Origin of the sequence: Streptomyces sp. NPDC051582, assembly GCF_040681715.1 — a bacterium.
Taxonomy (GTDB): Bacteria; Actinomycetota; Actinomycetes; order Streptomycetales; family Streptomycetaceae; genus Streptomyces.
The window spans coordinates 1-222582 of the sequence record NZ_JBFAZJ010000012.1 but is presented as its reverse complement, the minus strand read 5'-3'; the positions used below and the strand labels follow the sequence as shown (position 1 = coordinate 222582).

The following is a 222582-nucleotide window of genomic DNA, read 5'->3' as shown; positions in this document are numbered from 1 at the left end:
CTGCCCCGCTACCGCACCCGACCCGTGTCTTTGCGTGAGCATGTGCTGGCTGCCGGACGCCAGCAGGGACGGACCCTGACCTGGCGCAAGGGTTCGAAAGCCGCGATGAGCTCGTACTTCGTTCTCCTGCGCGTCCGTCTGGCAGGCCGGCGCCCCAAGCCTGCCGCCGACGGCACGATCCCGCTCGCCTGGCTGATCGCGCAGTGGCCCGAGGGCGAGGACGAACCGGTCAAGTACTGGATCTCGAACCTGCCCGCCGGCATCCCGGCGAAGGACCTGGTCCGGCTGGCGAAGTCACGGTGGCGGATCGAGCACGACTACCGCGAGCTGAAAACATGCCTGGGTCTGGACCACTTCGAGGGACGTTCGTTCACCGGCTGGCACCGCCACGTCACCCTCGTTACCGCCGCCCACCTGTTCCTGACCGAACTGCGGAGGACCCCAAAAGCCCCTGCCAGGGCCTGACCCTCTACCAGGCCCTGGACCTCCTCCAACACCTCATCGCCACCTGGACCGGGACCTGCCCCACCTGCCGACAACCGGCCCCATGGCAGACCTACGACACCACCTAACAAAGCACTACTAGGGGGTGTCCGCACGGTCCCGCCTGTCCCGCGGCGCCCGGCACGTGCTCTCGGCGCACCGGGCGAAATCCCGAGTACGTCCAGTACACGGCCGCCCGCCGTGAGGCGGACGGCCGACGGCCTTCGGCGAGGAGCGGTACGGGAATCGCGACACCGTCGAACGGGCCATCGGCGGACTCAAGAACTCCCGGGCCGTCGCCGCCCGTTGTGGCGAGCGTGGCCATGTCTTCCTGCGCGCCACGACCGCAGCGTCGCCGGTCGGCCGGTTGCGGTCATGACCGCTCGACGGCCCGGAACTACTGGCCGGCGCGGCGCTTGAGCCAGGACTTCTCCAGTTCCGACAGCGGTGGCGGTGGCACCGGGCCGGTGCCGTCGTAGAGGGCGATGGGGTCGTTCGGATCGGACCACGAGCCGACCGTCACCAGCCGGTACGCGAACTCGCCGCCGTCCGGAAGCGGAACCGTCATGGTCGCAGGCGCGGGCGGGCCGGGGATGCAGCGGCCGACGTCCTCGCCGTACGGTCCTCCGCCGAAGATGGCGTGCATCCAGCCACTCGGTGGCTGTCCGGTCAGATCGAATACGTCCTTCACGGCCTCCCCCTCAACCGCCGAGATCGTACGGCAGCAGAGACCGCGGGCGGTCCATCAAGATCGGCCGGAGAGCTCCTGGGGGGTGTCCAGGGGCGGCGTCGTGATGCGGCGCACGGCTTCGACCACCGCCGTGCGGTGCAGGGCCAGCCGCTCGGGCGTCCAGCCCGTACCCGTACCGCCCGCGGCCGGCCCGCCCACCGCGCCGAACCAGGCCTGGGACAGGCCCAGTACGAGCGTGAGCACATCGGCGGGGTCCAGTGCGGCGTCGACGCGCCCCGCCCGCTGGGCCTCCTCCACCACCGCGATCTTGCCGCGGTAGGACTCCGTCTCCGTCTCCGTGGCGCCGGGCCGCTCCAGCTGCTTCCACACCACGAGCCGCATCAGGGACGGCTGCTCGACGAGGTGGTCGAAGACGGCCCCCGCGTACCCCGGCAGGTCGTCGGCGCTGAACGGGACGGACTCCGAACCCGTCTCCAGTGCCCGCTGGAGAACGGCGTCGAAGAGCTGCTCCTTGTTGCCGTAGTAGACGTAGATGAGCCGCTTGTTCGCCTGCGCGGCCTCGGCGATGCGGTCGACCCGCGCGCCGGCGATGCCGTACGCGGCGAATTCGGAGAAGGCCGCGTCGAGCAGCCGTGCCTTGGTCGCGCTGGAATCCCGTGCCATGGGGCGAAGCCTAGCAAGTAACTATCTGGTTATTGACATGCGGCGCGAGCCCGGTGCATAGTCGAACTATCCAGTTAGTTACTTACGAAGGGGTGCAGCACCATGGAGATTCGCGCACTGGGCGGTCAGGGCCTTGAGGTCGGCGCCGAAGGGCTCGGCCTGATGGGCATGAGCGCCCACTACGGTGCCACCGACGAGACCGAGTCGCTGGCCACCATCGACCGCGCGCTGGAGCTCGGCGTCACGCTGCTCGACACCGCCGAGGGCTACGGCCCCTTCCTGAACGAACAGCTCCTCGGCAAGGCGCTGGCCGGCCGCCGCGACGCCGCCGTGATCGCCACGAAGACCGGGGTCGAGTTCACCGACGAGGGCGCGCTGCTCGGCCAGAACGGCACCCCCGAGTACATCCGCCGCTCGGCCGACCGCTCCCTGCGCCACCTCGGTACGGACCACATCGACCTCTACTACCTGCACCGGGTCGACCCGAACGTGCCGATCGAGGAGAGCGTCGGGGCCATGGCCGAGCTGGTCGCCGCCGGCAAGGTCCGCCACATCGGCCTGTGCGAGGCCGCGCCCGCCACCATCGCCCGCGCCCACGCCGTGCACCCGCTGGCCGCCGTGCAGACCGAGTACAGCCTCTTCGAGCGCGGCATCGAGTACGACGGCGTGCTCGACACCCTGCGCGATCTCGGCATCGGTCTCGTCGCGTACTCGCCGCTCGGCCGGGGCTTCCTGTCGGGCGCGATCACCACCCCGGACGATTTCGCGGACGACGACTTCCGCCGCACGGACCCCCGCTTCCTGGGCGAGAACTTCGACCGCAACCTCGCCGTGGTCGACCAGGTCCGCCGCCTCGCCGCGCAGAAGGGGGTGACCCCCTCGCAGCTGGCGCTGGCCTGGACCCTGCGCCAGGGCGCGGTGCCGATCCCGGGCACGAAGCGTCGCCGCTACCTGGAGGAGAACATCGCCGCCACCGCGGTGACGATCACGGACGCGGACCTGGCCGCCATCGAGGCGGTGGCCCCGCACGGGGTCGTCTCGGGCGACCGCTACGCCCCGGAGCTGATGAAGTCCCTGAACGGGTGACCGAGCGAGGCCGGGAACGGCGGGCGGGGGCGGAGGGGGAGGGGGCGCTGCCGCGATCCGAAGCCGCCGCCCGGCCTCACCCGCCCGGCCCGGACCCGTCCCGCCTCACCCGCGCGGGTCCACCGGGGTGAGGACGCCGAGCCGGTCCTCGATCGCCTGGGCGGCGTCCAGGCACAGGTCCTCCCGGAACGCCCGCCCGACGATCTGGACCCCGCACGGGAGCCCCTCGGCCAACCCCGTCGGCACGGCCACGGCCGGTACGCCCACGAAGCTGGTCACGGTGCACAGGCGCATGCCCGTGCCGACCCGGTCGCGGCCCGCAGCGTCACGCGATTCCAGCCCCGGTTCGACCGGCGGCTCCGTGAACACGGGCCCGAGCAGCAGGGGGTACTCGTCCAGGAATTCGGCCCACGAGCGGCGGATGCCCTGCCAACTCCCCATCAGTCCCACGAGCTCGGCCGCACTCGCGGGTGGCGTCCGCTCCATCGCCATCGCGATGTACCGGTCCCCGCCCGCACCGAGCAGCGTGCGTACCACCGGCCAACTCGGAGCGAACTCGGTCACGGTGATCCGGCCGTACGCTTCGAGGGCCTCGGCCATGCGCGGTACGTCCGCCACCTCGCGTACGTCGTACCCGGCGTCCCGCAGCGCGCCGGCCGCGGTCGCCACCGCCGCGCGCACCACGGGATCGACGCCCTGGCCGCCGGGGTCCGCGACCACGGCGACCTTCACGGCCGCCGGCGGCAGCGGCTCTCCGCGGAGCGGCACCGGTACGGCCCGCGGGTCGCGCGGATCGGTCCCGGCCAGTACCTCGTACGCCAGCCGCAGGTCGCCCACCGACCGCGCCAGCGCCCCGTCCGTGACGAGCATCTGGGACGCGGGGCCCGGGTCGTCCGGTCCGAGGACGCGCTGGTCCGCCGGGAACCGGCCCGTGGACGGCTTCAACCCCGCCACCCCGCAGAACTGGGCCGGGATGCGCACCGATCCGCCCGAGTCGTTGCCGAGGCCCAGCGCCGCCATGCCCGTGGCGACGGCCACCGCGTCGCCTCCGCTGCTGCCGCCCGGGGTCCGGCCGCGGTCCCACGGATTGACGGTGTCGCCGAACAGCTCGCTGCGGGTGTGCATCCCGGCCAGGATCAGGGTGGGCACGTTCGCGTGCCCGATCGGGATGGCTCCCGCCGCGCGCAGCCTGGCCACCGGGAGCGCGTCGGCCGCGGCCACCAGATCGCGGAAGCGCGGTGTGCCGAAGGTGGTCGGTACGCCTTCGACGGCGGTGGTCTCCTTCACCGTGAACGGCACACCCGCGAGCGGCCCCAGCCCGGCGCCCTCGGCCCGCAGCCGGTCGGTGTGCGCCGCGGCCGCGCGGGCGCGCTCCGCCATGAGCTGGGTGACCGCGTTCACCTGCGGATTGACCTCCGCGATGCGCTCCAGGTGGCTGTCGACGAGCTCCACCGCCGACACGTCCGCGCGGTGCACGGCCGCCGCCTGAGCGGCCGCCGACATCTTCCACAAGGGTTCCGGCATGGTGTGAACCCCTCCCTTCCACGTTCCGATGCACTTGCATCGGAATAGTAACCTGGGAACCGATGCGATCGCATCGAATAAGGACGGGAGGAGATCGGGCATGCCCAAGCAGGTGGATCACGAGGGCCGGCGCCGCGTCATCGCCGAGGCCGTATGCCGGCTCGCCGACGAGCGCGGACTCGAAGGCGTGACCCTGCGCGATGTCGCCGCCCGCGCCCAGGTCTCGATGGGCGCCGTCCAGCGCTGCTTCCGCACCAAGGAGGAGATGCTCGCCTTCGCCCTCGCGTACGTCGGCGAGCGCATCGGCGAGCGCGTACGGGCCCGGCTCGTCAGGAGTCCGGCCCAGTCGGCCGGCACCGCCCTCGGGTACGCGGCCACCGAGGTGGCACTGCTGCGGGAGGAGCACCGGGCCGAGGCCAGGGTCTGGCTGGCGTTCGTGGCGCAGGCTGCGGTCAGCGAGCCGCTCGCCGCGACGCTGAAGGTGAACTACGCCGGCTTGCAGGAGTCGTTCGCGCAGCTCATCGCCGAGGCGGCGGAGGGCGCCGGCCATACCGCGCCCCTCGACGCGCAGCGCGAGGCGCGCACCCTCCTCGCGCTCGCGGACGGGCTCACCGCGCACGTCCTCATCGGTCACCTCGCCCCGCAGGAGGCGCAGGAGGTCCTCCACGCGCACCTGGGCCGTCTCTGGACGCACTCCGGGTGACGGTCGCCCCGGATGCGCGAAACGATCCGGCGCGCCGTGACCGTCGTGCACCTTTCGCGCTCTAATGTCGCCGCATGGCTGACATGTTCGATCACAATCCGCAGGTGTGGACCGCTGGCCGGCTCCGCGAGGTGCTGGCAGCGCTGCCAGACGAGACCCCGATCCACATCGGCGTCGCGGACGGCCCCGGGGACTTCGAGGGCTACGGGGAGTACGTCCTCGTGGACGCCGAGCCCGTCGAGGTGGACGTCGACCGCGAGGGCGAGGGTGAGGGCGACCGCGACGGTGAGCCGGGCCACCGCGTCCAGTTCACGCTGTTCGCCGACGCCGCCGCCGGCGCCTATCACCTCGACCTGGACTGACCTCCGCGATCGCCCTGGTCGCCCTGGTCGCCCTGGTCGGTCTCGTCGCCCCGGTCGGTCTCGTCGGCCCGGTCGGGCCTGAGGAACGCGCAGACCAGGCGGTTCGTCTCCGCGGGCGCCGCCGTGGGCAGCGCGTAGTGGGTGAGCTGAGGGAGCGTCTCGATCCGGGCGTGCGGTACGGCCTCGCGGGCGCGGGCCGCCACCTTCTCCGGATCGTGGGCGCCGCTGCGGCCCGCGAGCAGGACCAGGAGCGGGGCCCGCAGGGCCCTCGCGTCCGGGCGGCGGCCGACGACCGGCTTGCGGTCCGCGCATTCCGAGGCCGCCAGTGCGAAGAGCCGCTTCCAGTCCGGGTCGGTGTCCGTGCCCGCCGTCTCGCGGTCGAGGTAGGCGAGCACCCGGGCCTTCCTCGGGCGGACCAGCACGGGCAGTGAGCGCAGCAGGAATCCGGGGCGGAAGCCCGCGAAGCACTGGGTCGGGTCGAGGAGCACCAGCCGGTCGACCCGCTCCGTCGCGTGCAGTGCGTACGTCAGGGCGATCCAGGCGCCGTACGAATGCCCCAGCAGCGCGGCGCGGCGGACGCCGAGCCCGTCGAGGAGCGCGTCCAGCCAGCCCATCAGGTCGGCGCTCGTGCGCAGCGGGCGGCCCGCGCGCACGCTGCGGCCGGCGTCGCCGAGGATGTCGACGGCGAGCACCCGGTGGTGCGTGCCGAGCGCCGCGGCGTTGGCGAACCAGACGGCGCCGGTGGAGCCGCCGCCGTGCAGGAGCAGTACCGCGGGAGCCCCGGCGGGCCCGTACGCGTGGACCCGGGTCGTTCCGTAGGGGGTCGGTACCTCGATCTCGGCAGTGCCGGCCGGCCAGCGCGCGAGCAGCGCGTCGTAGGCGGTGAAGAAGTCTTGCGACGCGGGTGCGGGTGTGGATGCGGGTGTGGATGCGGACTTGGTCACGGCAGGCCCCCGGATATCGTCTCGTTGACCGATTATCTCGTTTGGCGAGAGAATAGTCGAGTGAACGAAGACGACACCCCCGCCCTGCGGCTGGTCCACCTCCTGCGCGCGGTCTCCGTGGAACTCCACCTGCGCGGCGCCGAGTTCGCGGCGCACAACGGTCTGCACCCGACCGATCTGCGGGCCCTGATCCGGCTGCTGGACGCGCAGCGCGCGGGCGAGGCCGTCACCCCGGGGCGGCTCGGCGAGGCCCTGCGGATCAACTCGGCGGGCACCACGGCGCTCCTCGACCGGCTGGAGCTGCTGGGCCTGATCCGGCGCGGCCGCGACCCGCACGACCGGCGCCGCGTCCTGCTGGCGGTGGAGCCGAAGGCCGTCGAGCTCGGCCGGTCCTTCTTCGGCCCCCTGATCGGCGGGCTGGTCGACGCGGCGGGGGAGTTCAGCCCCACCGAACTGGACGTCGTACGGCGCTACTTGGGAGCGGCCCTGGACGTGGCCGGCCAGGGCGGGTAGGGCGGGACCCACGCCCGGACGAAGCCGCCTTCCGCGGGTCGGCAGCCGGCCGGGGTGCCACGCTCGCCTGGTCCGACCCGCGCCCACCGGGCTCCCCGCGGGCCGGCGCCGCGCCGGGAAACCCGGTTGCCCGGGGCCGGAGCCGGGGCCGGAGCCGTCGGCAGGGTCTGCCGCATGCCTGCCTTCGCCGCTCCCGACGGGACCCCGCCCGCCTCTCGCGTACTCGGCGGGGACGGACCGCCGCTCGTCTGCGTGCCTGCCCGGCGGGCCGATGCGGGAGTCCGCGCACTTCGGGCGAGCTGGGCTGCCTCTGCGCGCACCGCCAGCTCGGCACGCCCGATCTCCGCGGCACCGGCCGCTCGCAGGCGCCCGCCGACACCGGCTCCTACCGCTGCGACCGCCAGGTCGCCGGCGTCGAGGCCCTGCGCGCCCACCTCGGCCTCGACCGCATCGACGTGCTCGCGCACTCCTTCGGCGCGAACCCTGGTCCGCGGACGCGCACGCCGCCCTGTTGCCGCACGCCCGGCTCGTCGTCCAGCCCGGAGCCGGCCACGCCTCCTGGCTCGACGACCCGGAGCGGTCCATCGCGGCCACCACCCAATTCCCGGGCACCGCGCAGGTCCGCAACCCGGCGTAGCCTGGTCTGACCGTCGTATCCGCCTGTGACCAGGGAGGCGGCGTATGACCGACCCGTACGGGTTCCTCCGGACCCCCCGGAACCCCGTCCCGTCGCGCCCCGCGGACCAGCGGCTCGGCGACTGGCGCGAGGTGCACGCCGGGCAGACGCTGCTGCCCCTGGTGTCCGAGCAGGCGAACCGCTGCATGGACTGCGGCGTTCCGTTCTGCCACGGCGGCTGCCCGCTCGGCAACCTCATCCCCGAGTGGAACGCGTACGCCGCGCACGGCGACTGGCGCGCCGCGGCCGAGCGGCTGCACGCCACGAACAATTTCCCGGAGTTCACCGGCCGGCTCTGTCCGGCGCCCTGCGAGGACTCCTGCGTCCTCGCGATCAACGCCGATCCGGTGACCATCAAGAACGTCGAGCAGACCATCGCCGACCAGGCCTGGGAGCTCGGGTACGCCCCGCCGGCCCCGCCCGGCCGGCTCAGCGGGCAGAGCGTCGCCGTCATAGGCTCCGGCCCGGCCGGGCTCGCCACGGCCCAGCAGCTGACGCGCGCCGGGCACACCGTCGTCGTCTACGAGCGCTCGGACCGCATCGGCGGTCTACTGCGCTACGGCATTCCCGCCTTCAAGATGGAGAAGATCCACCTGGAGCGGCGGATCGCCCAGATGCGGGCCGAGGGCACGGTCTTCCGCACGGACGCCGACATCGGCGGCCGCGTGGACGCCGCCGAACTGCGCCGGCGCCACGACGCGGTGGTCGTCGCCGTGGGGGCCGAGGAACGCCGGGAACTGGCCGCGCCGGGCCGCGAGCTGCCCGGAATCCACCAGGCCATGGAGTACCTGACCTGTGCCAACCGGGTCGGCGAGGGCGATTGCGCCGCGCCCGCGCTCACGGCCGAAGGCCGGCACGTGGTGATCGTCGGAGGCGGGGACACCGGCTCCGACTGCCTGGGCACGGCCCTGCGGCAGGGAGCGCTGTCGGTGGTCCAGCTCGACATACGCCCGGAGCCGGGACCCGGGCGACCCGAGGAGGAGCCGTGGCCGCTGGTGCACCCGCAGGTGTACCGGATCTCCCACGCCCACGAGGAGGCCCGCGGACGCCACGGCAGCGATCCCCGCCTCTTCTCCAGCGCGACGATGCACTTCGAGGGTGGCGCCGACGGTCGCGTACGGGCCCTGCACCTGACCGAGGTCGAGGCCGTGGGACGCAGGCCCATGCCGGGCACCGAGCGCGTCATCGAGGCGGAGCTGGTCCTGCTGGCGCTCGGCTTCTCCGGCCCCGAGCGGGCTTCCCGGCTCGGCGAACAGCTCGGCCTCACCCGGGACGACCGGGGCAACTTCGCCCGCGACGGGCAGTACGCGGCCCTGGGCGCGCCCGGCGCGCCTGCCGGGCCCGGCGCGTCCGACGGGCCCGGCACCTCCGGGCCACCGAGAGGCCGTCCCGCCACGCCCGAGGCACCACCCTGGGCAGCGGCGCGGACGGCGGGCGTCCCGCCGTCCTGGGGCCCGCCGAGGGACCGGCCCTCCCGCCGCCGCCCCGACGGGGTCTTCGTGGCGGGCGACGCGGGCCGCGGCCAGTCCCTCGTGGTGTGGGCCATCGCGGAAGGCAGGGCGGCCGCCGCCGCCGTGGACCGCTACCTCACCGGCTCGACCGCCCTGCCCGCCCCCGTCGGCGCCCACGACCGGCCGCTCTCGACCTGACCCCACCCCCACCCCACCCCCACCCCACCCCCACGCCCACCCGCACCGGAGCACCGTTCCGCCCGGCACGGGGCCGGCAGCTCCCGCGGGGCTGCACAATCGTGGGGTGACTGCTGAAGATCGTTTCCTGTGGCTGGAAGACGTCGAGGGCGAGGCCGCGCTGGCCTGGGTGGGGGAGAGGAACGCGGAGACCGCCGCCGCGCTCGCCGCCGACCCGGGATTCGAGCCGCTGCGCGACGAACTGCGCGAGGTCCTCGACGACGCCGACCGGATCCCGTACACCACCCGCCGCGGGGTGCACCTCTACAACTTCTGGCGGGACGCGGACCGCCCGAAGGGCGTGTGGCGCCGTACCACCCTGGAGCAGTACCGCAAGGACGACCCGGCCTGGGAGGTGCTCCTCGACGTCGACGAGCTGGCGGCGCGCGAGGGCGAGGAGTGGGTGTGGGCGGGTGCGCGGGTGCGGTACCCGGACTACGGGCGCGCCCTGGTCCTGCTGTCCCGGGACGGCTCCGACGCCGTCGTGGTCCGCGAGTTCGACCTCGGCGCCCTGGCCTTCGTGCCCGGCGGCGACGCCGGTTTCCAGGTCGCGGAGGCGAAGACCCGCATCGGCTGGATCGACGAGGACACCGTCTTCCTCGGCACCGATTCCGGCCCGGACTCGCTGACCGACTCGGGCTATCCCCGTACGGTCCGGCGCTGGCGCCGGGGCACCCCCGTGACCGACGCCGAGGTCGTCTACGAGGCGGAGACCGGCGACGTGTCGGCCGCCGGCTGGCACGACCCGACCCCCGGGTACGAGCGCGATTTCGTCTCCCGCCACACCGACTTCTTCCACGACGAGCTCCACCTCCTCGCCGACGGCGACCGGCTCGTGAAGATCGAGGCCCCGGACGACGCCGGGAAGTACGCGTACCGGCAGTGGCTGATCGTCACCCCGAAGTCCCCGTGGCTCGGACATCCGGCGGGCTCGCTCCTCGCCTTCGACTTCGACGCCTTCCTCGCCGGGGACCGCACCGCGCACGTGCTGTTCGCGCCCGACGAGCGCACCGCGCTGGCCGGGCACAGCTGGACCCGCCACCACCTGATCCTGGAGACGCTGGCCGACGTCGCCACCCGGATCGAGGTCCTCACCCCGGGCCCGGACGGCTGGAGCCGCCGCCCGCTCGCGGACGTGCCGCCGCTCTCCTCGGTGACGGTCACCGACACCGACCCGGACATCAGCGACGAGTACTTCCTCAACGTCGACGGCTTCCTCCAGCCCTCCACGCTCGCGTACGGGCAGGTCGGCGCCGACTCCGAGCCGATCAAGCGGGCACCGGCCCGCTTCGACGCCCGCGGTCTGTCGGTCCGGCAGTTCTTCGCCACCTCCGCGGACGGCACGCGGGTCCCGTACTTCGTCGTCGGCCCCGCCGGCCAGGAGGGCCCCGGACCCGCGCTCCTCTACGGGTACGGGGGCTTCCGCGACCAGCAGACCCCCGGCTACAGCCCGCTCACCGGCCGCGCCTGGCTCGCCCGCGGCGGAACGTACGCCGTCGCCAACATCCGCGGCGGTTCCGAATACGGTCCGGCCTGGCACCAGGCGGCCCTCGGCGCGAACCGGGTACGGGCCTTCGAGGACTTCGCCGCGGTCGCCGCCGACCTCACCACCCGGGGCATCACCACCCCCGACCGCCTCGGCATCACCGGGGCCAGCAACGGAGGCCTGCTCATGGGCGCCATGCTGGTCCGCCACCCGGAGCTGTTCGGGGCGGTCGTGGCCAAGGTGCCGCTCCTGGACATGCTCCGCTACCACCGCCTGCTCGCCGGAGCCTCCTGGACCGCCGAGTACGGGGACCCCGACAGCGAGGCGGACCGGCCCCACCTCGAAGACCTCTCCCCGTACCACAACCTCCGCGCGGACCGGCCGTACCCGCCGCTGCTCCTGATGACCTCCACCCGCGACGACCGCGTCCACCCCGGCCACGCCCGCAAGACGGCCGCCCGGCTGCGCGAACTGGGACACCGGGTCCTCTTCCACGAGAACACCGGCGGCGGCCACGGCGGAGCCAGCGACAACGAACAGGCAGCCGTCAACCACGCCCTCGCGTACACCTTCCTGTGGCGCCACCTGGGCCGCGAAGCGGGCTGAACGGCTCCGGCCGCGCTCGTCCGGGCACCGAAAAATGCGTTGCCCGGGCGGGGGCGGCTCCCTCACGATGATCCGTTGTGAGTACCACCCGTTTGTCCAGTTTGCTTCCCGACCTCTCCCCGTGGCGGTCCAGCCGCGACTTCCGGCTGCTCTTCTTCCAGGGCGCCGTCACGTTCTTCACGTCCTTCATGGCGATGATCGCCCTCCCGCTCCAGATCAAGCACCTCACGGACTCCCCGCTCGCGGTCGGCGCGATGGGCGCGGTGGAACTCGTCCCGCTCGTCGTCTTCGGCCTCTACGGCGGCGCCCTCGCCGACGCGATCGACCGGCGGCGGATGATCCTGCTGAGCGAGGCCGGGCTCGGGGTACTGGCCCTGGTCCTGCTCGTGAACTCCCTGCTGCCGAACCCGCTGCTGTGGCCCCTGTACGTGGTCGCGGCCGGCGTCTCGGCGCTGGCCGGCCTGCAGCGTCCGGCCCTGGACTCGATGATGGCGCGGATCGTGCCGCACGAGCAGATGACCGCGGCCGCCGCGCTCAACGCGCTGCGCTACCAGATCGGCGCGATCGCCGGTCCGGCGGTCGCCGGCCTGGTCGTCGCCTACGCCGGCTATCCGGCCGCCTACGGCATCACCCTCGCCGGATTCCTGCTGTCCGTCCTCCTGTGCACGAGGCTGGCCCCGGCCCCGCCCTCGCCCGACGCGGAACGGCCCTCGCTGCGCGGGATAGCCGAGGGCGCGCGCTACGCGTGGAGCCGGCCGGTGCTGCTCGGTACGTACGCGGTGGACCTGGCGGCCATGTTCTTCGCGTTCCCGAACACGATCTTCCCCTTCCTCGCGGACGAGCTCGACGCCGTGTGGGCGCTGGGGCTGATGTATTCGGCGGGCGCGGTGGGCTCCCTGGTCCTCGGCATGACGAGCGGCTGGACCTCCCGGGTGCGGCGGCACGGCCTGTTCGTGGTGTTCGGGGCCGCGGTCTGGGGCATCGCGATCGCGGCGACCGGCTGGTTCACGAACATCTGGGTGGTGCTGGCGTGCCTGGCCGTGGCCGGCGCCGGCGACATGCTGAGCGGCCTGGGCCGGGCGACGATCTGGAACCAGACCATCCCCGAGGAGCTGCGCGGGCGGCTGGCGGGCATCGAGGTGCTCTCGTACAGCGTGGGTCCGCAGCTGGGCCAGGTCCGCGCGGGTACGGTCGCCGGCTGGACGGGCACGCGGTCGGCGTTCTGGAGCGGCGGCCTGATGTGCGTGGCGGCCGTGGCGGCCCTGTCCGTGACGCTGCCCAAGCTGCTGACGTACGACGCGGACACGGACGAGGACGCGCTGCGGCGCCGCGCCGCGAAGGAGAAGGCGGCCGAGCCGCTCCCCACGCCCGCCCCGTGACGAAACCCGCCCCGTGACGAAACGGTCGCATTCCCGTCATTTTCCGCGCACACCCCTGACGGAGGGTGAAGGGGATCGGATACGCACGTGGCAGGTGAGGAGAACGAGATGAAACGGGGTGTGCAGCGAGCAGCCGTCACCGCGGTCGTGGCCCTGGCCGCCGGAGCACTGTCCGCCTGGATCGCCATCGCGGGTGACGGCGACGGGAGGAACGTGACCGAGGCGAGCCGCTTCGCCTCCGGGTACGTGCCGTACGCGGCCGTCGTACTGCTGGTCTCGGCCACGGCGCCCACCGCGGTGCACGCCGTCCTGCGCGCCGTGCTCTCCCAGCTGCTCATGATCTGGGGCTACTACACCTGGGGCCCGATGATCACCTTCGAGCGGACGCCCACCCAGGCCGCGCACTACGCGCGGGAATGGGCCGCCGTGGCCGTCACGGCGGTCCCGCTCGCGGCGCTGGGAACGTACGGCCTGGTCCGCGGAGCCCGCAAGCTCGCCACCGCGGGTCCCGGGCAGGACACGGCCTAGTCCAGCGGCGGGGTTTCCCGCGGCGCGGGGCCGCTCGCCGGGTCCGCGGCCTTGCGGGGCGGCAGGCGGTCGCCGGCTCCGGGCCGGGGCCGCGGGGCCACGACGTACTCGTTCTCGACGAGGTGCTCGTACACCTCGAAGTCGACGGCCTGCCACCGGTCCATGTCGCCGTGGACGGCCCGGAACTGGGCCGGAGTCGGACTGGCCACCCTGCTCACCTCCACGTCCTCACCTCCATGCGGGCATCTCATACGACGCTAGAACACTTCCGGAACGCGTGCACTACGTGGTGACGGGCTCGCCCGCGAGGCCCGCCAGGTCCAGCGCGCGGCGCATGGCGGGCAGGTCGCGGTCCTCGTCCCCCTCCTCGCCACCGGTGCCCGCGACCAGAGCGTCGAGGGCCTCGGGCCGCAGCCGGTACGCCTCGGCGTCCGCCAAGAGCTCCGGTGCGGCCGCACCGTGGCCGGCCAGCAGGCCGAGGACCTCACGACGCTCCACGAAACGGCTCATCCCGCAGTCCAGACCGTCGTCCCCGAGGCTCTCCGGGTAGGGGGCACGCGCCCAGGCGCCGTTCTCGTACCAGTAGACGCAGCCCAGCTCCCAGCCTTCGAGCAGCTCGCGCAGCTTCTCGTGCGGGAGCCACTGCGGGGCCTGCGCCAGCATGTCGATCGCGGGTTTGTGCCACTTGACCTCGCTCGACTCGTCCTCGCCGTAGAGCACGAAACGGCCCCGGCCCATCCGGGCCAGGGTCCACCACGTACAGCCGCAGTCGTCGAGATGGAGCCCGCCGCCGTCGATCCAGTGGCCGGTGCGGTGGACTCCGCGGCTCTCCGCCGCGGTCGTCGCCTCCAGTACGGCGACGAACGCCCAGCGGGCCCAGAGCAGTTCCGCCGCGGGCAGGTCTGCGGTCCGGCCCGGCCGGTGAATGGTCATGCTGTCCCTGCTCCTCGTGCCGGTGGCGTACGCGTACCGGCACGAGGGTATCCGGCGGTGTCGGGCCGTCGTTGCCGCGGCCGCCGACGGACGGTCAGGGCCGCGTCGGCCGGGACCTGTCGGTGCACAGGGCCCAGATGACGAACACGCCGACGAGGATGGCGACGATCGACCAGAGCGGCTGGTACGGCAGCCACATAAAGTGCACGATCACGTAAAGGCAGGTCAGAGCGATACCGGCGATCCGGCCGGCCTCCAAACCCTTGAGGATCGCCGCGCCGGCGACCAGGACCAGGATGCCCACGATGAGATGGATCCAGCCCCAGGCCGTGAGGTCGAACTTGAAGGTGTAGTTGCCGAGGTGCGTGTACACCTCGTCGTTGGCGAGGGCCACGATGCCCTCGATGATGCCGAAGATGCCGCTGACGATCATCAAGACGCCCGCGAACACCGTGCCGCCCGCTGCCCAGGCGCTGCCGGTGCCGGTCGGCGTGCCGCTTCCGGTCGTTCCACTCGGCGTGCTGCTCATCGCGCCGCCTCTCTCTCGGGTGCGGGACCCGGGTCTTCGTGACACGTGGTCCCGCCCTCCATCGTGCGGACCGGTGGCGCGGGGCGCACGTCGGGGCGTGTTCGTGCTGGTCGCAGAGCGTGGGCGGATGCGTGGGCGGATGCATGGGCGGATGCATGGGCGGAGCCGTGGAACCCCGCGCCGGCGCGGGAGTTCCCCGGCCGCTCGGCTCGCTCGGCATCAGGGACCCGAGTGACGAACCAGGGTCCCTGTGGGCGGGGTTCAGGGGCGGGCGGCGGTGTGTTCCAGGACGGCGCGCACCTCGGCGGTGATCGCGGTCTCGTTGCGCTCGAACTCGGGGCCCGTCAGCAGGCCCGGGTCCGCCGGGAGGCCGGTGAGGACGGGGGTGTGCAGATGGCCGCCGGGCAGCCGCGGGGCGAGTTCGCCGCGCAGGCGGTTGGAGCGGTACGCCACCTCGTTGGACAGGTAGCCGCCCCCGCCGCCCTCCACCGCCCGCGAACCCGGCGTCGGCCCGTCCTCGCGGTCCACCGGCCCGGTGGCGCCCGCCGGGATCTCGGTGACGGCGGTGTTGAGCAGCACGGGGTACGGACTCTGCACGGAGCCGGTCGCCGCCTCGGTCGGGAGCGTGGTCCGGATGAACTCCGCGCCCGGGCCCAGGCCGGGGGCGGTCACCGGGTGTTCGCGGGTACCGCCGGAGAGGGAGCCGGTGTTGTCGGGGTAGGGATCCGCCGACCGGGCCCGGCCCGCCCAGGCCTCCAGGGTGAAGATGCCGGGGTAGCCCTGGCTGATGGTGGTGATGACGTCCGCGGCGCCGGGGCCGCCGGCCAGCCGCGGTGCGAAGGCCCGCTCCACGACGCCGGCGTCGAAGTCGGCGTAGCGCACGGGCAGGACGACGGCCCGGACCTCGGCGCGGCTGCCGTCGGCCAGGGTGATGCGGCGCCCGTTGAGCTGGAGGGCGGCGGAACCGGAGGGGTTGGCGCGGCGCGGCTCGGCGTCGAGCCCGAACGGGTCGAAGCCGCTGATGAAGACGCGCCGTACGCCCGCCGGCGTCTGGAAGGCGTTGTCGGCGAGGCCGCGGGAGGCGTCCTCGAAGCGGGTGCGCAGCGCGGGGCGGTCGACGGGGAATCCCGGCTCCCAGCGGGCCAGCGCCGTGGTCATGGCGAGCCGGGTCCAGTAGAGGGGGCGGTCGTCCCCCGCCGGGAGATCGCCGCCGGAGCGCTGCCCCTGGGCGCGGCGTACTGCGGCCTGCCAGAGCGCCTCGCCCCAGCCGTCGAGCAGCGGCCCGGCCTCGGCGGGGGTGCGGACCGAGCACAGCGCGGCGGGAAAGCGCCGTACGAAGTCGCCGAACCCGGCGCGTTCGACGAGCGCGGTGGTCCGGGCGTCGGAGAGGCGCGCCTGCTCGGCGTCGAGGGGTGCGGAGGGCGTCGTACGGCAGGAGGAGGTGTCGGCCGCGTGCGCGGGCGTGGTGACGGCCGGGGGGAGGACGGTGGCGAGAAGGACCGCGAGCGGGGCGGTGCGTCGTAAGATCATCATGCGATGTGACATTACACAGCCTGCGCAACGCCCCACCAGACGCCTCCGGCCGCCTCCGGCCGGGTCTGGCCGGTTCCCGTCAGGCCGCCTCGGGAGTGTCGCGCCGGCGCCGGGGCAAGGTCGCGTCCAGGGCGGCGGACAGCTCGGAGAGCGACGGCCTGTCCGCCGGACCGGGGCGCAGGCAGCCGTCGACGGCCGCGGCCAGGGCCGCGGGCAGGCGCCGGCGCGCGGAGACCGGCGCAGCGGGCTCTTCGAGCTGCGGATACCAGTACGGGGCCGCACTGTCCGTGGTCCCGTCCACGGTGTCGCCGAGGTCGAACGGGAGCTCACCGGTGGCGAGTTCGTACAAGGTGATGCCGATGCCCCAGACGTCGGCCGCGGCCGACAGGGCGCCGCCGCGGGCCTGTTCGGGGGCCATGTAGCCGAACGTGCCGGCGCCGGCCGGAGCGGTGCCCGGCGGTTGGGCGACGCTGAGGTCGAGCACCTTCGCGTGAGCGCACTCCACCACGACGTTGGCCGGCTTCAGGTCCAGGTGCAGCAGGCCCTGACCGTGCAGGTAGTGCAGCGCGGAGCACAACTGCACGCCCAGGACGGCCACGTCACCGGCGGACGCCCGCCGGGGAAGGCGGTCGATGAGGTGGGACAGCGTCTCGCCCGTCAGCGTTTCGAGCACGACGATCGGCTCGGGGGACTCGAAGGTCTCGTACGCGCGGACCAGGTGCGGATGCGTGAAGCGCTGGAGCCAGCGGCCCTCACGGACCAGCCGGCCGGCCAGCCGCGGCTCGTCGCGGCGGTCGGGGCGCAGCACCTTCACCACGCACCGGCACTCCCGCTCCTGGCTCCAGGCGTCGTACAGGTCGAGCCAGCCGGTGCGGTCCAGGTGGGCCAGGACCTCGTACCCGGGCGCGGGGACCGCACCGGGCACGAGGGGCGGGGCCACGGGGCGGGTGGTGGTCGCGAGGTTCATGACAGGACCTTCAGCGGGGAGGAGGGACCGGGCCCGGGCCCGGGCGCGCCGCCGTTCACCCGGTGGAGGCGGGCGTAGGCGCCGCCCCGCAAGAGCAGCTCCTCATGGGTACCGCACTCGGCGACCCGGCCCCGGTCCAGCACCACCGTGGACGTGGCGTCGCGGACGGTCAGCAGGTTGTGGGAGATCACGACGGTGGTCCGCCCGGCCATCAGCCTCCGCAGCGGTTCCATGATCCGGCGGGCCGACTCGGCGTCCAGGCCGGTGGTCGGTTCGTCCAGGAGCAGGACGGGCGCGTCCCGGACCATCGCGCGCGCGATCGCCAGGCGCTGGGCCTGCCCGCCGGAGAGTGTCCGGCCCCGCTGGCCCACGACGGTGTCGTAGCCCTCGGGGAGGAGCCGGATGAACCCGTCGGCGTCGGCCGCGCGCGCCGCCGCGACGATCTCCTCCTCGCTCGCACCGGGGCGCCCGTACGCGATGTTCTCCCGTACGGTGCCGTGGAAGACGAGCGTCTCCTGGAGCACCACCGCGACGTTCTCGCGCAGTTCGGACAGCCGCAGCTCCCGCAGATCGGTGCCGTCGAGGAGGACGGCCCCCTCGTCCGGGTCGTAGAAGCGCAGTTGGAGCTTGCCGATCGTGGACTTGCCTGCGCCGCTCGTCCCGACCAGCGCCAGCGTCGTACCGGGCCGTACGCGGAAGGACACCTCGCGCAGGGCCCATCGCGCCGTGCCCGGATAGCGGAACGAGACGCCTCGGAACTCGACATCGCCCCGGGCGCGCCCGATCCTCCGGGCACGGGCGGCTTCGACCTCGACGACCTGCGGGTGCTGGTCGAGCAGTTCGATGATGCGCTCGGCCGACGCGGACGCGGCGTAGAAGGTGTTCGTGAGCTGGGACAGGTCGCGGATGGGACTGTAGAGCCGGCCCAGCAGGGCGACGAAGACCAGCAGCCCGCCCAGCGTGAGCTGGCCCTGCGCCAGCTTCCAGGTGCCCAGGCCCATCACGGCCAGCGCGCCGGTCAGTTCGATGACCTCGACCAGCGGGCCGTACACGGAGCGGATGCGCGCCGAGACCATCGCCGCGCGGAAGCGGCCCACGCTCTCGCGGGTGAACCGGCTCTCCTCCGTGTCCTGCCGGTTGTACGCCTGCACCAGCGCGATGTTGCCGAGCGACTCCTCGGCTATCGCGCTGATCGAGCCGCTGCGCCGGCGCCGCTCGCGCGAGGCGGCCTTGATGAGCCGGGAGAAGCGGCGGGCCGCGCCCCAGAAGAGGGGCACGATGACCAGCGCGAGGAGGGTCAGGTCCCAGCTGAGGTAGAAGAGCAGGCCGAGGAAGACGCCCAACTGGATGACGTAGTAAAGGGCGTTGGCCACGCCGGAGAGGAGGAACGTCTCGATCGCGTCGACGTCGCCGGTGATGCGCGACAGTACGTCACCCAGCCGTCGGCGCTCGAAGAACCCGAGGGAGAGCCCCTGGACGTGCCGGTAGACGTCCGACCGCAGGGCCAGCAGGAAGCGCTCGCCGACCCACGTGGAGAGCACGTCGTCGGCGAACTCCAGGATGCCGGAAGCGAGGACGAGGCCCAGGTAGGCCAACGCGATCCACAGGAACGGACGCAGGTCGCGCGGCACGAGGACCTCGTCCACCACGACCTTGAAGAGCCAGATCTCCGCCGCGTCGAGCAACGGGCCGATCATGCTGAAGAGCAGGATCGGGACGAGCCAGCGCCGGCCGCCCCGGGTGTAGGGCCAGAACCGGCGGAACGCTTGGCGCGGAGTGACGGGCGGCGCGGCGGCGACGACCGCGTCGGGGTCTTCTGCCACCGACAGCAGCCGCCGCAGTGCATGCCGCGCGACCCGTCCCATCGTGCTTACCAGTTGTTGCCGTGGTTGCCGTGGTGGCCGTTGTCGTTGTTGCAGTGGCGGCGACGCTGACGGCGCTTGCCGGTGCTGTCGTTACGTCCCGAGGTCATGTCCCTCTTGCCACGACGGCGGTGCTTCGCGGGAATCAGGTGAGTGAAGATGGCCATGAGTTTTCCTCCATGAGCTGTCTCACTGGAGAGGCTTCCACAGGGGCATACGCGCCAGGGGGCTCGGGAGATTGCCCTTTCCGGAAAAATTCACTTTCAGGAATCTTCCGCACATCTGCGCAGACGTCTTCCGAACGGCCGCACCGCCCCGCGGACGGGGCCCACGACCGGGTGAATCGGCCCGGTTCGGACCCGGCTGGTATGGGATGGCCCACGCACATCACTCATTGCGATGGGAGACCCACATGAAGATCCGTACCCTGGTCGCCGGAGCCGCTCTGGTCGTCGGTGCGACGCTGGGCGGCATCGGCAGCGCCTCCGCCGACACCACGGCCGAGGGCTACGCCATCGGTTCCCCGGGCTTCCTCTCGGGCAACGTGGTCCAGATCCCGATCAACCTCCAGGTCAACGCCTGCGGCAACAGCATCAACCTCATCGGTCTGCTGAACCCGGCCGCCGGCAACCTCTGCATCAACTCCTGATCCGCCGCGCCCGCGGTGTCCACCGGCCCCGTCCGGTGGCACCGCGGGCGTGCCCGGTCCCACGGCCCGTCCCGCTGCCCCTCCAGGGCTCACGGGACCCCGCGGATGCGGCGGACCAGCACCGATCCCGCCAGCGCCAGGGCGCCGGCGAGCGCGTACAGCGCGGTGTACCCGCCGAAGTGCGTGACCACCGGCGCGGCGATCACCGGAGCCAGCACTTGGGGCAGCGCGTTGGCGATGTTGATGACGCCGAGGTCGCGGCCGCGGTCCTGCGCCGTCGGCAGCACGTCCGTCAGCAGGGCGAAGTCCACCGACGTGTAGACGCCGAAGCCGATCCCCAGGACGAGCGAGGCGACGACCGCCCCGGTCCAGGTCTGCCAGACGGCGAGCAGCAGGGTGGCCACCGTGATGACCAGTCCCGCCCCGATCACGTAGACCTTCCGGCGGCCGGTGCGGTCCGAACGGACCCCGCCGACCACCACCGTGGCGAGCAGGGTGAGCGCGTTGAGCGCCGTCAGGATCAGGACGCCGGTGTCCGCGTCACCCTCGTAGCGCACCGCGTCGGTCAGGTAGTACAGCAGGTACATCGTGCTGACCGAGTACGACAGGTTCATCAGGAAGCGCGTCAACCAGGCCCAGCCGAAGTCGGGGTGGCGGCGCGGGTCGATCCAGAAGCCGGTGAGGAAGGTCCGCCAGCGGAACGCGGGCCGGTCGGCGGGCCGCAGTCGCGCGTCGCGCCGCATCACCACGTACGGGACGGCAGCGAGCACCGAGAAGCCCGCGCACGCGAGGTACCCGGCCGTGATGCCGCCCGCGGCCGTGGCCAGCGCCGTGCCGACCAGGATCCCGCCGACCTGGGAGACCCCCAGCCAGCCGCCGACCAGCCCGCGCCGGCGCGGCGGGACCTGGTCGGGCACGGCGGCGGTGAGGGCGGCGAAGGCCGCGTTGAGGGCCAGTTGGACCAGGCACCAGCCCGCGATCACCACGGCCACGCTCGAAGCCCGGGCGAGGACGAGCAGCCCGGCCGCCCCGCCCAGGGTCCCCGCCACCACCCAGGGGATCCGCCGGCCGACCGCGGCCGTCGTACGGTCCGACAGGGCTCCGAAGACCGGGTTGGCGACCATCGAGACGGCCGCCCCCACACCCGTCACCAGCGCGAGCGTGGCCGCCTTGTGGTCCGGGGCGAGCTGCTCCGCCTGGCGGGCCAGGAGCAGTTGGAGCGGGCCGAACCAGCCGACCCAGACCCCCAGGTTGGCGAGGGACAGCGCGCTCACCCACCGGCCGCCGATCGGCCCCGCCGGATCGGCCGGACCGGCGGTCTTCGCGGCCGTCCCCCCGACGGTCATCTGCGGCCCTTGATCACGTCGCGGTACCAGGCGTAGGACTCCTTCGGGGTCCGTTCCAGGGTCTCGTAGTCGACGTGGACCAGGCCGAACCGCTGCCGGTACCCCTCCGCCCACTCGAAGTTGTCGAGGATCGACCAGATGAAGTAGCCGCGGACGTCGACCCCCTGCGCCATCGCCCGGTGCAGGGCGTCCAGATGGCCCGCGTGGTACGCGATCCGGCGCGCGTCGGCGATCCGTCCCGTCACGGGATCGGGCCCGTCCCCGTACGAGCAGCCGTTCTCGGTGATGTACAGCGGCGGCAGCCGGTCGCCGTGGCGCTCGCGCAGGGAGACGAGCAGTTCGCGCAGCCCGTCCGGGACCACCGGCCATCCGAAGTCGGTGTGTTCGCACCCCTCGATCGGCCGGAAGGAGAAGGGGAGGTCGGCCGGTATCTCGATGCCGCCGAACTCGCTGGCGGCGGAAGCCGGTTGCGGGGCGGCGACCAGCATCGGGTTGTAGTAGTTGATCCCGTACCAGTCCAGGGGCGCGGAGATCGCCTTCAGGTCCTCGGCCACCGGGCCGGGCAGCATCGAGGCGAGGCCCTCGTCCGGATAGGCGCCGGTCAGGATGGGATCGGCGAAGAGCCGGTTCGTGAGCAGGTCGTACAGCTCGGCCGCGCCGCGGTCCTGCGCGCTGTCGCTCGCCGCCCGGACCGGGCTGTGCGAGGCGGCGATGCCGATCTGCCGGGCGCCCGCGGCGCGCAGCGCCTGTACGCCCAGGCCGTGGGCCAGGAGCTGGTGGTGCGCGGCGGGCAGGGCGTCGAAGACGAGTCCCTTGCCGGGGGCGTGCTCGCCGATGCCGTACCCCAGGAGGGTGACCTCGGCCGGCTCGTTGATGGTGATCCACATCGGTACGCGGTCGGCGAGCCGCTCGGCGACCACCGAGGCGTACTCCGCGAACCGCTCGGCGGTGTCGCGGCTGAGCCAGCCGCCCTTCTCCTCCAGCGCGAGCGGGGTGTCCCAGTGGAACAGCGTCGGCACCGGGGCGATGCCGGCCGTGCACAGCGCGTCGACCAGCCGGTCGTAGAAGTCCAGCCCCGCACGGTTGACCCGGCCCTGGCCGTCCGGCAGGACCCGGGACCAGGACACCGAGAACCGGTAGGCGCCGACGCCGAGTCCGGCCATCAGGGCCACGTCCTCGCGGTAGCGGCGGTAGTGGTCGGTGGCCACGTCCGCGTGCGAGCCGTCCTTGATGCGACCGGGTTCCCTGGTGAACGCGTCCCAGGAGGAGGGACCCCGTCCGTCGGCGGCGGTCGACCCCTCGATCTGGAACGCCGAGGCGGAGACGCCCCAGAGGAAGTCGGCGGGGAACGCGGGTACGGACGCAGTCATACGGGCTCACTTCGGTCGAGGCGTGCGAGGGCGCTGACGGCACACTGTTGGCCCGCGGCGGGCGCCCTGTCAATGGAAAGTGAACAATCCTCATCTTCTCTTCGCGCGGGGCAGTGGCCGGGCAGGGCAGGGCCCGGGCACGCCGGTCCCGGGCACGCCGAGCCGGTCCCCGGTGCACGGGGCACCCTGGAGGCATGGCCAGGGCCAACGAAAAGGTCGAGGCGCTGCTCCAGGAGTACGCCGACCTCATCGCGATCAGCGGCGGCGACGCCTTCAAGGCGCGCGCGTACGAGAAGGCCGCCCGCGCCATCGGCGGCCACCCGGCCGATGTCGCCGGGCTCGACGTCAAGGGCCTGCGGGAGATCCCGAACGTGGGCAAGTCGATCGCCGAGAAGGTCGTCGAGTACCTGGGCACCGGCCGCGTCCCGGACATCGAGGCGCGCAGGGCCGCCGTCCCGGCCGGGGTACGGGCCCTGACCGCGATCCCCGGCCTCGGGCCGCGCAAGGCCTTCGTCCTGTACGAGGAGCTCGGCGTCTCCTCCGTCGAGCAGCTGGAGGAGGCCGTACGCGAGGAGCGGCTGCGCGACCTCAAGGGCTTCGGCGAGCAGAGCGAGCAGAACATCCTCCACGGCATCTCCGTACTGCGCAACGCCGACGGGCGGATCCTGCTCGGCGCCGCGATGGACGTCGCCGAGCAGATCGTCGCCGAGATGGAGCGGATCCCGGGGTGCGTACGGTGCACGTACGCGGGCTCGCTGCGCCGCATGCGCGAGACCATCGGCGATGTGGACATCCTGGTCGCGGCCGAGAAGTCCGCACCCTTCATGACGGCCCTCGCCGAGCTCCCCCTCGTGGCCGACGTCATCGCGCACGGGGCGAAGAAGACCTCGATCCGCACCGGCGCCGGCCTCCAGGTCGACCTGCGCGTCCTGCCGCCCGCCTCCTGGGGCGCCGGGCTCCAGTACTTCACCGGATCCAAGGCGCACAACATCCGCACCCGCGCCCTCGCGGTGCGCCAGGGGCTCAAGCTCTCCGAGTACGGCCTCTTCGACGCGGAGAGCGGCGAGAGCCTCGCCTCGGAGACGGAGGAGGCGGTCTACGGCCGGCTCGGCCTGCCCTGGATCCCGCCGGCCCTGCGCGAGGACCGCGGGGAGGTCGCGGCCGGGCTGAAGGGCGAACTCCCCGCGCTCGTGACGGAGGACGACATCCGGGGCGACCTGCACACCCACACCGACCTCACCGACGGGCTCGCCTCGTTGGAGGACATGGTGGCGGCGGCTGCCGCGCGCGGGTACGCGTACTACGCGGTCACCGACCACGCGCCGGACCTCGCCATGCAGCGCATGACCCGGGAGAAGATCCTGGCGCAGCGCGGGCAGCTGCGGGCACTGGACCGCACGGTGACCGGGATGCGGCTGCTGCACGGCACGGAACTCAACATCGGCCCGGACGGCGGCCTGGACTGGCCCGATGACTTCCTGGCCGGGTTCGACCTGTGCGTGGCCTCCGTGCACTCCCACTTCGGCCAGGGCCGGGCCGCCATGACCCGGCGCTTCATCCGGGCCTGCGAGAACCCGAACGTCGCCGTCATCGGCCACCCCACCACCCGGCGGATCGGCCGCCGCCCCGGCGTGGACGCCGACTTCGACGCCGTCTTCGAGGCCTGCGCGCGCACCGGTACCGCCCTGGAGGTCAACGCGCACCCGGAGCGGCTCGACCTCGGCGACGAGGACATCCTGCGGGCGAAACGGTACGGGGTGAAGTTCGCGGTGAACTCGGACGCGCACGCCACCACTCACCTGCCCTACCTGCGCTACGGGGTGGGTACGGCGCAGCGCGGCTGGCTCACGAAGGACGACGTCATCAACGCCTGGCCGTGGACCCGCCTGCACCGGTTCCTCCAGGCCAAGCGGGCCTGACCCTCCCGGCCGCCGTCAGGGCCTGCCGGCCCAGGTGGCGAGCGCCTCGTACCGCTCGGCGCGGCGGGCCGGGGCGTTCTCCGTACGGGTGGCCCAGGCGATGTGTCCGTCGGGGCGGACGAGGACCTCGGCCACCCCGTCGAGGCGGGCGTGGCCGGCGCCGGCCGAGGTGACCGCCGTGACCCGGCCGGCCCAGCCGCCCTCGGCGGCGAAGCCCTGCTCCCGCGCGAGGTCCAGCAGTACGAAGCGGCCCTCGTGGAGCAGCTCGTACACCCGGGAGGCGGCGCAACCGGCGCCGCCGAGCGGGATGTCCGGCATCCGTGCGCCCACCAGCGGGTCGGCGCCGGGGTTCGTGGCCGGGTAGCCGATGCCGAGTCCCGAAACCAGCCCGGCGAGACGCCGGTTGACCTCCTCGATGCCGAGCAGCTCGTCGAGGAGCTCGCGCAGGGCCGCGCCGGGCCGCCCGTACGAGGGCACCAGCGGCAGCTCCGCGAGCAGGGTCTGGACCTCGGTGTTCCCGGTGACCGCCAGCCCCACCGGACGCCGCTCCGCGTGGTAGGTGTCGAGCAGCCCCGCGGGCGCCCACCCGTTGACCTCGGCGGCCAGCTTCCAGCCCAGGTTCATCGCGTCCTGGAGCCCGGTGTTGAGCCCCTGGCCGGCCGCCGGGAAGTGGATGTGCGCGGCGTCGCCCGCCAGCAGCACGCGGCCGGACCGGTAGCGCTCGGCGAGCCGGGTGGCGTTTCCGAACCGGGAGAGCCACCGGGGCCGGTCGATCCCGCAGTCGCTTCCGCAGATCCGGATCAGGGACCGGCGGAACTCCTCCACGGTCACCGGCTCGGCGGTCGGCGTCCGCATCCGCTCCGGGTCGATGAGGACGAACCGGGTCAGGCCGCCCTCCAACGGGACGGCCAGCACGCCCTTGGCGCGAGCCCGCCCCAGGCTCTCCGGGTCGGCCGCCGCGAAGTCCCCGAGGACGCCGGTCAGCGTTTCGTCCGTGCCGGGGAAGCCGATGCCCGCCTCCCGGCGCACGATGCTGCGCCCGCCGTCGCAGCCGACCGCGTACGAGGCGCGTACGGTCTCGACCCCGCCCCCGGGGCCGCGCACGTCGACCTCCACGCCGTCCGCGTCCTGACGCACCCCGGTGCTCTCGCGGCCGCGGTGGATCTCCACGCCGAGCTCGCGCGCCCGCTCCTCCAGCAGTGCCTCCGTACGTGCCTGGGCGAGGAAGAGCGTGTATCCGTGGCGGCTGTCCAGGGCGCCGAACTCCAGGCGGGTGTCGAGGCCGGCGAAGTGCCAGCCGGGAACGGTCCGGCCGAGGGCGAGGAAGCGGTCGGCCAGGCCGCGCTGGTCCATCAGCTCGACGCTGCGCGGGTGCAGGGTCAGGGCCCGCGAATCGGACTGCGGAGCGTCCCGCCGCTCCACGATCCGGGTCCGAACGCCGGCCAGCGCGAGCTCGCAGGCGAGCATCAGGCCGGTCGGACCGGCGCCCACGACGATCACGTCGATCACATCGGTGTCCATCGGAAACCTCTTCCCGGGCTCAGCCCTATTTAGTGAACAGTGTTCACGTGAACGATGTTCACTATAGTGGGGTCCATGAGCGCACCGTCAACCCCGCCCTCCGCCGACGCCCCCCGCCCCCCGACCCGGGGCAGGCCCCCTCGGCTGGATCAGGCCCGTACCGTCGAGGCGGCCCTGGTGCTGCTCGACGAAGCCGGACTGGACGCGCTGACCATGCGGCGGCTGGCCGACGCCGTCGGCGTCCAGGCCGGGGCGCTCTACCGGCACTTCGCCACCAAGCAGGACCTGCTCACCGCGATGGCCGAACGGATGCTGGCGGGCTGCTCCACCCCGCCGCCGGACCCGGACTGGAGCGGACGCCTGACGACCCTGGCCCGGGCCGTGCGCACGGCGCTCCTCGCCCATCGCGACGGGGCGCGGGTCTACGCGGGAACCCACTCGACCGGCGCGAACACCCTCGGCTTCGCCGAGACCCTCGTCGGGGTCCTGCGCGAGGCCGGCTTCGGCCCGGCGGAGGCGGCGCGCACCGCGCTGACGGTGATCCACTACACCGTCGGCCACACCCTGGAGGAGCAGGCCGCCCGCCGGCCCGGCGACCAGGGGCCCGCCGACCCCGACCGGCTCCGGGAGGCGGTGGCGGAGGCCCGTTACCCGTACCTCACCGCGGCCCTTCCCGTGTTCACCAGCACCGATTTCACGGCTCAGTTCGAGTTCGGCCTCGGCCTGCTGATCCAGGGGCTGCGGCTCCTGGGCCGGCCGGGGCCGGAGCCGGCCGCCTGAGCGAACGGGTCAGGCCCGCCCCCGGGGTTCGGGGGCGGGCCTGGGCGTGTGCGGGGTGGGTCAGTTGTTCTGGGCGGCGTCGGAGTCCGCCTGGGCCGCCGCGCTCTCGGCGTCGTCCAGCTTCTGCTGCATGTCCTTGACCGTGGCGTCGTCGGCCGTGCTGCTCGGTTTGGCGGTCGCGCCCGGCGCGCAGCCGGTGATCAGGAGCGCCGTCACCGCGGCCAGGGTGGCGAGGGCCGCGGCGGCGCGGCGGGGCCCGGTCGCCCGGGGCGATCGGATCGTTCGGCTCACTCGGGTCACTTGGAATCCTGCGCGGAGCACCAGGTGCTGACGGCCTTCAGGTCTTCCTGCCGCTTCTGGAGGGTGGGCAGCAGGCTCTTGCGGAAGGTCAGGCGGTCGTTCAGGTAGTCGTGGACCTGGGTGTGGCCGGCGGTCTGGGCGTTGGCGACGCGCTGCTCCAGCCGCGCGACGGAGCCCAGCACGGTGGGATCGCCCTTGAGCCGGTCGAGGGCCGTGTTGACGCGGGTCTGCGTCTTGGGCAGACGCTTGCAGATCGCCTTGGCGCCGTCGCCCTTCGGAGCGGACTTGGCCGTCTTGGGCGCGGCCGGGGCGGGGCTCGCCGACTCGGCCTGCGCGGGGCCGGCGGAGATCAGGGCGCCGGCCAGCGCGAGGGCGCCGATCGCGGCGGCGGCGGTCCTACGGTTCGGGAGCATGGCTGTATCCCCTTCGGTGCGAACGGGTCGGCTCACAGGCGGCCGACCGGTCAGGACGGTAGGGGGTGTCTTTGTGGAAACTTTGTGAGTCCCGGGGAGCCCCGGGGAGCCCGGGGCGGGCGCCCTCACCCGCCCCGCCGGCGCCCTCACCCGCCCCGCGAGGAGATCCAGTCGCGCCGCTCCGGCAGCCTCAGGGTCGGGGCGTCCGCCGCCGACAGGGGCAGGCGCACCTCGAAGCGGGTGCCCGCGCCGCCGGGCGGCGTGCCGATCACGACGGAGCCCCGGTGCAGTGCCACCTGCTGGGCGACCAGCGTCAGGCCGAGCCCGGAGCCGGGGCTGCCGGGGCGGTGGTGGAACCGCCGGAACACGGCCTCCCGCTCGCCGGGTGCGATGCCGGGCCCCGCGTCGTCCACGGTGAGCACCGCGTACCCGCCCTCCGCGTGCACCCGTACCGCGATCCGGGCCGGCTCGCCCGGCAGGTGACCGTGCACCACCGCGTTGCCCAGCAGGTTGGCGAGCAGGATGCTCAGTCCGGTCTCCCACCCGAACACCCTGAGCTCCGCCGGGAGTTGCACGTCCAGCCGCGCCCCCGGGTGGCGGCGGGCGCTCTCCCCGGCCGCGGTGTCCACCAGCTCGGACAGGTCGAGTGAGGTGAAGGCGGACACCTCCACGAGATCGCCCCGCGCCAGCATCCTCAGGGCCGTGAGCAGGTCCAGCAGCCGGGCGTGGTCGCGCTGCAAGTCCCCTACGATCTCGGCCCGTTCGGCGGGGGAGAGGTCGGGGTGGGCGGCCAGGACGTCCAGGTCGGTCCGCATGCTCATCAGTGGGGTCCGCAGCTCGTGCGAGGCGGCGGAGGAGAACGAGCGGGCGGTGTCCAGCGCATGGGCCGTGCGGGCGGCCTGCTCCTCGTACCGGGCGAGCAACTGGCCGATGGCGGCCGACAGTTCGTCCACCTCGGCGATGTTCACCGGGGTGCTGGCGAAGGCCGCGGGGCCCGCGCCCGGGTCGAGTTCGGCGGCGCGGCGGCTCAGCCTTCGCACGGAGGCGGTGGCGCGGCCGGCCAGACCGTACGCGAGCAGCCCGGAGACCGGCGCCGCCAGCAGGGCCACCAGCAGCACCCGGCGGCGTACGGCCACGACCTGCGGGTCGGCGGCCGAGGCCGGGGTGAACAGCCAGAGCGTGCCCGGTGCGGGACCTGCCACCGGGACGGTCAGCACCCGCCAGGCGCGCCCCTTGGCCCGGACGGTGACCGGCCCGTCCGCGGTCTGCTCGGGCAGCCGCACCGGGTCGGCGGGCTGCGGTCCGCCTTCCAGGACGACGGCTCCGTCCGCCGTCCGGACGCGGATGCCGGCGTCGAGGACGTCGCCGAGCACCTTGCGGTGCTGGTTCTGCTCCACCTTCGGCTTCCCGTTGCGGTCGGCCGTGAGCAGCGTCTTGACGTCCGGGAGGACGGCGGAGGCCCGGTCCTGGAGCCGGGTGTCCTGCTGCTGGTGCAGATCGCGGCTGACGAGCCCGAGTACCAGCAGCCCCGCGGCGAGCACCAGCAGGGGCACCACGACCGTGACCGAGAGGGCGATGCGGGTGGCGAGCTTCACTGCCCGCCCTCCCCGGCCCCGGGGACGCGCAGGACGAAGCCGACGCCGCGCACGGTGTGGATCAGGCGCGGGCGCCCGCCCTCCTCCAGCTTGCGGCGCAGATAGCTGACGAAGGTGTCGACGGCGTCGCTGCGGACCTCGAAGTCGTAGCCCCAGACCCGGTCCAGGAGCTGGTCCCGGGTGAGGACGATGCCGGCGTTGCGCACCAGCTGGAGCAGGAGCTCGAACTCACGCCGGGTGAGGTGGAGTTCGTCCTCCCGGTGATGGACCTGGCGACGGGCCTCGTCGATCGCGAGCGGGCCGGCGCGCAGTACGTCGGGTGCGGGCTCGGGGGCCGGGCGGCGCCGCAGGAGGGCGTGCAGGCGCAGGACGAGCTCTTCGAGGGCGAACGGTTTGACCAGGTAGTCGTCGGCCCCGGCCTGGAGCCCCGCGATCCGGTCCGTCACCTCGTCGAGGGCCGACAGCATCAGGACGGGGGTCTCGTCGCCGCGGGCGCGCAGGCCGCGGCATACCTCGGTGCCGGTCAGGCCGGGCATCGAGACGTCCAGTACGAGGACGTCCGGGCTCTGGTCGGCGAGCACGGCGAGTGCGCCGGGCCCGTCCTCGGCGAGCAGTACCGTGAAGCCGCTCAGCCGCAGCCCGCGCTCCAGGGAGCGGCGGATGGCCGCGTCGTCGTCCGCCACCAGTACCCGCCCGGCGGACGTACTGCCGGATGTACGGCCGGTGCCGGTCACAGCGCCTCCTCCTCGCGTGCGGTTCCTCGCGCGGCTCCTCGCGTGCGGCTGCGCCGCGGTGGCCGGGCCGACCCTCTCACGGCCGTCGGATCCCCCGGAAGGCGGGGTGCGCGCGGCCGGTCTGCGCCCGGAGGGCCGCGGTGAGGTACCCGCCGGTGTCCCGCAGGGCCCGGGGGACGCGAGCGCCGTGCCCGATGGTGCGGGCCGTGCGCGCCAGGGCGCCCAGGGCGCGGGCGGAGCCGATGTCCGGGACGGATTCGACCAGGCCGGACAGCCGTGCGTCCGTCTCGCGCCAGGCTCCGGCCCGGGCGAGTACGCCGGCCAGCTCGGCGGAGAAGAGCGACCGGTAGGCGGGTGCGTCGCCCGCCGCCGCCGCACCGTGGAGCAGGGCCGCGGCTCCGTCCGGGTCGCCCAGGTCGGCGAGGGCGAGCCCGTGGTGGCCGTCGAGCTCCGACCGGTCGAACCACCAGGTCCAGGACGGATCGCGCCCGGACGGCCCGTCCGCCAGGAGTTCCCGGGCGGCGGCGAGGGAGCGCAGCGCCCGCCGGCCCTGCCCGAGCCGGGCCCGCGCGCGTGCCTCCCGCACGTGGAAGATGGCGGCCACCCGCCCCGGGAGGTCCCGGCGGGCCAGGACGGACGAGGAGATGCGCAGCGATGCGGCGGGGCGCCCCAGGTGCTCCTCCTGGAGGCACAGCACGGACAGGACGAGCGGCTCGACGGAGCGGTCCCCGTCGGGGAGGGTGCCGGCCAGGGCGAGGGCCCGGTGGCTCAGCCGCCGCGAGGTCCGGTGCCGCTCGGCGTCGAAGAGGATCCAGGCGGCGACCTGTAACAGCTCCATCCGCGCGGAGCGTTCGGCCGCCGAGGTGTGGCGCAGCGCCGGCCGGCCGAGCGACGCCACGGCGCGCAGTGCCGCCGGGGCGGCCCGGCGAGCCCCCGCCGTCCGGTCCGTTTCCAGGAGCTCCGCGGTAGTTGCGGCGATGTGTTCCATGGTCCAAGCCTGCGGCCTTCGGTACGCGACGAACGTCGGCACGCGCGCACCCGGCATGATGGGGCCCGAGAAGCCGCCGAGGCGGCACCGGCCCGACCCGAGGAGGAGCGGCATGTCCGCCCGGCCCACGCCGTATCCCGAACGCTCCGTGCAGGCCCCGGTCACCGGGGGCGCCCTCGCGGAGCTCCTGCGCAGGGTCCGCTACGAGGTCCTGCCGGCGAAGGCCACCGAGGACAAGGTCCTGGCGCACGTCCCGGCCGACGTGCCGGTCACCGTCACCGCCTCCCCGGCCAAGGGCATCGCTCCCACCCTGGACCTCGCCACCCGCCTGGCCGGGCACGGCTACCGCGTCGTCCCGCACCTCCCGGCCCGGCAGATCACCGACGCCGGCCACCTCACGGACATCGTGGACCGGCTCGTCGCCGCCGGCATCGAGGACGTCTTCGTACCGGCCGGCGACGCCGACCCGCCGGCGGGGGCTTACGACGCGGCCCTGCCGGTGCTGCGCCGCCTCGGCGAGCTGGGCAGCCCGTTCGCGCACGTGGGCATCACCGGCTACCCGGAGAGCCATCCCCTCATCGACGACGAGGTCACCGTACGGGCCATGTCGGACAAGCAGCCGCACGCGACGTACATCGTCAGCAACCTCTGCTTCGACCCGGCGACCCTGCGGCAGTGGCTCGGCCGGGTACGGCGCCGGCAGATCGTGCTGCCCGTGCACGTCGGTGTCGCCGGTCCCGTCGAACGCGCGAAGCTGCTGTCCATGGCCACGAAGATCGGCGTGGGGGAGTCGGCCAAGTTCCTGACCCGGCACCCCTCGTGGTTCCTGCGCTTCGCCGCCCCCGGCGGATACTCCCCGGAGCGGCTGCTGCGGCGCAGCGCCCCCGCGCTGGGGGCGCCCGAGTCCGCGGTGGCGGGCCTGCACCTGTTCACGTTCAACCAGATCGCCGAGACGGAGCGCTGGCGCCGCGCGATGCTGGACCGCCTCGGCGCCTGACGAGGGCGTGCGTACATCTGCAATTCGCCTGACTCGACCCGTACTTGAACGCTGCCCGGCTACCGTTCGCCCCGGTGCCCGGTTCTACATGTACAGGTCAGGAGATGATGTGCGCAGCCCGCTGTCACCGACGAGGAAGATGAACGAAGAAGCCGAGGCCGGAGACGGGGGCGCTCGCCCCGGGCGGCGGTGGGCCGGATTCCGCCGTACCGCGACCACCGCCGGGCTCGGAGCCGCGGCACTGGTCATGGCCCTGCCGGCCGTGGCCGTCGCCGACGTGATACCGGCCCTGCCGCAGAACGCGGACGGGCTCGAACAGACCTTCTCGCCCGCCTTCGACTACGACGGGGACGGCTGCTACGCCACGGCTGCGATCAGCAGCGGCGGGGTGCTCAACCCCGGGCTGAAGCCCGGCGGAGCGGTGAACGGGCACTGCCGGGACCTGGCGCAGCTGCAGAATTCCAACACCTACTCCCGCGCCAAGTGCAACAACGGCTGGTGCGCCGTCATGTACGCGGGCTACTTCGAGAAGGACCAGGCCACGCTCGGCCCCGCGGCCATCGGGCACCGGCACGACTTCGAGCACGTGGTGGTCTGGATCAAGGACGACGTGGTCCAGTACGTGTCGACTTCGCAGCACAGCGGCTGGAAGTGGTACCCGCGCTCGCAGGTCCGCTTCGACGGGACCCACGCCAAGGTCGTCTACCACAAGGACGGCGTCTCGACGCACTTCTACCGCCTCGCGAACGGCAACGACGAGCCCGCCGAGAACCACACCGGCAACTGGTTCTACCCGCGCCTCGTCGGCTGGAACGGTTACCCGGCGGGCCTGCGCGACAAGCTCGTGAACGCCGACTTCGGCTCGGCCACGATCAAGATCTCCGACGGCCGCTTCGGCGACGCCCTGAACGCGTCGAAGCCCCCGATCCCCTTCGACCCGTACGCCTGACCCCCTGGCAACGCGCGCGGCCCGCTCCGCCGCCGGGGTGGGCGGTGGAACGGGCCGGGCGCGGAACGAGGGTGCTACGGGATCAGACCGCCGGGGACGGGTACGTCGGGTACTCGACGCCGGAGACGTGCTGGACGACCCGGATGACCTGGCACGAGTAGCCGAACTCGTTGTCGTACCAGAGGTAGAGGATCGCGTTGTCGCCGTCGACCTTGGTGGCGCCGGCGTCGACGATCGACGAGTGGCGCGAGCCCACGAAGTCCATCGACACGGCGTCGGGCGCGGTGGTGAAGTCGATCTGGCGCTTGAGCGGGGAGTTCAGCGAGACGTCGCGGAGGTGGTCGAGGACCTCCTCGCGGGTGGTCTCGCGGCCCAGGCGCAGGCTCAGGATCGCGATCGAGACGTCCGGGACGGGGACGCGGATCGAACTGCCGGTGATCGGCGCCTTGAGGTCCGGCAGCGCCTTGGCCACGGCCGAGGCGGCACCGGTCTCGGTGATCACCATGTTCAGCGGCGCGGAGCGGCCGCGGCGGTCGGCCTTGTGGTAGTTGTCCAGGAGGTTCTGGTCGTTGGTGAACGAGTGGACGGTCTCCACGTGGCCGCGCAGCACGCCGTACTCGTCGTCCATGGCCTTGAGCGGCGGGACGATCGCGTTGGTGGTGCAGGAGGCGCAGGACAGGATCTGCTCGTCCGGCTTGATCGTGTCGTGGTTGACGCCGTGGACGATGTTCGGGACGTCGCCCTTGCCCGGAGCGGTCAGGACGACCTTGTCGATACCGGGGCGCAGGTGCTTGGAGAGGCCCTCGCGGTCGCGCCACTTGCCGGTGTTGTCGATGAGGATGGCGTCCTTGATGCCGTACGCCGTGTAGTCGACCTCGCTCGGGTCGTTGGCGTAGATCACCTTGATCGCGTTGCCGTTGGCGATGATGGTGCTGCTCGCCTCGTCGACCGTGATCGTGCCCTGGAACTGGCCGTGGATGGAATCCCGGCGCAGCAGCGAGGCGCGCTTGACGAGGTCGGCCTCGCCGCCCCCGCGGACGACGACGGCGCGCAGGCGCAGCCCGTTGCCGGAGCCGGCCTTCTCGATGAGGAGGCGGGCGACGAGGCGGCCGATGCGGCCGAAGCCGTACAGGACGACGTCGCGGCCCTCGCTGCGCTCGATCTTGTTGGCACCGGTGGCGCCGGCGACGGCCTCGGCGGTGAAGCGCTCCACGGACAGGCCGCGGTCGTCGGCCTTGTAGGTGGCGGCGAGCATGCCGATGTCGATCTGGGAGGGGCCCAGGTCCAGCGTGGTGAGCGCCTGCAGGAACGGCAGGGTCTCCGTGACGGAGAGCTCCTCGCCGGCTATCTGACGGGCGAATCGGTGGGTCTTCAGGATGCTGACCACCGACTTGTTCACCAAGGAGCGGCTGTGCAGCAGGATCGTCACGTCCTGCTCGCGGTGCAGCTTCCCGATGATCGGGATCATCGACTCCGCGATCTCCTCGCGGTTTTTCCAGTTGGTGAACGAGTCGTCATTGACAGTCACAGGTTTATCTTTCGAGCTAGGCGGCGCTCACATGCTAACCCGACGCCACTTTGATCACTCAAGGGGTACCGGCGGAGCGGGGTTTCGAGGCGATATGCCGGATCCATCCTTGGGTGATCCTCCGAGTGTCCGCGCTGTGGCACGTGGGCTCGCGCAAGAAGGCGCAGGAGGAGACGAGAGGAGGAGGCGGGGGAGGCGGGGGAGCGGCATCCCGTCGCGGAGGCCGGCGGGCCGTCCGGGGGGCGCAGGGGTGAAGACGTACCCATCATGACAGGTCAGAGGGGGTTTTCGTAGGACCAAGGGCACAGCCGATTGCCCTTGTTTGGGCCCCTGTGCGGCTTTGAGAATCACCGTCATGAATCACTCGGCGAACATCAATCACCACGCAGTCCTCCGAGCCCGGGTCGCCCTCCTCGGATCGGGGAAGCCGTCGGTCCGCGAGCGGGTCGCCGCCTACCGCGTCCTGGTTCGGGTGAGCCCCCTGGCCTATCTGCCCCTGCTGTCCGCCGCACTGTGGAAGTACAGCCGTTACGAGTTCGCACACCAGCCGGAGATCGCGCTGGCCCTGCGCGCCGAGTCCGTGGACGCGGCGCGGCGCATGTGCGCGCTGGAGCCCGGCCGGAGCGATCTCCTCGTCACCGCACTGACCCACTACCGGGAGCTGTTGATCGTCATGGACCGGCAGGAGGAGCTGCGCGCGGTGGAGGAAGAGATCACCCGCGCCGTCTCCGACGAGCGGTAGCCGGCGGCCGGGGTGCCCGGACCGGGCCTCGGGGCCGGTCCCGGCACCCGCGTGCGGGGCGGTCGTACCGGGCCGTCGTACGGGGCCGTCGTACGGGGCCGTCGTACCGGGCCGCCGTACCGGGCCGCCCTGCGGACGGCCCGGGCGGGTCAGCCCGCGATCGGGTACATGCTTCCCCGACGTCCCTCCGCCGAGGTCAGCCACTCCAGCTTCTCCGCCGTGTCGGTGGCCGGCAGCGGGGTGTGCAGCACGATCGACAGGTCGGGCCGGGCCGGTACGCGCAGCTGCGTCGACTCCACGTAGAGCGTGCCGACGACCGGGTGCTCGATCTCCTTGCGGATCTGGCCGCCGGGCCGGACGTCGCGCTGGTCCCACAGCGCGGCGAACTCGGGGCTGAGCTCGCGCGCCTCCTCGATGACGGCCTGGAAGCCCTCGTCCTCGGGCCACTCCGAGCTCGCCGCCCGGTACTGGGCGACCACGAGGCACGCGATCTCCTCCCAACGCGGCGAACGGGCCTTGTAGATGGGGTCGGTGAAGAACGCGATGAGGCAGTTCTGCACGATCTCCGGGCGCATGCCGAGCACGAGCGCGGCCGAGTCGTTGTAGAGGACCGTGTTCCAGTACGCGTCCATGATGTGCGCGGGGAACGGCATCCAGGCATCGATCAGCCGCTTCAGGCCGTCGCACATGTCCCGGTCGGCCGGGGCCACTTCGAGTGCGGGCGGGTTGAGTCCCGCCAGCACGTACAGGTGCCGGCGCTCGGCGCTGGACAGCTTGAGCACCCGGCCCACCGCGTCGAGCACTTGCGGGGAGACCGTGATGTCGCGGCCCTGTTCCAGCCACTGGTACCAGGACACCCCGACCCCCGCGAGCACGGCGACCTCCTCCCGGCGCAGGCCCGGGGTGCGGCGGCGGGCCCCGCCGTCCGGCAGTCCCGCCTCCGTGGGAGTGACGCGGGCCCGTCTGCTCATCAGGAACTCGCGCAGCTCGGAACGGCGGTGTTTGTCGATCGGTGTAGCCACTCACTCCCCCTGTCGGCTGCCTGGTGGTGCCACCAACAGGATAAGTTCCCACTCTCCACGGGCACTCCCGGGCCGCGATGGTGTGGCCATGGCGATCGATTCTCAGACAACGACGACAACGACGACAACGGCAACGGCGGCAACGGCAACGGCGGCGGCAGCCCCGGCGGGCGAGCGGCTCACCGGCCGCGCCAAGCTGGTCCTCTTCGTGCTGTGCGCCGCCCAGTTCATGGTGGCGCTCGACTTCTCCGTGCTGAACGTGGCCCTGCCGGTGCTCGGCAAGGACCTGGGCCTGAGCCGGTCGGCCCTCCAGTGGGCGGTCACCGCCTTCGCACTGCCCTCCGGCGGCTTCCTCCTCCTCTTCGGCCGGATCGCCGACCTGTACGGCAGGAAGAAGCTGTTCCTGGCCGGCCTCGCCCTCTTCGGCGCCGCCTCACTGCTGGCCACCCTTGCCTGGGACCCGGCGTCCTTCCTGGCCGGCCGCGCCCTCCAGGGCCTGGGCGCGGCGGTCATCGTGCCGACCGGCATGTCCCTGCTCACCACTACGTTCCCCGAGGGCCCGCTGCGCGACAAGGCCCTCGGCATCTCCGGCACCCTGCTCTCCCTCGGCTTCACCATCGGCATGGTCCTGGGCGGTGTCATGACCGACACCCTCGGCTGGCGCTCCACGATGGGGCTGCTCGCGGTCACCGCCGTGATCGTGCTGGCCCTCGCCCCCGGACTGCTGCCCGAGTCGCGCACCCCCGACCGGCCGCGCCTGGACGTACCCGGCGCCGTCACCGTCACCGGCGGCCTGCTCGCGGTGATCTACTCCCTGTCCTCGGCGGCCCAGCGCGGCTTCGGCGGCGCGGACGTATGGGGCACGCTGCTCGCCGGGCTGGCGCTGCTCGCCGCCTTCGCCGCCGTGGAGTCGAAGAGCCCGGCGCCGCTGGTCTCGCTGCCGATGCTGAAGCGGCGCACCGTCGCCTGGGGCAACATCGGCGGCCTGGTGACCTTCTCGATGATGTCCACGGTCATCTTCGTCCTGACCCTCTACCTCCAGGAGACGCTGGAGCTGTCCCCCTTCCGGACCGGTCTCGTCTTCGGCGTCCAGGGCGTCGCCTCCGCGTTCGCCGGCTCTTACGCGCCCAAGGTCATCGGCCGCTTCGGCGCCCGGCGCACGCTGACCGGTTCGCTGCTCGGCCAGGGCCTGTTCATCGCCGCCCTGCTCGCCGTGGGCGCCGAGTCGGGCGCGCTGCTGGCGACGGTCGCCGTCTCGGTGGCCAGCATGTTCCACCTCGGCGCGATCATCTCGTACGGGCTGACCGTGACCAGCGGCGTGCCGGACTCGGAGCAGGGGCTGGCGACCGGCCTGGTCACCACGACGCAGCAGGTCGGCCTGACGATCGGGATCCCGCTGCTCGGCGTCCTCGCCACCACGCAGGCCTCGCTCTTCGACGGGGTCCGCACGGTCCTGGCGATCGACGCGGCGATCGTGGTCGCGGCGGCGGTCCTGGTGGGAGTCGGCCTGGGCGGCGGCCGTACGCGCAAGGCCTGATCGGCACCGGCGTCGGCGACGGCATCGGCGTTCGGGACCGGGGACCGGGAGCGGAGGGCATCCTCCGCGGACCGGTCCCCGTCCGCGTTCGGGCGGCGCGGCCGACGACCGCCCGGCAGGCCGCCACGGCCTCAGGCCCGGGTCCACCGGGGCTGGTTCACCGGGGAGGCGGGCACTGGTACGGGCATGGGTACGGGCACCGGCGCCGGTTCCGGGCCCCGCAGGTGCAGGTCGCGGACCGTGGCCGCGGTCTCCCGTTCGAAGTGCTCCCAGGAGATCAGCTGCCGCCAGGTCGGATCCGGCCGCCCCGGCACCGTGGCCCCGCGAGCCGTCCACTCCCGGACGAGCTGCTCGAACAGCGGGGCGGCCACGGCCGCGTGGGCCGGCGGTCGGGGCGCCGGGACGTACGGGGGGCGACCGCCGTCGTCGGCGGCCGCCCGGTGCCGCGCCGTGGTGGTGAGCGTGGAGCGCGTCGTCGTCATGCCTGGGCAAACGATTCCCCCGGCGGCGGGGACACGCACGGCCGTGCGCCGGGGCCGGAGTGCCTGGTCGGACCGCTTTCCACTCTGCTCGCCGGCCGCCTGCTCCCGCCGGTCGGACCCGCTACTCCTCCTGGTAGGAGTGGCGCTGTTCCGTCCAGGGGTCGGCGATGTTGTGGTAGCCGCGCTCTTCCCAGAAGCCGCGCCGGTCGGCCGTCATGTACTCGATCGCGCGCAGCCACCTCGGCCCCTTGTACCCGTAGAGGTGCGGGACGACCAGGCGCAGCGGGAACCCGTGCTCGACGGTGAGGGGCTCGCCGCCGTGGTGGGTCGCCAGCAGGGTCCGCTCGGAGGTGAAGTCGCCCAGGCGCAGGTTGGCGCTGTACCCGTACTCGGCCCAGGCCATGACGTGCGTGGCCCGCGGGTCGGGGGGAGCGAGCTCCAGGACCGTCCGGGCGGCGACCCCGAAGAACTCGTGGCCCGTGGAGGTCGTGCCCGAGGCGCAGTGCAGGTCGGTCCCGATGGTGATGCCGGGCAGCGCCGAGAACTCGTCGAACGACCAGGCGTACTTGTCACCCGTGGCGGTGGCGCCGAAGACCTGGAGGGACCAGCGCTCGGGACGGAACTTCGGGACCGGACCGTAATGGGAGACGGGCCAGCCCTTGGCGATGCGCTGGCCCGGAGGCAGGGGTGGGGTTCCCACGAGGTCTTCGTCCTGTTCTCACCGAGGTGCTGCGGGTGGCCGTCAGGATACCGGCGACCGCCACCGCCTTCCGGCCGTCCGACGGCTCGGGCGGGGGACGGGTTCCGGCGCGGTGGACGGTCGTCGCCGGAGGAACGCGATCGGCCCTCACCCATTCTTTCATTCTTCGCGGTGACGCCGAATCCCGGTGAATGGAGACCCGGGGCGGCGGCTGTGCGGTTTCGGCCCCGGGGGCCGGAAGTCCGTGGTGCGGCCATCGATCGATTTGGCGGTGCGTTCCACTTGTCTCATGATGTGAACAGACATCAGGTTGAGCCCGCGCTCGCCAACTGTGCGCAACGTAGGCATTGTTGACTGATCAACGGATGAGAGTGGTGTGAGTTCCACCACTCCCCGACGCGCGCGGCGACTGCATCCCACCCATTTCAACTTTCATCTTTCATCTTTCGAGGTAAAGGCAGCATGCCCGTCCAGCAGTTTTCAGACCTCGTGCGTTTCGCCCGCGACCATTCCCCTTTCTATGCCGAGCTCTACGCGGACCTGCCACCGCACGTGAGCCGGATCACCGACGTGCCCGTCGTGGACCAGGACGCGTTCTGGGCCGCCAACACCCTGCACGACAACCGCGTCCTGACCGCCCCCCTCGGGGAAGCCGTCGCGTTCAAGACCGGCGGTACGACCGGGACCCCGCGCTTCTCCTGCTACACCCGTGAGGAATGGCGGGAGTTCGTCACCGCCTTCGGCTCGGGCATGGTCGACGCGGGCCTGCGGCCCGGGCACCGGGTCGCCGACCTCTTCTACGCCGGTGAGCTCTACGCCAGCTTCCTGTTCATCCTGGACTCGCTCGCACACGCACCCGTCGCCAACGTCCGCCTCCCCATAGGCGGCGGCGCACCGGTCGACTCGACGCTCACCACCATCGAGGACTTCGCCGCCGACGTGCTCGCCGGCACGCCGACCACGCTGTGCCGCCTCGCCGAGCACCTGACCTCCGCCGGCCGCCAACTGCCGGCGGTGGAGTTCCTGTTCTTCGGCGGCGAAGCCCTCTTCGAGGACCAGCGCCGTCTCCTCGCGGCCGCCTTCCCACAGGCCACACCCCGTTCGCTCGGATACGCCAGCGTCGACGGCGGCCTCCTGGGCCGCCCGGTGCCCGGCCCGGACGAAGACACGCGTACGCACCGCCCGTTCGACCCGCACACCCTCGTCGAGATCCTCGACGACACGACCGGAGAGCCGATCCGCGAAGCGGGCCGCCCGGGCCGGGTCGTCGTCACCCAGCTCTACCGCAGCCTCATGCCCGTCATCCGCTATCCCGCCGGCGACCGCGCGGAGTGGACCGGCACCGAGGGCGGGGCCTTCCGCATCCTCGGCCGCGCCGAGGAAGGCGTACGCGTCGGGCCCGTGTCGCTGTACGGGCAGGACGTCACGAACGCCGTGGCCGAGGCCGACACCCACGGCTCCGTCACCGGGACGCAGCTCGTCGTACGCCGCTGGGAGGGCCGCGACGGCCTCGTACTGCGGCTGGCGACCGCCCCCGGCCAGGGCCCGGCCGGCCTGGAGCTCCTCGCCGAGGCGGTCGTCACCGGGCTCAACACCGCCCGGCCGCTCTACCCCGACAGCGTCGGGGCCGGGTTCGTGCACCCGCTCCGCGTCGAATGGGTCCGCCACCGCGACCTGGTGGTCAACCCCCGCACGGGCAAGCTGGTCCGCGTCCTCGACGAAAGGCCGACCTCGTGACGACGACACCGACACCGACGCAGCCCCCGTCCCCGACCGCGGCCCCCGGCCGCCGGCTGCCCCTCGTCCTGCGCAACCGCGCCTTCGGCACCGTATGGCTCGGCCAAGTCCTCACCCAGGCCGGCGTGCGCATGTTCCAGGTGGGCATCTCCTGGTGGCTCATCAGCGAGGCCGCATCCGGCGACGGCGGCCTCGCGGCCGGGCTGTTCATGGCCGTCAGCACTCTGCCCGCCGTGGTCCTGGCCCCGCTCGTGGCCCGCGCCATCGCCCGCTTCGCCCACCGCTCGCTGCTGCGCACCGCCGCCGGCGGCGCGGGAGCCGCGTCCGCCGCGCTGGCCGTCTGGGCCGGCGCGAGCGAACTCCCGGTCGCCGCCGCCTACGGCGCCGCCCTCGCCCTGGCGACCTGCCAGGCCTTCTTCGACCCGTGCCTGACCACCTCCGTGCCCGAGCTCGTCGACGACGCGGACATCGAGGCCGCCACCGGCTTCGAGTTGTCCACCCAGTCGCTGGCGAGCCTCGGCGGCGCCCTGCTCGGCGCCCTGGTCGTGGACGCGGCCGGGGTCGCCGGCCTCGCCGTGGGATGCGCCGCCGCCTACGCCACGGCCGCCCTGCTCATCGCGACCGTACGGTTCCGCACCGCCGCTCACCCCGATGCCGATGCCGATGCCGATGCCGACTCCGCCGGTGGGCAGGACGCGCCGCGCCGGACACTGCGCCGCCTGCTCGGCTCCATGCCGTACGTCCGCGGCATCCTGCTCTGCTTCACCGCGGCCAACCTCTTCACCACGGCCGTCTTCGTCGTCATGCCGCTGTACACCGCCACCGTCCTGCACGGCGACGGCGCCACCGTGGCCCTTCTGGAGGCCTCGCTCGGCGTGGGCACGCTCGTCGGCTCCTTCACCGGGGCCCGGGTGCCCGGCCGGCCCGCCGTGGTCGGCACCGCCTGCCTGGGGGCGATGGCCGCGGCGCTCGCCGTCCCCGGCCTGATCGCCGCGCGGCCCGTCATCGCCGGGTCCCTGCTGCTGACCGGCTGGTGCGTCGGGGTGATCGGGGTCCGCTTCGTGGCCCTGTTCCAGCGGCTGGTCCCGGCCGCCGACAAGCCCGCGTTCTTCGCCGTCATGCAGGCCGTCCTCGGCGCGACCTTCCCGGTCGCCTCGCTGCTCTTCGGCTTCCTCGGCGACCACTTCAGCGCCCAGACGCTGTGCCTGATCCAGGCGGCCGGACTCGTGCCCGCCGCCCTCGCCCTGGCCCTGCTGCCCGGACACTCCCGCCCGGCGGGCGCCCCCGAACCGCTCGGCGCCCCCGACCCCGCCGCGGCCCCGGAACCCACTCCCGCAGGAGGCGTGCGATGACCGCCGCGATCGAGCAGGCCACCCCGGCCGACATCGCCGATCTCCGTCAGCTCTACTACGCCGTCTACGGACCGCACTACCCCACCGCCCTCGGCACCGACCCCGCCGAGATGTCCCGGCTGATCCAGGACCCGCACACCCTCTGGCTCGTCGCCCGCTGCCCCCGCACCGGCGCCCTCGCCGGATCGGCCGCGGTCCACAGCGAGCCCGGCAGCCGCGTCGGCCGCCTCGAAGGACTCGCCGTCCACCCCGACCAGCGCGGTTCCGGGCTCGCCGGGCAGCTGACCGAGGCCGTCTGCGCCGGGACGCTCGACGCCGGAGAGCTGGACTCGGTGTACGCCACCGTCCGCACCGTCAGCGCCGGACCCCAGCGCGTCGTGGCCCGCAACGGCTTCCGCCCGCTCGGCATCCTGCCCAACGCCGTGGATCTCAGCAGCCGCGAGAGCCTGGCGCTCTACGCGCGTCACTCGCCCGGTGTACTGGACCGCCGGGTCCCCGTCGCCGAGGTGCCCGCCTCCCTGCTGCCCCTGCTGCGCACCGCCGAAGCCGGCCTCGGCATCAGCTACGCGGACGTCCGGCCGACCCCGCCGCTGCCGGTGGCCCCCGGGCCCGCCCCGCGCCGGCTGGAGATGATCGAGGCGCCGGCCTTCGTCCGCCGCCGCTTCAAGGAGCACTTCCCCGACACCGGCCGCTGGTTCTACCCGCTGCACACCCCCAACATCCTGCTCACCCCCGACGACGGCGGATTCGAGGTGTACGCCTACCTCAACCGCACCGGCGGATACTGCGCCCTGGTCACCGCCCACCCGGACCCGGCGGCCGCCGCCGGCTGGCTGGAACCGGTCACCCGCACCCTGACCCGCGCCGGAGCGGGCTACGTCGAGGCGCTCGTACCGCTCGAACACCACGCCGCGCTCTCCGCCTTCGCCGCCCAGGGCTTCATCGCCGGCGCCCTGTATCCGGCCATGCGCCGGGACGGGGACGGCTTCCACGACTACGTGGTGATGTCCCGCACCGCCGAACACGTCGATTTCCGCGGGCTCGTCGTCGACCCGCCGCTCCGGCCCTTCCTCGATTCCTATGTGTCGGCCTGGGCGTCGACGCATCTGCCCGTACGTGAGGTTGCTTCATGACCCGCTTCGTGACCCCTTCCCCTTCCACGGCCGAGTCCACGGCCCCTTCCGCCGCACCGCCCACGCCCCCCTCGAAACCCCATCTCGACCCCGTCGACGTCCCCGACGCCACCGCCCTCGCCCGGGTGCAGCAGCTCTGCGACCTGACCGACCCCTACACCTGCGGCCCCGCCGAGGAGCAGCTGTTCGCCGCCGCCATGGCGGAGACCAACGCCTGGCACCGCGACCGCTCCCCGTTCTTCCGCAGCCTGTACGACGACGGCGCGCGGCCGGACACCCCGTACCGGGCGCCCCTGGTGCACGCGAACTTCTTCAAGCGCCACGAGGTGCTCTCCATACCCGAGGACCAGGTCCACCTCCACCTGACCTCCTCCGGCACCACCGGACAGAAGTCGCAGATGTTCTTCGACGAGTGGACCATCCGCTCCGCCCAGCGCATGGTCGCGCGCATCTTCGACCACAACGGCTGGATCACCCCCGAGCAGCCGGTCAACTACCTGCTCTACAGCTACGAGCCCGCCCGCGACCTCAACCTGGGCACCTCGTTCACCGACAACTACCTGTGCGACTTCGCCCCGGCCCGGCAGGTCGAGTACGCCCTGCGGAACACCGGCAACGGGCACGAGTTCGACCCCTTCGGCTGCGTCGCCGCGCTGCGCCGCTTCGCCGAGGAGGACGTACCCGTACGCATCCTCGGCTTCCCGGCCTTCCTCTGGTTCACGCTGGAGCGGATGCGGGCCATGGGGCTCCCGCCGCTGGAGCTGCCGGAAGGCTCCCTGATCATCCTCGGCGGCGGCTGGAAGGGCCACACCGACCGGCAGATCGGCAAGCACGAGCTGTACGCCCGGGTGACCGAGCAGCTGGGCGTCCCCTCCGAGCGGATCCGGGACACCTTCGGCTCGGTCGAGCACTGCATCCCGTACATCGAGTGCTCCCACCACAACCTCCACGCACCCGTCTGGTCCCGCGTCTTCATCCGTTCGACCCGCACCCTCGAACCCCTCCCGTACGGCGAGCGCGGATACCTGCACCTGGTGTCCCCGTACATCACCTCCGTACCGGCGCAGAGCGTGGTCATGGGCGACCTCGCCTCGCTCCACCCGGGCGAGGAGTGCGGGTGCGAGCTGACCACCCCGTGGTTCACGATCCACGGCCGCGCCGGCGTCAGCCGCAACCGCAGCTGTGCCGTGGCCGCCGCCGAACTGATGAAGGGAATGTCATGACCGACACCATCAACCTCAACCACCACTACTGGCAGGGCACCTTCATCGGGGACGAGGAGGCCGCCCGCCGGCTGGCCACCCTGCCCGCGGCCGTCGAGGCCGCGCTCGCCGCGCCCCTGGACACCGAGACCGTCCTGGCCGCCTGCGACGCGCTCTCCCGCGCCCTGCGCAACCCCGGCCACCGGATACAGGAGCGGCTCGGCCCGCACCTGCCCGAGGGCACGGACGCGGACCGGGAGGAACTCCTGGCCGAACTGGCCGAGTTCCTCGGCCGTCCCTCCCTCACCCGCAAACTCCGCCGCGAGCTGGGCGGAACCGCCCCGCAGCGGCTGACCCGCCCCGACGCCAAGGAGACGGTCTACGAAGCCTGGGCGCCCGTCGGCCTGGTGGCCCACATAGCCCCCGGCAACGCCGCCACCGTCGCCCCGCTCAGCCTGATCGAGGGACTCCTCGCAGGGAACGTCAACGTCCTCAAGACCAGCAGCTCCGACACCTTCCTCGCCCAGCACCTCCTCGCCGAACTCGCCGCGCAGGACCCGACCGGCGCCCTCGCCGAGCGCATCATCGTGCTCCGCTTCCCCTCCTCCCGGCAGGAATGGCTGCGCCTGATGTGCGCGCCCGCCGACGCCGTCGCGGTCTGGGGCGGCGAGAGCGCCGTCGAGGGCGTCGCCGCCCATGTCCCGGCCGGCTGCCGCCTGGTGGAGTGGGGGCACAAGATCTCCTTCGCGTACCTCACCGAGGACGCCTGGGCCGACGAGGCGACGCTGAGCGCGCTGGCCGGTGACGTCTGCCTCTTCGAGCAGCAGGCCTGCTCCAGCCCGCAGGTCGTCTACCTCGACACCGACCCCGGGAACACCGAGGTCCTCCACGCCTTCGCCGGGCGTCTCGCCACCGCGCTGGCCGAGCAGCCCGCGCCCGCCGCGCCGGACCGCGACCTCGACCCGGCCGAGTACGCCGAACTGACCACCACCGAGCACCTCGCCCGCCTGGAGGAGCACCTCGGCCTGACCCGCGTCCTGGCCGCCCCCGACGGCACCTGGCGGGTCATGGCCGACAGCCGCCCGGCGCTCACCGCCTCGCCGCTGCACCGCAGCGTCTGGGTCAAGCCGCTGCCGCGCAAGGACCTCATCGCGACGCTGCGCCCGATGCGCCGCTACCTCCAGACGGCGGGCATCGCGGGCAGCCGTACCGACGTCGCGGAGCTCTCCGGCCTGGCGCTGGCCGCTGGCGCCACCCGCGTCACCCCCGTCGGGGCCATGACCGCGGGCTACTCCGGTGAACCGCACGACGGCGTCTACGCCCTCCAGCGCTACAGCCGCCGGGTGGCCGTCCAGGCCGACGCGCGCTTCACCACCACCGCCTGCCTCGACGACCTCGCCCGCCCGGCGCTCTTCCCGCCGCCCACCGGGCCGCTGCTGGACAAGGCCGCCGTCCAGGACCTCAACCGCGGGGTCGACCGGAGCGACGCAGAGCTGTACTTCCGCAGCGGGGGCAGCACCGGTACGCCCGCGCTGTCGCTGTTCACGTACGAGGACTACGACACGCAGATGCACGCCGCCGCCCGCGGCCTGCTCGCCGCCGGCTACGACCCGGCCCGCGACCGTACGGCCAACCTCTTCTACTGCGGCGGCATGTACGGCGGGTTCATCAGCTTCTTCTCCATCCTGGAGCGGCTCGGCGGTGTCCAGATGCCGATGGCCGCCGGCGCCGACCACCGGGCCACGGCGCAGATGATCGCCGCGTACGAGGTGGACACGCTGTTCGGCATGCCCTCGTACCTCTGGCAGCTCCTGCACGAGGAGGCGGACCTGCTGCGTTCGTACGGGGGCCTGCGCAAGATCTACTACGGCGGCGAGCACTTCACCGAGGAACAGCGCAGGACGCTGACCGAGACGTTCGGCATCGAGGTCATCCACTCGATCACCTACGGCAGCACGGACCTCGGCCCGCTCGGCTACCAGTGCGCGGAGAGCGGCGGCAGCGTCCACCACCTCCACGCCGACCTGCACACGCTGGAGATCGTCGACGTCGACGAGGACCGGCCCGTGGCTCCGGGGGAGACCGGCCGGCTCGTCTTCACCACCCGGGCCCGGCGCGGCCAGCACCTCGACCGGTACGTGATCGGCGACCTCGGGCGCGCGCTGCCCGGGCGCTGTCCCTGCGCGAGCCACGCCCCGCGCTTCGAACTGCTGGGCCGGCTGGGCGAGGTGATGCGGGTGGCGACGTACTTCCTCAACTACCGCCGCTTCGTGGCCATCGCGGGGGAGCGGCTCGGCTACGGCGGCGAGCTCCAGGCCGTCCTGACGGCCGGGTCGGCCCGCGAGGGCCTCACGGTACGGCTGGAGAGCGCGCACGCCCCGGATCCGGAGCGGGCGCGGGAGGCCTTCCTGGCCGCGTACCCGGAGGTGCGGTCGGCGGTGGCGGAGAAGCTGCTCGACTTCACGGTCGAGGTGGTGGACGGTGCCGACCTGGACCGTACGGCGACCAGCGGCAAGCTGCTGGCGGTGGTGGACGGCAGGCGGTAGCCCCGGCGGTTCCGCGCCGCCGCGGCGGGGGCGGGGGCGGCGTGATCACTCGTGCGCCGGGCGAATCTTAGACGGAGGATGGGAGGTTTTCCGTCAAATCTCCCGTTCTCCTCATCTTTCCACGCACGCTCAGTAGCGTCGGCCTCACAAGTGGTCCGGTGTGCCGCGCCGGCGGACTCCGGCCGTGAACGCGTAGATGAGGGAGCGGGCGACGATGGCGAATGTGGAAGTCTCGTTGAAGGAGACGATGACCTCGATCGAGGGGGCCCTGGGGGTCGCCCTCGTCGACTACGGCAGCGGAATGGCGCTGGGAACGCTCGGCGGCGGGAAGGACCTCGACCTCGCGGTCGCCGCGGCGGGAAACACGGACGTGATCCGGGCCAAGGTCCGCACCATGGAAATGCTGGGTCTGAACGACGAGATCGAGGATCTGCTGATCACCCTCGGGAATCAGTACCACCTGATTCGGCTGCTGCGGGGTCGGGGAACCGACGGGCTGTTCCTGTACGTGGTCCTGAACAAGGCGAACTCCAATCTGGCCATGGCCCGGCATCAGCTCAAGCGCATCGAATCCGCGCTGGAGCTCTAGGGAGCGTCCGCCGTCCCGGGTCCACGCACGCCCATGAATTGAAGAACTCTTCAATCCGGCACATCCGAATTTGGTCAAGCAGGGGCGTGCGTGGGCCCATCGGGCGGAATGATGGAGCCGGAAGCACGGGTCCGAGTGACGGCGGGAGCGTTCGTGGGCATGCAGGTACCCCTGTACCAGGCGAAAGCCGAGTTCTTCCGCATGCTGGGACACCCCGTCCGGATCCGCGTCCTGGAGCTCCTCCAGGACGGTCCGATGCCGGTGCGCGATCTGCTCGCCGAGATCGACATCGAGCCCTCGAACCTGTCCCAGCAACTGGCGGTCCTGCGCCGCTCCGGCATCGTCGTCTCCACGCGGGACGGCGCGACCGTCACCTACGCCCTCGCGGGAGGCGACGTGGCCGAGCTCCTGCGCGCGGCCCGCCGCATCCTGACCGAACTCCTGGCGGGTCAGAGCGAACTCCTGGCCGAACTCCGCCAAGTGGACCCGCGCCGTTAGTCGCGGGGCGGGGCGGGGTCGGTCCGGGGCCGTTGCCGTTGCCGGGGCGTCGGGAGCGCCGGGGGACGCGGACGGGCCACGGGCCCGGGATACCGGGTCGGCGGCCGGTCGGTGGCTAGCCTGGGGCGCATGGATTCCTCCCCCGCGTCCCACCCTGCCCAGTACACCGTCGCCCTGCGTCCGGGCCTCGCCGAGCCGGGTGATTCCGCCCGGCGGGGCGTGCTGCGCACCGCCCTGGTGGAGGCCACCGGTGAATTCGGGGCCTCCGGATATCCGCGGTACGCGGGCGAGGGCGTACAGGCCGACATCGACCCCGAAACGCGCACCGTCGAGGCGGTGACGGTCGACGGCGAGGAGCTCCCGTACGGCTGGGTGGCCCAACTCGCCGCCGACTGAGGGGTGCCGTTCGGATCGTCGCCGACGTGGTCGGTGCCCGTCCTCCGCAGGGGGACAACGCGGCCGCCGCGGCCGTGGTCGGCCGGTTCCTGCGCCACGTCGGCCACCTGGAACTCGCGGTGGGCACGGGCCCGTTGCCCGAGATGCAGTGGTTCCCGCCGACCAGGGCGCAGGCGCAGGCGCAGGGCGCGGGGGAGCGGGCCGAGGCGCTCGCCGAAACCGCCGCCGAGTCCGTGGCCGCGAGGTCACGTGGGCGGCTCCCGCTCCGTCCCGGTCGGGCGCGGCGCACGTGCGCGCGGCCGGTGGTGCTGGTGGAATGGCTTCTTCGGCTGCCGGGGCCGGGGAGGTGTCTTGTCCGAGCACGACGGGAGGTCCGCCGGGCCGCCGGGGGAGTACGAGGCGCTGCGCGCGCGGCTGCGCACGACGGAGGCCGCGGCCGAGCAGATCGGGACGAGCCTCGACGAGAACGCCGTCTGCGAGGAGCTGGCCGGCTTCCTGTTCCGCAACCTGTGCGACGCCGTCGCGGTGGACCTGCGGTCCGAGGACGGCGGGCTGAACCGGATCGCGGTGGCCGGAGCCGTCGCGTTGCTGAACGTGCAGACCGGCGAGTCGCCGTCCGTACGCGCCATCGACGGCCACCACCCCCTCTCCGAGTGGGTGGTGGCCTCCGGCGGCACCCGGGTGCACCTCGTATCGGTTCCGCTGCCGGCCCGGAACCGGGTCTACGGCGCGGTGCTCGCCGTACGGGCCGGCGGCGGCTTCAGCGACCACGAGGCGGCGACGGTCCACTTCACGGCCCGGCTGGCGGCGATGCACCTCGGCCACGCCCGGGAGCTGGCCGCGACCGCCGACACGGCCCTGAACCTGCAACGGGCGCTGGTGTCGGAGCCGGGACGGCCGCATCCCAACCTGGAGACGGCCAGCCGCTACCTGCCGGTCGGCACCCGGGCGCTGGTGGGCGGGGACTGGTTCGAGACGGTCCGGCTCCACTTCGGCCGCACGCTGCTGGTGGTCGGGGACGTCATGGGCCACGGGCTCGACGCCGCCGTCGACATGAACGCCTACCGCTCCACGCTGCGCGACGTGGCCTCCACGGACCTCGCCCCGCACCGCGTGCTGCGCCAGCTGGACGCGCTGGTGGCCGAGGACCCGGCCCGGCGGCCGGCCACCTGTCTGCTCGTACGGGTCGACCCCGCGCGCGGGGTCGCGGACTTCGCCAGCGCCGGCCATCTGCCGCCGGCGATCTTCGGGGAGGACAGCACGGCGGTCCTGGTCGACGTCCCGGTGGGGCCGCCGCTGGGCACCGGCGTCGGCGGCTACGAGGGCGTGACCCGGCGGATCACCACCGAGGAGACCCTGCTGATGTTCACGGACGGGCTGGTGGAGCGGCGCGGCGAGGACATCGACGTCTCGCTGGCCCGGCTGGCCGGGCTGCGGCTGCCGGTGGGGGAGACGGTGGCGGAGATGGTCGACGCGGTGGTCGCCGCTCTGGACGCGCGGCACGCCGAGGACGACGTCGCCGTACTCGCCGCCCGCGTCCGCCCGCGCAGGCCGTAGGATCCCCGCATGCCGCTGGAGTGGGAGCAGACGATCGTCGAGGCCCGGGACCCGGCCGCGCTGGGCCGCTGGTGGGCGCGGGCGCTCGGGTGGGTGGTCGTGGACGACTCGCCGGAGGAGTACGAGATCCGCCCCGAGCCGGACCGGACGCCCGGGCTGCTCTTCGTACGGGCGGCGGGCCCGAAGCGGGCGAAGAGCCCCCTGCACCTGGATTTCCGCCCGGACGACCAGGCGGCGGAGGTCGCCCGCCTCCTCGAACACGGCGCCCGCCCGGCCGACATCGGCCAGGGCGAGGACGTCACCTGGGTCGTCCTGGCCGACCCCGAGGACAACGAGTTCTGCGTCCTGTCCTCCCGCCGCCGGTAGGGGGCCGCGTACGGGACGGCGGGCCCTGCGGGGGACGTCAAGGCTGTGCCGTGTCCGTCGGGGTTCGAAGCGGTAGCCCATGCCCGGCTCGATGACGGTACCGTCCGGCCGGGCAGGACGGCCTCAGCCCTCGGTCAGTGCCTTGAGCGCGGTGTTCAGCTCCAGGACGTTGACGCGGGGCTCACCCATGAAGCCGAGCGTGCGGCCGTCGGTGTTCTCCTTCACCAGCTTCTCGACCTGCTCGACGCCGAGACGGTTGCGCTCCGCGACCCGGTGGACCTGGATCTTCGCGTACTCCGGGGAGATGTGCGGGTCGAGGCCGGAGCCGGAGGAGGTGACGGCGTCGGCCGGCACGTCCGAGGGCTCGACCTCGTACGTCGCCGTGGAGTTGTCCGCGATCACGGCGTTCTTGGCGTCGGTGACCAGCTTGACCAGGTCCGGGTTGTCGCCCGCCTTGTTGGTGGCGCCGGAGAGGACCAGGGAGTACCGGGTGTTGACGCTGTTGGAGCCGAGCCCGTTGGAGGGGCGCGGCTGGAACCACTTCAGGTCCGGCTCGGCCGCCTGCTGCGGATCGTCGGCGTCGTGCTCGGGCAGGCCGTACGTCTGGCCGATCAGCGAGGAGCCGACGACCTGGCCGCTCTCGTCCTTGATCTCCGAGCCGTTGGCCTTGTCGCTGAAGGCGATCTGGGCGATGCCGGTCACGGCGAGAGGGTAGACCACGCCGCAGATGACGGTCAGGACGAGGAGGGCACGCAGTCCGGCGCCCAGCAGACGGGCGGTGTTGCCGACGGAGTTGTTCATGGCGGTATCAGCACGTTCCTAATTCAGGCGAGCCCGGGGATGAGGGTGATGAGCATGTCGATGAGCTTGATGCCGACGAACGGGGCGATCAGGCCGCCGAGTCCGTAGATCCCGAGGTTGCGGCGGAGCATCCTGTCGGCGCTGGTCGGCTTGTACCGCACGCCCTTCAGGGCGAGCGGCACCAGCGCGATGATGATCAGCGCGTTGAAGACGACCGCGGACAGGATCGCCGAGTCGGGCGAGTGCAGGCCCATGACGTTGAGCTTGTCGAGGCCCGGGTAGACCACCGCGAACATGGCGGGGATGATCGCGAAGTACTTCGCGACGTCGTTGGCGATGGAGAACGTGGTGAGCGCGCCCCGCGTGATGAGGAGCTGCTTGCCGATCTCGACGATCTCGATCAGCTTGGTGGGGTCGGAGTCCAGGTCCACCATGTTCCCAGCCTCCTTGGCGGCCGAGGTGCCCGTGTTCATCGCCACGCCGACGTCCGCCTGGGCGAGGGCCGGGGCGTCGTTCGTGCCGTCACCCGTCATCGCGACCAGCTTGCCGCCCGCCTGCTCCCGCTTGATGAGGGCCATCTTGTCCTCGGGGGTGGCCTCGGCGAGGAAGTCGTCGACGCCGGCCTCCCGCGCGATCGCCTTCGCGGTCAGCGGGTTGTCACCCGTGATCATGATCGTCTTGATGCCCATGCGCCGCAGTTCGTCGAACCGCTCGCGCATGCCCTCCTTGACGACGTCCTTGAGGTGGATGACACCGAGGATCCGGGCCCCCTTCTCGTCCTCGACCGCCACCAGCAGCGGCGTTCCGCCGGCTTCGGCGATCCGGTCGGCGAGGAGGTCCGCGTCGTCGGCGACGCTGCCGCCCCGCTCCTTGACCCAGCTGATGACCGAACCGGCCGCGCCCTTGCGGGTCTTCTTGCCGTCCACGTCCACACCCGACATGCGGGTCTGCGCGGTGAAGGCGATCCACTCGGCCCGGGTGAGCTCGCCCTGGTGGCGCTCGCGCAGCCCGTACCTCTCCTTCGCGAGGACCACGATCGAGCGGCCTTCGGGGGTCTCGTCGGCCAGCGACGACAGCTGGGCGGCGTCGGCCAGTTCGGTCTCCGCCGTGCCCCTGACCGGGACGAACTCGGCGGCCTGGCGGTTGCCGAGGGTGATCGTGCCCGTCTTGTCGAGCAGCAGGGTGGACACGTCGCCGGCGGCCTCGACCGCACGACCCGACATGGCCAGGACGTTGCGCTGGACGAGCCGGTCCATGCCCGCGATGCCGATGGCCGAGAGCAGCGCGCCGATGGTGGTCGGGATCAGGCAGACCAGCAGGGCGGTCAGCACGATCATCGACTGCTCGGCGTCCGCGTAGATCGCGAACGGCTGAAGGGTGACGACGGCGAGCAGGAAGACGATGGTGAGGGAGGCGAGGAGGATGTTGAGGGCGATCTCGTTCGGCGTCTTCTGCCGGGCAGCGCCCTCGACGAGCGCGATCATGCGGTCGATGAAGGTCTCGCCGGGCTTCGTCGTGATCTTGACGACGATCCGGTCGGAGAGGACCTTCGTACCGCCGGTCACCGCACTTCGGTCACCGCCCGACTCGCGGATCACCGGGGCCGATTCCCCCGTGATCGCGGACTCGTCGACCGACGCGACGCCCTCCACGACGTCACCGTCGCCCGGGATGACGTCGCCTGCCTCGCAGACCACCAGGTCGCCGATGCGGAGCTCCGCACCCGGGACCCGCTCCTCGCCGGAGTCGGTCAGCCGGCGGGCGACGGTGTCGGTCTTCGCCTTGCGCAGGGTGTCGGCCTGGGCCTTGCCGCGGCCCTCGGCGACGGCCTCCGCGAGGTTGGCGAAGACGGTGGTCAGCCACAGCCAGGCGGTGATCGCCCAGCCGAACCAGTCCGTCGGGTCCTTGACGGCGAGGACGGTGGTGACCACCGACCCCACGAGGACCACGAACATGACCGGCGACTTCACCATGACGCGCGGGTCGAGCTTCTTCACCGCGTCGGGGAAGGACTTGAGCAGCGCCCCGGGGTCGAACAGGCCGCCGCCGACTCGCCCCTCCGGGCTCTCGTGTCCGGTGGGCAGGTCTTCGTGCGGAGCACGGGTGGGGGTGATGGTGCTCATGAGGCGAGCCCTTCAGCGAGCGGACCCAGCGCGAGGGCGGGGAAGTAGGTCAGACCGGTGATGATGACGATCGTTGCGACGAGCAGGCCCGCGTAGAGCGGCTTGTCGGTACGGAGGGTGCCCGCCGTCTCCGGGACGGGCTGCTGTTCGGCGAGCGAGCCGGCCAGCGCGAGGACGAAGACGATCGGCAGGAAGCGGCCGAGCAGCATGGCGATGCCGATGGTGCTGTTGAACCACTGCGTGTCGGCGTTCAGGCCCGCGAACGCGGAGCCGTTGTTGTTGGCGCCCGAGGTGTAGGCGTACAGGATCTCGGAGAATCCGTGCGCGCCCGGGTTGGCCATCGAGTTGCCGGGCGTCGGCAGCGCCATCGCGGCGGCGGTGAAGCAGAGCACCAGCGCCGGGGTGATGAGGATGTAGCAGGCGGCCAGCTTGATCTGGCGGGTGCCGATCTTCTTGCCCAGGTACTCGGGGGTGCGGCCGACCATCAGGCCCGCGATGAACACCGCGATGATCGCCATGATCAGCATGCCGTAGAGGCCGGAGCCGACGCCGCCGGGCGCGATCTCGCCGAGCTGCATGCCCAGCATCGCGATGCCCCCGCCGAAGCCGGTGTAGGAGGAGTGGAAGGAGTTGACCGCACCGGTGGAGGTCAGCGTGGTCGCGACGGCGAAGATCGACGAGCCGCCGATGCCGAAGCGGGTCTCCTTGCCCTCCATCGCCCCGCCGGCGAGGTCGAACGCCGGTCCGTGGTGGGCGAACTCGGTCCACATCATCAGCGCGGTGAACCCGAGCCAGATCGTCGCCATCGTGGCGAGGATCGCGTAGCCCTGGCGCAGGTTGCCGACCATGCGGCCGAAGGTCCGGGTCAGGGCGAACGGGATGAGCAGGACGAGGAAGATCTCGAAGAGGTTCGAGAACGGGGTGGGGTTCTCGAAGGGGTGGGCCGAGTTGGCGTTGAAGTAGCCGCCGCCGTTCGTGCCCAGCTCCTTGATGACCTCCTGCGAGGCCACGGCCCCGCCGTTCCACTGCCGGCCGGCCCCCGTGAACTGGCCGACCTCGTGGATTCCGGCGAAGTTCTGGATGACGCCGCAGGCGACCAGGACCAGCGCGCCGATCACGGAGATCGGCAGCAGGATCCGGACGGTGCCGCGCACCAGGTCGGACCAGAAGTTGCCGAGTTCGCCGGTACGCGAGCGGGCGAAGCCCCGTACGAGCGCCACGGCGACGGCCATGCCGACCGCGGCCGAGACGAAGTTCTGCACCGCGAGGCCGCCGGTCTGCACGACGTGGCCCATGGCCTGTTCACCGGCGTACGACTGCCAGTTGGTGTTGGCCACGAAGGAGGCGGCGGTGTTGAACGCCTGGTCGGGGTCGATCGACACGAAGCCGAGGGAGCCGGGCAGGCTGCCCTGGAGCCGCTGCAGGGCGTACAGGAAGAGGACGCTCACTGCGGAGAAGGCCAGGACGCCTCGCAGGTAGGCGGGCCAGCGCATCTCGGCCGAGGGGTTGGCGCCGATGGCCCTGTAGATCCACTTCTCCGGACGGTGGTGCTCTTCCGAGGAGTAGACCCGGGCCATGCGGTCGCCGAGGGGACGGTATGCGAGGGCGAGCGCGGCGACGAGCGCGAGCAGCTGCAGCACACCGGCGGTTACGGGGCTCATGTCGGTGCTCAGAACCTCTCCGGGTACACGAGGGCGAGGACGAGGTAGCCCAGCAGGGAGACGGCCACGATCAGGCCGACGATGTTCTCGGCGGTCACAGCTTGGCCACCCCCCGGGCGATGAGAGCCACCAGCGCGAACACCGCGACCGTGGTGACGACGAAGGCCAGATCGGCCATCGTGAGCTCCTGGATGAAGTGATGAAATGGATTTCGGCCAGACGGCCGATGTAGAGCAAACCGCGAGCTCAGGCGGGGATTAAGGCCTCTTGACGGGCTCCATACGGGTGAGCGGGATCTCTTGATGCCGCCCTGACGCGGAACGTCCCCGGGGCGTCGGCAGCGTGGCGCCGCACGGGCTCAAGCGGCCCGGAGCCGGCCCCGAAGCGGCCCGGGAGCGGCCCGGGAGCGGCCCGGGAGCGGCTCTCAGCGGGCCGTGGCCGGGCCGGCCGTGGCCGGGGCGGCGCCGGCCTGCGCGGCGCGGGCCGTGACGACGGCGGCCGGCCCGATCCCAGGGCTCCGCTCCGCTACAGGCGCTCCAGCGGTACGGCCGCGTAGGACTCCCGCAGCGCGCCGATCACCGGGTCGTCGGCGCGGAACGCGATGTCGTCGACCGCCGCCAGGGCCCGTACGCCGAAGCCCGTGCTCGTCGCGAACGCCGCCCGCATCGAGCGCAGCCGGACGTCCGTCACCGCTTCCGTGACGTGCCCGCCGCCGGCGGCCCGGAGCAGCCGCATCGTGGTCCCCGGCAGGACCTCGGCCTCCGGCCAGACCACGGTCCCGGCCTCGTCGACGAAGCCGGCGTTCCAGGTGCAGCCCTCGGAGACCAGCCCGCCCGCGCCGGTGAACAGCACGTCGTCGAACCCGGCGAGCCGCGCCGCCCGCCGCAGCCGCAGCTGCCCGAACAGCGCCACGTGCTTCACCGTCGGCGCGTCGCGGTGGAAGGCGAGCCGCTGGACGCGCAGGGGCGGCAGCGGCCGGTCGTCGGGCCCGGCAGCGGGCCGGGTCGTCACCAGCACGCCCGGCCGCCCCGCCCGGTCGGGGGCCGTCAGATCCAGCTCGGGGTCGAAGACCGTGACCCGCACCATGAACCTCCCGGCCCGCCCGCTCCCGGCCTCCGTGCGTACGCACTCCCGCACCCACTCGGGATCGAGCTCCGCCCCGAACACCGCCCGGCAGTCCCCGACCAGCCGGGCGAGGTGCAGCCCCAGCCCCCGTACCCCGCCGTCCTCCACCCGCATGGTGGTGAAGTGCCCGTAGTTGGTCAGCGCGAGGGCCTGCAAGGCCGCGGGGGAGGCGGGGGAGCCGTTCAGGGAAGCCATACCGGCAGTCTGCCCGCCGCCGGAGCGCCCCACGTCGTACGACGGACGCGGCGACCCGGATCCCCGGCACGCACGAGCCGCCCCCCGGGCCGGCCACCGCCACGGTGCGAGGGCGGGCGGGCTACGGGGCCGGCGGCGCGGAGACCCGCATGCGGCCGACGGGCGGGATCGCGGGGCCGGGCGGCAGCAGTTCGATGGTCACCAGCGCCACGACGGCGGAGAGGATCGCCACCGGGATCATCTCGGTGCTGCCCAGCACGAGCACCACGAGCACCACGCTGCTGACCGGCAGCCGAAGCGCGCTCACGGTGGCGGCGGCCATGCCGGCCGCCAGTCCGGCGCCGACACCGAACCCGGGCAGCGGCGAGCACAGGACGCCCGCCGCGGCGCCGAGGAACAGCGACGGGAAGATGGGGCCGCCCCGCAGGCTGCCCAGGCACAGGGAGAAGGCGGCGCCCTTGCAGAGGAGTACGGCGACCAGCGCGCCCACGGCCCAGGCGTGCGGGTCACCGGCCAGCTCGGCCATCGTGGCCTGGCCGGAGGAGGCCACGTCCGCGGGGGAGCGGCCGGTGCCCAGGGAATAGGCGGCGGCGCAGACGCCGGCGGCGAGCGCGCAGACGGCGGTGACGATCAGCGGGCGTTTGGCGACCTGGACGGCGGTCAGCCGTCCGCCGAACTGGATCAGGTGAATGCCGACCGCGAGGGCCGCGGCGAGGAGGATCGACCACACCACGTCACCGACGTCCAGGCGGGGGAAGTGCATGCCCGAGGACTTCAGCGACAGATCGCCGGTCTTCAGTCCGGTCCAGCGGCCGAACCCGGTGAAGACGAGCGAGCCGATCCCGCTCGACAGCAGCGCGGGCAGCATGACGGCGAACAGCTGGGGCCCGCCCACGCCCACGACCTCCATGAGCAGCACCGCGCCGATCAGCGGATTGCCGAAGATGGTGGCGATCGCCGCGGCGGATCCGGCCGCGCCCAGCAGCGCGGTGCTCATCGGCGTCTCCGGCGTTCCGGTGAGGTGCCGCAGTGCCACCGCGAGTCCGCCGCCCAGCGCGATCAGCGGGGCCTCGGGACCGAGCGTGGCGCCGAGCGGCAGGCTGAACGCGGCCGCGAGGATCACTCCGGGCAGGGCCGCGGCTCCGGGACCGCCCGGGTGCAGGCCGGTGGCGGGGATGTGCCCGCCGGCCCCGGGGAGCCGGGTGACGATCTGACCGACGCAGACGCCCGAGAGCAGCAGCAGCGGCAGGGGCCACCACCAGGGCGGAGCGTCGTGGCCGAGGGCATGCGGGAGGTCGACCCAGACCAGGCCCTCCAGTTTCTGGATCGCGGCGAGGAACCAGAACGCGGCCAGCGAGACGGGGATGCCGATGAGTCCACAGAACACCAGCGTCTTGCGGTATCCGGGAGTGCGGAGCAGCTCGCCGAGCCGCTGGGCTTCCGCGGGCCGCGAGGGCGGCTGCGGGCCCGGATCCGGACTCGGCTGCGTCGGCTGCGTCATGGGGCCGTTCCCTCCCGTCCCACGTCCCTCACCGGAGAGTCCGGTACAGGGTGTTCCGTCAGCCGAGGAGCCGGCGCTTCTGCTCGGTGAACTCCTCCTCGGTCAGGACGCCCTGTTCCTTCAGGGTGCTGAGCTGCTTGAGCTGGTCGATCCTGGTGGTCATGTCGTCGGCGGCAGGTGCCGGGGCCGGGGCCGGTGCGGGGGGCGGCGGTGCGGCCGCGGCCTGCGGTGCCTCCTGGGGCGCCTCCTGCTGGGCCCAGCGTCCGGCCTGCCGCCGGGACACCCGGTTGGAAACGGCGGTGGCGGTGCCGGCGATGACGGCCGTACGGGCGACTCCGCGAAGAAGTCCGGGCATGGTGCTCATCTCCAGGGGTGCGGTGGAGCAGGGCTGCGGTCGTTCTCACTCGTCGCCGGGCGGTACTTCCATCGCCTCCAGCGAAGCCAGCAGCGCCTGGACGGGAATCCGGCCGGCGGCCACGAGCTGCGCGCCTCCGCGCCGCAGTTCACGGGCGAACGGCGCCGCCCACGTGTTCTCGTAGACGATGATCCCCGCCGAGTTGCCGGGTTCCAGAGCGGTGCCGGCGTCGTCGATGTCGCTCTGGTCCAGCAGGCCGGACGAGGCCCCTTCGAAGATCGAGAGGTCGACCTCGTCGCCGAAGTCCTGCAGCTCCACCGCGGTCACCGAACCGTCCAGGTCCTTGCGGACGAAGACCAGGTCGAAGATGCGGATGATGCCGCGATCCACGAGATCGACGAGCATGGGCAGTCCCTGGCCCGTCATCCGGTTGCCCGGAAACTCGATCACGGCGTAGTCGACGGGCCCCAGGTCGTCGATGCCGCCGAACCCGCCTGATTCCTCGGCCTCGCTGCTCATGGCTGCTCCTGTCGTGCTGGGGGAGGGAAGACGTCGCGTCGGCGGCTGATCCGCGGGCTGTGGGCTCCGGCACGCGATGGGCAGGAGGGACGGTCGCCTAAGCCCATTCCAGCACCGGGAGGGCACCTTCGCACATTCGGAAAGCCGCCGGTCCCACGAGTCGACCGGTCGATGGTCAGCTGGTCAGCTGGTCAGCTGGTAGAGGCTCTTGCCGGTCAGCCACAGGCCGAGCACCAGGCAGAGGACCACGATCGCCTGCTGGGCGTGTTCCGTCAGCCATCCGCGCAGACGCAGCAGCCGGGCCTGGGCGACCTCGGGGGCGAACACGATGTACAGCTCGGCCGCCAGCAGGCTCGCGCTCGCGAGCAGGCAGAAGCCGAACAGGGCCATGTAGGTGGCCGGCTGCGCCGCGTTCGCTTCGAGCACGGTCGTCGCGCCCGCCGCCACCATGCCCCACGGCTGGACGAGTACCGCCAGGCCCGCCGAGGCCCAGAGCGAGCCTCCGTCGAGGGCGGCCGTCGCTCCGCCGGACGGATCGTTGCGCCCCGCCCGACCAGGCGCGGCGGGGGCGTCCGCCGAGGCGGCGCCCGCCCGCATGAGGCGCCGGCGGTGGAGGCCGTAGAACACGAGTCCGATCCCGATGGCCAGCTTGGCCGCCAGCCCGGCCACGCCGGGCGGGGAGCGCGGCGGCGGGGGCTGGCCGTCGGTCACCGCCAGGACGACGGCGATCACCGCGACGAGGCAGGCCAGCCAGGCCAGAACGAAGACGAGGCCCTTCCACACGCCCCTGGCGGACGACACCACGAGCGCGAACGCCATGAGGGGCAGGGGATAGAGGGTGATGGCCAGCGCGATCAGCATGAGGTCGAGAACCATGGCGCCCCCATCGTGTGACGGCGTGCGACGACGTACCACGACGACCCTACGCACGGAACCCGTCCTCGACACCTTCGCCCGGCGCCGCCGTCCGCCGCCGACCACGGGCGCCGTTCAAGATGCCGCCCTCGACCGCATCCTCCAACCTGGACGCAGACGAAGGAGACCCCATGACGACGACCGCTCCGCCGGTGCAGTCGTGGGCGTACGGCCGTCCGCCCTCCTCCGCGCCGACCCCCTCCCCGGTGGGCTGATGCCTTCCGGCGAGCGCACGCCGTCCGGCAAGCGCACACGCGGCGCCCCGCACCCCACCTGGTGGCGGACCCGCTCGCGCAACGCGACGATCGCCGCCCGGCGGCTGCAGCGCCGCGCGGAGACCCGGTTCCCGGTGATCACCCACATCGCGGAGCGCATGGTGTCGGTGAACATCTTCGATTCGGCGACGCGGCTCGCCGCGCAGTGCTTCCTGACCGCCGTTCCCCTGGTCTTCGTCGTCGCGTCGGTCGCCCCGGAGCGGGTACGCCGGCAAATGGCCGCCTCGATCCGCTCCGTGTTCGGGCTCAACGGCGCGGCGAGCGACCAACTGCAGTCGGTCTTCGGCAGCTCCGACGCGGAACTCCAGAACGCCGTGGGCGTGGTGGGGTCCCTCATGGTGCTGCTGTCGGCGACCGCCGTGAGCCGCGCCATGCAGAGACTGTGCAAGCGGGCCTGGGAGATCCCGAGGACCGGGGTCAGGATCGCGGTCTGGCGCTGGCTCGTGTGGATCGCCGGCTGGATCTGTCTGCTGGTGGTGCAGGAACCGGTGCGCAGCGGGTTCGGCATCGGGCTCTGGGTGGGAGTCCCCCTCACGTTCGTCTTCCAGACCGCGGTGTGGTGGTGGACCCAGCACCTCCTGCTGGGCCGCCTCGTCCCCTGGCTGCCCCTGCTGCCGGGCGCCCTGCTCACCGGTGGCGCGATGACCGCCCTGTCGGTGACCGCCGGTTTCTACATGCCGCGCGCCCTCAACCGGGCGCTGAGCGAATACGGTTCGGCCGGCTCGGTCTTCGTCCTCCTGTCGTGGCTGATCGTGCTCTGCGTGGCGGTCGCCGTCGGTGTCACCGTGGGCGCCGTCCTGGCGCAGGAGCCGTTCCTCGCCCGCCGCCTGGGCAGTCCGGTCCCGAACCGGCACGGGTCGCGGCAGGGCTGAGTGCCGACGCCCGGGCATCGGGCCCCGCCGTACGGCAGTGCCCGCCGGGGAGTGCCATGCTGGGCAGCAGGGGGCCGGGTGCGGCCTGGAGGTGCACGGCGATGGCAAGGTATGCCGCGAGTGCGGAGAAGGACATGCGCCGACTGTCCGCCGAGGAGCGGGCCCAGCGCGGCCGCGCCGCCCGGCGCAGGGCGCCCCGCTCCGGGCAGGGGGACTTCGAGCCGCCCGCGAAGCGGCAGGATCCGGTGGACGTACTCGAAGGGCAATCGGCCGGCCGGGTGACGGACCTGGTGCCGATCCGCTACGGCCGGATGGTGGAGTCGCCGTTCCGCTTCTACCGCGGCGCGGCCGCCGTCATGTCCGCAGACCTGGCCCGCACACCCGATTCGGGACTGCGGGTCCAACTGTGCGGCGATGCGCACATGTTGAACTACGGCCTGCTCGGCTCCCCCGAGCGGAATCTGCTGTTCGACATCAATGACTTCGACGAGACGCTGCCCGGACCGTGGGAATGGGATGTCAAACGGCTGGTCGTGAGCCTTGCCGTCGCGGGCAGGGAGAACGGGTTCAGCGAGCGCGAGCGCGCCGTGATCGTCCAGTCCGCGGGCAGGTCCTACCGCGAGCAGATGCGCCGCTACGCGGCCATGAGCAACCTCGACGTCTGGTACGCGCGGATCGACGCGGAGCAGCTGCGCGCGCTGGCATCGACCGAACTGCGTCCGCGCGGCCGCAAGCAGCTGGCCGAGGCACTGGAGAAGGCCCGCGGACGCGACAGCCTTCAGGCCGCCGGGAAACTCACCGAGACGGTCTCCGGCGAGCCCCGGTTCAGGTCGCTGCCGCCGTTGGTCACTCCGCTCTCGGAGCTGCTTCCGGACCAGGAACGCGGCGTGCTGGAGGAGCAGATCCGCGAACTGGTCGAGCAGTACGGGCAGACCCTGTCCTCCGACCGGCGCCACCTGCTGCGGGAGTTCACCGTCGTCGACATGGCGCGCAAGGTGGTGGGCGTCGGCAGCGTGGGCACCCGGTGCTGGATCATCCTGCTCCTGGGGCGGGACGGCGGCGACCCGCTGATCCTCCAGGCCAAGGAGGCGGGGGAGTCGGTCCTCGCCCCGTACGCCGGTCCCTGCGAGCAGGTCATGCAGGGCGAGCGGGTGGTGGCGGGGCAGCGCCTCATGCAGGCCGCCAGTGACATCTTCCTGGGCTGGCACCGGGCGCAGGGGATCGACGGGCGAGAACGCGACTTCTACATGAGGCAGTTGCGGGACTGGAAGGGAAGCCTTGAGCCGGCGCTCATGCTGCCGCTCGGCATGAAGGCGTTCGGCGACGTCTGCGGCACCACGCTGGCCCGGGCGCACGCCCGCTCCGGGGACCGGATAGCCATCGCCGCCTACCTGGGCCGGGGCGAGGTCTTCGACCGGGCACTGGTGCGGTTCGCGGAGGCCTACGCGGACCGCAACGAGCGCGACCACCAGGCGCTGGCGCAGGCGGTGGCCTCCGGCCGGGTGGCGGCGCAGTCGGCGTGAGTTCGCCCGCCGGGCCTCAGGGGGTCGTCCGGGTGAGTTCGGGGTCCTGCGCGGCGTCCTCGGCGATGAAGTCCGTCACGGCGAGGGCGAAGAGGAGCGCGAGGGCGAGGCCGACGACGACCCAGCCGGTCGGGTGCGGCCACAGGACGTAGGCGAGGACGGCGGCCGCGACCAGGATCCAGGTGATCCAGCGCCGGTAGCGGCCCACGAACGCGCCGACCGGGCCCGTACGCAGGCCCGCCCGGTCGGCCGTGGCCCGGGTGGCCGCGATGCCGGAGTGCCACACCTGGCGGACCACCGTGGCGTACCGGCCCGGCCCCGAGAGCCAGGCGGCGAGGGCCAGCACCACGCCGAGGAGCACGACCATGCGGATCGTGATGCGCAGGAGGCGGACCAACGCGTCGTAGATGGCCCCGGCGGCCGGCTGCGAGACGGTGTCGGGCAGCGCGTTGAGGTAGACCGTACGGAAGACGGTCAGGGCGATCCCCAGGATGAGCGCGGCCGCGGCGAAGCCGAGGGCGGACGCGATGAGGGTGCGGCGGCGGTGCGCGGAGAGCAGGACGCCGATGGCGGCGAGGACGACGGCCAGTACCGGCAGCCACAGACCGGCGAGTTCGAGCAGCCGGAAGCCGGTCTTGACGCGGCCGATGTCGTCCGACCGGAGCACGGTGAAGTCGGTGTGGATCTCGGGGATCTTCCCGGCGACGCCGAGCCCGGCGTCGACGAGACGCGTCTTCACCTGTTCGATCACCGGGGCCAGATCGAGGGTCACCGAGTCGTTCTTGATCTGTACGGCCCCCTCGTTGCTGCCGGTGAGGGCGCGGACGAGGGAGGTGTGGATCGTACGGTTCGCGCCGGTCCAGATGGTCTCGAAGGCGTCCGAGGCGACGACGTCCTGCGCCTTCTCGTGCACGAAGCTGCGGACCGCTCCCTCCAGCCCGTCGCCCAGCTTGCCGAGACCCTTCTCCAGCAGCGGCCGGTCGTCAGGGGCCACGCCCTCCAGCAGCTTGGGCAGGTCGAGGTGCTCCATCAGCGCGCCCGTGACCCGGTTCGCGACGGCCGCCTGCACGTCGGGGTCGGAGGCGAGCGGGGCGACCGTGGCGACATAGCGGTCCGTGTCACCCACGATGTCGGACGTCCAGGCGGCGACGATGCCCAGCGGGGCCAGGACGCAGCCGATGACGATGAGCAGCGCCGAGAAGAACGCGCGCAGCCGGTGCCGTGGCCGCTGTGGTGTGCGCCGGGAGGCGTCGGCCTCCAGCACGGCAATCCGAGCCCGCAGTGCGGCGAGCTCGCCCTGGCTTTCGTCGTCCGGCATTGCGGCCTCCCGAGGTCGAACCCCACGCAATCCCGATCCGCGCCGTCCGGCGAGCGGAGGGACCCGTCCGGGTGAGTGCCGGGGAGCGTCGGGACGCGACCCGAGGGCCTGGGCTGTGGAGCGTACGGGCGGGCGGCGGGGGAGCCCGTCGGGGGAAGCGGGCGGGGCCCGCTCGACATGCGGAACGCGGTACCCGCGCCAATACTTCAGTTCGAGGGCATAGGGCCCGTCTGAAGGAGGCGTCCATGGACGACTACCCGGCACTGAATGTCTTCTGGAGCATGCTCTGGTTCTTCCTGTGGATCATGTGGCTGTTCCTGCTGTTCAAGATCGTCACGGACATCTTCCGGGACCACGAGATGAACGGCTGGGCCAAGGCGGGCTGGCTGATCTTCGTCATCCTGCTGCCCTTCCTCGGGGTGCTGGTCTACGTCATCGCCCGCGGCAAGGGCATGACCCAGCGGGACGTCAAGCAGGCCAAGGAGAACGAGGCCGCCCTCCAGGACTACATCCGCACGACGGCCGGATCGTCCCCCGCCGGCGGATCGCACGCCGACGAGCTCGCCAAACTCGTGGCGCTGAAGGACAAGGGCGCCCTCTCCGAGGCCGAGTTCCAGCAGGCCAAGACGAAGCTCCTCACCTGATCCGACCGGAGGTAGCCTCGGTGGCGGGTCCGCAGGGGGCGGACCCGGGGGAGTGGGTCAGCGATCATGATCACCGAGGTGTCTTCGGCCGCCGCCGCTCTGCTGCCGGCAGCTGCCGCGGCGTTACGTTTCCTGCCCCGCCGGGGCTCGCTCCGCGACCCGGTCCGGCAGCCGCTGACGCCCGTGGAGACGGCCCTGCTGCGCGGGGGCGCGCGGGGCGCGGTGCGGACCGCGCTGGTGGAGCTGTACCTCGTCGGCTCGGTGGAGCCGGCCTGGCGGCACACGGTCCGGCGGACCGCCGTACCTCCGACGGAATGCTCCGACCTGGCCCGAGCCGTATACCGCGTGCTCCACGGCCGACCGCACCCCCGCCGGCTGGAGCGCGAGGACCGGGTACGGGAGGCGATCGCGGCCTCGGCGCGGCAACTCGGGCGCGACGGACTGCTGCTGACGCGCCGGCGCCGGATGGCGACGAGGGCGCTACTGCTCCCGGTGTTCGCCGTCGCGCCGGTGACGGCCTTGATCGAAAGGGCGACGCCGCCCGGGCCGACACTGCTGCTCGCGCTGCTCGCGGACGGGGCCGCGCTGCTGCTGTGGCTGTGGCCCCGGCGGACCGGTCGCGGCTGCGCACTGCTCGTCCAGCTACGCCGGGAGCAGGCGGGAACGCGCCGGCCGACGGAGCGGGAGCCGGCGCGACTGCTGTTGATCGTCGCGTTGTTCGGCGCGCCGGCGCTCCGCGAGATCCTCCCGCGTTTCACCGAGGAGAGCGGCATGCTGGTCCGCCCGCCGAGGGAACCGATGGAGCGGGGCGGCGGCGGGCCGCCGGAGGTGTTCACCTGCGGTGGTTAGGGACCGTTTCCTCTCCCCGGGTACGGGCCGTCGTCCGCCACGCGCACTCCGCCGTCGGCGGTGAGCATCACGCCGACGGTGTCGGGGTGGCGGGCCCTCGCCTCCTCGACGCGTTCGTGGACCAGGCGGCGCAGACCGCGCTCGGTGGTCGAACCGACGTACATGCCGGGTCGTTTGCGCACCGCCGTGAGGGAACCGGAGGCCGAAGGGCGGGCGGGTGGGACTCCACGGGCCCGCGGAAGCCCTCGCGAGGGCGTTCCGGGGTGTCCCGGAGCGGGTTTTCCGGGGTTCTCGCGCTGCTCGCAGAGGCCGGAACGCGGGGCTTCGAAGCGTCGCGAGCGGGCTCCTGTTCAGCCGAGGCGGGTCGGGGACGAGGCCGCCGGGGTGAGGAGGCGGGGGGCGCCCGAACCGTCCGCCGGGACCGTCCACAGGTCGGTGGTGTCCGCAGCGCCCTCGGCGGGAAGGGCGTAGGCCACGGTGCGGTCGTCGAGCCAGAGCGCCTGGTCGTCCACGCTGCGCTTCTCCGCGAGCGGCTGCTCCCGCAGTGTCCGCAGGTCCAGTACGTGCTCGCGCCACAGCGAGGCCCCGCGCATGACGCGCTTCTTGTAGACCACCCGGGTCTCGTCCGGGGAGAGCGAGGGGCATTCGACGTTCTGGGCGAGGGTGGTGACGCTGCGCCGCGAGAGCGAGCCCTTCACCAGGTACGTCTGGCCGGCGGTGCCGAGGGTGGCGTAGAAGGTGTCGTCGTCCTTCGAGAAGGTGACGCCCCAGAAGTTCACGTCCCCCGAGGAGTAGGGGCGGCCGTCCAGCACGATGGAGAACTTCTCCAGGTCCGGCTCGACCGCCCAGGTACGGGTGTCCACGATCGTCGTACGGGTGGAGAAGAACGCGGCGCCGTAGGACTCGCCCGCGACGAACACCGTCCAGGCGGCGAAGTGGCCGCTCGGCGCTACCCGCGCCCGCGACGGGGTGCCCGCCAGCGGGAAGCTGTGCAGCGGGCGCAGGTCGGCGTCGACGATCACGGCCTTGTTGTCCTGGGCGAGCGCGCCCGGCGAGGAGTTCAGGCACACCCCGGTGCCGGCGGCGGCGTGGAAGCGCTGACAGGTGAGGCCCGAGGCGGTGCGCTCCGTCTGCGGGGCCTGTCCCGCGACCGAGACGAGCGCCCCGCGGTGCGGTCCCTTGGCGCCGTTGAGGAAGGCAATCCGGTCCTGCTGCCCGAGCGTGACCCGGCCCCGGGCGACGGTCGGGTCCCCCTCGTGCGTCTGCTCGGCGCGGGCGGCGGAGCGCAGTACGAGCGCGGTGGCGAGGCCCCCGAGGAGCAGCACGGCGACCGCGAGTACGAGCAGCCGGCGGGAGCGGGTCATCGGGTACCTCGGGGGAGTCGGGCCGGGCCGGTGGCGGAGTTCCGGTCGGACTCCGGATCGGAGCCCGGATCGGAGTCCGGATCGGAGTCCGGATCGGAGTCCGGATCGGAGTCCGGAGCCGCCGGGCGGAGTACGAAGCCCGCGACGGCCGCGCAGCAGCACAGGCCGGTCGCCGCGGCGGCGAGCGCGGGACCCGCGCCCCACATCGTCCAGGCGGCCCCGAAGGCGAGCGAGCAGCCGAAGCGGGCCAACGCCTGGCTGGTCCCGACGACGGCGAGGCCGGTGGCCCGCAGCTTCGCCGGGACGGTCGCGCCGACGGCGGCGGGCAGGACCCCGTCGGTGGCCGCGTAGAACAGGCCGTGCAGGACGAGGACCAGGTACGGGAGGGCCGGCCAGTGCGGGGCCCACAGCAGCAGCCCGTACCCGGCCAGCAGGAGGGCGTGCCCGCAGAGGAAGACGGTACGGCGCCCGATCCGGTCGGCCAGGGCGCCGGCCGGCACGGCCAGCAGCAGGAACACGGCGGCGGTGCCGAGCGGGAGCAGCGGGAACCACTGCTCCCGGATGCCGGCGCGGCCTTGGAGCAGGAGGTAGAGGAAGGCGTCGCTGACCGTGGTGAGTCCCAGCAGGGCCGCGCAGAGCGCGAGGGCGCGGAGCCGGGGCAGGCGCAGCAGGGCCGCCGCCTCGCGCACGTTCACCCGGGCGGACTTCGCGCCGTCCGGATCGCCACCGTCCGGTTGCGCGCCGCCTCCTTCCGCGCCGCCCCGATTCGTCGTCGCCGCCGCTGTCGCCGCCGGTACCGGTACCGGGCCCGCCCCCGCCCCCGAGGGGACGAACAGCATCAGCACCACCACACCCAGCACGGCCACGCACGCGCTGACCCCGAAGACGGCGTCGTACCCGCCCACCGCCATGTTCAGGATGAAGAAGGCGGCGAGGGGGCCGAGCAGCGCCCCGGTGGTGTCCATGGCGCGGTGCACGCCGAACGCCCGACCCTGTGACCCGGCCGGGGTGGAAAGGGAGATGAGCGCGTCGCGCGGTGCCGTGCGCAGGCCCTTGCCGGTGCGCTCCAGTGCCAGGACCACGCCCACCGGGCCCAGGCTGTGCGCGAGCAGCAGCAGCGGTTTGCACAGGGCGGACAGGCCGTAGCCGATGCCGGCGATCAGCTTGTGGTTGCGGACGCGGTCGGCGAGGTGGCCGCCGGTCAGCTGCACCAGCGCGCTGACCCCGTTGTACACCCCGTCGAGCGCGCCGAAGCCGAGCGGGCTCAGCCCGAGGCCCGCGACCAGGTACAGCGGCAGCACCGCGGTGACCATCTCCGAGGAGACGTCCGTGATCAGGCTGACCGTGCCCAGCGCGAGGACGGTCGAGGCGACCGCGGGGGCCCGGACGGAGGCGCCGTCCGGTGCGGTCTTCGCGCCGGCGGGCGCGGAGCGGTCCGCGAGGTACATGCTCTGGAGCTCCCGGTGCCGACGGTCAGGTCACTCGTACGTACGGGTGAAACCCTAGTGCTTGTACGGGCCAACTGGGCGGCGTACGAACCGATTCGGCGGAACACTACGGCCCGGCCCGGCCAGGCCCGGCCAGGCCCGGCCCGGTCCGCCCCGGCGCTGCCCGCCGTCGCTCAGCCCTGCCGGCTGCTCTCGTCGCGCAGCCACGTCGAGAAGTCCCCGGAGCGGATGGCCTTGCGGGACCGGCGCCGGGCGGCCAGCGCCGCCACCACGAACACCATCACCCCCGGAAGCAGGCTCGGCTGGGCCCGCAGCAGGGCACGCAGATCATCCGTACCGGTGCGCGCGGACGGCGCGTGCGCCCCCTCCGTGCTCCCGGGCGCCTGCGAAGCCTGGAAGCGCTCCAGCTCGGCGGAGGAGGTCGCCGCCCTGACCCGTCGTCTGATCAAGTCCCCCCAGGTGCGCGGCGGATGCACCACCACCCGGGCCGTCTCGACCACGCGCCGCTCCTGCGGAGCGAATGCCAGCGATGCGGCCAGGTCGTCGGCCATCAGCGGCGGCAGGGCGGCGATCCGCGCGTGCCCCGGCTCGGTCACCGCGATGACCCCCCGCCCGAACAGCCCCTCGCGGACGGCCGGCAGCCGCTGCCAGACCCGGTAGTACGCGCGGACCGGCCAGGCGCACCCGGAAAGGGGGATGTCCCGGCCGGGGGCCGCGGCGAGCAGGCCCGGACGGGCCGCGAGGGCGCCGGTCAGCGCCCGTACGTCGGCCGCCCCGACCTCCACGTCGGCGTCCACGTACAGGCGCGGAAAGCCCTGCGCGTGCTCGTCCCCGACCCGAAGTGCCGTGTGTTTGGAAGGAGTCGGTATTTCCACGACCCGTACGCGGGGGCCCCGCGCGCCCGCCACCGCCGCGGTGTCGTCCGTACAGCCGTTGCACACCACGACGATGTCGGGCCCGTCCGCCGGGGCGTCGGCCAGGAGCGCGTCGAGGAGCCGGCCGATGACCCGGCCCTCGTTGTGGGCCGGGATCACGATGCTGGTCACCCCGGAAGTATGCACGCTCGAACACCCGCGCCGACCGTTTCCTCCAACTCTCCCCGGGGGTAGTCCCGGTGGTCTAGATTGAACGCAGCCGACCGGATTCGGCGTGCTTCGGCGACGCTTAAATCCAGTGGGAGCAAGGCAGTTGGGGAACATGCGGGTACGGCGGCTTGGGGGAACAGGCCGTCTGCCCGTGGCCGGACCGGTGCGAGGGGCGCCGGGCGGCCGGGGGGCGGAAGTACGTCGCAACACGTAGGGCATCGGTCGTGGGGGGCCATCACCGTTGGCAGGTCACGCACGGGGCGCGCACGCGCCCCGGCGCCGGCCGTCGGCGGCACCCCCTTCCTTCGCACGCGTCCCGGCCATGGGTTGTCGATTGCGCCCGCGGGCGTGCGCGGAAGGAAAGGTGAACGCTGTGAAGGACACCGCGAAGGACCCCGCCAAGGGCGAGGGGCAGGGCGCCGGGGCCAGGGCCGCAGGACCGGCGGAGCCGTTAGGCGTGGCCGTCGTCGGCGCGGGCTACTGGGGTCCCAACCTCGTCCGCAACTTCCAGTCCAGCCCGGAGTTCCGGCTCCGCTGGCTCTGCGATCTGAACGTCGACCGGGCGCGGCAGGTGCTCGGCCGCTACTCCACCGTCCAGGCGACCGCCGACTACGCGGCCGTCCTGGCCGACCCGGCCGTCGACGCGGTCGCCGTGGCCACCCCGGCCGGCACCCACCTCGACGTCGCCCTGGCCGCCCTGCGCGCCGGGAAGCACGTCCTCGTGGAGAAGCCGCTGGCCGCCACGTACGAGGACGGGCTGCGCCTGGTCACCGAGGCCGAGGAACGCGGCCTCACCCTCATGTGCGACCACACCTACTGCTACACCCCGGCGGTGGGCCGCATCCGCGACATGGTCCGCTCCGGCGAACTCGGCGACATCCAGTTCGTCGACTCGGTCCGGATCAACCTCGGCCTCGTCCAGAAGGACATCGACGTCCTGTGGGACCTGGCCCCCCACGACCTCTCGGTCCTCGACTTCATCCTCCCGGACAACGTGCACCCCGTCGCCGTCGCCGCCCACGGCGCCGACCCGATCGGCGCCGGCCAGTCCTGCGTGGCCTATCTGACGCTCACGCTCAACACCGGCGCCATCGCCCACGTCCACGTCAACTGGCTCTCCCCGGTCAAGGTCCGCACGACGATGGTCGGCGGCTCCAAGCGCACCCTGGTCTGGGACGACCTGAACCCCACGCAGCGCGTCGCCGTCTTCGACCGCGGAGTGGACATGACCGCCCCGCAGGAGATCGGCGCGGACGAGCGCCGCGACATGCTCGTCTCCTACCGGACCGGCGACATGGTGGCGCCCGCGCTCGGCGAGAAGGAGGCCCTGCGCAGCATGGTCGAGGAGTTCGCCGCCGCGGTACGGACCCGGCGGTCGGCGCTCACCGACGGCCGGGCGGGCCTCCAGGTGCTCGACATCCTCGAAGCCGCCTCCCGCAGCCTGGAGTTCCGCGGCGCGGTCGTCGGACTGCGCACCGGTCGCTGACGCCGGCCGCCGCGACCGGCCGCCGAGACCGGGCGCCGACCGTTCGGGGAAGCGCCACCCGCACCATCTCGCCCGGCGGGCACGCCTTGCCGGGCGCACCAGCACGGAACACCACGACCGACTCAGTAGGGGCAGGGCGTTGAGCAGCGTACGAGGCAAGAGGATCCTGGTCACGGGCGGGGCGGGCACGATCGGCTCGCACGTCGTCGACCAGCTGGTGGACAACGGGGCGCGCGAGGTCGTCGTGCTCGACAACTTCGTCCGGGGGCGGCTCGGGAACCTGGCCCGCGCCCTGAAGAGCGGCGCGGTGAACGTCGTCGAGGGCGACATCCGCGACCGGGAGACCGTGCGCAAGGCGACCGAGGGCGCGGAACTGGTCTTCCACCTCGCCGCCATCCGGATCACCCAGTGCGCGCAGGAGCCGCGGCTGGCCAACGAGGTGCTGGTGGACGGCACGTTCAACGTGCTGGAGGCGGCGGTGGCCGCCGGGGTGGGCAAGGTGATCGCCTCGTCCTCCGCCTCGGTCTACGGGCTCGCCGAGACCTTCCCGACCACCGAGCGCCACCACCCGTACAACAACGACACCTTCTACGGGGCGGCGAAGGCCTTCAACGAGGGAATGCTGCGCAGCTTCCACGCCATGTACGGGCTGGACTACGTCGCGCTGCGCTACTTCAACGTCTACGGCCCCCGGATGGACATCCACGGGCTCTACACCGAGGTGCTGATCCGCTGGATGGAGCGGATCACCGCGGGCGAGCCGCCGCTGATCCTCGGCGACGGCACCCAGACCATGGACTTCGCCGACGTGCGCGACATCGCGCGCGCCAACCTGCTCGCCGCCGAATCGGACCTGACCGACGAGGTGTTCAACGTCGCGAGCGGGACCGAGACCAGCCTGCGCGACCTGGCCGTCGGACTGCTGGAGGCCATGGATGCGGAGGCGATGGCGCCCGAGCACGGACCGGCCCGCGCCGTGAACGGGGTCACCCGCCGCCTCGCGGACACCTCGCAGGCTTCGGAGCGACTCGGCTTCACCGCCGAGATCGACATGCGCCGCGGGCTGCGGGACCTCGTGGAGTGGTGGCGCTCCGAGCGCGCGGCGGACGCGGCCGCGCGGGCCGCCGCAGCCGGGGAGGCGGGCCGATGAGCGCCGAAACGGCCCCCGCCCCGGCCTCCGCTTCCGCCCCCGCCCCCGCCCGCATCCCCGTCATGATCCCGTGGCTCGGCGAGGAGGAGGCGCGGGCCGCCGCCGACGCCGTGCTCTCCGGCTGGGTCGCCCAGGGCCCCCGCGTCGCCGCGTTCGAGCGGGCCTTCGCCGAGCGGGTGGGCGCCGAGCACGGCATCGCCGTCAGCTCGTGCACCACCGCCCTGCACCTGGCGCTGATCGCGCTGGACCTCGGCCCGGGCGACGAGGTGATCGTCCCCTCGCTGTCCTTCATCGCCACGGCCAACGCGGTGCGCTACGTCGGCGCGCACCCGGTGTTCGCCGACGTCGAGGAGGCCACCGGGAACCTGACCCCCGAGACCGTGGACTCCGTACGGACCGCGCGCACCAAGGCCGTCCTCGCCGTCCATCAGGGCGGGGTTCCGGCGGACGTGCACGCCCTGCGCGCGGCCTGTGCCGACTGGGGCGTCCCGCTGGTGGAGGACGCGGCCTGCGGGATCGGTGCCACCGTCGGCGGCAAGTCGGTCGGCCACGGAGCGCTGCTCGCCGCCTGGTCCTTCCACCCCCGCAAGGTGATCACCACCGGCGAGGGCGGCATGGTGACCACCGACGACGCCGAGTGGGCCGAGCGGCTGCGCCGGCTGCGCGAGCACGGCATGAACGTCTCCGCGGCGCAGCGGCACGCCAGCAGCAAGCCCATCGCCGAGGCCTACCTGGAGGTCGGCTACAACTACCGGATGACCGACATCCAGGCCGCGGTCGGCCTGGTGCAGCTCGGCAAACTGGACGCGATCGTGGCTCGCCGCCGCGAACTGGCGTCCCGATACAAGCAGTTGCTCGCCGCTATCCCGGGTCTGCGCCCGGTCCGGGACCCCGCTCACGGCGAGGGCAACTTCCAGTCGTACTGGGTGCTGCTGACCGAGGACTACCCCGTCGGCCGGGACGAACTGCTCGCGGTGCTGGCCGAAGCCGGGATCTCGGCCCGGCGCGGGATCATGGCCTCGCACCTCGAACCGGCCTACGCCGGGCACGGGGCGGCGCCGCTGCCGGTGACCGAGCGGATCAGCCGCGACTCCCTCATCCTGCCGCTGTTCCACACCATGACGCGGGACCAGCAGGACCGGGTGGCCGCGGTGCTGCGCGCACGGGCGGGCGGATGACCGCGTCCGAGACCCAGGCCACCCGGGACCTGGTGATCGTCGGCGCGGGCGGCTTCGCCCGCGAGAGCGCCCAGGCCGTACGGGACGCTGCCGCCGCAGACCGGGCGCGCGGCCGCGCCCCGCGCTGGCGGCTGGCCGGACACCTCGACGACGACCCGGCCCTGCACGGCCGCGACGTCGACGGGGTGCCGGTGCTGGGCGGCAGCGAGCTGGTGCACCGGCGCCCGGACGCCCGGGTCGTGGTCTGCGTGGGCAGTCCGCGCGACTACGCCGTACGGGCCCGCCTCGTGCGGCGGCTGGCCCTGCCCGAAAGCCGGTACGCGACCGTCGTCCACCCCACGGCAGCCGTCTCGGCCTCCTCGGTGCTCGGCCCGGGCTCGGTGCTGCTCGCGCACTGTGTGCTGACCGCGGCCGTACGGGTCGGGGCGCACGTGGCGGTCATGCCGCACGCGGTCCTCACCCACGACGACACGGTCGGGGACTTCGCGACGATCGCCTCGGGGGTCCGCCTCGGCGGCGGGGTCCGGCTGGGGCGCGGGGCGTACGTGGGCGCGGGCGCCCTCGTACGGGAGAACACCACGGTCGGCGCCTGGTCGCTGACCGGTATGGGAAGCACGGTCCTGGCCGACGTGCCGCCCGGCGAGGTGTGGGCCGGCAGCCCGGCCCGCCGGCTGCGCGCGGCCGGCGGCCCGGCGCTCGACGAGCTGCGGGCCGACGGCGCGGAGACCGGCCGGGGGCCGGGGACGCGGACGGGGCCCGGCACAGGCACGGGTCCCGGAACAGCCATGGGCACGCAAACACGGATGGGGAGCACAGTCGGATGAACCAGATACCGCTCGTGGACCTGAAGGCGGCGCACGCGGAGGTCGCGCAGGAAGTGCGCGCAGGATTCGACCGGGTGCTGGCCGACACCGCCTTCATCGGCGGTGAGGAGGTACGCGCCTTCGAGCGCGAGTACGCCGCCTTCGCCGGAGTCGGGCACTGCGTCGGAGTGGCCAACGGCACCGACGCGCTCGAACTCGCCCTGCGCGCCAGCGGTGTGGGCGTCGGCGACGAGGTGGTGCTGCCCGCCAACACCTTCATCGCCACCGCCGGGGCGGTCGCCCGGATCGGCGCCCGACCGGTCCTCGTCGACTGCGTCCCCGACACCCTGCTGATGGACCCGCAGGCCGCGCTGGACGCGGTCGGCCGGGCCACGCGCGCCGTGGTCCCGGTGCACCTGTACGGGCAGTGCGCCCCCGCGGCGGAGCTGGCCGCGGGGCTGCCCCCGTACGCCGCGGTCGTCGAGGACGCCGCGCAGAGCCAGGGCGCCGACCGCGAGGGCCGTACCCCGGGCAGCGGCGGGATCGCCGCCACCAGCTTCTACCCGGGCAAGAACCTGGGCGCGTACGGGGACGCGGGCGCGGTGGTGACCGACGACGAGGAGAAGGCCGACCTCGTACGGGCCCTGGCCAACCACGGCGGCACCGCCAAGTACCGGCACGACGTCGCCGGGTTCAACAGCCGGCTGGACGGCCTCCAGGCCGTGGTCCTGCGGGCCAAACTGGCCCGCCTCGCCGACGGCAACGCGGCCCGCCGCGCCGCGGCCGCCCGCTACGACGCACTGCTCGCCGATCTGGCCGCCGCCGGACGCCTGACCCTGCCGGTCACGGCGCGGGGCAACGTCCACGTGTGGCACCTGTACGTGGTCCGCGTCAGCGGCGCGGACCGCGACGCGGTCGTCGGCAAGCTCAACGCCGAGGGCATCGGAGCGGGCGTGCACTACCCGGCCCCCGTCCACCTCACCCCGGCCTTCGCCCACCTCGGACACGGTCGCGGGGACTTCCCGCACGCCGAGCGGGCAGCGGAGCGGATGCTCTCGCTCCCGCTCTTCCCGCAGATCACCGCCGCCCAGCAGCAGCGGGTCGTGGACGCGCTCACCGACGCGCTGCGCTGACGCCCAGCGCCGCGCCGACGCACAAAAAAGAGGTACAGATGAACAGACGGACAAGGTTGCTCCGGTACGGCCTCTTCACCGTGGTCGCCGCCCTGATGGCCACGGTCTTACCTCCGTCCTCGGTGGCGGGCGCGGCGGACCCCTGCGGTCCCGGCACGAACGCGATCGTGTGCGAGAACTCCAAACCGGGCACGCCGATGTCCGACTGGTTCTCGCCCAGCGCCTACGGGGACATCAAGGGCTTCAGCGCCCAGACGAGCGTCCAGGCGGGCGAGACCGTGCAGTTCAAGGTGCAGTCGCCGACCGCGTACCGGGTGTCGGTCTACCGGCTGGGCCACTACGGGGGTGACGGAGCCCGCCTGATGTCGACCGCGGCGCAGGCGGCCCAGACCTACCCGGCGAACTTCGCGCCGGGCGGGAACCCGCGCAGCTGCACCACGAAGGCCGCCACCGGCCTGGTGGACTGCGGCAACTGGCCCGTCACCGCGACGTGGACCGTGCCGGCCGACGCCGTCTCCGGTCTGTACATCGCCAACCTCGACCAGGCGGACGGCAACGGGGTGATGCCCTACCCGTTCGTCGTCCGCAACGACGCAAGCCACTCCGACGTCGTCGTGCAGACCAGCGACCAGACCTGGCAGGCGTACAACAACTACGGCGGCCAGGACCTGTACGACGGCGGAGGACCCGCCCCGGACGGCCGCGCGTACGAGGTCAGCTACAACCGGCCGATGGACATCGGCGGGGAGAACGGGATCTACGGATCCGAGTACCAGATGATCTCCTGGCTGGAGCGCAACGGGTACGACGTGAGCTACATGTCCGGCATCGACATGTCGACCCGCGGCGCCGCGCAGCTCGGGAACCACAAGGTCTTCATGTCCTCGGGCCACGACGAGTACTGGACCCAGGACCAGTTCACGAACGCGCTGAACGCGCGCCGCGCCGGGGTCCACCAGACGTACTTCAGCGGCAACGAGGTGTTCTGGAAGACCCGGCTCGCGCCCAGCATCGACGGCGCGAACACGGCCAACCGGACGCTGGTCTGCTACAAGGAGACCAAGCTCTCCTTCCCCCAGCCCAACGGCATCCCGGACCCGAGCGGCATCTGGACGGGCACCTTCATGGACCCGGCCGGCTCCACCAACGGGCGGCCCTACCAGCCGCAGAACCAGCTGACCGGCTCTCTGTTCAGCGTGAACGGCTACCGCAGCGACGCCATCACCGTGCCCGGCGCGTACGCCAAGATGCGGCTGTGGCGGAACACCACCGTCGCGAACCTGACCCCGTCCCAGACTGCCACCTTCCCGGCCGGCACGCTCGGCTACGAGTGGGACAGCGACTCGGAGGACGCGGCCCGCCCGCCCGGGCAGATCGCGATGTCCTCCACCACGGTCGACATCAACGACGGCAAGCTCCGCCTCGACTACGGCAACACCTACGGGAACGGCACCGCGACGCACAGCCTGGTGGCCTTCCGCGACCCGGCCTCGCGCGCCCTGGTCTTCGGCGCGGGCACCGTGCAGTGGTCCTGGGGCCTGACCAACATGCCGACGGGCAACCCCGACGACGCGGTGGTGACCGAGGACAAGCGGATGCAGCAGGCCACCGTGAACGTGTTCGCCGACATGGGCGTCCAGCCCAAGTCCCTGCAGACCAACCTGGTCGCGACGACCGCCTCCACCGACGCCACCGGACCGGCCATCACCGTGACCAGCCCCGCTTCCGGCTCCACCGTGCCCGCCCTGCGCCCCGTGACCGTCACCGGCACCGCGACCGACAGCGGTGGCGGCGTGGTGGCCCGCGTAGAGGTCTCCACCGACGGCGGCACCACCTGGAAGGCGGCCACCGGAGTGGGGTCCTGGAACTACAAGTGGACCCCGACCGCCCCCGGAGCCGTACAGATCAAGGTCCGCGCGGTGGACGACAGCGTCAACATCGGCGCCACCACCACCGTGCCGCTGACCGTGGGGCCCCAGCAGTGCCCCTGCACCGTCTGGCCGGCCGCGGCCGTACCGGGCACCGTCAACGCCGGTGACGGCAGCGCCGTGGAACTGGGCGTGAAGATCCGCTCCTCGGCGCCCGGCTCGATCACGGGAGTGCGCTTCTACAAGTCCCCGGCCAACACCGGCACCCACACCGGCAGCCTGTGGAGCAGCTCGGGCCAGCGCCTGGCCACCGGCACGTTCACCAACGAGACCGCGTCCGGCTGGCAGCAGCTGAACTTCGCCTCGCCGGTCCCGATCAAGGCCAACACCACCTACGTCGCCTCCTACTTCGCCCCGAACGGCGGGTACTCCTTCGACAACACCTTCGCCTCCGCCGACGCGGGCCTCGCCCCGCTGACCGCGCTGCGCACGGGTACCGACGGGGGCAACGGCGTCTACCGGTACAGCGGCACGGGCGGGTTCCCGTCCACGGCCTCGTCCGGCAGCAACTACTGGGTCGACGCGGTCCTGGACACCTCCACCGCGAGCACCGTCCCGCCCACCGTCACCTCGATCACCCCGCAGTCCGCGGCGACGGGCACCGCGATCACCGCCGCGCTCAAGGCCACGTTCAGCGAGGGCATCGACTCCGACACCCTCGCCTTCACCCTGAAGGACCCGGGCGGCGCCACCGTCCCGGGCAGCAAGGTCCTCACGGCCGCCAACAGCGCCACCTTCACCCCGTCCACCGAGCTCGGGCTGAACACCACGTACACCGCTTCGGTGCAGGCGGCGGACCTGTGGGGCAACACCATGGCCGCGCCGGTCACCTGGACCTTCACCACCAGCGCGAGCCCGCCCACGGTGAACTGCCCCTGCACCCTGTGGGGACCCACCGCGGAGCCCAGCACCGCCAACGTCAACGACGACACCAACTCCGTGGAGCTGGGCACCCGCTTCCAGTCCGCGGTCAGCGGCTACGTCACCGGCATCACCTTCTACAAGGGCCCCGGGAACACCGGCACGCACACCGGCAGCCTGTGGTCGGCCACCGGAACCCTCCTCGCCACCGGCACCTTCGGCAGCGAGACCCTGTCCGGGTGGCAGCAGCTCCACTTCGCCACACCGGTTCCCGTCACCGCGGGCACCAGCTACGTGGCCTCCTACCACGCACCGAACGGCAAGTACTCCGTCGACGGCGGCTACTTCACGGCCGCGCACCGCTCCTACCCGCTGGTCGCCCCGGCCGACGGCAGCGGCGGCGCCAACGGCCTCTACAAGTACGGTGCTTCGGCAGCCTTCCCCACCAACACCTTCGGCTCCGTGAACTACTGGGTCGGGCCGGTCTTCACCACCACCGCGCCGAACGGCCTCGCGGCGGAGGGCTCGACGGAGGTGACCGGGCAGTGAGCACCGTCAGCGTGGTCATCCCCTGCTACAAGTACGGCCACTTCCTGGCCGACTGCGTCAAGAGCGTCCTGGACGAACAGCCGGGCGTCGACGTCCGCGTACTGATCATCGACGACGCCTCGCCCGACGACTCCGCGGACGTCGCCCGGGCACTGGCGGCCGCCGACCCGCGCATCGAGGTGCGGGTCCACGAGCAGAACCGGGGCCACATCGCCACCTACAACGAGGGGCTGCTGGAGTGGGCCGACGGGGACTACGTCGCCCTGCTGTCGGCCGACGACCGGCTGGTCCCCGGAGCCCTGGTGCGCGCCGCGGCCCTGCTCGACGCCCACCCCGAAGCAGGCTTCGCCTACGGCCGGCCGCTCCGGTTCCGGCACGGGGGACCGCTGCCAGCGGCCCGCACCCGGAGCACCGGCTCGGTGGTCTACCCCGGACGGTGGTGGCTGGAGCGGCGGTTCCGGGAGGGCACCGGGTGCATCACCTCGCCCGAGGTGGTCGTGCGCACCAGCCTCCAGCGCAAGGTCGGCGGCTACGACCCGGAGCTCCCGCACGCCGGGGACATCGAGATGTGGATGCGGCTCGCGGCGCACGCCGACGTGGGCTACGTACGCGGAGCCGACCAGGCCTTCTACCGGGTCCACGGCAACAACATGTCCACCACGGACTTCGGCGGGCAGCTGGACGACCTGCGCCAGCGCCTCGTCGCCTTCGACTCGGTCCTGGACAAGTGCGCCGGCCTGCTCCCCGAAGCCGGCCGGCTCTCGACGCTGGCGCGGACCCGGCTCGCCCGGTACGCGCTGCGGCGCGCCTACCGCGCGTACGACCGGGGGCGCACCGGGGTGGTCCCGGTCAAGGAGCTGGAGGCCTTCGCCGCCGAATGCCTGCCGCGGTACACCGGGCTCCCCGAGTACCGGGCGCTGCGCAGGCGGCGGCGGATCGGGGCCCGTGCGATGCCGTACCTCCAGCCGCTGGTGCTCTCGGCCGTCGCCGACCGGGGGCGCGAGTGGCTCTGGTGGCAGTCCTGGAAACGCCGAGGGATTTGATGAACCAGCAGCACCACAAGCACCAAATGCACCACCGGCCCCCTCGCGGGGGCCGGACGGCCCGGCGGCCCGCTTCCTCAGCGGGCCCCCGCGGCCACGGGGACCCGGCTGCGCGCCCCGTGTTCGTCCACCGGACCGGCGCCGGCGCTCTCGCGCCGGCGCCGGTTCCGGCGCGTCACGAGCCGATCGGTCCACAGTGCCGCGGCCACCGCGCCGACCCCGGCCAGCAGCGCCGTCCCGGCCAGCCCGCGGCTCTTGGTCCCCGTCTGCGCCACCGCCGTCGGCGGCACGAGCAGGGTCACGCTCATCCGGGCCTTCTCCGGGATCTGCTGCTCGGCCTGCATGGCCGTGATGCGCTTCGTGTACGCCTCGACGACCTTCAGCACGGCCAGGTTGGCGGCGGCCGGATCCGCGTGCTCCGCCTGCACCTGGAGCGAGGGGATCAGATAGCGGGGGGTGACGCTGGTGCCGCTGTTGCGCGGTATCAGCCGGTAGGTGCCGTCCACCCCCGCACCGCGCAACTCGGCCGCCCCGGCGGGCGATTCCAGCTGCTGCACCGCCGCGTACGACACGGCGGCCAGCGGGGGCTGGAGATTGGCGAGCTGATTGGGCTGACTGCCCGTCACCGGAGGCTTGAGCACGACGATCGCCGAGCTCACATAGGTCTGACCGGGGCGGAGCACCTGCACGGCCCCGGCGGCCGCGAGCGCCGCCGCCAGGACCAGGACGTACCAGCGGCGGCGAAGCGCACGGAACAACTCACCAGGCGACACAGGATTCCTTCCGTCGCGTTCGATCTTTCCAGGACGCCGGTCGGCCCGCCATCGGTTCCGGCAGGCGCAAGGGGGCATTCGTGAGCATCGGTGAGATGGCCGCCGTGCTGCGGCGCCGCTGGTACGTGATGGTGCCCCTCACGGTGATCGGACTCCTCGCGGGCCTGCACCTGTACCGCTCGGTGCCCGTCGCGTACCAGTCGCAGAGCTCGGTGGCGCTGCTCGACTCCACGGCGGTGGCCGAACTGGCCCCCGCATTCGGCAACCCCATCTCGAACGCGGGCGGTTCGCTGGTGGTGACCGCCGACGTGCTGATCAGGACCCTGTCCGGGGCCGACGCGGCGCGGGATCTGCACGGCCTCGGAGTCAGCGACCCGTACACGGTCGGCTTCGCCGCGAACACCTCGGGCCCGATGCTCACGCTGACCGTCACGGGCACCGACCGGGCGAAGGTGCTGAAGGAGACCAGCACCCTCACCACCTTCGCCGGCGAACAGCTCAACGCGCTCCAGGCGGCGGCAAAGGTACAGCCCGCGTACTTCGTCCAGACGGCCCCGGTGGTGCTGCCGCAGACCCCGGTGCCCCAGCTCAAGAGCCGCTACCAGCAGGTGCTGGGGGTGATCATCGCGAGCGTGACCGCCGGGTTCACGCTCTCCTTCGTGACGGAGACCCTGCTCGTGGCCCGCCGCCGCAGGCGCGAGGCCGCCGCCGCGGCCGGGGCGCCCAAGGCACGCGTCCGCAGGAGGCTGCCGGGCCGGCAGGTCGACGCGACGACGCTGCTCAGCGGCTACCTGGGGCTGGCCTTCTTCATCCCCTCGAACCTGACCCTGCCGGGCATGGGCGGCGTCGGCACCCCGGCCAACGTGTTCGCCCTCCTCGGCCTCTTCTGGTACCTCGCGACGTGGCTGACCGGCCGGATCCGCCCGGCGCCGGGCACCCGGCTGCCCCGGGTCGTGATGTGGCTGCTCGCCGTCTCCGTGCTGGCCTCGTACCTGGCAAACGCCACCCGGGGCAGCATCCACAAGGAGGTGCTGGGCGCGGACCGCGGGCTGATCGGACTGCTCGTATGGGTGTCGATCGTGGTGCTGGTCTCCGCCGGCATCCAGGACCGGGCCCGCCTCGACGTACTGCTGCGGCGGGCCGTGGTGATGGGATCGGTGGTGGCCGCCATCGGCTACTACGACTTCTTCACCGCGACGAACATCGCCGAGCACATCTCCATCCCCGGACTCCACTCCAGCGTCGCCCAGATCACCACCCTCGACCGCGGGGCGTTCACCCGGCCGCGCTCCACCACCGCCCAGCCCCTGGAGTTCGGCGGCATGCTCGCCCTGATGCTGCCCTTCGCCGTCCAGCAGGCCTTCGACCCGGTCCGCGCCCACCTCAGCCGCTGGCGGCGCTGGGGCCCGGTGGCCCTGATGGGCGGAGCCCTGCCGCTGACGGTGTCGCGGACCTCCATCATCGGGGCGCTCATCGTGGTCCTGGTGATGGTCCCGCGGTGGAAGCCGCAGCGCCGCTGGACCGCGATCGGCCTGCTGATGGGCTCGGTCGCCTGCTTCAAGGTGGCCGTACCCGGGCTGATCGGCACCATCACCACACTCTTCGGGTCCTTCCTGTCGAACTCCGACAGCAGCACCCAGGCCCGTACCGTCAAGTACAGCGCGATCGTCCCCTACTTGGAGGAGCGCCCGCTGTTCGGGCGGGGCCTCGGGACCTTCACGCCCGATCTCTACTTCTTCACCGACAACCAGTACATGCTCACCCTGGCGGAGATGGGCCTCCTCGGCCTGCTCGCCCTGCTGGCGCTGTTCTTCGCCGGAATCCACCAGGGCGGCGCCATCCGCCGCCTCGCCGCAGGCGAATCCGACCGCGAGCTCGGCCAGGCCTTCTTCGCCTCCGCCCTCGTCGCCCTCGTCAGCAGCGCCACCTTCGACGCCCTCAGCTTCCCGATGTTCGCGGGGATGTTCTTCCTGACGATCGCCGCGGGAGGCAGTTACCTCGGCTTCATCCGGCGCGGCACGCCGGGCGAGCCCCGAACCGTGGAGTCCCCATGCCCTCCCGCCACGAACCGGACCGAGCTCGCGCAGCCGGACCCGCTGCCGGACCCGCAGCCGGTCCCGCAGCCGGTCCCGTAGCCGGTCCCGTAGCCGTCCTCGTCGTCACCTGGAACAGCGCCGGGGTGCTGCCCGAGTTCCTCGCCTCCCTGCCCGAGGGCATGGCCGGGCTCGACTGGCGCCTCGTCGTCGCCGACAACGACTCCGCCGACGACACCGTCGACGTCGTCCGCAAGCTGGCCCCCGACGCCACGGTCGTCCAGACCGGCCGCAACGCCGGGTACGCGGCCGGGGTGAACGCCGCGCTGGAGGCCGCCGCCGGGTGGCCGGAGGGCTTGCGCGCCGCCCTCGTGTGCAACCCGGACATCCGGATGCGTCGGGGCTGCGCCGCACTCCTCGTCGACGCGCTCGACGCACCCCTGTCCGGCGGCCGCCGGGTCGGGATCAGCGTCCCGCTGCTGTACGAGGAGGACGGCACCCGCCAGCACTCGCTGCGCCGCGAATCGCGCGTGACCCGGGCCCTGGGCGAGGCGGTGATCGGCAACCGCCGGGCCGGGCGCTTCCCGCGGTGGAGCGAACTGGTCACCGACCCGGCCGCGTACGGGCGGGCGACCGTCGCCGACTGGGCGACCGGCGCGCTCATGGCCATCTCCCGGGACTGCATGGACGCTTGCGGCGCCTGGGACGAATCCTTCTTCCTGTACTCCGAGGAGACCGAGTACTGCCTGCGCGCCGGGGACCACGGCTTCGTCACCCGCCTCGAACCGGCGGCCTCGGCCGTCCACCTCGGCGGGGACTCGCAGGTCTCGCCCCGGCTGTGGACCCTGCTGACCCTCAACCGCGTACGGCTCTACGGCCGCCGGCACGGACCGGCGGCGACGGCGGCCTTCCGCGGGGCGGTGCTGTTGCGCGAGACCTCCCGGGCGGCGCTCGGCCGGCCCGCGAGCCTCGCGGCGGCGCGGGCCCTGGCCAGCCCGTCCGCACTGCGCGCCGTACCCGGCCCCTGAACCGGCCTCGAATCCGAGGCCGGTTCACCCGGTGGGCGGCTGCCCGTCCCAGGCGGTGTAGAAGCTCTCCGGGTTGACCAGGTACCGGACCGTGGCCCGGGGCACGTGGCGGACCTCGTGCCGGCGCGCGTAGCGCCGTACGAGCTCCCAGTCCTCGCGCGGCAGGACCTCGGGAGTGCGCCGCAGCCGGCTGAAGTACAGGGACCGGGTGCGCCGCGCCACGAAGGCGTTGGTGTCCAGGAAGGCCTCGTGGGCGGCCCGGCGGCGGTCGAACGGCACGGACAGCACGTCCCGTTCGGAGCCGTCGGACAGTACCCGGCGCAGGGCGGTGTACACCGCCTGCGGCCCGCCGGGCGGCTCCAGCACCGCGACGGCCTGCTCCAGGTGGTCGGGCTCCCACAGGTTGTCGTCGTCCAGGAAGGCCACGTACCGCGAGCGGGTCAGCCGTATCCCCACGTTGCGCACGACGCCGGCCGTGGCCGTGTTGCGGGCCAGCGATACGGCGAACAACCGTGGATCCTGCGGTAGTTCGGGCAGGCCCGCGCCGTCGTCGACCACGATGACCACCTGGTCGGCGACGCTCTGCGCCAGGGCCGAGCGGACCGCCGCGCGCAGCGCCTCGGGCCGCCGGTGGGTGGCGATCACCGTGGCGACCAACGCGCTCGGCGGGCTGCCCAGGACCGCGGCGAGCCGGGCGGTCTCGGCATCCTCGAAACGCCGCAGCCGTACGGCGGAGGGGGCGAGCAGGACCTTGTTCCTGGCCTCGAAGAGCACCAGCCAGCCGAAGGCCCGCTTCAGCAGCTCCCAGGGGGACCGCGCGATGCGGCGCATGACGTCCTCTCGATTCGATCGTCAGGGGGATGGCTCGGGGACGACGGGCCGGCCCTCGGCCGTGCGGTTGCCGCGCCACACGTTCCCGGCGCCGCCCGCGTTCCAGGCGGCGACCAGCCCGTAGGCGCCGCCGTTCGGGTGGTACTCGGCGGAGAACACGTTGTCCGTGACCTGGATGCCGCTGGCTCCAGGGCCGCCGCCGTACAGCGCGTAGGCCCCGCCCGCGAGCCAGTTGCCGTCCACGACCACGGAGGACACGTTCCCGGTGTCCGCGAAGAGCCCGACGGCGGCGCTGGCGCCCTGGTGCACGGGGACGGGGTTCAGGAGGGTGTTGTGGCGGATGGTGAGGCGGCCCTTGTTGCCGCCGCCGCTGATGACGGCGTCGGTGTGCTGCCATTCGCCGCCCTGGTTGCGGAAGGGGACGATGTCGTGCACGTAGTTGTCGTGGATCTCGCCCTGGCCCATCGAGAGGGCGTTGCCGAACACGGAGACGTCGCACCAGCCGACCTCGATCGAGCTGCCGCCCATGTTGGAGACCGCGTAGTCGACGCCGCCGTTGTCGGGGCCCTTGCCCGGTACGGCGGTGATGGTGGTGTGCAGGACGCGAAGGCCGCTGAAGCCGGGGCGCAGGTTGATCCCCCACCAGTTGGCGGAGGTGATCCGGCTGTCGATGACGGTGACGTCGTTGGCGTAGACGTCCAGCGAACCGCGGATGTCCCAGCCCTTGATGACCATGCCGTCCGTCTTCACGGACATGTTGCCGGTGTCGTGCCGCTCCAGGGCGATCCGCGGGCCGGTGGTCCGGGCATCGGGGAACCCGCACGCGCCGGGGGAGGAGCAGGGGCCGCCGGGTTTCGTGCTCGTGCTCGTGCCCGGCGAGGGCGTGGCGGAGGGCGTCGTACCGGCGGACGGGTCCCCAGGGCCCGACGCGGACGGATCCGCGGAAGGCGCGGGCGCGGGCCCGGGCGCGGGGCCGGCGCCGGGGCACTGGAGGGCGCTGTCCGGACACGGCCCGGCCGTCGGCCCGGCCGAGGGCTCGCCCACCCCGGTCCGGTCGGCGTCGTACAGCGCCAGTACGACGGCCAGTACGAGCCCGGTCAGCAGCCAGGCCACGAGGCGCCTGCGGTCGCGTGCCACCGCGGCTACCCCGCGGCCTGCGGGGAGCCGCGCAGGAAGCCCCGGCTCGGCAGGACGCACGCGGCGTACACGAGGGTGCCCGCGGCCCCCGTCGCGAGGAGGGCGAGGACGCCGTCACCCAGGAGCCGCTCCAGGCCGAGGACCACGGCGGCCATCACGGCCCCGCCGAGGAACGGCCAGGCGCAGGCCCGTGCCACGGTCCCCAGGCCCACCCCGCCGCTGTGCAGGGCGAAGAGGAACACGGGCACCACGACGACGCAGGCGACCAGGACGTGCCCCTGGGCCACGCCCACGATCCCGCCCGCGCCCGCGCCGAACACCAGGGCCGGAATCAGGACGACCAGCCAGAGCCCCTGGACGCCGATGAGCGAGCGGCGCCGGCCGATGGCCACCAGGCAGTCGTAGGCCAGCTCGCAGCCGATCCGTACGAGACCGAGCGCCATCAGCCAGGGGAGCGCGGCGGCCGCGGGCAGCCAGCGGTCCCCGTAGACGAGCCCGACGACCGGTGCGGCCAGGGCGGCCAGCAGCACGCACAGCGGAACGGTGCCGGTCATCACGACGCCCAGGGCGCGGCCGAAGCCCCCGGCCAGCGCCCCCGGCGAGTCCGCCAGCCGGGAGAACCCGGCGAAGGAGACGCGGCGGGCCGCCTCGGAGATGATGCGCACCGGCCAGCCGGAGATGTTGAAGGCGAGCACGTAGAAGCCGAGGGCCAGCTGGTCCAGGGCGGAACCCACCACCATGGTGTCCACGTTGACCACACCGAGGGCGAGCATGCTGGCCCCGGCGAGCGGCAGCCCGAAGCGCAGCAGCGCCTTCGCCTGCTCCCGGTCCCAGCCGAACCTCAGGGTGCCGGGCGCGGCGAGGCAGCATCCCAGCAGGGCGGCCGCGTTGCCGGCCACGGAGCCCCAGGCGAAGCTCATCGCGCCCCACCCCTGGACGGCCAGCAGCAGGGTCACCGCAGTGCTCAGGACGAAGTTGACGGCGTCGATGGCCATCCGCCTGCCCTGCGCGAACTCCCGGGTGAGGAACCCGGCGGGCACCTGCGAGAGCCCGTCGAGGACCACGCACACGCACATCACCCGAAGGATCCCCGAGGCCTCCGGGGAGCCGAGCACCCGGGCCACGGCGGGGGCCGCCGCGAACAGGACGGCGTACAGCAGGCAGCTGGAGGCGACGCTCAAGGTCAGCACGGTCGGGGCGAAGCGGCGCGGATCGCCCTCCCAGCGCACGATGGCGAGGGAGACGCCGAGCTCGTTCGCGGAGAGCAGCACCAGCAGCACCGTCTGGGCGATCCCGTACACGCCCCAGGCCTCGGGCCCGAGGAAGAAGCGGGCCAGGATGATGCCGGTGACGAAGTTGCCGAGGCGCATGACCACGGTGTTGACCAGGCTCCACCGGGCGGCTGAGCCGACCTTGCGCCCCAGCGACGGCGCCTCGGAGGCGGCGGCCCGCACACCGGTGTCGGCCCCGGTCCCGGCCCCCGTCACGGCGAGGCTCCGGCGGAGGCCCGGGCGCCACGGGAGTCGTCCGTCCCGGCGCCGGCGCCGTTCTCCGGGGTCGGCGGCTCGGCGTTCTCGGCCGGCGCGGGCCGGTGCCGGCCCGGCTTGTCGGAGCGGCGGCGCCGCGCCTCCACGAAGAACGTGGCCACCAGGCTCAGTACGAAGCCCAGCGCCCCGGCCATGATCAGGTACTGGAGCCGGGTCTTGGTCTGCGCCTCCGGTTTCTGGGGCGGGACGATCGTCGCCATGCGGATCATGGCCTCGGCCGTCACCGACTGCTGGGCCTGGAACTCCTGTAGCCGCTTCTCGGCGTATTTGGTGAAGATCTCGTCCGACTTCAAGGCGGCCGCCGGATCGGTACCGGTGACGCTCAGCCACATGAAGGGCCCCTGCGCGTTGTCGGCGATCTTCGCCTCGTACTCCCCGGTGACGCCCTGGGACTTGAGGTCGGCCCGGGAGTCGTCGGAGTTGAGGTTGCGCGCCAGGCCGTCGGCCATGCCGGTGAGCGAGGCCTGGGTGCTCAGGAAGGGGTTGCCGTCGAAGGCCACCGTGGCCTTCTTCGAGTTCAGGAGCGTCACCGTGCTCTGCGACCGGTACTCCACCGGGACCAGCACGTACACGCCCGCGATGAGCGCCGCCGTGAGCAGCAGTCCGGGCAGCAGCACGTACCAGCGCCTGCGCATGACCCGCCAGATCTCCGCGAGATCCATGGTCTTCCCCCTCGCGGCGGCGCCGCGTCGTCCACGCGCCGCCGCCGTCTTCATGTGCGGATTACGGTTCTTGCTCTTCTTCGGTTCTCGCGGTGGTGCGTTCGTTCGTGCCCCGTCCCCCCCCGGCGTCAGCCGGCGAGATCGGTGGGCCGCGGCCGCGTCCCCGCCGCCCCGCCCTCCAGCAGGACCCGGGCGATCCGCTCGCTCGCCCGGCCGTCCCAGAGCGCGGGGCAGCGCGGAGCGGGCGGATCGTCGAGCACCCGGTTCACCACGGCCGTGATGCGCTCCGGGTCGGTCCCCGCCAGGACGTTGGTGCCCTCCTCGACGGTGATCGGCCGTTCGGTGTTCTCCCGCAGGGTCACGCAGGGCACGCCGAGGGCGGTGGTCTCCTCCTGGACGCCGCCGGAGTCGGTCAGCACCACCCGCGCTCCGTCCTGGAGCGCGATGAAGTCCAGGTATCCGGCGGCCGGCACCATCCGGATCCCGTCCGGTACCCCGATCTCCTCCAGCCGCCGGGCCGCCCGCGGGTGCACGGGAAGCAGCAGCGGACAGCGCCCCGCGATCTCGCCCAGTGCCTTCAGCAGGCCGCGCAGGGCCACGGGATCGTCCACGTTGGCCGGCCGGTGCAGGGTGACCAGGCCGTACCCGCCCCGGGCCAGCCCGTACCGGTCCAGGACGTCCGAGGCCCGGGCCCGGTCCAGGTTGGCGAGCAGGGTGTCGATCATGACGTTGCCGACGACGTGGATCTGGTCCTCCCGGTACCCCTCCGCCCGCAGGTTCGCGGCAGCGTCCGGGGAGGGGGCCAGCAGGTAGTCGCTGACGCGGTCGGTGGCGACCCGGTTGACCTCCTCGGGCATGCTCCAGTCCCGGCTGCGCAGGCCCGCCTCCACGTGGGCCAGCAGCGGGCCGGCCTTCGCGGTGACCAGGGCGCAGGCCAGCGTCGAGTTGATGTCCCCGACCACCACCACCGCGTCCGGGGCCAGTTCGTCGACGAGCGGCTCGAACGCCGCCATCACCCGGCCCGTCTGCTGGGCGTGCGTACCCGATCCGGCACCGAGGTAACGGTCGGGCGGACGGATGCCCAGGTCGCGGAAGAAGACGTCGTTCATGGACTCGTCGTAGTGCTGTCCGGTGTGGACGAGGACCACTTCGGCGCCGAGGCGCTCCAGTGCGTCCATCACCGGTTTGATCTTCATGTAGTTGGGCCGTGCTCCGGCCACGCAGATGATCCTGGGCATGGTGTCAGAGCACCTCCACGGTGGGTCCGGAGAGCCGGTTGCGGCAGTCGAGCACGAACGAGGCGTGCTCGGTGACCATCGCGTAGTCGAAGGCGTCGTGGTCGGTGAGCAGGACCACCACGTCGGCCGCAGCCAGCTCCTTGCGCGTCGGCTCGACCCGTACGAGACGGGAGTCGACCTTGAGTCCCTCCACCACGTGGGGGTCGGCCGCGCGCACCCGGGCGCCCATGTCGATGAGCAGTTGGGAGATGCGCACCGCGGGCGATTCGCGCGCGTCGCCGGTGTTCTTCTTGTACGCGAGCCCCAGCAGCAGGATCTTCGAGCCGTTGACGGAGCGGCGCTTGGTGTTGAGCGCGTCCATGACGCGGCGGGCCACGTACTCGGGCATGTGGCTGTTGATGTCGTTGGCGAGTTCGACGAAGCGGAAGCTCTGGCCCAGCTCGCGCTGGACCCGCCAGGACAGGTACGAGGGGTCGATCGGCAGGCAGTGGCCGCCGACTCCGGGTCCCGGGGTGAACTTCATGAAGCCGAACGGCTTGCTGGACGCGGCCTCGATGGCCTGCCACACGTCGATGTCGAGGTGGCGGGCGAACATGGCTATCTCGTTGACCAGGGCGATGTTCACGTGCCGGAAGGTGTTCTCCAGCAGCTTGGCGAGCTCGGCCTCCTTGGGCGAGCTCACCGGCACCGTCTTGTCGACGAGGTCCGCGTAGAAGGCCTCGACGGCCTTGAGCGAGCGGGCGTCCACGCCGGAGACGACCTTGGGGGTCTGCTGGAAGCCCCAGACGGTGTTGCCGGGGTCGATGCGCTCGGGGCTGTAGCCGAGGTGGAAGTCGGCGCCGGCGGTGAGGCCCGAACCGTCCTCCAGGATCGGCCCGAACAGCTCCTCGGTGGTGCCCGGGTAGGTGGTGGATTCGAGGATCACGGTCGCGCCGGGCCGCAGGAAGCGGGCCAGCGTGTGCGCCGACTCCTCGATGTAGCGCAGGTCGGGGGCACCGTCCTGCAACGGGGTCGGGACGGTGACGACCGCCACGTCGAAGCCGCCGCAGTCGCGCGCGAGTTCACTGGCCTGGTAGGAGCCGCGCTCCAGCGCGCGGGTCAGCCGTTCGCAGGAGACGTCCTCCACGTACGACTCGCCGGCGGCGAGGCTCTTGACCCGCCGCGCGTCCACGTCGTACCCGATCACTTGGTGTCCGACCTCGGCGGCCCTGATGGCCAGCGGGAGGCCGACGTATCCCTGTCCCACGACGACGACGCGCATCAGTGACTCCTGTTCGCGGAACCGGCAGACGATGTGGCGGGCGGCAGTGCGGACGGCGTACGGCGGACGAGCTCGCGGACCGTCATGAGGAGGAAGGCGGTGTTGGTGGTGAGGTAGCGCTTTCCGAGGCGGCGCGGCTCCTGGAGCGCCCGGTAGCACCATTCGAGGCCCATCCGCTGCCAGATGGCGGGGGCCCGCTTGGTGATGCCGGCCAGGATGTCGAAGGAGCCGCCGACGCCGTGCACGACGTGGGCGCCGGTGCGCTTGCCGTAGCCGGCGGTGAAGATCTCCTTCTTGGGCGAGGTCATGCCGAGGAAGAGCAGGTGGGCCCCGCTCCGCGCGACGGCGTCGGCGATCTCCGGCTGATCGGCGTCGTCGAAGTAGCCGTTGCGGCTGCCGGCCACGCGCAGCGCCGGGAAGCGCTCCGCGATCCGGCCGAGCATCAGGTCCAGTACGTCCTGCCGGGCGCCGAGCAGGTAGACGGGTACGTCCGCGCTCTCGGCCGCGGCCAGCAGCCGCATGAACAGGTCGATTCCCGCCACCCGTTCGGGCAGCCGGACGCCGAGGACCCGGCCGGCCCAGACGACGGCCTGGCCGTCGGCCAGGACGAGGTCGCAGCCGGAGACGGCCGCCGCGAGGCGGGGGTCGCGGCGCATGTTGACCAGCTTGGCGGCGTTGACCATGCCGATCTCGATCTGCTCGCCGCGCTTGACCGCTTCGAGGCAGCGCTGCACGGTCTCGTCCATGGTCAGGGCGTCGAGCGTGACCCCGAAGAGGGTGTGGCGGGTTGGGCGGCCGTGGCGGTTGTGCCGTGGGGTCATCTCTCCAGCCCCCCGAGCCACGCGTGGAGCAGCCAGCCGAACTCGTACGGCCGGCACTCGCGGTCGATCACGTCGGGGCGGAAGACCCGGTCGAGCGGGGCCAGCCGGGCGTGCGGGGCGACCTTGGTGGTGAGCCCGCGGGCGGCGCGCACGGCCTTCGCGGGGTCGCCGCGGTAGACCTTGCGCCAGGTGACCCCGTACTTCTCGACGATCATGGGCTCGCGCGGGGTGCCGTCGGGCCCGCTGATCTCGGGCACGTCCGTCATCCAGCGCAGCCCGCGGCGGACGGCCGCGCCGAAGTCGGTGCCGCCCGCCTCGGCGAGGTCGAACAGGGCGGTCGGCGCCATGGCGTGCTGGTGCACGCTGTAGACGGGATAGCCCTCCACCACGCCGCCGGTGCGGGCGTCGTAGTGCCACCACCACTGTCCGCCGTCGCCCTGGAGCTCGCAGATCCGCGCGGCGCAGGCGTCGGCGGTTGCGAGGGCCTCCGCGTCCGGGCCGCTCGCGTGCAGCCGGGCCAGCGCCTGGAGCGGATACGTCTGGTCGGCGAAGCAGGCCACGTGCGAGCGCAATCCCGGGACCAGCCCCGGACCGGTGGCGTGCGGGAACAGCGGACTGCCGGGGGCCCTGGCCGCCAGCAGCCGGTCGCGGGCGGCCGCGATCCGGTCCTCCACGTCCGCCGCGGTACGGGCCGCGGCGAGGGCGGAGAGCACCCACGCGGCCTCGACCGTGTACTGCGGACGTCCGGGTACGTCCAGTACGGCCACCCGCGCGAGGGCGTCCGCCAGCTTCGGGTGGCCGGTCTCGGCGGCCAGCCAGGCGATGAGCGCCGCGTCGCCGAGGTTCGTGACCCCGGACAGCCGCTCCACCAGCAGCCCCGCGTACTCCTCGACGCCGCGGCCGCCGAACAGGGCGCGCTGGCGGTCCTCGGGCAGGAACCGCGCCCCCAGTGCGGTGATGGCCGCGTACCGGGTGCTGGTCCCGCGCGCCTCCATCCGGCGGACGCCGTCGGAGGTGACCGCGGCGACCCGGGTGAACACGAAGGTGTCGGCTTCCGGCAGGTACATCCCGGGCAGTCCCGCCTCGGCCAGCGCGAGCAGCCGCTCGGCGAGCGCGTGCAGTGACGGGTCCTCGTGGGCCAGGGCTCCTAATCGAGCCGCTCGTGTTGCGGTCACCGGATCCCCACCCCGGCTCCCCGTGTGCTGCGCGCACTCCGTATGTCCGAGCTGTACGGCTCCAACACACCTACCCCCTCTGATTCGCTCCTCGAACAGACCCGGCGGTCGTCGTTCGGCGGAGGGGTTCGCGCATGACGGCGCACGTGCCGGCGGTCTGTTTCCCCCCGATGGCACGAACCGTCCGAGGCCGCCCACTGGATCCCCCCAGCGATGCCCCGGACCGGAGCACGCGCGAACGGCAGCGCCGGGCGGGCGCGTTGCGCGCCGTCCGTCGTCACTTGGTCCGCGATGCCCTCGTCGTGTACAACCCCCCACTGAACAAAGCCTGTTGCCTGCTCAGATCCCGTGTACAGGGACAAGGTATGCCCAAGGATGTTCGTTGATTGCGGTTTTGCGGAAATGCCGCTGACCTAAATTGCCGACGTGCCGTCAGTTCCGCTTGTGCGGCGTTTCGACCAGCGTTCCGTCCCGCTCCTCGTGCAGCGCGCCGGTGCGCGGACACTCCCAGACGCCCGGCTCGCCCTCGCGTTCCACCAGGCGGACCCCGGCCCGGCCCACCCAGCCGATGCGGCGGGCCGGTACCCCTGCGACCAGTGCGAAGTCCGGTACGTCCCGGGACACGACGGCCCCGGCCGCGACCAGCGCCCACCGTCCGATGCGCACCCCGGCCACGCACACCGACCGGGCCCCCAGCGAAGCCCCTTCGGCCACGACCACACCGGCGGCCTCCCAGTCCCCACCGCGCTTCTGTTTGCCGTCGGGGTCGACGGCGCGAGGGTAGAAATCGTTGGTGAGCACGGCGGCCGGGCCGATGAACACCCCGTCGCCCAGCACGGCGGGCTCGTACACGAGGGCGTAGTTCTGGAGCTTCACGCTGTCGCCGATGCGTACGCCGGGTCCGACGTAGGCCCCCCGTCCGACGATGCAGTCGCGCCCGAGCCGGGCTTCCTCCCGTACCTGTGCCAGATCCCAGATCGTGGTCCCGTCCCCGAGTTCGGCGCTCTCGTCGACCTGGGAGGAGGGTTGGATGCGGACGCTCACGAAGGGGTCCCCTTACGGTTCGAGGTGGGTACGGAGGGAGCATATGCACCGCCCGACCGGGCCGCCCGGAAGTTCAACCGACTGTTCACGCAGTGGACTTGGGTCACCCTCAGGAGCCCGGGCGGTGGACCGCGAGGGTGCCGTACGCGGACAGGGCCGTCGCCGGATCCGCCGCGCCGGGGCGCAGGGTCGCGTCGAGGAAGGCGAGGCTCGCGGCGGCCGTGATGCGCGGGCCCTGCGTCCGGCCGAGGGAGCCGACGAGCGAGGGGAGGGGCGGCAGGTAGAGCGGGGCGTCGGTGAAGGTGAGGTGACCGGCTCCGGGGACCGTGAGGCGGTAGCTCGTGGCGCCGCCGAGGGCGAGGACCCGGGTGAGCTTCGGGAGGTAGTCCGGGTCGGTGTCCGGGCCGATGGCCTGGGTGAGCGCGAGCACCGGCTGGCGGTAGGGCTGCGGGTCCGGGTCGTGGGGGAAGCCGTCGAGGTCGATGACGGCGGCGAACTCCGGGTCCTGGCGGGCGGCTTGCAGGGCGGCGCCGCCGCCCAGGGAGTGGCCGGCCGCCACGACGCGGGCGGTGTCGAGGCGCCCGGTGAGCGGTCCGGCGATCGCGCCGCTGTCCATGCGGCCCAACTGGGCCCGCACGAAGCTCAGATCGGCGGCCCGGACCGCCGTCCACCCGACCGCCCGCCTCTCGTCCTCGGCGTCGTCGCCCGTCGCCGAGACCTGCGTACGGACCGTGTGGCCGTCGGCGAGCACGACCGCGGCCGAGTCGTAGGGGTGGTCGAGACCGGCGACGACGTAGCCGTGGCTCGCCAACTCCTCCGCCCAGGCGGTGTTCTGGGCGCGGACCCCGCCCAGGCCGGGGGAGAACAGCACGACGGGGAACCGGTCTCCCCCCTCGGCGACGGGAACGTCGTACGACGCATGGGTGCGGGCGCGCGGAAGGCCGTCCAGCAGGAAGCCGGGAAGGCCGGAGTAGTCCGCGAGCGCGTCGCAGACCACGTGGCCCTCGTGCTCCGTGCGCCCGAGGTACGGGGCGGGGCGTCCGCCCGCGGGGGTCTTCCGTGCGGGGTACCAGAGCTGGACGACCACCGTACGCCGGTCCTCGGGTGCGGCGGTGGCGGTCTCGGGGCGCGAGTGATCGGTCAGCTCCAGCACCCCGGTCCCGACCGCGAAGCGGCCGGACGGCTCGGGGAACACCGGCGTGGGCAGGGCCCAGGCCGTCGCAGGACCCGCGGCGACCAGCGCGAGGCACACCGCCGCCCCGGGCAGCGCCAGCCACCAGGGAGCCCTGCGCGCCCCGCGCGCCCCGCGCCGCAGGAGCGGCGACAGGGCGAACGGCAGCGCGAGGGCCGCACCGGCCAGCACCGGCACCATCTGCCAGCGCATCCCGAGCACGCCGAGCACCACCCCGGACGACGAGGTCATCGCCGCGGCGGCGAGGGTGGCCGGGCGCCGGGGGCCCGGTGGCAGCCACCGGGCCAGGACCAGAGCGACGGCCCCCAGCACCAGAAGCACTTCCCAGAGGGACAACAGCACGTGCGCATTCATCGCATTCATGTCGTCATCGTCGGGGCCCGTTCCGGCCACGGCGTCCCCCTCGGGGCTGGGGGACCCTGCGACCTGAGTCGCACCCGGAGCGCACGGCTGCCGGCCGCCGTGAAACTCCCGGCGGATCGGGCCGGGACGGGCTATGGTCATCGTGATGATTACTCAACCGACTCACGGATCGGGGGTCTCGTCCGCGCAAGGTGAGTGCTGATGCGCACTCACACCGCAGACGGATCCACCCGCCTTTCCCTCTGGCTGCGCGTGCGCGAGTTCGCGGTGCCGCCCTCCATGATCGAGACCGCCACCGCCCGCCGCCTGGCCGGGGACTGGGCCGGGGCGTGCGCGGCCTCGGGCTTCGACGTCGATTTCCGGCCGGGCTCCGTGGCGCGCACCCACGGACGCGAACTCGCCGGCCGGCTGCGCGCCGATCTGCGCCACCTTGCTCCCGAACTGCTGCGCTGGCACATGCCGAGGATCGCCCCCGACGGACTGCTGCGCCCCGGCCTGACCCTCACCCTGGCCCGGTACCACCGGGCCGGGGCGGCGGGCCCCCTGCACCTCGTGGCCCGCACCCCGCCGGCCTGGGCGGACGCCGGCCAGCGGATCAGCCTCGGGTTGTGGGACGGAACCCGCGACGATCCCGGTGCCCGCCGGCATCCGCACCCCCGCCCCGACCCGCGGTTCCGCCTCGACCTGCACCGCCATCTCTGGGACGCGCACCGGGCCGACGAGCTCCGGGTCCGATCCGGCGCCGAACTCCCGCCAAGTGACCTGCACCTTGCGGGACTTGTCCCGGACGGGCACCGCTGCGCCGTCGGGCGCTGGGCGGCCGAGGCGGCGATCCTGCTCGACGCCGAGGGCCGTTCCACCCGTACCGTCACCGTACGGATCGGATCCCGGCGCCGGCTGGATCTGGACCTCGCGGGGGAGGGGGGCGGCGCCGGACCGCCCGGCATGCGGATCACGGCAGCGGCGCAGGCCTCCGGCGCCCCCGCGCCGCCGGTCCTGCCCGACGCGGCGACCTGGGTCCTGCCGGACCTGGACCTGCTGCGCACCGGGTCCATCGAGCCCGGACGTCTGCACCCGCTCGTCGCCTCGGCGCTCGTACCCGGCCACGTGCCGGCCGCAACCGCCCGGACTCCGGACCGGGCGGGGCAGCCGCGCCTCGTCGAGTGCCGGGGCTCCCGGCACCGGATCGGCCTGGTCGACGGGGTCCTGTCCCCGCTCGACCACGATCCGGCCGAGCTCCGGCGGGAGGAACTGCTGGCCGCCCTCACCGGGACCCCGCTGCCCTGCCTCCAGGCGATCGGCGTGGCACACCGCCGGCCGGACTGCCTGCCCGGCGTACGCGAACGCCTCGTCCACGGCGACACCGCCGGCGCGCTGGCCGTCGTCGAAGACCTGCTGGGGCCCGACGCACTGCTGCGCGACGGCGCCCTGCGGGACGAACTGACGGAGGCCGCGCGGCGCCGCGTCGCGTACGGGCTGTTCAGGGCGGACCTGACCGGCCCCCGCACCAAGCCCCGCCCCGGCGACCTGCTCCCGGGCATCCGCCCGCCGCGACAGCGCCCCTCCCGTCCCCGCCGCTGACCCGGCGCACACCCGCGCACCTGCACACCTGCACACCACGAACCCGCAAGGTGATCAAACATGTCCTCGTACGCCCCGTTCGCCGTCACCGACGCCCCCGCCGATCCGGCTGCCACCACCCAACTGGACGTGGCCGGCGCGCTGTCGTCCCTCCTGCGGGAGACCGGCACCGAGCCGCGCCCCGACACCCAGCTGGAGGCCCTCACCCTGGCCGTGGCCGCCGACCTGCCCGTACTCCTGTGGGGTGAGCCGGGCATCGGCAAGACCGCGGCGCTGACCCAGCTCGCCGCTTCCCTCGATCTGCCGCTCACCACCGTGATCGCCAGCGTGCACGAGCCGTCCGACTTCTCGGGCCTGCCGATCATCGGGGACGACCCCGCGCACCACGGTGTTCCGATGGCGCCGCCCGACTGGGCCGTACGGCTGGTACGGGCCGGCCGGGGGCTGCTGTTCCTGGACGAACTGTCCACCGCCCCGCCGGCCGTACAGGCCGCCCTGCTCCGCCTCGTGCTCGAACGCCGCATCGGTGCGCTCCAACTGCCGCCCGGGGTAAGGATCGTGGCCGCCGCCAACCCGCGTTCCTCGGCCGCCGACGGCTGGGAGCTGAGCCCGCCGCTGGCCAACCGGTTCGTCCACCTCCAGTGGACCCACGACCACGAGGTCGTCGTGCGAGGCCTCGGCGGGACCTGGCCCCGGGCCACGCTGCCGCGGCTCGACCCCTCGATGCTGCCGCAGGCCGTGGAGCGCGCCCGCCGCGCCGTCTGCGGACTGCTCGCCGCCCGCCCCACGCTCGTCCACCGGCTGCCCAGTGGGGAGACCCGCCGGGGCGGCCCCTGGCCGTCGCCGCGCAGCTGGGAGATGACGCTGCACCTGATCGCCTTCGCGACCGCGGCCGGCTCCTCCCGGGACGTGCTCTCCCTCCTCGTCAGGGGCACGGTGGGGGACGGCCCCGGGCTGGAGCTGCTGGCCGGCCTGGACCGGATGGACCTCCCGGACCCCGAGGAACTGCTCGCCGATCCGGCCGCCGCCGCTCTGCCCGAGCGGGGTGATCTGCGCCAGGCCGTGCTCGACGGCGTGGTGGAGGCGGTCCGCAACCGCCCGGACAAGGCGCGCTGGGACGCGGCGTGGGCGCTCATGGTCCGGGCGCTGGAGACGGGCGCTGCGGATCTGGTGGTCGTACCGGCGACCGGCCTGGCCGCGCTGCGCCGCGAGGAGTGGGACGTACCGCAGTCCATCGAGCGGCTCGCCGGAGCGGTGTCCCTGTCCCGTCGGGCGGACCGTGCGACGGCGCGGGCCGCGGCGGTCACGGGAGGCACGCGATGAGCGGGGGAGCGGCGGGAGCCGCAAGGACCGCGGGTACCGCAAGGACCGCGGGTACCGCGGGTACCGCGGGGACACTGGACCGCGACAAGCTGTTCGCCGCCCGGCTGCATGCCGCCAGGGTCCGGCCCTACCTGGCGACGGCGCTGTTCGCCCTGCACACGGTGGAGTCCCGGCGGGTGCCGACGATGGCCGTCGACCGGCACTGGCGGTGCTACGTCTCGCCCGCGTTCGTGGACCGTACGCCGGAGGAGGAACTGGCCGCCGTATGGGTGCACGAGGTCTCGCACCTGCTCCGCGACCACCACGGGCGCGGCGACCGGGTCGCGCGGGAGCGCGGGCTGCACGGTCCCGGGGAACGGCTGCGCATGAACATCGCGGCGGACTTCGAGATCAACGACGACGTGTACGGGGACGGGCTGGTCCGGCCCGAGGGCGCCGTACAGCCGGCCTCCTTGGGACTGCCCGAGGGGCAGCTCATGGAGGACTACCTGCGCCTGTTCGGGCTCGGACCGGCGACCCGGCACCTGGCCTGGCTGGACTGCGGCAGCGGGGCCGACGGGCTGGAACGGGAGTGGGACCTCGGCGAGGACGGCGCGCACGGGCTCGGCGAGCAGGAACGGGACGCGGTGCGGTTCCGGGTGGCGCAGGGCATCCGCGGCCGTCCGGGCAGCACTCCGAGCGGGTGGCGGCGGTGGGCGGAGGAGGCCTTCCACCCGCCGCAGCCCTGGCGGGAGCTGCTGGGGGCCGCGGTCCGCTCGGCCGCCACCGGCTCCGGCGCGGGCGAGGACTACACGTACGGCCGCCCTTCGCGGCGCTCGGCCGGGGTGCCGGGCGCGGTGCTGCCGAGCCTGCGGCGCCGGCCGCCCCGGGTCTGCGTGGTCATCGACACCTCGGCGTCGGTCAGCGACGCCGAACTGGGCGGCGCGCTGCTGGAAGTGGCCGCGATCTCCCGCGCCGTGGGCGGCCGCCGGGACCTGGTCACGGTGGTGCCGTGCGACGCGGCGGCGCGGATCGCGCACCCGCTGTGCCGCGCCGAGGGCATACCCCTGGTGGGCGGCGGCGGTACGGATCTGCGCACAGGCTTCGCCAAGGCCCTGCGGTCGGGGCCCGCGCCGGACGTCATCGTGGTCCTGACCGACGGCCAGACGGCCTGGCCGGCCACCCGGCCCCCGTGCCGTACGGTGATCGGCCTGTTCGCCCGGCAGGGCTCGTACGACGAGGACGATCCCGACTACGTCCCCGACACCCCGCCCGACTGGGCCCGCGTCGTCGAAATCGGCTGAACCCGGCCGCCGCGCACGGTCCCACCCGTGCGCCGCCGCCGATGGGCCGACCGGTGGACCGGGCGGCCGAGGGGGAACATAGGGGGCACTTCGATCGTCTACAGTGCCGGGCACCGTCCACGGACCTGTGGCCGGTCGCCGGTCGGGTGTCCTCCTCGGCTCCCGTCCTTTCACCGTACGGGAGTTGTTCCGCATGGCCCCCTTCCCTCTCCCACTCGCGGCGGCGGCGCAGGGGCCCGGCCCCCAGGCCGTCAACCTGCTGGACGCCGGTTCCCTCCTCGCGGCCTTCGGGACGCTGGGCATCGCCGTCGTCCTGTTCGCCGAGACCGGCCTCCTCATCGGCTTCTTCCTCCCGGGCGACTCGCTCCTCTTCACCGCCGGTCTGTTCTGCGTACCGGGAGCGCACGGCCCCGTACACCTCTCGCTGCCCCTCGTCCTGGGCTCGGCGTCGGCCGGGGCCCTGCTCGGGGCACAGGTCGGCTACCTCATCGGCCGGCGCGGCGGCCGGGCCCTGCTGGCGCGCAGCCGCAGCCGCAAACTCCACGAGGGCGCCGAACGGGCCGAGCAACTCCTCGACCGCTACGGGCACGCCAAAGCCATCGTGCTCGCCCGCTTCGTCCCCATCGTGCGCACCGTGCTGAACCCGCTCGCCGGAGCCCTCGACGTACCCGCCCGGGTCTTCGCCCTGTGGCAGGTCGTCGGCGGACTCGTGTGGACCGTGGGCCTCGTCCTCGCCGGATACGCGCTCGGCTCCTCGGTGCCCGACGTCGACCGCTACCTGCTGCCGATCGTCGCCCTCGTCGTTCTGGTCTCCCTCACCCCGCTGGCCGTCGAAGTGATCCGCAGGAGGGGCAGCCGCACCCCGAACGAAGGCTCGCGTTGATCCGTTGGGCGCTGGCCGCGGGGCTGTGCGCGGCCCTGTTCGGTCTGCTCACCGCCCTGGTCGCGGCCCGGCACGGCGCCCCGTTCGGTTTCGACGAGGACTGGCACCGCTGGGCCGTGCAGCACCGCCCGTGCGTGGCGGTCGCCCTCGCCCGGGGCATCACGGCGACCGGCAGCGGGCCCGTCCCCTACGCGTGCGCCATCGCCGCCGGGCTCATCGCGGGACGGGGGAGGAACGGCCGGATGCGGGCGGCCGCGGGCGCCCTGGGCTTCCTGCTCCTCGCCCAGGGGGTGCGCTACGGCCTCATGTACCACGTGGCGCGGCCTCGTCCGCCCGTGGGCGACTGGGCCGCGCTCGCGACGGGTTTCGCCTACCCCTCCGGTCACGCCGCCACCTCGGCCCTGGTCGCCGGACTGCTGGCCTGGGCCGCGTGGCGTACGGCGCCCCCGATCGCGGCCCGGTTCTACGGGGCCCTCGCGGCCTGCTGGGCCGTGGCCGTCGGCCTGACCCGGATCTACCTCGGCGTGCACTGGCCCACGGACGTCCTCGGGGGCTGGCTCTACGCGCTGACCTGGCTGGCCGCGGCCGGGTTCGTGATGGCGGCCGCGGAAACCAATGTGCGGATCCGGCACGCGGTTTGACAGGCTGGGGCCATGAACGACGAACACCCGTCCGTACCCGGCCCCGCCGACGGGACCACGGCCCACCTCACCACGCCCCTCACCGCGGACCTCCTGCGCGGCGCGCTCGACCTGGAACGCACCGGGCACGGCCTGCTCCCGCACCGGCTCCCGGCCCGGGCCCGGGCGCAGTACGCCGACGGACAGCTGGCGATGGCGCAGGCCCAGCCCTCGGGCGTACGACTGGTGTTCCGCACCCGGGCCACCGTCGTCGAGCTCGACGCGCTGCGCACCAAGATGGCCTACGTGGGCGCCCCGCCCCGCCCCGACGGCGTGTACGACCTGCTCGTCGACGGCCGCCTCGCCGGGCAGGCCGGCGTGACCGGCGGCAACGTCCGTACGGTCGACATGACCACCGGCTCCGCAAAGACGCGGCCCGGCCCGGTCGGCACCGTCCGCTTCGCCGGCCTGCCCGACCGTCCCAAGGACGTCGAGATCTGGCTGCCGTACAACGAGCTCACCGAGCTCGTCGCCCTGCGCACCGACGCCCCCGTCGAGCCCGTACCGCAGGGCGGCCGCCGGGTGTGGCTCCACCACGGCAGCTCGGTCAGCCACGGCTCGGACGCGGCGAGCCCCTCCACGACCTGGCCGGCGCTGGCCGCCTCCCTGGGCGGCGTGGACCTGGTCAACCTGGGCTTCGGCGGCAGCGCCCTGCTCGATCCGTTCGTCGCCCGGGCCATGCGGGACGCCCCGGCGGACCTCATCAGCGTCAAGTTCGGCATCAACCTCGTCAACCTCGACCTGATGCGGCTGCGCGCCTTCACCCCGGCCGTGCACGGCTTCCTCGACACGATCCGCGAAGGGCATCCCACCACGCCCCTGCTGGTCGTCTCGTCCATCCTGTGTCCCATCCACGAGGACACCCCCGGCCCCACGGCCCCGGACTTCAGCACGCTCGCCGAGGGCAGGCTGCAGTTCCGAGCCGCGGGCGATCCGGCGGAGCGCGCCGCCGGAAAGCTGACGCTGGGCGTCATCCGCGAGGAGCTGGCGCGCATCGTGGAGCAGCGGTCCGCCGAGGACCCGAACCTCCACTACCTGGACGGCCGCGAGCTCTACGGAGAGGGGGACTTCGCCGAACTGCCGCTCCCCGACCGGCTCCACCCGGACGCCGCCACCCACCTCCGGATGGGCGCCCGCTTCGCCGAAGCCGCTTTCGCCCCGACCGGGCCCTTCGCCGCGCACGGCGACTGAGCGGACCGCCGGCGACTGAGCGGACCGCCGGCGAGCGAGCGGCGGCGCGGCGGGCGGTCCTCCCGGTGGGTCCACACCGGGAGGACCGTGTGCGTCAGGGGGAGGGGCTGACCTGGACGGTGGTCAGGGCGCCGGAGGAGGCTTCCTTGACCACGGCGATGCGGGTGCCGGTGTCCGGGACCTTCACGCCCACCTGGGGCAGGTCCGCGTTCCAGTAGGTGCCGCGGCGGTCGTCGAAGACCCGGACCCCGGGACGGGACGGGATCAGCATCGGTACGCCCGCCTTGTGCAGGACGATCTCGTCGCTCGGGCGCGTGGAGAACGTCGCGTCGAAGGTCTGCGCCCGCGCGTTCAGCAGCGTGCCGTCGGCGTTGCGCAGCGGCTCCGGCCGTGCGTCGACGGGAAGCAGCAGACCCGCCCCCGGATGAGCCTTCGTGGTGTTGTCGCTGTACGCCGTGTCCCAGAGCCAGATGAGCACGCCCTGCTGGTACGGGTAGAACTCCACCGAGTCGTTCCCCGCGCCGAAGTTGTACGGCCCGGTCTTGAGGTAGGCCCCGTAGCCGGTGTAGCGCCGGTTCTCGACCAGGTACGCGCGCGGGTGCTCGGCGCTTCCCGTACGGCCGTCCGTACGGGACCACTTCAGCGCGGTCCAGCCGTTCGCGCCCGCCTCCGCGCCGTCGTGCAGCAGCTCCCGCTCACCCGCCGTGATCCGGACGTCGTCGAAGGTGACGCCCTTGCCGTGGGTGTTGCCGTCCGAGGTCGCCCGCAACCGGAGCTGTACCGAGCCGCCCGCGAACCGGTCCAGCGGCACGCCGAGTTCGGTCCAGCCGCCCGACGTGCCGGAGATCCCCTTGGCCGGGATCGCCGCGCCGCCGACCGTGCCCGGCAGCGGGGACCAGGAGCTGCCGCCGTCCGTCGAGGCCTCCACGGTCAGGAAGTCGAAGTCCTGCTCGATGTCGTACCAGACCCGGGCGTCGAGCCGGGCGGTCTGCCCCGCCGCGCCCGAGAGGTCGACGGTTCGGGTCAAGGTGTTGTCCATGAGGTCACCGGTGCCGCTCCACCACTGGCTGCCGCCCTCGTACGGATCGGTCAGATCGGTGCGTGTCACCGAGGGTGGCAGATGCACCAGCAACGCCTGTGGATCCTCGGTGTTGTAGCCCGAGACCCCGAGCACGGCACGCGTCTTGCGGCCCGCGTCGGCCTCCGTGTACTCCAGCCAACCCAGTTGCAGCTTGCTCCAGGGGTCGAGGTCGCCGGGGTAGTCCCCGGTGGTGTTCTTCCCCTTGCCGAGGTAGGAGGCCGTGGACATCAGCGACCAGAAGTTGACGCTGTTGTCCCCGTCGGAGCTGTACAGGTCGGGCAGTCCGAGATCGTGCCCGAACTCGTGGGCGAACAGGCCGACTCCGCTGTTCTCGCCACCCGTCAGATAGTCCCCGGCCCAGATGCCGGAGTCCCCGACCGGGGCGCCGCCCGCCTTGTTCCCCGCGGGCCCCGCGCTGCCGGCCTGGTCCCAGTAGGCGAACCAGCGGTGCGCCCAGACGGCGTCCTTGCCCTGGTCACCGCCGCCCCAAGTCTGGTCCTTGCCCGCGTGGACGACGACGAGGTGGTCCAGGTAGCCGTCCGGCTCGTCGAAGTTGCCGTCGTGGTCGGCGTCGTAGCGGTCCCACACGTCGTACTCGGCCAGCTGCGCCTTGATCTCCTGGGGCGTACGGCCCTTGGCGCGCTCGGTGTGGTACCAGGCGTTGGTGGCATCGCGTACGAGGTCCCAGTTGGTGCGGCACTGGCCGGGCTCGGAGCAGTTGTCCGTCCCGTACCGGGCCTCGTTCCACGGCAGCCGCACCCAGTCGCTGACCTGGCCGTCCATGTCGTAGCGGCCGGAGGACTGGAGCCGGTAGTAGTTGCGCAGCGAGACGGCGCCGGGGTCGGCGGCGAAGAACTGCCGCTGGTAGGAGGCCTGGTCGAAGTCCTTGCGCCACACGGTGTGGTTGTCGGTCTTCGCGGGCTTGCCGATGGTGTTGTGGCGGGGGCCGGGCGTGCCGCCGAAGCGCGGCTTGCCCTCGAACTCGGTGGTGTCGTCCACCTGGTCGCCGAACTCGGCCAGGATCACGAAGACCTTGTCCTTGCGTTCCTGCGCGAGTTCGACGTACCGCTTTCCGACCGCGGCCTTGCGGGGGAGCGTGCCGTCCGCCTCGGCGGCGGTCGTGCCGGCGGCCACGCCTTCGAGGGCCTGGCGGCGCAGGCTCTGCCGCTGGAGTTCCAGCGGCGCGGAGGGCGGGGCGGGGGAGAGTTCGGGAGCCTGCTGGGCCGCCGCCGGGGGCGGGGCGGCGGGTGCGGCGAGCGCGGGGGTGGCGAGGAGGGCGAGGGATATCGCCGCTACCACCGCTGGGAGTCTGCGCAACGTGACGGACCTTTCGGGGAGTTCGGTCGGAGCGCAGGTAATATTTCACATGTCACAGGTGACGGATAGACTGTCGTCGACATGAAAAATCGCCGCGGCAGGCGCCGGAGGGCGCCCACCGCGGCGGTGCGGGGCCGGGCCGAGGCCGGCCCCGGTGTCAGGTCAGCCGTCGATGCGGTGCTGGGTCCAGAAGGAGGTCAGGTCCGTGGTCGTGGCGGCCTGGGCCGCGGCCTTGAACTCGGCGGTCGTGGAGACGCCGTACCAGTGCGAAGTGGCGTAGTCCTTCAGCAGCTTGGCCATCACGGTGTCACCGAGGACGCGCCGCAGATCGTGCAGCGCGCACTTGCCGTAGTTGTAGACGACGGTGGAGTACCGGGAGGAGTGGGCGTCCCAGTAGCCCATCGAGTTGGTGATCTTCTCGGCGGACGAGGCCCACGAGACGCTGTTCCAGCAGCTCGTGCCCGTCTTGTTCAGGGCCAGGTCGGTGGCGTAGTCGGTGAACGCCTCGTCGAGCCACGGGCTCGTGTACTCGTCGTCGCCGACGATGCCGTACCACCACTGGTGGCCGATCTCGTGGGTGAGCGCGGTGGTGCTGACCAGGTCGAGGACGAACCCGGGGTACTCCATTCCGCCGAACCAGTAGTTGTTGTCGATGACGGCGTCCAGCTCGCCGTACGGGTACGCGCCGAACCGTGCCGAGTGCGCGTCGACGGCCGATTTGGCGGTGGTCAGCATCGACTGCGAGTCGGCCGAACTGATGCCGGACACCGAGTAGATGTTGATCGGGGTGCCCGCGGCCGAGGTGCCGGAGATCTTGCTGAACGGGCCGGCCGCCCAGGCGAAGTCGCGGACCTTGGCGGCGGTCGCCGTGGTCACCGTACGGCCGCTGCTGCCGGGGGTGTCCACCGAGGCGCCGGTGGCCGGGACGAGCAGGGTGCTCGGGTGGTCCAGGGCCACACGGAAGTCGGAGGCGAGCGAGTAGAAGGACTCCCCGTTGTTGGTGTAGGGGTCCAGGTGCCAGCCCGCTCCGTCCCGGACCGCGAGGACGGGCAGGGCGTTGCCGAGCATGCTGAACGCGCCGTCGTAGCCGAAGCGGTCGGCGCCGCTGGGCACGGTGATGCCCAGGTCGAAGCCGATCGTGGCCGTCTGGCCCTGGGTCAGCGGTGTCGCCAGGTCGATCTTGAGGGCGGTGCAGGCGACCGAGAGGGCGCCCGCCGTGCCGCCGGTGACGTTGCCGACCGTGATCGGCATGGCGGAGCAGGTGCCGTGGTAGTTGTCCCACAGCCTCAGGTACACCTCGCTGAGCGGGGTGGGGGAGGCGTTCGTGAAGCTCGCGCTCTCGTGGCCGGTCCACACGGTGCCGCTCGCGTTGCTGCTGAGGCTCACGGTGTACGAGGGCGCGGCGGGCGTGCGCGTGGAGTCCCCGGGCGGCGTGGTGCCGCCGGAGGCGTCGAGCGCGACGTCGTCGACGACGAAGCTGGTCTGGAGGCTGGAGTCCTCGGTGCCGGTGAAGGCGACGCTGACGGTCTGACCCGCGAAGGCCGACACGTCGAACGACTTCTGCGCGTACCCGGTGTTCTTGTCGAGGTTCGAGTACGTCGCCAGCGTCGTACTGCCGATCTTCGCCGTCAGCTTGTCGTACTTGGTCGACGTGGTGGTCTCGGCGGTGTCGATGTGCAGCCAGAACGTGAGGGTGGCGGTGCTGCATCCGGCGGGGATCGTCACGCTCTGGGAGAGCGTGTCGGTGTGCGTGCGGCCGACGCCGTTCAGCCAGGCGAAGGAGGTACCGCCGTGGGCGGCCTGGCCGGCGCGACTGGTGATGATGCTGCTCTGCGACTGGCTCCAGGGCGAAGTTCCGCTCTCGAAGCCGCCGTTGGTGACGACCTGGCCCGGGGTGCAGGCGGCGGCCGCGGCCGGCGCCTGCCGCGGAGCGGCCACGGCCGGGGTGAGGGACAGTGCTGCGGCGGCCAGCGCGGCGAAGGCGGATATGCTCGCGGCGAGGGCCTTGTGGGGGGTGGATCTCACGCGGAACTCCTTTGAGGCGGCCGGGATTGCGGCCTGCTCGGGGGCCGCCCGGTCGGCTCGGGTGCGCCGGAGGGCGGCCGCGGGCTGTGCGTGTGGCGTGCCGGAAGAGCCTGGCAGATTTGACCTGGGCATGCCATCAGGGGCGGGTAAAGTGTTCGTACTCCCTCACGGGCCTCCGGCCGTCTTCGAGTCGCCGCCGGTCCGGCTGCCGGGAAGCGGCCCGGGCAGGGCCCCAGGCAGGGTCCCGGACAGTGCGGGTGCGCCGTCGTCGGCCGGGGGCACCGGTTCCCCGGCCAGCACGATCACCGAGTCCTGCGCGCCGAACCGCACGCGTTCGCGCTTGTCCGGGTTGATGCGCACCCCGTATGCGGGCCCGTGCCGGGCTTCCCCGTACAGCCGGTAACCGAGGACGCAGTGGCCCTGCCGGCGGCCGGACTCCACGACCGTGGCGAAGGTGACCTCCCGTCCCGGCAGGACGTAGTGGGTCACGGGCTTCAGGTGGAGCGAGTCGCCTTCGGCCGAGAACAGGGCGTCGAAGACGTCGGCGAGGTGCCGGTTCTCCGCGATCTGCGTCATCAGCAGGCTGATGAGCCGGCCGCCGACGACGAAGTCGCCCCCCTCCCGGGCCGGTGCGAGCAATCGGTTGCGGTCGTCCGCCATTTCGGTGACCACGGCCAGTTCCCGGCCCGAGGCCTCCTCCAGCGCGCGCAGGTGGAGCAGGGTCACCAGGGTCCGGTCGTCACCGGTCAGTGCGCCGGGGGCGGCGCGGTCCGCGCCGTCGGCGTCGTCGTAGCCGAGGACGACGGCCCGGTCGAAGGACGGCACGTCGAGGGCGTCGAGAGCGCGCGGATCGGTGATGTCCCCTTCGTGCACCGTGATCCGCATCCGGCCCGCGCGCGAGCGCGCGCACCGGCCGGCGTCCCGCAGCGCCTCCTCGCCCGCCGCCATGACCACGAGCTCCGACCCCTCGGGCACGCACGGCTCCAGCTGGTCGATGATCAGCGGAGCGCGGCGGTTCCAGCCGAGTACGAGGAAACGCTCGGCGGGCGGCGCGGACGCGCCGGGCTCCGTGATCGCCTCCGCGTCGACCGGCAGCGGCCCGTCCGCGAGCACCGCGGTGTCGTCGTCCTCGGTGACGAGGAGGATCCGGTCGTCGGGCCCCAGGACCCGGTCCTGCGCCGGATTGAGCTCGACGCCCCCGTCCGCGGGCACGATGCCGACGACGGACGACGTGGCGTACGCGAGGAGCAGCCGGCCGAAGGCCTGTCCGGTGAGGGCGGGCTCGCGGACCGTGTAGAACTCGTCCCCCTCGAAGTCCAGGAGCTCCTGATGGACGAGGGACAGGCCGGGCTGGCGCGAAGTCTGGGCGATGAGGCGGGCGGTGACGTCCTCGATGTTCAGTACCCGGCCCCCGGGCCCGGCGGCGAGCTGCGCCGCCCGGTGGTGGCGCCCGTCGCGGACCGCCGCGACGACCTCGGGGCGCCCCCGCCGCCGTACCGCGGCCTCCAGGGCGAGCAGGGTCTTCACCACGTGGGCGTCACCGTCCACGCCCCCGTGGGTGAGGACCAGCACGGCGCGCGCCGTCTCGGGACCGACGAGCGCGACCACCGCCGGGTCCGTCGTCACGCCGCTGCGGCAGATCAGCCGGGTGCGGCCCATCCGGCCGACGGCGAGGGCGATCTCGTCCTCCATCTCCGCCTTGTCCTTCGGGCCGAGGACGGCGATGACCGCCCGGCGCCGGTTGGCGTTGGCGACGACCAGCTCGGACACGATCGGGAAGACCTGCTCGGACCAGCCCAGCAGGACGGTGTGCCGCTCCTCCAGAACGGTGGACCGGCCGCGCCGCAGGTCCAGGACCCTGTCGTTGAGCCCGTTGGTGATCAAGCCGACGAGGGTGGAGACGAACAGCAGCGCCACGAGGGCCAGGAGCACGGAGATCAGCACGTACAGCGGGCTGCCGACCGCACCGCCGATCTTCAGGGTCTGCCCGACGCTGACCCAGACGGCCACGAGCTGCCCCGACCAGGTCCGGGGCACCCGCCGGTCGGCCCACACCAGCGCCATGCTCGCAGGCACCACCACGGCCAGGCAGACCAGGGTGAGCCAGCCGATCAGCACCGGGGTCCCGCGGGCGATGACGCTGTCGAACCAGTACCGCGTACGCGGTAGGGCGGGCCCGGGCGGTCCGTCCGTCGTCCTGCGACCTGTCAACCGGGGTTCCTCGGGGAGCTGTCGGGCCCGGCGACGGGGCGGCGGCGTCCGCCCGGCACCTGCGGGTCGGTGTACGGGCCACGCTAGAGGGTGGGGGCCGGGCGGAGGATGGCAGAACCTCCCGAGTCCGCACATCGCGTGACAACTCGGACCCGCTTTCGGATGTCCGCGCCCTCGCCGGATCGGGGTGAGCCGCGTCTCAACCGGGCGTCGCGGCTTGTCTATGCAACGAGTTGCATAGAAGGATCGGGGTATGGCGCTCGAACACGCGATCCTCGTCTCGCTGCTGGAGCAGCCGGGCTCAGGCTATGAGCTCGCCCGGCGCTTCGACCGGTCCATCGGCTATTTCTGGACCGCCACCCATCAGCAGATCTACCGCGTCCTCAAGCGCATGGAGACCGACGGCCTGCTCGCGGTCCGCGAGGTGGCGCAGCAGGGGCGGCCGGACAAGAAGGAGTACTCCGTCGCCGACCCGGGCCGCGCCGCGCTCTCGCAGTGGCTGCACGAGCCCATCGAGCCCGAGAGCCTCCGCCACGACCTCGCCGTCAAGATCCGCGGCGCGGCCTTCGACGACCCGGCCGCGCTGGTCCGCGAGGTCGAGCGGCACCGCCGGGCGCACGGCGACCGGCTCGCGCGCTACCTCGCCGGGGAACAGCGGGATTTCACCGGTCCCGAGGCCCCCGCACCGCTCGACGCCGGCCAGGAGCTCCAGCACGTCGTGCTCCGCGGCGGCATCGCCTACGAGCGCATGACCATCGCCTGGCTGGACGACGTGCTCGCCACCGTCCACCGGCTCGCCGCACCCTGAGCCCGCCCCTCCCGCGCCCCGCGCCCGGCGCCCTTCACGCCTGAACCCGCACCCTCCCAACCTCCCCGGAAGGCGAACCTCCATGGCCGATTCCCTCCTGTTCAACCCGCGCACCTACGACCCGCAGCACTTCGACCCCGAGACCCGCAGGCTGCTGCGCGCCACCGTCGACTGGTTCGAGGAGCGCGGCAAGCGCCGACTGATCGAGGACTACCGCACCCGCGCCTGGCTCGGCGACTTCCTCGCCTTCTCCGCCAAGGAAGGCCTGTTCGCCACCTTCCTCACCCCCTCCGCCGATGCCGAGGGGCAGGCCGACAAGCGCTGGGACACGGCCCGCATCGCCGCCCTCAACGAGATCTTCGGCTTCTACGGCCTCGACTACTGGTACGCGTGGCAGGTGACGATCCTCGGCCTCGGCCCGGTCTGGCAGAGCGACAACGCCGCCGCCCGCGCCCGCGCCGCCGAACTCCTCTCCCAGGGAGAGGTGTTCGCGTTCGGCCTGTCGGAGAAGACGCACGGCGCCGACATCTACTCCACCGACATGCTGCTGGAGCCGTCCACCGACGGTGCCGGCGGCTTCCGCGCCACCGGATCCAAGTACTACATCGGCAACGGCAACGCGGCCGGCCTCGTCTCCGTCTTCGGCCGCCGCACCGACGTCGAGGGCCCGGACGGGTACGTCTTCTTCGCCGCCGACAGCCGCCACCCGGCCTACCACCTGGTGAAGAACGTCGTCGACTCCTCGAAGTACGTCAGCGAGTTCCGCCTGGAGGACTACCCGGTCGGCGCCGACGACGTCCTGCACACCGGGCGCGCCGCCTTCGACGCCGCCCTGAACACCGTCAACGTCGGCAAGTTCAACCTCTGCACCGCCTCGATCGGCATCTGCGAGCACGCGATGTACGAGGCCGTCACCCACGCGCAGAACCGCATCCTCTACGGCCGCCCGGTCACCGCCTTCCCGCACGTGCGCCGCGAGCTGGCGGACGCGTACGTCCGTCTCGTCGGGATGAAGCTGTTCAGCGCCCGCGCCGTCGACTACTTCCGCACCGCCGGCCCCGACGACCGCCGCTACCTGCTCTTCAACCCGATGACGAAGATGAAGGTCACCACGGAGGGCGAGAAGGTCATCGACCTGATGTGGGACGTCATCGCCGCCAAGGGCTTCGAGAAGGACAACTACTTCGCCCAGGCCGCCGTCGAGATCCGCGGGCTGCCCAAGCTGGAGGGCACCGTCCACGTCAACCTCGCGCTGATCCTCAAGTTCATGCGCAACCACCTCCTGGACCCGGTGGACTACCCCGCCGTGCCGACCCGTCTCGACGCGGCCGACGACGAGTTCCTCTTCCGGCAGGGCCCGGCCCGCGGCCTCGGCTCCGTCCGCTTCCACGACTGGCGCCCCGCCTTCGACGCGTACGACGCCGTGCCGAACGTCGCCCGGTTCCGCGAGCAGGCCGACGCGCTCTGCGAGTTCGTCACCACCGCCGCCCCGGACGAGCGGCAGAGCCGCGACCTCGACCTGCTGCTCGCCGTCGGCCAGCTCTTCGCGCTCGTCGTCCACGGCCAGCTGATCCTGGAGCAGGCACGGCTGACCGGCCTCGACGAGGACGTGCTGGACGAGCTGTTCGCCGTCCTGGTGCGCGACTTCTCCGCGCACGCCGTCGAACTGCACGGCAAGGACTCCGCCACCGAGCAGCAGCAGGGCTGGGCGCTCGGCGCGGTCCGGCGCCCGGTCGTCGACGAAGCCCGCTCGGCCCGCGTCTGGGACCGCGTCGAGGCGCTGTCCGGGACGTACGAGATGGCCCCGTAACGAAGGAGCCGGCACCGGCCCCGCACGGGCCCACCACCGCGCGCACCGCGCGGCGGTGGGCCTGCCGTGCGTCCGGCCCCGGGAACTCGCGGGTCCGGCGGCGCCCCTGCACGTAGCGTGGTCGCATGACGACGAAGCCGACCCGTGCGAGCGGACCGAAGGTGGCGCCCTCCTACCCCCCGAGGACGCCTCCGCCGCAGAAGAAGCCCGTGGAAGCCCCGCGGCCCCGGCCCGCCGCCAAGCCGGCGGCCTCGTAGGGTGAGCGGCATGGAGATCACACCCCCGGAGAAGGACGGCGCCCGCCTGCTGTACGGATGCATGGCGCTCGGCGGCGACTGGGACTCGGACGCGTACGGACCCGCCGACATCGACGCGGCCGAGGCGGCGATCGAGGCGGCGCTGGACAGCGGCATCGACACCTTCGACCACGCCGACATCTACCGCCGCGGCAAGGCGGAGGCCGTCTTCGGCGAGGTCCTGGCCCGCACCCCCGGCCTGCGCGAGCGGATCGTGCTGCAGACGAAGTGCGGGATCCGCCTGGCGGACGGCGAGCGGCCCGGAATCTACGATCTGCGCGGCGCGACGATCCTGCGGCGGGTCGAGGAGAGCCTCGGGCGCCTGCGCACCGACGCCATCGACGTGTTGCTCCTGCACCGGCCCGATCCGCTGGCCGACCCGCAGGACGTCGCCGCGGCGCTCACCTCGCTGCGCGAGCAGGGGCTCGTCCGTGGTTTCGGCGTCTCGAACATGAACGCCGCGCAGATCGCCCGACTCCAGCGGCACCTCGAATTCCCGCTGGTGGCGAACCAGTTGGAGATGAGCCTGGACCGGCGGGACTGGCTGGAGGGCGGGGTCCTCGTCAACACGCCCGCCGCGGCGGCGGGCGGATTCCCGTCCGGAACGCTGGAGTACTGCCTGGACCGCGGTGTCCGCCTCCAGGCATGGGGAGCCCTGGCGCAGGGCCGCTTCACGGGACGGCAGGAGAGCCCGGCCGAGCGGGCGACGGCCCGGCTCGTACGGGCGCTGGCCGAGGCGAAGGGCACGACACCGGAGACGGTACTGCTCTGGTGGCTCCAGCGGCATCCGGCGCGGATCGCCCCCGTGGTGGGCAGTGGCCGCCCCGAGCGCATCCGGGCCTGCCGCGACGCCGCGCTGCGCGAGCCCGAGCTCACGCACGAGGAGTGGTACGAGCTCTGGCTCACCGCCCGCGGGGCCCCGCTCCCGTAGCGGGACCGGGGGACGGGTCGCTCAGCCGATGCTCCACGACCAGGTCTGGTCCGCGGCCACCAGCGATGCCAGTACGACGAGGTCCAGGACGCCCAGGGCGAGACCGAGCCGGGCGCGGCCGGGGCGGGTCGTACCGCGGCGCAGGGCGAGGGCGGCCAGGACGATCGAGGCCGGGCCGAGGAACAGGTTCATCGCGAGGAGGCCGACGAGCCCGAGCACGAAGGAGGCCACCGCCATCCCGTCGGCCTGGCGGACGCCGGGGGCCGGGGTGGGGGCGGTCGCCGGGGTGCGGGCGGCGCGGGTGCGGGTACGGAGAACGGTGTCGGTGGCGTTCATGGTCATCCCTCCTGTCGGGTGGCCGGCCGGCGCCGGCGCGTCGTGCGTTCCCGGACCGCGAAGACCAGCAGCCAGCAGGCGATGACGGCGGTCGCGGCGAGGGAGACGTGGACGGACACGTGGGCCACGGTTCCCAGGGCGATCCCCATCAGCATGAGGGCCGCTATCAGGAAGAGCATCGTGCTTCCTCCAAAATAGGAGACAGTTGTGCACTGACTACCCAGTCTAAATGCAAGTACGCGGAATCGAGAATCGGGGGTTGACTTTTCGCCATGAGTGAGACCATCGGGGCACGCCAGGCCCAACGCCACAAAACCCGCAGGGCCTTGCTGGACGGCGCCCTGTCGCTGCTGGAGGAGCAGAGCCTGGGCAGCCTCGGCCTGCGGGAGGTGACCCGGGTCGCCGGGGTGACCCCGACCGCCTTCTACCGGCACTTCCGGGACACCGAGGAGCTGGGCATCGCCCTGGTGGACGAGGCGCTGCAAAGCCTGCACGCCGCCGTGCGCTCGACGCTCGCCGCTTCCGGCGAGGCGGCCCGGAGGATCGACACGACCGTGGAGCTGATGGCCGAACTGGTACGGGAGTACCCGGCGCACATCCGCTTCATCGTGCGCGAACGGCACGGCGGCGTGCGCAGGGTGCGGCTGGCGGTGGCGGCCCAGCTGGACGCGTTCGCCGACGAGGTGGCCGAACGCCTCGGCGCCGATCCCCTGAGCCGGGGCTGGAGCGCGGAGGACCTGCTCATGCTGGCCCGCCTGTACGTCGACCACATGGTGATGACGGTCTCCGCCTACCTGGCCGCGGGCCCGGACCCCGAAGAGTGGGCGGCGGTCACCCGCACCGCCCGCCGCCAGCTCCGCCTGATCCACGCGGGCCGCCTCAACTGGGCCGGCGCCCAGCCGTAGGGGCTGTCGCAACGCCCAGGTGTCCTGCGGACGGCGGCGCCGGCAACCGGCTCGCGGTCATCGGCTGCTCCGGGAGCAAGTCCCGGCAATGGCCGATCGGGTGGCCGGGGCGCAAGACCCGAGACTCCCCGCCCCCGTCCGGAACGGGACGGCAGACGGGGAGTCCGGGATCCGGGATCCGGGCAGCCGCCCGGGCCCGTGGCCCGCCCCGGTCAGCCCTCCCGCACCGCCGCCGGCACGGGTACGGGCACGGGCACGGGCCGCCGCCGGGCGGACTGCGTCAGGCCGGCGTCCACGTGGTTCGCCTTGAGCGCCGCGTACGCGCTGTACACCGCCTCCGTCCGGACCGGGCGACGGTCGGCGCAGGCGGTCAGATCCCCCGCGCACTGGAGCTCCCATCGCGGGAACCGGCGGCGCGACATGGCCACGGCGGCACTGGGGGCGAAGTACAGCATCGTCGTGTTCTCGTGGGGATTGTGCGCCGAGCCCTCGTAGACCATCCGGCCGGTGGTCTCCAGCCGGTCCGCCAGGCGGGTGAGGGACCGCTCCTCGGGCCGGTCCATGAACAGGCCCACGTGGTTCTCGAAACCGTGGACGCGCTCCTGCGCACCCACCTCGTCCGTGTACCCGGGGCTGCACCGGGGGAAGAGGAAGACCTCGACCTCCGGCGCCAGACCCGTCGTGACGCGCAGCCGTGTCACCCGTATGTCCGCATCGTCCGGAAGCCAGTGGCGCTCCACCAGACGGCGCTTGACCAGCACGCTCGGTATCGTGGTCGACGCGGGCCAGCCGTTTTCCTCGAAGTACGCGAGAGCGGATTCCACTGTTTCCGGGAACAGTAGCGTTGCGCAATGCGATACAACGCATCCGCTCTTGATTTCCCGTTTGAGATCGCCCGGCATCCAGGGTGGCAGGAGAGCGTCCAGTGATTTCTTCGAGGCGTGGAGGGCGTAGTCAACAGCATGCTGGAGGCGCTGGACATCGCACGGTTCGAACGTCACTTCAGGCATGTCGCAGCCTTTCTGTTGCCGACACCCGATTAAAGCCTCGTCACCCATCAGGCGGCACTTGGCCGTAGCCTGATCGGGTGAACGCCAGACTCTGACCTGCGCATCTTTACCCCCAGCTACCGCGGTTGTACTCACCGGTGACGTATCGGGCCTTTCCGCACCGCACGTTCAGTACCGCGCTTCCAGCACCGCACATTCCACGGAAGGCGTCTTTCCCAGGAGGTAGAGGGCATGTCTCCGTACGGCCGAAGGAATTCCCCGCGCATCCTCATAGCCGGTGCCGGAATTGGCGGATTGACGACGGCCCTGAGCCTTCATGCGGCAGGGTTGGACGACGTGCTCATCGTGGAGGCGTGCCCCAACCTGCGCGCCGTCGGTGCGGGAATCAATCTCCAGCCCGCCGCCGTCCGGGAGCTGACCGAACTCGGATTGGCGCCGGCGCTGGAGAAGGTCGCCGTGACGACCGCCCGGTTGGAGTACCACCACCGCTTCGGCGGTCTGATCTGGTCCGAGCCCCGCGGCCGCGCCGCCGGCTACAACTGGCCGCAGTACTCAGTGCACCGGGCCGACCTCCAGGACATCCTGCTGTCGGCCGTCCTGGACCGGCTCGGCCCCGGGGCCCTCGTCACCGGCGACCGCCTCGTACGGTACGAGCAGGACCGGGACCCGGAGCCCGGCCGGCCCCCCGTTCGGGCGTACGTGGCGGACCGGCCGGGCCCGTACACCTGCGACCTGCTCATAGGCGCGGACGGGATCAACTCGGCCGTGCGCGCCACCCTGTATCCGCACGAAGGGCCACCCCTCGGCAACGGGATACGCATGTGGCGAGGGGTGACCGAGGGTCCCGCCTTCCTCGACGGACGCACGATGGTCATCCTCGGGTGCAACGCGCGGGTGAAGGCCGTGGCCTATCCCGTCACCCGGCCCGACGAGAGCGGGCGGTGCCTGCTCAACTGGGTCGTCGAGAGCCGCACCGACGACGGCATCGGCGAGGAGGAGGCGCGCGGCGCCGACTGGGACCGCGCGGTCCCCCCGGAGGAGGTCCTCACCCACATCGAGGGCTGGCGCAGCGACTTCCTCGACCTCCACGGCGTCATCGCCGGGGCACCCCGCATCGGCCGGTACCCCATGATCGACCGCGACCCGCTGCCCACCTGGATCGACGGCCGGGTCGTCCTGCTCGGCGACGCGGCGCACCCCCTGTACCCGACCGGCTCCAACGGTGCCTCGCAGGCCGTCGTCGACGCCCGCGTGCTGGCGTACGCACTCGCCCACCACGGCGTCGCCGAGGCACTGGCGCGCTACGAGGCGGACCGCCGGCCGCAGACCACGAAGCTCCTCGCGGCCCACCGCCGGCTGGAACCCGACCCGGTGCTCCGCCAGGTGGAAGCCCTCGCCCCCGACGGCTTCCACGACATCCGCCACGTCCTGCCCGAGGACAGCCTGGACGGCATCAAGTCCTGTACCCGCCAGGTCACCGGTGTGGACGCCACCGCGCTCAACGCGCGCACCTCTTGGAGCGTCGCCGTATGAACACCTCCCGGATGCGTTCCACCGCCGCCGCCGCGCTCGGCTCCGCCGCACTGCTGGCGGCCCTCCTGTCCGCCACCGGGCGGGCACCGGCCCCGGCGCCGCCCTCCGGCTCCGCCGCGCGCATCCCCGCCTGTGGCGAGGACACCGGGAGCGCGGCGTGTTCCGCGTACGGACCCGCCGCCCGGCTCGGCGGCGGCACGGTCCGTACGTACGGCGAGTACCGGGGCGGGATCCCCAAGGCGCTGGGCATAGCCCTGACCGCTCCGGCCGTCTCGGGCCTGCCCACCTCGGACGCCACGGACGGCAAGCACTGCTACGACGCGGACGCCGACGGACACCTCGACGGCATGCACGAATGCGTCGGCGGCCACAGCCTCGAACTCGCGCTGCCCGCCACCCCCGCGGGCGCGGCAGGAGTCCCCTTCCAGTGGGTGCTGTTCAACTGGAACCCGCACGGGCACAACCCGCACGGCCGCTACGACGTCGCCCACTTCGACGTGCACTTCTACCTCGTCCCCAAGGAGGTCCGGGCGGCGATCAAGACCGGCGGCTGCTCGCTGCTGATCGCCTGCGACCAAGTGGCCGCGGCCGGAAAGCCCGTCCCGGCCGCGTACCTCCCTGCGGGCTACCCCGCGAGCAGCCCGCAGACCGCGGAGGGCGCCATGGGCGCGCACCTGGACAGCCGCCCCCCGACCACCGGCACGCTCAGCGGCCAGACCTTCATCTACGGGGCGTACGGGGGCGACCTCATCTTCATGGAGCCCATGCTCACCCGGGACTTCCTCCAGCGGCACCGCACGGCGCCCGGCCACCGGACCTGCGAGTCCGTTCCGCAGCCGGCCGCCTGGCGGATCCCCGGCTGGTACCCCACGCGGTACTGCACCGCGTACCGCCCCGACGAGGGCGACTACACCGTCTCCCTGACGGATTTCGTCCACTCGGGCGGGGCGCACGGTCTCGCCACGGCGGCCCGCTGAAGTCCTGCCGCGTGGCGCAGCCGGTGAGCCCGGCGGGCAGCCGCCACAATCAGACGGTCCGTCTTGCCGCATAATGACCCATTTGGGGGCCAGTTCATGTACGCAGCCGTCGTCCACGCCCTGGGGGAGCCGCCCCGGTACGAGTCCGTGCCCGAGCCCGTCCCCGCCGCCGGCGAGGTCATCGTCGAGGTCCTGGCGGCCGCGCTGTACCCGCTGGTGCGCTCGTTCGCCTCGGGCGGCCACTACACGGGCGGCGACGCGCTGCCGCTGGTCCCCGGCTTCGACGGGGTGGGCCGGACCGCCGCCGGTGAACTCGTCTACATCCCGGGGCTGGAGCCCCCGCACGGAACGATGGCCGAGCGGGTCGCCGTACCGGCCGCCGCGCTCATGCCCGTACCGGACGGTCTCGACCCGGTCGCCGTCGCCGCCGTCATGAACCCCGCTTCCTCCGCGTGGATCGCGCTCCGCGAGCGGGGCCGGCTGCGCGAGGGCGAGTCGGTACTCGTCCTCGGAGCCACCGGCAACGCCGGGCGGGCCGCCATCCGGCTCGCCCTCGACCAGGGAGCGGGCGAGGTCGTGGCGGCGGGCCGCGATCCGGAGGGCCTGCGCACCGCGGCGGAACTGGGGGCCCACCGCACGGTGAGCCTCGCGGGCCCGGACGAGGAGATCGCGGCCGCGTTCGGTGCGGCGGCCGCCGATGTGGACGTCGTACTGGACTACCTGTGGGACCGCCCCGCCGAGCTGGCGCTCGACGGGATCCTGCGCCACCGCGGCGATCTCACCCGTACGCTGCGCTGGGTGCAGGTCGGCTCCGCGGCCGGGCCCGACATGACGGTGCCGTCCGCGTGGCTGCGCAAGGCGGACGTGAGCGTCTGCGGGAGCGGACTCGGCTCGATCTCGGGCGCACGCCGCGCCGCCGCCCTGCGCGAACTGCTCGCCCGGCTGCCGGCCCTGGCGCCCACCACCGAGGCGGTCGCCGTGCCGATGGCAGAGGTGGAGACCGTCTGGGAGTCGCCGGCGCGATCCGGTGCCCGGTTCGTGTTCGTCCCCGCGGGCGGCGCGGAACCGGCCTCCGGGGCACGGGAGGCCGCAGGCGAACGGGGAACGGTCTGACCACGCCCCGTCTCCCCGGCGGCCGCCGCGTTTCCCCGGCCCGGTGCTCCCTGCCGTGCCGTCGTCGCTGTCGCGGAGCGTATCCGGGGAACTACCCGCCGGTGCGCGGATCGTAGGACTAGCATCACCCGACGTGAGCCATCCGGGGGACCCAGAGCACACGGTACGACGGGCCGCAGAGGCGGCGATGGACGCAATGGCGGCGCGGCTGCGGCGTGTTGTACGACTGCGGGACGTGGCACCGGTATGGGAGGCCGAGGCCTCGCGCGAAGCGCGGCGGCTCGCGGAGCTGCTGCCCGGTGAGGACGACCTCGCCGTCCACCATCTGCTCGGCTGGTTCCACTGGTTCCGCCACCAGGCGATCCTCGTACGGACCGACCTGGACCTGGGGCGGGAGCACTATCAGGAGCAGGGCCGGCCGGATCTGCGGATCGCCGTTCACTCGCTCACCGCGAGCTTCCTCGCGGGCGAGGAGGACCTGCCGGAGCCGCTCCTGCCCCTCCTCGCGGAGAACGCGGCCGGGTACGCCGCCCGGCTGCTCCCGGAGTTGAAGGAGTCGAACGACCCGGCGCGGATCTCCGGTGCGGCGGAGCTGTGGCAGCGCATCGTGGACACCGTGCCCGTCGGGCATCCGCAGCGCCCCGTCCACCTGACCGCCCTCGGCACCGTACTGCGGATCAAATGGCGGCGGGGCGGGCCGCCGGCCGACCTCGACGGCGCGATCGACCGCTTCCGGGAGGCCCTGTCGGCGGTCTCCGAGGAGCCCGGAGGGGCCATGTACCTCTACAACCTCGGCGAAGCGCTCAACACCAGGTTCGACCGGACCGGAGCGGTCGAGGACCTGGAGGGCGCCGTATCCCTGCTCGAAGAGGCGGCGCGGGCGACCCCCGAGGAGGGCATCTACCGCGCGCTGGTCCTGACCGGCCTCGCGGGAGCGCTGCGCGCCCGGTACGAGCGGGCCGCAGCGCCGCGGGATCTGGACGGCGCGATCGCCCGCCACCGGGAAGCGGTGTCGATGTTCCCCGCGGACCACCCCGGCCGCATCGAGAGCCTCTCCCGCCTCGGGAACGCGCTGCGAATCCGCTTCGAACGGACGGGCCGCGCAGAGGACTTGAACGAGGCCGTACGGGCGGGCCGGCAAGCCGTGGGGGCCACCCCCGCAGACCATCCGGGCCGCGCCGACTTCCTGTCGGACCTCGGCATCGCGCTGCGGGCGCGCTTCCTCCGGGGCGGCCTGGTCGCGGACGTGGACGAAGCGATCGCCGCCGCCCGGGGGGCGGCGGAAGCGGTCCCCGGCGACCACCCGGGACGCGCCGTCCACCTGAACGACCTCGGCGACGCACTGTTCGCACGCTTCGACCACGCCGGCGACACGGCGGACCGGGAGGCGGCGGTGACGGCCTGGTCGGAGGCGGCGGCGACGGCGGCGACGGCGACGGCTTCGGGTTCGGGTTCGGGTTCGGGTTCGGGTTCGGGTTCAACGGTGTCCCTCCGGATCCGCGCGGGGCTGTCCGCCGCCCGACTGCTGGCGGAGTCGGGAGAAGCGGAGCGCGCGGCGCGGGCGGCGGACGCGGCCGTGCGCCTGATGCCGCAGTTGAGCGTCCACCGACGCCAGGGCCGGGCCGGCCAGGACGGCGCCGGCGAACTGGCGGGCCTGGCCGGCACCGCCGCCGCGCTCGCGCTCGCGGCTCCGGGCGGGACGTCGCGCGGGCGGGCGGAGCGTGCCCTCGGTCTGCTGGAGGTGGGGCGCGCCGCCCTGTTCGCCGGGATCCGCGACCCGGACGGCCCCGCCCCCTTCGACTCCTTCGCCCTCCCGCCCACCGTCGACGAGCTGAGGGCCGAGGCCCGCCACGGTCCGATCGCGGTGTTCAACGTCAGCAGCCACCGCAGCGACGCTCTGCTGCTCACGGCGGAGGGTCTCACCAGCCTCCCGCTGCCCGGTCTCGGCCACGCCGCCGTCGTCGACCGGATCAACACCTTCCGCCAGGCACGGCACTCGGCGTCGTCAGCGGCGGACCCCGTCGAACGCGAGCGGGCGCAGTCCGTACTCGTCGAGGTGCTGGAGTGGCTCTGGGACGCGGCCGCCGGACCCGTGCTGGACGTCCTGGGGCACAAGGATGCGCCCCCGACCGAAGCGGACGGCGAGCTGCCGCGCGTGTGGTGGGCGCCGGGCGGGCTGCTGGGGCTCCTGCCGCTGCACGCCGCGGGCCATCACGGCGACGCACCCGACGACCCGTACCGGCGCACGGTGATGGACCGGGTCGTCTCCTCGTACACCCCGACGATACGAGCGCTGCGCCACGCCCGCGAACGCGGTCGGCGCCGCGGCGCCGGAATCGCTTCTGAGCGGGCGCTGATCGTCGCCATGCCGACCACGCCCGGACTGCCCGGAGAAGGCCGGCTGCGATTCGTGGAGGCCGAGGCCGCGGTGCTGGAGGCCCGCTTCCCCGACCGCGTCCTCCTCGGCGGGCGGGACCGGGCGGAGCAGGGCGCCACCCCCACGAAGGCAGGCGTACTGGCGCACCTGCCGCACTGCGCCATCGCGCACTTCGCCTGTCACGGTACGAGCGACCCCGCCGACCCCTCGCGGAGCCGGCTGCTGCTCCACGACCATGCGGACGACCCGCTCACCGTGAAGAGCCTGGCCCCCGTCGCCCTCGGCCAGGCGAGGCTCGCCTATCTGTCCGCCTGCCGTCCGGCGGCCATCGACACCGTCGGCCTGCTCGACGGGGCCGTCCACCTCGCGTCCGCCTTCCAGCTCGCCGGCTTCCCCCACGTCATCGGCACGCTGTGGGAGACGGACGACCGGAGCGCGGTGCGGATCGCCCGCGCGTTCTACGACGGCCTCAGGACGGACGTGGGGTCCCTCGACCCCGACCGGGCCGCCCGCGCACTGCACGCCGCCGTACGCGGGGTCCGGGACGGGCACGACCTGCCGCCCGGCCACGACCGCAGGCGGGCACCGCTCTTGTGGGCGGCCCATCTCCACACGGGGGCGTGAGCCGCCGCCCGTGCCGAAGGCGCGCGTCGGTGGGACGCTGGGAGGGGCGAACCGTGGAGGACCACCCATGAAACGCTCAACGCGATGCGTCGCGATCAAGGCCTCGTCCGCACTCCTGCTGGCGGGCTTCCTGTCCGCAACGCTCGTGGCCGGCTCCGGGGCCGCTGCCACCGGAGAGGGCCCACGCCGGGCGCCCGCGGCGCCGTGCACGAGCAAACAGATCGTGGCGAACGGCGCACGGTCGACCGGGTCCGCGCAGGTGCGGGTCACCGTGACGAACAAAGGGACGAAGCCGTGCGTGCTGAACGGCTTCCCGACCGTGGCGCTGGCGGGCCAGGGCTCGCCCGACAAGAACAAGCCGCTCCAGGTGATCCGGGTCGGCACCTCGGCTCCGGTGCAGCTGGCGGCCGGAGGCCGGGCCTCGGCGCAGCTCACGTTCACCCCGGTGCTCGGTGAGGCGGACGGTTACTGCGCCTCCGGCGCCGAACCCGTCGTCGCCCCGACGATGGTGGTGGGTGTGGCGGGCGGTCGGTACCAGCTGGCGCCGGGCGACGGCGGGGAGTTCGCGCTCTGCGGGGGCACCGTTCGCGCGACCGCATTCCACGGGTAGGGCCGGGACACCGCAGGTCAATGCGGGAGATGTAAGTACCTTGTTATAGCGTGCGCACGTCAAGCAATGAACAGTGCACACGCTCACGGGGGATCTTCCGCATGACCTACCCGCCGCAGCAGGGCCCCGGCCCGTACGGCCAGCCCGTCCCGCCCGCCCAGCAGCCGCAGGGCTACCCGCCCCAGCAGGGATACGGCCAGCCCCAGCAGCCGGGCCAGCCGCCGTACGGGGCCCCGCCGCAGCAGTACCCCTACCCGCAGCAGCAGTTCGCCGCCCCGCCCGCGCCGCCCAAGCGCATGGGCGTCATGAAGATCCTGAAGATCATCGTCGCCGTGATCGTCGTCATCGCGGCCGCGGTGGGCTACTACGCCAGCCGCGACGACGCCGACAAGGCGAAGGTCGGGGACTGCCTGACGAACAAGGGCACCATGGTGAGCCCCGATCTCCAGGTCGTGAAGTGCGGCGGTGCGGGCGCCGAGTACAAGGTGGTCAAGGTGATCCCCGACACCCTCGACACGAACCAGTGCAAGGGCCAGGCGGACATCGGCTACCAGGAGCAGATGCGCGGCTCGCGCCGCAGCTCCGGCAAGCAGTTCGTCCTCTGCATCGACGAGCTCAAGAAGACCTGACCGAGGCCCCGTCCCGAGCCGCGGCCCACCCACGGGCCGCGGCTCGGGCGTTCACGACACCGGTGACGGGAGCGATCGGCACGCCGATGGACGTCCCCGGCGCCGATGCCCATCACGGCCCGCACGGCGGGGAGGACCACTGAGCCGGTCGGGGGAGCGGCAGTCACGGGGGAGGCGGCCCGTCGTTTCCCGGATATGACTGATCTGATGGTCCAGATCCCGGCCGACTGGTTGGCCCGGGTGTTCCTGTCCCTCCGCCGCGGCTCCTCGGAGGACGCCCAGGTCTCGGCGGCGGAGCTCCAGCCGTTCACCGAGAAACCCGGGCAGCGGATCCCGGTGCCGAGGGCGACCGTCCTGCGCACCGAGCTGGCGCTGAGGGGAGAGCTCGAACGCGCCCAGGAGGACGAGCGGCGGGCCCGGCTCTCCGAGGAGGCCGCCTACCTGATCAGCGCCCGCCTCGGCGGACAGGCGGGCCGCGCCGATCAGTAGACGAGCTTGTACGTCACGTCCTTGGCGACGGGCGGCGGTGCCTTGTCCGTGTACAGCAGCCGGATGCTGGTGTACCGCTGGACGTCGGGGTGGCCGGCCCAGGGCCGAGGGTGGCTCAGGGTCACCGTGACCGGGTACGCGCGGAAGCGGCCCGCCGCGCAGTACGGGGTGCAGTCGTTCACCATGTCGGTGCCGGTGGCCGTCGCGGTCCGCTGCCCCCAGCTGTTCCAGCGCAGCTTCACGAGACGGTTGTTCCCGTCGCCGCAGGCCAGCAGGTACTCCTGGGGGCGCACCTGGGCCTGCGAGAAGCAGTCGACGACCACGACCGGACTGGGATCCATGGGGGCCGTGGCCGTCTGAGCGGAAGCTGGTACGGCGGCGGGTACGGCGGCGCCGGCCGCGAGGGCCGCGGCCGCGCACAGCAGCGTGGCCGTCCGTACCCGGGTCCGGGTCGCGGGAGCGAGCCCGCCGATTCGTGAAGCGTCGACTCGTGAAGCGTCCACGCGGCCCTCCTCGCATCGGCGGTCCGGCTCTGGTCTCTGGTCCGCCTCGTGGCTACAGCCGTCCCCAGCTTCGCTCATCCGGCCGCACCCCGCACCCGCTGGGCCGCTGACCCGGCCCGGCCCGGGTCAGGAGACCGCGTACCACTGGCTGGCCCAGCCGGTGTTGATGGTGCTGGTGGACTGCTCGCCGAGGTTCACGGTGGCCGGCAGGGAGGTCTGGCCGGTCAGGAGGGTGCTGTACCGCAGGTTCGGCGGGGTCAGGCCCGCGTTCACCGAGATCCCGGCGCCCGTCGACTTGAGGGTGAGGGCATTGGTGGCCCAGGTGCCGTTGAGGAGGAGGGCGATGAAGTAGGTGCCGGGGGCGGCGGTGAAGGGCTTGGTCAGGGGGAACGGCTTGGCGATCGCGTCGGTCATCAGCTGTGGGGAGACGTCCGCGGTGGACGCGCGCAGGGTGCCGTTCGCGTCGTAGACGCCGAGGTAGTTCTGGGAGAGCTGGGCGCCCGGGTCGATGCCGGCCAGCCCGAGCCAGATGTTCGACCAGGTGATCTGCTCGCGCAGCACGATCCGTACCAGGGTGACCCGTCCGGCCACGCCGGCGGCGGACTGGGCGGTCACGTGCCCAGCGTCGTTCGGATCGCCGGTCCAGGCGAGGAGGTTCTGGTCCTGCGGCCGGGGGCCCTCGTACCCGGAGCCGCCACCCGGCGCGACGGGGGCGGGCGCCGCGGCGCTGCTGCCGCCCGTGCCCTTCGGGTTCCCGCCGGACGCCGTGCAGCCGGTCAGGACGAGCACCGCCGCGAGGGCGGCGGCGAGGGCCGCGGAGACGGTGGTGGTACGGGTGCGCATGGTCCCCCCATGAAATGCGGCGCTGCGGAAGTGCGTGTGCCAAAGGAAGTCATGGTCACACGGGGTCTTCGACAGACCGCGACCGGGGACTACTTGGCCTCGGTGGCCACCGGCGCCGGCCAGAGGTGATCGGGGGTCACGATGGAGGTGACCGCGTTTCCGATCAGGCCGGACAGGTTCTTGCCCTGGTGGTCGATGTCGCTGTTGACGAGGACCACCAGGGTGGCCCTCTCGGCGGGGAGCTGCGCGGCGACGCTCTCGTAGCCGGGCAGTTCCCCGTTGTGGCCCAGCCAGCCGTTGAAGTCGACGATGCCGAGACCGTACGAGGCGCCGGGGACGCCCTCGATCGGAAGCGTCCGCAGCCGTTCGGCCTGCGTCTTGGGGGTCAGCAGCCGGCCGTCGGCGAGCGCCGGGGCCCAGGTGCGCAGGTCGTCGAGGTCGGAGATGACCCCGCCGGCCGCCCAGGCCCAGGAGGGGTTCCAGTTCGTGGCGTCGGCGACGGTGCCCTTCGGCGTGAAGTCGGTGTACCCGTGGGCGTGCGGATCGGGCATGGCGCTGTCGGTGGGCAGGGACGTGTCGTTGAGCTTCAGCGGAGCGAACACGTGCTCCCGGAGGTAGTCGGCGAGGCTCTGCCCGCTGACCTTCTCGATCAGCATTCCGAGCAGGGTGGTGTTCGTGTTGCTGTACTCCCACTTGGTGCCCGGCTTGAAGTTCGCAGGATGGCTGAAGCCGATGTCCACCAGCCGGCGCGGGGTGTACGTGCGGTGCGGGTCGGCGCGCAGGTCCGCGAGCCACTGCTCGTCCTTCGTGTAGTCGAAGAGTCCGCTGCGCATGTCCGCCAGTTGCCGCAGGGTGATGGATTCCCCGCCGGGGACGCCGGAGACGTACCGGGATATGGGGTCGTCGAGGCCGGCCTTGCCCTCGTCGACGAGCTGGAGGACGCCGGTGATGGTGAAGGTCTTGGTGACGCTGCCGATCCGGGTGTGGAGGTCGGACTTCATCGGCGTGCCGGTCTGCTGGTCCGCGACGCCGAAGGACTTCTCGTACACGCCGCGGCCGGGCATCCACAGACCGATGTTCAGGCCGGGCATGCCGGTCTGCTTCATGATCTTCGTGATCGCCGCGTCCAGCTTCTGCACGGTGGCGGGATCGAAGTCCGCGCGTACGGGGGCGGAGGCCGAGCCGGTACCCGCGCACAGCGCGGCCAGCAGCAGCGCCACCGCGGCGGGCGCACCCGCCCGACGGACCCGGCGCCCACGCGTCCCACGGCACTCGCCCATGACCGGTCACCCCTGTCCAGTCTCGATGACACGACTCCCCGAGCCCGAGGTACTCCGTCAAGCGTAGGAGGGCCGCCCGCCCGCCGCGATTCGCCGGGCGGGCGGGTGCGGCCCGCAGGGCACGGCCCGCAGGACGGTTCAGCCGCGCTGCCAGTAGCTGCAGTCGCGCGCCGTGGGAGCCACGCTGCCGTCGCTCTGCACGGGGCACGGGACCGGCTCCGAACGGGGGGCCGGGGCGCGCTCCCAGTGCTGCTGCCCCGGCGTGGCGTTCGTCGGTTCCTCCAGGTAGAGCGTGCACGCGGCGCCGGCGAGGACGAGGGCGATCCAGCCCACCGCGGCCCAGCGCCAGACCCGGCGCGGCATCACGGCGCGATCGGGAGCCGGCGCTTGTGGTCGGTCAGGCGGTAGCGGCGGACGATCGTGTCGAAGGCGTGCTCGTCGACCGGCTTGCCCTCAAGGAAATCGTCGATGTCGTCGTACGTGACACCCAGGGCGTCCTCGTCGGCCTTGCCCGGGTCGAGGGTCTCCAGATCCGCGGTGGGGGTCTTCCAGACCAGCTCGGCGGGGGCGCCCAGGGCGTCGGCCACGGCGCGCACCCGGCGCTTGGTCAGGCCGGTGAGCGGGACCAGGTCGGCCGCGCCGTCACCGAACTTCGTGAAGAAGCCGGAGACCGCCTCGGCCGCGTGGTCGGTGCCGACGACCAGGCCGTCGTGGGCACCGGCCACCGCGTACTGGGCGATCATGCGCTGGCGGGCCTTGATGTTGCCCTGGACGAAGTCCTGGTGGTGCGCGTCCCGGAAGACGGTGCCGCCGGCGAGGGAGGCCTCCAATGCGGCGTCGCTCGCGGGCTTGACGTCCACCGTCAGCACCCGGTCCGCCTCGATGAAGCCGAGGGCCAGCTGGGCGTCCTTCTCGTCGGCCTGGACTCCGTACGGAAGCCGCATCGCGTAGAACGTCGCCTCGTGGCCCGCCTCGCGGGCCCGCTCCACGGCGAGCTGGCACAGCCGGCCGGCCGTGGTGGAGTCCACCCCGCCGCTGATGCCGAGGACCAGGGAGCGCAGGCCGGTGGAGGTCAGCCGCTCGGCCAGGAAGGCCACCCGGCGCTCGATCTCCTCGTGCGCGTCGAAGGTCTCCGGCACCTGGAGTTCCCGGGCGATCTCCTGCTGCAGAACGGTGGACGCCGGCCGGCTCACGGTTGCTCCTCGTGGTCGATGGTGATGCGCGCGTCGCGCTGTGCTGCCGACCCTAGTCCAAGCCTTCTCGCCGCCCGAAAGCGGCCGGGCTTGACGGATTCGACCGAAGTTATGACACTCGTAGTGCAAGTTGTTTTCTTGTCGTATGACCCTCAAGGGTCAGGAGGCAGTCGTGGCCGAGCGCCGGATCTACGTAGTCGCGGGGGCCGTCATGGGCGGGGTCTGGGCCTGGGGCTCGGGCACCCCGGCCTGGGAGCACGCGCTGCGCCTCCTCGCGCTCGTCGTGTGCGCCGGAGTCCTGATGTCACTGGCGCACCGCCGGCGGGCTCGCCTCGGCCGGCCGGTCGAGCGTCGCCTGCACTCCGGCCTGCTGGTCGGGAAGGTGCTGCTGGTCGCGGCGGCGCTGCTGCTCGATCAGCTGCTCGGCCTGTGGGTCGCCGAGCCGAGCCTGATCACCGCGTTCGTCCTGTTCGCGGGCATCGCGGCGGGCGGCCCCGCCCTGTACCGGCGGCTCGCCCGGGACGGGGGCGGAGCGGGGGACGGGGGCGGAGCGGCGGACGGGCGGCCCGCGCCCTCGGATCGCCGGGTGCTGTCCGGGGCGGACGCGCAGTAGCCGCGCTACGCCCGGTCGGCCTGCCCGGAGGCGTCCGTGCTGGCCAGGAGGGCGTGTACGGCCGTCGCCATCGTCCGGGTGGAGGCCTCGACGCTCAGGCCGCTGCTGCGCCAGTGGTGCCAGGCGCCCCAGGTGGTCACCGCGTCCAGGCCGTGGAGCACCTCGGTCCTGCGCCCGGCGGGCAGTCGGTCGAGCTCCTCGCCGAAGACCTCGGCCAGCCGGCCCCGGGCGAAGTCCAGGACCTGCCGGGTGACCTCCCTGATCCGGTCCCCGTTCTGTTCCAGCCGCATCAGCGCCAGCTGGGCCGGAGTGATCCACTCCAGGATCCGCGAGCGCTGTTCCGTGAGTGCGGCGACCCGTGCGGCCCGCGGACCGTCGGTCGGCAGGGGCCGGGTCTGCTCCATGAGCTGTTCCAGGCGCCGCGCGATGGCCGTCTCCACCAGCTGGGACATGTCGGCGTAGTGGTGGAAGACCAGGCGGCGGGAGACGCCGGCGCGTTCGGCGACGCGGTCGGCGGGAAAGTGCGACTCGCCTTCGTCGAGCAGGGAGAGCACCGCGTCGGCGATCTTCACCCGGGACTGCCGACTGCGCTCGGCGCGGCCGTCCGCACGTCGTTCCTCCGGCTGTCCCGCCACCGACCGCTCCACGTTGTCCCCTCCCGGCTTCGCTCGCCGCCATTGTCGCAAACGGGGACGGGGCGTCCGCGGCTTCGGCCCGCTCGCCCCGCTCGTCCCGCTCCTCTCCCGCTCCTCCCGCTCGCAGCGTCGAGCGGGAGCGTGCGTTGATTTAATTGCACTCCAAGTGCAATCATGGCGGAAACCAGCCGCGCCGGACGAGGGGGATCCCGTAGGCATGTTCGTCACCCTGGGGCGCTGGTGCGCCCGACGACCGAAGCGGGTGGTCGCCGCCTGGCTCCTGCTGCTGCTGAGCCTGGCCACGGCGGTGGGCGTGCTCGGCAGCGCCACCACCGAGACGGTCTCCATACCCGGCAGCGACAGCCAGGCCGCCCATGACGCCGCCCGGGCGTTCGCGGACTCCGCCTCAGGCCGCCAGCCCCTCGTGCTGCACACGCCCGCCGACGGCCCGCTCCTCACCTCGGAGCGCGCACGCGAGGCCGTCCAGGAGACGGCCCGCGCCCTCGCCGCCCGCGACCACGTGGTCGCCGTCACCACCCCGTACGAGCCGGCCGGCGGAGCGGCCCTCGCCCCCGACGGGCACACCGCCTACCTCACCGTGGAACTGGACCTGGCGGGCCGGGACGTCACCGCCGACGTCGTCCGCGATCTCAGGGCCGCCGCCGAACCGGCCGAAGCGGCCGGGATCGAGGTCACTCCCGGCGGCAACCTCGCCGAAGCCGCCGACAAGAAGTCCACCCGGCGCAGCGAGGTCATCGGGCTGGTGGCGGCCTTCGGCATCCTCTACCTCGGGTTCCGCGAGCCGATCGCGGCCGCCGTACCGCTGGCCATCGCCGTCGCGGGCCTCGGCATCTCGCTCGCGATCATCGGCCTCATCGGCCACTTGACGGACATGCCGTCCTCCGGGGCGACGATCGCGGCGATGATCGGCCTCGGCGTGGGCATCGACTACAGCCTCTTCTGCCTCACCCGCTTCCGTGAACTGCTCGCCGCCGGCCGGCGGATCGAGGACGCGGCCGCCCTCACGACCGGCGCCTCGGGCAAGGCGGTGGCCTTCGCCGGTACGGCGGTCATCGCGGCACTCGCCGGCCTGGCCCTCGGCGGCCTGCCGCTGCTCCGCGCGCTGGCGCTCGCGCCGGGCATCGCCGTCCTGGTCGCCATGGCCGCCACGCTCACCCTCCTCCCCGCGCTGCTCGCCCTGCTGGGCCGACGCCTGGCCCCCGCCCCGCCCGCCCCGCCCGCGCCGGATGCGTCGGAGCCGCCGCCGGCGCCGCCCGCCCGCGGCTGGGCGCGCATCGCCCGGCACGTCGCCGACCGCCCGTGGCGCTACCTGCTGGTGGGCCTGGCCTTCTTCGTCCTGCCGGCCCTCGCCGCGGCCCAGCTCTCCTTCGGGCAGCTCGACGGCGGTGACAAGTCCCCGGGCACGGCCGGGCGCACGGCCTACGACCGGCTCGCGTCCGCGTTCGGACCGGGCGTCAACGGACCGCTCCAGGTGACCGACACGCTGGCGGAGCCCGCGTCCGGGCCGGCGGATCCGGCCGTCACGGCCGTGGGCAGGGCGCTGGAGGACACCAGTGGCGTCGCCGCGGTCGGGCCCGCCCAACTGAGCCGCGACGGCGGGACCGTACGCTGGCAAGTCACTCCCACCACGGCGCCCGGAGATCCGGGCACCGCCGCCCTGGTGGACCGGCTGCGCGCCGAAACCCTCCCGGCGGCCACGAGGCACACCGGCCAGGAGGCCCACGTGGGCGGCGTCCCCGCGATCCAGCTGGACCTCAACGACCGGCTCGCGCAGCGCCTGCCCGCCGTCATCGGGGCCGTCCTCGCCATCGCCGGGCTGCTCCTGCTGCTGGCCTTCCGCTCCCCGCTGGTCGCCGTGAAGGCGGCCGTGCTCAACCTCCTCTCGGTGGCCGCCGCGTACGGTGTGCTCACCGCGCTCTTCCAGTGGGGCTGGGGAGCGGCGCCGCTCGGCCTCGGCGGCCCGGTACCGATCCCCGGGTACGTTCCGCTGCTCATGTTCGCGGTCCTGTTCGGGCTCTCCATGGACTACGAGGTCTTCCTGCTGAGCGCCGTCCGCGAGGCATGGCTGGCGAGCGGAGACAACCGGGACGCGGTGATCACCGGCCTGGCGAGGACCGGCAGGATCATCACCTCCGCCGCGCTGATCATGGTGTGCGTCTTCCTCGGCTACCTCCTGTGGGACGACCCCGTCGTGAAGATGTTCGGGATCGGCCTCGCCTGCGCGGTCGCGCTCGACGCCACGGTCGTCCGCGGGCTCCTGGTCCCCACCACGATGGTCCTGCTCGGCAGGGCCAACTGGTGGCTTCCGCGGTGGCTCGACCGGCTGCTGCCGCAGATGCACATCGAAGGCGGCGAGGAGGACCTCGTCCGTACCTCCCCCCTCCCCGAACCCGTGAGGAACGCATGAACCACCGCACTGCCCAGGCCGATGCCCGGGCGAAGACCGTCGTACGGGGGAGTGCCCGGCGCGGCACCGCCGCGCGCGGCCCGCGCGGCCCGCGCCGCACCCGGCGGTGGGCGCTGGCGGGAGCGTGCGCCCTGCTCGCCGGGCTCGTGCTCGCCGACCGCGTGGCGGCGGGAGTCACCGAGGGCCGGATGGCCGACCGGATCGCCGCGCGGCAGAGCGCCCTGGTGGCGGCGCCGGACGTCTCCGTCGACGGCTTCCCGTTCCTGTGGAACGCGGCGGCGGGAAGCTACCCGGAGGTGGAGGTCGACGGCCGGGCGAGGACGGAGGACGGGCTCCCCGTCACCGCCTCCCTCGACCTGCACGACGTGTCCAGGAGGGCGGGCGGGTACTCGGCGGCGAAGGCGCGGGCGGAGTTCAGCGTTCCGCTCGATGCGCTCGAAGCGAAGCGCGGTGCCGGTGTCCGGCTGACCGGGCGCGACGGGCGGCTGGAGATCACCCGCTCCTTCATGGGAGTACCGCTGGTCGTGACCGCCGCGCTCAAGCTGTCCGGTGACACCGTCACGCTGGAACCGGCGGCGGCGTCCTTGGCCGGGCGCCCCCTCGACCCGGCCAATCCGCAGATAGCGGCCGCGCTCAAGGCGGCGGAGCGCAAAATACCGGAGCTGCCGCTCGGGCTCGTCCCCTCCGGTGTCTCGGTCGACGGCAGCGCCGTCACGGTGCACGGTGAGGCGAAGGACGTCAGTCTCGCGGGCGGGGCCTGAGCGAGGGGCCGGGGGTTGTGCCGGGGTGGCGGCCGGTCAGCGGCTCTTCTTCTGGGCTTCGACGATGTCCCGCACCGCGTCGTCCACCCCGGCGCGGCTCTGCACCCACTCCGAGAAGGCGGGGAACTGCCCGGCTATCGCGATCAGCACCTTCAACTCGGCGGGCGCGATGTTCACTTCGCACAGATTGCGCTCGATGGCCCGGATCACGCCCCGCGCCACCTGATCCGGTGAGGACGTCCGGGCGCCGCCGGGGGTCTTGGCGCCGGTCGCGGCGTGCATGCCCGCGTCGCGGACGTACCCGGGCTGGATGATGGACACGCCCACGCCCGTGCCGCGCAGGTCCTGACGGAACGACAGCGCGAAGCCGCGCAGCCCGAACTTCGTCGCGTCGTACAGCGAGGACGACTTGGTGGCCGCCTTCCCGGAGATCGAGCCGATCAGCGCGACGTGGCCCCGCCCCGCGCCGACCATGCGGGGCGCGAGTAGGCGGGCCAGCATGACCGGCGCCCGCAGGTTCACGGCGAGGGCCCGGTCGATCTGCCGGGGGGTGTAGTCGAGCAGGTCGCCGCTCGACGGAAGGGCCGCGTTGGCGATGAGGACGTCGGTCTCCGGGCACTGCGCGGCCAGCCGTTCGACATCGGCGGGGTCGGCGAGATCGGCGAGAACGGCCCGGGCACCGAGCTCGTCGGCCACCTCCTTGAGCGCGTCCTCGCGGCGCCCGGTCACCACGAGCTTCGCGCCCCGCGCGGCGAGCGTGCGGGCCAGCGTGAGGCCTATGCCGCCCGTGACCCCCGTGAGGAGAACGGTCGATCCGGTGATGCGCATCCCAAACCCTCCCTGTTGTTCGTCCGAACGAACAGTGGCAGTCCGGTGGGAGGAAGGGCCAGGGGATTCACCGAATCGGCTTGTGGTCGCCGGGGTTTGACCGCGAGCCCATCACCCGGCCGACGGTGTGGTGTCGGCGCGCAGGCCCCCGAGCAGGGTGGCCAGGTAGCGGTGGGCGGTGTCGATCCGGTCGTCGGGAGCGCAGCCGTGGACGTCCACGGCGTGGGCGATGGCGCACGTGAGCGGGACCAGATCGCCGAAGGCCAGATCGGTGCGGACGGATCCGGCCTCGCGAGCCCGGTCGAGCAGTACCCGGCCGGCCGACCACAGCGCCGCCTTGAGTTCCGTGGTGCGCGGCAGGGCGTCTTCGGACGCTGCGGCGACCGGGGCCAGCGAGGCGTCGGTGACCTGCGCTTCGACGGTGCGGGTGAGGAAGTCCTCCAGTGCGCGCCGGGGATCGGGGTCGGCCAGCGCCCGCTCGCCGTGGGCGGCCAGGTCTTCCAGGCAGGGGGCGGCGACGGTCTCCAGCAGTGCCCCGGGCGTGGCGAAGTGACGGTAGACGGTGCCGACGCCGAGTCCGGCGCGGCGGGCGACGTCGTTGAGCTGCAGGGCCGTTCGCCGGTCGACCAGGTCCCGGGCCACCGCGACGATCCGCTCCCGGTTGCGGGCCGCGTCCCTGCGCAGCGGCGTCGGCGTCATGGGGGCATGATAACTGGATGGCCCATCCACATGGTCCGGCTAGTGTTCGCCTGTGAGCCTTCATGTCGTCATGGGATTCGGGCCCGCTGGGGCCGCCACCGCTCGACTTCTGGCCGGGCGAGGGCATTCGGTACGGGTCGTGACCCGGTCGGGCCGGCCGGCGGAGCCCGGCATCGAGCACGTCGCCCTGGACGCGACGGACGGCCGGCCGGTGGCCGGGTTGGCGCGGGGCGCGGCCGCGATCTACCAGTGCGCCGCCCCGCCTTACCACCGCTGGGCGAACGAATGGCCGTCGCTGATCTCGTCCGTCTGCGCCGCCGCCGAGGAGACCGGGGCCGTACTGGTCATGCTGGGCAACCTCTACGGCTACGGGCCCGTCGACGGGCCGCTGACCGAGGGGCTGCCCCCGGCGGCCACCGGGACCAAGGGCCGGGTGCGTGCCGCGGGTTGGGAGGTGGCGCGCAAGCTGCACGAGGAGGGCCGCGTCAATGCGGTCGAGGTGCGGGCCTGCGACTTCTTCGGGCCCGGCGTGACCGACGGCGGGCATCTGGCCGGGCGGGTCATGCCGCGTCTGCTGCGCGGCAAGCCGGTCTCCACCCTCGGGGACCCCGAAGCGCCGCACAGCTGGAGCTACGTCCCGGACGTGGCCCGGGCCCTGGTCGAGGTCGCGGACGACAAGCGGGCCTGGGGGCGCGCATGGCACGTCCCGACCGAACCCGCCCTGTCCGTAAGGGAGATGGTGGACCGGCTCGCCACCCGGGCGGGGACCGGGCCGGTCGCGGTGCGCCGGCTGCCGCCCGCCGTCCTCGGCGCGGCCGCGCTCTTCTCGCCCCTGATCCGCGAGCTGAAGGAGATCCGCTACCAGTTCGACCGCCCGTTCATCGTCGATTCGACCGCCTACGAAGCCGAGTTCGCCGTACGGGCCACTCCCGTCGCCCGGCAGGTCGAGGAGACGGTGGACTGGTGGCGCGGGCGTGCGGCCACCGCCCGGTGACGCCGGCGCCGGGGTGCGGCGCGGCGGCATCGCGACTACTCGGGGCCCGAGGGGTTTGAGGGGTCCGAGGGGGGCGCGGATTGCGGGGACTCTGCGGGGTCCGTGACGGGGGGAAGCCCCTGCATCTGCCGGTACTGGTCCATGATGGCCGTGATGGCCAGGAGGTGTTCCTTCTTCATGCCGGCCGCGCGCATCGCCACGGAGCGCACCCCCGCCTGGCGCAGGACCTCGATGGCGGCGACCTCGTCGAGCACCGACTCGGCCACCTCGTCGTCGAAGAAGTAGGCGACCGACACCCCGAAGAAGCGGGCGAGGGCGGCCAGCAGGTCCGGTGAGGGGTTGGAGCGCTTGCCCGTCCGCAGCTGCGACAAGTACACGCCGCCGGCCTTGACGTCGGGGTTGACCCGCTTCAGTTCCTCGGCCACCTCGGCGTTGGTCCAGCGCCTGCCCCTGGGGCGGACCGTCTTGAAGAGGTCGTCGAGACGCACTGCCAGTACGGGCCGGTCGTCAGTAGCGGACACTGCGCATCTCCCTCCCCCTCACCCCCTAGGAATTGCTCACAGCTATTTTCCATTTTTGCAGATTAGCGGTCAGTTGACAATCTGGCTTGAGTCCGCCACCGTGGACCCGTCGATAGCTGGCAGCTAACTTTGCTTCACGGGGGTAGCCGAGTCAGTCGCCAGTCGTATCGAGCCGGTCCGGGCCGGCCCTCGGGGGATGGGGGCCGGCCCCGACTGCTGCCCGTGGGCCGGGCGCTGGACGCCCACGGCCGCCGCGAAGGTCTCAGCGGCCCGGAGATTCGCCCAGGGGGACGCTCAGTCCGATGCTCTCCGCCGCCACGGCGACCGCGAAGTCGAAGTACGCGGACTCGTCCCGGACGCTGTCGTGGGTGCGGCTGAAGACCTGGAACACCAGGAGCCCGACCAGACTGCTCCACAGCACCATGCCGCGCTCGACGAGGTCCGAGAACGGGGCATCCGGCGTGCCGCCGAAGAGCTGTACGGCCTCCGGCAGGAGGAGCGGCGGACCGGGCACCGTACGCCGCGGCGGGCTGAGTTCGCCGGCCGCCAGGGCGGAGCGCACGATGCCGGCCAGCACCGCGGGGGTGCGCGTGGCGGCCGGGACGGTGTCCTGCGGGGCGTGGTAGCCGGGGACGGGAGAGCCGTAGATCAGCGTGAACTGCGCGGAGTTGTCGAACGACCACGTCCGCAGGGCGCGCGTCACCGCGAGGAGCCGTGCCCCGGCCGAGGCACCTGCGGCGGCGGCGCCCCGGTCGGCCTCCTCCATCGCGGCGCCGGACTCGTCGTACGCGTCGATCACGAGCGCGGTCAACAGGTCGTCCCGGTGCGGGAAGACGCCCTCCACGTCGCGGACGGCGAGGCCGCTGCCCTCGGCGACGGCCTCCGGGGACAGCCCCGCGGCGCCCAGTTCCACGAGCAGTTGGCGCGCGGTGGTCTTGAGGGCGGCGTGCCGCGCGGTGTTCTCTTCGTCGGCAGGGGTGGGAGCATCCATGGGCCGAACCGTACCCGCCCGCCGACCGGGGCCCCCGGCCGGTTCCGGACGGCGGGCTCGAACGGGCGGCGCGCTCAATCGGTCCGGCGGTTGCCGAGAGCCTCCACCGCCGCGACCATCCGGTCCCAGAACGGACCGCACTCCAGGGTGAGCGCCACCTGCGCGTTCACCGGTCGGCCGGTATAGCCGTGCAGATCCACGACGGTGGCGCCGCGCGTGTACCGGCCCTGCAGCTCGACGACCACGTTGGCGTCCACGCAGTGGACGATGGCCGGGTCGAGCACCCGGGCGACCGCGACCGGATCGTGCAGCGGCGGGTCCCGGAACCCCCACAGCGTGCGGTAGGTGGACCCGAAGAAGGTCAGCAGCTCGGCGCAGATCTGCCCCAGTTCGGTGCCCAGCCGCTCGAAGCGGGCGACGATCGCGGGTGTGGCGAGGGCTTGGTGCGTGACGTTCAGGCCGCACATGGTGAGCGGCACACCGCTGCGGAAGACGATGTCCGCGGCTTCGGGGTCCGCCTGGATGTTGAACTCGGCGGCCGGGGTCCGGTTGCCCCGCTCCGTCGAACCGCCCATGAGGACGATCTCCCGGATGCGGCGGGCGGCGTCGGGATGGCGGGTCAGCAGCAGGGCGATGTTGGTCAGCGGGGCCGTCGGGACGAGCGTGACCGGCTCCGGATGCCGGGTCAGGATCCGGTGCATGAGGTCCACGGCGTGTTCGGCGACCACGTCCACGGTGGGTTCGGGGAAGCGCGGCCCGTCCAGGCCGGACGCGCCGTGCACGTCGTCCGCCACGCTCAGCGCCTGGACGAGCGGCCGGGCGCAGCCGGCTGCGATGGGCACACCGGTGATGCCCGCGACCGTGCAGACCCGGCGCGCGTTCAGGGTGGTTTTCGCGAGCGTCTGATTGCCCGCGACCGTGGTGATGGCCAGCAGGTCGACCGCGGGGTCACCCGCCGCGAGCATGATCGCGAGGGCGTCGTCGTGTCCGGGGTCGCAGTCGATGATGATCGGTACGGGCACACGCACTCCTGCCGGACGGCGCTGACCCGGCCCATTCTGCCGCTCGGTCACCTCGGCGGCCAGACGGGCCGCATGCGCGGCGCGGCGCCGGTGGTGCATGATCGGGGGATGTCTGAACGCATCATTGCCGCCTGCGACGGCGCGGCCAAGGGCAACCCCGGACCGGCCGGTTGGGCGTGGGTCGTCGCCGACGCACAGGGCCGGCCGGAGCGCTGGGAGGCGGGCCCCCTGGGCCGGGCCACCAACAACGTGGGTGAGCTCACCGCCCTCCAGCGGCTGCTGGAGACCCTGGATCCGGGAACGGCCGTCGAGGTCCGCATGGACTCCCAGTACGCCATGAAGGCGGTGACCCAGTGGCTTCCGGCGTGGAAGCGCAACGGATGGAAGACCGCGGCCGGCAAGCCCGTGGCCAATCGCGAGCTCGTCGAGCGGATCGACGCGCTGCTGGCCGAGCGGGACGTGGAATTCCGCTACGTTCCGGCCCACCGCGAGGACGGCGACCACTTGAACGCGATCGCCGACCAGGCCGCCAGTGACGCCGCCGTCACCCAGCAGGCGGCCGGTACGGCACTCGGCGGCGCGGCGATGCCCGTGCCCGCTCCCGCCCGCGGTTCCGCCTCGCGCGCGAAGCCCGCGGCCGGATCGGCAGCTGCAGCCGCAGCCGCAGCCGCGGGCACAGCCACAGCCAAGAGGCCCGCCCGCGGCCGGGCCGCGATCAAGGCGAAGTTCCCCGGCAGCTGCCCGTGCGGGACCTCGTACGCCGCCGGTGACATGATCGCCAAGCTCGGCAACCGCTGGGGGCACCCGGGCTGCGGCAGTGCCGCGCAAGCGTAAAGGATTACCCAAAACGCGCCGCCGCGTGTGCTAGGCAGTCGGTCGCCGTGTGCCTGTACTGCAGGAATGCAAACTTGAAACGCCGAGCGCCTCAGCCGGTTGGCGCACCGATCGGGGGTGGCCTTATCGCTCATCGATGGAAATATCGCCCATACCGGCGTCCGTGACGGAAGTCATCGTCATTGCCTGCCGCGTGCGGGTTTGCACATAGTTGCCGGTGTGAAACGCACACGGCATGACTTTCCCGCGCGCCCTTCCGGCCTCTCGACCGCCGCCGCCCGCGGCGCGGGGCGCCGCAGATGAAGACCGCGCCCGAGCGGCTGCGCGCCGGACTGGCAGCCGGGGCGGCCGCCGTCACCCTGCTGTGGGCCGTACAGGTGCATCCGTCCGCTCGCCCCGACGAGCTCATCGGGGCGAGCGCACACCTCACCGGCCTCCTCGCGGGCTACGGGATCCTCGCGATGCTCTTCCTGATGGCGCGCGTGCCCGCGGTCGAGCACGGAGTGGGCGCCGACCGCCTCGCCCGCTGGCACGCCTTCGGCGGCCGGTGGGTCCTGGTCCTGTGCGGGGCCCACGCACTGTTCGCCCTCGTCGTGTACGCCCTGCGCACCGGGACCGATCTGCTCGGCGCCACGGGCGCGCTCTTCCGGTACCCGGCGGTCGCCGCCGCGTTCGCCGGAGCGGCCCTTCTGGCGGGCGCGGGCCTGTGCTCCGCCCGGGCCGTCCGCCGCCGCGTCTCGCAGGAGACGTGGCGCGGCATCCACCTCTTCACCTACCTCGCCGCCGCGCTCGGCTTCGTCCACCAGCTCGCCGGCCCCGACGTCGCCGTCACCGCCTTCACCGCCTGGTTCTGGGCCCTGCTGCACACCGTCGTCGGCGTACTGCTCGTCTGGTACCGCGGGATCGTCCCGGCCCGCCAGGCCCTGCGGCACGGTCTGCGCGTCGCCACGGTCGAACGCGAAGGCCCCGGCGTCGTCTCCGTCACGATCCGGGGCGGCCGGCTGCGCGAACTCCGTGCCGAGCCGGGGCAGTTCTTCCGCTGGCGATTCCTGACCCGAGGCCTGTGGCACACCGCCCTGCCCTTCTCGCTCTCGGCGCCCGCCCGTGACGACCGCCTGCGCATCACCGTGAAGGCGCTCGGCAGGCACTCGCGGCGCGTGCGCGGGCTCCGGCCCGGCACCCGGGTCCTCGCGACCGGCCCGTTCGGTGCGCTCACCGAACGGCGGCGCACCCGTCCCAAGGTGTTGCTGATCGCCGGCGGCATCGGGATCACGCCGATGCGCGCGCTCTTCGAGTCCCTGCCCGCGGGCCCCGGCGACCTGACCCTGCTCTACCGGGCGGGTGACGCGGGCCAGCTGGTCCTGCGCGATGAGCTGGAGGCCATCGCGGCGGAGCGCCAGGCCGCCCTGCACTACCTGGTCGGGCGCTCCGACGCCGCGTACGACCCGCTCGCGCCCCAGGCCCTGCGTGCGCTCGTCCCCGATCTGTCCGACCGTGACGTGTACCTCTGCGGACCGCCCGGCATGGCCGACGCCACCACGGCGGCACTGCTCAGGGCGGGCGTCCCCGCCGAGAGCATCCACACGGAGTGCTTCACCTACTGAGCCGACCGCATCCGCGTAACCCACCGGACCCCCCGGACCCACCGGACCCCCCCGGACCCACGCGTCCCGCCGAACCCACCGAGGAACCCGACCCGCGATGAACCGGTACCCCGCAACCCAGGAGCCCCTCCACCAGGGCGAGGCCGCGCCGCCCCCGCGGGCCCGCCGGGCCGCCCGGCACCGGAAGGGCCCGCGCTCGCGATGGCTCGTCGCCGGGCTCGCCCTGGCCAGCGTGCTGACCGCCACGGTCCTCACGGCCACCCTCGACCCGGCCGCACCGGCCCCGGACCCGAAGCCGGACCTCCGGTCCGCGCACTGACCGACCGGCCGTACGGCCGCCGCCGCGCTCAGGGGCTCCCGTTGAGCTCCGCCACGATGGAGGCGGGTGTGTGACCGCTGCCGTCCGACAGCCGGTGGAAGTCGACGGACACGTAGTTCGGGGTGCGGCCCCCGGTCGCGGTCCGGCACTGCTCGGCGATGCGGCCGCGCAGCTTGGCGCCGTTGTCCAGGGCCGCCGTGAGGACGGTGGGCACGTTGCGGTGGTGGCTCATCGTGAACAGCCGCCGGAATCCGGGCTCCTGGCGGTCCAGGGGCACATCGGGCCAGCGGGTGACGCATGCGAGGTCGTTGCCCATGTCCCCGAGGCTCCAGTAGTTGCTCACCGTCCAGGACTTGTCGTACATGACGCCCAGGTGCTCACGGTCGGACCGGTCGGAGAAGACCAGCAGGCGCTTGCCGGCGGTGACGAGGTCCGCCACCTTCGGCCATCCGTTCTGCCGTACGCCCCAGTCGTCGGGCCGGAACAGCAACTCCTGCAGGCCCCGGACCCGGCCGAGGGACTGCCCCAGCCGGTCGGCGTCGACGTAGTCCTCCAGGAAGACGGTCACGACCTCCTGCGGATGGGAGGCGAGGAAGTCCACCACGGTCTGCATCGTGCCCTGGAAGGACTGCCGCGGCAGGGCGTACGTGGCTCCGGCGAAGGTCTTGCAGTCGCCGTGGCACAGGTAGACGTCGCTGGGGTAGCAGTCGCTGCCGAAGCTGATGACGCACAGCCAGGTGCTGTGCTCGTACCAGTGCGTGTCCAGGCTCAGGCCGCGGACGCCGTTGTCGAGCTGGGCGCGCACCGATTCGGCCTGGTTCACCGAACTCCAGCGGGAGTCGTCGTAGTTGGTGAACGCGTTGTGGGTGGTCAGGAAGGCCGCCTCGTCGAGGCGGTGGTCGCCCCACCGGGCGGCCGCCGCCTCGGCCGCTCTCGCGCCGGGGGAGGGGGCGGCGGAGCGTCCGGCAGGGGCCGAGGCCGAGGCCGCGGTCGCCGCGCCGAGGAGGGCCAGCAGGAGGAGGCAGACGAAGGCGAGCCGGCCGGTCCTCCTCGCGCGCGCGGCGGGGGCGGTCCGCGGACCGGACCAGGGATGGGTCGTGTCCATGTCAACCATGCGCAGGAGGGTAGCGCGCGGGCCGTGGATCCGCTGCCCCGCGGACGTCCGCTGCCGGACCGGATCACCCGCCCCGCGGAGCGGCTCCACCCGCCCTGCGGAGCGGCTCCACCCGCCCCGCGGAGCCGCTCCACCCCAAGAGCTGACCAAGATACGTTCTCGATACATTCAACCGGCCGTGGGCGATCCGCTTCCCCGGGCTTCACGGGTGCAACCTGTGCGCGACGCACCCACGGTCAGCCGGATCCCCCTGAGGGCCGGCTGCGCCCGCCTCCCGGAAGGGGCCACCACGTGAAACGCGGCAGGGCCAGGGCCACGACAGAACGCGCGGCGGACGCCGTATCCGACCGGTTGCTGCAGGCGGGGCGCCTGCTCAGCAGGGCGCCCGAGACGGCGGACGGCCGCGCGGTGTTCCGGGCCGACCAGCAGGTCAACGACACGCCGTACCGCGAGCGCTGGGCGCACGACAAGGTGGTGCGCTCCACCCACGGCGTGAACTGCACCGGATCGTGCTCGTGGCAGGTGTACGTCAAGGACGGCCTGATCACGTGGGAGACGCAGGCGACCGACTACCCGTCGACGGGCCCCGACCGGCCGGAGTACGAACCGCGCGGCTGCCCCCGCGGGGCCTCGTTCTCCTGGTACACGTACTCGCCCACCCGCGTGCGGTACCCGCACGCCCGGGGTGTCCTCGTGGAGATGTACCGCGAGGCCAAAGCGCGCCTGGGCGGAGACCCGGTGGCCGCCTGGGCGGAGATCACCACGGACCCTGACAAGCGCCGCCGCTACCAGGCGGCCCGGGGCAAGGGCGGCCTGGTCCGCATCGGCTGGCAGGAAGCCCTGGAGATCGCCGCGGCTGCGCATGTGCACACGCTGGCGGCGCACGGCCCCGACCGGATCGCCGGGTTCTCGCCCATCCCGGCCATGTCGATGGCCTCGCACGCCGTCGGGGCCCGCTTCCACGCCCTGATCGGCGCGCCGATGCTGTCGTTCTACGACTGGTACGCGGACCTGCCCATCGCGTCGCCGCAGGTCTTCGGGGACCAGACCGACGTCCCGGAATCGGGGGACTGGTGGGACGCCGCGTACCTGATGCTGTGGGGTTCCAACGTTCCCGTCACCCGGACGCCCGACGCCCACTGGATGGCCGAGGCCCGCTACCGGGGGCAGAAGGTCGTGGTCGTCTCCCCCGACTACGCGGACGCCACCAAATTCGCCGACGAGTGGCTCCACCCGCACCCGGGCACCGACGGCGCGATGGCCATGGCCATGGGGCACGTCATCCTCAAGGAGTGCTTCGTCGAGAGGCAGGTCCCCTACTTCACGGACTACGTGAAACGGTTCACGGACCTGCCCTTCCTGGTGGAGCTGGAGGAGCGCGAGCCGGGACGGCACGTTCCGGGCCGCTTCGTGACCGCCGCGGACCTGCGCCACGCCCGGGACGCGCCCGACGAGGCGACCCGCCGGTGGATGCCCGTCCTGCTGGACGCCGTCACCGGTTCACCGGTGGTGCCGAACGGGACCCTGGGAGACCGCTGGTCGAAGTTCAGCGAGGGCCGCTGGAACCTGGACCTGGGGGACGTCGAACCGCTCCTGAGCCTGTACGAGGGCGAGGCCGGACCGGTCGCGAAGGTCGTCCTGCCCCGCTTCGACGAGGAGGGGGCCACGGTGGAGCGCGGCGTCCCGGTGCAGCGCCTCGGCGACCGCCTGGTGACGACCGTGTTCGACCTGATGCTGGCCCAGTACGGGGTGGGCCGCGCCGGGCTCGACGGCCAGTGGCCGTCCTCGTACGAGGACGCCTCCACCCCGTGCACCCCGGCCTGGCAGGAGGCGATCACCTCCGTGCCCGCGGGTGCGGTGCTGCGCGCGGCCCGGGAGTTCGCCCGGACGGCCGAGCAGACGCGCGGCCGCTGCATGATCGTGATGGGCGCGGGCACGAACCACTGGTTCCACTCGGACACGATCTACCGTTCCTTCCTCTCCCTGCTGCTGCTCACGGGCTGCCAGGGCGTCAACGGCGGCGGCTGGGCCCACTACGTGGGCCAGGAGAAGGTGCGGCCGTACGCCGGCTGGCAGCAGCTGGCCACCGCTTCCGACTGGGTCCGGCCCTCCCGGCAGATGGCGGGCACTCCGTACTGGTACCTGCACACCGACCAGTGGCGTTACGAGGGGTTCGCCGCCGAGGCGCTGACCGCCCCGACGGCGCGCGGCACCTTCGCCGGCGCGCACACGGCGGACCTGGTGGCCCGCTCGGTGCGGCAGGGCTGGATGCCCTCGTATCCCACCTTCTCGGCCAACCCCCTCGACCTCGGCCGGCAGGCGCACGAGTCGTGGGTGGAGCCGGCGCAGTGGGTGGACCGGCAGCGCGAGGCCGGCAAGCTCGCGTTCGCCTGTGAGGACCCCGACGATCCGGTGAACTGGCCGCGCGTGCTGACGGTGTGGCGGGCCAACCTCATCGGCTCCTCGGCCAAGGGCAACGAATACTTCCTGCGGCACCTGCTCGGCGCGGACGACAACGCCTCGGCCGCCCAGGCACCACCGGAGCACCGGCCGCGGGAGGTGGCCTGGCGGGAGGAGGCGCCGCGCGGGAAGCTGGACCTGCTCCTCGCGCTCGACTTCCGCATGACCTCCACCACCCTGTTCGCCGACCTCGTCCTGCCGGCGGCTACCTGGTACGAGAAGCACGACCTGTCCAGTACGGACATGCACCCCTTCGTGCACGCCTTCTCACCGGCGATCGACCCCCCGTGGCAGGCCCGTACCGACTTCGAGATCTTCCACGGCCTCGCCGCCAAGGTCTCCGAACTGGCCCGCGGGCGGCTGGAGAACGCCTGGGACCTGGTCGCCACGGCCCTCCAGCACGACACCCCCGGAGAGGCCCCGCCGGAGGGCCCCACCCAACCCCAGTACACGCTCGTCAAACGGGACTACACCGCCCTCGCCGACCAGCTCGCGGCCTTCGGACCGCTGCCCGACGAGCACGGCATGCAGGTGCGCGGCATCACGGTGCACACGACGCAGGAGTCCCACTGGCTCGCCGAACGCTGCGGCACGGCCCGCGAGGGAGCGGCCCGGGGCCGCCCGCTGCTCGACACGGACGTCAAGATGTGCGAGGCGATCCTCGCCCTGTCGGGCACGACGAACGGCCGGGTCGCCGCCGAGGGGTTCCGCCAGCTGGGCGTGCGCTGCGGACCGGGGAGCGGCCTGGAGGAGCTGGCCGCCTCGCTGGCCGAGCGGCGCATCGTGTTCTCCGACACCCAGGCCCGCCCGGTGCAGGTCGGCGCCAGCTTCGAATGGTCCGGCAAGGAGGGGCCGGACCGCCGCTACTCGCCCTTCACCATCAACACCGAGCACCGCAAGCCGTGGCACACGCTGACCGGCCGCCAGCACTTCTACCTCGATCACGAGTGGATCGCCGAGTACGGCGAACAACTGCCCGTCTACCGGCCTCCGCTGGACCTCGCGGCCCTGGGGGACCGGCCCCGCCTGGAGGCGGGGGAGCAAGCGGCGCACGCCGGGCGGTCGGTGACGGTGCGGTACCTGACCCCGCACTCGAAGTGGTCCATCCACTCCGAGTACCAGGAGAACCTCCTCATGCAGACCCTGGCCCGGGGAGGCCCCGTCATCTGGCTCGGCACCGAAGACGCCGCGGCCATCGGCGTCGCCGACAACGACTGGATCGAGGCCGTCAACGCCAACGGCGTGGTCGTCGCCCGCGCCGTCGTCTCCCACCGCATGCCGCCCGGAACGGTGTTCATGTACCACGTACAGGAACGCATGGTGAACGTGCCCACCTCCGAGACCACCGGGCGGCGCGGCGGCGTCCACAACGCCCTGACCCGCCTGCTGATCAAACCCACCCATCTGATCGGCGGGCACGCCCAGCTCTGCTTCGCCCCCAACTACTACGGGCCCACCGGCAACCAGCGCGATGCCGTCACCGTCATCCGCCGCCGCTCCCAGGAGGTCACGTACTGATGCCCCGAAGCGCAGCGCCCATCGGGCGCGTGATGGCACAGGTCGCGATGGTCATGAACCTCGACAAGTGCATCGGCTGCCACACCTGCTCCGTCACCTGCAAGCAGACCTGGACCAACCGGTCGGGCAGCGAGTACGCCTGGTTCAACAACGTCGAGACCCGCCCCGGCCAGGGCTACCCGCGCCGCTGGGAGGACCAGGAGAAGTGGCAGGGCGGCTGGCAGCTCAAGCGGGGCCGCCTGGTGCCGCGCAGCGGCGGCCGGGCCCGCCGTCTCGCCACCCTCTTCGCCAACCCCCGTCTTCCCTCCCTGTCCGACTACTACGAGCCGTGGACGTACGACTACGAGAACCTGATCAACGCGCCGCTCGGCGACGACGTCCCCACCGCCGCCCCCCGCTCGCTGATCGACGGCCGTCCCACCGCCGTGACCTGGGGCCCCAACTGGGACGACGACCTGGGCGGCGGCCCGGAACACCTCGCCGCCGATCCCGTGCTCCAGAAGATGAGCGAGCAGGTCCGCCTGGAGTACGAGCAGGCGTTCATGTTCTACCTGCCACGGATCTGCGAGCACTGCCTGAACCCGTCGTGCGTGGCCGTGTGCCCCTCGGGGGCGCTGTACAAGCGGGTCGAGGACGGCATCGTCCTCGTCGACCAGGACCGCTGCCGGGGCTGGCGCATGTGCGTGACCGGATGCCCGTACAAGAAGATCTACTTCAACCACCGCACGGGCAAGGCCGAGAAGTGCACCCTGTGCTACCCGCGCATCGAGGCCGGGCAGCCGACCGTGTGTTCCGAGACCTGCGTCGGCCGTCTGCGCTATCTCGGGGTCGTGCTCTACGACGCCGACAAGGTGGGCGCGGCCGCCGCCACGCCCGACGAGAAGGACCTGTACGAGGCCCAGCTCGACTGCTTCCTCGATCCCGACGACCCCGCCGTGCAGCACGCGGCGGAAGAGGCGGGCATCCCGCACGACTGGATCACCGCTGCCCGGCGCTCACCCGTGCGCGCCCTGATCAGCGAGTACAAGGTGGCGCTGCCGCTGCACCCGGAGTACCGCACCATGCCGATGGTCTGGTACATCCCTCCGCTGTCGCCCATCGTGGAATCCCTGACGGCCACGGGCCACGACGGCGAGGACCCGGCGAAGCTCTTCGCCGCCATCGACTCGATGCGGATCCCCCTCGGCTATCTGGCGGAGCTGTTCACGGCGGGCGACCCGGCCCCCGTGGAGGCCTCGCTGTGCCGCCTGGCCGCCATGCGGGCCCACATGCGCCGGATCAACCTCGGCGAGGAGCAGGACCCCGCCATCGCGGGCTCGGTCGGCATGGACGCCGACGGCATCGAGGCCATGTACCGGCTGCTGGCCGTGGCCAAGTACGAGGACCGGTACGTGATCCCCACCGGGTACACCGCCGAGCACGCCGAACACGCCGACCCCGGCACGGGATGCAGCCTCGACGGCGAGGGCGGCCCCGGGATGTACACGGCCGAAACCTTCCACGCCCCGCTCGCGAGCCCCGGTCAGGAGCCCGAGGCCGGATCCCTGAGCGGCCGCGTGAACCTCCTCAACTGGAACGGCCGGGGTGCCCCGGCCGGGCTCTTCCCCCGCAGGGAGCAGGCATGAGCCGCACCGCCGCCCTCCACCAGGCCGCCTCCCTGCTCCTGTCGCACCCCGGCGAGGACTGGCCGCAGCGCCTCGCCCTCGTGCGCGGCTGCCTCGGTGACCTGGCCGGTGAGGAGGCCGCACTGCTGCTGCGCTTCTGCACGGCGGTCGCGGACGTACCGCAGCTGGAGCTGTCCGCCCGCTACGTGGCCACGTTCGACCGCAGCCGCCGCCGCACCCTGCACCTCACGTACTACACGGACGGAGACACCCGCCGGCGCGGCCAGTCCCTGCTGGGCTGGCGGCAGCTGTACCTCGACCACGGCTGGCAGCCCCCCTCGGACGAACTGCCCGACTTCCTGCCGCTGGCCCTGGAGTTCGCCGCCCGCTGCCCCCGGGCGGGCCGGCCGGCCCTCCAGGAGCACCGTGCGGCCCTCGAACTGCTCCGCATGGCCCTGGCCGACCACAAGACCCCCTACGCCGACGTCCTGAGCGCCGTCTGCCTCACCCTGCCCGGCCCCTCCCCGGCCGACCGCGCGGCCGCCCTGCAACTGGCCCGCAGCGGTCCGCCGACCGAGACCGTGGGCCTGCTGCCCTTTCCCACCCTGCGCCCGCAGGCAGCCCCGGCCGAGGAGCTCCGACGATGAACCACCTGCACATCGCCCTGTGGGGCGTACTGCCCTACCTCGTCGCCGTCGTGCTCGTCGCCGGTACGGCCTGGCGCTACCACTACGACCGCTTCGGGTTCACGACCCGCTCCAGCCAGCTGCACGAGCACCGGCTGCTGAGCATCGGCGCCCCGCTCTTCCACTACGGACTGCTCTTCGTGATCGGCGGGCACGTCGTGGGCCTGCTCGTCCCCGAATCGCTCACCGAACGCCTGCACGTCCGCGAAGCGGTCTACCACGCCAACGCCGTGTTCGTCGGCGGAGCGGCCGGCCTGGCCACCCTCACCGGTCTGGCGATCCTGGTGTACCGGCGGGTCAAGGTGCCCGCGGTGCGGATCGCCACGAGCACCAGCGACCGCGCCGTCTACCCGGTCCTGGCCGCCGTCCTGCTGGCCGGCCTCACGGCCACCGCCACCACGCTCGTGCCGCACCCCTACGACTACCGCCTCGGCGTGTCCGTCTGGTTCCGCTCCCTCCTCGCGCTCGACCCGGACGTCCCCGCGATGGCCGGGGCGCCCTTGCCGTACCAGCTGCACGCGCTGCTCGCCATGACCCTGTTCGCGCTGTGGCCGTTCAGCCGCCTCGTCCACGCCTTCACCGCACCGCTGGGCTACCTGACCCGCCCGTACATCGTCTACCGCTCCCGCGGGGCCCACCCGCACAACGCCGAGCAGGGGGGATAGCCCGCCACGGGTTTGCATAGCCATGCGTTTCGATGCATACTCTTCCCATGTCCAAGGTTCTCACCTCCCTGCCCGCCGGCGAGCGCGTCGGCATCGCCTTCTCCGGCGGCCTCGACACCTCCGTGGCCGTCGCCTGGATGCGCGACAAGGGTGCCGTCCCCTGCACCTACACCGCCGACATCGGCCAGTACGACGAGCCCGACATCGCGTCGGTGCCCGGCCGTGCCAAGGCCTACGGTGCCGAGATCGCGCGCCTGGTCGACTGCCGGGCGGCGCTGGTCGAGGAGGGCCTGGCCGCACTCGCCTGCGGCGCGTTCCACATCCGCTCGGGCGGCCGCGCGTACTTCAACACCACGCCGCTCGGCCGCGCCGTGACCGGCACCCTGCTGGTCCGCGCCATGCTTGAGGACGACGTCCAGATCTGGGGCGACGGCTCGACCTTCAAGGGCAACGACATCGAGCGGTTCTACCGCTACGGCCTGCTCGCCAACCCCCACCTGCGCATCTACAAGCCGTGGCTCGACGCCGACTTCGTCCACGAACTCGGCGGGCGCAAGGAGATGTCGGAGTGGCTGGTGGCCCACGGGCTGCCCTACCGCGACAGCGCCGAGAAGGCGTACTCCACCGACGCCAACATCTGGGGCGCCACCCACGAGGCCAAGACGCTGGAGCACCTCGACACCGGCGTGGAGACCGTGCAGCCGATCATGGGCGTGCGGTTCTGGGACCCGTCGGTCGAGATCGCCGCCGAGGACGTGACCATCGGTTTCGCCCAGGGCCGCCCGGTGACGATCAACGGCAAGGAGTTCCACTCCCCGGTCGACCTGGTGATGGAGGCCAACGCCATCGGCGGCCGCCACGGCATGGGCATGTCGGACCAGATCGAGAACCGGATCATCGAGGCCAAGAGCCGCGGCATCTACGAGGCGCCCGGCATGGCCCTCCTGCACGCCGCGTACGAGCGCCTCGTCAACGCGATCCACAACGAGGACACCCTCGCGCACTACCACAACGAGGGCCGCCGCCTCGGCCGGCTGATGTACGAGGGCCGCTGGCTGGACCCGCAGGCCCTGATGGTCCGCGAGTCGCTCCAGCGCTGGGTCGGCTCGGCCGTCACCGGCGAGGTCACCCTGCGGCTGCGGCGCGGCGAGGACTACTCGCTCCTCGACACCACCGGCCCTGCCTTCAGCTACCACCCGGACAAGCTCTCGATGGAGCGCACCGAGGACTCGGCGTTCGGCCCGGTGGACCGGATCGGCCAGCTCACCATGCGCAACCTCGACATCGCGGACTCGCGCGCCCGGCTGGAGCAGTACGCCGGCCTCGGCATCGTCGGCACCGCGCACCCCGAGCTGATCGGCTCGGCGCAGGCGGCGGCGACCGGCCTCATCGGCGTCATGCCGGAGGGCGGCGCGGAGGCCATCGCCTCCCGCGGCGAGGTCTCGCAGGACGACGAGCTGCTCGACCGCGCGGCGATGGAGTTCGGCACCGACTGACCGATGGGCGGGCCCCGGCCCCGGGCGGTCCGGCACGTCGACGACGTGCGGACCGCCCGGGGCCGTGTCCGCGTCCCGCGCCGATCCGCACGCGTGCGCCGCTACGCTGGGCCTGCTCGATGCGCGAGTTGACGAACGGCGAGGAACGGGGCGTGTGGTGACGGCGGGGGAGGCGAACGGCGCGGAGCTGGTCGGCAGGGTGCTCGGCGGGCGGTACCGGGTGACCGCGATGATCGGACGCGGGGGCATGGGCGTGGTCGCCCGCGCCGTGGACGAACTGCTGGGCCGTGAAGTCGCGGTCAAGGTCATGCGGGCCTACACCGACGCCTCCGCACCCGAACTGGCCGATCTGCGCGCCCGGATGCAGCGGGAAGCCCAGGCCGCCGCCCGCATCCGGCACGCCGGTGTGGTCACCGTGCACGACGTGACCGAGGAGGAGGGCCTCCCGGTCATCGTGATGGAACTCGTCGACGGGCCCTCGCTCGACGACGTGCTGGAACGACGCGGCCCGCTGGAACCGCGCGAGGCCGCGGCGATCGGCGCCAAGCTGATGGACGCCCTCGACGCCGCGCACCGGGCCGGGGTCCTGCACCGCGACGTCAAACCGGCCAACGTGCTGCTGGAGCCCGACGGCCGGGTCGTCCTCACCGACTTCGGCATAGCCACCGTGCAGGCAGCGGCCGACGAGGACATGGCCAAGCTGACCCGCAGCGGCAGCATCATCGGCTCCCTCGACTACCTCCCGCCGGAGCGCGCGCAAGGCCGGGAACCCGGTCCGGCGTCGGACATCTGGTCGCTCGGCATGACGCTGTACGCCGCGGTCGAGGGCGCGTACCCGTTCCGCCGTACATCGGCTTGGTCCACGCTGTCGGCGATCGTCACCGAGCCGCTGCCGCAGCCGCGCCGCGCCGGAGCGCTCGCGCCCGTACTGCGCGCCCTCATGGCGAAGGAGCCGGAGAGCCGGCCCGGCGCGGGCCGGGCGCGCGAGATGCTCCAGGCGGTGGCCGAGGGCAGGAGCCCGGACGGGGCGGGCCCGGCTGCGTTCCCGCCCGGCTTCGCCCCGGGCCCCGGGACGGAGCCCTCCCTCACCTCGCCCTCCCTCACCCCGCCTCCCGCCGCGCCGCCGATGACCGGCCCGCCCGCGGGGGCGGTGGCACACGGATCCCCGACGCCGCCGCCCGGTTACGGTCCCGCGCCGGTCCCGTACCCCCGGCCCTCCCCGCAACCGCCCTACCCCGGCTACGCGATGCCCGCCCCCGGGCAGTCGGGGCCCATCCCGCGCACGGGCGCACCGACCGGACCGCACGCCGGCGCCACGGCGAGGGCGACCCGCGGACGCGTGGTCATCGGGGCGGCCGTCGCCGTCGTCCTGGCCGGGGGCGGGATCACGTACGCCGCGGCGGGCGACCACGCGGACAAGGGCGGCGGCGCGCAGGCCCACGCCGCTGCGCCCCAGACCACCGGCAGCCCGTCCACCGGGCAGGGCTCCCGGTCCCCGAAGCCGCCCAAGGACTCCGGCAAGCCGGGCAAATCGCCGACGCCCGCACCGAGCGGCAAGAGCGGCGGGGCGTCCCCCAAGCCGTCGTCCCCGGCGCACTCCGGGCCCACTCCCGTGTCGACGGCCTGCACCGGCTGGAGCCATCAGGACCGGAACCCGGGAACCTACGGCTTCATGTCGGGCACCTACCACATCACCACCGGGCCGTACCAGGAATGCCCCGCCGTCGCGGTGGCCAAGTCCGGTACGAAGCTCACGTACCAGTGCTACGTCGTCAACGCGTACGGCAACAAATGGACCTACGTCCACGCCGCCGACACGAACGCCTCCGGCTGGATGTCCAACGACAACCTGACCCGCCAGAAGGGCTCGTCGAACCGCTGCTGACGCGGTGGGTGTCCGGGGGAGCGACCCGGCCGGCACGCCCTGGGGGGTGTGCGCAGAGTCCCGCCTGTCCCGCGTCGCCCGGCAGTGCTCTCGCCGCACTGCGGACACCCCCTAGGATGCGGCCCATGCCGGACGCCTCCCCCCGCCCCGAGCCCTTCACCCCGCACACCGACCCCGCGGCGCTCGAAGACCTCCGGGCGCGCCTGCGTGCGACGCGGTGGCCGGACGCCCCCGAGGACGCCGGGTGGTCGCTCGGGACCGACCTCGGCTACCTGCGCGAGCTCGTCGCCTACTGGGCCGACGGCTTCGACTGGCCGGCGCGGGAAGCGGAGCTCGCCCGGCTGCCGCGCTTCCGGGTGCCGGTCGGCGGCCTCGCGATCCACTTCGTCCACGCCCGTGCCGTCGCCCCCGCCGGGGCGCCCGTCCTGCCGCTGGTCCTCACCCACGGCTGGCCCGACTCGTTCTGGCGGTACGCGAAGGTCGTCCCGCTCCTCACCGACCCCGCCGCGCACGGCGCCGATCCCGCCGACGCCTTCGACGTGGTCGTCCCCGACCTGCCGGGCTTCGGCTACTCCGAGCGGCCCACCGGACCGCCCCTCGACACCATCGCCGCCGCCGGACTGTGGGCCGAGCTGATGGGCGTGCTCGGGTACGAGCGGTTCGGCGCGGCGGGCGGGGACCTCGGCAGCCACGTGAGCCGCTACCTCGCGCTCGACCACCCCGACCGGGTCGTGGCCGTGCACCGCACGGACGCCGGCCTGCCGCTCTTCACCGCAGACCCGGCGCAGCTCGCCCCCGAGGAGCGCGCCTGGCTGGAGGCCGCCGCGGCCTGGGGGGCGACCGAGGGCGCGTACGCGGCCATGCAGCGCACGAAACCCCAGACCGCCGCCTTCGGGCTCACCGACTCGCCGGCCGGGCTCGCCGCGTGGATCGTCGAGAAGCTCCGTGCGTGGAGCGACTGCGACGGCGACGTCGGGCGGAGCTTCACGAAGGACGAGATCCTCACGAACATCACGCTCTACTGGCTCACGGGGACGATCGGCCCGTCGATGCGCATGTACCGGGCGAACGCCGCCGTCCCGCTCGCCCAGCACGCCCGCCGGGTCGAGGTGCCGTCCGGATTCTCGATCTTCCGGGGCGACGTGGTCCGACCGCCGCGGGCCTGGCTGGAGCGCACGGCGAACGTCGTGTACGCGACCGAGCCCCCGCGCGGCGGCCACTTCGCCCCGTTCGAGGAACCCGAGCTGTACGCGCAGGAGCTCCGCGCGTTCTTCCGCCCCTACCGCGCGGCGGCGGCGCGGAACGTGCGCCGGTAAGCCTCGGGCGGGACGCCGACCGTACGGTTGAAATGGCGGCGCAGGGTGGCGTCGGTGCCCATGCCGGTGGCCGTGGCGATCGCGGTGACCGTGTCGTCGGTGGTCTCCAGGAGCTCCTGGGCCCGGTGGATGCGCTGGGTCAGCATCCAGCGCAGGGGAGTGGTGCCGGTCAGGTCGGTGAAGACCCGCGCCAGGTGGCGCGAGCTCATGTTCGCCCGGCGGGCCAGGTCCTCCACCGTCAGCGGCTGGTCGAGCCGCTCCATCGTCCAGACCAGCAGCGCGCCCAGGGGGTGGTCGCGGGGCTCGGGCACCGGCGTGGTGACGAACTGGGCCTGGCCACCGGCCCGGTGCGGCGGGACGACGAGGCGGCGCGCGACCTGGTTGGCGACGGCCGAGCCGTGGTCGAGGCGGACCAGGTGCAGGCACAGGTCCATCGCGGCGGCCTTGCCGGCCGAGGTGAGCACGCTGCCGTCATCCACGTACAGCACGTCCGGATCGACCCGCACCCGCGGGTACTTGGCCGCGAGCGCGGCGGCGTGCAGCCAGTGCGTGGTGGCCCGGCGTCCGTCCAGCAGCCCCGCCGCCGCCAGGACGAACGCGCCCGTGCACAGGGAGGCCACCCGGGCGCCCGCCTCGTGGGCCGCGCGGACGGCGTCGACCAGTTCGGCGGGCGGATCCGCGTCGAGGTCTGCGCAGGCGGGGACGATCACGGTGTCGGCGCGCACCAACCGGTCGAGGTCCGCGTCGGGTTCGACCCGGAAGCGGCCGCCGACGGGCACGGAGTCCGGGCCGCACAGGGCGAACTCGTACCAGGGATCCGCCAGGTCCGAGCGGTCCACACCGAACACGTCGCAGGCGGCGGCGAGTTCGAAGTGCGGGACCCCGGGCGTGACGGCCAGCGCGACAAGGCTCATGTCCGAAAGTGTACGGGGCGTGGCATTACCGCTACTGCCGGCAGAGCGCCCCCGCGGGCACGATGGCATCAGTGATCGACCGACGGGGGAGCCTCATGGAAAAGAATCGAGCGGTGGCGGCGCCGGTGACGGTGTTCGGCGCGTACGGGCACACCGGACGCTTCGTCGTCTCCGAGCTGCTGGACCGGGGGCTGACCCCGATCCTGTCCGGCCGCGACGCGGACAAGCTGCGCGCACTGGCCGCCGAGTTCCCGGGGCTCGACGTCCGGCCGGCCTCGGCCGGCGATCCGGACGCGCTGGACCGCGCACTGGCCGGCGCCGCCGCCGTGATCAACTGCGCCGGTCCCTTCGCCGAGACCGCCCCACCGGTCATCGAGGCGGCGCTGCGCGCCCGCGTCGCCTACCTGGACGTCGCGGGTGAGGTGGAGGCCGCCGCCGACTCCTTCGCCCACTACGCGGACCGGGCCCGCGAGGCCGGGATCGTGGTCATGCCCGCCATGGCGTTCTACGGAGGCCTCGGCGACCTGCTCGCCACCGCCGCACTGGGCGGGGCCCCGGCCGCGGACGGCATCGACATCGAGATCGACATCGCCTTCGCCCTCAGCAGCTGGCGGCCCACCGCCGGGACGCGCGGGTCCGGCCAGGTCTCGCGGCGCCGGCGCGAGGGCCGCCGCCTCGTCTACGCGGACGGCCGCCTGGAGCTGCGCACCGATGCGGCACCCACCGGGCAGTGGACCTTCCCCGCCCCGGTCGGGGAACGGGCCGTGATCGGCGAGTTCACCACCACGGACAGCGTGACCATCGCACACCACCTGTCCGCTCCGGGCATCCGGACCTTCATGACGGTCGACGCGGTCAGGGAGGTCCTGGCCCCCGAGGCCGCGGCGCCCGAGCCGGTCGACGACCGGGGCCGCTCGGCGCAGACCTTCCTCGTCGAGGTCACCGTCCGCGCGGGCGCCACCCGGCGCCGGGCGGTGGCCCGCGGGCAGGACATCTACGCCGTCACGGCGCCCCTGGTCGTCGAAGCGGTCAGCCGCGTCCTCGCGGGCGAGACCAAGGCGGTCGGGACCGTCGCGCCCGGCGAGGTCTTCGACGCCCACGCCTTCCTGACCGCGCTCGCCCCGCAGCACCTCTCGTACGAGCTCGGCGCCGCCGAGCCCTGCGGCTGAACCGGTCGGCCGTGCGGTCGCGCGGCCGACCGGCCGGCCCTCAGGCGGAGGCCCGGCCCGCCGAGCGGCCGTTCGTGGGCGGGTACCCCGGCTTCGCCGGGGTCGTCGCCGTCGGCCGCACGGGCGGCGGCACCGGCAGCGGCGGCAGGGAGGGCTCGTACAGCCAGGCCGAGAACACCTCGTCCACCGGCTCGTTCGCGTACCGGGCCACGTGCGTGGTGAAGGCGGCCGTGCTCACCACGCCGTGGCGGTGCACCGTGGCCCAGTCGCGCAGCATCCGGAAGAAGGCCCCGTCGCCCAGCGCGCAGCGGATCGCGTGCACCGCGAGCCCGCCGCGCTGGTACAGACGGTCGTCGAACATCAGTTTGCGGCCCGGGTCGACCAGCCGCAGGTCCTGCGGCAGCGTGGCCAGCAGCCGGTGCGCGGCAGCCGCGTGATCGTGCGCGCGACGGCCGCCGGAGCGCTCCGACCACAGCCACTCGGCGTACTTGGCGAAGCCCTCGTTGAGCCAGATGTGCCGCCAGTCGGTGATGGTCACGCTGTTGCCGAACCACTGGTGCGCGAGTTCGTGGGCGACGAGACGCTCCGATCCGCGGGCGCCGTCGACGTGGTTGGCGCCGAAGAGGGAGAGGCCCTGGGCCTCCACCGGCACGTCCAGTTCCTCGTCGGCGACGAGGACGGCGTACTCCCCGAACGGATAGGGCCCGAACAGGTCCTCGAACAGCTGCATCATGGCGGGCTGCCGGGCGAAGTCGCGGGAGAACTGCGGGAGCAGGTGCGCCGGTACGTGGGCGGTCATCGGCACCCCGCCGAGCCCCGGGTCGCCGAGCAGCACCGTCTGGTAGACGCCGATGGACAGCCCGACCAGGTAGCTGGAGGTCGGCGCGGGCTGCTCGTACACCCAGGTCGTCGTGGACGCCTTGGCCGTCCGGGTGAGCAGGCGCCCGCCCGCCACCACCGTGTACGAGGAGGGCGTGTTGACCGAGATCTGGTACGAGGCCTTGTCGGCGGGCCGGTCGTTGCACGGGTACCAGGACGGTGCGCCGACCGGCTGGCTGGCCACCAGCGCCCCGTCGGTCAGTTCCTCCCAGCCGAGCCCGCCCCAGGGGCTGCGGACCGGCTTGGGGTTGCCCGCCCAGTGCACCTCCACGGTGAAGGCGGCGCCCGCCGGCAGCGGCTTGGCCGGGCGGATCCGGAGCTTTCCGCCCCGGTGGGTGTAGTGCGGGGCCCGGCCGTTCACCATGACCCGGCCTATTTTGAACTCGGCCAGGTTCAGGTGGAACTCGGCGAGCGGGGCCCGCCCCGCGATCGCGCTGATCCGGGCGGTCCCGGCCAGCCGGTTGGGGCCGGGCCGGTAGTCCAGAGCGAGTTCGTACCGGTGCGCGCGGTAACGAGAGTCTCCGTTGTCGGGGAAGTACGGGTCCGATGCCGCTGTTCTCTGGCCGTTCATTGCCGCTTCCGCTCCCTGCGCTGTGCCCGGGCCCTTGTCAGGCCCGCCATGCCTCGATCGGGTTGCCCAGCCAACGGGTGTCGGCGGGGACGGATTCCCCGGCCATCACGAGAGAGGCGGGACCCAGCGTGCTGTGGGCCCCGACCGAACTTCCGGGCAGGACGATTCCGCCCGGGCCCAGCGTGGCGCCCTCGCGGAGGACCACAGTATCCGTCCTCAAGATCCGGTCGTGGAAGAGGTGAGTCTGCAACACGCAGCCGCGGTTCACGGTGACCCCGTCACCCAGTTCCACCAGGTCCGACTCGGGCAGCCAGTAGCTCTCGCACCACACGCCCCGGCCGATCCGGGCGCCCAGCCCGCGCAGCCACAGGTTCAGCAGCGGGGTGCCGGGAACCGAACCGGCCAGCCACGGCACGGCCAGCACCTCGACGAAGGTGTCGGCCAGCTCGTTGCGCCATACGAAGCCGCTCCACAGGGGGTGCTCGCCCGTCCGGTGCCGGCCCACGAGCAGCCACTTCGCGATCACCGAGACGGCGCCCGCGGCCACGCCGGCGGCGAGCAGGACCACTCCGGACAGCAGCGCGGTACCCCAGACGCCCGGGCCGCCGCTCGCCGTGGCCAGGGCGCACAGCGCCGCCACCATCAGGACGGCCAGGGCGGCCGAGCAGAACACCGGCAGGAGCCGGCACAGCTCCACCAGGCCGCGCGCCCACAGCAGGTGCCCGGGCGGATCGTAGGTCCGGCTCTGGTCGGAGGTCTCGGCGGAGCGGGGCAGCTTCACCGGCGGCAGGCCCAGGTAGGAGCTGTTCTTCTTGGCCTTCTTCGGGGTCGCGGACAGGACGCCCACCAGCCCGCCGTCCGGCACGCTGCGGCCGGGAGCGGTCATGCCCGAGTTGCCGAGGAACGCCCGGCGGCCGATCTCGGAGTGACCGATGTGCATCCAGCCGCCGCCGAGCTCGTACGGGGCGGTCAGCGTGTCGTCGGCGAGGAACGCGCCCTCGCCGACGGTGGTCAGGCTCGGCAGCGCGAGCACGGTGGAGACCTCCGCGCCCCGGCCGATCTTCATCCCGAGCAGCCGCAGCCACACCGGGGTGATCAGACCGGCGTACAGCGGGAAGAGCGTCTCGCGGGCCAGGTCCATCAGCTGGGTGACGGTCCAGGCCTGCCAGCCGACCCGGCTGTGCGTCGGATGCGTTCCGGTGCGCAGGCCCAGGCTGAGCAGGCGCACGGAGACCAGCAGCAGGGCCGCGTACGTGAACCCGTACGCGAGCGCGCCGGGCACCACGGCGATCAGGGCCCCGCGCAGGGCCTCGGCCAGACCCGCGTCGGCGGGCACGAACCGGCTGACCACGAGCAGGGCGGGCACGGTGGAGAGCACCGGCAGCGCGGTGAGGCCGACGCCGGCCGCACCGTAGGCGGCCCGCCAGAAGAGCCCGCGCGGCGGGCGCTGCTTGGGCCAGTTGTGCTTGGCCTTGCCGAGCTTGACGGCCGGGGCACCGGCCCAGCGCTGCCCGGTGGGCACCGTCGCGGCCACGGCCGAGCCGGGGGCCACCTCGGCCCGCTTGCCGACGCGCGCGCCGGGGAAGAGCAGGCTGCGGGTGCCGACCACGGCGCCCGCGCCGACCTTGACCGGACCGATCACCAGACGGTCGCCGTCCAGCCAGTGCCCGCAGAGGTCCACCTCGGACTCCACGGCGCAGCCGCGGCCCAGCTTGAGCATGCCCGTCACGGGAGGCAGCGAGTGCAGGTCCACCTCGGGACCGACCTTCGCGCCGAGGGCCCGCGCGTACCGCTCCAGCCAGGAACCGGTGAGCGAGGTCGCGCCCACGTACTCGGCCAGCCTCTCGGCCGTCCACAGGCGCAGGTGCACGCTTCCGCCGCGCGGGTAGCGTCCCGCCTTGACCCCGCGCAGCAGCAGGCGCGCGCCGCCGGCCGCGATCGCGAGGCGGCCCGGCGGGCTGAAGAGCAGTGCGGCGGCGGGTACCACGGCCCACCAGGAGGCGGTCGGCGCCCACGCGTACGCACCGAACCAGTGCAGCGCGTTGCCCAGCGCCAGCAGGGCCACGCTCCAGCGCACTCCGACCACGGTGAACAGCGGGAGCAGCAGGAGCGACTGCACGACCTTGGCCCGCAGCGGAACGGGCGCGACGATCCGGGCCGCGTCGTCGTCCTGTACGGACCTCTCCAGCCGCCGGGCCAGCTTGCGCAGCACGGGCTGCTGGTAGATGTCGAGGACGGCCGCGCGCGGGTAGCGGGTGCGCAGGCGGGTGGTGAGCTGGGCGGCGGCGAGGCTGTTGCCGCCTATGGCGAAGAAGTCGTCGCAGGCGCCGCCGACGCCGACGCCGAGGGTTTCGGCCCACTGCTCGGCGAGCCAGGCCTCGGTGCCGTACAGCTGCTCGGTGGGGCCGGTGGCCTCCAGTTCCGGCAGCGGCCAGGGCAGGGCGTTCCGGTCGACCTTGCCGGAGGTGCGGGTCGGCAGCTCGTCGACCCGGGCGAGCAGCGGTACGAGGGCCGCGGGGAGCTCGGCGCGCAGCCGCTCCACGGCAGCCGCGTGGTCCCAGCCCTCCTGGGCGACCAGGTAGCCGACCAGCAGCTGGTTGCCGCTGCGGGCCGTACGCACGGCCGCGGCCGCGCCGGCGACGCCGGGCAGGGCCTGGAGCGCCGCGTCCACCTCGCCCAGCTCGATCCGGCGGCCGCCGAGCTTGATCTGCTCGTCGCCGCGGCCGAGGAAGATCAGGCCCTCGGGTTCCGCGCGGACGAGGTCGCCGCTGCGGTAGGCGCGCTCCCAGCCGAGGGATTCCAGCGGGGCGTACTTCTCGGCGTCCTTCTCGGGGTCGAGGTAGCGGGCCAGGCCGACGCCGCCGATCACGAGCTGGCCGCTGCCGCCCATCGGCACCGGTTCGCCGGACTCGTCGACCACGGCCAGCTCCCAGCCGTTCAGCGGGAGGCCGATCCGGATCGGCTCCTCGCCGGTCAGCAGGGAGGCGCAGGCGACGACGGTGGCCTCGGTGGGCCCGTACGTGTTCCAGACCTCCCGGCCCTCGGTGACCAGCCGCTGGGTCAGCTCGGGCGGGCAGGCCTCGCCGCCGAAGATCAGCAGCCGGACCTCGTCGAGGGTCTCGGGCTCCCACAGCGCGGCCAGGGTCGGCACGGTGGAGACCACGGTGATCTCCTGCTCCACGAGCCAGGGGCCGAGGTCGGCGCCGCTGCGGACCTGGGACCGGGGGACCGGTACGAGGCAGGCGCCGTAGCGCCAGGCCAGCCACATCTCCTCGCAGGAGGCGTCGAAGGCGACGGACAGACCGGCCATGACCCGGTCGCCGGGGCCGATGGGCTCCTCGCCGAGGAACAGTGCGGCCTCGGCGTCCACGAACGCGGCGGCGCTGCGGTGGCTGACGGCGACGCCCTTCGGCTTGCCGGTGGAGCCGGAGGTGAAGATGATCCACGCGTCGTGCTCGGGACCGGGGCGCGCGGCGGAGACGGGAACGTCCGGCGGGTCGGTGACGTCGACGCGCTCCCCGCCGCCCAGCACGGCCCGTACCCCGGCCTCGCCGAACACCAGCTCGGCGCGCTCGTCGGGGTCCTCGGCGTCGACCGGGACATAGGCGGCACCTGCGGCGAGTACGGCGAGAATGGCCACATACAGTTCATTGGTGCCGGAGGGCACGCGGACGCCGACCCGGTCGCCGAGTCCGACGCCGGCGGCCTCAAGCGCGCGCCGGCGTCGCTCCACCTCGACGGCCAGCGCCCGGTAGGTCAGCTGGGCGGAGCCGTCGTCGAGGGCGAGCTCGTCGGGGCAGGACCGTACGGACGTCTCGAAGATGTCGACGAGGGTGCGCGTGGGGGCGGCGGGCCCGGCGGAGAACCGGGCGAACTTGCCGGTCTCCTCGCGCGCGTCGCTGTCGTCGAGCAGGGTCGGGTCACCGTGCCCAGGTGTGGCTGCCATCGGCCCTCGCGTCTCGCTCCCGGGGGGACATCCGGGTCGCCGGCGGAGCCCAGGTCTGCCCGGGTTGTTCCGGTCCGGCGTCGAACAACCGGCCATTCTACTGCGGCATCAAGAGTTTTCTCGCTGAAGGCTCGGCCCGTGGCGCAGAAGAGCCGGTCCCGCCGGGTCCGTCAGGAGGGCGCCGAACCGGTGATCGCGGTGACGGTGTGGCGCCCCGGCGGTGGTCCTCTTCGGCGGTGGTCCTCGTCGGCGGGTGGCGCCGCCGGTGATCGCCCGCCGCCCGGGCCCTGCCGCAAATCCGTTGGCGTGCGACGGGGAGCCGGTCGTACGGTGGTGGAGCCGACGCCGGGTGGAGCAGGTAGGTAGCTCGCTGGGCTCATAACCCAGAGGTCACGGGTTCGAATCCCGTCCCGGCCACCAAGAGTTGGGCCCCGTCACGCACGGGCGGGGCCCAACTGTCATGACCGGCGGCGCAGGTCGAGTACGGCATCCGCCAACAGCCGTACCTCCAGGCTGTCGGCCGCTCTGCCCGTCCGCGCGGCGAGTACCGGCAGGAGCCGGTCCCGCAGCTCCTGCACGGCCGCCGGCCGGCGTGAGCGCAGAGCCGCAACACCGCCCGTGAGGCGGACGAGGGCGCGGCTCGCACTCCGTCCGCCAGACGGCGAACGCTTCGGCGGCGTCGCCGTCCAGGGCGGGTGAGCCGGTCATGGCGGGCCTTCCTGGCCGTCTCTGGATCAGCTGCGTTGGAAGCAGTGGGTGTGGCCGATGACGGAGAAGCCGCGGCGCTCGTACCAGTGACGTGGCCAGTCCGTCGCATCGGCGGTCAGGAACCGGGTACCGCAGTCGTGGTCGGCGGCCAGGCGCAGGGCGGTGGACAGGACGGCACCGGCGTAACCGCGCCCGAGGTGGGCCTCCGAGGTGATCAGGTCCTCGATCTGGGCCATGCCGGTCGCCGGGTCCAGATAGAGGTCGGCCCATGAGGCGACCTCGCCCTCCTCCGTGCGGGCACCGAGGAAGTGGACGACGTCGGCCCCGCGGCGGCGGGCCTCGCGCCGGTCGACGAGGTGGCGTACCTCCACGTCGTCGGCGTCCGGAAGCAGGTCCCGCCATCGCCGGGCGAGCGGGACGCGCAGGGCGTCGAGGTCCATCGCCTCTGCGGATCCGCCGGCCGGGACCGGGCCTGTGTGCAGCATGACGAGATAGGTGGATTGCGTGTATCCGGCCCGGATCAGCGGCTCTGCGCACGCCGTGCCGACTTCGTCGTCGAGGACGGAGATCAGCCGGTAGGGCAGGTGTCCCAGTGCCTCCTCCGCGATGGCGGGCAGCGCCTCGGGATCGACGGCCGTATCGATGACGAGCTGGTTGTTCGCGCGGGAATGTGCAAAGGCGTCGTCGTGTACGGCGAACCCGCCCGGGACGTCGACGACGCGTGCGGCCTGGCGGCGGGCGAAGGCCGACATGAAGGAGTTGATCTGCGGTAGTGCTGAGTGTGGCATGGGGGGAGAGTAAGCAGCCGTGGGCGATGGCCGCCTCGGAATTTTGTGGAGTATTCGCCGAACCGCGTGAGGTGCGGGGCCGGGGTGCCGGCCGGACGGCCCTTTCGGCCCGGGGCCACTGCCGACGGCGCCCGGGCGGGTGACCACGCCCCCCGGGGCCTCAAGACCGGTGGCTCAGGCCGCTCGGGCGGCTCAGGTGGCACGGGTGTAGCGGACGTTTCCGCTCCAGATGCGTTCGAGCCGTACGCGGGTGCCCGGCCGTGGGGCGTGCCAGATCTTGTCATGACCGGCGTAGATACCCACATGTCCTATGGTCGAGCCCGCGGGGAAGAAGACCAGATCGCCCGGTACGCGCTGAACACGGCCGATGTGGCGTGTGTGTTCGTACTGCTCGTCGGCGGTGCGGGGCAGCGCCCGGCCGGCCTGTCGGAACGCGTAGAGCGTGAGGCCCGAGCAGTCGAATTCCCTCGGCCCCGTCGCGCCGTAGACGTACGGCGCACCCCGCTTGGATGCGGCGATTTCGACGGCCCTGGCGCCGTACGGTGAGGCCGCCTCGGCCTCCGCGGCGGGGCCGGTGAAGCTGGCGAGGGAGATTATGACGCAGAAGGTGAGGACGGTGGCGATACGGCGGGTCGTGCGGTGGGCGGTGCGATGTTTTCGGTGGTCCGTTCTGGTGCAACTCAATCGTGATACCTCCGCATTGTGTTGCTGAAACAGTCCCGGTGAGGTTCTGCGTCGGTGACATTGCGTACTGGCTCTCGATGGCGGACCAGTTTTGTCCGATCGGCGCGGAGTTGCCGCGATCGGACACGGCTTCAAATATCTCGGTTCAGTAAAATCGTCCGAGTTTGTACGTATGCATTATTTTTCGAATTCCCAGGACTCGATGTCGCGGTAGTGGATCGGGCCGGGGCCGCGGCCTATGTTGCTGCCGACCAGATGGAGGCGTTCGGTCCGCCATGTGCGGCCGGCGAACTCCGTGAGCGCGGCGGCGACTTCCAGGGTGCTGGACGGGTCGCTGCGGCGGGAGCGGGCCAGCGTGAGGTGTGGGCGCAGCGGCCGGTCCTCGTAGGCGATTCCGCATTCCCTGACGAGGGTGCGGACCTGCGAAGTCAGCAGGTGCAGCCCTTCGACCTCCCCTTCGATCCCGCTCCAGAGGACCCGCTGGTCGAAGTGCCCACTGCCGCGCAGCGCCAGCTCCAGCGGCCGGTGTGCCGCCGCGAGGGCGGCGAGCGGGGGCCGTAGGAGCGCGGCCGCGGAGACCGGGAGTTCACCGAGGAAGGCCAAGGTGATGTGCCAGTCCTCGATGCGGTTCCACCGCAGGTCCGGGTAGGCGCGGTACGAGGGTCGCAGCTCCTTGGCCAGTTCCTCCTTGGCGTCGTCGGGCGGGGCGAGGGCGACGAACAGGCGGATGGTCGCGGCGGCGGAGGGGGACGGGATCTGATCGTTCACGGGGGACTTCGTACCGTACCCCGGCGCTCCCGTCATCTTCCGCTCCGCCCGGGCGTCGTGGGGCGGACCGGTCACGGACGGGCGATTGATTCTGACCATCCGTCAGTTGTCCGTGTGCGCCGACGCCTTGGCCCCCTGATGGTGGCCTCCGCCGCCCGGGTGGGGCATGGCGCACCGGTCAGTGGTGTGCGGCCAAGCGCTTCGTCAGCGTGCCGCCCACCACGATCAGGGCCACGCCGAGCCACCACACGTTGTCGTCGAAGATCAGGACGGCGATGCCGATCGGCACCAGCAGCCCGGCCAGGGGTACGAACATCCCGGCGAGGTTCGGCGGCTCGGGGCCGGGCTGACCCGCCTCGCGCAGGGCCCGGGCGCGTGCGACCTCCGGGTACCAGTCGGTGAAGCGCAGGGCCCCGACGATGGCCAGGACCTGGATGATCCATCCGGTCCAGATGTTGTTCGGATTGTGCAGCACCAGGTCGCCGTACGCGCCCGCCGCCGCGGCCACCAGGAACGCCAGCCCCCACACCCCGGTGATGAGGTAGTTCGTCCGCAGGAACGAGGGTTTGTGCCAGTACTCCGGATCGACGCGCTCCCGCGCGTACTGGAGGGTGAACGGCATCCGGATCGCCATGGACCCGAACGCGATCAGGACCAGGGCGATGTTGGACACCTCGCCCGCGTACGTCTCCAGCCACTTGCGCGTGCCCTCGCTCGCGAGCAGGCCGATGAGGGCGAGGATCGCGAAGAAGACCAGGTCGGCGATTTCCAGCAGCTTCCACGAGCTGCCCTTGTTGATCACGCGCCCGGCCGTGACCAGCACGATCGTCGTCGCCAGGGCGAGGACGACCGCGATCTCGAACCTGCCCGGGCCGACGAGGAGCGAAAAGATGATCCAGGGCGCCATGCCGATGACGGGATTCTCCAGGAATCCCGCGATCGCACCGCGGGCCGCGGGGGACCCTTCGGTCTTCACCCTTCCAGAGTGCGCCGTCGTGTCCCCCGGGGCCATTCGGTGGGTGGGGGCGCGGGGAGGCGAGTGGCGGCCCGCGGTTCGCGGCGCGGTGGGCAGAGTGGGGGCATGAATGCCGACGACAGGAACACCCTCGCCCGCGCGCACGTCGCCACCCGGCTTCCGGCTCAGGACCTGGACCGGGCGCGGCGCTTCTACGCCGAGAAGCTCGCCCTGGAGCCCGTCGACGAGCGGCCCGGCGGGCTGCTGTACCGGTGCGGGACGACGGAGTTCGTGCTGTTCGAGTCGACGGGGGCGTCACCCGGCACCTTCACCCAGATGGCCTTGACGGTCGACGACATCGAGGCGGTCGTGGCGGGACTGAGGGGGCGCGGAGTGATCTTCGAAGAGGTGGACGCGCCCGGGTTCCGGACGGAGGACGGGATCGCCGACATCGAGGGGAACTATCCGAGCAAGGGGGCGCGCGGGGAGCGCGCCGCCTGGTTCCGGGACAGCGAGGGCAACCTGCTGGGCATCGGCGAGCCGGTCCTGTGAGCGGCGCACGGGAGGTCGGCGGTCCCGGTCCCGCCCGCGCACGAGCAACTCCCGGGCCTTCTCGCCGGAGCAGCCGCCGAGGCGCACCCCCGCAGACTCCAGCGACGTGACATGGTCACGGGACCTCCCGGAGCCGCGCGCGGCAGGGCTCAAGCGTAGTGGCTGAGGATCACCAGGAGCGCCGTGCCTTCCGCGAGGAGCTGGGTGCCGAGCGCCACCTGCCGCACCCGCAGCGCGGGAGCGGCCAGGGCGACGGCCAACGCTGCGACGGCGAGGCCGGCGCTCCAGACGAACAGCCCCCCGGGCAGCCCCCTGGCGCAGTCGACTCCGTACGTCACACAGCGCGACACCCGAACGGACGACAGGAGCAGCATGACGGCGGCCAGGACCGCCGGGACGAACAAGGCGGCGGACAGCCCTGACCAGAGCCGGGAACGGTCCTTTCGTCCGGCCGCGGGCGCCGGGGGTGTCGCAGGGGGAGCGGTTGCGTTCATGCCTCGATCCAACCCGTTCGGCGGGCACGGCACAGCCGTCCTGGTACTCACCTTCCGGGTGTGCGTCGTACTCAGACCGCGGGTAGCGGACGGCCGGCCGGGCGCCGCACCAACGGGGTCGTCCCTGCGGGAGCCGACCGCCGCCGAGGTCAGCCGCCTCGGCGTTCGCCCTGCTCCCGCATCAGCTCCTCGACGGCGCTCGGGAGGGTCGTCTCGAAGTCGATCATCTTCGCCCACCTCGGGGCGACGACGATCCGGACCATGCCGTCGTAGAGCGACCGGACGTCCGCCTCCCACCGGAGCCGCTGTTCGGGCGTCATCGTGTACGCCCCGTTCGACTGCAGGAACTCCTCCGGGATGCCCTCGACGACGTCCAGTTCGGCCTGTCCGCGGACCAGCAGGATCTTCGGCGGGTGCACTTCGGTGTCGATCGTCAGGGCGACCGCCGGGTTGTCGCGCAGGGCCGCGACCTTCGGCGCGTTCTTCGCTGTGCACATGACGATCTCGGAGCCGTTCCAGAAGAAGCCGATCGGGACGACACGGGGCGTGCCGTCCTTCGCGGCGTACGCGAGGCGGGTCAGGTCGCGGGCCAGGAGCTCCTGACTGACGGGATGGGCCAGGACCTCGGTGATCTCGCTCGGCTGCACGGCCGCACCGCCTTCCACGTCTGATCGCCGATACCACCTCAGCTTAGGAGAAACCGGGTCGTCACGCGGTGCTCGTCATGCGGGCGAACACGACCACGTTGCTGTCGTAGTAGTGCTTCTTCGGGTCGAAGTCCCCGCCGCAGGTGACCAGGCGCAGGCCCGCGTAATCGAGGTTCTTGTAGACGTCGAGGGTGGGGAAATCGGCCTTCGGGTACTCGGCCACGCGCTCCACCGTGAACGTGGCCGTCTTGGCGTCCCGCCGGGTGACCTTGATGGTGTCACCCGCCTTCATCGTCTTCAGCTTCTCGAAAACGGCCGCCGCGCCGTTCCAGGTGACATGGCCGGCGATGACGGCCGGCCCCTGGGAGCCGGGGGTCGGGCCCGGCTCGTACCAGCCCGCGAGCGCCGGGTTCTTCGGGGTCTCCATGCTGCCGTCCGTGTTCTGGCGCAGCGTCTCCAGGGTGCTGGAGAGGCCCAGGGACGGGATGGTGATCTTCTGCGGTTCCGACCGGGCCAGGGCCGGCTCCGCCTGCGCGCCGGCCTTCGGCGGCGCCGTGTGGTGTCCGCCCGCGGAGGCCTCCGCGCCGGGAGGGCTTCCGGCGGCGTTGCCCGCCGGGGCGGGGGGCGGCGCCGCGGAGGACGCCGCGGGGTCCTTGCCCCCGCAAGCGGTCAGCAGCAGCGTGGCGAGGGCGGCGGCGCCCAGGGCGCGGCGCACGGTCCGGGGCGAGGTGCGGCGGGGATTCCTCATGCGGCGGCGCCCTTGGTTTGCGCAACGACCGGGTTTGACGCGATCCGCCGCCGCGCGAGGAACACCACCCCGGCCGCCGCCGCGGACACGGCGAGTGCCGCGCCGGCCGGAATCGTCGCGCTCTGAGGCGCGCCCTGCGGCGTGCCGCCGCCCGTCTCGATGCCGCCGACCGGGATCGAGCCCACCGACGCGCCCATCACCATGCCGCAGTTGGTCGGAGCGGTCGCCTCCTGGGGCAGCTTCGGGTCGAGCTCGCTCTTGCCGGCCCCTTGGACGTCGTACGTGCCGTTGCCGTTGCGGTCGATGCCGTGCTGCACGATGTGCAGGTCCTTGATGTGGTCGACCACGTCCTGCGCGACCGTGATCGTCCGCTTGTACGAGAGCTTGCCCTGCTTGTCGGCGACGGGCATCCGCTCCACCGCGAGCCCGCTGGCCGCCTTGGTGTCCCCGGAGGTGGTCAGCGAGATGTTGATGTCGCCGTAGTCGACGGTGGCCTCGGTGTTGCTGAGGACCCCGTCGCGGTTGGTGTCGTCAGTGGCGTCCGGGCACTTGAAGTCGTGCCCCTTGGTCGAGCCGTGCAGGTGCTGGGCCGACGGCTGCCCGGGCACCATGCCCTCGGACTTGATCTGCACGGTCAGCTGGTTGCCCTTGATGCTCAGCATGGCCGTACCCCGGGAACCGGAATCGTTGAGCTGCGCGAGGTCGATCTGGTACGCCTTTGCGCCCTCCGCGGCGAGGGCCGGGCAGGACAGCCCGAGGGCGAGGCAGACGGCGGCGGGTCCGGCGGTCAGCACCACGAGGCGACCAGTGCGCTTGGCTATCACATTCGCTCCTGTTCCGCGGCCCCTCCCGGGAGGAGGGCCGCAGATCGTACGGGGGTGAAGTGAGCCCCCGGAGAGGGTCTCGCCGCTACTTCGGAGCGCCGGCGCCCCCGGATGGGTGCCTCTTCGAAAAATTTCGCGAAAGTGCGAGGGCCGCCGCGAACGCGGGCCAGGAGTCGGCCGAGGCGTACGCCGTCACCGCGTCCACCACCCGGCCGGACCCAGGTCGAGGCGGACCGGCGGGCGCGGCAGCGTCACGTCCCCCGGCAACCCGGTCCGCAGGACGACCCGTTCGCGGAAACGAGGGGTACTTGCCGTCAGGGGGCGCGGGTTCGCGCCAACTCACTTTGATTCCGCATGAGTTGGCGCCGCACTGATCTATGTTCTGTGGGGTATGCACCAGTTCACCCCCGGAGGTCAGTTTGCAGCACAGGCGACGCTTCCTCGCCTTTCCCCGCGTGTTACGCCGCTCCCACCTGCTCATCGCCCTCGGGCTCGGGTCGCTGCTGATCGGGCTGACGCCCTGGATCGGAGTCACCGGCCCGGCCGCGGCCGGGCGTGCGCCCGCGCCGCGGCCCGCACCCGTCCCCTTCGACCAGCAGACCGCGCGCCAGTCACCCCACCACGGCATCGCGCCCGCCAACGCCATGGAGCCCACGGCCCCCGTCCTCGACCGGACCGGCTGGACGGCAGTGGCCAGTGACGAGGAGACCGGCGGCGAGAACGGCCGCGCCGCCAACGTGCTCGACGGCAACACCGCCACCCTCTGGCACAGCAAGTGGGCCGGTACGCCCACCCCGCTGCCCCACACCCTCACCATCGACATGCACCGCACCGCCGTCGTCTCCGCGCTCGTCTACCTCCCCCGCGCCGACGGATCCAACGGCCGCGTCGGCGAGTACGGCATCAGCGTGAGTACGGACGGACAGGACTGGGCGGCCGCGAACCCCGTGGCCACGGGCACCCTCGCGGACGACGGGAGTGCCAAGACGCTCGGCTTCGCCCCGCAGGGCGCCCGTTTCGTGCGGCTGACCGCGCTCACCGAGGCCGGCGGCCGCGGGCCCTGGACCTCCGCCGCCGAGATCAACCTGCTCGGCGACCCCGGCACCCCCGCCGCCACCGTCGACCTGCCCCGGACGGGCTGGACGGCCACGGCGAGCGACGAGGAGACCACCGGCGAGAACGGCCGCGCGGCCAACGTCCTCGACGGCGACGCCAACACCCTCTGGCACAGCAGGTGGTCGGGCACGCCCGCCCCGCTGCCGCACAGCATCACCATCGACATGCACCGCACCACGGCCGTCTCCGCCCTCGTCTACCACCCGCGCCTGGACTGGAGCAACGGCCGGGCCGGGGCGTACACGATCGCCACCAGCACCGACGGTGCGGCCTTCGCAGCCCCGGTCGCCGCGGGCACCTGGCGCGACGACGACACCGTCAAGACCGCCACGTTCCTGCGCACCGAGACCGCGCGCTACGTACGCCTGACCGTGACCACCGAGGCCGGCGGCCGCGGGCCCTGGACCTCCGCCGGCGAGATACGGCTCAGCGGACCGGCCAGCCCGGCCGTCCACGGCTCCTGGGGGCGGATCACCGGGTTCCCCCTGGTACCCGTCGCCACCGCCGCCCTGCCCGGTGACAAACTGCTCGCCTGGTCCGCGTACGCCGTCGACCGCTTCGGCGGCAGCAACGGCTACACCCAGACCGCGATCCTCGACCTGAAGACCGGCAAGGTCACGCAGCGGCGCATCGACAACACCGGCCACGACATGTTCTGTCCCGGCATAGCCATGCTGGCCGACGGCCGCGTGCTCGTCACCGGCGGGAGCAACGCCGAGAAGGCGAGCATCTACGACCCGGCCACCGACCGGTGGTCCGCCACCGCCGGCATGAACATCGCCCGCGGCTACCAGGCGATGACCCTGCTCTCCACCGGCGAGGCCTTCGTCCTCGGCGGGTCCTGGAGCGGAGCCGCGAACACGGACAAGGCCGGCGAGGCCTGGTCGCCGGACACCCGTACCTGGCGCACTCTCCCCGGGGTCCCGGCCGCTCCGGCGCTGACCGCGGACCCGGCCGGGCCCTACCGGGCCGACAACCACATGTGGCTGTACGCGACGTCGGGCGGCAAAGTACTGCAATTGGGTCCGAGCAAGCAGATGAACTGGATCTCCACCGGCGGCCGGGGCAGCATCACCCCCGCCGGAACCCGGGCCGACAGCCAGGACGCCATGACCGGCAACGCCGTCGCGTACGACATCGGCAAACTGCTCACCCTCGGCGGCTCGCCCGCCTACGAGAAGACCCCGGCCACCCGGCGCGCCTACACCGTCAGCATCCAGGGCGGCGGCCAGGCGGTCCGGGCCGCCCGCACCGGGGACATGGAGCACGCCCGCGCCTTCGGCAACAGCGTCGTCCTCCCCGACGGGAAGGTGGCCGTCTTCGGCGGACAGGCCTATCCGGTGCCCTTCAGCGACGCCACCTCCGTGCTGGCCCCCGAGCTGTGGGACCCGGCGACCGGCACTTTCGCCCCGCTCGCCACCATGGCCATACCGCGCAACTACCACAGCGTGGCCAACCTGCTGCCGGACGGCCGGATCTTCTCGGGCGGCGGAGGGCTGTGCGGCGACTGCGCGACCAACCACGCCGACGGGGCCGTCTTCACCCCGCCGTACCTGCTGAACGCGGACGGATCGCCGAAGCCGCGTCCCGCCATCACCGGGGGCGTGCCCTCCAAGGCGGCCCCCGGCGCCTCGCTCACGGTGAGCACCCAGGGCCCGGTGGCCTCCTTCGTGCTGATGCGGGCCGCGGCCGCCACCCACTCCACGGACAACGACCAGAGGCGGGTCCCGCTGGCCTCCACGGCCAAGGGGACCGGCGCGTACACGGTGTCCGTACCGGCGGACACCGGCGTGGTCCTGCCGGGGAACTACATGCTCTTCGCCCTCGACGCCCAAGGGGTGCCGAGCATCGCGAAGTTCATCACCGTCTCCTGATGCCGTGCGCGGTGTCCGGCGGCCGCCGAGCCGACCGGACACCGCTGCGGGGCGGGCCCGTCCGCTAAGTTGACCACCGATCGGTCCGTTCGCCGCGGGCCGTGCAGCGGTCCTGGGGGACGGGGGAGTTCAGTGGAGTCTTTGCGGCCCGGCGACCTGCCGGAGATCGGCGGGTACCGACTGCTGGCGCGGCTCGGTGAGGGCGGAATGGGCGAGGTGTTCCTGGCCCGGACCCCCTCCGGCCGGCCGCTCGCCCTCAAGACCGTGCACCGCGAGTTGAGCCTGGAGCCGGACTTCGCCGACCGGTTCGCCCGCGAGATACGCACCAACGACCGCGTACGCAGCCCGTGGACGGTCTCGGTGGTGGACTTCAGCCCGCCGGGCGTGCTGCCGCAATGGCTGGCGACGGAGTACGTCGCCGCGCCCTCGCTCGGCGACTGGGTGCGCCGCTACGGGCCGCTGCCGGAACCGGCCCTGTGGTGCCTGGCCCGGGAACTCTCGGCCGCGCTGGTCGCCGTACGGGCGGTGGGAGTCGTACACCGCGACATCAAGCCGGCGAACGTGCTGCTCGGCCCCGAGCGGCCCTTCCTCATCGACTTCGGCATCGCCCGCGCCGTGCGCGACCCCCGCCACACGCAGACGGGCGCCGTCATCGGCACGCCCGGCTTCCTCGCGCCGGAGCAGGCGGTCGGCGCCGTGGCGGAGGCCCCGGCCGACGTGTTCTCGCTGGCCGCGGTCCTCGTGTACGCCGCGACCGGCCGCAGCCCCTTCCTGACGGGCGGCGAGGAGCTCTCGCTGCCGGCCCTGCTGTACCGGATCGTGCACGACGAGCCCGTGCTGGACGGGGTACCGCAGTCGTTGCTCGCGCTGGTACGGGAGTGCCTGGCCAAGGAACCGGCCGGACGTCCGACGGCCGAGGAGGTACGGGCACGGCTCGGCGCGGCGCAGGACGGGGACTGGAGCGCGGCGGCGCCGCCGGCCCTGGTGGCGGAGGCCGGCCGCCGGCACACCGAGCTCCGGGGGCTGCTGAGCGCATCGCACCCTTCGGGCGGAGCGCCGGCGGGGACCGGGACCGTGCCGAGTGCGCCGCCGACGCCGCCGCCGTTCGCCCCGGTTCCTCCGGGGAGCGCGCCCGGAGCCGGGGGTGGCACCGGGACCGGATGGAGCTCCCCGAGGAGCCTGGCCATCGGCGGGGTCGTCTGCGCCGCCGTGCTGGCAACCGTGCTGTTGAAGGGTGGTGGCGACGGTCACGCGGGCGGGTCCGCCGGTGCGCCCCCGGCGTCCGGGTCGTCGTCCTCCCCGGCGGCGACCGCCGTCTCCTCGCCCGGTGCCCCGTCCGCCGGCTCCCTGCCGCAGACCTGGGCCGGCACGTGGTCCGGAGTGGGGCCCGGGACGCCGGACGCCGACGGGATCACCCGGGCGAGGACCGGTGACTTCTCGGTCACGGTCACGCTGAACGCCGCGGCTCCGGGCGAGATCGCCGGCAAGCAGGTCAGCGACGTCAAGGAGGTCTCCTCCGGGCGTGACCTGGGCTGCACCGAGGCGCTCAAACTCCAGCAGATCAAGGGGAACACGGCGGTCTTCGCGGCGGTGACCAGCCATCCGACCGACCGCGCCGCCTCGTTCGACTGCCCCCAGGGCAACCTCTACGTGCTGACGATGGATTCCGCGGACCGGCTGACGCTCGAATCCGAGGGTGCCCAGTCGGCCGGAGCCCCGGCGGCCCTGACCCGCAACCGCTGAATCCGGTCGCTCGTTGCGCCGGGCGCCTCAGGGCGCCAGGAACCCGACGAGGGCCGCCGCCACCGCTTCCGGGTCTTCCAGCTGGGGGTAGTGCCCGACGGCCGGCGGCCCCGTCAGCTCCACGACGTGGGCGTCCGGCATGCGGACCCGGATCCGTGCCAGTACGTGGGCGCCGCTGATCGGGTCGGCAGGTCCCCACACGAACAGCGCGGGCCCTGCGAAGTCCTCCAGTGCACGGACCCACCGCGCCTCGTGCACACGGCGCTCGTCGATGTAGCGCAGCAGGCGCGGGGCGAGGCGGTGGCCGTCGGCGCGGGAGGCGGACACCCACAGATCGTGCAGGTCCCCGTCATGGGGAGGCCGGCCCAGCACGGTGCGCAGGGTCGCAGCGAAGCGGCGCTCCGTGGTGAACGGCGCCAACAGCGGGCCGAGGGGGCCGTGCAGCAGGCGCTGGATGGGCACGGGGCGGTGCAGATCGGGGTAGAGGCCGCCGTTCAGCCAGGCCATGTGGGTGATCCGGGCCGGGTCGCGGGCCAGCAGCTCCTGACCGACGCTCACTCCGTAGTCGTGCGCGACCAGGGCCGTGGATCCGATTCCGTGCCGCCGCCAGACCTCCTCGACGAGCGAGGCCTGGTCGAGCACCGCATAGCGGTGGCGCCGGGGCTTGTCGCTCTCGCCGAAACCGAGCAGGTCGAGCGTGGTGACCCGGAGCCCGGCCGCGGCGAGCACCGGCACCACGGCCGCCCAGTCGTGCGAGGAGGTCGGGAACCCGTGGACGAGGGTGACGGGCGGACCGGGCGGAGGCCCGTCCTGGCGTACGAAGACGCGGTGCCCGCCGATCAGCGAGGTGGTGCCGCCTTCGGTCCAACTGCGCAGCGGTGGCAGGGCGCGTGTGCCGCTCATGCGCGGGCCTCCTCGGAGTGCCGGTGGTCCAGCCCGTACAGCAGGGTCCGCAGGCCGAACTCGAACTCCGCTTCGGGGTCGAGTGAGTTGAGGAGCTCGGCGTGGCGGTGGACGGACGGATGGGTGAGCGGGGAGAGGGAACCGAACAACTCGGCCATCGCGGCGCGCTGTCCGGCGGTCCGGGCGGCGCCGCCGGAGTCGAGCACGGCGGCGCCGATCACGAAGTGGGTGACCGTGAGGTAGACGTGGACGGCCGACCGCGGACTCCACCCGTGGGAGAGGAGCTGGCCGAGGGCGTGCTCACGGGCCCGCAGGGCGTTGGGGCCGAGCAATTGCCCGGAGGTCAGCAGCGGGACGACCGCCGGGTGCGCCGCGAGGACCCGCCGGAACTCCAGCGCCCCGCGCTCCAGCCCGGCCCGCCAGTCTCCGCGCAGTTCGGGCAGCCGGATCTCGCCGAGCATGTGGTCGACGGTCTCGATCAGGAGCTCCTCCCGGCTCGCGACGTGCCGGTACAAGGAGGTGTGCCGGACCTGGAGGCGTTCTCCGAGCCGGCGCATGGTGAGCGCCTCCAGGCCCTCCTGGTCGGCCAGTTCGAGCGCGCCCGCGGTGATCCGGTCGAGCGTCAGCCCGCCCTGGCGCGGCCTGCGCCGGTCGCGTTCGGCGTACCGGGCCTGCCACCAGGCGGGTGATCCGGCGTGGGCGGAGGCCGGCTCGGTTTCGTGCTGGAGCGTCATGGGTGGCGGAGCCTACTCGAACAGGTCGGGTTCCGTGCGGACGATCTCGTCCCACAGGGGCTGGAAGGAGAACCAGCCCGCGAGCGGGAACCCGGTCTGGTCCCTGGTGTACCGGGCGGACTCGGGGTCGATCAGGTGCGGGGTGCCCGCGGCCTCGGCCAGCAGCTGCGCCTGGGCGCTGCGCTCCATGGAGATGAACCACCAGGCCGCCTCGTCGACCGATCCGCCGACCGTGAAGATGCCGTGGTTCTGATGGATGACGGCCTTGTGCGGCCCCAGCCCCGCCGCGAGCCGTCGGCCCGCCTCCTCCTCGACCACCACGGCGCCGGCGCCGTCCCGGTGCACGGCGTGCCGTTCGTACACGGCGCACGCGTCCTGCGTGATCGGGTCCAGCGGGCGCCCGAGGCTGGAGAAGGCCTTTCCGTGGACGGCGTGTGCGTGGCAGGCGGCGATCACGTCGGGGCGGGCAGCGTGGATCGCGGAGTGGATCACGAACCCCGCCCGGTTGACGGGCCGCCTGCCGTGACGGACCTGTCCTTCGTGGTCGACGAGGATCAGGTCGCTGACGCGGACGTGCCGGAAGGACATGCCGAAGGGATTGACCCAGAACATGTCGGTGTACTCCGGGTCCCGCACGGTGATGTGTCCCGCGACCCCTTCGGAGAAGCCGAGGCGACCGAAGACGCGGCAGGCCCCGGCGAGCCGCTGCTTGCGGTGCTCGCGCTCCTGCGCGGGGTCGGTGAACGCCGGGGGCAGGGGCAGTTCGAGGTTCTCCTGACGCGGAACGAAGGCGCTGGCGCGCCACCCGCTCCCGCCGTCCCCCGCGCCGGCGTCCGGGTCCGTCTCGTGGTGCCCGTGGGTGCCCGTCGTACGGTTCATGCCCCGCCTCCCTCGTTTATGCGTCCACTGGACGCATATCTTGCGTCCAGTGGACGCATCGCGCAAGACCCGGGCCTGCGGTCAGGGGGTGCCCTGGCTCGGGCGTGCAAGATCATCGGGTGCAGAATGACCTGTATGTCGATGACAAACATGCCGAAACCGGCGACGATTGACGATGCGTCACTGATAGGCCGCACCCTGGCCCGCGCGTTCGACGACGACCCGATGATGGGCTGGTTCTTCCCTGGCGGGGCCGACGGCACCGGCACCGCCGCCGCCGACGGGCCCGACGGACCCGGGGCGGCCGCGCGCGAGGAGCGGCTGGGCCGGTACTTCAGGACGATCTTCACCCGGCAGTACGCGCACCACGGCGTCTGCGAGTACACCCAAGCCGCAGCCGCCTTCTGGGTGCCGCCGGGCGCTCAGGACAAGGCCGTTCCCGACGCCGCGACCATCGAGGAGCTCTCGCAGATCCTCGGCGACCGGGCTCCGCTGTTCCGGCAGGCCGCGGAGGCGGCCGCCGGGGAGGGACCCCCGGAGCCGCACTGGTACCTGGCCGTGATCGGCGCGGACCCGGCCGCCCAGGGGCAGGGCCACGGAGCCGCCCTGCTGCGCTCGGGCCTCGCCAAGGCCGACGAGACCGGCCTGCCCGTGTACCTGGAGTCCTCCAAGCCGGCCAACCTCCCCTTCTACGAGCACTTCGGCTTCACGGTGCTCGGCGAGGTCCGGCTCCCGGGCGGCGGCCCGGCCCTGTGGCCGATGCGCCGCGCGCCGGGCGGCGGCCCCCCGGCCGGGGTCTGAGCGCATTCACGACGGGAGGCGCCGCCGGCCCGCGAGCGGCGCCTCCCCGCAGCCGCCCTCAGCCGGTCGGGCGCTGCGCGGCGCTTGCCACCCCTGAACTCCGGCCGCTCAGCGCGGCATCCAGGGTCTCCTGGGCCATGCGCATCGCTCCGGCGTACTTCGGCTCGGACATCCGCTCCCAGGCCCGCTCCGGTGCGACGTCCTCGACCCGGCTCATCACCCACCAGATGTTGCCGAACGGATCCCGCACCCGGCCGCCGCGATCCCCCCAGGCGCTGTCGGCCGCCTCGGTGATCACCTGCGCCCCGTGGCGGACCGCGGCCGCCAAGGCGGCGTCCGCATCCGCGACGTAGACCCGCAGCAGCGAGGGCATCGCCGGCCAGTCGGGCCGGCGGTCGAAGGCCAGCACCACCGTGTCGACGGCGCGGATCTCGCCGTGGCCGATGGTGCCGTCCTCCACCGCCACCCGTGCGAGTTCTTCGCCGCCGAACGCGGCGGTGATGAAGTCGAGAAGTGCGCCGGTGTCGTCTGTGACCACCCACGGCGCAACGCTGGTGTAGCCCTCGGGCGCAGTGTGGCTCATCGGTCTCATCCCCTCGTCCTGTTCTTCGCGATATGACGACCCTAGGGATCAACTAGGACAGTTGCGGTCCTAGATCCACCGCGGGTCATTGCCCACCTCAGTTCTTCATAACTTGAACTTTCGCGCCGGTACCAATCGTGCTGAAAAGGCGGGCTAATCGCCGAATTGCGCCGAAGCGGAGCGTGATGGCAACGTTGCCATCACGTTAATAGTTCACTTCTTGACGGGGATGTCGGTGCCGAGTTGACTGCGTCTACCTCGGCCGAAAGGACACGGCCTGCTCAGGGAGGTTTACGTCGTGAACACGCATCTCGCCCGGGTCGTCGTAGCGGTCACCGCTACCGCGGCATCCGTCTCGCTGGCCGCCTGCGGCAGTACGGAGGGCGCGGACGCGGGATCCGGCGGCTCGGCCAAGAACGAGGCCATCAAAGTCGGCCTCCTGCTCCCGGAAGACCAGACGGCGCGCTACGAGAAGTTCGACAAGCCGCTGATCGAGAAGGAAGTCGCCAAGTTCACGCGCAATAAGGGCCAAGTGGTCTATGCCAATGCCAAGCAGGATGCGGCAGCCCAGAACGCCCAGGTCGATGACATGATCGCCCGTAAGGTGAATGTGATCATCATCGATGCGGTGGACGCGAAGGCCATTGCCGGCGCGGTCAAGAAAGCCAAAGACGCCGGCATTCCGGTCATTGCCTACGACCGTCTCGCCGAAGGCCCGATCGACGCCTACACCTCCTTCGACAACGAAGACGTGGGCAAGGTCCAGGCCAAGGCCCTGCTGGAGGCACTGGGCGACAAGGCCGGATCGGGCCAGATCGTCATGATGAACGGCTCGCTCACCGACCCGAACGCCAAGGGCTTCAAGTCCGGCGCGCACTCCGTCCTCGACGGCAAGGTGACGATCGGCAAGGAGTACGACACCCTCGGCTGGAAGCCGGAGAACGCCAACGCCAACATGACGGCCGCGCTCTCCGCACTCGGCAAGGGAAAGATCATCGGGGTCTACTCCGCCAACGACGGCATGGCGGGCGGCATCATCAGCGCCCTCAAGGCCGCCGGAGTCTCCTCGCTGCCGCCGGTCACCGGCCAGGACGCGGAACTCGCCGGTGTGCAGCGCATCGTCACGGGCGAGCAGTACATGACCGTCTACAAGAGCTACGCCCCCGAGGCCGCGGCCGCCGCGGAGATGGCCGTCTCCCTCGCCCAGGGCGAGAAGATCGACGGAATCATCAACCAGGTCGTCGACAGCCCGACCGTCAAGGGCGTGCCGTCCGTGCTCGTCCCCGGCATCGCGCTGACGAAGAACAACATCAGGTCGACGGTGGTCTACGACGGCGTCTACACCATCGCCGAGATCTGCACCGAGAGGTACAAGGCCGCCTGCGACGAGATAGGCCTGAAGTAGGCAGGAGCGGGGCGAGGCGGACCGGTCCGGCCGGCCCGAACCGGCCCGCCGGTCAGGGCCCTGCGGACTCCAGACGTACGCGGAACACCGCCCCGCCACCCGGCCCGGTCTCCAGTTCCAGCACGCCGCCGTGGGCTTGGACGAGGGCGGAGGCGATCGCCAGGCCGAGCCCCGCCCCGCCACCCGCCTGCCGGCTCCGCGAGGCGTCCACCCGGTAGAACCTCTCGAAGACCCGGGCCGCCTGCTCCGGCGTGAGACCCGGTCCGCGGTCGGCCACCTCGATCACCGCGTGGCCGCCCGCACCGCCCACCCCGATGCGTACGGGCGAGCCCGCCGGGGTGTGGGCGACCGCGTTGCCGACCAGGTTGGCGATCACCTGGCGCAGCCGCGCCTCGTCGCCGCACACCTGCGCCGGCCCGGGAAGGCCGGCGCCGCCCGGACCGGTCAGCCGCACCTCGCGCGCCGGGTCCAGAGCCCGGATGTCGTGCAGCGCGTCCACCGCCAGGGTGCGCAGGTCCATCGGGGCCAGCTCCAGCGGGCGCTGCTCGTCCATCCGGACCAGGGTCAGCAGGTCCTCCACCAGGCCGCCGAGCCGTACCGCCTCGTTCTCGATCCGGGCCATGGTCCGCTTCACGTCCGCCTCGTCGGCGAGGGCGCCCATCCGGTACAGCTCCGCGAAGCCGCGGATGCCGGCCAGCGGCGTACGGAGCTCATGACTCGCATCGGCGACGAAGCGCCGCATCTGCTCCTCCGACGCGGCGCGGACCGCGAACGCCGACTCGATCTGCGCGAGCATGCCGTTGAGCGCGCTGGTCAGCCGGCCCGTCTCGGTACGCGGCGAGGCGTCCGGCATCCGGTGCGAGAGCGGACGCCCGGCCGAGATCTCCGCCGCGGTCTCCTCGATCCGCCGCAGCGGGCGCAGCCCGGCCCGTACCGCGAACCAGCCGGCGGCGGCCAGCAGCAGCGACACCACGACGCCGATGAGCTCGAAGGCGGTGGCCAGGTGGTCGAGGGTGGAGGACACGTCGTCCAGCGGGGCCGCGACCACCACTCCGGCGGGCAGCGCCGGATCCCCGCTGCCCACCGGCACGATCAGCACCCACCAGGTGCCCTCCCCGTGGTCGCTCGGCACCTCGAACGCCTGCCCGAGCCTGTTCCGCAGCTGCGCCCCGTCCATCACCGGCCACAGCGGGCGCGGATCCCCGGCCGCCACGGGCTCCCGGAACTGGTCGGTCACCCGGCCGTCCGCGTCGGCGAACGCCACCACGTACTGGCTCGGCAGCCAGGCCCGCCCCGGCCCGCCGCCCGACCGGCCGAGGTGCGGCTGCGGGGTGCCCTCGGCACGGACCCGGTACGCCACCGAGTCCCCGTACCGTTCGAGCTGCTGGTCCACCCGCCCCACCAGCTGCGCGCGCACCGATCCGAGGACGACGGTGTCGCTGACGGCCAGCCCGAGCGCGACCAGGGCGATCGAGAGCAGCACCAGCCGCGAGCGCAGTGACAGGGCCGAGAGCCGCAGCCCCGCCATGTCAGCTCTGCGGGCGGCGCAGGACGTACCCGATGCCGCGCACGGTGTGGATGAGCTTGACGGCGCCGTCCGCGCCCGAGTCCACCTTGCGGCGCACGTACGAGATGTACGACTCGACGATGCTGAGGTCGCCGCCGAAGTCGTACGCCCACACGTGTTCGAGGATCTGCATCTTGGAGACGACGCGATCGGCGTGGGTCATCAGGTAGGCGAGCAGTTTGAACTCGGTGGGGGAGAGGGAGACGGGCCGGCCGCCGCGCAGGACCTGGTGGCCCACCGGGTCCAGTTCGAGGTCGCCCGCGACCAGGCGGCCCTCGCCCGTCGGGCCGCCGGTACGGCGCAGGATCGCGCGGATCCGGGCGATCAGCTCCTCCAGGCTGAACGGCTTGGTGACGTAGTCGTCGCCGCCGGCCGTGAGCCCGCCGATCTTGTCGTCGACGCCGTCCTTCGCGGTGAGGAAGAGCACCGGCAGGTGGTCGGCCCCGGATCCGCTGCCGGCCGCCTCGCGCAGGCGGCGTACGACGGCGAACCCGCTGATGTCGGGCAGCATCACGTCGAGCACCACCAGGTCGGGCCGCTCCTCGGCGACGGCGGCCAGGGCGTCGGCGCCGTTCGCCGCCGAGGTGACCCGGAAGCCGACGAACCGCAGCGAGGCGGACAGCAGTTCCCGGATGTTCGGCTCGTCGTCGACGACGAGCAGGCTCGCCTCGGGCGTGCCCGTGTCCCTGTCCAAGGGGCGATTCTCCCTCTCGCGCTAGCCCCGGCCGCCGCCTCCGCCTGCGAAGCCTCCCGCGACGCCCTGGGCGACGGTCGTCGCGGCGAGATCGCCGGCGGGGTTCTGGCTGCCGCGCACGGTGACGGTCTGACCCGGCTGGAGGTCGGACACCTTGCCGCTCTTGGCCTGGGTGATCTGGGTGTTGGTGTCGGTGGTGACTTTGACGACGTCGCCCTGGGCGTCGGTGACGTAGAGGGTGGTGCCGTCGACGAGCTTCACCGTACCGGTGGTCACGCCGGCCCCGCCGCCCGGGCCGCCCGTCGCTCCGCCGAAGCCCTGGCGGGCGCCGCCCTGGCCCGCTCCGGTGCGGCCCGCTCCGGTGGCTCCCTGCCCCTGGCCGGCGCCCCCGGCGCCGCTCGGGGCGCCGCCCGTACGGGTCTGGCCGCCGGCCCCGGCCGCGAAGTTCCGGCCTCCCGAACCGGCCCCGGGCGAGCCCTGGAGGTGGCTCTTCTCGACCAGCGCGCCCCCGGTGAACGCGAGCCCCGCCACCACCCCGCCCGAGAGCAGCAGCGTCAGCCAGGGCTGCCGGGGCCGGGGCGGAGCGGCGAGCTCCGCGGAGATGTCCCGGGTGTCCGGCGGCTCGGAGAGGATCCCCTCGGGATCGGCGCCCGGGCCCCGTGCCGAGGGGGCCTGTGCCGTCGGCTCCTGTGCCACCGGGTGTTCGGCGACCGCGTGTTCCACGATCAGTTCCTCCGGGAAGCGGTCCTCCCCGTTCGCCGATGCCGTGAACACCTCGGCGAACGGCGTGAACGGTGCCCCGCCCGCCTCGGGCTGCGGCTTCTCCAGTTCGGTGCGGCGTCGTGCCATGTCAGCTTCTCCCTGTTCCCGCGTGTGCCGGCTCACTCGTGCCGCAGCGCTTCGATGGGCCGCAGGCTCGCGGCCCGATTGGCCGGGTAGCCGCCGAAGAACAGCCCGATCACCACGGCGATGGCGAAGGCGCCGACGACCGACTCCGGTATGACGACCGGCTTGATGCCGACGATGGTGAAGTGCGAGCCGATCAGCCCGGCCGCCATCCCCAGCCCGCCGCCGATCAGCGAGAGCAGGGTCGACTCGGCGAGGAACTGGCCGAGGATGACTGACCGGGGCGCCCCGATCGCCTTGCGGATGCCGATCTCGCGGGTCCGTTCCGTCACCGTGACCAGCATGATGTTGGTGATCCCGATCCCGCCGACCAGCAAGGAGATCGCGGCGACCGCGCCCAGCAGCACCGTGAACGTCTTGTTCGTCGACGCCTGCGTGGTCAGCAGCGATTCCTGGCTGGAGACCCGGAAGTCGAGGGCGGCCGGGTCCTTGATGCCGTGCCGCCCCATCAGGACGGTGGTGATCTCGCTCTGCGCCCCGGCCGTCGCGTCGGCGGAGGTGGCTTCGACGAGGATCTGGCCGACAGAGCCGAAGCCGGTGAAGGCGTTCTGCACGGTGGGCAGCGGCGCGACCACCACGTCGTCCGGGTCCTGGAACCCGGTGCCGCCCTTGGCCGCGAGCACCCCGACCACGGTGAACGGCGTGCCGCCGAGCACCATCTTCTTCCCGACCGGGTCGGCGGTGCCGAACAGGTCGGCGGCGGTCGTCGAGCCGATGACGGCGACCTTCCGGGACGCCAGTACGTCGTCGTTGCCGAAGTAGTCGCCCTTGGCCACCTTGCTGTTGGAGGCCTTGAAGTACGCCGGGTAGGTGCCGAGGACCTGACCGACCGTGTGCGAGGTGCCCTCGTAGAGCGCGGTCTGCGCAGTGGTGACCTCAGGCGCCACCGACTCGACGTGCGGGGCCGCCGAGGGGTCGGCGAGCGCCCGCGCGTCCTCGACGGTCAGCGGCTTCGTGCCGGCTGCGGAGGCGGATCCGGAGCGCGCGCCGCCGAATCCGCTGCCGGAGGAGACGGTCAGGGCGTTGGTGCCGAGCTTCTCGATGGAGTCCTTCACCGCCTGCGAGGAGCCGTTGCCCACGGCGAGCAGCAGGATCACCGCCGCGACGCCGATCAGCACGCCCAGCATCGTCAGCGCGGAGCGCACCTTGTTCGCCGCGAGGCCGCCGAAGGCGAAGCGCAGCGTCTGGAACGGGTTCACCGCGGGCCCCCGGCGACAGCGGGGGCGGGCTCGCGCATCGCGGGCGGCGGGCCGCCGACGGGCGCCTGCCGGACGTCCTCGACGATCTGCCCGTCCACCAGGCGCAGTACACGCTTGGCGTGCCGGGCCACCTCGTCCTCGTGGGTGATCAGTACGACGGTGCGGCCGGACGCGTTGAGCCGGTCCACGAGGGCCAGGACATCCTCGGTGCTGCGGCTGTCCAGGTTCCCGGTCGGCTCGTCGGCGAGCAGCATCGCGGGCGCGGTCACGAGCGCACGCGCCACCGCCACGCGCTGCTGCTGGCCGCCGGAGAGTTCGACCGGCCGGTGGTCCAGCCGGTCGGCGAGGCCCACCAGGGTCAGCGCGGCCACCGCGCGCCGGCGCCGCTCGGCGGCCCTCACCCCCGCGTACGCCAGTGGCAGTTCCACCTGCGCGACGGCGCTCGTGCGGGGGACCAGGTTGAAGGACTGGAAGACGAAGCCGATCTTGCGGTTGCGGACCAGCGAGAGCTGGTGCTCGTCCAGGCCGCCCACGTCGATCCCGTCGAGCAGGTAGCGGCCGGACGTGGGCACGTCCAGGCAGCCGAGGATGTTCATCAGGGTCGACTTGCCCGAACCCGAGCTGCCCATGACGGCAACGAAGTCGCCTTGTTCCACGAGGAGTTCGACACCGGGTTGGCGGCCCGTGGCGGGATCGCGCGGCCCGCCGAGCGCCCGTACGGCGGCGTCGCCGTGCCCGTACGTCTTGAGCAGCGCACGCACCTCGATCACCGGCGGCGTCATCCGCGGCCACCCCCGCCCCCGCCGGTGCGGAAACCGCCGCCGCCGGCCGTGCCGCGACTGCGGGCGCCGCCCGCCCCGGCCCCGCCGGGGAAGGCCCCGCCCGGGAACCCGCCGCTGCCGGTCGAGGACACCGCGGCCAGCTGCACCTGCTGGCCCTCGGTCAGCCCGCTGAGGATCTGGTCGGTGCTGTCGCCTTCGAGGCCGACGGTGACCGGCGTCCGTACGACGGTGCCGTCCGCCTTGACGACGGTGACGCTGCGGTTCGCGCCGGTCCCGGACACGGCGGCGGTCGGTACCGAGAGGGCGCCGGAGGCCTCGCCGATGACCACCTGGATGGAGGCGCTGAGCCCGCTGCGCAGATCGTCGGTGGGGCTCGTGACGGTGAGGGTGGCCGCGTACTGCACGGCGCTCCCGCCGCCGGAGTTGCCGCCGCCGGAGGAGGAGCCGCTGCTGGTGGGCAGCGAACTGACCGACAGGACCTGTGCGTTGAGGACCCTGCCGGTCATCGCGTTGAGCGTGACCGTGGCCGGCTGCCCGGGCTTCAGTTTCAGGGCGTCGGCCTCCGAGAAGTTCGCCGTCACCTGCATGCCGGACGGGTTGGTGAGGACCACGAACCCGGAGAGGGAGGCCGAGGAAGCGGCGCCGCCGCTCGAACCGCCGTTGCCGCTCCCCGTAGCGCCGTTGCCGTTCGTACCCGAGACCGTGTCGCCCGGCTTCGCCGAGACGGAGGCGACCGTCCCGGCGGCCGGAGCCTTCAGTTCGGTCCCGTCGACGGCGCGCTGCGCGGAGTCCACCGCGTTCTGAGCCTGGGTGAGCTGGGAGCGGGCCTGAGCCAGCTGCGCCGGGTCCACGGTCGGTGTCGGTGTGGGCGCGGCGCCGCCCTTCGACGGCGAAGAGCCGCTGTTCGACGCCGAAACCACCTGCCCGGCCTCGGCCTTGGTGACGTTGGCCTCGGCCGCGGTCAGTGCGGCGCGGGCCTGGGCGAGCGTCTCTTTCGCGGCGGTCGCGTCGACCTTGCCGAGCAACTGCCCCTTGGTGACCTTGTCCCCCGGCTTGACGTCCACCTCGGTGAGCCGCCCGCCGGTGGTGAAGTTCACGCCGGCGTCGCTCGGCGAGCTCAGCGAGCCCGAGCCGGACACCGTCGCGAGGACGGTGCCCTTGGCGACCGCGACGGTCCGCGCGCCGCCGCGCGCCGGACCCTCGCCGCCACCGGTCACCGCCGCGTACGCGCCGCCGGCGCCCGCGAGGACCGCCACTGCGAGCACCGAGTTGATCAGGACGGCCCTGCGCCGCCGTGGGAGCACCTTCATGGGGCCGGATCCTCGCCGCCCGCACTTTGGAGGGTCTGGGAGCTTCCTGGGAGTTCCCTGGGAACGTCACGCCCGGCCGAAGCGGGCATAGCGCTCCATACGGCCCGTACGGTGCGGGCGCGGCCCGGCTCCGGGCCGCGGGAGCGCGCGCACTGTCAGGAAACTCCCAGCGGACGCCCCGCTCCTCCCCATCTCCGTGCGGTTCAGTCACGGTCGCCGACGCGCCCACGCCGCCGGCGGCCCGACGCCCCGAGGAGACAACGGACATGTCCTGGACCACGCCCCGGCCGACTGCCGCGCTGTCCGCCGTGGCCCTCGCGGCGTGCGGGCTGCTGCTCGCGGGCTGCTCCTCCGGGGCGGGCGCCGTCCGCACGGCGGCCCCTGCCTCCCCCTCCGCCCCGGCGTCTTCGGACGCCAAGGCCATGGACGCGTACCGCCAGTGCCTGGCCCAGCACGGCGTCACGATGGCGCCGCGCCCGACCGGCAGCCGGGGACCCGGTGGGGGCGGGGGCGGTGGCGGTGACTGGAGCGGTGCGTCCGGCGGACCGGGCCGGAGGGCGTCGCCCGACCCGCAGCGCAGCGGGGCGGCGCAGGCCTGCGCGGACCTGCGCCCGCAGTTCAACGGGCGAGGCGGCGGCCCCGGCGGCGGTGACGGCAGCGCCATGAAGGCGTTCACGAGCTGCCTCAAGGACCACGGTGTGGTGCTGCCCTCGGCTTCCCCGAACGCGCCGGGTACGAGGGGATTCCCCGGCCTCCCCACCTCCGACCCGCAGTCGGCGCAGGCCTTCGAGACCTGCAAGGCCCTGCTGCCGCAACGCGGCCGGAACACCCCCGCGCCGGGCGTGAGCCCGGCCGCCTCGGCACTCTGACCCGGGTCCGGGACCGGCCCGCCCCGTCCTCACCGGCTCCAGGCCGGGATACTGCGGGTATGGAATTCGCCGTCTTCGTGACGCTGCCCGGGCTGGTCGTCGTACTGACCGTCCTGGCCTTCGCCGACCAGCTGCTGCTCCGTGCCGGGCGGGCCGGAGTGCTGCCGTGGCGCAACAGCGTTCGCCAGGGCCAGGTGTCGGCGACCGGGTTCGAGCAGCTGCACGCCAGCTTCTCGCCCGGGAAGCAGAACGAGCTCAAGGAGCGGCAGTCGGCCCTGGTGCTGCGGGACGACGAGGAGGACGGCGCGCCGCCGAACCGTACGAGCGTGGATCTGGAGTCCGGAGTCGCGGTCGTACGGATGCCGCGGGCCGTGCGGTAGGACGCGGCGGGCCGGCGGCCACACGCTCGTCCGTGTGGCCGCCGGCCCGGTCACCCCGTCAGGGGCGGACGCTCGGGTCAGCCGTTGCGGTGGTGGCGGCGGCCGTCCCAGGAGTCGGAGTCCAGGACGTTGCCGCGGTTGTCGCGCAGGGTCGCGCTGTCGCGCACGTCCCACACCTGCTGGCGGCGGTCCTGGTAGACGTCGTGGCGGGTGTCGCGGCCCTGACCGGTGTGGACCTTGACGCTGGAACGGCCGTCCAGGCGGAAGTCCTTGAACTGGTAGCGGTTGCCCTGCCGGTCGGTGAGGGTGAAGCCGCGCAGGTTGACGCTGTTGCGGCCGGTGTTCTTCACCTCGACCCACTCCCCGTTCAGGGCGCGGGCGGAGCGGTCGTTGCGACCGGGGCTGTCGTACTGGACGTCGCCGATGACGATCGAGGACTTCGCGCCCCGGTGGTCGCGCCCGTGGTTGTCGGCGGCGGCCGCCGGCAGGGCGGCGGCGCCGACCAGGGCGCCTGCGGCCAGGAACGCGGAGAGGACCCGGCGGGTGGCGAGAGAAGCAGACATGGAGATGACCCCTTCAACAGACAGCGGCCCTCCCCGGCCGTGACGGCGCGGGTGGGCTCCGAACAGTTCCCGGCGTGCTGCCGAGGAGGCACACTCTGGCCCCCAACCACCAACAAAAGCCACTAACGCGGGGCGTGTTGCCCAATGCAGACATACCCGTGACTCTTGCTTGTAGCGGACATCTGTCAAGGCGGTGCTGACGCCGACGGCGGGAGCGCGTGGAGCAATCCGTGGGGGGACTGGAGACGGGCCCTTCCTGCGCCGGCGTCCGCCGGACACGGCGCTCTTGCACCCCTGAGCCGAACGGGTTCATGGTTTGTAACGGGTGTTCGGCGGGGTGTCGGAGCGCGGGGCGGGTTGACGGCCCGGGCAGGGCCCGGCGCCGTCCGCCCGGTTTCCGCGTGAGCGCTACGCGGGCTCCCACAGCTCGATGCGGTTGCCCTCGGGGTCCGTGACCCAGCCGAACCGGCCGACGCCGTCCATGGCCTGCGTTTCCCCGGCCACGTCCGCGCCCTTGGCCCGCAATTGCGCGAGCATCGCGTCCAGGTCGCGGACCCGGAAATTGAGCATGGTCCGCTGGTCGCGGGAGCCGAAGTAGTCGGTCCCGGCCTCGAACGTCGCGAACACCGTCGGCCCGGCCCCCTGCTGCCAGAGCCCGTGCTCATCGGCATCCAGGCCCAGACAGTCGCGATACCAGGCGCTCAGGGCCACCGGATCGGCCGCCCGCATGAAGTACCCGCCGATTCCCGTCACACGTTCCATGCCGCCATCCTCGCAGGACGGCCCGAGATCGTGTCGTGGCGGGCGGCCGCCACTCCCGTCAGGGGAGCAGTACGCAGTGGTTCTCGATCACCCTGCCGCCGCGGTCCAGTCCACCGCAGACGGCCAGCCGCGGGTACGCCCGGAACTCGCGGTTGACGACGAACCGGGCCTGCGACACGTTGGCCCTGCTGTTGTTGTAGTCGCCGACGAAGGCCCGCAGCGTCCCCGGCAGCCCGTCCCTGGTCGTGACGGTGATGTCCTGGACGAAGTCACGCCCCTGGTGCGCCGTGGCCACGCAGATGTACTTGCCGCAGGTGGCCTTGACCTCGGCGCTCGCCGGCGCCGCGGTCACCAGCGCCATGGCGGAGGCCGCGGTGAGGGCCGCCGCGACCGTGGCCATCCGCCGCCCCGCGGGCGTCGCCGATCGAATCGTCTTCCGGGATGCGAAGTGCATGGGATCCCCTCCGGGCCGCGCCTGCCGACTGCATGACGTGTTCACCGTGTCACGTTCGGTTGCGCCGTCGCATGCGGCAATGGTGAACATGCGGTGAGGAGGCTGAGGATCCGCGGATAAGGTATCCGCCTGCCTCCGTCGGCGGACCCATCCCGCGGGGTGGGTCGCCGCGGCCGCGCTCGCGGGCGTGATCGCGCTCAACGCCGCCCAGGGCCCGGCCGGCACCGGTGCTTCCGGCGGCAGCGCCACCCCCGTCGAGGCGCCCGTCGTCTCCACAGGGACGGGCAGCTCCGAACAGCTCGCCGCCACCGTCGGACAGATCGTCGCGGCCGCCGCCAAGACCGGCCTGCCGGAACCGGGGCCCGGCCAGTACGTCTCCGTGCCAGGAGGCCTTCGAGGAGATCGGCTCGATCATCGGCGAACAGGCCGTACCCCCGCGCATCGCCGCGGCCCTCTACCAGGCGGCCGCCCGGATCCCGGGCGTCGTCGTCCAGCACTCCCGGGACGCCGTCGGGCGCGACGGGATCAAACCCGGAACCGTCGTGGAGCGGACGGCGGCCCTGGAGCGGAGCGTGGTGAACGGGCGGAAGGAACGCCCGGCCGCCGCCCGGCGCGCGGCCTGACACCGGGCCGGGCGCGCGGCCCCGCGTGTCCGACCGGGACCTGCCCGGTTCCGTCCGCGCGCGTCCCGGGCCCGGCCGACGGAACCGGCGGCGATCAGCTGAGGACCACGAGCCGGCGGGTCGCCCGGGTCATGGCGACATAGCGGTCGACCGCCCCTTCGACGCCCTCGCCGAAGTCCTCGGGGCGGATGAGCACGACCAGGTCGAACTCCAGGCCCTTCGACAGCTCCGGGGTCAGGGAGCGGACGCGCGGCGTCGCGCCGAAGGACGGGTCGCCGATGACGCAGGCGGTCCCCTCGGCGTGCGCCGCGAGCCAGTCGTCGAGGACCGCGTGCAGATCCGTCACCGATCCGTGCGTGACGGGGATGCCGCTGCTGCGGATGGACGTCGGCACGTTCGCGTCGGGCAGGGCCGCCCGGATGACCGGCTCCGCCTGCGCCATGACCTCTTCCGGCGTGCGGTAGTTGATGCTCAGCGAGGCCACGTCGATCCGGTCGAACCCGACCCGCTCCAGCCGCTCCCGCCACGACTCCGTGAACCCGTGCCTCGCCTGCGCACGGTCCCCGACGATCGTGAAGCTCCGGGAGGGGCAGCGCAGCAGCAGCATCTGCCACTGCGCGTCGGTCAGCTCCTGGGCCTCGTCCACGACGATGTGCGCGAACGGGCCGGCGAGCCGGTCCGGGTCGGCGCCCGGCAGGGCCCTCTCGTCGATCAGGCTCTCCTGGAGGTCCCTCCCGCGCAGCATCCGCACCGCGCCCTCGCTGTCGTCGCCGGCCGAATTGAAATCGGCGGCCGCCAGGATGTCGTCGATCACCCCGGCCATGCGCTCGCGTTCGGCCGCGACGGCCGCGTCGTGCCGGTGCTTGCGCCGTGCCGCCTCCGGGTCGCCGAGCCGCTGCCGCGCCGCGTCGAGGAGCGGCAGGTCGGACACGGTCCAGGCGTGGGCGTCCGCACGCTGCAGCATCCGTACGTCCTCGCGGGCGAGCCACGGAGCGCACAGCCGCAGGTAGGCCGGTACCGACCACAGGTCTCCGACGAGGTCGGCCGCTTCGAGCAGCGGCCACGCGCGGTTGACGGCCGCGACCAGCTCCTCGTCGTGCAGCAGCGCCCTGCGCAGCCCCTCGGGCGACACCCCGTCGTGGTCGTCGCCGTCGTCGAGCTTGTCCATCAGGATCGTGAGCAGGCCGTCCCAGATCTGCTCGCGCGCCTCGTTGTGCGCAACGCCGGCCGCCTCTTCGAACGCCTCGGTCCAGTCGGCGGCGCTCAGCCACAGGTCGGCCCAGGGGGTGGAGACCGTCATGCCCTCGGTGGGCGGCTCTTCGTAGATCCCGACGGCCTTCTCGATCGCCTTCACCATGTCCGCCGACGACTTCAGGCGGGCCACGGCGGGGTCCGCCTCGTCCGGTGCTCCGGCGCCCTCGGGGAGGAGGTCGCGCACCGTGCAGGTCTGCACCCCCTCCTCGCCGAGGCTGGGGAGGACGTCGGCCACGTAGTTCAGGTACGGCTGGTGCGGGCCGACGAAGAGCACTCCGCCCCGCCGGTGCCCGAGGCGCGGGTCGGAGTAGAGGAGGTGGGCGGTGCGGTGCAGGGCGACGACCGTCTTGCCGGTACCCGGACCGCCGTCGACGACGAGCGCGCCGCGGGAACCCGCGCGGATGACGGCGTCCTGGTCGGCCTGGATGGTGCCGAGCACGTCGCGCATCCGGGGCGAGCGCGTGCCGCCCAGGCTGGCGATGAAAGCGGACTGGTCGTCGAGCGCGGCATGCCCTTCGAACCCCTCGTCCGTGAACACCTCGTCCCAGTAGTCGCCGATCCGACCGCGGGTCCAGCGGTACCTGCGACGGCTCGCCAGGCCCATCGGGTCGGCGTGCGTCGCGGCGAAGAACGGCTCGGCGGCGGGGGAGCGCCAGTCGATCAGCAGCCGGCGGCCGGCGCCGTCGGTGAGGCCGAGCCGTCCGATGTACACGGGCTCGGCGTCGACCGCGCCGACGATGCGCCCGAGGCACAGGTCCAGTCCGAAGCGGCGCAGGGTGCGCAGCCGGGAGGTGAGCCGGTGGATCTCGCTGTCCCGCTCCATCGCCTCCCGGCCCAGGCCGCCGGGCGCCTTGCGGAGCTCGTCGAGGCGGTCGGACAGTTCGGTGACGGTCTGGTCGAGGCTGTGGGCGAGGCCCGCGAAGTGCTGCTCCTCGCGGGCGATCAGGGCGGGGTGGGCCTTGGGGGAGAGGTGGTCGGGGAGGTCGAACGCGCTGGTGGTCTTCGTTGTCAACACAGGCACCCCGTGCATCTCCTATTTCCGCTGCTTGTGGCTACGAGCTGCGATTTTGCGGGATGACGGGGGCCTTGCCGCAAGCCCCCCCGTGCGCTATATGTTGAGAGTGGCAAGGGGTGGGTTCTCCCCCTGCCGCCGTCCCCTCTCCCGCAGCGGCCTCGAAGAATCTGCCGCGTGCTTGTCACACTCCCGTGCCGGGATCCGTCAGCCCGATGAAGGCAACGCCGACGACGGCGATGCGCAAGACCTGAGGGAGACGGCGATGCAGACTCGTACGATCACGGCGGACGTACCGGCGGGACCGCGGATGGCGCAGGACCCGATGGAGCTCGTCCCCGAGCTGGCGGAGGTGTCGGCGGCGCTGTTCAAGGCCACCGGCAACCGCTCCGTACCGCGTACGACGATCAGCCTGTTGCAGCTGCGGGCCGGCCAGGTCGTCGGCAACACCTACCTGACCGTCCTGCACACGGGCATGCTCCGCAAGGCGGGGGAGTCCGAGGAGCGGATCACGGCCGTGGCGTCGTGGCAGGACGCCCCGTACTTCAGCGGCGCCGAACGTGCCGCGCTGGCACTGGTCGAAGCCGTGCTCCGGCCGTCCGCCGGCGGGGAGCGGGTCTGCGACGAGCTGTACGCCGAGGTGGCCGGGCACTACGGGGCGAAGGCGCTCGCGACCTTGATGATCGCGATAGGGCAGGTCAACTTCTTCGTCCCGATCGCGCTCATCGCCAAGCCGCTGCCGGGACGGTCGTTCACCGATCCGTGGAACTGAGCGCGGTGGGGGCGCGTGCCGTCGCGGCCAAGGGCCCCAGTCCGCACGTGGGTTACCCCTGGCCTGCCAGTGCGCTGTCGGCGGAGGCGAGGATGTTGCGGAAGGTACGGGTGATCACCGGCCGCGCGAGGCGGCGGGTGAGGAAGGCGCCGATCAGCGGTACGGGAATCTCGGCGCGGGTGGTCCAGCGCACGTGCGTACCGCCGTCGACCTCGGTGAAGGTCATGCGGCCGAGTTCGTGCCGGGACGGCGGAAGGCTGCGGTCGACCACGTACTCCGTGGCGTACGGAGGGTCGTAGAGGGTGATGCGCTCGCGGAACGCGCCGATGAGCCAGAGGTGGTCGCGGATCGCACCGACGCCGTACGGAGCCTCCGCACCCCTCCGGGTCAGACGGCAGCGCAGCACCAGGGGTGAACGCGTGTAGTTGGTGGTCGTGGTGAGCCAGGAGAACACCTCCTGGACCGGAGCGGCGATGACGCGTTCCACGGTCATGGTTTCCACGGCTGACGGCCTCCTCTGTCGAGTGGCAGCACCGTCTCGGCGCGGTGCAGCTTGTCCGGGTTGCGCACGCCGTACAGGCCGGTGATCCGTCCGTCGTCGATCTCGAACGCGACCAGCCAGTCGAGTTCGCCACCGGTGACGAAGCGGGCCGCCGGCATGCCGTTGTACGTGGCGTGCTCGACGCGGGTCGCGGCGGTCGTGGTACGCAGCACGCCGAGGACGAACCGCGCCACGTCCGCGGCGCCGGTGATCGGGCGGCGGGCGGCGACCACCTTCCCGCCGCCGTCGGAGATCTGGACGACGTCCGGCGCCAACAGGTCCATCAGGGCCTGCACTTCGCCGCCGGCCGCCGCGGTCAGGAAACGCCGGACGATCTCCCGGGTGGAGTCGGAGTCCGGTTCGAAGCGGCGCCGCCGCGCGTGGACGTGACGGCGTGCCCGGTGGGCGGTCTGCCGGATCGCCGCCTCGTTCTTGCCGATCGAGGCGGCGATCTCGGCGTGGGTGTACCCGAACACGTCGTGCAGGACGAACACCGCGCGCTCGGTGGGGCTCAGCGTCTCCAGGACGAGCAGCATGGCCATCGACACCGACTCGGCGAGGACCACGTCCTCGCTCAGCTCCGGCGCGGTGCGGATCGGCTCGGGCAGCCACGTGCCGACGTACTCCTCGCGCCGCGCCCTGACGGCGCGCAGGTGGTTGAGCGCCTGCCGGGTCACGGTGCGCACGAGATAGGCGCGCGGATGGTCGACCGCGCCCCGGTCGACCGCGCTCCACCGCAGGTAGCTCTCCTGCACCACGTCCTCGGCATCGGCGGCGCTGCCCAGCATCTCGTAGGCGATGGTGAACAGCAGCGGTCGGTGCTCACTGAAGGCGTCGTCGTCGATCACACCCGACCCCCACCACGCACGGCCACTTGGGCATCACATCCGGCTCCTCTCCCGACACCCCATGGAGACACCCGGCCCCGCCCGAACGTGACAACCCGCCGCTGTGATTCAGCTCACGGCCGGCTTGAGGGTGTTCTCGCACCACTGGCGGAACGTGGTCGGCGTCGTCGACTCGGGAGTGCGCGGGGCGGCGTTGTCGAGGCCCTGGTTCTTGGCGTCGAACATGTCGACCATGCCCTGCGCCATCGGCTCGGTCATGCCGAACCCGGTCATCCGCTCCTTCAGCGCCGCGCCCGGAATCTGCCGGTAGCCGATCTCCGTTCCCAGGACCTCCGAGATGATCTGCGCCATCTCGTGGGGGGAGACGTCCTCGGGGCCGAGGCAGGCGACTTCGCCCGATCCCCGCCAGGAGTCGTCGAGCAGGAGCCGTGCCGCGGTGCCGGCGATGTCGGCGGTCGCGACGAACGGGCTCTTCAGGTCCGGGTCGATCGTCATGAAGAACGCCTGCTGTTCCCTGAGCGCGCTCGTCTGGTGGAGCAGGTTGTGCATGAACGAGGGGCAGACCACGGCCCGGTACGCCACGCCGGACGCGGCGATCAGGTCGTCCATCGCCAGCGAGGCGGTGACCGGGCCGGCGTGCGCGGCCATCGGCGTCCCGCGGCCCAGCGCCGAGATGCCGACGACGCGGCCGACGCCGTGGCGTACGAAGGCCTCGCACGCGGGGCGGGTGAAGTCGACGAAGGAGGCTTCGGCGCTCGGCGCCGCCGGGTCGGCCGGCGCGAGCCAGAACACGGCCTCGGCGCCGTCACACGCCCGGTCGATCACGGCGGCATCGCCGTGCGAGCCCGTGACGATCTCGGCGCGCTCGCGTACGTATGGTGCGAGGCGCGAGGGATCGCGGACGACGAGGCGCAGCGGTGCGCCGCGGTCGAGCAGGTCGTCGACGAGAAGACGGCCGATGGTGCTGGTGGGTGCGGTGATGACGATCATCTGGGTTCCTCTGCGAGTGCGAGTGCGAGTGCGAGTGCGAGTGCGGCCGTAGCCGTCGGGTGTCAGGACGGGCGGGGGATGTAGGCGAGGCCGTGGGCGCCGGGCTCGGTGCGCTTGGGGATGTCCAGCCGGGCCAGGACCCGCAGTGCGTGCAGGTCGACGATGTCGACGGTGGAGGAGGCGACGCAGGCCACGTACCCGAGCCTGCCGTCGGGGGAGGAGGTGATGGTCAGCGGGCAGAGCCCGACCTGCACCTCGCCCAGCTCCTTGCGCGTCTCGGCGTCGAACACCCTGAGCCGTCCCGGCGCGTGGCGCCGGACCCGCGACACCGGGTCGGGCTCCCCGCCCAGTTCGCCCGCGAGCAGCAGTCCGGTCGGCGTCAGGTGCACGGGCATCGCGACGTCCGCGGTGGGCAGGGTGTCGACGACGGACGCCGTCCGGGTGTCGATGACCCGGATGCCGGTGGCCGGCCGGTCCTGCGCGATGGCGGAGAAGGGGCGGGCGTAGGGTCCGGCGACGAAGACGTACGCGCCGTCGGCGGAGACGGCGAGGCCCTCGCTCCCCGGTACCTCGATCTTCGCGGTGAGGGTGCCCCGTTCGAGGTCGACGACCGAGACGAACGGCGCCTCCTTGTTGGTGGCGTAGCCCGTCCGCCCGGCCGGATCGATGGCGAACCAGTGCGGTACGGGGGCGTCCGTGGGGATCCTGCCCAGGGCCGTACGGGTTTCCGCGTCGATCACCACGATCCCGCCGGGCCGATCCTCCGAGGCTTCCACGGTGACGTACAGGCGGCCGCGCGCCGGGTCCAGCGCCAGCCCGTGCGGTCCGTGCTCCGGGGCCAGGTCGACGACCTCGACTATGCGGCGGGTGTCGGGGTCGATGACGGTCAGCTCCGTGCGCCGGCCGCTGTTGGCGCCGTAGTGGCCGGAGCTGTACGTGGTGGCGCACCACAACAGTCGCCTGACGGGGTCGAAGAGCAACTCGTGTGGTTCGGGCGGGACTTCCAGTGTGCTGAGGTGCCTGTCGGTGGCCGCGTCGAAGAACGAGACCGACGATCCGCTCTGGCTGATCACGGCCAGGACGTCGCCGTCCCGGCCGTCGCGGGGAGAGAGCTGCACAGCGGGCTCCTTGAGCGGGGCGAGGGGGTGCCACGCGTTTTCGCGGGCATCCCCACTCTCGGCCGCCAAAAGGTCCGCGACAATGCAAGGATCGGCATCCAATCCTTGACTCAGAGAGCAAAAATGCAGGTCGACGAAGGGGTGGGGAGGGCGGGGCGCCGTCAGCCGCTTCGGGGAGTGGTCGGCTCGTGGCCGGGATACACGTGACCGGGGGTCACGATGGAGGTGACCGCCTGGCCGAAGAGCGTGCTGGGCTCCTGGTTCCCGTACTGGTCGTCCGTGTTGAGGAGGATGACCATGGTCGCCCGGGCCTGCGGCAGGTAGACCGGCAGGACCTCGTACCCGGGGATCGAGCCGTTGTGGCCGATCCAGCCCTGGACGTTGAAGATGCCCAGCCCGTATCCGTCACCGGGAAGGTTCATCGGGGTCGTCTTCAGGCGTTCGGCCTGGGTCGCGGGCGTCAGCAGCCTGCCGGTGGCGAGGGTCTGGGCCCAGCTGTGCAGGTCTTGGAGGTCGGAGATCATCGCTCCGGCGGCCCAGGCCCAGGAGGGGTTCCAGTGGGTGGAGTCCTCGATCTTGCCGGAGGCCGTCTGGTCGGTGTAGCCGTGGGCGTACGGATCCGGCATGGCGGCACTCGTCGGGAAGACCGTGTGCCGCAGCCCCGCCGGTGCCAGGACCTCCTGCGTGATGACCTCGTGGAGCGGGCGGCCGGTGACCTTCTCGACGACCAGGCCGAGCAGGATCAGGTTCGTGTTGGAGTAGTCGAACCGCGCGCCCGGCTGGAACTGCACGGGGTGCTTGAAGGAGAAGTCGAGCAATTGCCGTGGCGTCATGCCCCGTTCCGGATCGGCCTGGAGTTTCTTGACGAAGCCTTCGTCCAGGCTGTAGTTGAAGAGCCCGCTGCGCATGCCGGCCAGTTGGCGCAGGGTGATGCGGTCCCCGTTCGGAACCCCCGTGACGTACGTGCCGATCGGATCGTCCAGAGCGATCTTCTTCTGGTCGACCAGCTGGAGGAGGGCGGTGACCGTGAACGTCTTGGTCTCGCTGCCGATGCGTACGTGGAGGTCGGTCGCCATCGGTGCGCGCGTCGCCTTGTCGGCCACGCCGAAGGTCTTCACGTAACTCCCCTTGCCGGGGGCCCACAGACCCACGGTCACGCCCGGCACCCGCGTCTCGCGCATGACCTGACGTATGGCCGCGTCCAGGCGCGCCGCGACGGCCGGTGTGAGCTGCGCGAAGTCCGCGTCGGTGGCCGGGGAGGGGGCGGGAGCGGGCACCGTCCGAGCGGTCGTCGTCCCACGGGCGGTCGTCGTCCCGTGAGCGGTCGTTGCGTGGGCGGCCGAGCGGGCGGCGGCCGCCGGGCCGATGAGCAGGCCTGCGGTGGCGGCGGCCACGCAGGCCCGGCGCAGCCGGATGTGGGTTCGCTTCACGGCACGTTCTCCCGCCGTCCGAGGGCCCCGGGCAACGTCACCAGGGTAGGCCCGGGCCACCGCGGTCGCGCGGCGAGCCGTGTGCCGGGGGCACCGCTCGCGGCGCGACGTCGTCAACAGGTGGTCAGGCCCCGCAGAACGGCGCGGTCCGTACGGATCCGCCGAGGTTCTCGTCGTCGGTGCCGAGGAGGGCTTCGCCGGATCCCGCCAGGCACTCGACCCCCTCGATCCGGTACCGGGGGAACGTGCCGAGCACGGTCGGGGACGGCGCGAGAGTGACGCGTACCCGGCCGGCGGCCGAGACGGTCACGCGGCCCGCCTCGCTCACCGCGGAGTCGAACGGGCCGTCATCGCCGGCGTCCGCCGCCGAACTCACGATGATCCGCCCGGAGTCGGTCACCGAGATGTCGGAGATGTGCCGCGTCGCTCCGGCGTCGGGATACGGTGCCCGGTAGGCGCGGCGGGTGACGCTGCCGAACAGCGGCTGCCCCCACGGTGCGAACGTGAGGGGAGCCGAGTACAGCGTGGCGGGACGGTCCGCCCCCGCTCCGCGGTCCGCCCACAGGGCGGCGAGGTTCCCGTTCCGGGCCACGAGCGCGAAACTCTCGAAGTCGTCGCCCTCCCCGATCGCCGGCAGCGGCGCGTAGTCGACCACCGTGGCGGTGCCGCCGACGACCTTCAGGCGGTAGACGATGCCGCGACTGGCCGACGCCATGTACTCGGAGGGCATCCCGGGGATGGCTTCGATGGCCTCCAGGTCGGAAGGCTCGGGCCCGTCCCAGGTGATCGGGGAGACGTCGTCCGAGCCCTCCCGGTGCGTGATCCGGGACAGGCGCTTCTGTCCGGTCCGCTTGCTGTCGTGCACGACCAGCGCGTGCACTCCGGCTCCGTCCGCGGTACGGCCTTCGAACGCGATGCCGCTGACACCGCCGAGGGCGTCCTCGCCCACCTTCTGCCATGTGCCGGCCGCGCCGGCCTGGGTGGTGCCGAGCATCGTCAGCAGCGCCGTCGCCGCGGCCGACCAAGCCGCGCGCTGCAACTTCGGGAGCTTCACTGGGATCGTTCGCCTTCCCTCTGACAGACGCGATGTCACGCGCCGGGAGGCAGGTTATTGATCATGGTCGGTGCAGCTCAACGACCCTTACGCCATGTGGGGGGAGCGCGAAGGAGTGACGGCCTCGCACCCGGAGCGGCTGTCGTTCGGCCCCCTGGGGTGGTGCAGGTGCAAAAGTGTAGTCGTTGCACTTTCATATCCGCTGTGCTCTTCTGGGGGCATGAGTACCTCAACCCTGCCCCGCATCGCGATCATCGGAGCCGGACCCGGCGGCCTGACCTGTGCCCGCATCCTCCAGCGCCACGGCATCTCCGCCACGGTCTACGACCGGGACGCCTCCCGCTCCGCCCGCGACCAGGGCGGCACCCTCGACATGCATCCCGAATCCGGCCAGAAGGCCCTGCGGGAAGCCGGACTGCTCGACGGGTTCGCGGCGTCGGCCCGCCCCGAAGGCGGGCAGCTGCGTCTGGTCGGCCGCGACGGCCGGGTCCTGCTCGACACGGCCCCGCCCGAGCTCGACGGCGCGACCGGCGCCGTCGTGGGCAGTCCCGAAATCGACCGGGGCCGGCTGCGCGACCTCCTGCTGAACTCGCTCCACCCCGACACCGTGCGCTGGAACCACGGGCTCGCCCACGTCGAGCCCCTCACCGTGGGCGTCCACCGCCTGCACTTCGCCGACGGCGCCACGACCGACGCCGACCTCGTCATCGGCGCCGACGGCGCCTGGTCGACGGTCCGGCGGCGGCTCTCGGACGCGACCCCGATCTACACCGGCGTCACGTTCGTCGAAACCGGCCTCGACGACGCCGACACCCGTCACCCCGCACTCGCCGCGCTCACCGGAGACGGCACCATGATGGCCCTCGACGACAACCGGGGCTTCATCGCCCAGCGCAACGGCAACCGGCACGTACGCGTGTACGTCGGCATGCGCACCGGCGAGAACTGGCACCGGGACGCCGGCCTCGATGCGAGCGACGAAGTCGCCGTACGCGAGGCACTGCTCAAGGAGTTCACCGGCTGGAGCCCCGACCTGCTCGGCTTCATCACCGACACGGACACCGGTTACACCAACCGGCCGCTGTACGCCCTGCCCGTGCCCCACGCCTGGCCGCACACTCCGGGCCTCACCCTCCTCGGTGACGCCGCCCACCTCATGTCGCCGTTCTCCGGCATGGGCGCCAACCTCGCCATGCTCGACGGGGCCGACCTCGCCCGCGCCCTCGTCGACGCCACCACCACGACCGACGACGCCGTCCGCGCCTACGAGGAACTCCTGCTGCCCCGCTCCGCCGCGGCCGCCGAAGGTGCCGCCGAGGGAATCGCCGGCGCCTTCGCGCCCGACAGCGCCGCCCAGACCCTCGCCCACATGACCCGCAACCACTGATCCGATCCCGGCGGCGGGTACGGCGGGTACGGCGGGTACGGCGGGTACGGCGGGTGCGGCGGGTGCTGGTGCCCGGGGTGGCGCACTCGCCGGTCGGTGAGGGCGGGCCCGTCAGAGGCGTACCGCGCTCAGGATCGCCGCCGTGGACGCCATCCGGCCCGGGGGGTCCCAGGTACAGGTGCGGACGGGGTCGAATCCGGCCACCCTCACCATGTTCGCGAGGGTGGTGAGGTCGGCGGGGAGCCACTTCTCGTGGGCCGCGAGGAGGAGGCGGCCACCGGGGCGCAGCACGCGGTGCAGTTCGGTCAGTCCGGCCGGCACGTCGGGCCACAGCTGAAGGTTGTTGACGGAGATCACGACGTCGACCGCGGCGTCGGCCGCGCCGGTCCGTGCGGCAGAGCCGGCGGCGAGGTGGAGCCGGCCGCGGGCGATCGGGGACGCGCAGCGGCGGCGGGCCATGGCGAGCATGACGCCGGAAGGGTCGACACCGATCACGTGGGCGCAGCGGCGGGCCGCGGCTTCGAGCCCGACCCCGGGGCCGGGCCCGACGACCAGGACCACGTCCTGCTCGCCGGGCTCGGCGAGGGCGACGGCATGGAGCTCGGTGGCTGCGTTCCCGTGCGCCATGAGCCGGCCCCCGAGGCGGCCGAGCAGCCCGCTGGGCCGGCCGAACGCCTTGGTCAGGAGGCGCTGAGTGATGCTCTCCACGCCGCCATGGAACCACGCGGGCGCGCCCGTCGCGGGCATTGCCGTCGCCCGTACGCTCACCGGAAGAAGAAGGGCCTCGTGGTAGATTCGAGGGGTTCGTGCACAGGTGGACGTAGGGATGAAAGGGAGGTGGGGTCGATGGCCGCGCACAAGGCCACTGCGCAGCGCAGCGCCCGGACCGCCCTCACGTCCCGGGCGACGGCCTGACCCGGCCGACCCCGCCTCGCCGAGAGCGTGAGCTCGCGAGGCAGTCCCCGCACGAACCGACCATGAAACGGATCTCCATCCCTCATGCGTACCCACAGCAACCGGATCACGCGCGCCGAGACCCGCGCGGACATCCCGGCCGTCCGCGCCATCAACCTCGCCGCGTTCGAGACCCCGCTCGAAGCCGACCTCGTCGACGCCCTGCGCGCCGACTCCGCCTGGATCGACGGCCTCTCGATCGTCTCCGTCGACGGTGACGGCAGGCCCGTCGGCCACGCGCTGCTCACCCGCTGCCACATCGGCGACACCGAGGCCCTGTGCCTGGCCCCCGTCGCCGTACTGCCCGGGTACCAGAAGACCGGCGTCGGCTCCGCCGCCGTCCGCGCGGCTCTGCGGGCCGCCCAGGACATGGGCGAGCGCTTCGTCACCGTCCTCGGACACCCGGCGTACTACCCGCGGTTCGGGTTCACCCGGGCTTCGACCCACGGCATCGGCCTGAGCATCGAGGTCCCGGACGAGGCCATGATGGCCCTCGCGCTCGACGGGGCCCACCCGCTGCCGAGCGGCACCGTCCGCTACGCGGCGCCGTTCGGGATCTGACCACCCGCCCCCGCCCGGGTGAGGGCCGCGCGCCCCTCACCCGGGCCCGGGGCGCGGGTCCTGGTGAGGGGCGCGGGCCGTTCCTGCTAGAAGGCCGAGTGGGTGAACCAGAGGGTGAGCAGGTCCTGGTCGCCGCGCAGATCGAAGGCGTCGCCGCGGCGGTCCAGGCGGCCGTAGAGGAGCAGGAGCAGGTCCTCGGCCGTTCCCCGTACGGCGGCGTCCGCCGCGCGGGCCCCGGAGTCGTCGGCGTCGTCGGCGATCAGCGCGAAACCGTCCGGGCGCAAGCCGACCAGCCAGTCGCCGTCGCCGTCAGTGCAGCTGAAGCGGATGGTCCGGTCGGGAGCCCGCAGTTGGGCGGTGAGCGGCGCGAAGGAGGACGCGAAGGGCAGGTTGGTCAGGAACTCGTCGACGCCGTCGACGGCCAGTGGACGCTCGATGTGCGGGGTGATCCCCAGGGCGAGTTCCGCGTCGGCCCGGTGGACGAGGGTCTCGAAGAGCATGCGCCGGACCCAGAACCGGGCGTGCTGGTCGACTCCCCAGGCCCACATCGGTGCGTCCAGGTCGGTGGCGGCGAACACCTCGGCGGCCTCCGCGGCGCTCACGGCCAGCCAGTCCGGGAGCCCGGCGCGCTCCTTTGGCAGGCGCAGGTCCACGTCACGGCTGGTCGGCGGCTGCTGGACCCGCTGACGGAGCAGCTCGGTGAACCAGCGGTGCACGCTGCCGACGTGCCGGGTGAGGTCCGCGAGGGTCCAGCCGGGGCAGGTCGGCACCGGGGCGGAGAGGTCCGCCGCCTTGACGGTGGCGACGAATCCGGCCGCCTCGGCGGCGACGGCCGCTGTGTGCTGGGCGGGGTTCATGGGTGGGCCCTTCATCTGGTGCTGCTGCCCGGCGGAGAGGATGCTTAAGGATATGGATGATTGACATGCTTAAGTAATGGCGAAGGTAATTCGCGAGCCGGGCGATGTCAACTCCCGGCGCCCACGACCACGCGCGACCCATTGGGCACGTGAGTTCTGAACCCTCTGCCGACATCCGACGTTTCCTGTGTAGGGAGCCTCCCTGGCGCCGTCGAACCGAGAGGGGATTCACTGTGATACGTCCGGTTGTCCAACGCGGTCGGAGCGTGATCGAGGCCGATGCCCCGGCGGTCTTGCCCGGATTGTCCGCACCGGCCTGCCGGAACGCCGATCCGGCCCTGTTCTTCCCGGCGTACGGCGTGCCGCTGAGCCAGGTTCAGATCACGGCCGCCAAGGAGCTGTGCACCGGCTGCCCGGTCCGTGAGGAGTGCCTGGCGATAGCCGTCCGGTCGGACGAGAGCGACGGCATCTGGGGCGGCACCACACCGCTTGAGCGGCGCCGGATGAGGCTGCAACTGGCGCGCATGCGGCAGGGTGCGGAGCTGGCCCGGGCGGTGGTGTCGGGCGAGGAGCCGCAGGTGCTCCAGGCCCTGCGGCCCGCCGTGGTGCACAGCCTCTTCCGGATGGGATGGAACGCCGAACGCATCGGCTGCGCACTGGCCATGACGTCGAGTCAGGTGGACCAGGCCCGGGCCATGGCGGCCCGGTCCCAGGCGTTCCTCGCCCTCATGGAGCGGCACTACCCCAAGGGCTGGACCTGACCGTACCGGCCGTGGTGGCCGACGTGGCGGGCCGTACCGCGATCCCGTCTGCAGCGGCGGCCGCAGGCCCCCGTCGGTGCCGCTCGGTGAGGCTCTCGGCGGTCGGGCAGCCCCGGGGGGAGTTGGGTCTCGTCATGCTAGTGGACTCTCATAACGAGAGCCCGCGGTGCTAAAGTGGAGCCGTGGACACGACGGACACGGGGCGCAGCAACCAGAAGAAGCGCACGCGTACGGCGATCATCGAGGCCGCCCGCGATCTCATCGGCACCGGCGCCGAGGTGACGATGCCGGCGATCGCCCGCGCGGCCCTGGTCTCCGACGCGACCGCCTACCGGTACTTCCCCGACCTTCCGTCGCTGATCAGCGAGGCGCTCGCCGGGGTCTGGCCCGCGCCCGCCGATGCGCTCCGACCGGTCCAGGGTTCCCGGGACCCCGTCGAACGCGTGGCCTTCGCCTGTGAGTTCCTGCTGCGCGGAGTGCTCGCCCGGCAGGGGGCGGTGCGCGCGATGATCTCCGCCACCATCACCCGCCCGGAGGCGGCGTCCGGGCGGCCCGGCATCCGCTTCGGCCTCATCGACGAGGCGCTCGTTCCGCTCCAGGGCGCCTTGGGGGAGGCGGATCCGGCCGCCTTCGCCCAGCTCAAGCGGGATCTCGCGGTGGTCGTCAGCGCGGAAGCCCTGTTCAGCCTCACCGATCTCTGTGGACTCGCCCCCGACGAGGCCGTCGCCAGCGCCGTGAGTACGGCGCGGACCCTGACGGAGGCGGCCGTCCGGGCGATCGGGCAGGGGCGGAACCACCTCACCGGGACCGGCCGGGAGCCGAACGGCCCCCCGGAACGTGTCGCCGCGCCCGACACCGGTCCCGGCGTGGAACCGTTTCCGCATGACTGAAGGATCGGCACCTCACCTCTCCCCGGCGCGGATCACCGTACTGGGCGTCCAACCCGGCAATCCGCCCTTTCGCATCGTGGAGGTGGACGGAGAGTTCGTCGGCAGGGCGATGTCGATGACGGACGTACTGCTGATCGCCGCGGAGGTGGGGGTCCCGATCCACGACCTCGACGACCTGGACGTGGTGCGCTGGGTCGGCGGCGGCAAGTTCACCTGGACCCCGCACTAACCGTGTCACGGCCATGACGAGGTTGCGATGCCAGGGGCGTTCGCCGTCTGTTCTGCCGCGTCTTCACGCACCTCGACCGGGAGGGCGGTGACCTCGGCGAGCGCAGCTGCGGGCCGTGACCGGATCCACGGACCGGCCTTTCGGCCCCGCGGTCCAGGCCCGGTGCCCGTCCGGCTCGGGATGCGGATCACGGCGGATGTCGGGATGCTGGATGCGCCAGCATTTTCAAGGAGGCCGTAATGTCGATGCTCGACAAGCTCAAGGGCATGCTCAAGGGCCATGAGGACGTGGCCCGGCAAGGGGTCGACAAGGCCGGCGACGCGTTCGACGCGAAGACCGGCAACAAGTACCAGAGCCAGGTCGACACGGCCCAGCAGAAGATCAACGAGCAGCTGGGGACCGACAAGCCCCAGGACACCCCGCCGCAGCCCTGACGCCCGCGGGCGCCCCGGCGCCCCCGGCGCCTGACGCGGTAGCAAGCCGCCCGAGCCGTACGGCCCGGCCCTCCGTGCCCGGAGCGCCGGGCCGTGTGCGTGCTCGCCGGGCAGCTCAACGCGCAGCGCAGGCCGGGGGGTCAGGGGGACTGCGGTCCGCAGCCTCGGCTGCCGGCCAGGGTGCGGTCGAGGAGGGGGAGCAGACGGTCCCAGTGGCGCTGCGCAGCGGCCGGGTCGAAGGCGTCCGTGTCGGACATCGTGAAGCCGTGGACGGTGCCGGGGTACATCTCGATGGCGTGGCCGACACCCGCTGCGTCCAACGCCCGGCCCAGCTCGCTGATGCCCTCGGGCGACAAGTCGTTCTCGGCCAGGCCGATGTGGACTTCGGCGGTGAGCTTGGCGACGAGGCGGTGCGGGCTGTCGGGTGCCTCGGTGACCAGGGGGCCGGGGTGGAATCCGGCCACGGCGGCGACCTGGTCGGGGTGGGCCGACGCCGTGCGCATCGCCAGGACGGCGCCCATGCAGTAGCCGATCACACCGACGGGCCCGGCGCCGACCTCGGGCTGGGCGGTGAGGAACCCGAGGTACGCGTCCGCGTCGCTCAGGGCGCGTTCGGTCGTGTGCGCCCGGACCAGGGGCATCAGCTCGGCGAAGACCGCGGGCCGCATCTCGGCGGTGATGTGCTCGGGAATTCGGGTCACCGGTGCCGGGCCGTGCCGGTAGTAGACGTTGGGGACGAGCACGTAGTACCCGTGCCCGGCCAATTCGCGTGCCCTCTGCTCCAGTTCGGGCCGCAGGCCGATGGCGTCCATGTACAGCAGCACCCCCGGGTGCCGCTCGCCGTCGTCGGGGAAGGCGGCGAAGGAGTCTGCCTGGCCGTCCGTGGTGGGAATCTGTAACGTCTTCGTGGGCATGATGGATCTTCCTCCCTTGGATGCGTGCCAGTAGATCACCGGGCGCGGTGTCAGAGCCGGTTCCTCGCCACCACGGGAGGGGGGAGGGGCACGCAGGTGGGCGCGAGCACAGGCACGGCCGGTCGGGGAGTCGAGATGACCCGGGTGGGTGGTCGGTGGCGGGTGACCCGGCCGTGGCCCGACCGGTTGCGCCCGTACGTGCACAGCTACGCCGGCTACTGGGAGGCCGGGACGACGCCCTATCGCGTGCGGTTGGTTCCCACGGGCCGGGCCGTCGTGGTCATCAGCCTGGGGGAGCCGTTCACCCAGGTGCGCCGCCTGGGGGACCCGAGCCCGAGCATTCAGGTGACCGGTTCGCTCGTGGCGGGTCTGGAGGACGGACCCCGGGTGTGTGACCATCCGGGCGGTCAGGAGGCGATTCGGCTGGAACTCACCCCGCTCGGTGCCTACCGGCTGTTCGCCTTGCCGATGAGCGAGTTGACCAACCGGGTGGTCGGGCTGTGCGACGTCCTCGGACCGGAGGCCGCACTGCTGGCGGAGCAGCTGGCGGCCACCGCCGACTGGGGAGCCCGCTTCGACCTGCTGGACATCGCGTTGTCGGCCCGGATCGAGCGCGGCCCGGATGCCGCGCCCGAGGTGAGCCACGCCTGGCGACTGCTGGTCCGCGCCGGCGGCGCGATCCCGGTCGGCCGGATCGCGGCCGAAGTGGGCTGGAGCCAGGGGTACTTGGTCCGCCGGTTCACCGAACAGGTGGGTCTGACGCCCAAGACGTCCGCCCGCGTGCTGCGCTTCCACCGGGCCGTGAGGCTGCTCACGCGCGAGGGCTCGAACCTGACCGAAGTGACCGCCGCCTGCGGCTTCTACGACCAGGCGCACCTCAACCGCGAGTTCCGCGCCCTGGCCGAGACCACTCCGGGCCGGATGGCCGCCGCCCGCGTGACGGAGGGAGCGCTCGCCCTGTGAGGGGCGAGGTCAAATTCGTCCAAGCCAGGGCGGGTGCGCGTCGCTAGTGTCTCGGTTCGTAGTTGATCAGGAACCCGGGCCCGGGGAACGCCGCTGCCGCGAGGAGACGAGGAAGAGGTCTTCACCCGGCGGCCGGAGGCGGACCCGGGCGGCGGTGAATCCAGCCCGGACTTGGGAGCACTCGATGGAAGACCTGCTGCGCATCCTCGTGGCCGGCGCGCTCAGCGGAGGATTGATCGGTTTGGCGGGAGCCCTCGGCCGAAACCGCCGCAGGCGCCGGGAGAACGGTGGATCCGACCACCGATGACCGCGCGCGGATGTCGCCGACCACGGGGGAGTCGGCGACATCCGGCTTCATCGTCCGGCGTCAGTTCTTTTCGTACGAGCCGAAGAGGTCGACGATCAGGTCGGTCGGCTCCCAGCCCCGGTTCCAGAAGTCGACGACACCGGTGGTGCCGGTGCTCGCCTGGACCAGGTTGGCGACGGTGGCGCCCTTCGTCCAGTTCAGGACGGAGGAGTCCGGCGGGGTCGGCCGGACGTCCTTGCCGGCGATGTAGTCGTCGAGGCTGTTCGGGTCCGGGGCGACCGAGAGGTGCCCGCTGCCCTGCGTGTTGGTCACCGTGACGTTCATGACGAGCGCCTCAAGCGCCCGGCCGTTCGTCCACACGCTCTCGCGGTGGTAGTCCTGGCCGGCGAGCTGGAACTGCGAGGTGCGCGAGTCGTACCGGCGCTCGGGCTCCATCGGCAGGTAGGCGGCCTTGCCGTCGGCACTGTAGTAGCCGGTGACGTCCACGATGACGTCCGCCGGGTCCCAGGCGCCGTTGCGGATATTGATCTTGCCGTCCGGTCCGACCGGCACGATCACCGCGTTGGCGACCGTCTGGCCCGCCGTGAAGTTCACGCTGGACGTGGACGGCGCCTGCTGACCGCTCGGGAACGCGGTCAGGTGCCCGGAGCCCTTCGGCCCGGTGGCGGTGATGTTGAGTGCCACGGCCGTGACGCCGGCGGCGGGCAGTCCGCCCTGGCCTGCGATCTGGACGCCGAAGGTGGTCCGACCGGCGACCTGGCCCGCGGCCGTGCCCAGTCCGGCGCGGGTGTCGACGAGCCGGGACGGCTTGACCGAGGTGTATCCGGCGGCGGCGGAGCGGGTGAAGTAGCCCGTCACGTCGGCGATCAGATCCACCGGACCCTCGCTGCGGTTGGCCAGCTCGACGTACCCGTCCTCGCCGACCGGCACGATCGCCAGGTTCGGTACGGTCTGTCCCGCCGCGAAGTTGACGTTCGAGGTGGTCGGCTGCTTCTTGCCGGAGGCGTACGCGATGACGTGTCCGCCCGACGGGGTGTTGGTGGCCGTGATGTTCAGGGCCACGGCGGTCACTCCGGCCGGGATGTCGCCGTTGCCGGCGATCTTCACCCGGGTCGTGCCGTACGGTGCGACGGCGCCGCCGGCCTGAGTGCCGGTACCGGTGCCGTCGCGGGTGTCGAGCAGCCGGACGGGTGCGTGCGGGGTGAACTCGGAGCCGTCCAGGACGATGTCCTGGGTCGTGGTCGCGGTCACCTTGTGGTACGTGTCGGTGGCCGTGATCGTGATCTTGTGGGTGCCGACCTCCGCGTACCTGTGGTCGACGAACACGAGGGCGCCGGCCATGCCGTATTCCCGGACGGTGGTGCCGTCGCCCCAGTCGATGTCGTAACTGACGACGCTGCTGGTCAGGTCGGTGGTGACCGAGGTCGCCAGCCCCACGCTGTGCGCGTGGGAGTTGACCGCGCCCATCGACACGTCGAAGTACTCGCCCTGCTGAGAGCGGGCCTGCGCGCCGGAACCGGCCGCGGCGTCGGCCTTGGCCTTCGCCTGCTTCGCGGCGAGGTCCTTGACGGCGGCCGCCTTGGCCGCGGCCCGCGCGGAGGCGTCCTGAGCCGTGGCGTCCTGGGCGGAACCGGCCGCGGGGGCCGGGGAAGTGGCGGTCGCGGCCCGGCCGTGGTCGGCGGACGGTCCGGCTGCCTGTGCCGTGACGGGTACGAAGCCGACGGCTGCCGCGGCGACGGCGGCGGAGATCATGACGCGGTGACGGTACACCGGCCCCCCAATTTGTTGAATTCGTTCAAAAAGTCATGATCAGATTACACGGCGGCCGGGCTGATCCCGCCGGCCGGGGCCCCGCCGCGAGGGCCGCCGGCCGGCGGGCCGGTCCGGGTGCGGGTGACCGGGTGCGGGCCCTACGAGGGCAGGGGGCCGTCCTGGGCCGCGGGGAGCCATTCGGGGCGGTCGAGGAAGGCGAGTACGGCCCGCTTCTCGGGGAGGTGGATCTCCGGCAGGTCGATCTCCGGCAGCGTGATCTCGCCCTGACGGACGAACCCGATCCGGCCCAGCAGGGCGATCGCCTTCTCGTTGCGGGCGTCGGGCTCGCCCACGGCGCGCAGAACGGACGGATCGCGGAACGCGAAGCGGATGAGCGAGCCGATGAGGGTCCGGCTGAAGCCGGGGCGGGGCCGGCCGGCGATCGGCGCGAGCATGAGGTGGACGCCGATGTCGCCCTCCCGCACCTCGTAGCACTCGCTGACCCGGTCCTCCTCCGGCCGGTACGTCTGGAACAGCGCCACCGGCTCGCCGTCGAGCCGGACCATGTACGCATGGTGGGTGTCCCGGCGGTCCACGTCCTCGTAGATCTCTTGCACCAACTCCCGGCTGCAGCCGTTCATGCCCCAGAATTCGGCGCGCTCCTCGGCGACCCAGGCGTGCAGCACGGCGGAATCGGACGCGGGGTCGACGGGGGTGAAGCGGACGGTGCCGAAGTCTTCGACCGTCTCGGTGAAGACGTCGGCGCGCGGGGTGGTGGCGAGGACGGTGGACTCGGGTCTCATGCGGCTGTCGTTTCCTTCGTGATGGCGGGTCCGGCCGGCGGTGGGCGCACCGGATCCGCGAGTTAATTAGGTTAGGCTGGCCTAAGTGTAGGTCCTGATTGGCTCGATGTAGTACAGGGCGGTGTCGCAAAATGGTTGGCCGCTCGGTCGTCCCGCTGTCGGGGCGCGGGGCGACTCCCGTCGATCAGGCCGACGGCCCGTCGTGCCGCCGTCGCACCATCTCGGAGATCCAGGTGGGTGCGTACGGGGACGTGCAACCCCGGGGCGTCGGGTAGTCCTTGAGCACCTCCAGGCGCTCGCCGATGGCGATCGCCCGGGCGCGGTGCTCCGGGTGCTCGATCCCGATCTGGGCCAGGCAGTGGTTCATCGCCCACTGGAGGCGGTCCGGGGCGTCCTTCATGTCCGCCTCGATCACGTCGAGCAGCCCGGCGAGGTCCAGGCCCTCGGGCTTCTTCGCCACGCGCTCGGTGGTCAGGGCCCAGCCGGCACTCGCCACCACCGGGTCGGGATCGGCGGACCAGGCGAGCCGCAGCTCCTCGGCGTGCGGGCTCTTCTTCACCACGTAGTTGACGAGCCAGTCGTGCACCTTGGGCGTGCGCGCCTCGCGCAGCATCGCGTCCAGCTCCCCGCGCTCGAAGGCTTTCGGGCGGCAGATCAGGAGTGCCAGCAGTCTCGCCGCGCTGTCCTGCGTGTCCCACAGCCCGCGGGCGAGTTCCGCTCGTGTCTTCAGCCGCTTGGCGAGCGCGCGCAGCTTGCCGAGGTTCACCCCGTGGTCGTCGCCGTGCCTCTCGTTCACGGCGCGGGTCTTCGAGTCGGCCATCCCGGCCAGCTCGGCCATCACCTCGGCCACCGTGGTTTCCGCCATCTCGGCCATCTTGGCCCTCCTTTCCGATATGTGCTGGATTCAGCCTATGGCCGAAATTCGCCCCACCTTGGGTGGCCGCGGGGAACATGGCCGAACTCCTGCGAAATCCGACTGCCGTTCGTCTGGCGTATCCGTCGGCGTCACGTCAGGCTCCCTCTCCGGTAGTCCCGGCACGCTGTTCTGAGTGCGCTCCAGCACTCCTCGATCAAAAGCAGAGGTCACTCTCGCCATGGCAGAACTGAACCGCCGCCGTTTCCTCCAGCTCACCGGTGGCGCCGCCGCCCTGACCCTGCTCAACGAGAGCATCGCGCGCGCCGCCGCCATCCCCGCGCAGGGGACGACCGGGACGATCGCCGATGTCGAGCACGTCGTGGTCCTGATGCAGGAGAATCGTTCCTTCGACCACTACTTCGGTGCGTTGCGCGGTATCCGCGGTTTCGGTGATCCGCGCCCGGTGACCCTGCCCAGCGGCAAGTCCGTGTGGCACCAGAGCGACAACGCAGGCAAGGAGACGCTGCCGTTCCGGCCGCCCTCCGACGACCTGGGCATGGAGTACCTCCAGGGCCTCAACCACGACTGGGCGGGCGGCCAGAGCGCCTTCAACAAGGGCAAGTACGACAACTGGGTGCCCGCCAAGACGCCGGCCACGATGGCCCACCTGACGCGCGAGGACATCCCGTTCCACTACGCGCTCGCCGACGCGTTCACCATCTGCGACGCCTACCACTGCTCGTTCATCGGCTCGACCGACCCGAACCGCTACTACCTCTGGTCGGGCCACACCGGCAACGACGGCAAGGGCGGCGGCCCGGTCCTCAACAACGCCGAGGCCGGCTACAGCTGGACCACCTACCCCGAGCGCCTTGAGTCGGCCGGCGTCTCCTGGAAGGTCTACCAGGACGTCGGCGACGGCCTCGACGCCGCCGGTTCCTGGGGCTGGATCAACGACGCCTTCCGCGGCAACTACGGCGACAACTCGCTGCTCTACTTCAACAACTACCGGGGCGCCCAGCCCGGCACCCCGCTGTACGAAAAGGCCCGCACCGGTACCGACGCCCGCACCGGCGAGGGCTACTTCGACAAGCTGCGCGCCGACGTCACCGCCGGCACCCTGCCCCAGGTCTCCTGGATCGCTGCCCCCGAGGCGTTCAGCGAGCACTCCAACTGGCCGGCCAACTTCGGCGCCTGGTACATCGCGCAGGTGCTGGACGCGCTCACCTCCAACCCCGACGTGTGGGCCCGTACCGCGCTGTTCATCACGTACGACGAGAACGACGGCTTCTTCGACCACGTGGTGCCGCCGTACGCCCCCGCCAACGCCAACCAGGGCCTGTCGACCGTCTCCACCGCGCTGGACGTCTTCCCCGGCAAGGCCGGCTACGTCGCCGGCCCGTACGGTCTGGGCCCGCGCGTCCCGATGCTCGTCGTCTCGCCCTGGAGCACCGGCGGCTACTCCTGCTCCGAGACCTTCGACCACACCTCGGTCATCCGCTTCATGGAGAAGCGCTTCGGCGTGCAGGAACCCAACATCTCGCCGTGGCGCCGCGCCGTCTGCGGCGACCTGACCTCCGCCTTCGACTTCGCCCGCAAGGACACCGACACGATCCGGCTGCCCGACACCGGCCCCTGGGAGCCGCAGGACCGCGAGCGCCACCCCAACTTCCTGGCCACCCCGCCGGCGGTGGGGGCGATGCCGCTCCAGGAGAAGGGACTGTGCAACACCCGTCCGCTGAAGTACGCCCCGTACGTGGACGGCGCGGCCCTCACCGGCGAGGGCAAGTTCAAGCTGACGTTCAGCGGCGGCCCGGACCTGGGCGCGCAGTTCTACATCACCTCCGCCAACCGGACCGACGCCCCCTGGACGTACACCACCGAGGCCGGCAAGTCGATCTCGGACACCTGGAACACCGTCTACTCGGCCGGGGTCACGGACCTGACCGTCCACGGCCCCAACGGCTTCCTGCGCGGCTTCCGCAACCCCGGCACCACCCCCGGACCCGAGGTCACCGCGCGCCACAACGCAACCACCGGCAACCTGGACCTCACCCTCACCAACGCGGGCGCGTCGACCGCGACCCTCACGGTCACCAACGCCTACGGCGGCGGCCCCAAGCGCCTCACGGTCGCCAAGGGGGCCACCACCACGTACAGCGTTCCCCTGCGGAGCACGCGGCGCTGGTACGACGTGACGGTCACCGCGTCCGAGTTCCCCGGCTTCGGCCGCCGCTTCGCCGGCAAGGTCGAGACCGGCGCGGCCGGCCTCTCCGACCCGGGCATCCTGACGGAGCAGGGCGGCTCCTGAGCACCCGGCCCCGATGACGGCCCGGTCCGGGTGACGGCTCGGCCCCGATGACGGCCCGGTCCGGACGGCGGCCCGTTCCTCCCGGCCCGAGCCCCGCTCCGCGGAACCCTCCGCGGAGCGGGCCCCTCGCCGTACGCGCTCACGCCCCGCGGGCCGCCAGGGTGCGGGCCGCGGTCTTCTCCAGGTGCGCGCCGAACATCGCGGCCGGGTCCTCGACGCCGAGCCGGTGCAGGGCGACCATGGCCGTCACCAGTACGTCGCACACCTCCGCCTCCACGTCCCGCCACGAGTGGGACAGCCCCTTGCGGGGGTTGGTGCCGGTGGCGCCGATGACTGCCTGGGCGGCCTCGCCGAACTCCTCCCCGATCTTGAGCACTTGCAGGATCCGGCGCTGCTCCGCGGGAACATGGGCGGCGGCCTCGTCGAGGAAGGCGGCGAGCTCCCCGGTGACGGCCCAGGCGTTCTTCTCCACGGTGGTTCCCCTTCGTCCGGCTGTTGTCCGTTCTCAGTCACATGAACGAATGGGATGACGTTCGGGATGCTCTCCTACCGGATCAGCGCGAACGCACCGGCCGCGACCGCCCCGCCCACCACGGCGCCCGCCACGACCTGGGCGAGGGTGTGGTCCGCCAACTCCACCCTGGACCAGCCGACGACGGCGATCAGGGGACAGGCGAGGAGGACCCGGGGTCCGTAGGTCATGGTGAGCATCGCGACGCTTCCGCAGGAGACGGCGGCGTGCACGCTGATCTTCCAGGCGGGGGTCACGGCGAGGAGGGCCACGAGGGTGGCCAGCATGGCCGATGTCAGCGCGATCATGGTGCGGGGGGCGCCGAAGGCCCAGAGCGCCGCGATGCCGATGGCCACCGAGCCGGCGACGAAGGTCATCACGAGGATGCGCTGCTGCCGCCGGCCGACGTGCCGGTCGGCCCAGCGCCCGCGGTGGATGCCGTACTTGATGAAGGCCAGCGGTATGACGGCGGTGAACAGGCAGCCGAGGAGACCCCATCCGATCCCGGCGAGGCGGCCGGTGTGCCAGCCGGTGAGGACGGTGTCGGCGATGATCCACGTCTTGGGATCGAGCCCGTCGGTGATCAGGCGGGCGGCCCGCGACTCGTGGGGCTGATCGGTCGCCGCCGCGGTCGCCGTGGCCGCGGTCGCGCTCGTACTCGTGCGGGTCACGTCGTGGCCTCCGGGCGGGTCGTGGTGAGGAGTCGCCGGCCACGGGGAGGGGCGGAACGGGACGAGTCCGATGATCCTCTCAAGCCGAGCGCCGTCCCACCACCGTCAACGGCCGACTCCGGCCCGGGGGATGACGGGCCTCCCCGCGCACCCGATCCGGCGCCGTTTCACTTCGTCGGGCCGGGATCGGCACTGCTGCGTTCGTCCTCCCGCGCCTGCCAGGCGGCCGAGTCGATCCGCGAGCGGTACGCCTCCAGCGGCTGGGACCTGTCCAGGTGCACCGTCCACGCCCACAGGACGACCGCCGCCAGCAGGAAGCAGCCCGCCACGCCCAGGACCGCGTCGACCTCCTCGGCCCGGGAGGCCGCGTCCGGCCCGAAGAAGGCGGGAGGACCGTCGATGGTCATGCTCACCCACCAGGCGAGCGCCCCGTTGAACCCGAGGAGGGCCAGCCAGTACAGGGCCCGCACGGCCTGCGCCGCGGCGCCGTTCAGCGGGCGCAGCAGCAGGAGGCGCCGCAGCCTCCCCGGCCCCCCGCGGTGGCGGCGCGCCGCGGCCTCGAAGCTGCGCACCGACTCGTAGCACGCGTCGAGCCAGAGGCCGGGCTCCGGGTCGGGGGCCCCGGTCGGAGCCAGTCTCTTGGCCTCGATCCAGCCGGTGATGAACTGGACCTCCATCTGCGCCTTCTCCAGCCTCTTGCGGTAGTGGTGGTCGGCGCTCCGGGTTTCGCGCCGGTCCCTGACGACGAGGCCGACCGCGCCCACCAGACCGGTGATCACCGGCACGAGGAACGGAGCGAACGACACCAGGGAATCCAGACCAGGCACCGGCAATGCCTCCTCATCCGACCCGGCCTCGGCTGGGGGCCTCCCACCAGCCTTGCACCTCCCACGGCGCCCGCACCGCTCCGTACGGCCGTTCGGGTGGCCGCCGCGGAGCCGGGCGGCCGGTCACGGCCCGAAGGCCTGGAGGCGCACGGCCGCCGCCCCGAAGCTCTGGACTTGCTCAAACCGCGCTCGGGCGGACGATCGCGGGAGGCATCCTTCCCGCACGATCGGAAGATCGGAACGACTGGCACGATCGGAACGACGGCAACGGGGGTACGGGACATGGGATACCTGGTGATCGTGGGCATCGCCCTCATCGTGGTGTTCATCGCGGCGACACGGGGGAGCAAGGGCGGCGGGTCGTCGCGGAGGCGGTCCGCAGGAGGCGACGGCGGCGGAGGCTACGGCTGCGGAGGCGGCTGGTCCTGCGGCGGCGGCTCGTCCTGCGGCGGTGGCGGAGGGGACTGACAGGGACCACCGCCCGCTCCACCGGGATCTGCGGCCCGTGCTGGGGACCGGCCACGAAGTTGGGTACCCTCTCGGTTGGCTTCGGGGCTTCGGCGGGCTGAACTGCCGTGACAGGGGATGGATTTTCATGAGTGCACCTTCTACCGACCTTTTCCAGCCGCTCAGGCCCGAGGACCCGGCCACGGTGGGCGGATACCGGCTGGCCGCCGTGCTGGGCGCGGGCGGCATGGGCAAGGTGTACCTCTCCTACACGCCGGGCGGGCGGCCCATCGCCCTCAAGGTGATCCGACCCGAGTTCAGCGAAGACCCCGAGTTCCGGCGGCGCTTCCAGCAGGAAGTGCGGGCGGCGCAGCGGGTGCAGGGCCTCTACACCGCGCCCGTCATCGACTTCGACACCGAGGGCTCCCAGCCCTGGCTGGCCACGGCCTACGTACCGGGGCCCTCCCTCTCGCACGCCGTGGCCGGGTACGGCCGGCTGCCGCTGCGCAGCGTGCTGCTGCTGGCCGTCGGGGTCGCCGAGGCGTTGCACGTCATCCACGGCGCGGGCATCGTCCACCGTGACCTGAAGCCCGCGAACGTGCTCCTCGCCGGCGACGGCCCCCGCGTGATCGACTTCGGCATCGCCCGCGCGGCGGACGCCACTTCGCTGACCGGCAGCGGCGTCAGCGTCGGCACTCCCGCGTTCATGGCGCCCGAGCAGGCCTCCGCCGGCACGGTCACCGCGAGCACGGACATCTTCGCCCTGGGCCAGATCGTGGCGTACGCGGCGATCGGCGCGCCCGCCTACGGCGAGGGGTCCTCGCACGCCGTGCTGTACCGCATCGTGCACGAGGACCCGGACCTCAGCGCGCTGCCGGAGGAGCTGAAGCCCCTGGTGACGCGGTGCCTCAGCCGCGACCCGGCGGACCGGCCCAGCCTCACCGAGGTCATCCAGATGTGCCAGGACCTCGCCCCCACCCCGCTGCGCCAGGGCGAGGACTGGCTGCCCCGGGCCGTCGCCGGTTCCATCACCGAGCGCCTCCAGCTGCCCGAACCGGCGAAGACCCCGCCGCCGCAGCCCGCCGTGGCCCCGACGCCGACCGAGGTCTCCCCGCAGCCCCCGGCGCAGGGTGTGTCCCCGTACGCGCCGACCGGTCTCGGCGCGGCCGCCGCGCCGACGCAGAGCGCCCCCGCCGCTCCTCCGCACGCGCCGACCGGACCCGCCGCTCCGGGCATGCCGCCCGGGTACCGGACGCCTCCGCCCGGCTACCCGTCGCAGCCCGGTTACCAGACCCCTCCGCCCGGTTACCAGACCCCTCCGCCCGGATACCCGGCCCAGCCCGCCCACCAGACGCCGCCGCCCGGATACGTACGGGGCTACAACACCCCGCCGCCCGGCCACCACCCCGGCTACCCGCCCCCCGCGCCGCAGCGCAAGTCGAAGGGGCCGCTCATCGCCGGCATCGTCGTCGCATCGGTGATCGGCCTCGCGGTCCTCGGTTCCCTGCTGCCGGACGGCTCGGGCGACAAGGACAAGGGCAGCTCGTCCTCCGGGGGCGCAAGCGCGAGCAGCGGTTCCCAGAACAAGGGAGGGAAGCCGGCCGACCCCACCCCCGTCTCGTACAAGGGCATCAACCTGACGGCCAACTACCAGCTCATGCTGGCCGACAATCCGCCGCGCCCCGCCTCCGGCGGCAGCGCCGGCGTGATGTACAACCACGGGGACTTCTACTTCTCCCTCGACACCCTCTTCGGGGACACGCAGGTCGGGACCGACAACGGCAAGCTGGTCGTGCTGAACAACTCGCAGAAGGGCTCGCTGGAGACCTGCCGCGCGGAAACCCGGTACACCGAGAAGCTCGGCCTCGATCAGCTCACGGACGGGTCGGAGATCTGCGTGCTCAGTGACGCCGGCCACATCGCGGTGCTGACGTACCGCGGGAAGTCCGGCGAGAAGGACCCGAGCACCTACATCACGCTCGACCTCACCGTCTGGCGAAACGCCGAGGAGCCGAAGAAGAAGGGCTGAGGCGGGAAGGTCGGGTAGTTCGCAAAACGGGCAAATCGCCTATTCCTGTCATTTAACTCAGTCGTCAACATATGCCTTTTGAGGGTGTGTCAGTCGCAAACGACCGGGGCATAATCGGCCCCGGTCGTATCCGGAAGCAGTGGAGCCATCGGGAAACCGACCGACCTCCCAGGCGGATTCCCGCACCGGACCGATCCTCAAGGCGCTGTAGATGTCCCTGGCCAGCCGCACTCGCCTCGCGGCCCTGCTCGCGGCGGTCTCCGTCGGTGTGGCCGGCATCACGAGCTGGGCCTACGGGCACGGGACCGAGCAGGAGCAGGCGGCCGCCGAAGCGGTCGTCCGGGCGAGCGTGACCGAGGGATCGGCCCTCCAGGTCGTCGCCCACCCCGACGACGACCTGTTCTTCATGAACCCCGACCTGAGCCGCTCGATATCGACGGGCATCAAGGTCACCACCGTCTACCTGACCTCCGGCGAGTCCGACGGCCGGAACGAGGCCCACAGCCCGCACCTGGACGACGCGGCCGGCCCCGCCGACCGCGCCGCCTACGCCGAAGCCCGGCAGAACGGCATCCGGGGCGCCTACGCGCAGATGGCGACGGGCGACCGCACCAGCGCCTGGCAGCGCAGGTCCGTACCCACGGCCGGCGGGGGCAGCGCGGAGGTGGACGTCCTCGTCGCCCGGCCCGAGGTCAATCTGGTGTGGATGCAGCTCCGCGAGGCCCGCAGCATCTCCGGGGACAACCCGGACAGCCTGCGCGGCCTGTGGGACGGCCGGATACCCGCCCTCGGCGCCCAGCTGACCTCCGGGACGCCGGTCAAGCAGCCGTTCTCGTACACGAAGGACCAGGCGATAGCCGCCATCGCGGACGTGTTCGCGCAGTACAAGCCGACGACGATACGGACGCAGGACCCGACCCCGGGAAGGACTGCGGGCGGGACCTTCCTCGACCACCAGGACCACATGTACGGCGCCCGCTTCGTCCAGGCCGCCGCCGAACGCTACGCGCAGGACACCGACCGGCCGCACTTCTCGGTCCAGAACTACATGAGCTACCAGAACAGCTCGCTGCCGCCGACGCTCGACCGGCAGACCGCCGAGGAGAAGCTCGGCTACCTCAAGACGTACGCCTGGATGGACCACGACGACTGGTGCGGCAGCCCCGCGGGCTGCGGGGACCGCAAGACCGCGACCAGGCCCACCGGCGCCGGATGGAACCAGACCATCCGCTACAGCCGGGGCGACGGCACCTCCTGGATGACCGAGGGCGTCGCCGGACGGCTGTGGGCCTTCGCCGTGCTGGACGGGCGGATGGCGTACTGGTCGCGCAGCGGCCCGAAGGCCCCCTGGCAAGGCCCCCGGTTCCTCTCCGGCACGGGCATCGACGCCGGGGCGAGCACGGTCCGGCTCCCGGACGGCCGGACCGCGGTGTTCGCCACCCGCACCACGCTCGGCACCACGCCCCAGGGCTACGGCCGCACCATCGTGTACTGCGTCCAGGACGAGGCCGACGGGGCCTTCGGTCCCTGGCAGTCACTGGGAACCCCGGACCCGGCCACCGCGGACGCCTCCGTCACCTCGGCGATCGGCGGACCGGCCGTCGCCGTGGATCCGGCGGGCCGCATCACGGTGTACGTACGCGATTCCCGGCGCACACTGCGCGCCCGGACCCAGACGGCCCCGGACGGCGCCTTCGGCGCGTGGCAGACCCTCGGCGGCGCCGGCCTCCTCGGCGACCCGGTCACCGCGACCGACGGATCGGGGCGGCGACACGTGTACGCGGCGACGGCCGGCTCCGTACTGGCCTGGGTCCAGCCGACGCCGGACGCCCCCTTGACCGGTGCCTTCGCGACCGGTCTGCCGCAGACCACGGGCGTGCTCTCGGTGCGCCCGGAGGACGACGGCGTCCGCCTGTTCTTCCGCCGGCCCGGCACCGGCACGGTCGGTACGAGCCTGGCCACCGCGGGCGGGCCCGCGCCCGAGTTCTCCCCGGTCGCCGAGGCCGGCGGCCCGGGCGGCTACGGCGGGGTGGGCGTCGCGGGCCCGCTGCTCGCGGGCCGTACGGGCTCGGGCACGGTCGGCGTGGCGGGCGCGGGCGGTCCGCAGTCCTGGCAGGAGTCCCAGATGCTGTACACGGGCGCGCCGGCGGGAGTGGCCGATCGGTCCGGTACGGCCGTCGCGGCGGCCCTCGGCCTGGACGCCGATCTGCACGTCGTCACGCCGCCCGCGCCGGCCGGCGACCGGATCCCCTCCCCGTGGCACCGCGCGGTCCAGCCCCCCATGCTCGCGCAGGCCCGGGAGCGCTAGGGGGTGTCCGCAAAGCCCCGCCTGTCCCGTGGCGCCCCCTGGAAGCGCGACGGCGGTGTGGGGAGTCCTCCGTCGTCGAGCGCCACCAGGGACAGGACGGTGATCGAGCCGGTCCAGGCCAGGGGCGCCACCGATGACGGCCTGCCCGCCCTGTTCACCTTCTCCGGCAGCTCGCCGAGCGAGTTCCGCTTGGAGAGGACCCAGTCCAGGACCTGCCGCGCCTTCGCCGGCTTGCCCGTACCTGCCCACGCGAGCGCGAAGAAGGAGGTGCTGGGCGTCCAGGCGCTCCCGCCCCAGGGCGCCGCCGGATCGTTTCCGGGGGTCAGACCCCCGTTGGGGAGGAGCAGGGCCTCGTGCGCGGCGTCCAGTGCCCGCGGCAGGTCGGCCGGAGCGGTGTTGAAGGGCGGCGCCATGAAGGCCACCGCGCTGTCGTGCCCGTGCCGCCCGTCGACCGTGCGCAGGTAGCCCCGCGGCGCGAACTTCTCGGCTATCCCCGAGGAAAGGCGTTTGGCGGCGCCGGCCCAGCGCGTCGCGTCGCCCGGCCGGTTCAGCTCCCTGGCGAGGTCCGCGGAGGAGTTGAGCCCGGCGAGCAGGGGCGCGGCCGTACCGATGTTCGTCGTGGTCGTCATCAGCTCCCAGTAGTCCGGGGAGGCCGGCGGCAGTCCGTCCGCGCGCAGCGAGGCCGCCGCGTGGTCGGCCGCCTTGCGGATCATCGGGTACAGGGTGGCCAGCCGGGCGTGGCGGGTGGCCCGCGGCGCCGTCCGGTACCACTGCCAAGCGGCCCAGGGGACCCAGCCGTTGGCGTCGAGCTGCCACCGCCTGCCGTCCGGCGGCCCGGAGCCGTCGAGTTTCGTCCGCGCCTCCCAGGTGCCGTCCCTGCGCTGTGTCGCGGCGCTGTAGCGCAGGATCCGGTACGCCTCGGCCTCGTGGCCGGTGTGCGCGAACGCGGCACAGGCGAAGCTGGAGTCGCGGGGCCAGGAGTACATCCAAGGGGGGGACCAGCCCGCCGCCATGGCACCGTTCGGCCGGAGCAGCGCGCGCATGGTCAGCAGGGCCCGCTCGGCCGCCGCGCGCTGCACGGGCGAACCGCCCGGGACCCGGCCCCCCGCCAGCCAGGCACCGCTCTCGGCCATCTGCGCCCGGGCCCCCGGGTCGTCGGCGGCCACCACGGCAGCCGCCGTCCGGCCGCCGGGGAGGTACTTCCACCGTCCGGACGGCAACCGCAGGACGTTGCTGCGCCCCACGTACCGTGCGCCCTCGGCCACGGACAGCGGGATCCTCTCGGTGGAGGCGGCGTTGCTGAGGAGACCGACGCCGGGGGCGCCGTCGTCCGTGTGCCGGCCGGCGGGTGCCGCGGCGCACACGGGGAGGGCCACACACACGACGGCCGTCGTGACGACCGCGCAGCGTATGAGCAGGAAAGCCGGCATCACCGCTCCCTCCGTCCGGCGTTCGCCTGTGCGGCGACGGGAGTTCCCATCGTGTGGGAGCGGCGGGGAGCCCGCCACGACACGCCAGCCACTCGGGTGACCCCGGATGCCGGTGTGCGGCGCACCGTGCACATTGGTGTGACCGGCTCCTGCGAAGGAATGGTGAATGAGTACTGCTTCGACGGAGCGCGAGCGCGAGGGCGCGGGTGAGGGCGCGGGGTCGGGCGCGGGCCCGAGTACGGGTGCCACCGCCGGCCCGCGCCGGGCGAGCGGCCACCGCCCGGTCCTCGGCAGGCTGCCGGTCGGCGCGGTCGTCACCCTCCTGGCGGCGGCCGGAGCCCTCGTCGCCGTCGGGTGCTTCCTCGGGCTCTACGTGCGGCCCACCTCCGACGACTGGTGCGCCGCCTGGAAGGCCCGTGACCTGGGAGTCCTCGGCATCACGTCCGACTTCTACACCACCCAGAACGGACGCGTCACCAATGCCTTCCTGAGCGGCGTCATCTACGGTGACGGGCTCGCCGGAATCAAGATCCTGCCCACCGTCATCGTCGTCACCTTCACCCTCGGTCTCGTCCTGCTCGGGTGCGCGTTCGTCCGGCTCCTCGGCGCGAGAGCGCGGGTGACGACGGTGATGGCCCTGACCGCGTGCGCCCTGGCCGTCCAGGCACTGGTCTACTACGCCGGCACCCGCAGCTATCAGGTGCTGCTGTGGGCCCCGGCCACCATCTCCCACACCATCCCGAGCGTCATCGGAGTATGGGCGCTCCTGCTGGGCATCCGGACCGTGCGCGAGCCCCGTGCCCCCGTACGCGCGGCAGGCTTCGCCGCCGCGTTCGTCATCGCGTTCGCGCTCGGCACCCTGAGCGAGCCGTTCGCCCTCGTCAGCGGCCTGCTCGCGGGAGGCGTCGGTCTGCTGGCCCTGCCCCGCCTCGGACTGGCGCGGACCTGGCACACGTTCACCTGGTGCGCGACCTGGTGTTCCGGACTCGTATGCGGTCTGATCGTGCTCTACACCTCCCCCGGCGCCCGGTGGCGCCGCGCACAGCAGCCGGCCGGGGAGTCGATGCTCTCCCCGGGCGAGCTCAAGGGCACCTTCCGCGACTGGCTCCACATGTGGGACGCCGTCACGGGCCAGTGGGCCTACCTCGGAGCCGCCGCCGTCGGCGTCCTCCTCGGCCTGGTGGCGGGCTTCCGCGGCCCCGCACTCGCGCAGTGGAGGCGGCGCCGCCCCGACGCACCGCGCCCGGTGCTCGTCGCCGCGCTGCTGCTGCCCGTACCGGTGGTGGTGCTGGGGTCCTTCGCGGTGGTGCTGGGCCTGCGCAGCGGATACGGGCCGAGCGGGTGGACGTACGCCCGTACCTGGACGAACCACCTCGTGCCGATGGAACTGGCCCTGTGCGGCTACGGAGCCCTGATCGGGGACCGGGCCGGGCGGTTCGCCGCACGCCGGCGCCGGGCCCCGGTGGCCGTGTCGGCGAGCGTCGTGGCCGCGGGCGCGCTGACGCTGGCCGCGCTGGCCGCGCTCGTCCCGAACCTCCAGCAGCTCACCACCACCACGGTCGGCCGCTCGGTGGCCTGGGACGCGCAGAACGCCCGGATGCGGAGCGAGGCGGCGCGCGGCGCCACCGACCTCGGGTACCGGCCCCTGTACATCGGCAGTCTGGCGGAGCCCTTCTTCACCACCGACTACGAACGGGACTGGGTGGCCGGCTGCATGACGAAGTGGTACGGCATCACCCGCATCCACCGCCTCTGAGGCCGCATGCCCGGGTCCGGTTCCAGTAGTCCGTACCGGGACCGGTGCTACCCGGGCCCGCCGGTGTGGGCGAGGATCTCGGCGACCGCGGTGTCCCAGACCTCGGGCGGCGGCATCTGGTGGCCCATGCCGGCGAGCGGGACCAGCCGCGCGCCCGGGATCTCCCGGGCCAGCGCCTCGGCGTGGCCGTACGGGAAGAGGGGGTCCGCGGTGCCGTGCAGGACCAGCGTCGGGGCGGTGATCGAGCCGAGCCGGTCGCGTACGGGCGGACCGCCCCCGATCATCCAGTGGTTGCCGGCGGCGGCCGGGGCGGGACTGCGGTCGAAGGCCCGCCCGGCGGTCCGCCGCAGGCGGTCCTCGTCGACCGGGAGGGTGCCGGCGAACGCGCGCTCGGCGGCGAGGAAGTAGTCGACGACCGCGTCACGGTCGGTCCAGTCCGGCGCCTCGGCGGGCTCCGCGAACACCTTCGCCGACGCGGCGCTCATGGGCGGCAGGCCGGGGTGTTCGGGCCCGCCCGGTCCGCCCGGACTCGTGGAGATCAGCGTGAGCGTCGCCACCCGTCGCGGGAACTCGACGCCGAGCCGCTGGGCGATGCCGCCGCCCATCGAGATGCCCACGATGTGCGCGGCGCCGATCCCGAGCCCGTCCAGGACGCCGACCGCGTCGCCGGCCAGGTCCGCCTGCGTGTACGCGGGGGCCCCGACCGGCCAGGTCGTGGAGCGCCCGGTGTCACGGGTGTCGTACCGCACCGCGTACCGGCCGCCGTCCGCGAGCCGGGCCACGAACTCCTCGTCCCACCAGTCCATCGTCGCCTCGGCCCCGGAGACCAGCAGGACGGCCGGCGCGGTCGGGTCCCCGAACGCCTGGACCGCCAGGTCCACTCCGTTCACGTGCAGCGTCTGCTCCGGCGTCTGCATGACCCACCTCCGCGGCTCGTCCGGCTTGCCCTCCCGTTCCTTCGACACGGGGACGGGGACGGGCCGGCGGGGCGGGGCACCCCGCCGGCTCCCGACCGTACTCAGATCGCCGGACTGCCGAACCAACGACGCGCGGCCCGCTCGAACGCGTCACGATCGGGGTGACGATCACCCGCCCAGGCGACCACGCCGTCGGGCCGGACCAGCACGGCACCCAGCCCGAGGTCGTCGCCCGCGGTCCCGGCCGCGTACCGTATGCGGCCCTCCCAGCCCAACGCCGGGACCTGCAGGCGCCGGTCGGGGCTGAAGTCCAGCGCGACGCCCCGTCCGTCCTCCATCAGGTCGCCGAGGCGAGTGCCGTCCTCAAGACGGAATTCCGGCGCGCTGCCGCCGACGAGCGGGTGGTCACCGCCCAGGTCGTAGCGGATCCACGCCCCCGACAGCCTCTCGAACATGTAGGTCGTTCCGTCGCGGGTCCCGATGAGATCGCGCACCACCGCCTGGACCGCCTGGGCGTGCGGCCCCGGATTCATGACCGTCACCTGCGCGCGCGACCAGTCGAGCACCGCCGCTCCGATCGGATGGCGCTCGCCGGTGTACGTGTCGAGCAGCCCCTCCGGCGCGTGTCCCCGCACGGTCGCCGCGAGCTTCCAGCCCAGGTTCATGGCGTCGCCCAGGCCGGCGTTGAGTCCCTGACCCCCCAGGGGGGAGTGGATGTGAGCGGCGTCGCCCGCGAGCAGGACGCGTCCCTGCCGGTACGTCGTCGTCTGCATCGCCCGGTCGGTGAAGCTCGACGCGGTGTGGACCTCGTCCAGTGTCACGTCGGTGCCGGACACGCGGCGCAGGACCGTCTGGAGATGGTCCCGGGTCGGCTGCCGCGAGCGGTCGAACGCGCCGCCGTCGAAGTCCATCATGCCGAAGTACCCCATGTCGGGCATCCGGATGTACATGCCCGTCGGCGTCAGGTTGAACCCGGGGCGCAGTCCCTGGGGGTCCGCGAGGGTGGCGTGCATGACGTAGCCGGTGAACTGCGGCTCGGTGCCGATGAATTCGAAGCCCGCGAGCCTGCGCACCGTACTGCGGCCGCCGTCGCAGCCGACGAGCCAGCGCGCCTCGTACGTGTCCGGGCCGGCGTGCGCGGTCACCCCCTCAGGGCTCTGGGCGACGGCCGTGACGGTGACGCCGCGCCTGATCTCCACGCCCAGCTTCACCGCCTGCTCCGACAGGACCGCCTCGACCGCTTCGAGGTGCGTCCTCACGGCATGGAGCCCCGGGCTGGGAAGCCGGTAGGGGAAGGCGTCGACATCGACCTTGGCCCCGTCGAGCATCATGCCGGCGAAATGGCCACCGAAACGGGGGCGCGGCGGTTCGTCCGCTTCGGGCTGCGCACCGAACAAGTCGTCCTGGGCACCCGAGGCCGTCAGCAACGGGCTCAACAATCCGCGCCGGTAGAACGCCTCGACCGACGCGGCGGACAGGCCGCGTATGCCGAGCGGGGCCGTCTTCTGCGGGGAACCGGGCCCCGTCTCCCGCTCCAGCACCAGGACGGAACAGCCTGCGAGGCCGAGCTCGCAGGCGAGGCTCAGACCGACCGGTCCGGCTCCCACGATCACTACGTCATGCACGAGAGATCCCCTTCGTAAGCTCCACGCCGGACGGGCATCCGGCAGGACCTCTCGAAAGGTGTCAGCCCCCACCGACATCGGACCGACAGCCCCGACAGGTCCCCGACACGCTGCCGACACCACGGATCCGCCGCCCGATCCGCCCTGTTCAAGGGCTTGTTGGAGCAGAATGAGCCCCAGGTGCCGGATGGGTGCGTCGGAGGATCCCAGGTCACTTCGACGTCGGTCGCATGGAAGTCCCCTAGCCCGGGAGGACCGACCGGGCGCGGGCCCGGTCGCGGAACCAGGCAACCGCTCCCACCAGTACCGCGACCCCCACTCCGTAGAGGGGCAGCCACAGGGTGGTGGTGGCCGCCAGGCACTCGGCGACGGCCTTGCGGGCCTCGTCCTGCTGGACGTACGCCAGCGCCGCGCCGTCGCTGCCGGCCAGGTTCCCCAGCGCGGCCTCCACCTGGAGGGCCTCGTACCTGCCCCGCAGTGCGCAATGGCTCCGCGTGCCCGGCATCGGGAAGAGCCAGGCCCGGCGCTGGAGCAGCGGAGCGAGCGCGACCGACACGCACAGACCGACGACGAGCGCGTACGCGGCCAGGCCGCGCATGTACGGCGATCGGATCTCCGGCGTCCATTGCGCCCGCCGCTGGAAGGCGAGCATCACCGCGAGGAGCGTCACCCCGATGAACGTGGCGAACCACTGCCACGAGCCCTGGGCGAGCGCGAACGTCAGCACCGCGGCCAGTCCGATGCCGATGACCCCGGGGGCGGGAACGCCGTCGGCGGCCGCGGCGGGAGCCGGCCTCGTGGTCAGTCGGGGGCTGGGATCACTCACAGGCCTCTCCTGCAGGCGGGAGACACCACCATGGACCGCGGCCGACCGAGGTCCCGGGCCGCCATGCCGTACGGAACCCCGCTCCCCGCCCGGATGGCCCCGGGCCGCGGTACGGCGCCCGGGAGGCGACGGGCGGTCCTGTCGGTGCACGCTGGAGGAGAAGACCCCGCCGGGCGCCCGGCTCGGCGCCGTTCCCGTACGGCTCGGGCTTCCGGGGGGCGCGGGCCGCGGGACGATCCCGGAAAGCAGGTGCGTCCCATGCGCACGTCGACCCGCATCGCCGGTGTCCTCACCGGCCTGACCCTCGCACTCGGCGGCACGCTCGCCGCACCGGCCGCTCAGGCGGACATTCCGGCCTGCACGCAGATGGCCGGCCAGGCGGGCGCCACCGACACCTCCGGCCTCTCGTCAGCCTGCCGGCTCGGCGTGAGCGGCGACCTCCAAGGCTGTGTCTCCGGACTGACCTCGGCCGGAGTGGCGGGCGGCGCCGCGAGCGGCGCTTGCCGGCTGGCGGCCCACGAACCCCGCTAGACGTCGACACCCGCCTGCGCGAGCGGCCCGGCACGGGGGTGCCGGGCCCTCGGGCGGCTCGGCGCCCAGGGCGTTGCGGCGGGCGGTGCGGAAAGCGGCGTTCGAGGCACCCGTTTCCTTCGGTTCGCGTTGAAAGTGGCCCGGCGCACACACCATTTCGTGTA

203 protein-coding genes, 1 tRNA gene and 1 pseudogene are annotated in these 222582 nt (G+C 72.8%); 96 read left to right on the top strand and 109 right to left on the bottom strand.

Features of this window, described 5'->3' with window-relative positions; all coding sequences use genetic code 11:
- A partial coding sequence (locus AB0M92_RS18180) for a transposase (protein WP_366103194.1) occupies positions 1-465 on the top strand: 465 nt, incomplete at its 5' end.
- A gap of 415 nt (positions 466-880) precedes the next feature.
- Here AB0M92_RS18180 and AB0M92_RS18175 read toward each other — a convergent pair.
- Positions 881-1174, bottom strand: coding sequence for a hypothetical protein (locus AB0M92_RS18175; RefSeq protein WP_366103193.1), 294 nt, complete (start codon positions 1172-1174; stop codon positions 881-883).
- 54 nt (positions 1175-1228) lie between these two features.
- Positions 1229-1837 (bottom strand): TetR family transcriptional regulator, encoded by a 609-nt coding sequence (locus AB0M92_RS18170; RefSeq protein WP_366103192.1) that lies wholly within the window; start codon positions 1835-1837, stop codon positions 1229-1231.
- A 102-nt stretch (positions 1838-1939) separates the two neighbouring features.
- On the opposite strand from AB0M92_RS18170, the gene AB0M92_RS18165 reads away from it, so the two are divergent.
- Entirely contained in the window at positions 1940-2923 is a 984-nt protein-coding gene (locus AB0M92_RS18165) for an aldo/keto reductase (RefSeq protein ID WP_366103191.1), read from the top strand.
- A 105-nt stretch (positions 2924-3028) separates the two neighbouring features.
- Here the strand turns inward: AB0M92_RS18165 and AB0M92_RS18160 are convergent, their stop codons facing one another.
- Entirely contained in the window at positions 3029-4447 is a 1419-nt protein-coding gene (locus AB0M92_RS18160; protein WP_366103190.1) for an amidase, read from the bottom strand.
- A gap of 100 nt (positions 4448-4547) precedes the next feature.
- On the opposite strand from AB0M92_RS18160, the gene AB0M92_RS18155 reads away from it, so the two are divergent.
- Positions 4548-5150: a TetR/AcrR family transcriptional regulator gene (locus tag AB0M92_RS18155; protein WP_366103189.1), complete on the top strand. Its 603-nt coding sequence runs from the start codon at positions 4548-4550 to the stop codon at positions 5148-5150.
- 74 nt (positions 5151-5224) lie between these two features.
- Positions 5225-5512 (top strand): DUF6225 family protein, encoded by a 288-nt coding sequence (locus tag AB0M92_RS18150; RefSeq protein ID WP_366103188.1) that lies wholly within the window; start codon positions 5225-5227, stop codon positions 5510-5512.
- Here AB0M92_RS18150 and AB0M92_RS18145 read toward each other — a convergent pair.
- Positions 5494-6456 carry an alpha/beta fold hydrolase gene (locus AB0M92_RS18145; protein ID WP_366103187.1) on the bottom strand — a complete coding sequence of 321 codons (963 nt, stop codon included), beginning with the start codon at positions 6454-6456 and terminating at the stop codon, positions 5494-5496. The genes AB0M92_RS18150 and AB0M92_RS18145 overlap by 19 nt on opposite strands.
- 60 nt (positions 6457-6516) lie before the next feature.
- Here AB0M92_RS18145 and AB0M92_RS18140 point away from each other — a divergent pair, with 60 nt between their 5' ends.
- The 7 genes and pseudogenes from AB0M92_RS18140 (at position 6517) to AB0M92_RS18110 (ending at position 13332) form a co-directional block, all read left to right on the top strand.
- Positions 6517-6969, top strand: a complete 453-nt coding sequence (locus tag AB0M92_RS18140; protein WP_366103186.1) for a MarR family winged helix-turn-helix transcriptional regulator — start codon at positions 6517-6519, stop codon at positions 6967-6969.
- Between the two features lie 174 nt (positions 6970-7143).
- Positions 7144-7451, top strand: a pseudogene (locus AB0M92_RS18135) (alpha/beta hydrolase); the annotation flags it as partial.
- 29 nt (positions 7452-7480) lie between these two features.
- Positions 7481-7606 (top strand): hypothetical protein, encoded by a 126-nt coding sequence (locus tag AB0M92_RS18130; protein ID WP_366103201.1) that lies wholly within the window; start codon positions 7481-7483, stop codon positions 7604-7606.
- A gap of 44 nt (positions 7607-7650) precedes the next feature.
- Positions 7651-9294: a glutamate synthase subunit beta gene (locus AB0M92_RS18125; RefSeq protein ID WP_366103185.1), complete on the top strand. Its 1644-nt coding sequence runs from the start codon at positions 7651-7653 to the stop codon at positions 9292-9294.
- A 106-nt stretch (positions 9295-9400) separates the two neighbouring features.
- Positions 9401-11425 (top strand): prolyl oligopeptidase family serine peptidase, encoded by a 2025-nt coding sequence (locus AB0M92_RS18120; RefSeq protein WP_366103184.1) that lies wholly within the window; start codon positions 9401-9403, stop codon positions 11423-11425.
- 77 nt (positions 11426-11502) lie between these two features.
- Complete coding sequence (locus tag AB0M92_RS18115; RefSeq protein WP_366103183.1) at positions 11503-12804, top strand: MFS transporter; 1302 nt, start codon at positions 11503-11505, stop codon at positions 12802-12804.
- Between the two features lie 108 nt (positions 12805-12912).
- The gene (locus AB0M92_RS18110; protein ID WP_366103182.1) at positions 12913-13332 is read left to right on the top strand and encodes a hypothetical protein; all 420 of its coding nucleotides are present in this window, start codon (positions 12913-12915) and stop codon (positions 13330-13332) included.
- Here AB0M92_RS18110 and AB0M92_RS18105 read toward each other — a convergent pair.
- The 6 genes from AB0M92_RS18105 to AB0M92_RS18080 form a co-directional block, all read right to left on the bottom strand.
- The gene (locus tag AB0M92_RS18105; RefSeq protein ID WP_366103181.1) at positions 13329-13556 is read right to left on the bottom strand and encodes a hypothetical protein; all 228 of its coding nucleotides are present in this window, start codon (positions 13554-13556) and stop codon (positions 13329-13331) included. The genes AB0M92_RS18110 and AB0M92_RS18105 overlap by 4 nt on opposite strands.
- Before the next feature lie 58 nt (positions 13557-13614).
- Positions 13615-14265: a hypothetical protein gene (locus tag AB0M92_RS18100; RefSeq protein ID WP_366103180.1), complete on the bottom strand. Its 651-nt coding sequence runs from the start codon at positions 14263-14265 to the stop codon at positions 13615-13617.
- A gap of 94 nt (positions 14266-14359) precedes the next feature.
- Positions 14360-14794, bottom strand: coding sequence for a hypothetical protein (locus AB0M92_RS18095; RefSeq protein ID WP_366103179.1), 435 nt, complete (start codon positions 14792-14794; stop codon positions 14360-14362).
- 261 nt (positions 14795-15055) lie between these two features.
- Positions 15056-16327, bottom strand: a complete 1272-nt coding sequence (locus AB0M92_RS18090) for a pyroglutamyl peptidase (RefSeq protein ID WP_366103178.1) — start codon at positions 16325-16327, stop codon at positions 15056-15058.
- A 79-nt stretch (positions 16328-16406) separates the two neighbouring features.
- Positions 16407-17294 (bottom strand): serine/threonine-protein kinase, encoded by an 888-nt coding sequence (locus AB0M92_RS18085; protein ID WP_366103177.1) that lies wholly within the window; start codon positions 17292-17294, stop codon positions 16407-16409.
- Positions 17291-19159 carry an ABC transporter ATP-binding protein gene (locus AB0M92_RS18080; RefSeq protein WP_366103176.1) on the bottom strand — a complete coding sequence of 623 codons (1869 nt, stop codon included), beginning with the start codon at positions 19157-19159 and terminating at the stop codon, positions 17291-17293. The genes AB0M92_RS18085 and AB0M92_RS18080 overlap by 4 nt, the downstream gene beginning before the upstream one ends.
- Positions 19160-19568: 409 nt before the next feature.
- Between AB0M92_RS18080 and AB0M92_RS18075 the strand changes: the two genes are divergently transcribed.
- Complete coding sequence (locus AB0M92_RS18075; protein WP_366103175.1) at positions 19569-19805, top strand: chaplin; 237 nt, start codon at positions 19569-19571, stop codon at positions 19803-19805.
- 89 nt (positions 19806-19894) lie between these two features.
- Here the strand turns inward: AB0M92_RS18075 and AB0M92_RS18070 are convergent, their stop codons facing one another.
- Positions 19895-21151, bottom strand: a complete 1257-nt coding sequence (locus tag AB0M92_RS18070; protein WP_366103174.1) for an MFS transporter — start codon at positions 21149-21151, stop codon at positions 19895-19897.
- Positions 21148-22521: a GH1 family beta-glucosidase gene (locus AB0M92_RS18065; RefSeq protein ID WP_366103173.1), complete on the bottom strand. Its 1374-nt coding sequence runs from the start codon at positions 22519-22521 to the stop codon at positions 21148-21150. Before AB0M92_RS18065 ends, AB0M92_RS18070 begins: the two co-directional genes overlap by 4 nt.
- A gap of 194 nt (positions 22522-22715) precedes the next feature.
- Here AB0M92_RS18065 and polX point away from each other — a divergent pair, with 194 nt between their 5' ends.
- Positions 22716-24440, top strand: coding sequence for a DNA polymerase/3'-5' exonuclease PolX (polX, locus tag AB0M92_RS18060; protein WP_366103170.1), 1725 nt, complete (start codon positions 22716-22718; stop codon positions 24438-24440).
- A gap of 15 nt (positions 24441-24455) precedes the next feature.
- Here the strand turns inward: polX and AB0M92_RS18055 are convergent, their stop codons facing one another.
- The gene (locus AB0M92_RS18055; RefSeq protein ID WP_366103168.1) at positions 24456-25961 is read right to left on the bottom strand and encodes a monooxygenase; all 1506 of its coding nucleotides are present in this window, start codon (positions 25959-25961) and stop codon (positions 24456-24458) included.
- A 75-nt stretch (positions 25962-26036) separates the two neighbouring features.
- On the opposite strand from AB0M92_RS18055, the gene AB0M92_RS18050 reads away from it, so the two are divergent.
- Positions 26037-26741, top strand: a complete 705-nt coding sequence (locus tag AB0M92_RS18050; protein WP_366103167.1) for a TetR/AcrR family transcriptional regulator — start codon at positions 26037-26039, stop codon at positions 26739-26741.
- Between the two features lie 60 nt (positions 26742-26801).
- Here AB0M92_RS18050 and AB0M92_RS18045 read toward each other — a convergent pair whose 3' ends face one another.
- The 5 genes from AB0M92_RS18045 to AB0M92_RS18025 form a co-directional block, all read right to left on the bottom strand.
- Complete coding sequence (locus AB0M92_RS18045) at positions 26802-27032, bottom strand: hypothetical protein (protein ID WP_366103166.1); 231 nt, start codon at positions 27030-27032, stop codon at positions 26802-26804.
- 5 nt (positions 27033-27037) lie between these two features.
- Positions 27038-27454, bottom strand: a complete 417-nt coding sequence (locus AB0M92_RS18040) for a hypothetical protein (protein ID WP_366103164.1) — start codon at positions 27452-27454, stop codon at positions 27038-27040.
- 146 nt (positions 27455-27600) lie between these two features.
- Complete coding sequence (locus tag AB0M92_RS18035; RefSeq protein ID WP_366103163.1) at positions 27601-29049, bottom strand: HAMP domain-containing sensor histidine kinase; 1449 nt, start codon at positions 29047-29049, stop codon at positions 27601-27603.
- Positions 29046-29783, bottom strand: coding sequence for a response regulator transcription factor (locus AB0M92_RS18030; protein ID WP_366103162.1), 738 nt, complete (start codon positions 29781-29783; stop codon positions 29046-29048). The genes AB0M92_RS18035 and AB0M92_RS18030 overlap by 4 nt, the downstream gene beginning before the upstream one ends.
- 76 nt (positions 29784-29859) lie before the next feature.
- Entirely contained in the window at positions 29860-30771 is a 912-nt protein-coding gene (locus AB0M92_RS18025; protein ID WP_366103161.1) for a DNA-binding protein, read from the bottom strand.
- Positions 30772-30883: 112 nt separating this feature from the next.
- On the opposite strand from AB0M92_RS18025, the gene AB0M92_RS18020 reads away from it, so the two are divergent.
- Together AB0M92_RS18020 and AB0M92_RS18015 are read left to right on the top strand one after the other, a co-directional pair.
- Complete coding sequence (locus AB0M92_RS18020) at positions 30884-31768, top strand: methylenetetrahydrofolate reductase (RefSeq protein WP_366103160.1); 885 nt, start codon at positions 30884-30886, stop codon at positions 31766-31768.
- A gap of 247 nt (positions 31769-32015) precedes the next feature.
- On the top strand, positions 32016-32717 hold the full coding sequence (locus tag AB0M92_RS18015; RefSeq protein WP_366103200.1) for an NPP1 family protein: 702 nt from the start codon (positions 32016-32018) through the stop codon (positions 32715-32717).
- Positions 32718-32799: 82 nt separating this feature from the next.
- On the opposite strand, the gene AB0M92_RS18010 is transcribed toward AB0M92_RS18015, so the two are convergent.
- A complete protein-coding gene (locus AB0M92_RS18010; RefSeq protein ID WP_366103159.1) occupies positions 32800-34245 on the bottom strand; it encodes a glyceraldehyde-3-phosphate dehydrogenase in 1446 nt (481 codons plus the stop codon).
- A 355-nt stretch (positions 34246-34600) separates the two neighbouring features.
- On the opposite strand from AB0M92_RS18010, the gene AB0M92_RS18005 reads away from it, so the two are divergent.
- Positions 34601-34987, top strand: coding sequence for a hypothetical protein (locus tag AB0M92_RS18005; RefSeq protein ID WP_366103158.1), 387 nt, complete (start codon positions 34601-34603; stop codon positions 34985-34987).
- Positions 34988-35136: 149 nt separating this feature from the next.
- On the opposite strand, the gene AB0M92_RS18000 is transcribed toward AB0M92_RS18005, so the two are convergent.
- Positions 35137-35958 (bottom strand): helix-turn-helix transcriptional regulator, encoded by an 822-nt coding sequence (locus tag AB0M92_RS18000; RefSeq protein ID WP_366103199.1) that lies wholly within the window; start codon positions 35956-35958, stop codon positions 35137-35139.
- Between the two features lie 139 nt (positions 35959-36097).
- Between AB0M92_RS18000 and AB0M92_RS17995 the strand changes: the two genes are divergently transcribed.
- Positions 36098-37546: an MFS transporter gene (locus tag AB0M92_RS17995; protein ID WP_366103157.1), complete on the top strand. Its 1449-nt coding sequence runs from the start codon at positions 36098-36100 to the stop codon at positions 37544-37546.
- A 131-nt stretch (positions 37547-37677) separates the two neighbouring features.
- On the opposite strand, the gene AB0M92_RS17990 is transcribed toward AB0M92_RS17995, so the two are convergent.
- Both AB0M92_RS17990 and AB0M92_RS17985 read right to left on the bottom strand, forming a co-directional pair.
- Positions 37678-38028 carry a hypothetical protein gene (locus tag AB0M92_RS17990; protein WP_366103156.1) on the bottom strand — a complete coding sequence of 117 codons (351 nt, stop codon included), beginning with the start codon at positions 38026-38028 and terminating at the stop codon, positions 37678-37680.
- Positions 38029-38149: 121 nt separating this feature from the next.
- Positions 38150-38728 (bottom strand): molybdopterin-dependent oxidoreductase, encoded by a 579-nt coding sequence (locus tag AB0M92_RS17985; RefSeq protein WP_366103155.1) that lies wholly within the window; start codon positions 38726-38728, stop codon positions 38150-38152.
- Between the two features lie 462 nt (positions 38729-39190).
- Here AB0M92_RS17985 and AB0M92_RS17980 point away from each other — a divergent pair, with 462 nt between their 5' ends.
- The 10 genes from AB0M92_RS17980 (at position 39191) to AB0M92_RS17935 (ending at position 50104) form a co-directional block, all read left to right on the top strand.
- Entirely contained in the window at positions 39191-40465 is a 1275-nt protein-coding gene (locus AB0M92_RS17980; protein ID WP_366103154.1) for an AMP-binding protein, read from the top strand.
- Complete coding sequence (locus tag AB0M92_RS17975; protein ID WP_366103153.1) at positions 40462-41817, top strand: MFS transporter; 1356 nt, start codon at positions 40462-40464, stop codon at positions 41815-41817. The genes AB0M92_RS17980 and AB0M92_RS17975 overlap by 4 nt, the downstream gene beginning before the upstream one ends.
- Complete coding sequence (locus tag AB0M92_RS17970; RefSeq protein ID WP_366103152.1) at positions 41814-42950, top strand: GNAT family N-acetyltransferase; 1137 nt, start codon at positions 41814-41816, stop codon at positions 42948-42950. The genes AB0M92_RS17975 and AB0M92_RS17970 overlap by 4 nt, the downstream gene beginning before the upstream one ends.
- Complete coding sequence (locus tag AB0M92_RS17965; RefSeq protein ID WP_366103151.1) at positions 42947-44173, top strand: acyl-protein synthase; 1227 nt, start codon at positions 42947-42949, stop codon at positions 44171-44173. The genes AB0M92_RS17970 and AB0M92_RS17965 overlap by 4 nt, the downstream gene beginning before the upstream one ends.
- Complete coding sequence (locus AB0M92_RS17960; RefSeq protein WP_366103150.1) at positions 44170-46698, top strand: acyl-CoA reductase; 2529 nt, start codon at positions 44170-44172, stop codon at positions 46696-46698. Before AB0M92_RS17965 ends, AB0M92_RS17960 begins: the two co-directional genes overlap by 4 nt.
- A 214-nt stretch (positions 46699-46912) precedes the next feature.
- Entirely contained in the window at positions 46913-47287 is a 375-nt protein-coding gene (locus tag AB0M92_RS17955) for a hypothetical protein (protein WP_366103149.1), read from the top strand.
- A gap of 159 nt (positions 47288-47446) precedes the next feature.
- The gene (locus tag AB0M92_RS17950; RefSeq protein ID WP_366103148.1) at positions 47447-47785 is read left to right on the top strand and encodes a metalloregulator ArsR/SmtB family transcription factor; all 339 of its coding nucleotides are present in this window, start codon (positions 47447-47449) and stop codon (positions 47783-47785) included.
- A gap of 129 nt (positions 47786-47914) precedes the next feature.
- Positions 47915-48181, top strand: a complete 267-nt coding sequence (locus AB0M92_RS17945) for a hypothetical protein (RefSeq protein ID WP_366103147.1) — start codon at positions 47915-47917, stop codon at positions 48179-48181.
- A gap of 351 nt (positions 48182-48532) precedes the next feature.
- Positions 48533-49738, top strand: a complete 1206-nt coding sequence (locus AB0M92_RS17940) for a PP2C family protein-serine/threonine phosphatase (RefSeq protein WP_366103146.1) — start codon at positions 48533-48535, stop codon at positions 49736-49738.
- A gap of 9 nt (positions 49739-49747) precedes the next feature.
- Positions 49748-50104, top strand: a complete 357-nt coding sequence (locus AB0M92_RS17935; RefSeq protein WP_366103145.1) for a VOC family protein — start codon at positions 49748-49750, stop codon at positions 50102-50104.
- 123 nt (positions 50105-50227) lie between these two features.
- On the opposite strand, the gene AB0M92_RS17930 is transcribed toward AB0M92_RS17935, so the two are convergent.
- The 9 genes from AB0M92_RS17930 to AB0M92_RS17890 form a co-directional block, all read right to left on the bottom strand.
- On the bottom strand, positions 50228-50905 hold the full coding sequence (locus AB0M92_RS17930) for a potassium-transporting ATPase subunit C (RefSeq protein ID WP_366103144.1): 678 nt from the start codon (positions 50903-50905) through the stop codon (positions 50228-50230).
- A gap of 23 nt (positions 50906-50928) precedes the next feature.
- Positions 50929-53028, bottom strand: coding sequence for a potassium-transporting ATPase subunit KdpB (gene kdpB / locus AB0M92_RS17925; protein ID WP_366103143.1), 2100 nt, complete (start codon positions 53026-53028; stop codon positions 50929-50931).
- A complete protein-coding gene (gene kdpA / locus AB0M92_RS17920; RefSeq protein WP_366103142.1) occupies positions 53025-54689 on the bottom strand; it encodes a potassium-transporting ATPase subunit KdpA in 1665 nt (554 codons plus the stop codon). The genes kdpB and kdpA overlap by 4 nt, the downstream gene beginning before the upstream one ends.
- A gap of 8 nt (positions 54690-54697) precedes the next feature.
- Entirely contained in the window at positions 54698-54787 is a 90-nt protein-coding gene (gene kdpF, locus AB0M92_RS17915) for a K(+)-transporting ATPase subunit F (protein WP_366103141.1), read from the bottom strand.
- Between the two features lie 427 nt (positions 54788-55214).
- A complete protein-coding gene (locus AB0M92_RS17910) occupies positions 55215-56009 on the bottom strand; it encodes an aminotransferase class IV (RefSeq protein WP_366103140.1) in 795 nt (264 codons plus the stop codon).
- A 121-nt stretch (positions 56010-56130) separates the two neighbouring features.
- Entirely contained in the window at positions 56131-57510 is a 1380-nt protein-coding gene (locus tag AB0M92_RS17905) for a chloride channel protein (protein ID WP_366103139.1), read from the bottom strand.
- Between the two features lie 58 nt (positions 57511-57568).
- On the bottom strand, positions 57569-57865 hold the full coding sequence (locus AB0M92_RS17900; RefSeq protein ID WP_366103138.1) for an SHOCT domain-containing protein: 297 nt from the start codon (positions 57863-57865) through the stop codon (positions 57569-57571).
- Between the two features lie 45 nt (positions 57866-57910).
- Positions 57911-58384, bottom strand: a complete 474-nt coding sequence (locus AB0M92_RS17895; RefSeq protein ID WP_366103137.1) for a DUF6325 family protein — start codon at positions 58382-58384, stop codon at positions 57911-57913.
- Between the two features lie 183 nt (positions 58385-58567).
- On the bottom strand, positions 58568-59260 hold the full coding sequence (locus AB0M92_RS17890) for a GAP family protein (protein WP_366103136.1): 693 nt from the start codon (positions 59258-59260) through the stop codon (positions 58568-58570).
- 253 nt (positions 59261-59513) lie between these two features.
- Between AB0M92_RS17890 and AB0M92_RS17885 the strand changes: the two genes are divergently transcribed.
- Both AB0M92_RS17885 and AB0M92_RS17880 read left to right on the top strand, forming a co-directional pair.
- Positions 59514-60446, top strand: a complete 933-nt coding sequence (locus AB0M92_RS17885) for a YhjD/YihY/BrkB family envelope integrity protein (protein ID WP_366103135.1) — start codon at positions 59514-59516, stop codon at positions 60444-60446.
- A 101-nt stretch (positions 60447-60547) separates the two neighbouring features.
- Entirely contained in the window at positions 60548-61969 is a 1422-nt protein-coding gene (locus AB0M92_RS17880; RefSeq protein WP_366103134.1) for a DUF2252 domain-containing protein, read from the top strand.
- A 16-nt stretch (positions 61970-61985) separates the two neighbouring features.
- Here AB0M92_RS17880 and AB0M92_RS17875 read toward each other — a convergent pair whose 3' ends face one another.
- Complete coding sequence (locus tag AB0M92_RS17875) at positions 61986-63287, bottom strand: hypothetical protein (protein ID WP_366103133.1); 1302 nt, start codon at positions 63285-63287, stop codon at positions 61986-61988.
- 245 nt (positions 63288-63532) lie between these two features.
- On the opposite strand from AB0M92_RS17875, the gene AB0M92_RS17870 reads away from it, so the two are divergent.
- Together AB0M92_RS17870 and AB0M92_RS17865 are read left to right on the top strand one after the other, a co-directional pair.
- Entirely contained in the window at positions 63533-63931 is a 399-nt protein-coding gene (locus AB0M92_RS17870) for an SHOCT domain-containing protein (protein ID WP_366103132.1), read from the top strand.
- Between the two features lie 66 nt (positions 63932-63997).
- Positions 63998-64780, top strand: coding sequence for a TIGR04222 domain-containing membrane protein (locus AB0M92_RS17865; RefSeq protein WP_366103131.1), 783 nt, complete (start codon positions 63998-64000; stop codon positions 64778-64780).
- Here the strand turns inward: AB0M92_RS17865 and AB0M92_RS17860 are convergent.
- The 4 genes from AB0M92_RS17860 to AB0M92_RS17845 form a co-directional block, all read right to left on the bottom strand.
- Positions 64777-64962 (bottom strand): hypothetical protein, encoded by a 186-nt coding sequence (locus AB0M92_RS17860; RefSeq protein WP_366103129.1) that lies wholly within the window; start codon positions 64960-64962, stop codon positions 64777-64779. The genes AB0M92_RS17865 and AB0M92_RS17860 overlap by 4 nt on opposite strands.
- 168 nt (positions 64963-65130) lie before the next feature.
- Complete coding sequence (locus AB0M92_RS17855; RefSeq protein WP_366103128.1) at positions 65131-66144, bottom strand: TolB-like translocation protein; 1014 nt, start codon at positions 66142-66144, stop codon at positions 65131-65133.
- A complete protein-coding gene (locus AB0M92_RS17850; RefSeq protein ID WP_366103127.1) occupies positions 66141-67592 on the bottom strand; it encodes an MFS transporter in 1452 nt (483 codons plus the stop codon). The genes AB0M92_RS17855 and AB0M92_RS17850 overlap by 4 nt, the downstream gene beginning before the upstream one ends.
- 173 nt (positions 67593-67765) lie before the next feature.
- Positions 67766-68638: a glycosyltransferase family 2 protein gene (locus AB0M92_RS17845; protein WP_366103126.1), complete on the bottom strand. Its 873-nt coding sequence runs from the start codon at positions 68636-68638 to the stop codon at positions 67766-67768.
- A 403-nt stretch (positions 68639-69041) separates the two neighbouring features.
- Here AB0M92_RS17845 and AB0M92_RS17840 point away from each other — a divergent pair, with 403 nt between their 5' ends.
- The 7 genes from AB0M92_RS17840 (at position 69042) to AB0M92_RS17810 (ending at position 78808) form a co-directional block, all read left to right on the top strand.
- Entirely contained in the window at positions 69042-70163 is a 1122-nt protein-coding gene (locus tag AB0M92_RS17840; RefSeq protein WP_366103125.1) for a Gfo/Idh/MocA family oxidoreductase, read from the top strand.
- 139 nt (positions 70164-70302) lie between these two features.
- Positions 70303-71313 carry an SDR family NAD(P)-dependent oxidoreductase gene (locus tag AB0M92_RS17835; protein ID WP_366103124.1) on the top strand — a complete coding sequence of 337 codons (1011 nt, stop codon included), beginning with the start codon at positions 70303-70305 and terminating at the stop codon, positions 71311-71313.
- A complete protein-coding gene (locus AB0M92_RS17830) occupies positions 71310-72491 on the top strand; it encodes a DegT/DnrJ/EryC1/StrS family aminotransferase (RefSeq protein ID WP_366103123.1) in 1182 nt (393 codons plus the stop codon). Before AB0M92_RS17835 ends, AB0M92_RS17830 begins: the two co-directional genes overlap by 4 nt.
- Entirely contained in the window at positions 72488-73315 is an 828-nt protein-coding gene (locus AB0M92_RS17825; protein ID WP_366103122.1) for a NeuD/PglB/VioB family sugar acetyltransferase, read from the top strand. The genes AB0M92_RS17830 and AB0M92_RS17825 overlap by 4 nt, the downstream gene beginning before the upstream one ends.
- Positions 73312-74427 (top strand): DegT/DnrJ/EryC1/StrS family aminotransferase, encoded by a 1116-nt coding sequence (locus AB0M92_RS17820; protein WP_366103121.1) that lies wholly within the window; start codon positions 73312-73314, stop codon positions 74425-74427. Before AB0M92_RS17825 ends, AB0M92_RS17820 begins: the two co-directional genes overlap by 4 nt.
- A gap of 38 nt (positions 74428-74465) precedes the next feature.
- Entirely contained in the window at positions 74466-77765 is a 3300-nt protein-coding gene (locus AB0M92_RS17815; RefSeq protein WP_366103120.1) for a DUF4082 domain-containing protein, read from the top strand.
- A complete protein-coding gene (locus AB0M92_RS17810) occupies positions 77762-78808 on the top strand; it encodes a glycosyltransferase (protein WP_366103119.1) in 1047 nt (348 codons plus the stop codon). Before AB0M92_RS17815 ends, AB0M92_RS17810 begins: the two co-directional genes overlap by 4 nt.
- A gap of 77 nt (positions 78809-78885) precedes the next feature.
- Here AB0M92_RS17810 and AB0M92_RS17805 read toward each other — a convergent pair whose 3' ends face one another.
- Positions 78886-79566 (bottom strand): hypothetical protein, encoded by a 681-nt coding sequence (locus tag AB0M92_RS17805; RefSeq protein ID WP_366103118.1) that lies wholly within the window; start codon positions 79564-79566, stop codon positions 78886-78888.
- Between the two features lie 95 nt (positions 79567-79661).
- On the opposite strand from AB0M92_RS17805, the gene AB0M92_RS17800 reads away from it, so the two are divergent.
- On the top strand, positions 79662-81716 hold the full coding sequence (locus AB0M92_RS17800; RefSeq protein WP_366103117.1) for an O-antigen ligase family protein: 2055 nt from the start codon (positions 79662-79664) through the stop codon (positions 81714-81716).
- Positions 81632-82642: a glycosyltransferase family 2 protein gene (locus AB0M92_RS17795; RefSeq protein WP_366103116.1), complete on the top strand. Its 1011-nt coding sequence runs from the start codon at positions 81632-81634 to the stop codon at positions 82640-82642. Before AB0M92_RS17800 ends, AB0M92_RS17795 begins: the two co-directional genes overlap by 85 nt.
- 24 nt (positions 82643-82666) lie before the next feature.
- Here AB0M92_RS17795 and AB0M92_RS17790 read toward each other — a convergent pair whose 3' ends face one another.
- From AB0M92_RS17790 to AB0M92_RS17745, 10 genes are all read right to left on the bottom strand, one after another.
- Positions 82667-83473 carry a glycosyltransferase family A protein gene (locus AB0M92_RS17790; protein WP_366103115.1) on the bottom strand — a complete coding sequence of 269 codons (807 nt, stop codon included), beginning with the start codon at positions 83471-83473 and terminating at the stop codon, positions 82667-82669.
- Between the two features lie 21 nt (positions 83474-83494).
- On the bottom strand, positions 83495-84610 hold the full coding sequence (locus AB0M92_RS17785) for a hypothetical protein (RefSeq protein ID WP_366103114.1): 1116 nt from the start codon (positions 84608-84610) through the stop codon (positions 83495-83497).
- A gap of 5 nt (positions 84611-84615) precedes the next feature.
- Positions 84616-86097 carry an oligosaccharide flippase family protein gene (locus AB0M92_RS17780; RefSeq protein WP_366103113.1) on the bottom strand — a complete coding sequence of 494 codons (1482 nt, stop codon included), beginning with the start codon at positions 86095-86097 and terminating at the stop codon, positions 84616-84618.
- The gene (locus AB0M92_RS17775) at positions 86094-86819 is read right to left on the bottom strand and encodes a chain length determinant protein (protein WP_366103112.1); all 726 of its coding nucleotides are present in this window, start codon (positions 86817-86819) and stop codon (positions 86094-86096) included. The genes AB0M92_RS17780 and AB0M92_RS17775 overlap by 4 nt, the downstream gene beginning before the upstream one ends.
- Positions 86820-86947: 128 nt before the next feature.
- Positions 86948-88057, bottom strand: coding sequence for a UDP-N-acetylglucosamine 2-epimerase (non-hydrolyzing) (gene wecB, locus AB0M92_RS17770; RefSeq protein WP_366103111.1), 1110 nt, complete (start codon positions 88055-88057; stop codon positions 86948-86950).
- A 4-nt stretch (positions 88058-88061) separates the two neighbouring features.
- The gene (locus AB0M92_RS17765; RefSeq protein ID WP_366103110.1) at positions 88062-89318 is read right to left on the bottom strand and encodes a nucleotide sugar dehydrogenase; all 1257 of its coding nucleotides are present in this window, start codon (positions 89316-89318) and stop codon (positions 88062-88064) included.
- Positions 89318-90139, bottom strand: coding sequence for a WecB/TagA/CpsF family glycosyltransferase (locus AB0M92_RS17760; RefSeq protein ID WP_366103109.1), 822 nt, complete (start codon positions 90137-90139; stop codon positions 89318-89320). Before AB0M92_RS17760 ends, AB0M92_RS17765 begins: the two co-directional genes overlap by 1 nt.
- On the bottom strand, positions 90136-91314 hold the full coding sequence (locus tag AB0M92_RS17755) for a hypothetical protein (protein ID WP_366103108.1): 1179 nt from the start codon (positions 91312-91314) through the stop codon (positions 90136-90138). Before AB0M92_RS17755 ends, AB0M92_RS17760 begins: the two co-directional genes overlap by 4 nt.
- Before the next feature lie 432 nt (positions 91315-91746).
- A complete protein-coding gene (locus tag AB0M92_RS17750) occupies positions 91747-92358 on the bottom strand; it encodes an acyltransferase (protein WP_366103107.1) in 612 nt (203 codons plus the stop codon).
- Between the two features lie 109 nt (positions 92359-92467).
- Positions 92468-93913: a hypothetical protein gene (locus AB0M92_RS17745; RefSeq protein WP_366103106.1), complete on the bottom strand. Its 1446-nt coding sequence runs from the start codon at positions 93911-93913 to the stop codon at positions 92468-92470.
- 201 nt (positions 93914-94114) lie between these two features.
- Here AB0M92_RS17745 and AB0M92_RS17740 point away from each other — a divergent pair, with 201 nt between their 5' ends.
- The 6 genes from AB0M92_RS17740 to AB0M92_RS17715 all read left to right on the top strand — a co-directional run bounded on the left by AB0M92_RS17740 (position 94115) and on the right by AB0M92_RS17715 (position 100854).
- Complete coding sequence (locus AB0M92_RS17740; RefSeq protein WP_366103104.1) at positions 94115-95494, top strand: hypothetical protein; 1380 nt, start codon at positions 94115-94117, stop codon at positions 95492-95494.
- 60 nt (positions 95495-95554) lie between these two features.
- Complete coding sequence (locus tag AB0M92_RS17735) at positions 95555-96817, top strand: MoxR family ATPase (protein WP_366103103.1); 1263 nt, start codon at positions 95555-95557, stop codon at positions 96815-96817.
- A complete protein-coding gene (locus tag AB0M92_RS17730) occupies positions 96814-98100 on the top strand; it encodes a VWA-like domain-containing protein (protein ID WP_366103102.1) in 1287 nt (428 codons plus the stop codon). Before AB0M92_RS17735 ends, AB0M92_RS17730 begins: the two co-directional genes overlap by 4 nt.
- Before the next feature lie 193 nt (positions 98101-98293).
- Complete coding sequence (locus tag AB0M92_RS17725) at positions 98294-98983, top strand: DedA family protein (RefSeq protein WP_366103101.1); 690 nt, start codon at positions 98294-98296, stop codon at positions 98981-98983.
- Positions 98980-99624 (top strand): phosphatase PAP2 family protein, encoded by a 645-nt coding sequence (locus AB0M92_RS17720; protein ID WP_366103100.1) that lies wholly within the window; start codon positions 98980-98982, stop codon positions 99622-99624. The genes AB0M92_RS17725 and AB0M92_RS17720 overlap by 4 nt, the downstream gene beginning before the upstream one ends.
- Positions 99625-99636: 12 nt before the next feature.
- Positions 99637-100854 carry an SGNH/GDSL hydrolase family protein gene (locus AB0M92_RS17715; RefSeq protein WP_366103099.1) on the top strand — a complete coding sequence of 406 codons (1218 nt, stop codon included), beginning with the start codon at positions 99637-99639 and terminating at the stop codon, positions 100852-100854.
- A gap of 94 nt (positions 100855-100948) precedes the next feature.
- Here the strand turns inward: AB0M92_RS17715 and AB0M92_RS17710 are convergent, their stop codons facing one another.
- The 3 genes from AB0M92_RS17710 to AB0M92_RS17700 form a co-directional block, all read right to left on the bottom strand.
- Positions 100949-103234: an immune inhibitor A domain-containing protein gene (locus tag AB0M92_RS17710; RefSeq protein ID WP_366103097.1), complete on the bottom strand. Its 2286-nt coding sequence runs from the start codon at positions 103232-103234 to the stop codon at positions 100949-100951.
- A 180-nt stretch (positions 103235-103414) separates the two neighbouring features.
- On the bottom strand, positions 103415-105277 hold the full coding sequence (locus tag AB0M92_RS17705) for a M1 family aminopeptidase (protein ID WP_366103096.1): 1863 nt from the start codon (positions 105275-105277) through the stop codon (positions 103415-103417).
- Positions 105278-105442: 165 nt separating this feature from the next.
- Positions 105443-107488 (bottom strand): NAD-binding lipoprotein, encoded by a 2046-nt coding sequence (locus tag AB0M92_RS17700; RefSeq protein WP_366103095.1) that lies wholly within the window; start codon positions 107486-107488, stop codon positions 105443-105445.
- A gap of 253 nt (positions 107489-107741) precedes the next feature.
- Between AB0M92_RS17700 and AB0M92_RS17695 the strand changes: the two genes are divergently transcribed.
- The 4 genes from AB0M92_RS17695 (at position 107742) to AB0M92_RS17680 (ending at position 111333) form a co-directional block, all read left to right on the top strand.
- Complete coding sequence (locus AB0M92_RS17695; RefSeq protein WP_366103094.1) at positions 107742-108296, top strand: PadR family transcriptional regulator; 555 nt, start codon at positions 107742-107744, stop codon at positions 108294-108296.
- 82 nt (positions 108297-108378) lie between these two features.
- A complete protein-coding gene (locus AB0M92_RS17690; protein WP_366103093.1) occupies positions 108379-110106 on the top strand; it encodes an acyl-CoA dehydrogenase family protein in 1728 nt (575 codons plus the stop codon).
- Positions 110107-110231: 125 nt separating this feature from the next.
- Positions 110232-110363, top strand: coding sequence for a hypothetical protein (locus AB0M92_RS17685; protein WP_366103092.1), 132 nt, complete (start codon positions 110232-110234; stop codon positions 110361-110363).
- Positions 110364-110373: 10 nt separating this feature from the next.
- Positions 110374-111333 carry an aldo/keto reductase gene (locus AB0M92_RS17680; protein ID WP_366103091.1) on the top strand — a complete coding sequence of 320 codons (960 nt, stop codon included), beginning with the start codon at positions 110374-110376 and terminating at the stop codon, positions 111331-111333.
- 21 nt (positions 111334-111354) lie between these two features.
- Here the strand turns inward: AB0M92_RS17680 and AB0M92_RS17675 are convergent, their stop codons facing one another.
- Together AB0M92_RS17675 and AB0M92_RS17670 are read right to left on the bottom strand one after the other, a co-directional pair.
- The gene (locus AB0M92_RS17675) at positions 111355-111669 is read right to left on the bottom strand and encodes a DUF4190 domain-containing protein (protein ID WP_366103089.1); all 315 of its coding nucleotides are present in this window, start codon (positions 111667-111669) and stop codon (positions 111355-111357) included.
- Between the two features lie 2 nt (positions 111670-111671).
- Complete coding sequence (locus AB0M92_RS17670; protein WP_366103088.1) at positions 111672-111848, bottom strand: hypothetical protein; 177 nt, start codon at positions 111846-111848, stop codon at positions 111672-111674.
- Between the two features lie 93 nt (positions 111849-111941).
- On the opposite strand from AB0M92_RS17670, the gene AB0M92_RS17665 reads away from it, so the two are divergent.
- Complete coding sequence (locus AB0M92_RS17665; RefSeq protein WP_366103087.1) at positions 111942-112574, top strand: TetR family transcriptional regulator; 633 nt, start codon at positions 111942-111944, stop codon at positions 112572-112574.
- 212 nt (positions 112575-112786) lie between these two features.
- On the opposite strand, the gene AB0M92_RS17660 is transcribed toward AB0M92_RS17665, so the two are convergent.
- Positions 112787-113398: a hypothetical protein gene (locus AB0M92_RS17660; protein ID WP_366103086.1), complete on the bottom strand. Its 612-nt coding sequence runs from the start codon at positions 113396-113398 to the stop codon at positions 112787-112789.
- A 417-nt stretch (positions 113399-113815) separates the two neighbouring features.
- Here AB0M92_RS17660 and AB0M92_RS17655 point away from each other — a divergent pair, with 417 nt between their 5' ends.
- The 7 genes from AB0M92_RS17655 (at position 113816) to AB0M92_RS17625 (ending at position 121936) form a co-directional block, all read left to right on the top strand.
- Positions 113816-115117: a flavin-dependent oxidoreductase gene (locus AB0M92_RS17655; RefSeq protein WP_366103085.1), complete on the top strand. Its 1302-nt coding sequence runs from the start codon at positions 113816-113818 to the stop codon at positions 115115-115117.
- Positions 115114-116094, top strand: a complete 981-nt coding sequence (locus AB0M92_RS17650; RefSeq protein WP_366103083.1) for a hypothetical protein — start codon at positions 115114-115116, stop codon at positions 116092-116094. The genes AB0M92_RS17655 and AB0M92_RS17650 overlap by 4 nt, the downstream gene beginning before the upstream one ends.
- A gap of 96 nt (positions 116095-116190) precedes the next feature.
- Positions 116191-117207, top strand: coding sequence for a zinc-binding alcohol dehydrogenase family protein (locus tag AB0M92_RS17645; protein ID WP_366103081.1), 1017 nt, complete (start codon positions 116191-116193; stop codon positions 117205-117207).
- Positions 117208-117442: 235 nt separating this feature from the next.
- A complete protein-coding gene (locus AB0M92_RS17640; RefSeq protein WP_366103080.1) occupies positions 117443-120208 on the top strand; it encodes a CHAT domain-containing protein in 2766 nt (921 codons plus the stop codon).
- Between the two features lie 67 nt (positions 120209-120275).
- Positions 120276-120818: a DUF4232 domain-containing protein gene (locus AB0M92_RS17635; protein ID WP_366103079.1), complete on the top strand. Its 543-nt coding sequence runs from the start codon at positions 120276-120278 to the stop codon at positions 120816-120818.
- Positions 120819-120919: 101 nt separating this feature from the next.
- Complete coding sequence (locus AB0M92_RS17630) at positions 120920-121447, top strand: hypothetical protein (RefSeq protein WP_366103078.1); 528 nt, start codon at positions 120920-120922, stop codon at positions 121445-121447.
- 195 nt (positions 121448-121642) lie between these two features.
- Positions 121643-121936, top strand: a complete 294-nt coding sequence (locus tag AB0M92_RS17625; RefSeq protein WP_366103077.1) for a hypothetical protein — start codon at positions 121643-121645, stop codon at positions 121934-121936.
- On the opposite strand, the gene AB0M92_RS17620 is transcribed toward AB0M92_RS17625, so the two are convergent.
- From AB0M92_RS17620 to nadE, 5 genes are all read right to left on the bottom strand, one after another.
- A complete protein-coding gene (locus AB0M92_RS17620) occupies positions 121930-122439 on the bottom strand; it encodes a hypothetical protein (protein ID WP_366103076.1) in 510 nt (169 codons plus the stop codon). The genes AB0M92_RS17625 and AB0M92_RS17620 overlap by 7 nt on opposite strands.
- Positions 122440-122565: 126 nt before the next feature.
- On the bottom strand, positions 122566-123282 hold the full coding sequence (locus AB0M92_RS17615) for a hypothetical protein (protein WP_366103075.1): 717 nt from the start codon (positions 123280-123282) through the stop codon (positions 122566-122568).
- Between the two features lie 89 nt (positions 123283-123371).
- A complete protein-coding gene (locus tag AB0M92_RS17610) occupies positions 123372-124562 on the bottom strand; it encodes a serine hydrolase domain-containing protein (RefSeq protein ID WP_366103074.1) in 1191 nt (396 codons plus the stop codon).
- Between the two features lie 138 nt (positions 124563-124700).
- Positions 124701-124925: a hypothetical protein gene (locus tag AB0M92_RS17605; protein WP_366103072.1), complete on the bottom strand. Its 225-nt coding sequence runs from the start codon at positions 124923-124925 to the stop codon at positions 124701-124703.
- Positions 124925-125755 (bottom strand): ammonia-dependent NAD(+) synthetase, encoded by an 831-nt coding sequence (gene nadE / locus AB0M92_RS17600; RefSeq protein WP_366103071.1) that lies wholly within the window; start codon positions 125753-125755, stop codon positions 124925-124927. The genes AB0M92_RS17605 and nadE overlap by 1 nt, the downstream gene beginning before the upstream one ends.
- A gap of 145 nt (positions 125756-125900) precedes the next feature.
- Here nadE and AB0M92_RS17595 point away from each other — a divergent pair, with 145 nt between their 5' ends.
- On the top strand, positions 125901-126368 hold the full coding sequence (locus AB0M92_RS17595; protein ID WP_366103070.1) for a hypothetical protein: 468 nt from the start codon (positions 125901-125903) through the stop codon (positions 126366-126368).
- 5 nt (positions 126369-126373) lie between these two features.
- Here AB0M92_RS17595 and AB0M92_RS17590 read toward each other — a convergent pair whose 3' ends face one another.
- A complete protein-coding gene (locus tag AB0M92_RS17590) occupies positions 126374-127003 on the bottom strand; it encodes a TetR/AcrR family transcriptional regulator (protein ID WP_366103069.1) in 630 nt (209 codons plus the stop codon).
- Positions 127004-127220: 217 nt separating this feature from the next.
- Here AB0M92_RS17590 and AB0M92_RS17585 point away from each other — a divergent pair, with 217 nt between their 5' ends.
- Together AB0M92_RS17585 and AB0M92_RS17580 are read left to right on the top strand one after the other, a co-directional pair.
- Positions 127221-129431, top strand: coding sequence for an MMPL family transporter (locus AB0M92_RS17585; protein WP_366103067.1), 2211 nt, complete (start codon positions 127221-127223; stop codon positions 129429-129431).
- The gene (locus tag AB0M92_RS17580; RefSeq protein WP_366103066.1) at positions 129428-130192 is read left to right on the top strand and encodes a DUF2993 domain-containing protein; all 765 of its coding nucleotides are present in this window, start codon (positions 129428-129430) and stop codon (positions 130190-130192) included. The genes AB0M92_RS17585 and AB0M92_RS17580 overlap by 4 nt, the downstream gene beginning before the upstream one ends.
- A 36-nt stretch (positions 130193-130228) precedes the next feature.
- Here AB0M92_RS17580 and AB0M92_RS17575 read toward each other — a convergent pair whose 3' ends face one another.
- Positions 130229-131020 (bottom strand): SDR family NAD(P)-dependent oxidoreductase, encoded by a 792-nt coding sequence (locus AB0M92_RS17575; protein WP_366103065.1) that lies wholly within the window; start codon positions 131018-131020, stop codon positions 130229-130231.
- 111 nt (positions 131021-131131) lie between these two features.
- Positions 131132-131719: a TetR/AcrR family transcriptional regulator gene (locus tag AB0M92_RS17570; protein WP_366103064.1), complete on the bottom strand. Its 588-nt coding sequence runs from the start codon at positions 131717-131719 to the stop codon at positions 131132-131134.
- Between the two features lie 52 nt (positions 131720-131771).
- On the opposite strand from AB0M92_RS17570, the gene AB0M92_RS17565 reads away from it, so the two are divergent.
- Positions 131772-132713 carry an NAD-dependent epimerase/dehydratase family protein gene (locus AB0M92_RS17565; protein ID WP_366103063.1) on the top strand — a complete coding sequence of 314 codons (942 nt, stop codon included), beginning with the start codon at positions 131772-131774 and terminating at the stop codon, positions 132711-132713.
- Between the two features lie 35 nt (positions 132714-132748).
- Here the strand turns inward: AB0M92_RS17565 and AB0M92_RS17560 are convergent, their stop codons facing one another.
- The 3 genes from AB0M92_RS17560 to AB0M92_RS17550 form a co-directional block, all read right to left on the bottom strand.
- Complete coding sequence (locus tag AB0M92_RS17560; RefSeq protein ID WP_366103062.1) at positions 132749-133234, bottom strand: helix-turn-helix domain-containing protein; 486 nt, start codon at positions 133232-133234, stop codon at positions 132749-132751.
- Positions 133235-133496: 262 nt separating this feature from the next.
- Positions 133497-134225, bottom strand: coding sequence for a WHG domain-containing protein (locus AB0M92_RS17555; RefSeq protein WP_366103061.1), 729 nt, complete (start codon positions 134223-134225; stop codon positions 133497-133499).
- Between the two features lie 74 nt (positions 134226-134299).
- Positions 134300-135247 (bottom strand): nucleoside hydrolase, encoded by a 948-nt coding sequence (locus AB0M92_RS17550; RefSeq protein WP_366103060.1) that lies wholly within the window; start codon positions 135245-135247, stop codon positions 134300-134302.
- Between the two features lie 108 nt (positions 135248-135355).
- Between AB0M92_RS17550 and AB0M92_RS17545 the strand changes: the two genes are divergently transcribed.
- From AB0M92_RS17545 to AB0M92_RS17535, 3 genes are all read left to right on the top strand, one after another.
- Entirely contained in the window at positions 135356-136081 is a 726-nt protein-coding gene (locus AB0M92_RS17545) for a ribonuclease H (RefSeq protein WP_366103059.1), read from the top strand.
- Between the two features lie 299 nt (positions 136082-136380).
- A complete protein-coding gene (locus AB0M92_RS17540; protein ID WP_366103058.1) occupies positions 136381-137685 on the top strand; it encodes a ferric reductase-like transmembrane domain-containing protein in 1305 nt (434 codons plus the stop codon).
- Positions 137686-137782: 97 nt separating this feature from the next.
- Positions 137783-138004: a hypothetical protein gene (locus tag AB0M92_RS17535; RefSeq protein WP_366103057.1), complete on the top strand. Its 222-nt coding sequence runs from the start codon at positions 137783-137785 to the stop codon at positions 138002-138004.
- Positions 138005-138032: 28 nt separating this feature from the next.
- Here AB0M92_RS17535 and AB0M92_RS17530 read toward each other — a convergent pair whose 3' ends face one another.
- Positions 138033-139118 carry a PI-PLC domain-containing protein gene (locus AB0M92_RS17530; protein ID WP_366103056.1) on the bottom strand — a complete coding sequence of 362 codons (1086 nt, stop codon included), beginning with the start codon at positions 139116-139118 and terminating at the stop codon, positions 138033-138035.
- 291 nt (positions 139119-139409) lie between these two features.
- Here AB0M92_RS17530 and AB0M92_RS17525 point away from each other — a divergent pair, with 291 nt between their 5' ends.
- From AB0M92_RS17525 to AB0M92_RS17495, 7 genes are all read left to right on the top strand, one after another.
- Complete coding sequence (locus tag AB0M92_RS17525; protein WP_366103055.1) at positions 139410-143096, top strand: nitrate reductase subunit alpha; 3687 nt, start codon at positions 139410-139412, stop codon at positions 143094-143096.
- Positions 143096-144721 carry a nitrate reductase subunit beta gene (gene narH, locus AB0M92_RS17520; RefSeq protein WP_366103054.1) on the top strand — a complete coding sequence of 542 codons (1626 nt, stop codon included), beginning with the start codon at positions 143096-143098 and terminating at the stop codon, positions 144719-144721. The genes AB0M92_RS17525 and narH overlap by 1 nt, the downstream gene beginning before the upstream one ends.
- Positions 144718-145347, top strand: coding sequence for a nitrate reductase molybdenum cofactor assembly chaperone (gene narJ / locus AB0M92_RS17515; protein WP_366103053.1), 630 nt, complete (start codon positions 144718-144720; stop codon positions 145345-145347). The genes narH and narJ overlap by 4 nt, the downstream gene beginning before the upstream one ends.
- The gene (gene narI, locus AB0M92_RS17510) at positions 145344-146051 is read left to right on the top strand and encodes a respiratory nitrate reductase subunit gamma (RefSeq protein WP_366103051.1); all 708 of its coding nucleotides are present in this window, start codon (positions 145344-145346) and stop codon (positions 146049-146051) included. Before narJ ends, narI begins: the two co-directional genes overlap by 4 nt.
- A 47-nt stretch (positions 146052-146098) precedes the next feature.
- Entirely contained in the window at positions 146099-147547 is a 1449-nt protein-coding gene (argG, locus tag AB0M92_RS17505; protein WP_366103050.1) for an argininosuccinate synthase, read from the top strand.
- A 157-nt stretch (positions 147548-147704) separates the two neighbouring features.
- Positions 147705-149432, top strand: a complete 1728-nt coding sequence (locus AB0M92_RS17500; protein WP_366103198.1) for a protein kinase — start codon at positions 147705-147707, stop codon at positions 149430-149432.
- 125 nt (positions 149433-149557) lie between these two features.
- Positions 149558-150748, top strand: a complete 1191-nt coding sequence (locus tag AB0M92_RS17495; protein ID WP_366103048.1) for an epoxide hydrolase family protein — start codon at positions 149558-149560, stop codon at positions 150746-150748.
- Here the strand turns inward: AB0M92_RS17495 and AB0M92_RS17490 are convergent.
- Positions 150712-151662, bottom strand: coding sequence for a helix-turn-helix domain-containing protein (locus AB0M92_RS17490; protein ID WP_366103047.1), 951 nt, complete (start codon positions 151660-151662; stop codon positions 150712-150714). The two genes, AB0M92_RS17495 and AB0M92_RS17490, sit on opposite strands and share 37 nt — an antisense overlap.
- A gap of 95 nt (positions 151663-151757) precedes the next feature.
- Here AB0M92_RS17490 and AB0M92_RS17485 point away from each other — a divergent pair, with 95 nt between their 5' ends.
- The gene (locus AB0M92_RS17485; RefSeq protein WP_366103046.1) at positions 151758-152831 is read left to right on the top strand and encodes a saccharopine dehydrogenase NADP-binding domain-containing protein; all 1074 of its coding nucleotides are present in this window, start codon (positions 151758-151760) and stop codon (positions 152829-152831) included.
- A 40-nt stretch (positions 152832-152871) separates the two neighbouring features.
- Here the strand turns inward: AB0M92_RS17485 and AB0M92_RS17480 are convergent, their stop codons facing one another.
- Positions 152872-154281, bottom strand: coding sequence for a M1 family metallopeptidase (locus AB0M92_RS17480; RefSeq protein ID WP_366103045.1), 1410 nt, complete (start codon positions 154279-154281; stop codon positions 152872-152874).
- A gap of 37 nt (positions 154282-154318) precedes the next feature.
- Positions 154319-158227: a Pls/PosA family non-ribosomal peptide synthetase gene (locus AB0M92_RS17475; protein WP_366103044.1), complete on the bottom strand. Its 3909-nt coding sequence runs from the start codon at positions 158225-158227 to the stop codon at positions 154319-154321.
- A 343-nt stretch (positions 158228-158570) separates the two neighbouring features.
- On the opposite strand from AB0M92_RS17475, the gene AB0M92_RS17470 reads away from it, so the two are divergent.
- Positions 158571-158647, top strand: a tRNA-Met gene (locus tag AB0M92_RS17470).
- Positions 158648-158961: 314 nt separating this feature from the next.
- Here the strand turns inward: AB0M92_RS17470 and AB0M92_RS17465 are convergent.
- The 4 genes from AB0M92_RS17465 to AB0M92_RS17450 form a co-directional block, all read right to left on the bottom strand.
- Positions 158962-159723: a GNAT family N-acetyltransferase gene (locus AB0M92_RS17465; protein ID WP_366103043.1), complete on the bottom strand. Its 762-nt coding sequence runs from the start codon at positions 159721-159723 to the stop codon at positions 158962-158964.
- 192 nt (positions 159724-159915) lie between these two features.
- A complete protein-coding gene (locus AB0M92_RS17460; protein WP_366103197.1) occupies positions 159916-160317 on the bottom strand; it encodes a C40 family peptidase in 402 nt (133 codons plus the stop codon).
- Positions 160318-160584: 267 nt separating this feature from the next.
- The gene (gene thpR, locus AB0M92_RS17455) at positions 160585-161175 is read right to left on the bottom strand and encodes an RNA 2',3'-cyclic phosphodiesterase (RefSeq protein ID WP_366103042.1); all 591 of its coding nucleotides are present in this window, start codon (positions 161173-161175) and stop codon (positions 160585-160587) included.
- A 178-nt stretch (positions 161176-161353) separates the two neighbouring features.
- On the bottom strand, positions 161354-162151 hold the full coding sequence (locus AB0M92_RS17450; RefSeq protein ID WP_366103041.1) for a hypothetical protein: 798 nt from the start codon (positions 162149-162151) through the stop codon (positions 161354-161356).
- Between the two features lie 105 nt (positions 162152-162256).
- Here AB0M92_RS17450 and AB0M92_RS17445 point away from each other — a divergent pair, with 105 nt between their 5' ends.
- Positions 162257-162682 (top strand): VOC family protein, encoded by a 426-nt coding sequence (locus AB0M92_RS17445; protein ID WP_366103039.1) that lies wholly within the window; start codon positions 162257-162259, stop codon positions 162680-162682.
- Positions 162683-162831: 149 nt separating this feature from the next.
- Here the strand turns inward: AB0M92_RS17445 and AB0M92_RS17440 are convergent, their stop codons facing one another.
- The 4 genes from AB0M92_RS17440 to AB0M92_RS17425 form a co-directional block, all read right to left on the bottom strand.
- Positions 162832-163176 (bottom strand): hypothetical protein, encoded by a 345-nt coding sequence (locus tag AB0M92_RS17440; RefSeq protein ID WP_366103037.1) that lies wholly within the window; start codon positions 163174-163176, stop codon positions 162832-162834.
- Positions 163177-163325: 149 nt separating this feature from the next.
- Complete coding sequence (locus tag AB0M92_RS17435; RefSeq protein WP_366103036.1) at positions 163326-163823, bottom strand: pyridoxamine 5'-phosphate oxidase family protein; 498 nt, start codon at positions 163821-163823, stop codon at positions 163326-163328.
- Positions 163824-163884: 61 nt separating this feature from the next.
- A complete protein-coding gene (locus tag AB0M92_RS17430) occupies positions 163885-164571 on the bottom strand; it encodes a class F sortase (protein ID WP_366103035.1) in 687 nt (228 codons plus the stop codon).
- Complete coding sequence (locus tag AB0M92_RS17425; protein WP_366103034.1) at positions 164568-165395, bottom strand: hypothetical protein; 828 nt, start codon at positions 165393-165395, stop codon at positions 164568-164570. The genes AB0M92_RS17430 and AB0M92_RS17425 overlap by 4 nt, the downstream gene beginning before the upstream one ends.
- A gap of 455 nt (positions 165396-165850) precedes the next feature.
- Between AB0M92_RS17425 and AB0M92_RS17420 the strand changes: the two genes are divergently transcribed.
- Both AB0M92_RS17420 and AB0M92_RS17415 read left to right on the top strand, forming a co-directional pair.
- Positions 165851-168385, top strand: a complete 2535-nt coding sequence (locus tag AB0M92_RS17420) for a discoidin domain-containing protein (protein ID WP_366103033.1) — start codon at positions 165851-165853, stop codon at positions 168383-168385.
- Positions 168386-168517: 132 nt separating this feature from the next.
- Positions 168518-170128: a serine/threonine-protein kinase gene (locus AB0M92_RS17415; RefSeq protein WP_366103032.1), complete on the top strand. Its 1611-nt coding sequence runs from the start codon at positions 168518-168520 to the stop codon at positions 170126-170128.
- Between the two features lie 27 nt (positions 170129-170155).
- Here AB0M92_RS17415 and AB0M92_RS17410 read toward each other — a convergent pair whose 3' ends face one another.
- From AB0M92_RS17410 to AB0M92_RS17400, 3 genes are read right to left on the bottom strand one after another with little or no spacing between them, the layout of a single operon-like run.
- Complete coding sequence (locus AB0M92_RS17410) at positions 170156-171031, bottom strand: alpha/beta hydrolase (protein ID WP_366103031.1); 876 nt, start codon at positions 171029-171031, stop codon at positions 170156-170158.
- Positions 171028-171765, bottom strand: a complete 738-nt coding sequence (locus AB0M92_RS17405) for a TetR/AcrR family transcriptional regulator (protein ID WP_366103029.1) — start codon at positions 171763-171765, stop codon at positions 171028-171030. Before AB0M92_RS17405 ends, AB0M92_RS17410 begins: the two co-directional genes overlap by 4 nt.
- A gap of 12 nt (positions 171766-171777) precedes the next feature.
- Positions 171778-172644, bottom strand: coding sequence for a class II aldolase/adducin family protein (locus AB0M92_RS17400; protein WP_366103028.1), 867 nt, complete (start codon positions 172642-172644; stop codon positions 171778-171780).
- Between the two features lie 135 nt (positions 172645-172779).
- On the opposite strand from AB0M92_RS17400, the gene AB0M92_RS17395 reads away from it, so the two are divergent.
- The gene (locus tag AB0M92_RS17395; protein ID WP_366103027.1) at positions 172780-173445 is read left to right on the top strand and encodes a GNAT family N-acetyltransferase; all 666 of its coding nucleotides are present in this window, start codon (positions 172780-172782) and stop codon (positions 173443-173445) included.
- A gap of 58 nt (positions 173446-173503) precedes the next feature.
- Here AB0M92_RS17395 and AB0M92_RS17390 read toward each other — a convergent pair whose 3' ends face one another.
- Positions 173504-174028, bottom strand: coding sequence for a VOC family protein (locus AB0M92_RS17390; protein WP_366103026.1), 525 nt, complete (start codon positions 174026-174028; stop codon positions 173504-173506).
- A gap of 298 nt (positions 174029-174326) precedes the next feature.
- Between AB0M92_RS17390 and AB0M92_RS17385 the strand changes: the two genes are divergently transcribed.
- Positions 174327-175433 (top strand): substrate-binding domain-containing protein, encoded by a 1107-nt coding sequence (locus tag AB0M92_RS17385; protein ID WP_366103025.1) that lies wholly within the window; start codon positions 174327-174329, stop codon positions 175431-175433.
- A gap of 52 nt (positions 175434-175485) precedes the next feature.
- Here the strand turns inward: AB0M92_RS17385 and AB0M92_RS17380 are convergent, their stop codons facing one another.
- From AB0M92_RS17380 to AB0M92_RS17355, 6 genes are read right to left on the bottom strand one after another with little or no spacing between them, the layout of a single operon-like run.
- On the bottom strand, positions 175486-176961 hold the full coding sequence (locus AB0M92_RS17380; RefSeq protein WP_366103023.1) for a HAMP domain-containing sensor histidine kinase: 1476 nt from the start codon (positions 176959-176961) through the stop codon (positions 175486-175488).
- Position 176962: 1 nt separating this feature from the next.
- On the bottom strand, positions 176963-177694 hold the full coding sequence (locus tag AB0M92_RS17375; protein WP_366103022.1) for a response regulator transcription factor: 732 nt from the start codon (positions 177692-177694) through the stop codon (positions 176963-176965).
- A gap of 21 nt (positions 177695-177715) precedes the next feature.
- On the bottom strand, positions 177716-178543 hold the full coding sequence (locus AB0M92_RS17370; RefSeq protein WP_366103021.1) for a DUF5666 domain-containing protein: 828 nt from the start codon (positions 178541-178543) through the stop codon (positions 177716-177718).
- A gap of 32 nt (positions 178544-178575) precedes the next feature.
- Entirely contained in the window at positions 178576-179799 is a 1224-nt protein-coding gene (locus AB0M92_RS17365) for an ABC transporter permease (protein WP_366103019.1), read from the bottom strand.
- On the bottom strand, positions 179796-180581 hold the full coding sequence (locus AB0M92_RS17360) for an ABC transporter ATP-binding protein (protein WP_366103018.1): 786 nt from the start codon (positions 180579-180581) through the stop codon (positions 179796-179798). The genes AB0M92_RS17365 and AB0M92_RS17360 overlap by 4 nt, the downstream gene beginning before the upstream one ends.
- The gene (locus tag AB0M92_RS17355; protein WP_366103017.1) at positions 180578-181891 is read right to left on the bottom strand and encodes an HlyD family efflux transporter periplasmic adaptor subunit; all 1314 of its coding nucleotides are present in this window, start codon (positions 181889-181891) and stop codon (positions 180578-180580) included. The genes AB0M92_RS17360 and AB0M92_RS17355 overlap by 4 nt, the downstream gene beginning before the upstream one ends.
- Positions 181892-182157: 266 nt before the next feature.
- Between AB0M92_RS17355 and AB0M92_RS17350 the strand changes: the two genes are divergently transcribed.
- Both AB0M92_RS17350 and AB0M92_RS17345 read left to right on the top strand, forming a co-directional pair.
- Positions 182158-182760, top strand: a complete 603-nt coding sequence (locus AB0M92_RS17350) for a hypothetical protein (protein ID WP_366103016.1) — start codon at positions 182158-182160, stop codon at positions 182758-182760.
- A gap of 59 nt (positions 182761-182819) precedes the next feature.
- Positions 182820-183140 carry a DUF6191 domain-containing protein gene (locus AB0M92_RS17345; protein WP_366103015.1) on the top strand — a complete coding sequence of 107 codons (321 nt, stop codon included), beginning with the start codon at positions 182820-182822 and terminating at the stop codon, positions 183138-183140.
- A 77-nt stretch (positions 183141-183217) separates the two neighbouring features.
- Here AB0M92_RS17345 and AB0M92_RS17340 read toward each other — a convergent pair whose 3' ends face one another.
- The 4 genes from AB0M92_RS17340 to helR form a co-directional block, all read right to left on the bottom strand.
- Positions 183218-183703, bottom strand: a complete 486-nt coding sequence (locus AB0M92_RS17340) for a lamin tail domain-containing protein (RefSeq protein ID WP_366103014.1) — start codon at positions 183701-183703, stop codon at positions 183218-183220.
- Positions 183704-184111: 408 nt separating this feature from the next.
- Complete coding sequence (locus AB0M92_RS17335) at positions 184112-184465, bottom strand: VOC family protein (RefSeq protein ID WP_366103013.1); 354 nt, start codon at positions 184463-184465, stop codon at positions 184112-184114.
- A 58-nt stretch (positions 184466-184523) separates the two neighbouring features.
- Entirely contained in the window at positions 184524-184919 is a 396-nt protein-coding gene (locus tag AB0M92_RS17330; protein WP_366103012.1) for a hypothetical protein, read from the bottom strand.
- A gap of 717 nt (positions 184920-185636) precedes the next feature.
- Complete coding sequence (gene helR / locus AB0M92_RS17325; RefSeq protein ID WP_366103196.1) at positions 185637-187808, bottom strand: RNA polymerase recycling motor ATPase HelR; 2172 nt, start codon at positions 187806-187808, stop codon at positions 185637-185639.
- Positions 187809-188073: 265 nt separating this feature from the next.
- On the opposite strand from helR, the gene AB0M92_RS17320 reads away from it, so the two are divergent.
- Positions 188074-188580, top strand: coding sequence for a carboxymuconolactone decarboxylase family protein (locus AB0M92_RS17320; RefSeq protein WP_366103011.1), 507 nt, complete (start codon positions 188074-188076; stop codon positions 188578-188580).
- Positions 188581-188632: 52 nt separating this feature from the next.
- On the opposite strand, the gene AB0M92_RS17315 is transcribed toward AB0M92_RS17320, so the two are convergent.
- The 6 genes from AB0M92_RS17315 to AB0M92_RS17290 all read right to left on the bottom strand — a co-directional run bounded on the left by AB0M92_RS17315 (position 188633) and on the right by AB0M92_RS17290 (position 194561).
- Positions 188633-189082 carry an SRPBCC family protein gene (locus tag AB0M92_RS17315; RefSeq protein ID WP_366103010.1) on the bottom strand — a complete coding sequence of 150 codons (450 nt, stop codon included), beginning with the start codon at positions 189080-189082 and terminating at the stop codon, positions 188633-188635.
- Positions 189070-189969 (bottom strand): RNA polymerase sigma-70 factor, encoded by a 900-nt coding sequence (locus AB0M92_RS17310; protein WP_366103009.1) that lies wholly within the window; start codon positions 189967-189969, stop codon positions 189070-189072. The genes AB0M92_RS17315 and AB0M92_RS17310 overlap by 13 nt, the downstream gene beginning before the upstream one ends.
- Positions 189970-190077: 108 nt before the next feature.
- The gene (locus AB0M92_RS17305) at positions 190078-190959 is read right to left on the bottom strand and encodes an NAD(P)H-binding protein (protein ID WP_366103008.1); all 882 of its coding nucleotides are present in this window, start codon (positions 190957-190959) and stop codon (positions 190078-190080) included.
- Between the two features lie 62 nt (positions 190960-191021).
- On the bottom strand, positions 191022-192077 hold the full coding sequence (locus AB0M92_RS17300; RefSeq protein WP_366103007.1) for a YncE family protein: 1056 nt from the start codon (positions 192075-192077) through the stop codon (positions 191022-191024).
- 161 nt (positions 192078-192238) lie between these two features.
- A complete protein-coding gene (locus AB0M92_RS17295) occupies positions 192239-193507 on the bottom strand; it encodes a serine hydrolase domain-containing protein (RefSeq protein ID WP_366103006.1) in 1269 nt (422 codons plus the stop codon).
- Between the two features lie 124 nt (positions 193508-193631).
- Positions 193632-194561 (bottom strand): hypothetical protein, encoded by a 930-nt coding sequence (locus tag AB0M92_RS17290; protein WP_366103005.1) that lies wholly within the window; start codon positions 194559-194561, stop codon positions 193632-193634.
- A 220-nt stretch (positions 194562-194781) separates the two neighbouring features.
- On the opposite strand from AB0M92_RS17290, the gene AB0M92_RS17285 reads away from it, so the two are divergent.
- Complete coding sequence (locus AB0M92_RS17285) at positions 194782-195948, top strand: NAD(P)/FAD-dependent oxidoreductase (RefSeq protein ID WP_366103004.1); 1167 nt, start codon at positions 194782-194784, stop codon at positions 195946-195948.
- Positions 195949-196059: 111 nt separating this feature from the next.
- On the opposite strand, the gene AB0M92_RS17280 is transcribed toward AB0M92_RS17285, so the two are convergent.
- Entirely contained in the window at positions 196060-196656 is a 597-nt protein-coding gene (locus AB0M92_RS17280) for a class I SAM-dependent methyltransferase (RefSeq protein ID WP_366103003.1), read from the bottom strand.
- Positions 196657-196947: 291 nt separating this feature from the next.
- On the opposite strand from AB0M92_RS17280, the gene AB0M92_RS17275 reads away from it, so the two are divergent.
- Entirely contained in the window at positions 196948-197463 is a 516-nt protein-coding gene (locus AB0M92_RS17275; protein WP_366103002.1) for an N-acetyltransferase, read from the top strand.
- A gap of 86 nt (positions 197464-197549) precedes the next feature.
- Here the strand turns inward: AB0M92_RS17275 and AB0M92_RS17270 are convergent, their stop codons facing one another.
- Entirely contained in the window at positions 197550-198320 is a 771-nt protein-coding gene (locus tag AB0M92_RS17270; RefSeq protein WP_366103001.1) for a maleylpyruvate isomerase family mycothiol-dependent enzyme, read from the bottom strand.
- Between the two features lie 266 nt (positions 198321-198586).
- Here AB0M92_RS17270 and AB0M92_RS17265 point away from each other — a divergent pair, with 266 nt between their 5' ends.
- The 4 genes from AB0M92_RS17265 to AB0M92_RS17250 all read left to right on the top strand — a co-directional run bounded on the left by AB0M92_RS17265 (position 198587) and on the right by AB0M92_RS17250 (position 200634).
- Positions 198587-199081 carry a WhiB family transcriptional regulator gene (locus AB0M92_RS17265; RefSeq protein ID WP_366103000.1) on the top strand — a complete coding sequence of 165 codons (495 nt, stop codon included), beginning with the start codon at positions 198587-198589 and terminating at the stop codon, positions 199079-199081.
- A 182-nt stretch (positions 199082-199263) separates the two neighbouring features.
- Positions 199264-199971 carry a TetR/AcrR family transcriptional regulator gene (locus AB0M92_RS17260; protein WP_366102999.1) on the top strand — a complete coding sequence of 236 codons (708 nt, stop codon included), beginning with the start codon at positions 199264-199266 and terminating at the stop codon, positions 199969-199971.
- Positions 199964-200200: a hypothetical protein gene (locus AB0M92_RS17255; RefSeq protein WP_366102997.1), complete on the top strand. Its 237-nt coding sequence runs from the start codon at positions 199964-199966 to the stop codon at positions 200198-200200. The genes AB0M92_RS17260 and AB0M92_RS17255 overlap by 8 nt, the downstream gene beginning before the upstream one ends.
- Before the next feature lie 239 nt (positions 200201-200439).
- Entirely contained in the window at positions 200440-200634 is a 195-nt protein-coding gene (locus tag AB0M92_RS17250) for an antitoxin (RefSeq protein ID WP_366102996.1), read from the top strand.
- A 140-nt stretch (positions 200635-200774) separates the two neighbouring features.
- Here the strand turns inward: AB0M92_RS17250 and AB0M92_RS17245 are convergent, their stop codons facing one another.
- Positions 200775-201548 (bottom strand): dienelactone hydrolase family protein, encoded by a 774-nt coding sequence (locus tag AB0M92_RS17245; RefSeq protein WP_366102995.1) that lies wholly within the window; start codon positions 201546-201548, stop codon positions 200775-200777.
- A 135-nt stretch (positions 201549-201683) separates the two neighbouring features.
- Between AB0M92_RS17245 and AB0M92_RS17240 the strand changes: the two genes are divergently transcribed.
- On the top strand, positions 201684-202511 hold the full coding sequence (locus tag AB0M92_RS17240) for an AraC family transcriptional regulator (RefSeq protein WP_366102994.1): 828 nt from the start codon (positions 201684-201686) through the stop codon (positions 202509-202511).
- A 367-nt stretch (positions 202512-202878) separates the two neighbouring features.
- Here AB0M92_RS17240 and AB0M92_RS17235 read toward each other — a convergent pair whose 3' ends face one another.
- From AB0M92_RS17235 to AB0M92_RS17225, 3 genes are all read right to left on the bottom strand, one after another.
- Positions 202879-204570 (bottom strand): hypothetical protein, encoded by a 1692-nt coding sequence (locus AB0M92_RS17235; protein WP_366102993.1) that lies wholly within the window; start codon positions 204568-204570, stop codon positions 202879-202881.
- Between the two features lie 158 nt (positions 204571-204728).
- A complete protein-coding gene (locus tag AB0M92_RS17230) occupies positions 204729-205373 on the bottom strand; it encodes a GNAT family N-acetyltransferase (protein ID WP_366102992.1) in 645 nt (214 codons plus the stop codon).
- A gap of 184 nt (positions 205374-205557) precedes the next feature.
- The gene (locus tag AB0M92_RS17225; RefSeq protein WP_366103195.1) at positions 205558-206238 is read right to left on the bottom strand and encodes a DNA alkylation repair protein; all 681 of its coding nucleotides are present in this window, start codon (positions 206236-206238) and stop codon (positions 205558-205560) included.
- Between the two features lie 229 nt (positions 206239-206467).
- Here AB0M92_RS17225 and AB0M92_RS17220 point away from each other — a divergent pair, with 229 nt between their 5' ends.
- The gene (locus AB0M92_RS17220) at positions 206468-208540 is read left to right on the top strand and encodes a phosphocholine-specific phospholipase C (protein WP_366102991.1); all 2073 of its coding nucleotides are present in this window, start codon (positions 206468-206470) and stop codon (positions 208538-208540) included.
- A gap of 139 nt (positions 208541-208679) precedes the next feature.
- Here the strand turns inward: AB0M92_RS17220 and AB0M92_RS17215 are convergent, their stop codons facing one another.
- The 3 genes from AB0M92_RS17215 to AB0M92_RS17205 all read right to left on the bottom strand — a co-directional run bounded on the left by AB0M92_RS17215 (position 208680) and on the right by AB0M92_RS17205 (position 210549).
- A complete protein-coding gene (locus AB0M92_RS17215) occupies positions 208680-209012 on the bottom strand; it encodes a MazG-like family protein (protein WP_366102990.1) in 333 nt (110 codons plus the stop codon).
- Between the two features lie 74 nt (positions 209013-209086).
- The gene (locus AB0M92_RS17210) at positions 209087-209722 is read right to left on the bottom strand and encodes a hypothetical protein (protein ID WP_366102989.1); all 636 of its coding nucleotides are present in this window, start codon (positions 209720-209722) and stop codon (positions 209087-209089) included.
- 167 nt (positions 209723-209889) lie between these two features.
- Positions 209890-210549 (bottom strand): hypothetical protein, encoded by a 660-nt coding sequence (locus AB0M92_RS17205; protein WP_366102988.1) that lies wholly within the window; start codon positions 210547-210549, stop codon positions 209890-209892.
- A 282-nt stretch (positions 210550-210831) separates the two neighbouring features.
- Between AB0M92_RS17205 and AB0M92_RS17200 the strand changes: the two genes are divergently transcribed.
- The 3 genes from AB0M92_RS17200 (at position 210832) to AB0M92_RS17190 (ending at position 215333) form a co-directional block, all read left to right on the top strand.
- Positions 210832-211017 carry a hypothetical protein gene (locus AB0M92_RS17200; RefSeq protein WP_366102987.1) on the top strand — a complete coding sequence of 62 codons (186 nt, stop codon included), beginning with the start codon at positions 210832-210834 and terminating at the stop codon, positions 211015-211017.
- A gap of 127 nt (positions 211018-211144) precedes the next feature.
- Complete coding sequence (locus AB0M92_RS17195; RefSeq protein WP_366102986.1) at positions 211145-213025, top strand: protein kinase; 1881 nt, start codon at positions 211145-211147, stop codon at positions 213023-213025.
- 211 nt (positions 213026-213236) lie between these two features.
- Positions 213237-215333, top strand: a complete 2097-nt coding sequence (locus tag AB0M92_RS17190) for a PIG-L family deacetylase (RefSeq protein ID WP_366102985.1) — start codon at positions 213237-213239, stop codon at positions 215331-215333.
- On the opposite strand, the gene AB0M92_RS17185 is transcribed toward AB0M92_RS17190, so the two are convergent.
- Complete coding sequence (locus AB0M92_RS17185; RefSeq protein ID WP_366102984.1) at positions 215330-216763, bottom strand: hypothetical protein; 1434 nt, start codon at positions 216761-216763, stop codon at positions 215330-215332. The genes AB0M92_RS17190 and AB0M92_RS17185 overlap by 4 nt on opposite strands.
- 166 nt (positions 216764-216929) lie before the next feature.
- Between AB0M92_RS17185 and AB0M92_RS17180 the strand changes: the two genes are divergently transcribed.
- The gene (locus AB0M92_RS17180) at positions 216930-218519 is read left to right on the top strand and encodes a hypothetical protein (RefSeq protein WP_366102983.1); all 1590 of its coding nucleotides are present in this window, start codon (positions 216930-216932) and stop codon (positions 218517-218519) included.
- A 47-nt stretch (positions 218520-218566) separates the two neighbouring features.
- Here the strand turns inward: AB0M92_RS17180 and AB0M92_RS17175 are convergent, their stop codons facing one another.
- The 3 genes from AB0M92_RS17175 to AB0M92_RS17165 form a co-directional block, all read right to left on the bottom strand.
- The gene (locus AB0M92_RS17175; protein ID WP_366102982.1) at positions 218567-219436 is read right to left on the bottom strand and encodes an alpha/beta hydrolase; all 870 of its coding nucleotides are present in this window, start codon (positions 219434-219436) and stop codon (positions 218567-218569) included.
- Positions 219437-219537: 101 nt separating this feature from the next.
- On the bottom strand, positions 219538-221061 hold the full coding sequence (locus AB0M92_RS17170; protein ID WP_366102981.1) for an FAD-dependent oxidoreductase: 1524 nt from the start codon (positions 221059-221061) through the stop codon (positions 219538-219540).
- Between the two features lie 241 nt (positions 221062-221302).
- Positions 221303-221887: a hypothetical protein gene (locus tag AB0M92_RS17165; protein WP_366102980.1), complete on the bottom strand. Its 585-nt coding sequence runs from the start codon at positions 221885-221887 to the stop codon at positions 221303-221305.
- A gap of 258 nt (positions 221888-222145) precedes the next feature.
- On the opposite strand from AB0M92_RS17165, the gene AB0M92_RS17160 reads away from it, so the two are divergent.
- A complete protein-coding gene (locus tag AB0M92_RS17160; protein WP_366102978.1) occupies positions 222146-222418 on the top strand; it encodes a hypothetical protein in 273 nt (90 codons plus the stop codon).
- Positions 222419-222582: the final 164 nt, after the last annotated feature.

What these genes read in the sequence shown, in the direction of transcription:
- AB0M92_RS17320 (WP_366103011.1), top strand. Translation starts at nt 188,074, where the DNA reads ATGCAGACTCGTACGATCACGGCGGACGTACCGGCGGGACCGCGGATG.
- argG (WP_366103050.1), top strand. Translation starts at nt 146,099, where the DNA reads ATGTCCAAGGTTCTCACCTCCCTGCCCGCCGGCGAGCGCGTCGGCATC.
- AB0M92_RS17490 (WP_366103047.1), bottom strand. Translation starts at nt 151,662, where the DNA reads ATGAGCCTTGTCGCGCTGGCCGTCACGCCCGGGGTCCCGCACTTCGAA.
- AB0M92_RS17765 (WP_366103110.1), bottom strand. Translation starts at nt 89,318, where the DNA reads ATGCGCGTCGTCGTCGTGGGACAGGGATACGTCGGCCTCCCGCTGGCC.
- AB0M92_RS17345 (WP_366103015.1), top strand. Translation starts at nt 182,820, where the DNA reads ATGGAATTCGCCGTCTTCGTGACGCTGCCCGGGCTGGTCGTCGTACTG.
- AB0M92_RS17870 (WP_366103132.1), top strand. Translation starts at nt 63,533, where the DNA reads ATGGACGACTACCCGGCACTGAATGTCTTCTGGAGCATGCTCTGGTTC.
- narH (WP_366103054.1), top strand. Translation starts at nt 143,096, where the DNA reads ATGCCCCGAAGCGCAGCGCCCATCGGGCGCGTGATGGCACAGGTCGCG.
- AB0M92_RS17740 (WP_366103104.1), top strand. Translation starts at nt 94,115, where the DNA reads ATGCGCACTCACACCGCAGACGGATCCACCCGCCTTTCCCTCTGGCTG.
- AB0M92_RS18090 (WP_366103178.1), bottom strand. Translation starts at nt 16,327, where the DNA reads ATGATGATCTTACGACGCACCGCCCCGCTCGCGGTCCTTCTCGCCACC.
- AB0M92_RS18170 (WP_366103192.1), bottom strand. Translation starts at nt 1,837, where the DNA reads ATGGCACGGGATTCCAGCGCGACCAAGGCACGGCTGCTCGACGCGGCC.
- AB0M92_RS18055 (WP_366103168.1), bottom strand. Translation starts at nt 25,961, where the DNA reads ATGGACACCGATGTGATCGACGTGATCGTCGTGGGCGCCGGTCCGACC.
- AB0M92_RS18080 (WP_366103176.1), bottom strand. Translation starts at nt 19,159, where the DNA reads ATGGGACGGGTCGCGCGGCATGCACTGCGGCGGCTGCTGTCGGTGGCA.
- AB0M92_RS17885 (WP_366103135.1), top strand. Translation starts at nt 59,514, where the DNA reads ATGCCTTCCGGCGAGCGCACGCCGTCCGGCAAGCGCACACGCGGCGCC.
- AB0M92_RS17535 (WP_366103057.1), top strand. Translation starts at nt 137,783, where the DNA reads ATGAACCGGTACCCCGCAACCCAGGAGCCCCTCCACCAGGGCGAGGCC.
- AB0M92_RS17445 (WP_366103039.1), top strand. Translation starts at nt 162,257, where the DNA reads ATGAATGCCGACGACAGGAACACCCTCGCCCGCGCGCACGTCGCCACC.
- AB0M92_RS17990 (WP_366103156.1), bottom strand. Translation starts at nt 38,028, where the DNA reads ATGACGACGACGCGCTCCACGCTCACCACCACGGCGCGGCACCGGGCG.
- AB0M92_RS17395 (WP_366103027.1), top strand. Translation starts at nt 172,780, where the DNA reads ATGTCGATGACAAACATGCCGAAACCGGCGACGATTGACGATGCGTCA.
- wecB (WP_366103111.1), bottom strand. Translation starts at nt 88,057, where the DNA reads ATGCCCAGGATCATCTGCGTGGCCGGAGCACGGCCCAACTACATGAAG.
- AB0M92_RS17185 (WP_366102984.1), bottom strand. Translation starts at nt 216,763, where the DNA reads ATGCCGGCTTTCCTGCTCATACGCTGCGCGGTCGTCACGACGGCCGTC.
- AB0M92_RS17625 (WP_366103077.1), top strand. Translation starts at nt 121,643, where the DNA reads ATGACTGATCTGATGGTCCAGATCCCGGCCGACTGGTTGGCCCGGGTG.
- AB0M92_RS17610 (WP_366103074.1), bottom strand. Translation starts at nt 124,562, where the DNA reads ATGGGCGAGTGCCGTGGGACGCGTGGGCGCCGGGTCCGTCGGGCGGGT.
- AB0M92_RS18160 (WP_366103190.1), bottom strand. Translation starts at nt 4,447, where the DNA reads ATGCCGGAACCCTTGTGGAAGATGTCGGCGGCCGCTCAGGCGGCGGCC.
- narJ (WP_366103053.1), top strand. Translation starts at nt 144,718, where the DNA reads ATGAGCCGCACCGCCGCCCTCCACCAGGCCGCCTCCCTGCTCCTGTCG.
- AB0M92_RS17475 (WP_366103044.1), bottom strand. Translation starts at nt 158,227, where the DNA reads ATGGCAGCCACACCTGGGCACGGTGACCCGACCCTGCTCGACGACAGC.
- polX (WP_366103170.1), top strand. Translation starts at nt 22,716, where the DNA reads ATGGCCAGGGCCAACGAAAAGGTCGAGGCGCTGCTCCAGGAGTACGCC.
- AB0M92_RS17635 (WP_366103079.1), top strand. Translation starts at nt 120,276, where the DNA reads ATGAAACGCTCAACGCGATGCGTCGCGATCAAGGCCTCGTCCGCACTC.
- AB0M92_RS17930 (WP_366103144.1), bottom strand. Translation starts at nt 50,905, where the DNA reads ATGAACAACTCCGTCGGCAACACCGCCCGTCTGCTGGGCGCCGGACTG.
- AB0M92_RS17685 (WP_366103092.1), top strand. Translation starts at nt 110,232, where the DNA reads ATGACGACGAAGCCGACCCGTGCGAGCGGACCGAAGGTGGCGCCCTCC.
- AB0M92_RS18000 (WP_366103199.1), bottom strand. Translation starts at nt 35,958, where the DNA reads ATGAGCAGACGGGCCCGCGTCACTCCCACGGAGGCGGGACTGCCGGAC.
- AB0M92_RS18085 (WP_366103177.1), bottom strand. Translation starts at nt 17,294, where the DNA reads ATGAACCTCGCGACCACCACCCGCCCCGTGGCCCCGCCCCTCGTGCCC.
- AB0M92_RS18015 (WP_366103200.1), top strand. Translation starts at nt 32,016, where the DNA reads ATGGCCCTGCCGGCCGTGGCCGTCGCCGACGTGATACCGGCCCTGCCG.
- AB0M92_RS17645 (WP_366103081.1), top strand. Translation starts at nt 116,191, where the DNA reads ATGTACGCAGCCGTCGTCCACGCCCTGGGGGAGCCGCCCCGGTACGAG.
- AB0M92_RS17730 (WP_366103102.1), top strand. Translation starts at nt 96,814, where the DNA reads ATGAGCGGGGGAGCGGCGGGAGCCGCAAGGACCGCGGGTACCGCAAGG.
- AB0M92_RS18070 (WP_366103174.1), bottom strand. Translation starts at nt 21,151, where the DNA reads ATGACCGTCGGGGGGACGGCCGCGAAGACCGCCGGTCCGGCCGATCCG.
- AB0M92_RS17405 (WP_366103029.1), bottom strand. Translation starts at nt 171,765, where the DNA reads ATGACGCTCCAGCACGAAACCGAGCCGGCCTCCGCCCACGCCGGATCA.
- kdpB (WP_366103143.1), bottom strand. Translation starts at nt 53,028, where the DNA reads ATGAGCACCATCACCCCCACCCGTGCTCCGCACGAAGACCTGCCCACC.
- AB0M92_RS17650 (WP_366103083.1), top strand. Translation starts at nt 115,114, where the DNA reads ATGAACACCTCCCGGATGCGTTCCACCGCCGCCGCCGCGCTCGGCTCC.
- AB0M92_RS17585 (WP_366103067.1), top strand. Translation starts at nt 127,221, where the DNA reads ATGTTCGTCACCCTGGGGCGCTGGTGCGCCCGACGACCGAAGCGGGTG.
- AB0M92_RS17900 (WP_366103138.1), bottom strand. Translation starts at nt 57,865, where the DNA reads ATGCCCGGACTTCTTCGCGGAGTCGCCCGTACGGCCGTCATCGCCGGC.
- AB0M92_RS17390 (WP_366103026.1), bottom strand. Translation starts at nt 174,028, where the DNA reads ATGAGCCACACTGCGCCCGAGGGCTACACCAGCGTTGCGCCGTGGGTG.
- AB0M92_RS17875 (WP_366103133.1), bottom strand. Translation starts at nt 63,287, where the DNA reads ATGCCGGACGACGAAAGCCAGGGCGAGCTCGCCGCACTGCGGGCTCGG.
- AB0M92_RS17945 (WP_366103147.1), top strand. Translation starts at nt 47,915, where the DNA reads ATGGATTCCTCCCCCGCGTCCCACCCTGCCCAGTACACCGTCGCCCTG.
- AB0M92_RS17665 (WP_366103087.1), top strand. Translation starts at nt 111,942, where the DNA reads ATGAGTGAGACCATCGGGGCACGCCAGGCCCAACGCCACAAAACCCGC.
- AB0M92_RS17430 (WP_366103035.1), bottom strand. Translation starts at nt 164,571, where the DNA reads ATGAGGAATCCCCGCCGCACCTCGCCCCGGACCGTGCGCCGCGCCCTG.
- AB0M92_RS17305 (WP_366103008.1), bottom strand. Translation starts at nt 190,959, where the DNA reads ATGATCGTCATCACCGCACCCACCAGCACCATCGGCCGTCTTCTCGTC.
- AB0M92_RS17855 (WP_366103128.1), bottom strand. Translation starts at nt 66,144, where the DNA reads ATGACCCGCTCCCGCCGGCTGCTCGTACTCGCGGTCGCCGTGCTGCTC.
- AB0M92_RS17655 (WP_366103085.1), top strand. Translation starts at nt 113,816, where the DNA reads ATGTCTCCGTACGGCCGAAGGAATTCCCCGCGCATCCTCATAGCCGGT.
- kdpA (WP_366103142.1), bottom strand. Translation starts at nt 54,689, where the DNA reads ATGAGCCCCGTAACCGCCGGTGTGCTGCAGCTGCTCGCGCTCGTCGCC.
- AB0M92_RS17495 (WP_366103048.1), top strand. Translation starts at nt 149,558, where the DNA reads ATGCCGGACGCCTCCCCCCGCCCCGAGCCCTTCACCCCGCACACCGAC.
- AB0M92_RS17980 (WP_366103154.1), top strand. Translation starts at nt 39,191, where the DNA reads ATGCCCGTCCAGCAGTTTTCAGACCTCGTGCGTTTCGCCCGCGACCAT.
- AB0M92_RS17795 (WP_366103116.1), top strand. Translation starts at nt 81,632, where the DNA reads ATGCCCTCCCGCCACGAACCGGACCGAGCTCGCGCAGCCGGACCCGCT.
- AB0M92_RS17890 (WP_366103136.1), bottom strand. Translation starts at nt 59,260, where the DNA reads ATGGTTCTCGACCTCATGCTGATCGCGCTGGCCATCACCCTCTATCCC.
- AB0M92_RS17825 (WP_366103122.1), top strand. Translation starts at nt 72,488, where the DNA reads ATGACCGCGTCCGAGACCCAGGCCACCCGGGACCTGGTGATCGTCGGC.
- AB0M92_RS17340 (WP_366103014.1), bottom strand. Translation starts at nt 183,703, where the DNA reads ATGTCTGCTTCTCTCGCCACCCGCCGGGTCCTCTCCGCGTTCCTGGCC.
- AB0M92_RS17440 (WP_366103037.1), bottom strand. Translation starts at nt 163,176, where the DNA reads ATGAACGCAACCGCTCCCCCTGCGACACCCCCGGCGCCCGCGGCCGGA.
- AB0M92_RS17605 (WP_366103072.1), bottom strand. Translation starts at nt 124,925, where the DNA reads ATGCCGCGCCGGGTCTGGCGCTGGGCCGCGGTGGGCTGGATCGCCCTC.
- AB0M92_RS17575 (WP_366103065.1), bottom strand. Translation starts at nt 131,020, where the DNA reads ATGCGCATCACCGGATCGACCGTTCTCCTCACGGGGGTCACGGGCGGC.
- AB0M92_RS17275 (WP_366103002.1), top strand. Translation starts at nt 196,948, where the DNA reads ATGCGTACCCACAGCAACCGGATCACGCGCGCCGAGACCCGCGCGGAC.
- AB0M92_RS17485 (WP_366103046.1), top strand. Translation starts at nt 151,758, where the DNA reads ATGGAAAAGAATCGAGCGGTGGCGGCGCCGGTGACGGTGTTCGGCGCG.
- AB0M92_RS17735 (WP_366103103.1), top strand. Translation starts at nt 95,555, where the DNA reads ATGTCCTCGTACGCCCCGTTCGCCGTCACCGACGCCCCCGCCGATCCG.
- AB0M92_RS17775 (WP_366103112.1), bottom strand. Translation starts at nt 86,819, where the DNA reads ATGGATCTCGCGGAGATCTGGCGGGTCATGCGCAGGCGCTGGTACGTG.
- AB0M92_RS17195 (WP_366102986.1), top strand. Translation starts at nt 211,145, where the DNA reads ATGAGTGCACCTTCTACCGACCTTTTCCAGCCGCTCAGGCCCGAGGAC.
- AB0M92_RS17555 (WP_366103061.1), bottom strand. Translation starts at nt 134,225, where the DNA reads ATGGATGCTCCCACCCCTGCCGACGAAGAGAACACCGCGCGGCACGCC.
- AB0M92_RS17400 (WP_366103028.1), bottom strand. Translation starts at nt 172,644, where the DNA reads ATGAACCGTACGACGGGCACCCACGGGCACCACGAGACGGACCCGGAC.
- AB0M92_RS17545 (WP_366103059.1), top strand. Translation starts at nt 135,356, where the DNA reads ATGTCTGAACGCATCATTGCCGCCTGCGACGGCGCGGCCAAGGGCAAC.
- AB0M92_RS18155 (WP_366103189.1), top strand. Translation starts at nt 4,548, where the DNA reads ATGCCCAAGCAGGTGGATCACGAGGGCCGGCGCCGCGTCATCGCCGAG.
- AB0M92_RS17970 (WP_366103152.1), top strand. Translation starts at nt 41,814, where the DNA reads ATGACCGCCGCGATCGAGCAGGCCACCCCGGCCGACATCGCCGATCTC.
- AB0M92_RS17480 (WP_366103045.1), bottom strand. Translation starts at nt 154,281, where the DNA reads ATGAACGGCCAGAGAACAGCGGCATCGGACCCGTACTTCCCCGACAAC.
- AB0M92_RS17695 (WP_366103094.1), top strand. Translation starts at nt 107,742, where the DNA reads ATGGCGCTCGAACACGCGATCCTCGTCTCGCTGCTGGAGCAGCCGGGC.
- AB0M92_RS17355 (WP_366103017.1), bottom strand. Translation starts at nt 181,891, where the DNA reads ATGAAGGTGCTCCCACGGCGGCGCAGGGCCGTCCTGATCAACTCGGTG.
- AB0M92_RS18095 (WP_366103179.1), bottom strand. Translation starts at nt 14,794, where the DNA reads ATGAGCAGCACGCCGAGTGGAACGACCGGAAGCGGCACGCCGACCGGC.
- AB0M92_RS17580 (WP_366103066.1), top strand. Translation starts at nt 129,428, where the DNA reads ATGAACCACCGCACTGCCCAGGCCGATGCCCGGGCGAAGACCGTCGTA.
- AB0M92_RS18110 (WP_366103182.1), top strand. Translation starts at nt 12,913, where the DNA reads ATGAAACGGGGTGTGCAGCGAGCAGCCGTCACCGCGGTCGTGGCCCTG.
- AB0M92_RS17235 (WP_366102993.1), bottom strand. Translation starts at nt 204,570, where the DNA reads ATGATCTCCGCCGCCGTCGCCGCGGCAGCCGTCGGCTTCGTACCCGTC.
- AB0M92_RS17615 (WP_366103075.1), bottom strand. Translation starts at nt 123,282, where the DNA reads ATGCGCACCCGTACCACCACCGTCTCCGCGGCCCTCGCCGCCGCCCTC.
- AB0M92_RS17335 (WP_366103013.1), bottom strand. Translation starts at nt 184,465, where the DNA reads ATGGAACGTGTGACGGGAATCGGCGGGTACTTCATGCGGGCGGCCGAT.
- AB0M92_RS17270 (WP_366103001.1), bottom strand. Translation starts at nt 198,320, where the DNA reads ATGAACCCCGCCCAGCACACAGCGGCCGTCGCCGCCGAGGCGGCCGGA.
- AB0M92_RS18150 (WP_366103188.1), top strand. Translation starts at nt 5,225, where the DNA reads ATGGCTGACATGTTCGATCACAATCCGCAGGTGTGGACCGCTGGCCGG.
- AB0M92_RS17960 (WP_366103150.1), top strand. Translation starts at nt 44,170, where the DNA reads ATGACCGACACCATCAACCTCAACCACCACTACTGGCAGGGCACCTTC.
- AB0M92_RS18025 (WP_366103161.1), bottom strand. Translation starts at nt 30,771, where the DNA reads ATGGAACACATCGCCGCAACTACCGCGGAGCTCCTGGAAACGGACCGG.
- AB0M92_RS17190 (WP_366102985.1), top strand. Translation starts at nt 213,237, where the DNA reads ATGTCCCTGGCCAGCCGCACTCGCCTCGCGGCCCTGCTCGCGGCGGTC.
- narI (WP_366103051.1), top strand. Translation starts at nt 145,344, where the DNA reads ATGAACCACCTGCACATCGCCCTGTGGGGCGTACTGCCCTACCTCGTC.
- AB0M92_RS18050 (WP_366103167.1), top strand. Translation starts at nt 26,037, where the DNA reads ATGAGCGCACCGTCAACCCCGCCCTCCGCCGACGCCCCCCGCCCCCCG.
- AB0M92_RS17830 (WP_366103123.1), top strand. Translation starts at nt 71,310, where the DNA reads ATGAGCGCCGAAACGGCCCCCGCCCCGGCCTCCGCTTCCGCCCCCGCC.
- AB0M92_RS17175 (WP_366102982.1), bottom strand. Translation starts at nt 219,436, where the DNA reads ATGCAGACGCCGGAGCAGACGCTGCACGTGAACGGAGTGGACCTGGCG.
- AB0M92_RS17540 (WP_366103058.1), top strand. Translation starts at nt 136,381, where the DNA reads ATGAAGACCGCGCCCGAGCGGCTGCGCGCCGGACTGGCAGCCGGGGCG.
- AB0M92_RS17595 (WP_366103070.1), top strand. Translation starts at nt 125,901, where the DNA reads ATGACCCTCAAGGGTCAGGAGGCAGTCGTGGCCGAGCGCCGGATCTAC.
- AB0M92_RS17360 (WP_366103018.1), bottom strand. Translation starts at nt 180,581, where the DNA reads ATGACGCCGCCGGTGATCGAGGTGCGTGCGCTGCTCAAGACGTACGGG.
- AB0M92_RS17910 (WP_366103140.1), bottom strand. Translation starts at nt 56,009, where the DNA reads ATGGCTTCCCTGAACGGCTCCCCCGCCTCCCCCGCGGCCTTGCAGGCC.
- AB0M92_RS17230 (WP_366102992.1), bottom strand. Translation starts at nt 205,373, where the DNA reads ATGAGACCCGAGTCCACCGTCCTCGCCACCACCCCGCGCGCCGACGTC.
- AB0M92_RS17725 (WP_366103101.1), top strand. Translation starts at nt 98,294, where the DNA reads ATGGCCCCCTTCCCTCTCCCACTCGCGGCGGCGGCGCAGGGGCCCGGC.
- AB0M92_RS17715 (WP_366103099.1), top strand. Translation starts at nt 99,637, where the DNA reads ATGAACGACGAACACCCGTCCGTACCCGGCCCCGCCGACGGGACCACG.
- AB0M92_RS18075 (WP_366103175.1), top strand. Translation starts at nt 19,569, where the DNA reads ATGAAGATCCGTACCCTGGTCGCCGGAGCCGCTCTGGTCGTCGGTGCG.
- AB0M92_RS17675 (WP_366103089.1), bottom strand. Translation starts at nt 111,669, where the DNA reads ATGAACGCCACCGACACCGTTCTCCGTACCCGCACCCGCGCCGCCCGC.
- AB0M92_RS17965 (WP_366103151.1), top strand. Translation starts at nt 42,947, where the DNA reads ATGACCCGCTTCGTGACCCCTTCCCCTTCCACGGCCGAGTCCACGGCC.
- AB0M92_RS17790 (WP_366103115.1), bottom strand. Translation starts at nt 83,473, where the DNA reads ATGCGCCGCATCGCGCGGTCCCCCTGGGAGCTGCTGAAGCGGGCCTTC.
- AB0M92_RS17905 (WP_366103139.1), bottom strand. Translation starts at nt 57,510, where the DNA reads ATGACGCAGCCGACGCAGCCGAGTCCGGATCCGGGCCCGCAGCCGCCC.
- AB0M92_RS17285 (WP_366103004.1), top strand. Translation starts at nt 194,782, where the DNA reads ATGAGTACCTCAACCCTGCCCCGCATCGCGATCATCGGAGCCGGACCC.
- AB0M92_RS17995 (WP_366103157.1), top strand. Translation starts at nt 36,098, where the DNA reads ATGGCGATCGATTCTCAGACAACGACGACAACGACGACAACGGCAACG.
- AB0M92_RS17225 (WP_366103195.1), bottom strand. Translation starts at nt 206,238, where the DNA reads ATGGCGGAAACCACGGTGGCCGAGGTGATGGCCGAGCTGGCCGGGATG.
- AB0M92_RS17530 (WP_366103056.1), bottom strand. Translation starts at nt 139,118, where the DNA reads ATGGTTGACATGGACACGACCCATCCCTGGTCCGGTCCGCGGACCGCC.
- AB0M92_RS17250 (WP_366102996.1), top strand. Translation starts at nt 200,440, where the DNA reads ATGTCGATGCTCGACAAGCTCAAGGGCATGCTCAAGGGCCATGAGGAC.
- AB0M92_RS17950 (WP_366103148.1), top strand. Translation starts at nt 47,447, where the DNA reads ATGCAGGTACCCCTGTACCAGGCGAAAGCCGAGTTCTTCCGCATGCTG.
- AB0M92_RS17680 (WP_366103091.1), top strand. Translation starts at nt 110,374, where the DNA reads ATGGAGATCACACCCCCGGAGAAGGACGGCGCCCGCCTGCTGTACGGA.
- AB0M92_RS17820 (WP_366103121.1), top strand. Translation starts at nt 73,312, where the DNA reads ATGAACCAGATACCGCTCGTGGACCTGAAGGCGGCGCACGCGGAGGTC.
- AB0M92_RS17380 (WP_366103023.1), bottom strand. Translation starts at nt 176,961, where the DNA reads ATGGCGGGGCTGCGGCTCTCGGCCCTGTCACTGCGCTCGCGGCTGGTG.
- AB0M92_RS17240 (WP_366102994.1), top strand. Translation starts at nt 201,684, where the DNA reads ATGACCCGGGTGGGTGGTCGGTGGCGGGTGACCCGGCCGTGGCCCGAC.
- AB0M92_RS17465 (WP_366103043.1), bottom strand. Translation starts at nt 159,723, where the DNA reads ATGCCACACTCAGCACTACCGCAGATCAACTCCTTCATGTCGGCCTTC.
- AB0M92_RS17955 (WP_366103149.1), top strand. Translation starts at nt 46,913, where the DNA reads ATGGCGAATGTGGAAGTCTCGTTGAAGGAGACGATGACCTCGATCGAG.
- AB0M92_RS18065 (WP_366103173.1), bottom strand. Translation starts at nt 22,521, where the DNA reads ATGACTGCGTCCGTACCCGCGTTCCCCGCCGACTTCCTCTGGGGCGTC.
- AB0M92_RS17760 (WP_366103109.1), bottom strand. Translation starts at nt 90,139, where the DNA reads ATGACCCCACGGCACAACCGCCACGGCCGCCCAACCCGCCACACCCTC.
- AB0M92_RS17850 (WP_366103127.1), bottom strand. Translation starts at nt 67,592, where the DNA reads ATGTACCTCGCGGACCGCTCCGCGCCCGCCGGCGCGAAGACCGCACCG.
- AB0M92_RS17935 (WP_366103145.1), top strand. Translation starts at nt 49,748, where the DNA reads ATGCCGCTGGAGTGGGAGCAGACGATCGTCGAGGCCCGGGACCCGGCC.
- AB0M92_RS17815 (WP_366103120.1), top strand. Translation starts at nt 74,466, where the DNA reads ATGAACAGACGGACAAGGTTGCTCCGGTACGGCCTCTTCACCGTGGTC.
- AB0M92_RS18040 (WP_366103164.1), bottom strand. Translation starts at nt 27,454, where the DNA reads ATGCTCCCGAACCGTAGGACCGCCGCCGCCGCGATCGGCGCCCTCGCG.
- AB0M92_RS17865 (WP_366103131.1), top strand. Translation starts at nt 63,998, where the DNA reads ATGATCACCGAGGTGTCTTCGGCCGCCGCCGCTCTGCTGCCGGCAGCT.
- AB0M92_RS18100 (WP_366103180.1), bottom strand. Translation starts at nt 14,265, where the DNA reads ATGACCATTCACCGGCCGGGCCGGACCGCAGACCTGCCCGCGGCGGAA.
- AB0M92_RS18165 (WP_366103191.1), top strand. Translation starts at nt 1,940, where the DNA reads ATGGAGATTCGCGCACTGGGCGGTCAGGGCCTTGAGGTCGGCGCCGAA.
- AB0M92_RS17570 (WP_366103064.1), bottom strand. Translation starts at nt 131,719, where the DNA reads ATGACGCCGACGCCGCTGCGCAGGGACGCGGCCCGCAACCGGGAGCGG.
- AB0M92_RS17895 (WP_366103137.1), bottom strand. Translation starts at nt 58,384, where the DNA reads ATGAGCAGCGAGGCCGAGGAATCAGGCGGGTTCGGCGGCATCGACGAC.
- AB0M92_RS18005 (WP_366103158.1), top strand. Translation starts at nt 34,601, where the DNA reads ATGAATCACTCGGCGAACATCAATCACCACGCAGTCCTCCGAGCCCGG.
- AB0M92_RS17880 (WP_366103134.1), top strand. Translation starts at nt 60,548, where the DNA reads ATGGCAAGGTATGCCGCGAGTGCGGAGAAGGACATGCGCCGACTGTCC.
- AB0M92_RS17370 (WP_366103021.1), bottom strand. Translation starts at nt 178,543, where the DNA reads ATGGCACGACGCCGCACCGAACTGGAGAAGCCGCAGCCCGAGGCGGGC.
- AB0M92_RS17745 (WP_366103106.1), bottom strand. Translation starts at nt 93,913, where the DNA reads ATGAATGCGATGAATGCGCACGTGCTGTTGTCCCTCTGGGAAGTGCTT.
- AB0M92_RS17180 (WP_366102983.1), top strand. Translation starts at nt 216,930, where the DNA reads ATGAGTACTGCTTCGACGGAGCGCGAGCGCGAGGGCGCGGGTGAGGGC.
- AB0M92_RS17255 (WP_366102997.1), top strand. Translation starts at nt 199,964, where the DNA reads ATGACTGAAGGATCGGCACCTCACCTCTCCCCGGCGCGGATCACCGTA.
- AB0M92_RS18125 (WP_366103185.1), top strand. Translation starts at nt 7,651, where the DNA reads ATGACCGACCCGTACGGGTTCCTCCGGACCCCCCGGAACCCCGTCCCG.
- AB0M92_RS17330 (WP_366103012.1), bottom strand. Translation starts at nt 184,919, where the DNA reads ATGCACTTCGCATCCCGGAAGACGATTCGATCGGCGACGCCCGCGGGG.
- AB0M92_RS17690 (WP_366103093.1), top strand. Translation starts at nt 108,379, where the DNA reads ATGGCCGATTCCCTCCTGTTCAACCCGCGCACCTACGACCCGCAGCAC.
- AB0M92_RS17410 (WP_366103031.1), bottom strand. Translation starts at nt 171,031, where the DNA reads ATGAGCGGCACACGCGCCCTGCCACCGCTGCGCAGTTGGACCGAAGGC.
- AB0M92_RS17350 (WP_366103016.1), top strand. Translation starts at nt 182,158, where the DNA reads ATGTCCTGGACCACGCCCCGGCCGACTGCCGCGCTGTCCGCCGTGGCC.
- AB0M92_RS17670 (WP_366103088.1), bottom strand. Translation starts at nt 111,848, where the DNA reads ATGCTCTTCCTGATAGCGGCCCTCATGCTGATGGGGATCGCCCTGGGA.
- AB0M92_RS17200 (WP_366102987.1), top strand. Translation starts at nt 210,832, where the DNA reads ATGGGATACCTGGTGATCGTGGGCATCGCCCTCATCGTGGTGTTCATC.
- AB0M92_RS17630 (WP_366103078.1), top strand. Translation starts at nt 120,920, where the DNA reads ATGACCTACCCGCCGCAGCAGGGCCCCGGCCCGTACGGCCAGCCCGTC.
- AB0M92_RS17245 (WP_366102995.1), bottom strand. Translation starts at nt 201,548, where the DNA reads ATGCCCACGAAGACGTTACAGATTCCCACCACGGACGGCCAGGCAGAC.
- AB0M92_RS17160 (WP_366102978.1), top strand. Translation starts at nt 222,146, where the DNA reads ATGCGCACGTCGACCCGCATCGCCGGTGTCCTCACCGGCCTGACCCTC.
- AB0M92_RS17220 (WP_366102991.1), top strand. Translation starts at nt 206,468, where the DNA reads ATGGCAGAACTGAACCGCCGCCGTTTCCTCCAGCTCACCGGTGGCGCC.
- AB0M92_RS18020 (WP_366103160.1), top strand. Translation starts at nt 30,884, where the DNA reads ATGTCCGCCCGGCCCACGCCGTATCCCGAACGCTCCGTGCAGGCCCCG.